Below are 226,210 nucleotides of genomic sequence, written 5' to 3'. Positions count from 1 at the left end.
GGACCTGCTGAAGTAAGGGGAGCGGCGTCAGCCGCTCTTCTTGCCCTTGTCCTGCTCGTCCATGTAGTGGCGCAGCACGGCGTTGATGCGGGTCTGGTAGCCCTTTCCCGTCGCCTTGAAGAAATCCACGATATCGGCGTCGAGCCGGATGGAGATCGACGTCTTCTGTGCCGGAACGACGATCTTCGCCTTGGACCAGTCGACGTCGATGAAATCCGCCCAATCCGGGTCGTCGCGCATGTTGGCGAGGATATCCTCGTCCGTCATCGCGTCGACGCGGGCCCAGTCGCTTCGGTCTTTGCCCTTGGCGATCTTCTCCTCGATTTCCTCAAGGGTATATCTGACGATATGCTCTTTGCTCATTTTTACGTGCCGCCCTTGCCGAGATGATCCTGCATATGTCGCCCCGCATCGTATAGACGACCGCGATGAGGCGATCCGTCAGCGGGCAGATTGCAAGGGTCCTGATTTCGCCGTTGCGTTCCGACGGTTTGTCCAGCCGGGGTCCATTGAGAGCGGACGCCGCGCGCGGAAAATCGATGCCGTGTTTGGCGAGATTGGCTTCCCTTTTCAGCTCATCCCATTCGAAAGATGAAAAATAGCTCTGCTCTTCGCGCATGAATCGTACCCTGTTCTAGGTTTCCGACCAGCACTCATGCGCGGTGTCGTTTTCAAGTGTATATACAATCGTCATGCTGTCAATCTGTGAATTGCGGGCAACGCCATCCTGCACCATAGCAATGCCGGCTTTTTGGCTCTATGGGTCGGGGAACCGAGGTAACCATGCGCTTTTCCAACGCCTTCCTAGACGAGATCCGCGACCGCGTTTCGATTTCCGACGTGATCGGCAAACGCGTGACGTGGGATCGCCGGAAGACCAACGTCTCGCGGGGGGACTATTGGGCCTGCTGCCCGTTCCACGGCGAGAAGTCGCCGTCCTTCCACTGCGAGGACCGCAAGGGGCGCTACCATTGCTTCGGCTGCGGCGTCTCGGGCGATCATTTCCGCTTCCTCACCGACCTTGAAGGGCTGTCCTTCCCCGAAGCCGTGCAGCAGATCGCCGACCTTGCGGGCGTCGCCATGCCGCAGCCCGACCGCGAGGCCGAGCAGCGCGAGAAGGAGCGCATGGGCCTCGTCGAGGTCATGGAGATGGCGGCGCGCTTCTTCGAGGACCAGCTCCAGACGCCGGCCGGCGCCAAGGCGCGCGCCTATCTGCGCGACCGCGGCCTGACGGGTCGCACCATCGAGACCTTCCGCCTCGGCTATGCGCCGGAGAGCCGCAACGCGCTGAAGGAATTTCTCGCCGGCAAGGGCGTGCCGAAGGAGGCGATCGAGGCCTGCGGGCTCGTCGTCCATGGGCCGGAGATCCCGGTTTCCTATGATCGCTTCCGCGACCGAATCATGTTCCCCATCCTCTCGCTGCGCGAGAAGGTCATCGCCTTCGGCGGGCGCGCCATGTCGCCGGACGCGCCGGCGAAATACCTTAATTCCAACGAGACGGAGCTCTTCCATAAAGGCAGCGTGCTCTACAATCACGCACGCGCCCGCAAGGCCATCCAGACCGCCGGCACGGTCATCGCGGTCGAGGGCTACATGGACGTGATCGCCCTGCACCAGGCCGGCATCGAGAACGCCGTCGCCCCGCTCGGCACGGCGCTCACCGAAAACCAGTTCGATCTTCTCTGGCGGATGACGCCGCAGCCGGTGCTCTGCTTCGACGGTGACGGGGCGGGCATCCGCGCGGCCAACCGCGCCGCCGACCTTGCGCTCCCCTTCATCAAGCCCGAGCGCACCGTGCGCTTCGCCCTCCTGCCGGACGGCAAGGATCCGGACGACCTCGTGCGTCACGAGGGCCGCGCGCCCTTCGACAAGGTGATGGCGGGCGCCCGCCCGCTTGCCGAGATGATCTGGAACCGCGAGGTGCAGGGCGTCAATTTCGAGACGCCGGAAAGCCGCGCGGCGCTGGAGGCGCGCCTGCGCCAGGTGACGGCCGCCATTGCCGACGAGGATGTGCGCCGCCACTACCAGCAGGACATGCGCGACCGGCTGAACGCCTTCTTCCGCCCGCCGCAAAGGCAGGGCGGCACTTTTGCCGGCAACCGTCAGGGCAGGGGCGGTGGGCGCGGCGCGCCTCAGGGCAATGCCGGTCCCTCCGGCATCTCCGACCGGCTCGCCCGCTCGGCGCTGGTGCGCGGCGCGCAGGAGCTGCCGGCGCTGCGTGAAAGCGTGCTGGCGCTCACCGTCGTCAACCATCCGGGCCTGCTCTTCAGCGACTACGACGAGATCGCCATCATCGAATACGAGAACCGCGACCTCCAGCGCCTCTGGTCGGCGCTCCTCGGCATCGCCGGCTCGGTCGGCGCGCGGCTGGAGCGCGACCGCCTGCTCGAGGAGCTGGAGACGGCCGGCTTCGACACGCTGTTGAAGGGCCTCGACCAGCAGATCCGCAATTCGCGCCTGTGGACCGCGACGGCCGAAGCCGCGCCGGAAGACGCCCGCGAAGGCTACCTCCAGGCGCTGGCCCTCCACAAGCGCACCCGCGCGCTCCTCTGGCAGCGCCGCGAGCTGGAGCGGGAACTCGCCGTCTCGACGGAGGAGGGCGACGGCGAGCGCGTGCCGCAGATCCTGCGCGCGCTGCAGGAAGTGCAGATGGAGACGGTGCGGATGGAGAACCAGGAGGCGATCATCGAAGGCTTCGGCGTGCTCTCCGGCCGCGTGAAGGGGCCGGCGGGGAAGTAGGCGGCGTGAGGTGTGGATCCTCGGGTCAAGCCCGAGGATGACAGAAGAGGGGCAAGAGCGAAAATCGATGTTCCCCTTTGCCGCGCCGTTTGGCGACCGCTCGACCTCTCCTCCTCTCCGTCATCCTCGGGCTTGACCCGAGGATCCACGTGACACGGCGCGCCATTCCCTTCGCGGGTTGCCTCCCCGCGGCGCAAACGCCATAGTCGCCGCAAACGAAGACGGAACGCATGCTCGATACTTCCACCCACAACGCCCGCCCCCTCGACGTGCTCAAGCGCGTCTACGGCTATGACGCCTTCCGCGGCAAGCAGCAGGCGGTGGTGGAGCATGTGACGGCGGGCGGGGATGCGGTGGTGCTCTTCCCGACGGGGGCGGGCAAGTCGCTGTGCTTCCAGATCCCGGCGCTCTGCCGCGATGGTGTGGGCATCGTCATCTCGCCGCTGATCGCGCTGATGCGCGACCAGGTGGAAGCGCTGAAGCAGCTCGGCGTGAAGGCGGCGGCGCTCAACTCCTCGCTAACGCGGGATGAGTTCTTCGCCGTGCGCGATGCCATGCGCACGGGCGATCTCGACCTTCTCTATGTCACGCCCGAGCGCATCGTGACGGACGGTTTCGCTGAGCTCGTGGCGGAAGCCCGCATTTCGCTCTTTGCCATCGACGAGGCGCATTGCGTGTCGCAATGGGGGCACGATTTCCGGCCGGAATACCGGGCGCTCGGCGTGCTCGGCGAGCGCCATCCCGGCGTGCCGCGCGTCGCGCTGACGGCGACGGCCGATCCGCATACCCGCGACGATATCGTCGAGCGATTGGGGCTCCAGCACGCGGAAATCTTCACCACCAGCTTCGACCGGCCGAACATCGCCTACGAGATCGCCGAGCGCGACCAGCCGCGCCAGCAGCTCCTGCGCTTCCTGTCGAAGCACCAGGGCGAGAGCGGTATCGTCTATTGCCTATCGCGGGCGAAGGTCGAGGACACGGCCGAGTGGCTGAATACGCAGGGTGTTCGTGCGCTGCCCTACCATGCCGGCTTCGACCGGTCGGTGCGCGACGCCAACCAGGACGCGTTCCTCAAGGAAGAAAACCTCTGCCTCGTCGCCACCGTCGCCTTCGGCATGGGCATCGACAAGCCGGATGTGCGCTATGTCGCCCATCTCGACCTGCCGGGCTCGGTGGAGGCCTATTACCAGGAGACGGGCCGCGCCGGGCGCGACGGCCTGCCCTCCGAGGTCTGGATGGCCTACGGCATGGCCGACGTCGTGCAGCGGCGCAGGATGATCGACGAGGGCGGGGCGGCCGACGAGATCAAGCGCATCGAGCGCGCCAAGCTGACGGCGCTGCTCGCCATCTGCGAGACGGCCGGCTGCCGGCGCAAGGCGATCCTCGCCCATTTCGGCGAGAGCCACGCCGGGAATTGCGGCAATTGCGACACCTGCCGCAACCCGGTGGAGACCTGGGACGGCACGGAAGCGGCCATCAAGGCGCTCGCCGCCGTCTACCGCACCGGGGAGCGTTTCGGTTCCGGTCATGTCATCGATGTGCTGATGGGCGTCGAGAACGAGAAGACGCAGCGCTTCGGCCACACGGACATGCCCGTCTTCGGCGCCGGCAAGGACATCGCGCCGCGTGTCTGGCAGTCGATCTTCCGGCAATTGCTCGCCATGGGCCTCGTCAGCGTCGACCATTCGGCCTATGGCGCATTGAAGCTGGAGCCGGAGGCGCGCGCCGTCTTCCGCCACGAGCGGGAGGTGTTCTTCCGCAAGGACCGGCCGCAGGCGGGGCGCAGGGCGAAGGCGGGCAACTCGCCCGCCGCGCGCGAGCGTTCCAATCTTTCCGGCTCGGACCGCGAGCTTTTCGAGGCGCTGCGCGCCGAGCGGCTCGCCATCGCCAAGGACCTCGACGTGCCGCCCTATGTGGTCTTCCCGGACACGACGCTGATCGCGCTCGCCAAGGAGCGTCCGCGCGACCTGGAGGAACTGCTCGACATCCCCGGCATCGGCGTTTCCAAGCGCGACCGCTTCGGCGAGGCCTTCCTTGCCGTCATCGAGGATTTCTCCGGCTGATTTTTTGACGCGCTGTCGGAACGTTGGGCGCGCCTTCGTCCTTGTGCAGGATCGTCAAGGAGGACGCCACGATGAAGGTCACGCAGCATCTCTGGTTCGCCAAGGACATGGAGGCCGCCATCGGCTTCTATGCCTCGCTCATCCCCGGCTCGTCGGTGCACTGGGTCTCGAAGATGCCGGCCGAAAGCCCGAGCGGCCCGCCCGGCAGTGTGAAGATCGCCAGCTTCACCCTCGGCGACCAGCGCTACATGGCGATCGAGGCAGGGCCGCTCGATCCGTTCAACCACAGCTTCTCCATCATGGTCGAATGCGAGACGCAGGGCGATCTCGACCGGCTGTGGAACGCCTTGAAGGAGGGCGGCTCGGTGGAGCACTGCGGCTGGCTGAAGGACCGCTGGGGCCTGTCCTGGCAGATCGCCCCGGCGCGGCTCGGCGAACTGATGAACGATCCCGACCAGGCGAAGGTCAGGCGCGTCGCCGAGGCGATGCTGAAGATGGTCAAGCTCGACATCGCCCCGCTGGAAGCGGCCGCGGCGGCGGAGTGAGTGCGGCGCATATGGAAAAGACCCCTCCCTAAATCCCTCCCCACAAGGGGGAGGGACTTAACGTGCGGCACTCTCGGCATTCAAGAATTGAGGGAAAAACGGGCTGCCAGCCTTTCTCCCCCCTTGTGGGGGAGATGCCGGCAGGCAGAGAGGGCCTTCAATATGCGATTGCTTTGCCGCTTGCGGGGAGAAGGTCCCGGCAGGGGGATGAGGGGCATGCGGAGACCTACATCCGCACCGTCATGCCCCCGTCCACCACCAGCACATGGCCGTTGACGAAGGAGGCGGCGTCGCTGGCGAGGAAGAGGGCGGCGCCGGCGATCTCGTCGGCGCGCGCCCAGCGCTGGACGGGGATGCGCTGGCGCACGAAGGGCATCAGTTCTTCGTTGGCGGCCATGGCAGCGTTGGTCTCGGTGGCGAACCAGCCGGGCGCGATGGCGTTGCTGGTGATGCCGTAGGGGCCGTATTCCACGGCCATGCTGCGCATGAGGCCGGTCAGCGCCTGCTTGGCGGCGGGGTAGACGCCGTCGTTCGGCATGGCGACATGACCGCCGATGGAGGTGACGGCGATCAGCCGGCCGCTTGCCTGCCGCATCATGATCACCGCCGCATCGCGCGAAAGGCTGGCGGCGGCGGAAAAGTCGGTGCGCACGAGCTCGTCTATCGCTTCGTCGTCCATCTGCGAGAGCGGCCGGCGGTCGCGCGCGCCGACATTGTTGACCAGCACGTCGAGCCGGCCGTGCCGTTCCTCGATGGCGGCAAGGGCCGCGCGCTGGGCGGCGCGGTCGGCGATGTCGAAGGCGGCGGCCGAGGCGCTTCCGCCCGCCGCGGCGATCTTTTCCACGGCCTCGTCGAGCGTCGCGGCGGTGCGGCCCGTCACCACGACATGCGCGCCGGCCTCGGCCAGCGCCCTGGCGATCTCGAAGCCGAGGCCGCGCCCGCCGCCGGTGACGAGGGCGACGCGCCCCTTCTGGGAAAACCTGTCCAATATCGTCATGGCCGCTTCCTTTCGGCCGCCAACGGACAGGCGCGGGGCGCCGCTGTCAACCCCGAAGGGGGGAATCGCACGGCTTTGCCCCCGGCTGCAAACGCGCTATGCCCGGCGCAAAGGAGCTTCCCATGGCGCAGAACATCTACGACAATCCCGCCTTCTTCGAGGGCTACAGCGGCCTTCCGCGCTCCGTGCACGGGCTTGCCGGCGCGGCGGAGTGGGAATCGGTGCGCGCGCTGCTGCCGCCCCTTGCCGGCCGGCGCATCGTCGATCTCGGCTGCGGCTTCGGCTGGTTCGCGCGGTATGCGGCGGAAGAAGGAGCGGCGAGCGTGCTCGGCCTCGACCTTTCGGAAAACATGATCGCGCGGGCGAAGGCCGAGACGGCCTCGCCCGCCGTGCGCTACGAGATCGCCGACCTCGATACGCTCGACCTGCCGGAAGGCGCCTTCGACCTTGCCTATTCCTCGCTCGCCTTCCACTACATCGCGGATTTCGACCGGCTGGTGCGTACCGTCCACGCGGCGCTCACGCCGGGGGCGTCCTTCGTCTTCACCATCGAGCACCCAATCTACATGGCGCCGTCGCAGCCGGACTGGGCCGAGGTCGGCGGCCGGCAGGTCTGGCCGCTCGACGATTATCTCGTCGAGGGCCGGCGCACCACGGACTGGCTCGCCGAGGGCGTTGTCAAGCACCACCGCACGCTCGGCACGACGCTGAATGCGCTGGTGGCGGCCGGTTTTGTCATTCGTCATGTCGAGGAGTGGCGGCCGAGCGAACAGCAGCTTGCCGAGCATCCGGAATGGCGGGCGGAGCTCAACCGGCCGATGTTCCTGCTGATCGCCTGCGCGCGCCCCTGAGGCGCCGAAAGATGGGAAGGGGGCCTTTACGCCGCCTCCGGCTGCGCTAGAACTATGCATGGAGCCAATGGCCGGCATCACGATAAAAACGACAAGCCGGCGATAATCGGAAGGGAAGCCGAAGGCCATGACACGACTTCAACTGCCGCTCGACGGCGCCTGCCGTTGCGGGCGCGTGAAAATCCGCATCAGCGCACAGCCGCTGCTCACCATGGCGTGCCATTGCACCGGCTGCCAGCGCATGTCCGGCAGCGCCTATTCGCTGAGCGCCGCCGTTCCGGCGGAGGGCTTCGCCGTGACGGAGGGCACGCCGGTCGTGGCGGGCGCAAGTCCCGAGGCCGGGCATCACTTCTGCCCCGACTGCATGACCTGGATGTTCACCCGGCCGCCGGGCGTCGATTTCTTCCTCAATGTCCGGCCGACCATGCTCGACGACACCGGCTGGTTCAGCCCGTTCATCGAGACCTATACGAGCGAGAAGCTCGCCTGGGCGACAACGCCTGCCGCGCACAGCTACGAGCGCTTCCCGCCGATGGAAGACTACGAAGGGCTCGTCGGCGCCTATCGGGCGAGCGCGGCGTAAGCCGCCGCCCATCCCGCCCTTTCCCCGCATCCAGCGAGTGCATGCCATGACAGCCGCCTTCATCGACCATCTTCGATCCGAACTCGACACGCTCAAGTCCGCCGGCCTCTACAAGGCCGAGCGCGTCATCACCTCCAAGCAGGCCGGCGCGATCACCGTCGCTTCCGGCGAGCGGGTGCTGAACTTCTGCGCCAACAATTATCTCGGCCTTGCCGACAACGAGGAGCTGGCGGAGGCCGGCCGCAAGGCGCTCGACCGCTACGGCTACGGCATGGCCTCCGTGCGCTTCATCTGCGGCACACAGGAAGAGCACAAAGAGCTCGAGGCGCGGATTTCTTCCTTCCTCGGGCTTGAGGACACGATCCTTTATTCCTCCTGCTTCGATGCTAATGGCGGGCTCTTCGAGACGCTGCTTTCGGAAGAGGATGCGATCATCTCCGATGCGCTGAACCACGCCTCGATCATCGACGGCGTGCGCCTCTCCAAGGCGAAGCGCTTCCGCTACGCCAACAACGACATGGCGGCCCTTGAGGAGGAGCTGAAGAAGGCCGAGGGCAGCCGCTTCAAGTTGATCGCCACGGACGGCGTCTTCTCGATGGATGGCATCATCGCCAACCTTCAGGGCGTCTGCGACCTTGCGGAGAAATACGGCGCGATGGTCATGGTGGACGACAGCCATGCGGTCGGCTTCGTCGGCAAGCACGGTCGCGGCTCGGCCGAGCATTGCGGCGTGGAAGGCCGTATCGACATCATCACCGGCACGCTCGGCAAGGCGCTCGGCGGCGCCTCGGGCGGTTATACGTCGGGCAAGCGCGAGGTCGTCGAGTGGCTGCGCCAGCGCTCGCGGCCCTATCTCTTCTCCAACACGCTCGCCCCGGTCATCGCGGCCGCCTCGCTCAAGGTCTTCGACCTCATCGACAGCGGCGATGCGCTGCGCAAGCGCCTTTATGCCAATGCCGACCTCTTCCGCGCCGAGATGACGAAGCTCGGCTTCAAGCTTGCGGGTAAGGGGCATCCGATCATCCCGGTCATGCTGGGCGAGGCGGCGCTGGCGCAGGAGATGGCGGCGCGCATGCTGGAGAAGGGCGTCTACGTCATCGGCTTCTCCTTCCCCGTCGTGCCGCGCGGGCAGGCGCGCATCCGCACGCAGATGTCGGCGGCGCATGAGGAAGCCGACGTTCGCAAGGCGATTGAAGTCTTTGCCGACGTCGGGCGGGACCTTGGCGTCATTTGAAGAGTCTTCTGAATCCCTTGCGGAGTTTTCGTCATGTCGAACATGATGCGTGCGCTGGTTAAAGCAAAGCCTGAAGTCGGCCTCTGGATGGAGCATGTACCGGTGCCGGAGATCGGCCCGAACGACGTGCTGATCCGGGTGAAGAAGTCGGCGATCTGCGGCACGGACGTGCATATCTGGAACTGGGACCAGTGGGCGCAGAAGACGATCCCGGTGCCGATGGTGGTGGGCCACGAGTTCGTCGGCGAGATCGCCGAGATCGGTTCCGCCGTCACCAAGTACAGGGTGGGCGAGCGTGTCTCGGGCGAGGGGCACATCGTCTGCGGCAAGTGCCGCAACTGCCGCGCCGGGCGCGGGCACCTCTGTCACTACACCAAGGGCGTCGGCGTCAACCGGCCGGGCTCCTTCGGCGAGTTCGTCGCGATCCCGGAATACAATGTCGTGCCGATCCCCGACGACGTGCCGGACGAGGTGGCGGCGATCTTCGACCCGTTCGGCAATGCCGTCCACACGGCGCTCTCCTTCGACCTCGTCGGCGAGGACGTGCTGGTCACCGGCGCGGGGCCGATCGGCATCATGGGCGCGATGGTGGCGAAACGCTCCGGCGCGCGCAAGGTCGTCATCACCGACATCAATCCCGTCCGCCTCGACCTTGCCCGCAAGGTCGGCATCGACCATGTCGTGGATGCCTCGAAGGAGGACCTGAAGGACGTCATGACCGCCATCGGCATGACGGAGGGCTTCGACGTCGGCCTCGAAATGTCCGGCGCGCCGCCGGCCTTCCGCTCGATGATCGACACGATGAACAACGGCGGCAAGATCGCCATCCTCGGCATCGCGCCGGACGGTTTCGGCATCGACTGGAACAAGGTCATCTTCAAGATGCTGACCTTGAAGGGCATCTACGGGCGCGAGATGTTCGAGACGTGGTACAAGATGATCGCCTTCGTGCAGGGCGGGCTCGACCTTGCGCCGATTATCACGCACCGCATCAGGATCGACGATTTCCGGGAGGGTTTCGAGGCGATGCGCTCGGGCAATTCCGGCAAGGTCGTCATGGACTGGTACTGAGAGGAGCATGCCATGAAGTACGAGGGAAGCTGTCACTGCGGCAATGTCGCCTTCGAGGTGGAGGGCGAATTCGATACCGGGCTCGACTGCAACTGTTCCATGTGCCGCAGGCGGGGAGGCCTGCTCGCCTTCGTGCCGGCGGAAAACCTGCGGCTGACCACGCCGGAGGAGAACGTGTCGACCTACACGTTCAACCGCCACGTCATCCGGCATCACTTTTGCGGCAAATGCGGCATCGCCACCCACGGCGAGGGTTCGGATCCGAAGGGCAACCGGATGGCGGCGATCAACCTTCGCTGCATTCCGGCGATCGATCTTGAGACATTGACGATCAAGAAAGTGGACGGGCGTTCGTTCTGAACGGGCCTCTGCGAATCGGTGCCATCGTGGCGCGGAATCCGGGAAGGTGGACGGCTCTTGTCTTTTGCAGAAAGACGCCTACATGAAGGCTCAATCGCCCGGATCCGCTCCCTTTCCTGTCCGCGAGCCCGAATCGACGGCTTTTGCGGCTTTTTTGCCGGAAGAGCTTGACGGAACCGAAAATTCTGGGAATCACCATTGTTGGCTGAGAAGGAATGGGTACGGCGGATCGGGAAGTCATGTCAATCGTGTTGCTGCGGCAACATTTCCACGCTTCCAAGGGCCGGGACGTGGTTAATCTGGATTTAATTGTCAATCCGTTAGGTCAGGGACGCTAAGTCGCGGTACGCTGGAAAGCGTTTGGCTGCGAGCCCCTAACCGCTTGGAAACTGATGCTCAGGAAAGCGACGAAATAAATGGCGACAAAGGTTAAAGAGAACGAGGAAGTCGAGAACGAACGCGAAGGCGCATCCGACGGCCCTCTTCTCGATCTTTCCGATGATGCCGTCAAGAAGATGATCAAGGCCGCCAAGAAGCGCGGCTACGTCACGATGGACGAGCTGAACTCGGTGCTGCCGTCCGAGGAAGTCACCTCGGAGCAGATCGAGGACACGATGGCCATGCTTTCTGACATGGGCATCAACGTCATCGAGGACGAGGACGCGGAAGAAGCGGCCCAGGGCGGCGAGGAAGACAGCGGCGACGACGACGGCGACAGCGAGGGCGGCGAGCTTGCCCCTTCCGGCGGCACCGCGCTTGCGACCGCCAAGAAGAAGGAGCCGACCGACCGTACGGACGACCCGGTGCGCATGTACCTGCGCGAAATGGGCTCCGTCGAGCTCCTGTCGCGCGAGGGCGAAATCGCCATCGCCAAGCGCATCGAGGCCGGCCGCGAGACGATGATCGCCGGTCTCTGTGAGAGCCCGCTGACCTTCCAGGCCATCATCATCTGGCGCGACGAGCTGAACGAAGGCCAGACGCTGCTGCGCGAGATCATCGACCTCGAGACGACCTATTCCGGTCCCGAGGCGAAGGCCGCACCGCAGTTCCAGTCTCCGGAAAAGATCGAGGCCGACCGCAAGGCGGCCGAGGAGAAGGAAAAGAACCGCAAGCCGCGCGCGGCCAACGACGACGACATCACCAATGTCGGCGGCGAGGGCCTGCCGGCCGAGGAGGAGGAAGAGGACGACGATGAGTCGAACCTCTCGCTCGCCGCGATGGAAGCGGAGCTGCGCCCGCAGGTCATGACGACGCTCGACACGATCGCCGAGACCTACAAGAAGCTGCGCAAGCTGCAGGACCAGCAGGTGGAAGCCCGCCTGCAGGCGACCGGCACGCTGTCGCCCGCCCAGGAGCGCCGCTACAAGGAGCTGAAGGACGAGCTGATCACGGCCGTGAAGTCCTTGTCGCTCAACCAGAACCGCGTCGACAGCCTCGTCGAGCAGCTCTACGACATCAACAAGCGCCTCGTGCAGAACGAGGGCCGCCTGCTGCGTCTTGCCGAGAGCTACGGCGTCAAGCGCGACTCGTTCCTGGAACAGTACAACGGTGCGGAACTCGATCCGAACTGGATGAAGTCGATCGCCAACCTTGCGGCCCGCGGCTGGAAGGAATTCGCCAAGAGCGAGAACACGACGATCCGCGACATCCGCCAGGAGATCCAGAATCTCGCCACCGAGACCGGCATCTCGATCTCGGAATTCCGCCGCATCGTGCACATGGTGCAGAAGGGCGAGCGCGAGGCGCGCATCGCCAAGAAGGAGATGGTGGAAGCCAACCTCCGCCTCGTGATCTCGATCGCCAAGAAGTACACGAACCGCGGCCTTCAGTTCCTGGATCTCATCCAGGAGGGCAATATCGGCCTCATGAAGGCGGTCGACAAGTTCGAGTATCGCCGCGGTTACAAGTTCTCCACCTATGCGACGTGGTGGATCCGGCAGGCGATCACCCGGTCGATTGCCGACCAGGCCCGCACGATCCGCATTCCGGTGCACATGATCGAGACGATCAACAAGATCGTCCGTACCTCGCGCCAGATGCTGCACGAGATCGGCCGCGAGCCGACGCCGGAAGAGCTTGCCGAAAAGCTCGCCATGCCGCTCGAAAAGGTCCGCAAGGTCCTCAAGATCGCCAAGGAGCCGATCTCGCTCGAAACCCCCGTGGGTGACGAAGAGGACAGCCACCTCGGCGATTTCATCGAGGACAAGAACGCGCTGCTGCCCATCGACGCCGCCATCCAGGCGAACCTGCGCGAGACGACGACCCGCGTGCTCGCCTCGCTGACGCCGCGCGAGGAACGCGTCCTGCGCATGCGCTTCGGCATCGGCATGAACACCGACCACACGCTGGAGGAAGTCGGCCAGCAGTTCTCGGTGACCCGCGAACGCATCCGCCAGATCGAGGCGAAGGCGCTGCGCAAGCTCAAGCACCCGAGCCGCTCGCGCAAGCTGCGCTCGTTCCTCGATAGCTGAGGCGGACGATACGAATACAAAGCCCCGCGGCCCGGAAGGCCGCGGGGCTTTTTTGTTTGTGGGGGGGCTCACCCTAACCCTCTCCCCGCAAGCGGGGAGAGGGGACGTGCCTTGCAAACGGGTATTGGTTGGGGAAACCGGCCCGGCATACCCCTTCGCCCCGCTTGCGGGGAGAGCGACTGTCTTTGTGGTCAAGCGTTTTTCCATGGTTTACCGTCGCGGATGATTGCGTTGAGGATGGTGAGGAGTTTTCGCATTGTCGCGACGATGGCGACGATCTTCGGCTTGCCGGCAGCCACGAGCCTGTCGCGGAAAGCCTTGAGGACCGGGTTGTGACGGGACGCCACGAGGGCGGCCATGAAGAGCACGGCGCGCACCTTGCCGCGACCGCCGCCGATGAAGCTCCTGCCTCGCCATTTGCCCGATTGCCGCGTGAACGGCGCGATCCCCGCCAGTGAGGCGATCTGGCGCCGATCGAGCGTGCCGAGTTCGGGCATCTCGGCAATCAGCGTGCGGGCGGTGGTCGGCCCGACACCCGGCACAGACGTCAGAAGCGCCTCGCGCACCCGCCACAAGGGCGACTTGCGAATACGGCCGTCGAGCTCGTCGTCCAGGCTTGCAAGTTCGTGCCGGAGCGCGGCAAGCAGGCGCTTGATGCTCTTCTGTGTCTCCTTCGTCTGCGCCATCCGTGCCCGGTTCTCTTCCGCCGTGATCATCTGCACGATCTGGCGGCGGCGCGACACGATGGCCGAGAAGGCTTCACTCTCCTCATCGCGCAACGGCCGGATATCCGGTTTCGTCGCCGCCACGAAGGCTGCGATCACCGCCGCGTCGATCGGGTCGGTCTTGGCACGTTTGCCCAGCGCATTGGCATAGGAACGAACCTGCGCCGGATTGACCACGACAACGGCAAGGCCGGCCGATGACAGGCCCGCAGCCGCAAGCATCTCGTAACCGCCGGTCGCTTCCAGCGCCACGACATCGGCCTTTGCCTCTCGCAGCCGGGTGATCAGTCCATCCACGCCGGCATGGTCGTTGCCGACAAGGAAACTGTCACCGGCCGGAAGAACATGCACATCCAGCCGGTCCTTCGAAACATCAATGCCAACGATCACGTCCATCCTGTCCCATCCTTGCCTAAGCGGGCTTCGCATGCGCGAGCGGCCCTGGCGACTGTTCGGGTTCGATGGAACGGCGGATGAAGACCCAGGCTCTCCCACGGGCTTGGTGTCCCAAAGGTGCTGCGGTCTCTCATCCGCCACCGCAATCGGCAGTACAACGCCAATCCCGGGCAAAGGGAAGTTACAAAGGTGGCGGCAGCCGGATGAGGGGTAGCTCGCAGTTGCACCATCATCGCCGGCATGCGAGGCTCGCACCGTTGCTGGCGGAGGGGCGGTCATCGTGCGGGAATGGTTATGGCGTCTGCTCGTCTCCTTTTCCGCGACGGGCCTCGTGCTCGGCACGCTGTTCTTCGCCGCCTCGCTGACGCCGAGCCTCCTGCCGCGCACCTATGTCACGCAGGGTCTCCTGTCGGGCGTCGCCATGGCCTGCGGCTACGGGCTCGGCGTGCTTGTCGGCCTGCTCTGGCTGTGGCTGGAACTGCCGGAGGCCGAGGGGCGCGTGCGGCTTTGGCTGAAGGCGGCGGCGGGCGGGGTCTGTGCCGTCGTGGTGCTCGTCTTCCTCTGGCGCACGGCCGAGTGGCAGAACTCCATCCGCGCGCTGATGCACCTGCCGCCCATCGAGACCGCGCATCCCCTCTATGTCGGGCTGATCGCGCTTGCCGTCTTCCTTGTCCTGCTGGGGCTCGGGCGGCTCTTCGCGCTCGCCGTCCGGCTCTTCGCCCGCACCTCGCGCCGGGCGGCGCCGCGCCGGCTTTCCTATGTCATCGGCACGGTGCTGGCCGCGACGCTCTTCTGGACGCTCGCCGACGGGATCCTGGTGCGCTTCGTGCTGCACGCGGCCGATTCCTCCTTCCGCCGGCTCGACGAGCTGATCGAGCCCGACACGGCCGCCCCGGCCGATCCGTTGAAATCGGGCAGCGCCGCCTCGCTGGTCCATTGGGACGAACTCGGCCGCATGGGCCGCTCCTTCGTTGCGAGCGGGCCGACGGCAGCGGAGATCTTCGCCTTCACCGGCAAGCCGGCGCTGGAGCCGCTGCGCGTCTATGCCGGCCTCAATGCCGCCGGGACGGCGGAGGCGCGGGCGAAGATCGCGCTCGACGAATTAATCCGTGTCGGCGGCTTCGAGCGCTCGACGCTGATCGTCGTCATGCCGACCGGCACGGGCTGGGTCGATCCGGAGGGCATCGACACGGTCGAGTACCTGCACCACGGCGACATCGCGAGCGTCGCCATCCAGTATTCGTATCTCGCAAGCTGGCTGTCGCTGCTCGCCGAGCCCGACTACGGCGCGGAGGCGGCGCGTGCGCTCTTCCGTGCGGTCTACGGTCACTGGACGGGCCTGCCGAAGGAAAGCCGCCCGAAGCTCTATCTCTACGGCCTCAGCCTCGGCGCGCTTTCCTCCGAGCAGTCGGCCGAACTCTTCGAGGTGATCGGCGATCCCTATCAGGGCGCGCTCTGGGCGGGCCCGCCGTTCCCGAGCCGCATCTGGCGCAAGCTGACGGCCGAGCGCAATGCCGGCACGCCCGCCTGGCTGCCGCGCTTCCGCGACGGCTCCTACGTGCGCTTCACCAGCCAGCGCAACGCGCTGCCGGAGGCGGGCGACCATTGGGGGCCGATGCGCATCGTCTACCTGCAATATGCCAGCGACCCGATCGTCTTCTACGATCCCTATTCCGTCTACCGCCAGCCGGCCTGGATGGCCTCGCCGCGCGGGCCGGACGTCTCGCCGGACCTTGCCTGGTATCCCGTCGTCACCTTCCTGCAACTGACGCTCGACATGGCGATGGCGACGACCACGCCGATGGGGCTGGGGCACGTCTATGCCGGCGAGCACTATATCGACCCGTGGATCGCGGTGACGGGGGTGACCGACTGGAGCGATGCGGATGTGGCGCGGCTGAAGGAGAGGTTCCGGGCGGGGCGGTGAGGTGCGGTCGGCCCTTGTGTGTGGGGCGTGGATCCTCGGGTCGAGCCCGAGGATGACGAAAGAAGGAAGGCATGGCGGGCAGAAGCAACAGTTCTGCATGCCGCACCGTTCAATGGATGGGTAATCTCTCCTCCCCTCCGTCATCCTCGGGCTTGACCCGAGGATCCACGATCCCGGGCACAGCGCCTACAAACAAAAACGCCAGGGCTTGCACCCCGGCGTTTCGCATTCCAGTCGCCAGAACCTTATTCGGCGGCGACGATCTTGCCGTCTTCCCACTTGAAGAGCGAGAAGCTCTGCGAGGTGAGGTCGCCCGTCTCGCCGTAGGTGAGCTTGCCGATGGCGGTCGGGATGGCTTCGCCGGACTTGAGTGCGGTCGCGACGGCGGCGGCGTCTTCGGCGCTGCCGGCCTTCTCGATGCCGGCCTTCAGCACTTCCACGGCGGCATAGGCGTTGAGCGTGAAGGCTTCCGGCGGGATGCCCTTTTCCTTCAGCACGGCGACGGCGGCCTGCGAATCGGGGCTCTTCAGCGCGTCGGACGCGTTGGTGAAGAGCGTGCCGGCCGCAGCGTCGTTGCCGATCGCCCAGTATTCGCTGTTCGACAGGCCTTCGCCGCCGATGATCGTGGCGTCGACCGAAAGGTCCTTCAACTGGCGGGCCAGCAGGCCGCCTTCCGGATGGTAGCCGCCGAAGTAGATGACCTCGACGCCTTCGGATTTCAGGCGGGTGACGAGCGCGCTGAAGTCCTTTTCGCCGGGGGTGACGGAATCGTAGAGCACTTCGTTGACGCCGCCCTTGTTGAGCGCTGCCTTGAAGGCGTCGGCAAGGCCCTTGCCGTAGGCGCCCTTGTCATGGATCACGGCGACCTTCTTGTCCTTGAGGTTCTTCAGGACATAGGCGGCGGCGACGTCGGCCTGCTGGTCGTCGCGCCCGCAGGTGCGCAGCACGTTGGTGAGGCCGCGGGCCGTGAGGTCCGGCGCCGTCGCGGTCGGGGTGATCATCAGCACGCCGTTTTCCGCCAGCACGTCGGAAGCCGGGATGGCGACGCCCGAGGTGACCGGGCCGATGACGAAGCGGATGCCTTCGCCGACGATCTGGTTGGCGGCCGAGACGCCCTGCTTGGGCTCGCCCGCGTCGTCGGTCAGCTTCAGCACGACCTGCTCGCCGAGGATGCCGCCGTTCTTGTTGATCTCGTCGACGGCGGCCTGCGCGCCGTTCTTGACCTGGTCGCCATAGGCCGCGACCGGGCCGGTCAGCGGAGCGATGAGGCCGACGGTGATGTCGGCATAGGCGAGCGGCGCAAAGGCGACGGAAGCGGCAAGCAGGGCTCCCGCGAAAATCTTCTTCTTCATGGTCATTCTCCTGAACTGGGGCCCGGAAAGGCCCGGTCGCAAACTGCCGCATGCCCCGTCGGCATGGACCGACCGCTGCCGGCAGGGCGGGTTTTTCACGGTCCGGAACAATCGTGCGCAAAAGCCCGGCGTGCTGCGGATTGATTAGGCCGGAAGGGCAAAAAGCGCAACAAAATAATGCATTTGCATATTTGATAGGCCGATCATCGCCATGAATGGGAAGGGGTAATTCGCAATTGAATCAAAACGGATTGTTAAGATTTACCATTCATAAATATCCGGAAATCTCGAGGAACTGCGATGCGTTGCGTATTGATCGTCGTCCTCCTGCTGCTTGCCGGCTGCGCGTCGGTGCCGAGGCACACGCAGAACGCCTGTGCCATCTTCGAGCAGCGCGACGGCTTTTTCGACAACTGGCGGCGAGCCGCCTATGGCGCCCAGCGGGAATACGGCGTGCCCGTGCCCGTTCTCATGGCGACGATCTATGCCGAATCCGGCTTCCGGCATAATGCGCGCCCGCCGCGCACCAAGCTGTTCGGCTTCATTCCGTGGAAGCGCCAGTCGAGCGCGCTCGGCTTTTCGCAGGCGCTCGACGGCACCTGGACGCGCTACAAGCGCGAGACGGGCCGCTGGTCGGCGAGCCGCACGGATTTCGGCGATGCGATCCGCTTCATCGCCTGGTATCACAGCCAGAGCAACCGGCAGAACGGCATCGCGCTCAACGATACCTACCGGCTCTACATCGCCTACTACCACGGCCATTCCGGCTATGCGCGCGGTAACTGGAGCGCGACGGCCAAGGCCGGCGCGAAGCGCGCCTCGGGCATGGCGATGGCCTATGCGCGCCAGCTCAGGAGCTGCGGCGGCTGGTGAGGGCCGGCCGCGCCTTAAAAAAAATCGGCGCCCCTTGTCGGATCGCCGCCGCGTCCCACGTCCTTGGCATGATCCAACCGAAGGAGGAGCGATCATGACCTATGTGGACGGGTTCCTGCTGGCAGTGCGCAAGGCGAAGCTGGATACCTACAGGCAGATGGCCGCCATGGGCGGGCAGGTCTGGAAGGAGTACGGCGCGATCGACTATGTCGAATGCGTCGGCGACGACGTGCCCTATGGCGAGCTGACCTCGTTTCCCCGCGCGGTGATGGCGAAGGAGGACGAGGTGGTGATCTTCTCGTGGATTACCTACGAATCGCGGGCCAGGCGCGACGAGATCGTCGCCAAGGTGATGGCCGACGAGCGCCTGCAGGGCGACGAGTGGAAGGATGTCTTCGACGGCAAGCGCATGATCTACGGCGGCTTTGAGACCCTGTTCGAGTTGAGCGCCGCCGGCCGTTAGGCTATGACCGGCCCCGGACAAGCGGGAAAGGATGCGCCATGCAGAACCTCTATTACGCGATCGTCGGCACCACGACCGATACCAATGCGGGCCTTGCCCGCTTCATGGGGGCGATCCTCGCCTTCATCGTGATCGTCGGCACCCTGTTCTGGGCGCTCGGCGGCTGAGGCGGCGGCCATGCCGCAGACGATCCTGACGGTTTCGACCCGCGGGCAGGGGCTTTACGAGTTCACCCGCGAGGCCGGGGCCTTCGTGCGCGAGGCGGATCGGGCAGAAGGGCTGCTGACGGTCTTCGTGCGCCATACGTCCTGCTCCCTCATCGTGCAGGAAAACGCCGATCCGGACGTGCGGCGCGATCTCGACCAGTTCTTCCGCCGCCTCGTGCCGCCGTCGGACGATCCGTCCATGCGCTGGGTTTCCCATACGCTGGAAGGGCCCGACGACATGCCGGCCCATATCAAGGCCGCGCTCACGCAGGTCTCCATCGGCATTCCGGTCATGGACGGGCGGCTTGCGCTCGGCACCTGGCAGGGCCTCTATCTCTTCGAGCATCGCGACCGGCCGCACCGGCGCGAGATCGTGCTGCATCTCGGCTCTTGACGGAACCGTTTCGTCCGGTGGAACGTTCCTGCGCGACCTATCCGCAGGAGATGTCCATGGCTGAAATCGAAAGCATCGCACGCGCGCTCGTCGAAGCGCTGAACGCCCGCGATTTTACCGCGCTTGCCGCGAAGGTTCACGAGGACGTCGCCGTTTCCGGCTTCGGCGGCGGCAGCGACAACGGCCGGGAGGCACTGCGCGAGCGGCTGGCCCGCCATTTCGCGGCCTCCGACGAAAGCTACGGCGACGTGCTGGCCATGGGCGATGCCGCCGGCAACACCGTCGCGATCCGCCTGACCGCCCGCGGCCACGCACAAGCGGGCGGCGCCTATTCCAGGGAGGAGATCCTTCTTCTCGAACTGGAGGAGGGGCTGATCACCCGCATCGCGGTCTTTTCCCCGGCGTGAAGTTGAACGCAGCCTGAACGGCGGATTCGGCCTGCGTTCAGGCAGGCCGCCCTAAGGTTTCCTCAATCGCCGGACACAAGCGTCCCGGTCGGAACGAACAGGAGATCCTTCCATGACCACCCTTGTCAAAAAGACCATTCTCGCCGCGGTCCTCGGCCTCGGCGCGCTCACCGCCTCCGTTCCGGCCGCCAACGCCGCGAGCCTCAGCGTGACGGTCAACAATGTCGGCTACCGCAACGGCTTCCTGCAGGTGCAGGATTACGACGGCGGCTGGGATCGCCGCGACCGTCGCGACGGTGGCTGGGATCGCCGCCATGATCGCCGCCACGGCGACTGGGGCCGCGGCGGCCGCTGCTCGCCGGACCTTGCCGTCGCCAAGGCGCGCGATTTCGGCATGCGCCGCGCCCGCATCGCGGACATCTCGCCGCGCCGGGTCGTCGTCGAAGGTTTCCGCCATGGCGACTACCGGCGCATGATCTTCATCAACGACCGCGGTTGCCCGATCTGGCGCTAGGAAGAGGCCGGTTCCGGGCTTCCAACGGACGCCGTCCGTCTTCTGCCCCCCGGCCGATGGACGGCTGCCCTTCCGGTTCGCGCCGGGAGGGTTTTTGCGTTTAGGGCATGGCGCCGCCGCAAAGGCGGCAACGAAAAAGGGCCGGTCTCCCGGCCCTTTCCCTTTGGTACCTTGGGTCGCTTCTGCCCGCGCTCAGTTCTTCAGCGCGAAGGTGACGTTGACGGTGACGGAGTAGCTGTTCTCGCCCGCCGCGATCGGCACGGCGCCGGCGGCGGCATAGTCCTTGGCGACGGCGCGCATCATCGGCATCGGCTCGGCGCGGTAGCTCGTCTCGGAGATTTCCAGCACGCGGCCGAGGCCGACGCCGGCGGCGTCCGTCAGTTCCTTGGCCTTCGCCATGGCGTTCTCGACGGCCTTCTTGCGCGCCGCGCTGACGGCGGCATCCGGCTTGTCGTTGAGGAAGCGGATGGCGTTGCCCTGGTTGGCGCCGAGCGTCACGGCCTTGTCGAGGATCTCGCCGAGCTTGGAAAGATCGCGCACGCGCAGCGTCACGGTGTTGGTGACCTGGAAGCCGGTGAGGACGGGCGGCGGGTTCTCGCCGGTCGAGCTCTGCGGGTACTGGTACTGCGGGTTGATCATGAAGCCCGAGGTCTGCAGGTCCTTGTCGGCGATGCCGTCGCCCTTGAGTGCGGCGAGGATGTCGGCCATCGCCTTGTTGTTGGCGTCGAGCGCCTCGCGGGCCGTCTTGGCGTCCTTGACGACGCCGAGGTCGATGAGCGCCATGTCGGGCGCGACCTCGGCCGAGCCTTCGCCGGTGACGACGATGGTCGCCTCGCGCTGCCTGGCGGCGTCCTCGGCCCGCGCTGCGAGCGGAGCGGCGGCGGCGAGCGCGAGCGAGAAGGCAAAGAGGCCGGCGCCGCTGCGGCGGCCCAGAGTTCCATGGAACATTAAGAACGTCTCCTGATGGTTGTGTCCCTTCGCGCGTTCTTCGCGCGTTATTGTGTAGAGAATGCGGCAGCGCTTGTGAGGAAAGGCGATTTCGTCTAGACGGTCTCTGCCCGTCGGCCGCCATTGACCGACGGCCCCGGCCACGCGCCGGGACGGGCCTGTAGCTCAATGGTCAGAGCCGGCGGCTCATAACCGCTTGGTTGGGGGTTCGAGTCCCTCCGGGCCCACCATTTCGTTTAAAATCAATAGCTTAGATGCAGGATTTTCTTGGGGAGACATCCAAGGGGAACATTGGTTTGTTCAATCCGGCCTATCTCGTGAAGTCGCGATGCGGTGTTTTCTATCTGCGTTGGCCTCTACCGAAGCAGCTACATCCACAGAAAAGAGCATCAACGCTCAAGGTTTCGCTACGAACCAGAGAACCACGAAAAGCATTGCGCTTGTCCCGTTCCCTGAGCCAGATAGGCGAACGGTTGAATGAGCATGGAATTGCATACGGGATGCGGCACGAGGAACTGAGAAGCGTACTGACTGAGCATTTTCGCCAGTTATTGGCCGAAGCGAAGACCGAGATGAACGATACCGGCCCGTTGAGCGAGTTGGATAGGCAGACTTACGAAACCAGCAAGCGTGTCGCAAAGCAGGCAAGAAAAACAGATACTCCGCTCTCGCTCGTCAAATCCGACGACGATCTTCTTGACCGTTTTATCGAGAAGTACGGGCTGAGTATCAGCAAGGGCAGTGCTGAATACGTTTGGCTTGAACGGGAAATGAAACTGTCCTTCCATGGTTTTGTGAAGGCAGTCCTTGCCTACGACAAGTCGTTGCAGCGTTATGATTTTGAAAGCGGCCCAATCTCACCTGCTGGTGACATGACCCAGACCGCCAGAGTGGCGGGAATGAGCATCAGCGATGTTGCCGCCACCTACAGCAAGGAAAGACAGCGCGGGAACGCATGGGCGGCAAAAACCGTCATCGAGAAGGCAGACCATATCAAACTACTAGAGGAAATCCTTGGTGGCGATACGGATGTACGGTCGCTAACGGCCATGGAAGCAAAACGGGTTAAGGACATTCTGCTTGTCTATCCGCGCAATCGAGCCAAGAACCCGCTGACACGAGGCAAGCCACTGGCCGATGTCCTCAGTCTTCCGAACATCGAGACCATACAGGTTCCGACGATCAACAAGTACCTGCAAACCTACAGTGAGCTATTCGAGTGGGCGAAGCAGAACCACCATATCAGCGAAAACTTCTTCTCCGGTCTCGCCGTCAAACAGGCCAAGAAGAACAGAGAAGGCGACCGGGAGGCGTATACGGATGAACAAATCCGGCTGATTTTGCGGGCGGTTCTACACAATGAGCACGGTCTGGTTACGAAACCATATCAGAAATGGGCCACGCTCATAGGCATCTATACAGGTGCCAGACTTGGCGAAATCGCACAATTGCACCTCAAGGACATTCGGGAACAGGACGGTGTACGGGTGTTCGATATGAACGAAGAAGGCGACCGCAAGAGCTTGAAGACGTCCGCCGCTCGTCGTCTGGTGCCGATACACAGCAAGCTTATTGAGGCCGGGCTTCTCGACTATGTACAGGCCATGACCGACAAGGGGGCAACCAAGCTGTTCCCCGACTTCACCTACGATCCGAAGAACGGATGGGGACGGCAGCAAAGCCGCTGGTTCAATGACAGGCTCCTTGTCCAGCTTGGGTTGAAATCCAAGACGCGCGTTTTCCACAGCCTGCGGCACACAGTTAACACGCGACTATTGCAAGCTGGCGTGGCTGACCCATTGGTGAAATCAATCATCGGCCACGAGCAGGATGGCATGACGCACAAGCAGTATTTCAAGGAAGGCTTTACATTGCAGCAGCGCAATGAGGCTATGCAGAAGCTGGATTACAGCTTCGCAGCGCAGAAACCTGAGTCTGCCGTTCAGGATTGACAACGAACCACGAACACGAGAAACAAGCCTTGGTGCCGTACGTGCGGCCCACGGGGGTAGTAGCCCGTCACAACTAGGATCGGCGTCCTGAAAGACGCCACTCTTCAACCTATGGTCGGGGAGCCTGCGGCGTATGCAACAGGTTCTCGGACTAAAGGCCGTAGGGCCGTGTTGTGCGGTTTACTACCTCCCCGATCACCAGAGGATCGAAGGGCAATTCGCGGGGACGCACCGCGCCTACCGCCCTTCCGTACGGGGGCTGTACCTTGGAAATCATCATCATCATTGGGCTGCTGGCATTTGCTGGCTACAGGTTCTTTCGTCTCAGCACTGGCGCAGGCAAGGAAGCCGTGCGGGCCTACGTCTATCTGGAAACGCTGAACAAGGGCGTTTCTCCGTACGAGGCCAACGCTGTGACCGACGCCATGCTGAGCGACATCGGTTCCGACATGGCGGGCCGCGCCATGGATATGGCCAAGCAGCAGTATGCCACGATCCACGAAGGCAAGCAGCTTTCCGTTATCGGTTATGCCTACAGGCAGGGCATGCGTCCAACCATGCCGCTTTGGTACACGGTTATCCCTCGCCTCGTGCCACCAACGCCGCAAGTCGAAGTCTTGTACGGCCGACTCAGAGACACGGTGCAGATGATGGACGAAGACCCGCAAGCCGACGAGGATATGCGTAAGGACGAGCGGTACGTCGCATTCTACGAGGCTTATGCGAACGAGGTCCATCGCCTTTCCGGCAAGTCTGCCGATGACCTGCGCGTATCCGACTTCATGGAACATGAGCCGCTGCACCGTGCATATAGGGATGGCATAGACCCGCTCTATCTTGCCGCCGCCTTCTGCGACGACCATAAGCAGACGAAAGAGACGTTCGGCACCTTCGAGAGCTATTACGAGGCATTTCTACGGGAACTGGCCCGATACCTTCCTGACAGCAAACAGACGGATGAATGGGCAGCGGCCTTGAACGAGAAGCCGCTACGGGATGCGTTTGCATCGTCCATGCACCCGCGCCGTACGGCCTACGGCTACTATCGTTCCCGTGCTCGGCGGCAAGCAGCGGCGGCAGCGGCATCGTGAATACCAGTATAGCATTCAGCATGGTCGGCATTGCGGCCTGCCTTGTCATGGATGCTGTCAGCCTTGCGGTACGAGCCGAAGCGGCAGCGGTCCCCTACGAGCGATGCGGGGCCGGATTACGGATCAACTGCATTGTCGATGGTGACACGCTTTGGAACGATGGCGTAAAGATCCGCATTGCCGACATCGACACACCGGAAATTAGTCAGCCCCGTTGTGCAGCCGAAAAGGCGCTAGGCGAACGGGCGACGATACGGCTCATGGAACTGGTCAATGCTGGCCCATTTCAGATGCAGGCATGGCCGAGGCATGACGAAGACAGGTACGGGCGCAAGCTCCGCGTGCTGGTACGGGATGGCCGATCCCTTGGCGACATGCTTGTATCGGAAGGCTTGGCCCGGACATGGAGCGGCAGAAGGCAGCCATGGTGCTGACAGGATTTCCATACGGCCAGGACGAACGGATGCCAAAACAGGGGTGTGACTACAATCCGATGTACGAGAACATTAAACCATATCAAATGCTTGACTGTATTTTAGTCAATTTCGAAATTCCCGTATTTGCCCGCTGGCGAGCGTCTTGCGTCTCGACGCCTCATTGCCTATCCCGAACCTCGTATACGTCCTGACGGGCCTCCCTGCCCGAAAGAGAAGCCATCGGAAAGCAAAACGTGCCGAGAGAGCCGAATACTAAGAACATCTCCGGATGGGTCGGACTTAAATACTGAAATTCAATCGTATTTCTGGCCCGTACGGCGATCCTGTAGCAGCAACACGCTTCATGTTCTTGCGCATTGCCGGGACATAATGCGGCTGTAATTGCTGCTGAGCAAATCTCTATTGCATAAGTTCCGTACATGAACGGAAATCATACCTTCAAGGGAAAGCTGGTATATCATAGCCGCAGAGATTTCGGCTTGGAACCGGGTAGAAGGCTGGTTGGTTCTGCCGGTGCATCTGCCATCGTGTCGCATGCTGGCATATGAAGCTCTGTAGCCTCTGCTTCATTAACGTATGCATTATCAAGCCGTATTTAAATACATACATAAATACTGTTTATAATTCAGTATCATTATCCTGTTTATTAGTATGGATATTACATATGTTATTGTAACTGGTATATAATATATATTATAATTATATATAATAACTGTATATATATCTATATATTAAACTGGTTCATATACTGGTACATATTTCCATCTACGATGGCCGACAGATACCGGACACCGGAAATCCGGCATTCTCATCTGCATGAACCATTCGGCAAACAAGCCTTCGGTTCTCCTATTACAGTCCGGAAGCGGACCAGCACCGGAACCTGTTATTCCTTATACGGTCCACAATCAAAGGACGTATCCATACGAAGCACGCAATCCGGATCATGAAGAGTTCGCAACCGGCTTTAAACCAGCAGCTTCGGCTGACGCACCACCGGCACCACCAGCTTATTCCTAGTAGGGGCAGGAAGCTGAATTTGCCCCCGGCTCCATCCTCACAACCCCCATTTCGCCAAGGCCGTTTCCGCCCCGGCCTGATCGCCCTTGATCCTGAGTACGGTCTGTCTGGTCAATCCGGTGGCCTTGGAAATCTCCGAAGCACCATTGCCGATTGCCAGCATATCCACGACCTGCCGGAACGTCTTGCGGTCATAGCTCGGCTTCTTTCCACGGTAGCGCTCGGCATCACCCTTGCTTGCCTCGATACCGGCCCGCTGAGCGGCTTTCGTCGCCTCGGCTTGAGCTTGCGCTGTCGCGGCCATGAATGCAATCAGCGCGTCCCTGACTGCCTGCTGTATCGGGTCCGCTGTCGCACCGTCGAACGTCATGCCGTTGATGACGGTTTTGACGATCACCCCTTGCCGCATGAAGTGCCGTATGGCGTCGGTCACGTCCTCGTAGTCACGGCCAAGCCTATCGACCCACCGGACAACCAGTACATCACCGTAGCGCAGCTTATCGTACAGTCTCTTGCCTTCCGGCCTGTCCGCAAGTCTCGTACTAACGCCTGACACGCCATGGTCGGCAATTACCTCGTCAATGACAAAGCCTGCCTGCTCGGCCTGTGTCCGTTGGTGGTCAAGCGTCTGGTCGATGGTCGATACGCGGGCATAGAGTACGGTCTTGGACATGGCCCATTCCTTTGTCCGTTAAGGTCATGTCCGTTAAAATGCATGTACGATGATCGAAGTCAACCCTTACGTACATTTTTTCGTGCACCATTCCAGATGTACGTTACGGTATACCTCTGCGGACAACGCCCCGTACCCCCGGCTTATGTCCTTTCGATCATGACGACCGCTGACAAAGGAAACTCGCATGCCTCGCCGGGAGCATTTTGTATGCCGCCCAACCAGTAGCGCCCCATGGGGGGAATTGGCCGCACGAAGCAGCTTGAATACCCCCTCGTAAAAATTTCTGGTTTCCGGCATTGCATAAATGCAGACACAGGCTGGGGTCGGGTTTATTCCTTCTTGGTAGGCACCAACCGTAAGGCTTGCTCTAGCCGCTCCTCAATATTGGAGGCCTTGCCCTTACCAGAAAGCCGCATTTCATGCTTGCTGAATACCGCCGCTATGTCGTCCTTGACGGGCTTCACGAATGGCACGGCTTCCTCGTTCGACATCCTGCCGAATGGAAACAGTCGATCTATCTGAAATTCCAACCTTGCCAAATCGACGGCTGCTTGTCCCGGATGAAAGTGCGAGCGCCGCTTCCTCTCAAGGTGGCGGCTCTCGAATACCTGTAGCGCACTCACAAGTTCGCGAACCGTTTGATAGCTGGTATCGTCAATAGCCTCCGCTACTGACATTAGCGTCTCTACAGGCCGTACAGGAAGCTTGATGGAATTCAGCGTACCCCCGCCCCATGCTATAAATCCGTTCTCAACGAACTCCATCAGCTCGGCAAGCGCGTGCGGTATGCGGATACGTGCCGCCCGCTCTTGCCGCTTCGATAATTCCAGTTGCTTCCGACGCTCTTCGACCAGTTGCTTCCGTTGGACAACCAATTGCGCATAGACAACTGCACCTGCGAGAAGCGCGACCGCGCCCGAGATTAGGGTCTGCCAGTCATACACATAGCCCCAAAAGCCATCGTACTTCGGCTGGGTGGACCACATGCCAATCGTCTTTAGTCCTTCCGTATAGATTTCCCATTCGTCCAAATCCGCCTCCTGTGTGCTGCTCGACGGACCATGCTGTCGCATCCGTTATCACATCCCCGCAAGGCATCGCCGCAGTCTGAAAGCGCATCAATCACGCCATCAAAGGCCCGCTTTCAATCAGCGCCCACGGGAGCCCGCACCTTCACATTAATGGAAATGGACTAGTTTTCCATATTGAAATGAAAATTAGTCCACTGTATATTGATGAAAAGCCATTGATAGACAGGCATAAAATGACAAAAACTGACGAATCAGACATCAAGGGCGAGTTTATAGTCCACTTGGCCAGACTTGGGATGGCCGGGAAATCCGGCGATGTGCAGGCTTATGTTCGGCGCATCGCGAAAAAGCTTAGCAAGGCTGATACGGCGCTTACCGATAGCCTAACGGACTTGCTTTCAAATCAGCCCTTCACGCCAAATGCAATGCGAGAGGCGGGAGCTGGCTTCGTTCCAGTTGATTCCGATTCGCGTCTGGCTTTGCTGCGGCAGGAGTTTCCCGTATCTCTGGAAGTTGACCCTATTCTCGATACGGACATAGCCGAGCAGCTTGAGCAGATAATAGCAGAACGCCAAAATCTTTCGTCGCTGGAGAAGGCTGGACTACCCCCAACCAGAACAGTCTTGTTTTCTGGCCCTCCTGGCGTTGGCAAAACAATGTCTGCACGGTGGATAGCCAAGCGGTTGAGAAGGCCCTTGCTCACGCTGGACTTGGCAACCGTCATGAGTAGTTTTTTAGGGAAGACCGGAGCAAACATTCGGCTAGTTCTGGACTATGCCAAAAGCATAGACTGCGTACTTCTGCTAGATGAACTTGATGCGATAGCCAAAAAACGTGACGACGACGGGGATGTCGGTGAGTTAAAGCGCCTTGTAACTGTACTTCTACAGGAAATCGATGAGTGGCCGCCTCGTAGCCTTCTCGTAGCCGCCACAAACCATGCCGAATTACTTGATCCGGCGGTTTGGAGGCGTTTTGATGACGTAGTTGTATTTCCGCTTCCGGACAACAAGACAAGAACTCAGGTTATCAACGTCGCATTTGACCGGGATGCCGACGCTATACAACCACTGCTGAACACGCTTGCCGACCTGTGGGAGGGTAAATCAAGCAGCGACATTACCCGCCTAGCCAGATGGATTAGACGAAGAACTGTTATCGGGAAAGTGCCTATGGAAGAAGCCTTGCTGGAGACAATCGGACGCGACATGAAATTAGCACCAGCGTCTGATCGTAAGAAGCTTTTACCTCTTCTCGCAGGCCTCGATATCGCTGATCGCCGTATCAGCGCAGCCACAGGAATATCAAGAGACACGTTGAGAAAGTACCGCACAGGTAATGCGCGAAAAATTTCTAGCAATATGGAGGATGATGATTGATGGCCACCACTCCAAGATACCTGATTGGCGGAGGCGAGAAGCTTAGCGTCGAGGTTGCACGTCCGCCTCGGGGCTTTGGAGACAAAGCACATCCGTACACCTTTTCTGAGGCGGTCGAGCGGCTATCACCACAGCTAGAAAGTGTAAAAAGTGAGCTGAGAAGCTTACCGAGCTTGGCTTGCCCGAACGGTGAGACCGTTGTTGGTATAACGCTCCATCCTACATATCTTGCTAAAAGCTATTATCCGGCAAACCTGATAACTGAGCTTAAGCTTAAGCACTTAGGCAGCCGGGCGGTGCATATCACACCGGACAAAGTCACATCAGAGAAAGTAGCCGATGACGATAGGCCGCAACCCGCCCCTCTGCTGTATCTTGCGGGTCGTCGCGAACGGCTGATGAAATTTGCTGAGGCGCTGCCTGATTGGCGTCCAGTAGAGCAGGCTGTTCGAAGCGAATTCAGAGAAATTGAAAAGGTGTCGCTGCCAGACTCTAGTCGTGCCAAGCGCCTACCTGATACCCCGTCTGACAAGGCTATACCACTTGAGATTGTTCTGCATGCTGATGCGGACGACGGTGGTTACATACTAGAGGGATTTGCAAGCTTCGCGAAATCCATAGGCCTCGATGTAGATTTGTCGCGTGGACGGCAGAATGGTGGGCTGTGCTTCCTGCCTATGTACGCACCAAAGCAGTTAGTACCTAGGCTTCTTCAGTTCTCTTTTCTTCGTGCACTGCGGAGCATGCCTAGAATTGTGCCACTTGATCCCGTAGTCCGTAGTCTGGTTCCAGGTTTTGCAGTTGACCTGCCAACTGATCCTGCAACGGCGCAGGAGATTAAAGTTGCAATTTTTGATGGCGGCTTGCCGAGTAACCACGGCCTTGACTCATGGGTTAGCCGTAAGAAGGCACCCGGCGTAGGCAACGCAATTCCGTCTGCCCAAGCGCACGGCCTTATGGTCACTTCTGCATTCCTGTTTGGATCACTGGACCCAAGCCGCACGCAGGCTGTACCGCCCGCAAACGTTGATCATTGGCGCGTATTAGGCGACGATACGACAAACGATGACTTTGAACTTTATTCTGTGCTCGAACGCATAGAGACCGTCTTGGACAGCAGGCCGTACGATTTCGTGAACATCAGCCTTGGTCCAGACTGTGCCATTGAGGATGATGACGTCAACGCATGGACATCAACCCTAGACACGCTGCTTGCCGACGGCGAAACCGTCGCTACCGTGGCATGCGGGAACAACGGAGAAAGCGACAAGGATTTAGGCCTTCATCGTATTCAGCCGCCATCTGATGGTGTGAACATGATTGCCGTGGGCGCTGCAAATAACTCGGGCGCTACTTGGCAGCGCGCTCCTTATAGTGCTTGCGGTCCCGGTCGTAGTCCCGGCTATGTCAAACCCGACATAGTTAGCTTCGGTGGAACACCTACCACTCCTTTCTTGGTATTGGGCGCTGCCGCACAAGGAACTGGTACACAAGGGACTAGCTTCGCTGCACCCTTAGCTATGCGAAGTGGCGTTGCAATCCGAGCGCAGTTTAACGACCCACTATGGGCACCCACGGTCAAAGGGCTGCTTATCCACCACGCCAATGCAGGAAGCAACGATCGTACAGAAGTCGGCTGGGGAAGGGTCTCGCATGAGATATCTGATCTAGTGACCTGTGCTGACGGTGAGGCACACATTGTATATCAGCGTCAAATGCCAACTAGTGGCGCTGTGCGACTATTCTTGCCCGTACCAGCTGGGCTCAGCGGTAACGTCGATATCAAGGCAACCTTCTGCTTCTTCTGTGAGGTCGACCCAGAGGATTCAATCAACTACACGCGTGGCGGTCTCGAAATCCAGTTCCGCCCGGATACACACAAATTGGGTAAGCCGTACTTTAAGGATGGCAAACTTATCACGCCAAAGCTCCCTCCTACGGACAGGTTTTTTCAGGCTGATGATTTCTATACCCCAGAATTCATGCGCAGAGATGATGCACAGAAATGGGAAACGACAATCACCAGAACTAAAACAAAACGGGCAACATCACTCAATGACCCGGCATTTGATGTCAGCCATATCACGAGGCTACACGGGCACAACGGTGGCCGCCGTCCACTTATCAAATTTGCACTGATACTGACTTTAAAAAACAAAGCAGTCGATTTGTACGATCAGGTTGTGACAGCTTCACGCAACCGCTTGCAGCCCATGGTTCCACGGACAGATATCCGTGTTATAACCCGTAGCTAACATGACCATAAAAGGGGGACATCGTGTCCCCCTAGCCATCCCTGAAAGCCCGGTTTCTAAGGCTTTTAAGCGATGGTGGGCGCTCCCTCCGGGCCCACCATTTCCCTTCTTCCTCCATTCACTCCGCCCCGCCGCTTGCGCGGGCGTGCTTGAAGTTTTCGCGGTAGCGGGTCGGGGGGAGGCCCTTGGCGGCTCGGAACTGGCGGGCGAGGTGGGCGGGGTCGGAAAAGCCGCTTTCGGCGGCGATGTGGCTCATCGGAAGGTCGGTCTGGACGAGGAGCTGGCAGGCCTTGCCGATCCTCAATTGCGTGACGTACTGGCTGATCGACATGCGCGTGCTGCGCTTGAAGACGCGCTGGAGCTGGCTGTCCGTCAGGTGGGCGATGGCCGAGAGCGGGGCGAGGCGCAGGGGGCGGTCGTAGTTGGCGTGGAGGAAGGTGAGGACGCGCTGCATTCTTTCGCGATCGCGCGGGTTTTCGCTGAGGGGGATTTCGCCGGAGGCAAGCGGGCGGCGGGCGCAGCCGGCAAGGTCGATGAGGATCGCCTGCAGTTCCAGCACCTGCCGCGCCGGGGGAAGGGCGCCGAGCGCCAGCAGGCGCGGGCGCAGCCGCCCGGCGGCGCCGTCGGTGAATTCGAGGCCGCGGCCGGCCTCCGCCGCAAGCCTCGCAAGAGGCACATATTCCGGCATCAGCGCCATCAGGCCTTCGATCCATGCCGGCGTGAACCAGCAGACGATGGCGCGGTGCAGCCTGTTCTCGCCGATAAGCGCCTCGGACTGCCAGGCATGGGGCAGGTTCGGGCCGAGCAGCACGAGGTCGCCGTCGCCGTAGCGCTCGACATGATCGCCGACGAAGCGCACGCCGCGGCTGCCCACCGTCAGCGTCAGCTCGAATTGCGGGTGATAGTGCCAGTTGAAGGGAAAGGCCGGCAATTGCCGGTCGAACAGCAGCCAGGATCGGTCCGGCGGGATGGTGACGGTTTCAAACCAGGGCTGCATTGGTGCATTGATCCTTGCCGGGCATGAAAGAATGCGGTGATCGTACAAGAAATTGCGGCAGGAAAGAATGGCGCGGGAAGGCGCGCTCCGCAATTCTCATGCCGTAGGGCAAGGGAGGGCTTTCATGGACGCGACGATCAGGCCGGACGTGGTGATCATCGGCTCGGGCGTGGGCGGCGGCTCGGTGGCGCGTCAGCTTGCCGGCTCGGGCGCGAAGGTGCTGATCCTCGAACGCGGCGATTTCCTGCCGAACGAGCCGGAGAATTCCGATGCCGAGGCGGTCTTCGTCGAGGCGCGCTACCGCACGCGCGAGGAATACCAGGACGAGAGCGGCCGGCGCTACCGGCCGGGCCAGTATTACTATGTCGGCGGGCATACGAAATTCTACGGCACGGCGATGTTCCGCTTCCGCGAGAGCGATTTCCGCGCGGTCGGGCATGAGGATGGCCGCTCGCCGGCCTGGCCGTTTTCCTACGACGATCTCGAACCCTGGTATGGCGAGGCGGAGCGGCTGTTCGGCGTGCGAGGGGAGGCAGGGCACGATCCGACGGAGCCGCCGCGGGCCGGCCCCTATGCCCATTCCGCCATTCCGCACGAGCCCGTCATCGCCCGCATGGCGGCAGAGCTGGAGCGGCAGGGGCTTCGCCCTTTCCACATGCCGTCGGCGGTGGACTTCGGGCCGGGCGGACGCTGTCGGCGCTGCGGCACCTGCGATGCCTTCGCCTGTCGCTACGGCGCCAAGGGCGACGGGGAGATGCGGCTCATCCGGCCGGCCCTCAAGCATCCCGACGTCACGCTCTGGACGAAAGCGCAGGTGATGCGGCTGGTCGCCGCGCCGGACGGGCGCATTGCGGCGGCGGAGGTGATGCGCGACGGCGAGGCGGTCCGGGTTGAAGCATCGCTCTTCGTGCTGAGTGCAGGGGCAATCAACTCGGCGCTGGTCCTGCTGCGCTCGGCGAGCGAGGCTTATCCCGAAGGATTGGCCAATCGGTCCGGCGTCGTCGGCCGCTATCTCATGAACCATCACCTGACGGGGTTGATGGGCCTCCTGCCGTTCCGCGTGAACGACACGAAGTTCCCGAAGACCCTGTCGGTCAACGATTTCTACCACGGCCTGCCGGAGGATGCCGCCGCGCGCGGCAACCTCCAGATGCTCGGCAACATCCAGGGGCCGATGATCCGCGCGGCCTATGGCTGGATGCCGCGCCCGCTGGCAAATCTCCTCGCGCGCCACAGCGTCGACTGGCTCTGCATGTCCGAGGACCTGCCGCGCGCGGAAAGCCGGGTGCGGCTTTTGCCCGGCGACCGGGTGGAGGTCGCCTACCATCCCGGCGATCGGGCGGCGCACGACCGCTTCGTGCGGCATGTGCGGCGGCACCTGCGGAAGATCTTCCCGGCGGTGCTGCGCCATTCCTTCGGCATCGAGGGCCCGTCGCATCAATGCGGCACGGTGCGGATGGGGGAGGATCCGGCGCGCTCGGCGCTCGATGCGCTGTGCCGCGCGCACGATCACCGCAATCTCTATGTCGTCGATGCCGCCTTCTTCCCGTCGTCGGCGGCGCTCAACCCGGCGCTGACGGTCTGCGCGCAGGCCTTGCGCGTCGGCGCCCACCTGCGCGACGCCTGGCGCGCCGGCGCGTTCGCCGCCTGATCCGAAAGGAACGTCTCATGGCCCGCAACTTCCTCTCGCCGCTTACCGGCTCCTTCGCCATGCCTGCGGCGGAAAACCCGACCGTCGCGATGGTCGAGGCGGCCTATCGCCACCATGGGCTCGACTGGCGCTACCTCAATTGCGAGGTCGCGCCGGACGCGCTCGGCGATGCCGTGCGCGGCGCCCGCGCCATGGGGTGGGCCGGGTTCAACTGCTCGATCCCGCACAAGGTCGCGGTGATCGGTCATCTCGACGGGCTCGGCGAATCCGCCCGCATCATCGGCGCGGTCAACACGGTCGTGCGCCGGGGCGAGCGGTTGATCGGCGAGAATACGGACGGCAAGGGTTTTGTGGCGGCGCTGAAGGCGATCACGGATCCGGCGGGCAAGCGCGTCGTGCTGCTCGGCGCGGGCGGCGCGGCGCGGGCCGTCGGGGTGGAGATGGCGCTTGCCGGTGCGTCGCAGGTCACGGTCGTCAACCGCGATCCGGGGCGAGGGGCCGAGCTCGCCGGCATCATCGACCGGCAGACGCCGGCCGATGGGCGCTACGCGCCCTGGGCGCCGCGCTACAAGCTGCCGCCGGGGACCGACATCGTCATCAACGCCACCTCGATCGGGCTTTTCCCGGATGTCGAGGCGATGCCGGACATCGACATGGACAGCCTGCAGCCGGAGACGGTCGTCGCCGACGGGATTCCCAATCCGCCGCTGACGGCGTTCCTGCGGGGGGCAGAGGCGCGCGGCTGCCGCACCGCCGACGGGCTCGGCATGCTGGTCAACCAGGGCATCGTCGCCATCCGCTACTGGACGGGCATCGATGCGGATGCCGCCGTCATGCGCAAGGCGCTCGCCGACCTCGGGCTTTGAGGTTCAGGCGGGGAAGGAGAGTTCGACCGTCGTGCCCTCTCCGGGCACGGAGAGGATGCGGGCATCGCCGCCGCTCTGGCGCATGAAGCCGTAGACGACGGCAAGGCCGAGGCCCGCTCCGCCTTCGCCGTCGCGGGTGGTGAAATAGGGCTCGAAGGCCTTGTCCACGGCGTCCGGCGACATGCCGATGCCGTCATCGGTGACGGAGACCACGACGCCGCCTTCGGCCTTCACGCAGCGGATGAGGATCGTCCCGCCTCCCGGCATGGCCGCGGCGGCGTTGAGGCAGAGATTGAGCACGGACTGCTCGAAGAGCGCGGCGTCGAGCTGCACGGTCGGCAGGTCGACGGCGATATCGAAGACGAGGCGGCACTTCTCGCCGACGGCGATTTCGAGAACATCCGCCATGCCGCGCAGCACGGTGCCGATCTCCACCGCACCGGGGCGGATGGGCTGCTGGCTGCCGATGGACAGCATGCTGCCGGCAAGCGAGCGGCCGCGGTCGGCGGCCTTGCGGATGCGGGCGAGGTGCCGCTTCTGCCGGTCGTTGAAGCCCGCCTCGCGCTCCAGAAGGCCGAGGCTGCCGGTGATGATGCCGATCATGTTGCCGACTTCGTGGCTGACCTGGTGGGTCATGCGCATGATGCCGTCGAGGCGCTGGGCCTTTGCCGCCTCCGCCTCCTGCCGGTCGATGTCGGTGACGTCGCGCGCCAGAAGCACGATGCCGCCGTCCGGCTGGCGCGACAGCGAGATTTCCGTCACGCGGTTTTCCGGCGAGCGATGGCGCAGCACGCTGCGGCTGCCGAGCGTCCCGCCGTCCCCGTCGGCGGGCAGGAGGGCGGGGTCGATCTCGGGAATGGGTCCGACGAACCTGCGCAGCGGGAGCTTGCGCGCCGAGCCGGACCAGCCGACGAGCTCCATGACGCGGCGGTTCATGGTGATGGGCGCGCCGCGCGGGTCGAAGAGCGCGATGCCCTCGTTCATCGTGCGGAAGGTCGAGCGGATGGTGCGGGCGGCCGCTTCCGCCGTGCGCCGCAGCCGCGAGACGCGCTCGACGCTCTCGCGGAAGGCGCGGAAGGCTTCGAGAAGCCGCACCAGCTCGGTCTCCGAGCCGGCATAGCTCGGCGTCTCGACGTCCCGCCGCCCTTCGGCCAGCGCGTTCATGCCGTTCGACAGCGAGACGATGCCGCGCGAGACGCGCATGACGGAGCGGATGGAGAAGATCGACATCGCCAGCACCAGGAGCGCGGCGAAGGCGACGATGACGAGAAGGCGGCTCAAGGCGTCGGAGGTGGAGACGAGGTCCTCGTTGAGGCCGCGGGCGACCGCCTCGCTCTGGGTTTCCGTCGCATGGGAAAGATCGCGCGAGACGACGTGCAGGCGGGCGACGGCGGCGCGGATCGAGAACATTTCGAGGAGGTAGCGCGTCTGCGCCTCGAAGACCCGCTCGTAGGGCGCAAGCTCGGCGGCGGCGATCCGCGTGTCCGGCGAGGCGCGTTCCAGCCGCGGCGTGGTCTCGGTGACGTAGCGGCGGCGCAGCTCGCCGAGCTGGAACAGGCTGTCGGAATTGGAGGCGGACTGCACGATGGCGTTCAGCCGGTGGCGCAGGTCCGCATCGGCGATGCCGCTGCCGGTGGCGATCTCGCCGAGCGCGGCGGCGGCCTCGGCCTTGTGCTGCTGGGCGGAATCGGCGTCGCCTGCCAGCGTCATCGTCTGGTTGCGGATGGTCTCCAGCAACTCGACGATGCGGGCGCTGGCAAAGCCCCTCACGGTCTTGTCGCCGTCTTCCGGCTGCATGGTGCGAAGGAGCGTATCGACCTGCGCGACGACGGAGCGGCTTTCGCTGGAGACGCGGTAGGGCGAGGTGGCGTTCATCAGGAAGGGCGCGCTGGAGACGAGGTCGGAGACCTGCCGCGAGACCAGCGAGGCCTTGGCGAGGCTGGAGAAGGCCTGTAGCCCGTAGGCCGCCATTTCCTCCCGCGCCCGCTGGAGCCCGTAGACGGCGATGGCCGCCAGGCTGAAGACGAGGACGCAGATGAGGGCGATGGCGAAGGGCAGGCGGAAGGCGATGGAGGAAAGATACGGCCGGTTGATCACGGAGCGAGCCCGCCCTCGTCGGTGTCGAGCACGTAGCCCTTGCCCCGGCGCGTCTTGATATGGCGGGGCAGGTCCGGGTTGCGCTCGATCTTGCGGCGCAGGCGCAGCACCAGCACGTCGACATTGCGGTCGATGTAGCGGTCGCTCTCCGATCCCAGCCGCTCGAGGATCTGCGCGCGGCTGACGGGGGCGTTCGGCGTCTCGGCGAGGATCTCGAGCAGGGCGAATTCGGCGCTGGTCAGCGACTTGCCCGGATCGGAAAGGCAGGTGGCGCGGCGGTTCTTCAGGTCCACCGACCAGTCGCCGAGCTGGAGCGCGGCGGATTCCCCCTCGCGCTCGGCCTCCCGCTCGGGTTTCAGCGAGGGGATCGTGCGGCGCAGCACGGCCTTGATGCGGGCCGTCAGCTCGATGGGCTCGAAGGGCTTGACGACATAGTCGTCCGCCGCCGTCTCCAGCCCCAGCACGCGGTCGGCCGCGCTGCCGGCGGCCGTCACCATGACGATGCCGATGTTCGTCTGGGCGCGCAGGCGCTGGGCGAAGGTGCGCCCGGACGTGCCCGGCAGGTTGTGGTCGACCAGCACCATGTGCACGCTCTCGCGCGCCAGCACGCAGGCCGCCTCCTCGGCGGAGGACGCGGTCACGGGCACCCAGCCTTCCGCCTCCACGAGGTCGGAGATGAGTTCGGCCATGTCCGGATCGTCCTCGACGATGAGAATCCGAATCCTCTCGTTCAGCATGAAAGTCCTCCCGCGCCCATCATAGGCGGGGCCGGCGCATTGTTCAAAGCGGCTCGCATTATGCCGCTTGTCACATTTGTAACCTTTGTAATCTTTGTCGGGCCCTGCGCGGCCCTGCCTGTAAGAACGGTAACCATTCTTCGATTGCGGCGGGCGGCAGATGTGCCATCCTGAGGGTGGAGAACGGGACCGCAAGCGTCCCGATGGGAGGAACAGCGTGAGACGCATCACCGCACTTTGCGCGGGCGTGGCCCTTTGGCTATGCGGCGCGGCGGCCGGAACGGCGGCCCCGGCGCTGACCGTGCTGTGCGGCGTCGACGAGACATGGTGCGCGGCGATGAAGCGCGCCTATGAAGCCAAGTCCGGCCTCGAAATCTCCATGACGCGCCGGAGCACCGGCGACATCCTCAACCAGATCCGCGCCGAGAAGGCCGCGCCCACGGTCGACGTCTGGTGGGGCGGCACCGGCGATACGCACCTGCAGGCCGGCTCCGAGAACCTGCTTGAGCCCTACCAGCCGGCGCACGAGCGCGACATGCTGCCCTGGGCGCAGAACTTCTTCGCCATGTCCGGCGGGCGCTCGGCGGGCATCTATGCCGGCGCGCTCGGCTTTGCCTACAATGCCGATCTGCTGCGCCAGTTGAAGCTGCCGGCGCCGGCCTGCTGGAAGGACCTTGCGGACATCGCCTATCGCGGCCGCATCGAGAGCGGCAACCCGAATTCCTCGGGCACCGCCTTCACGACGCTGGCAACGCTCGTCCAGCTCTTCGGCGAGGACGAGGCCTTCCGCTTCCTTTCGGCGCTCAACCGCAACATCGCCCGCTATACCAGCGCCGGCGCGGCGCCCGTCAAGGCGGCCGCGCGCGGCGAGACGCTGATCGGCATCTCCTTCATGCACGATGCCGTCACGCAGAAGCAGGCGGGCTATCCGCTCGTCATCGTCGCGCCCTGCGAGGGCACCGGCTACGAGATCGGCGCCGTCAGCATCGTCAAGGGCGCGCGGCATCTGGAGGCGGCCAAGCGCTTCGTCGACTTCGCCCTCAGCCCGGAAGGGCAGGGCACGGGCGCGGCCTCCGGCCAGAACCAGGTGCCGTCCAACGCGAAATCGACGCTGCCGCTCGCAGCGCCCGATATCTCGATGATCAAGATGGTGGACTACGACTTCGCCACCTTCGGCTCGCCGGAGGAGCGAAGTCGGCTGCTCGAACGGTTCGACGCGGAAATCACCGCGACGAACTGATCGGGCCCCACGGAATACCGCAATCCGAAATCGTGAACGGGCCGCCCGGCGGCAGCCCGAAGGCTTCGCCGCGTCCCGTTCATGCGCATGACCACAACCAGGCAACAGGAGGATGCCCCTATGAAAATGAAGACCCTTTCCCTCATGCTCTTCGCCGGAACGGCGCTGGCCGCCATGCCGGCAAAGGCGGCGGGCGAGCTCAACCTCATCTGCTCGGCGGACGTCGTCATCTGCGAGCAGATGAAGGGCGATTTCGAAAAGGCGCACAGCGACATCAAGGTGAACATGGTGCGCCTGTCGGCCGGCGAGACCTATGCGAAGGTGCGCGCCGAGGCCCGCAACCCGAAGACCGACCTGTGGTGGGCCGGCACCGGCGACCCGCATCTGCAGGCCGCCGCGGAAGGCCTGACGCTGGAATACAAGTCCCCCATGCTCGACCAGTTGACCGACTGGGCCAAGAGCCAGGCGGAGAGCTCCGGCTACCGCACGGTCGGCGTCTATGCCGGCGCGCTCGGCTGGGGCTACAACACGGAGATCTTCAAGGCCAAGGGCTTCAAGGAGCCGAAGTGCTGGGCCGATCTTCTCGCGCCCGAGCTGAAGGGCGAGATCCAGATCGCCAACCCGAATTCCTCGGGCACGGCCTATACCGCGCTCGCCTCCCTCGTGCAGATCATGGGCGAGGAGCAGGCCTTCGACTATCTCAAGAAGCTCAACGACAACGTCTCGCAGTACACCAAGTCCGGCTCCGCGCCGGTCAAGGCCGCAGCGCGCGGCGAGACGGCGCTCGGCATCGTCTTCGTGCATGATGCCGTGGCGCAGGCGGTCGAAGGCTTCCCCATCCAGTCGGTCACGCCTTGCGAAGGCACCGGCTACGAGATCGGCTCCATGTCGATCATCAAGGGCGCGCGCAACCTCGACAACGCGAAGATCTGGTACGACTGGGTGCTGACCCCGGAAGTCCAGTCGCGCATGAAGGACGCCAAGTCCTTCCAGCTCCCGTCCAACAAGAATGCGGAAATCCCGAAGGAAGCCCCGCGTTTCGAGGACATCAAGCTGATCGACTACGACTTCAAGGCCTATGGCGACCCGGCAAAGCGCAAGGAGCTGCTGGAGCGCTGGGACCGCGAAATCGGCGCGGTCGCCAACTGATGTCCTGACCGGCGGCGCCCGTCTCCCCGGGCGCCGCCCCTTTCACACGAACGTACAGCGAGGTCGGCCATGACGCATGGCAATCGCAGGCTGGACATCGTGCTGATCCTCGGCGCGGTCGCCCTGACCCTTCTGCCCTGGTATCGCATCGATGGCGGCTTCTTCGGATTCGGTTGGCTGGCCGGTTTCCCCCTTTCCGCGGAGGCCGCGCCCGGCCTCGTGCAGATCGCCCTGCACGGCCGGCTCTGGCTTGCCGTCGCGGTACTTCTCCTTCTCGTTGCCGGCGCGGCCCGCGGCATGGCGGACCCGATGCGCCGCGGCGCCGTGCTGGCATGGGCGGGCGCCATAGGCGTCGTCTTCCTGTCGCTGCAGGGCCTTGCCGTCGGCTTCACCGGCTGGACCTGGACGATCAGCGAAACCCTGTTCGGCCCGCTTGCCGACGGCCAGCCCTCGATGGGCGCGGGCGCCGTGCTCTCGGCCGTCACCTTCGTGCTTTTCTTCGCCTTCGGCCTTGCCGAGCGCGGCGTCATGAAGGGCGACGCCTTCGTCGTCAGCGCGATCTCGCTGCTCGTCTTCCTCGTCGCCGTCTTCGTCTTCTATCCCATCGGCAGCATGTTCATCGGCTCGGTGCAGGATTTCGACGGTTCGTTCAAGCCGGACGGCTTCGTGCGCAACATGCAGGATGCGAGTCTGTGGAGCCTCAACTGCGTCGTCGGCGCGGGACGCTGCGGCGTCGCCTGGCGCACGCTCTGGCTTGCCATCATGACCGGCCTCGGCTCGACCCTGCTCGGCCTCGCCTTCGCGCTCGTCGCCACGCGCACGCGCTTTCCCTTCAAGAAGGGCCTTCGCCTTCTCACCATCCTGCCGATCATCACGCCGCCCTTCGTCATCGGCCTTGCGCTCACGCTGCTCTTCGGCCGCTCCGGCGTCGTCACGCAGGGGCTCTCCAGTCTCTTCGGCGTTGAGCCGGGCCGCTGGCTCTACGGCCTCACCGGCATCTGGATCGCGCAGGTCCTCTCCTTCACGCCCATTTCCTTCCTCGTGCTGATCGGCGTCGTCGAGGGCGTCAGCCCGTCTATGGAGGAAGCCTCCACGACGCTGCGCGCCGACCGCTGGCGCACCTTCCGCCGCGTCTCGCTGCCGTTGATGAAGCCCGGCCTTGCCAACGCCTTCCTCATCGGCTTCATCGAGAGCATGGCCGACTTCGGCAACCCGCTGGTGCTCGGCGGCAGCAACGGCGTGCTGTCGACGGAAATCTTCTTTGCCGTCGTCGGCTCGCAGAACGACCCCTCGCGCGCCGCCGTGCTCGCCATGGTGCTGCTCTTCTTCACCCTCTCGGCCTTCCTCGCCCAGCGTCTCTGGCTTTCGGGCAAGAATTTCGCCACCGTCACCGGCAAGGGCGACAGCGGGGCGCATATCGCCCTGCCGCGCGGCCTCTCCATCGCCGTCCACGCCGTCGTCCTGCCGTGGATCGCCTTCACGCTCGTCGTCTACGGCATGATCCTCGTCGGCGGCTTCGTGAAGACCTGGGGCCTCGACAATTCGCTGACCCTCGAACACTACGCGAAGGCCTTCTCCATCGGCTTCGACGGCGGCATCAACTGGACGGGCGTTGCCTGGAACTCCTTCTGGACGACCATGAAGATCGCGCTCATCTCCGCGCCGCTGACGGCTGCCGTCGGCCTTTTGACGGCCTATATCATCGTGCGGCAGAAATTCACCGGCAAGAACGCCTTCGAATTCGCGCTGATGATGAGCTTCGCCATTCCCGGCACTGTCATCGGCGTCAGCTACATCATGGCCTTCAACCTGCCGCCGCTGGAAATGACCGGCTCGGCGCTGATCCTCATCGCCTGCTTCGTCTTCCGCAACATGCCGGTCGGCGTGCGCGGGGGCATCGCGGCGATGAGCCAGCTCGACAAGAGCCTGGACGAGGCCTCGCTGACGCTGCGCGCCGGCAGCTTCCGCACGATCCGCAAGGTCATCCTGCCGCTCCTGCGCCCCGCCATCACCGCCGCGCTCGTCTATTCCTTCGTGCGCGCCATCACCTCCATCAGCGCCGTCATCTTCCTCGTCAGCGCCGAATACAACATGGCGACCTCCTATATCGTCGGCCTCGTCGAGAACGGCGAATACGGCGTGGCCATCGCCTATTCCTCCATGCTGATCGTCGTGATGCTCGTCGTCATCACCGGCTTCCAGCTTCTCGTGGGCGAACGGCGCCTGCGACGTGAAAACCGCGTCGCCGGCCTTGCCCAGTCCGCCTCTTCTCAGGAGAAAACCGCATGATCGCCAAGAAAGCCGGCTCCGTCGTCTTCGAGAACGTGAAGAAGACCTTCGGCGCCTTCACCGCCATTCCCGACCTTTCGCTCACCATCGAGCCCGGCACGCTCGTCACGCTCCTCGGCCCTTCCGGCTGCGGCAAGACGACGACGCTGCGCATGCTCGCCGGTCTCGAGCACCCGACGGCGGGGCGCATCCTCATCGGCGGCAAGGACGTCACCATGCTGCCGGCCAACGAGCGCGACGTCTCGATGGTCTTCCAGTCCTACGCGCTCTTCCCGCATATGAGCTCGCTCGACAACGTCGCCTATGGCCTGGAATCCTCCGGCCTCTCGCGCAAGGAGGCGCGGGAGAAGGCGGAGGAGGGGCTGGCGCTGGTCGGTCTTGCCGGCATGGGCGGGCGGCTTCCGGCCGAGCTTTCCGGCGGCCAGCAGCAGCGCGTCGCCGTCGCCCGCGCCCTCGTGCTGGAGCCGCAGGTGCTGCTGCTCGACGAGCCGCTCTCCAACCTCGACGCGCGCCTGCGCCGCAAGGTGCGCACCGATATCCGCGAGCTCCAGCAGCGCCTCGGCTTCACCGCCGTCTACGTCACGCACGACCAGGACGAGGCGCTTGCCGTCTCCGACCGCATCATCGTCATGAAGGAGGGCGTGATCGCCCAGGCGGCCGCCCCGCGCGAACTTTACGAGGCGCCGGCCTCCTCCTTCATCGCCGATTTCATGGGCGAGGCGAATGTCGTCGCCTGCGAGGTGCTCGGCGTCGAGAACGGCAAGGCGCGAGTGCGCATCGCCGGCGTCGAGCACAGCGTTCCCGCCGGCAACAGGGAAAAGCTCGGCGTGGCGAGCCTTGCGGTGCGCCCCGGCGCGGTGACGCTTTCCGAAGGGCGCGGCGAGGGGCTTTCCGGCCGCGTCCTCCATTCGGCCTATCTCGGCGACCATGTCGAATACGAGGTGGAAACCGATGTCGGCACGCTCTTCATCGTCGACCATGCCGTCGACCGCATCCTGCCCGCCGCCTCCGACGCCACGCTCGGCTTCAAGACGCGCGGCATCGCCATCATCGACAGTTGAAGGAAGACCAGCATGACGTCGCAAGACACGGGCCTCGATACGCGCTTTACCCTCGCAAGGGCCATCGCCCGCGAGGCCGGCGCCATGGCGCTCGACTATTTCAACCGGCGCGATTCCCTCGTCATCGAGACCAAGCGCGACCTGCAGGACGTCGTCTCCATCGCCGACCGCAACGTGGAAACGCTCATCCGCGAGAAGGTCGAGGCGGCGCTGCCCGGCGACGGGTTCCTCGGCGAGGAATTTGGCCATACCGCCGGCACGTCCGGCTATACCTGGGTCGTCGATCCCATCGACGGGACGGCGCCCTTCGTCAACGGCATGCCGAACTGGTGCGTCTCCATCGCCGTGCTGCACGACGGCGTTCCCGTCATCGGCGTCATCGATGCGCCGTGCCATGGCGAGGTCTATGCGGCCGCGGCGGGCAGGGGGGCGGAGCTCAACGGCAGGCGGCTTTCGCTCGACCCGTCCCGCACCATCCGCAACGGCATGACCGGGCTTGGCGCCAACAGCTACGTGACGCCGGAAGCGGTGGCGGACATCGTCAGCCAGCTCCTGCACGAGGGCGGCACTTTCATGCGCAACGGCTCGGGCGCGCTGATGCTCGCCTATGTCGCCGCCGGCCGGCTCGTCGGCTACTACGAGCCCTACATGCACGCCTGGGACTGCCTTGCCGGCTATTGCCTCGTGACGGAGGCCGGCGGCTGGCACCTGCCCTTCCCGACGGAGGGCGAGAAGCTGACCAGGGGCTCGCCCGTCGTCGCGGCCGGGCCGGGCGCGCGCGCCGACCTCGAAAAGCTGGCCGGGCTCGCCTGAGCATGGTCCAGCGCATCGCCGTCATCGCCGATCCGCATGTGCACGATTGCGGCTGGATCCCGGAGGGTTTTGGCCTTCCGGGCGCTATCCGCAGCTTTGCCGAGACGGCCGCCTCCACCCGCGTCTTCAACGAGAGCGTGCCCGCCTTCCGCGCGGCGCTCGACCGTGTGGCGGACGCGGGGGCGAAGATCGTCCTCCTCGTCGGGGACCTCACGGACGACGGCCAGCGGCCGAACATCGAGGCCGCGTTGGCGATCCTTGCCGAGTACCGCGAGCGCCACGGCCTGCGCATCCTGATGACGCCGGGCAACCACGACCTCTACGCCCTTGCCGGCCGGCCGCAGGACAAGGCGTTCCTGATGCCGGACGGCACGTCGGTGACGGTGCGCAGCGCCGAATGCCCCGAGGCCGCGACGCTCGGCACGGCGGAGGCGCTTCACCTTCTCTCCGGCCTCGGCTTCCAGCCGGAAGCCTCCGACCTTCACTGGGAAACGCCCTTCGGCACGGACCCCGACTGGTCCGCCCGCAGCTACGAGGTCGCAAGCCCGGATGGCAGGACGACCTGCCGGATGATCGACTCCTCCTATCTTGTCGAGCCGGTGGAAGGGCTCTGGGTGCTCGCCATCGACGCCAATGTCTGCGCGCCGCGCAACGGCGCGACGGACCTGGCCGATCCCGCCGCCTTCCACGATCCGACGGACGGCGGCTGGCCCGCCGTCCTCAGCCACCGCGCACACCTTCTCGGCTGGATGGCCGATGTTGCCGCGCGGGCGAAGGCGAAAGGCAAGCGGCTCGTCGCCTTCTCGCATTATCCGGCGCTCGATCCGCTCGGCGGGGTTTCGCACGAAGAGGTCGCGCTTTTCGGCGGCGGAGGCCTTGCCGGCCGTGCGCCGACGCCGGAGGCGGTGGCCGCCTTCGCGGCGACCGGCATTCCCCTGCATTTCTCAGGGCACCTCCATGTCAACGACACGGCCCGCCATGCCGGGCGCTTCGTCAATGTCGCGGTGCCTTCTCCGGTCGGCTACGGGCCGGGCCTCAAGATCGTCGATCTTCACGACGACCGCTTCGAGATCCGCACCGTGCCGCTGCGGCGGGTGCCGGGCCACGATCTCGCCTTTCAGGCCTACCGGGCCGAGGCGGCGCAGGCGGGGTTGCCGGTGCCGCCGGCGAGCGTTGCCGCCGATCACGGCGAATTCGTCAGCCGCCATCTCGTGGAGCTGGTGCATCGCCGCTACATGCCCCGCGAATGGCCGCGCGACATGGTGGATTTCGTGGAGGGCGCAAGCGTCGCGGACCTTCTTGCCCGCCTCGGCCTTCCGGCCGACGACGCGGCCGGCTTTCCGCTGCACGAATTCGTCGAGGACTGGTATCGGTTGCGCAAGGCGGGCGAGCTTGCCGCGGCGGATATCGCGCCGGAACGGCTCGCCTTCTACCGCCGCCTTGCCGCCGCCGCGCCCGAGACGGGAGAGGACGGACTTGCAAAGCGCTTTGCGACCCTCCTGCGCATGATGCGCGCCTATCTCGGCCGCCTGCCGAACCGGGATTTCACCGTGCACCTGCCGGACCTTGCCGTCACGCCGCTTTGATCTTCAGGACGCGGCGCGGATGCGGGGCAGGGTCGCGCCGGCGAGGTCGGTGAGGAAGCCGTCGCACCAGACGAAGACGTCGTTCTTCCGCAGCGTCGCCATCAGGCCCTTCCAGCGCTCGCGCCGTTCCTCGACGGGCATGGCGAGGCTGCGGGCCATGGCGTCCGCCGTGCCCTCGACGTCGTAGGGATTGACCAGCACCGCCTCCTTCAGCTCCGCCGCCGCGCCGGCAAAGCGCGAGAGGAGGAGGACGCCGGGGTCTTCCTCGTTCTGCGCCGCGACATATTCCTTGGCGACGAGGTTCATGCCGTCGCGAAGCGGCGTGACGAGGGCGAGCTTGGCCATGCGGTAGAGGCCGGCGAGCGCCGGGCGGCGGAGCGAGCGGTTGACATAGCGGATCGGCACCCAGTCCACCGTGCCGAGCGCGCCGTTGACGCGCCCGGCCTGCTCGGCGACGGCGCGTTGCATCGCCTCGTATTCCGGCACTTCCGAGCGGGATTTCGGGGTGATCTGCAAAAGCGTCACCTGTCGCTGGTTGTCCGGATGGCGCGTCAGGAAGGTCTCGAAGGCGTCGATGCGCTGGGTGAGGCCCTTGGAATAGTCGAGCCGGTCGACGCCGATGATCAGCGACTTGCCGTCGAGGCTCTGCAACATGCGTCTGTGCAGCGTCGTCTCGCCCGCCCGGCGGGCCAGCGCGGCGAAGGCTTCCGTCTCGATGCCGATCGGGTAGGGCTTTGCGGTGAAAGTCCGTTCCCCGACGCTGAAGCGCGATTCCCCGAGCCGCCGGCTGAGACCCTGCCTTGCGAGGCAATCGGCGAAATTCTCGCGGTCGTGCACCGTCTGGAAGCCGATGACGTCATAGGCGGTGAGGCTCGTCAGCAGTTCCTCGTGCACGGGCATGGTGAGGAAGACGTCTGGCGCCGGCCAGGGGATGTGCAGGAAGAAGCCGATCCGGTTCTTCACGCCCTGCCGGCGCAATTCGGCGGCGAGCGGGATGAGGTGGTAGTCGTGAATCCAGATGAGGTCGTCTTCCTCGATCAGCGGCAGCAGGCGGCTTGCGAAGAAGCGGTTGACGCGGAAATAGCCGGCCATCTCCCGCCTTCCGTATTCGGCAAGGTCGAGCCGGTAGTGGCAGATCGGCCAGAGCACGCGGTTGGCGAAGCCGTGGTAATATTCCTCGACGTCCTTCTCGGTGAGGTCCGTCAGGGCATAGTCGATATTGCCGTCCTTCAGCGTCTTCAGCGGCCCGATGGCATCCTCGCCGCAGGATTGCCCCGACCAGCCGAGCCACAGGCCGCCGCGCGCCTCCAGCGCCGATTGCAGCGCGACGGCAAGGCCGCCCGCAGGCGCGGTGCCCTTCTTGTCGGGAACGGGAACGCGGTTTGAAACGACGACGAGACGGCCCATGGTGTGACGATACCCCTTTCGAGCGACGGCGTTCCGGTCCGTCCACGAGGGCGGAAGCCTGCGTCGGGGCGGCATGGAAAGCCGGCGGAGCGAAGCGGCGGGCGAGCGGGGCGGACAGGAGCCGTCGGATTTTGCGACGCAAAAGAAACGGCGCACCCCCGCAAAGGTTCCCTGTAAATTTGATGGTTCTCGTTCGCCTTTACAGGTGTCGGCCCGCGTCCAGCATCTCTTCGGCCTCGTCGAGCGGCATTGCCAGCGCCTTGCGGGCGATGTCGAAGGAGAAGCCGGCGCGGGCGAAGGCGGAAAATTCCTTCGCCTTGCGCTTGTCATCAAGTTCGGCCTTGCGGAAGGGGCCGAAGGCGCGCTTGCGGGCGAGGACGACGGCGGCGAAAAGATCGTCCATCTGCTCCACCGCCTCGGCTGCCGTGTCGCGGGCGATGCCCTTGCGCGTCAGCCTTTGCGTCACGGCGCGCTTCGACCTTCCGCTGCGCATGCCCGAGCGGCTGCTGATCTCGGCAAAGGCCCTGTCGTCGAGCGCGTGGTTGTCATAGGCGAATTTCACGGCGAAATCGGCCAGCGCCTTGACCTGCGCGTCGGTGATATCCTCGAATTTCTCGCGGGCCTTGCGGGCGATGGCATCGAAGAGCTGGCGTTCGGTGTGCATGCGCCGCTCGATGCGGTAGACCGTCGAGTTGCGCGCCCAGGACAGCATGCGAGGGGTGGGCGTGTCGCCTGTCGTCGTCTCGTCCTGCACGCTTGCCCTTTCCTCAAGTTTCCCCTTGCAAATAAACGCAAAATTTCTGCGGATAAATAGCAATACAATTCGTTTGCCAGAGGACGGCAGGCCGACCATTCTCCACGCTGCACAACAAGGAACACGCCTTCATGCCCGAAAGAAAGTCATTGGACGTCCAGCCGGAAACCGTTGCCGCAGCCTATGGCGTGGCGAGCGATACCGCCTACGGCGCCGTCGCGCCGCCGCTCTATCTCTCCAGCACCTATGAGTTTCCGGGCTTCGATACGCCGGGCGCCTATGACTACGGCCGTGTCGGCAATCCCACCCGCGACCTTCTGGGGGAGGCGATTGCCCGGCTGGAGGGCGGCGCGGGCGCGGTGCTGACGCCAAGCGGCATGGCCGCGGTCGATCTTCTGGCGGGAAGCCTCGGCAACGGCAGCCTCGTGCTCGCGCCGCACGATTGCTACGGCGGCACGATGCGCCTGCTCGCCGCCCGCGCGAAGCTGGGGCAGGTCACGCTGAAGCTGGTCGACCAGACGGACCTTGCGGCCTTCGAGGCGGCGCTTGCCGAAAGGCCCGCCCTCGTTTTGATCGAAAGCCCGAGCAATCCGCTGATGCGCATCGTCGACATCGCGGCGCTGTCCGGCCTTGCCAGGGCTGCCGGCGCGAAGGTCGTCGTCGACAACACCTTCCTGTCGCCGGCCATCCAGCAACCGCTGTCGCTCGGCGCGGATTACGTGCTGCATTCGACGACCAAGTTCATCAACGGCCATTCCGACGTCATCGCCGGGGCGGTGGTGGCGGCCGATGCGGACGAGGTGAAGCGCCTCAGGCACTGGGCCAACGTGACCGGCGCGATCTGCAGCCCCTTCGATGCCTGGCTGACGCTGCGCGGTGTGCGCACGCTCTTTGCCCGCATGGCCGGGCAGGAGCGCAACGCCATGGCGATCGCCACGCGCCTTGAGGCGCATCCGGCGGTCTCGCATGTGCATTACCCCGGCCTTGCCTCCCACCCCCACCATGCGCTCGCCCGCAGGCAGCAGAAGGGTTTCGGGGCGATGATGAGCTTCGAGCTTGCCGGCGGCGTGCCGGCCGTCCAGCGCTTCCTCAAGGCGATGCGCGTCTTCACGCTCGCCGAATCCCTCGGCGGCGTCGAAAGTCTCGTCGCCCATCCCGCCACCATGACCCATGTGGACATGGGGCCGGAAGGGCGCGCCAAGGCGGGCATTACCGACGGGCTGCTCCGGCTTTCCGTCGGGCTGGAGCATGTCGACGACCTCCTTGCGGGGCTCGATGCCGGCCTTGCGGCCTGCTGAACGCTCCGCATTCCGACCGGCCATGTCGCAGCCCGGATTGCATTCTGTTGAACAATAATAGTATTGTCACTCAACAAGAATGGATCCGGGTGGCCGTGCCGCCTGTCCGCGCCCGCAAGGAGGATGCGATGAAGCCCGAGCCGATCACCACCGCGCCCGCGGATGCCGCCGCCCGCAAGGCCATCAAGCCCGTCGTCTGCTATCCGGTGGAGACCCTGCCGCGGCCGGACCTTTCGGCTTACCGCGCGCTGCGGGATGGCCTGGAGCTTGTCGAGACGGTGATCGTGCCGCCGCGCGAGGCGGAGACGTGGCTGGTGCCGGCCGGGCATTTCTGCCGCATCCTGTGCAGCGAGGGCCCGCAGGTCGGCGACCTCAACCTCTTCAACGCCCATGACCTGAAGGAACGGCTCTATACCGGCAAGACGCGGGCGCTGAACGGCACCCATGTCGGCCTCGGCGACCAGCTCTTCTCGAATTTCCCGTATCTGCGCCCCATTGCCACCATCACCCACGACACGCTCGACTGGTACGGCTTCGACGAATTCGGCGGGGCGGTGCATGACGTGATCGGCACGCGCTGCGATCCCTATACGCACAATCTCCTCAGCCATGGCGGGCAGTATCACCATTGCTGCCATTCCAATCTCACGCGGGCGCTTGCGAAGAAGACCGGCATGGCGCCGCGGGAGGCGGAGGCCCATGTGCACGACGTGCTGAACGTCTTCATGTGCACCGGCTTCACGCGCGACACGGGACAATATTTCATGAAGGCGAGCCCGGTGCGGCCGGGCGACTATCTGGAATTCTTCGCCGAGATCGATCTTCTCGGCTGCATGTCGGCCTGCCCCGGCGGCGATTGCTCGGCCGAGCACTCCTCCGATACGGCGGCCTGCCATCCGATGGTCGTGGAGATCCTGCGGGCCAAGGGCCTGCCGGAAGGCTGGGCGCCGCCGCCGGTCAACGGCTACGACGGCACCCACGGGCTTTGAACCTTAGCGCGGCCGGCTGACGGCGCGGATCGTGCCGCTGCGCCCGCCGCCGCAGAAGAAGCGGCCGGCGCCGTCGGATTCGAGCCCCGACACGCCGGTTCCTTCCGGCATGGCGATGGTTTCGAGGACGGCGCCGGTTTCGGGATCGAGGCGGCGCAGGTCGCTGTCCTCGCCCTCCCAGGTGCCGTGCCAGAACTCGCCGTCCACCCAGGTCACGCCCGTCACCATGCGATTGCTCTCGATGGTGCGCAGCACCTTGCCGGTCTCGGGATCGACCTGGTGGATCTGCCGGCTGCGGTAGTGGCCCACCCAGAGCGAGCCTTCGGCCCAGGTGAGGCCGGAATCGCCGCCGTTGCCGGGGGCGGGGATGCTGGCGAGGATTTTTCCGGAAGACGGCTCGATCCGCAGGATGCGGTCCTCGGCGATCTGGTAGAGGTGACGCCCGTCGAAGGCGGTGCCGGCATGGGAGGCGACGTCGATCGACCGCACCAGTGCGCCGCTCTCGGGATCGACGGCATTGATCGTGTCTCCGGCGGCGAACCAGAGGTTTTCGCCGTCATAGGTGACGCCGTGGACTTGCTCCACACCGGGGAAGGGGCCGTATTCGCGAAGGATATGGGCTTGTGCCTTGCGCATGGGAAGTCTCCTCGAAATTGTAGTGCCCCTATCCTAGTCGCCCGGCAGGGGACCGGGGAGTAACAAGAATGTCGAGAATGCGCCGGGCGTCGGCGTCAGCCAGCGCCGGGCCCGCCCGCGGCCGACCGGCTGCACCTTGCCGGCCGCATGAAGCGTCTCGAGCGCGCGCTGCACGGTGCGGGCGCTGGTGCCGAGCGCGATCGCCAGCGCCGAGCTCGACCAGGCCTCGCCATCGGCAAAGAGCGCGAGGGCGTCGGCATGCGGCTCGTCGTTCGGCGGCTCCAGCACGGCGACCGCCTGCCCCTTTCGCGGCATCAGCACGAAACCGTCCTTCGTCGCCTCGATTGCGGCAAGCGGCTTCAGCGCGGCGCGCAGGCGCCCCATCTCGACGCGCAGGCGCGCGCGGTGCGATTCGTCCGCATGGCGGGCGCGAAAAGCGTAAAGGAGCAGGCTTTCCCGGCTCGCCCCGGCAGGACCGCCTTCCGCCAGCCGGCGCAGGAGCGCGAAGAGGACCGGGCGCGTGGCGAGCGGAACGACACTCTCGCCGCCGCGCAGGACATGGCGGCAGGCATCGACGACGAGCCGGTCGCCGGCAAGCAGCGCCTCGACATCGGCCGGCAGCAGCAGGCGTTGCGCGCCGCCTTCGCGCAGGCGCGCGGCGGGCTGGTCGAGGATCGCGGCGGCCATCTCCGCCTCGCGCATCAGCGCGGGAATGCCGGCCTGCCGCGCGGCTTCCATGGCGCGGACGAAGGCCGCCCGCGCTTCGCCGATCCGCAGCCGGCGGGCGGCGATGCCGGCGCTCGCCAGCGCATGGGCTGCCCGCAGCGGCGGGGGAAGGGATGCGGGATCGGTTTCGGCAAGATGCTCCCCGGCCTCCTCCAGCCGGCCGATCAGCAGCAGGCGGCGGACGGCGATGAGGCCGGCATGGGCGGCATTCGCCCGGTCGCCATGGGCGGCGAGCACCGCACCGGCCTCGGCCAGCGTCTTCGGCGGGAAGGCGAGGTCGCGGGTGGCCAGGGCGATCTCGCCGAGGGCGACACGGCAGCGCGCCCGCGCCACCGCCTCGCGCGGGCCGAAGGTGCGGGCGGCCCCCTTGAGGAGCGCTTTCGCGCGTTCGAGGTCGCCGAGCTGCGCCATGGCGATGCCGCGCAGCGCAAGCGCCGGGGCATCCTCGCGCAGCGCCACGCGGTCGAGTGCGCCGAGCGGATTGCCGGCGGCGAGCGCCCGCGCCGCGGCGGTAATCATCGAATCCATGCAAATCCCGTCATGCTTGTCACTCCCGCCCGCCGCCGGCCTGCGCCTAAGGTCGACTTCGTCCGATCCGCAGCAAAGGCGTTTTGCGCGCCGCGTTCAAGCCCCCGACTGGGGGATGCTTGCGGGCCGCCCCGTTCCGCGTCATCGTGAAATTCTTCATGCGTGATGTCGGAAGGGGCCGCCTGCCAGCGTCTTTCATGCGGGGATCGGGCCTTGTCGGCCGGCCACGAAGGAGATGACAATGTTCCAGACACAGTATCGCTGGGTGATCGTCGCGGCGGGGGGCCTCCTCGGCTGCATCGCCATCGGCGCCATGTTTTCGCTGCCGGTCTTCCTGCTGCCGATTTCGAAGGATACCGGCTGGTCGGTGACCGGCGTTTCCACCGCCATGACCATCGGCTTCCTCGCCATGGCCTTCGCCAGCATGGTCTGGGGCGGCCTGTCGGACCGCTGGGGGCCGCGGCCCATCGTGCTGACGGGCTCGGTGCTGCTTGCCGCAAGCCTTGCGCTGACCAGCAGCGCGCCGTCGCTGCTCATTTTCCAACTCGCTTTCGGCCTTCTGGTGGGCGTGGCGGCGGCGGCCGTCTTCGCGCCCATGATGGCGTGCGTCACCGGCTGGTTCGATACCCATCGCAGCCTTGCCGTCTCGCTCGTCTCGGCCGGCATGGGCATGGCGCCGATGACCATGGCGCCCTTCGCCGCCTGGCTCGTCTCCGGCCATGACTGGCGCACCTCCATGCAGGTCATCGCGCTTGTCGTCGCCGTGGTGATGATCCCCGTCTCGCTTCTCGTCCGCCGCCCGCCGGCGCTTGAGGCCGCCGGGCAGGGCGGCGCCGTCGCGACCGATGCGCCCGAGGACATGTCGACGCGCGAGGTGCTGCGCTCGCCGCAGTTCATCGTCCTCTGCCTGACGAACTTCTTCTGCTGCGCGACCCATTCCGGGCCGATCTTCCATACGGTGAGCTATGCCATCACCTGCGGCATCCCGATGATCGCCGCCGTCTCGATCTACAGCGTCGAGGGGCTGGCCGGCATGGGCGGGCGCGTCGTCTTCGGCATCCTCGGTGACCGGTTCGGCGCGCGGCAGGTGCTCGTGCTGGGGCTGCTGGCGCAGGCCTTCGGGGCTCTCGCCTATGTCTTTGCCGGCGGGCTTGCCTCGTTCTATGCGGTCGCCGGGCTTTTCGGCTTCATCTATGCTGGGGTGATGCCGCTCTATGCGGTGATCGCAAGGGAAAACTTCCCGCTGCGGCTGATGGGAACCGTCATCGGCGGCACGGCCATGGCCGGCAGCCTCGGCATGGCGACCGGGCCGCTCACCGGCGGGCTGATCTACGATACGTTCGCGACCTATACCTGGCTCTACGTCGGCTCCTGGGGCATCGGCATCGGTGCCTTCCTCATCGCCATGACCTTCCGTCCCGCTGACCGCGCGCGCGAAGCCGTGGCGGCATGAGGCGTCAGGCCGCGCCCGCCGGATCGCCGATGGGCATCAGCGCGGGGTCGGTCGCCTGCTTGCGCTTGAGGTCCCGCTCGGTCTTTTCCCGGGCGGCCTCCTCGTTTGCGGCTTCCTTGCGGTCGTCGTCTTGGGGTAGGGGCTTCTTTTCGCTCATGGATGGTCTCCTCAGAAAGTCAGGAATTGCCGAGGGTCCTTGCGGGCGCGCATGAGAAGGTCCAGCTCCCTCTTGGAGGGGCCGAACTTGTCGAACAGGCGCTTGGCCTCCTCATGCGACAGGCCGTAGGCCGCGCGGAAGGTTTCAACCGTGTAGCGTTCCCCCGACAGCCTGCGGTGGTCGGGAAAGAGCTTGGATTGGTCCGGCATCTGCATTCACGTCCGATCGTCGTTGACGGGGGCCTAACCGGCAGGCCGGGCAATTGTTCCGGCCGGGCTTGGAAAGTTAGGGGTGGAAGGCGCGCCGCGCGCATCCGTGAGGCTGCGGATCGCCAAGGGGCGGAAGACGCCCTATGATCGCCGTTCCATCCTTCGAACCGGCTTCACCCCGCATGCCCCGACGCCTTGCCTTCCTCCGCTCTTCCGCCGCCCTTGCCGGCGGCTGGCTGCTGCTCGTCGCCGCCTTCGGCCTCTATTCGGCCGAGACCCACCGGCGCGCGCTGGAGCAGGAGGTATCGGAAAGCGGTCGGGCGCTGCAACGGGCGATCTCGCAGCGCGTCGCCCAGCATGACGCGCACCTGACGAGCCTCAGCGCGCTCGGCCTCGCGCAGGCCCAGCCGTCTGCGGATTTCGACCTCGTCGCCCGCTCGATCCTGCGCTTCTATCCGCGCATCGTCGCCATCGATCTCGTCCGCCTCGGGCCGGGCGGCGGCGTGGTGAGCTCGGCGCGCGCCGCAGGCGGCACGACGGCCGATCCGGCGGCGGTGTCCGCAGCGGTGAAGAACCTTGCCGCCGGCAGGGCCGTCTACGGCGCCGACGCCCGGCCCGGCCATTACCGGCTGATGAAGCGCATGAACGGCACGATGGCCGTCAGCCTTGATATCGACGGCAGGGGGCTGGTGGAGGAGGACGAGCTGCCGGGCTGGGCGCGGCTGGACCTTTCGAGCGCCGAAGGCCCGCTGCTGGAAATCGGCGCGCGGCAGGCCGTGCCCGCGTTCGCGGCGCGCACCGTCGAATTCGCCGCGCCCATCGCCAGCGAGACGCAGCCGCTGCGGCTTTCGCTGCACCGGACCGTCACGCTGTCGCAGCTCGTGCCGCCGCTGCCGCTTGCGCTCTTTGCAGCCTTGTCGCTGGCCGCGCTCGTCCTGGTGCGCTCGCTGCTTGCCCACCGGCGCGAGGCGGCGCTGGCGCGGGCGGCGGCGGAGGCCGCCTCGCGCCGCGAGGCGCTGCGCCAGCACGAAACGAAGCTTGCCCATGCGCTGCGCGTCAACAGCATGGGCGAGATGGCCTCCGGCATCGCGCACGAGCTGACCCAGCCGCTGACCGCGCTGCTCAGCCAGAGCCAGGCCGGCCGGCGCATCGCGGCGACAGGCGGCCTTGCCGGCTCTCCCGTCGACGAGGTGCTCGCCGCCAATGTGCTGCAGGCCAAGCGCGCGGCCGATATCCTCGTGCGGCTGCGCGCCTATGTCGGCAAGAGCGCGGGCGAGGCGGGCGTGCATGACCTTCGCACCTCCGTCTCGGACATCGCGGCGCTCTCGCGCATCGACCTCGGCCGGCGCGGCATCGTCCTCGATCTCGACCTGCCGGAGGCGCCGGTTGCGGCGCGGGTCGATCCCGTGGAGATCGAGCAGGTCATCCACAACCTCATCCGCAATGCCGCCGACGCCGTGGAGGAGACGGGCAGGGGAGACGGCCGGGTGGTCGTGACCCTGACGCGGGCGGCGGAAGGCGCCGTGATCACGGTCGGCGACAACGGCGCCGGCATTCCACCCGATATCCTGCCGCGCCTGTTCGAGCCGTTCTTCTCCGGAAAGCCGGAAGGCATGGGGCTCGGCCTCAGCCTGTGCGAAAGCATCGTCGAGCGCTTCGACGGCAGTATCTCTGCGGAAAACGGCGTAGCGGGCGGGGCGGTCTTCACCGTGCGCCTGCCGGCGACCGACGGAATCAGCGAAGGGAAGGAGGCTGCCCAATGACGAGCGCGCCGGTCTATCTGGTGGACGACGACGAGGCCGTGCGCAGCGCGCTTTCGCTGCTGCTCGGCACCTACGGCATTTCCATCGAGACCTTCGGCGATCCCGCCGCCTTCCTCGCCCGCGCGCCAAAGCTCAAGCCGGGCGTGCTGGTGCTCGACCTGCGCATGCCGGCGATCACCGGGCTGCAACTGCATGAAAGGCTTGCCGCGATCGGCTGCGACTGGCCGACGATCATCTGCACCGGGCATGGCGACGTGCATGCCTGCCGCCGCGCCTTCAAGGCCGGCGTCGTCGATTTCCTGACGAAGCCCATCGACGAGCAGGTGCTGGTCGAGGCGCTGCAACAGGCCTCCGCCGCCCTCGACATGCGGGCCGAGCGGGCGGAGGCGGCTCATCTCGTCGCCCAGCTCACCGAGCGCGAGCGGGAGGTGCTGGACATGGTGGGGCGCGGCTGGTCGACGCGCGAGATCGCCGAGAGCCTGCGCCTTTCGCCCCGCACGGTCGATACGCACCGGGCCAACATCGCGCAGAAGCTCGGCACGACCTCGGTGGCGGAGTTCGCGCGCCTTTCCCTGATCGGCCGGGCTCCGTAGGCCTACGGAGTCCGCTCCGTCCGGCCACCGATACCGCGAAAGGCGGAAATCTCCGAAAAGAGGGCCGTCGCCGCCGACAGACCCGCGCGGCCCAGATGGAGATAGACATGAACACCTTCGTTGCCACCGCCTTCGTCGCTCTCGTCCTTGCCGGCGCCGCCAATGCCGAAATCCTGACCGAGCGCAACATGCCGCTCGACATTGCCGTCGAAGCCGCCGACGCTGCCGTCAAGGCCTGCGCGGCCAAGAAGTTCAACGTCTCGGTCGCCGTCGTCGACCGCGCCGGCGTCACCCGCGCCGTCCTTCGCGCCGACCGGGCCGGCCCGCACACGCTCGACAGCGCCATCCGCAAGGCCTACACCGCCGCCTCCATGCGCACGCCGACCCAGAAGATCGCCGAGAACGTCGCCAAGAACCCGACGGCCGCCGAGCTCGTCTCGATCGAAGGCCTTCTGGTGCTTGCCGGCGGCGTTCCGGTGAAGGCCGGTGACGAAACGATCGGCGCCATCGGCGTCGGCGGCGCACCGAGCGGCGACATCGACGACGAATGCGCCCGCGCCGGCATCGACGCCGTCAGCGCCAAGCTGAAGTAAGCGCTTCTCAATTCCCCACTGTCATCCTTTCAATCCCACCGCCGTCATCCTCGGCCTTGAGCCGAGGATCCACCGATGCATCCGGAGCGTGGATGGCCGGGTCAGGTCCGGCCATGACGGGGAGATGGATTGATCGGAAGCCCCGGCCTTGCGCCGGGGCTTTTCGCATCCGGCAAAGCCGCCTAGACTGGCGCGGCGATCCCGCGACCTCCGGAAGGATGCCGATGCGCCCGACGCTCTGCCTTGCCGCTGTCTTCTTCTTCGGCGCCACGCTGGCGCAGGCGGGGGAGCGCGCCTATGTCGCCTGCGACAACGGCCTTCGCTGCGTGACGGCGCCGTGCCCCTCGACCACCGTGCATGCGCTTGCCACCGGCCGGCAATGGAAGGGCGTTTCCCCGGATATCGGCAGGCTTTCCGAAGCCGACCAGCGGCGCATCCGCGATACGGATGCGCTCTATTTCGGCCGGCTGGTGCTGCGCGGCCATGTCGAGCAGCGCGCGCAAAAGATCGCCGGCCGCCGGCAGGAGCTGCCGGTGCTGGTCGTCACCGGCATCCTGCGCGAGGCGAGGCCCGCCGAGCGGCGGCAGTGCCACGCCCGCTAGTCGCGGTCGGGCGCGCCGAGCGGAAAGAACTTGCGGAAGGGCCGGCCCTCGTCGACGGCGCGGGCGAAGGCGGGGCGGGCGAGCAGGCGTTCGCGATAGGCGCGCACGTTGCGGAAGGCCGGGTCGATGGCATGGGTCCAGTCCGCATAGAAGAGGAAGGGGCCGGCGCCGCAATCGGCAAGCGAGAAGGCTTCGCCCGCCGCCCATTGCCGGCCCTCCATGTGACGGTCGAGCCAGGCATAGGCGCGCTCCAGCATGGCGCGGGCTTCCTTGTCGCCATGGGGGTCGCGGTCCTCTTCCTTGCGGATGGCGTTGAAGACGATCCTCTGCTGCGGCGTCGAGATGTAGTTGTCGAAGAAACGGTCGAGCATGCGCACCTCGATGGCCGCATCCGGATCGTCCGGGATCAGCTTCACCGGCCCCGGATAGTGGAGGGCGAGATATTCGATGACGATCGTCGCTTCCACGATGGTGCGCTCGCCGTCGAGAAGGATCGGGAAGCGCTTGATCGGCCAGCGCGCCTCGAATTCGGCCATGACGTCGGGCCTGGTGTGGTCGAGCACGCGGTATTCGAAATCGGTGCCGTTTTCGTAGAGCGCCGTCAGCGCCTTCTGGCAGTAGCTCGAAAAGGGATGGGCATAGAGAACGGGTTTCATGGCAACCTCCCGGCTTGGAGGCCTGTTGTGGCAAATCTGCTTGCAAAATGCAATCGGATTTTCATGCGGCGGAGACAGCGCCCGGCCCATTTTCGCGCGAACGAATATGCTCTCGTTCCTGCCGTCATCCCCCGGTTCCGTTTCGCCGCGGCCCGGTTCGGCGATGCGCCTTTTGCCGGTTTGCGGCCGAAAGAGAACCTGTTTTGCGAACTTCCGAGCTATTGTTGACTAAGTCTACTTATTCTCTAGGTTTTCTTCGAGACAGAAATCAGGAGGGTTTGGTGATGTCTATTCTGGCAAGACGGTTCGGGGCTCTGGTGCTTGGATTGGGGATGGCGATAGGGGGCGTTTCCGCGGCGTTTGCCGAGACGACGCTGCTCAACGTGTCCTACGATCCGACGCGCGAACTCTACAAGGATTTCAACGCGGCCTTTTCCAAGCACTGGAAGGCCGAGACCGGCGAGGACGTGACGGTGCAGCAGTCGCACAGCGGTTCCGGTGCGCAGGCCCGCGCGGTGATCGACGGGCTGGAGGCCGACGTCGTGACGCTGGCGCTCGAAAGCGACATCAACGCCATCGTGGAGAAGACCGGCAAGATCGCCAAGGACTGGCGCACGCGCCTTCCCAACAATTCCGCGCCCTATACGTCGACCATCGTGTTCCTCGTGCGCAAGGGCAATCCCAAGGGCATCCATAACTGGGGCGACCTCGTGAAGGGCGACGTGCAGATCGTCACGCCCAACCCGAAGACCTCGGGCGGCGCGCGCTGGAACTACCTGGCCGCCTGGGCGTGGGCCAACGAGGAATTCGGCGGCGACCAGGACAAGATCAGGGCCTATATCGCCGAACTCTACAAGCGGGCGCCGGTGCTCGACACGGGTGCGCGCGGCGCGCTGACGACCTTCGCCCAGCGCCAGATCGGCGACGTGCTGCTCGCCTGGGAGAACGAGGCCTATCTGGCCGGTGCGGAATTCGGCGCGGATTCCTTCGACATCGTCGCCCCGCCGATCTCGATCCTCGCCGAGCCGCCGGTCGCCGTGGTCGACGCCAATGTCGATGCCAAGGGCACGCGCAAGCAGGCCGAGGCCTATCTCCAGTATCTCTACTCGGACGAGGGCCAGAACATCGCGGCCAAGCACTTCTACCGCCCGTCCAAGCGCGACGTCGTCAAGCCGGAATTGCTGAAGCAGCTTCCCGATATTAAGCTGGTGACGATCGACGACCCGATCTTCGGCGGCTGGGCCAAGGTACAGCCCGAGCACTTCGGCGACGGCGGCGTCTTCGACCAGATCTACAAGCCGGGGAACTGAGAGCCTTGACGACATCTGCCGCCGTTTCCGTGCGGTGGCGACTGAGGCAGCCGAGCGTCATTCCGGGTTTCGGATTGACGCTCGGCTTTTCGCTCGCCTACCTCACGCTGATCATCCTCATCCCGCTCGCGGGCCTCGTCTGGCGCTCCGCCTCGCTGTCGGGCGCCGAGTTCCTCGCCATCCTTGCCGATGCGCGCACGCTCCACGCGCTCAAGGTCTCCTTCGGCACGGCCTTCGCCGCCGCGCTGATCAACGTCGTCTTCGGCGTCGTCGTCGCCTGGGTCATCGTGCGCTACAGGTTCCCCGGCCGGCGTATCGTCGATGCGATCGTCGACCTGCCCTTCGCCCTGCCGACGGCGGTGGCCGGCATCGCGCTGGCCGCCCTCTATGCGCCGAACGGCTGGATCGGCCGGCTGCTCGGGTTCGTCGGCATCAAGGCGGCGTTCAACCCGACCGGCATCGTCATCGCGCTCGTCTTCATCGGCCTGCCCTTCGTGGTGCGCACCGTGCAGCCGGTGATGGAGGAGATCGACCGGGAGGTGGAGGAGGCCGCCGCCACGCTCGGGGCGAACCGCTTCCAGACCGTCTTCCGCGTGCTGCTGCCCGGCCTTGCCCCGGCGATCCTGACGGGCTTCGCGCTCGCCTTCGCCCGCGGCGTCGGGGAATACGGCTCGGTGATCTTCATCGCCGGCAACATTCCCTATGTCTCGGAGATCGCGCCGCTCCTCATCGTCGTGCGGCTGGAGGAATTCAACTACGCGGCGGCGACCGCCATCGCCTCCATCATGCTGGCGCTCGCCTTCGTCATGCTGCTCGTCATCAACCTCATACAGGCCTGGAGCCGCAGGAGGTATGGTCATGGCGCATGAAACCCGACGCTTCAGATCGCCGACGACGGAGGCGCCGCTTGCGCGCTACGGGCTGATGGCGCTCGCCTTCCTCTTCCTGGCGCTCTTCCTCATCCTGCCGCTGGCGGCCGTCTTCATCGAGGCCTTCCGCAAGGGCGTCGGCGAATTCCTGGCCGCCTTCGGCGATCCCGATACGCTGGCCGCCATCCGCCTGACCCTGCTCGTCGCCGTGATCGCCGTGCCGCTCAACCTCGTCTTCGGCGTGGCGGCCGCATGGGCCATCGCCAAGTTCGAGTTCAAGGGCAAGGCGTTCCTGACGACGCTGATCGACCTGCCGTTCTCGGTCTCGCCGGTCATTTCCGGCCTCGTCTACGTGCTGCTCTTCGGCTCGGCAAGCATGCTCGGGCCGTGGCTCAAGAGCCACGGCATCGAGATCCTCTTCGCGGTGCCGGGCATCGTGCTCGCCACGATCTTCGTCACCTTTCCCTTCGTCGCGCGCGAGCTGATCCCGCTGATGCAGGACCAGGGGACGGGCGACGAGGAGGCGGCGCTGTCGCTCGGCGCATCCGGCTGGCAGACCTTCCGTTATGTCACGCTGCCCAACATCCGCTGGGGGCTGCTCTACGGGGTGCTGCTCTGCAACGCGCGCGCCATGGGCGAGTTCGGCGCGGTCTCGGTGGTCTCCGGCCGCATAAGGGGCCTCACCAACACCATGCCGCTGCATGTCGAGATCCTCTACAACGAATACAATTTCGTCGCCGCCTTCGCCGTGGCCTCGCTGCTGGCCGGGCTCGCGCTCGTCACGCTCGTGGTCAAGACGCTTCTGGAACTTCGCTACGGCGCCGAGATCGCCGCCGGCCGCAAGCATTGAATGAAAGGCACGCCCGCAATGGACGTCAGTGTCAGGAACATCCGCAAGGAATTCGACCGTTACCCCGCCCTCAACGACGTGTCGCTCGACATCCGCTCGGGCGAGCTGATCGCGCTGCTCGGCCCCTCGGGCTCGGGCAAGACCACGCTCCTGCGCCTCATCGCCGGGCTGGAGCAGCCGACGCTCGGCAGCATCTTCTTCGGTGAGGAGGACGCCTCGCACAAGAGCGTGCAGGAGCGCCATGTCGGCTTCGTCTTCCAGCATTACGCGCTCTTCCGCCACATGACGGTGGCCGACAACATCGCCTTCGGCCTGACGGTGCGAACGCGCAGCGAGCGCCCGCCGAAGGCCGAGATCCGCCGGCGGGTCGAGGAGCTTCTCGACATGGTGCATCTTTCCGGCCTCGGAAAGCGCTATCCGAACCAGCTTTCCGGCGGCCAGCGCCAGCGCGTGGCGCTCGCCCGCGCCATGGCGATCGAGCCGCGCGTGCTGCTGCTCGACGAGCCGTTCGGCGCGCTGGATGCAAAGGTGCGCAAGGAGCTGCGCCGCTGGCTGCGCGAGTTCCACGACCGCACCGGCCACACGACCGTCTTCGTGACGCACGACCAGGAGGAGGCGCTGGAGCTTGCCGACCGCGTCGTCGTGATGAGCCAGGGCAAGATCGAGCAGGTCGGCTCCTCCGACGACGTTTACGACCGGCCGAACTCGCCTTTCGTCTTCTCCTTCATCGGCGACAGCGCCAGCCTGCCGGTGACGGTGGAGGAGGGGAGCATCCGCTTCGAGGGAAAGGAAACCGGCATCGCGCCGGGGGCGGGGGACATTGCGGCCGGCGAAGGCACGCTCTTCTTCCGCCCGCAGGATGTCGCACTCGTTACCGATCCGGCGACGCCCGCGCTCGAAGGGCGCGTTGCCACCTCCCGCCGCCTTGCCGGCACGCGCATTGCCGATATCGACGTCGGAACGCCCGAGCGGCCGCACCATGTCGAGATCGAAATCCCGCTGGATGCCAATGCGGCCGGCGGTGCATCGATCCGCTTCCGCCCGACGCGCTGGAAGCTCTTCGGCGCGTGAGGGTCAGCCCCTCCGTCCGGTGAAGGCCTTGGAAAGGCCCTCGTCGTGCGGCCGGGACGAGGGCGCCCGGGCGAAGGGGATCGCAAGGATCACGACGACCAGCGCCGTGACGAACAGCAATCCCGGGGGCAGCAGCCTCGATTTCACGCATTCACCTCATGTCCGAACGCCGCTCCATCGGTTTTCAACCTGACACCAGGCTGAACGGGGCGTTCAGCGCGCTGTCAGTTTGCGCGCGCAGAGAGGGCGGGCTTCCGGCCGGCGCAGGCGCGCGGCCGGGCGACACGACGTGGAGACCCTTATGCGTGAAGGAACCGGCCGCCCCGCTTTCCGGCGGCCCGAAATCGGCAGCGTCACGGCCGGCATCCTGACGGCGTTCTACCTGCTTGCCCTGACCAACTGGAGCTTCTGGTCGAAGGGCTGGGCCTATCTGGAGGGCCGGCCGACGACCTTCGCCTCCATCGCGCTCGGCATATCCTGCCTCTATGTCGCGCTCTGCGTCGCCGTCTCGGTGAAGTACCTGATGAAGCCCATCTTCATCCTGCTGATCGTCGCCAGCGCCGCCGGCGCCTGGTTCATGGATCGGTTCGGCGTCGTCATCGATATCGAGATGATCCGCAACGCCGCCGAGACGAACAGCGCGGAGGCGGGCGGGCTCATCACCACGGGCTTCATCCTGCATATGCTCGCCTTCGGCCTGCTGCCCTCGCTGCTGCTCGTCTGGGTGAAGGTGCGGCACAGGGCCTTTCCCGCGAAGCTGCGGGGCAACCTTGCCGTCATCGTGCCGGCGCTCGTGCTCGCGCTCGTCGCCGGGCTTTCCCATGCCCGCGTCTACGCCGCCGCCGTCAGGGCGCATCACGACTGGTTCGAGACGCTCAATCCCTTCGTGCCGCTGGTGACCGCCGTGCAATATGCCGTCGGCCAATCCGGCGAGGTCGACGTCGTCGCCGCGCCGCTCGGCGAGGATGCGCGTGTCGCCGATGCGCCCGTGGGCGAGCGCAAGCCGCGGCTGATGATCGTGGTCGCCGGCGAGACGGCGCGCGCCGACAATTTCTCCCTCGGCGGCTACGGGCGCGACACCAACCCGGAACTTTCCAAGAAGGATATCCTCTACTTCCCCGACACGACGAGCTGCGGCACGGCGACGGCGGTTTCGCTGCCCTGCATGTTCTCCGTCTATCCGCGCTCCGACTATTCGCACCACAAGGCGCTTGCCACCGAGAACCTGCTGGACGTGCTCTCCCATGCCGGCGTCCATGTCGAATGGTGGGACAACAACACCGGCAGCAAGGAGATCGCCAAGCGTACCGGCGAGCGCTCCCTGATTGCGGGCGGCAATCCGCGCGACTGCAAGAACGGGGAATGCCGCGACCAGGTGCTGCTCGACAATCTCGACGCCTGGATCGGCTCCGTCGACAGGGACACCGTGCTGGTGCTGCACCAGATCGGCAGCCACGGCCCGGCCTATTACGAGCGCTACCCGGAGGAATTCCGGAAGTTCCGGCCGGAATGCCGCAGCGCGGATTTCTCCAATTGCTCCGGCGAGGAGATCGTCAACGCCTACGACAACACGATCCTCTATACGGACCACATCCTCGCCTCCGTCATCGACCGGCTGGAAAAGCAGGAAAACCGCCTTGACGTCTCCATGCTCTACATGTCCGACCATGGCGAGTCGCTCGGCGAGCTCGGCCTCTACCTGCACGGCGCGCCCTACATGATCGCGCCCAGCCACCAAACGCATGTTCCCTTCATGCTCTGGCTCGGCAGGGACGAGAAGGCCGCCTATTCCGCCGAATGCCTCGCCGGGGAGGCGGGCAAAGCGCAGTCGCACGACAACCTCTTCCACACCGTGCTCGGCATGATGCGGATCGACACGAAGGTGCGCGATCCCGCGCTGGACCTGATGTCGCCCTGCCGGCTCGGCGCCGTCTCCTGACGACGGGGCGATGACAAGACGGGCCGGCCGCATGTATGGTCCGGATCGTGGATGGAGAACCGGGCGCTTGAGAATCCTGCTGATCGAGGACGATGCCGTTCTGGGCGAGGCCGTGCGCGACTATGTCGCCGGCCTCGGCCATGCCGTCGACTGGATGCAGGCGCTCGAAGACGCCCGCACGGCGGTCTCGACCGTCGCCTACGACCTCATCCTCCTCGACCTGCGCCTGCCGGACGGCAGCGGCCTGTCGCTGCTCTCCGACCTTCGCCGCTCGGGCGCCGCAACGCCGGTGATCATCCTGACGGCGCACGACCAGATCTCCGACCGGATCGAGGGGCTGAACAGCGGGGCGGACGATTATCTCGTCAAGCCGTTCAACCTCGGCGAGCTCGGCGCGCGCATGCTGGCCGTCTCGCGCCGCTATGCCGGTGCGGCCGTGCCCGTGCTGGAGGCCGGGCCGCTCACCATCCAGCTTGCCGACCGCCGCGTGCTGCGCGAAGGCGAGCCGGTCGACCTTTCGAGCCGCGAATGGGCCGTGCTGGCGCGCCTTGCCGCCCGGCCGGACGCCATCGTCTCCAAGGGGCAGATCGAGGAGGCGCTTTACGCCTTCGGCTCGGAGATCGAGAGCAACACCGTGGAGGTCTATGTCAGCCGGTTGCGCAAGAAGCTCGGCAAGGGCTGCGTGGAGACCTTGCGCGGCATCGGCTACAGGCTCGGCCGATGAGGGGACCGCGCAGCCTTTCCGGCCAGTTGATGCTGTGGATCACGGCGACGATCACCCTCGTCTGGCTCGTCGCGGTGGGGTTCGGCGCGCTCGTCATGCGCGACGAGTTCGGCGAAATCTACGATTCGGCCCTGCAGGAGACGGCCGAGCGGCTGGTGCCGCTCGTCGTCGACGACCTGCACCACCGCGGCGACATCGACGATCCGCAACGCATCGAGGTGACGCGCTCGGCCCCGGAGGAGACCTACCTGACCTACCAGGTGCGCGATCCGGCCGGCCGGGTTCTCCTGCATTCGCACATGGCGGCGGCGGCGCCCTTCGACGCGCCGGTCAAGGTGGGCTTCTGGCAGAGCCGGACGGGCCGCATCTACACGGCCGCGACCGCCGACGAGAGCATTTTCGTGCAGGTAAAGGATTCGTCCGACGAGCGGCGGGAGGCGATGACGGAGGGCGCGCTTGCGCTCCTCCTGCCGGTTCTGCTGATCGTCCCGGTTTCCATCGCCGCCGTCTGGTTCGTCGTGCGCCGCGTGCTCGCGCCCGTCGAGACGCTGCGCGCGGCGATCGGCGGCAAGGACGGCGGGAACCTTGCGGCCATCGAGACGGCGGGGCTGCCGCAGGAATTGCGCCCCATCCTGCGCTCGGTCAACCTGCTGCTCGCGCGCTTGCGCGCCGTGCTCGCCGCCGAGCGGGAGTTCACCTCCAACAGTGCGCACGAGCTGCGCACGCCCATTGCCGGCGCGTTGGCGCAGACCCAGCTTCTTCTCGCCGAACTGAAGGACGCGCCGACGAAGGCGCGCGCGCAGCAGATCGAGGCCTCGCTGCAGAAGCTCGCCAAGCTCACCGAGAAGCTCCTGCAGCTAGCGCGCGCGGAAGCGGGCATCGGCGTCGCCGAGACCACCTTCGACGTCGCAGACGTGGTGGCGGTCGTGGTGACCGACTTCCAGCGCGCCGCGGCCGATGGCGGACGCATCCGCTTTTCGAGCCGCCTCGACGGCCCGGCCCCGCGGGAGGGAGCTGCCGACGCCTTCGCCATCGTCCTGCGCAACCTCATCGAGAACGCCCTGTTGCACGGGCGGGTCGGCGAGCCGGTCGAAATCGAGGTGAGCGCCGAGGGCAATGTGCGCATTTCCAACGGTGCGCCGCGCATGAGCGATGAGGAGCTTGCGGCGGTGCGCAAACGCTTCTCGCGTGGCAAGACCGCGGCCGCCGGCTCCGGGCTCGGCCTTTCCATCGCCGCGCGCCTGCTCGCCCAGATGGGTGCGAGCCTCGTCCTCACCTCGCCCATCCCCGGCCGTGTTGACGGTTTCCAGGCGGACATCGTGTTTTCCGCGATCGCCTGATCCATTCCTGCCCGTTTCTGCCTCATTTGTAGACAGCCTCGTTTTCCGGCCTTTCCGCTCGCGGCAGGGCGGAGAAAAGCCCCGTATTTTTCCATTAGCGTGTGATAAATCTGTGGCTTTTTGAGATTTTATGTGGTTTTATGTTGGTCTAATCAAAAAAGGTGGGGAACATGGGTCGCAAACCGGAAGACTATGCGCGGCTGTTGGCCAGCGCACTTTGCAAACTGCATGCCGCGGAATGCCGCGGCGCGTCGCCGCTGATGTCGGAAGACAGCGTCCGCGTGATCCGCGAGACGATCGCCGCAGCGATGGACGATGCCTGCAAGATCCATATCGAGCGGGAGGTCGCCGCGATGCGCGAGCGCCGCGACCGCATACGCCTCCATTCCTGATGCCGTAACGGCCGCCTGCGGGTGACTTTCCCGGCTCGCCGCGCTACGTCCTATGGGCGCCTGGCGCGTGACGATTCTGAGGAGGGAACCTGACATGACGGAATGGGGCCGGACCGGCAAGGGCAAGATCGCACTGGTGACGGGAGGCGGCACGGGCATCGGCCTTGCCATCGCGCGCGGCCTCAGCGCCGAGGGCTATGGCGTCGTCATCACCGGGCGGCGGCTTGCCGTGCTGGAAGAGGCGGCGGCGGGGATTTCCGCCGAGACGGGCAATACCGTGCGCGCCGTCGCCTGCGACGTGGGCGATCCGGTCCAGGTGGCGTCGGCCTTCGATGCGGTGCGGCGCGAATTCGGCCGTCTCGACGTGCTCGTCAACAATGCCGGCTCGAACGTCCACGGCGCGCTTCTCGAAGACATTTCCTTCGAACAGTGGAGCGGCGTCCTTGCCGCCAACCTCACGGGCGCGTTCCTGTGCACCCAGCAGGCCTTCAGGATCATGAAGGAGCAGAGCCCGCGGGGCGGGCGCATCATCAACAACGGCTCGATCTCGGCGACCGCGCCGCGCCCCAATTCCGCGCCCTATACCGCCACCAAGCACGCCATCACGGGCCTCACCAAGTCCACCGCGCTCGACGGGCGCAAGTATGACATCGCCTGCGGCCAGATCGACATCGGCAATGCGGCGACGGACATGACGGCGCGCATGAGCGCCGGCGTGCTGCAGGCGAACGGCGAGACCGTCCCCGAGCCGACGATGTCGGTGAAACACGTCGCCGATGCCGTCGTCTACATGGCAAGCCTGCCGCTCGACGCCAACGTGCTGACGATGACCGTCATGGCGACGACCATGCCGCTGGTCGGGCGGGGGTAGGCCCGCGGGAGCAGGATCGGAGAACAGAGCCGGCGGAATCAGCCTCGGGCGGGAAAACCGTACTCTTCTCCTCCGTCATCCTCGGGCTTGACCCGAGGATCCACACCCCAAGGACGGCCTGAACGTGTGGCGTGGATGCTCGGGGCAAGCCCGAGCATGACGGCGGCGGGAGGAAGATAAGGGCGAGCGCTGTCGCCTACCGCCGCGGCTCGCCGCCCTCGGCGTAGATCGTCTTCTGCTGGAACTTGAAGACGTGGCCGCAGCGGCAGCGGATCATGTGCTTGTCGGGATATTTCGACGGCCGCTCGGTGAGGAAGCCGCGCGGCAGCGAATCGACGGTGAAGTCGGGATGCGGCCGGCTCGGCATGTCGTCCTCGGAAACCTCGGCATAGCCGGCATTGCCGCACATGGCGCATTCGAGCTTGCGCGAATAGCGGTCACGGGCGGCCATGGGGAACTCCTTCGTCGGATGCGGTTTGCCGTTAATAGGCGTCGCGTCCGTCCGTTTCAATGCCTCATTCGGAAAGCAGCGCCTGAAGGATCGCGATGATGCGCCGGTGCTGGTGGGCGTGGCGGGTGCGCACGTTGACGGCGGCATAGACGGCCTGGGCGATCGGCTCGGCGTCCGCCACTCGGTTCGCAAGGCCGGCGGCGGCGAGCCGTTCGGCATCCGAAGCGGTCACGAAGGCCGTGCCGCCGAGCGTCTGCATCAGCGCGACGATGGCGGTGGTCTCGCCGCTCGCGATGGGGGCGGTGGAGAGCGCCGGATAGGCCTGCTGGTGCAACCGGTCGAAGGCCGGCGAATAGACGGCCTGGATATAATCCTCCGCCTTCACCTCCTCGATCCGGCGGACCCTGTTGCTCACCATCTCGTAGCGCACCTCGCCGATGCGCTCGTAGTGAAGATCCGGCAGGTAGTGCGGGGTGAAGAGGATGGCAAGGTCCAGGTCGCCCGCGCCGAGGTCGCGGTTCATCTGGTTGGAATAGTCGACTTCCAGGTAGATGGAGGTGCCGGGCAGGTCGCGCCGCACGGCGGCCAGCCAGTCGCCGGCATAGCGGGCGGCAAGGTCGTGCTGGAGGCCGATGCGCATGGAGCGCTCGTAGGCGCCGGCCGTCTCCACCGCGCGGGCCGCCTCGTGCCACTGGTGCTGGAGGGCTTTCGCATGGTCGAGGAAGCGAAGGCCCGCGGCCGTCGGCTGCGTGCCGCCCTTGTTGCGTGCGAAGAGCTTTCGCGCGAACATTCCCTCCAGCGCATTGATGCGGTGGGTGACCGTCGATTGCGTGACGTTCAGCCGCTCCGCCGTGCGGTTGAAATTGCGCGTTTCCATCAGGTCGAGGAATGTCTCGATCAGGACAATTTGCATGAAGGCGCCGTATTTCTCCAATGTTTGGCGGAAGTGTAATCGGCTTCTTCGATTAATAAAGCGAATTCCTCCGCTTGCTGGCCGATGCTTTGGTTGACAAAAATCAGGCGCGAAGAAGGGGAGCCAGAATGTCCGGACTGCCAAGCCATGCCCGTGTCGTCATCATCGGCGGAGGCGCCGTCGGCGCGTCCGCGCTCTACCATCTGGCCAAGGCCGGATCGACGGATTGCGTGCTGCTCGAAAAGAACGAGCTGACCGCCGGCTCCACCTGGCATGCCGCCGGCAACGTGCCGACCTTCTCCTCCTCCTGGTCGATCATGAACATGCAGCGCTATTCCGCCTCGCTCTACCGGGAGCTCGGCGCGCTGGTCGATTATCCGATGAACTACCACGTCACCGGCTCGATCCGCCTCGGCCATTCGAAGGAGCGCCTGCAGGAGTTCAAGCGGGTCGTCGGCATGGGCCGCTACCAGGGCATGGACCTCGATATCCTCTCGCCGGGCGAGATGGCCGGAAAATATCCCTTCCTCGAAACGCACGACCTCACCGGCGCGCTCTACGACCCTTACGACGGCGACATCGACCCGGCGCAGCTCACGCAGGCGCTGGCCAAGGGCGCGCGCGACATGGGTGCGAAGATCTTTCGCTTCTGTCCCGCCACGGGCGCGCGGCGCGAGGGGGATGAGTGGGTCATTTCCACGCCGCAGGGGGAGATCCGCTGCGAGAAGGTGGTGAACGCCGCCGGCTATTATGCCCGCGAAGTGGGCAAATGGTTCGGCCGCGACGTGCCGATGATGGTGATGAGCCATCAATACATCCTCTTCGAGGAAATCCCCGAGCTTGCCGCCTGGTCGAAGGAGGTCGGCCACAAGCTGCCGCTGCTGCGCGACGTCGACAGCTCCTATTATCTCCGGCAGGAGAAGACGGGCATGAATCTCGGCCCCTACGAGCGCAATTGCAAGGCGCATTGGGTGACGCCGGACGATCCGATGCCGGACGATTTCTCCTTCCAGCTTTTCCCGGACGATCTCGACCGGCTCGAATGGTATCTCAACGACGCCGTCGAGCGCGTGCCGATCCTCGGCACGGCGGGCCTGTCGCGCATGATCAACGGGCCGATCCCCTATGCCCCGGACGGCAATCCGCTGCTCGGCCCGATGCCGGGCGTGCCAAACGCCTACGAGGCCTGCGTCTTCACCTTCGGCATCTGCCAGGCGGGCGGCGCGGGCAAGGTGCTGGCCGAATGGGTGACGGAGGGCGAGACGGAATGGGACATGTGGTCCTGCGACCCGCGCCGCTTCACCGCGTTTGCCTCGGATCAGGATTATTGCGTGGAAAAGGGCATGGAGGTCTACGGCCACGAATATGCCATGCACTTCCCCAAGCACGCCTGGCCGGCCGGCCGCGACAAAAAGCTCTCGCCGATCCACGACCGCATCAAGGCGCTCGGCGGCCAGTTCAAGCCCTATAACGGCTGGGAGCGCGCCATGTGGTACGCAAAGCCCGGCGACGACCTTTCGGAAGAAGCGACGCAGACCTGGAACCGCGAGGGACCATGGCGGCCGCGCATCGAGGAGGAGTGCCGCGCCGTCACCGAGGCCGCCGGCATCCTCGACCTTCCCGGCTTCTCGCGCTTCCGTGTGAAGGGGGAGGGCGCGACGGCGTGGCTCTCCTCGCTGATCACCGGCAAGGTGCCGAAGCCCGGCCGCATCGGCCTTGCCTATTTCGCCGACGACAAGGGGCGCATCGTCACGGAAATGTCGGTGATGATGCTGGACGAGGATTTCTTCTTCCTCATCACCGCCGCCACCGCCCAATGGCACGATTTGGAATGGCTGACGAAGCACATGCCGAAGGATGCCGCCTTCACCGTCGACGACGCGACGGAGAATTTCTCCTGCCAGATCCTCTCCGGCCCGAAGGCCCGCGCCATCCTCGCCGAGGTGACGGACGGCGACCTTGCCAAGGGCTGGCTGACGCATCAGGCTGCGCAGATCGCCGGCCGCTGGTGCCAGCTCGTGCGCGTCTCCTTTGCCGGCGAGCTCGGCTGGGAAATCCACACCAAGGTGGAGGACACGGCCGCCATCTTCGACGCCGTCTGGGCGGCCGGGCAGAAGCATGGCCTCAAACCCTTCGGCATGGAGGCGCTGGACTCGCTGCGCATCGAGAAGGGCTACCGCGCCTGGAAGGGTGACCTTTCGACCGACTACACGATCCTGCAAGGCGGCCTTGACCGTTTCGTCGACTGGACGAAGCCCGACTTCAAGGGCAAGGCGGCGCTGGAGCGGGAGAGGCAGCAGGGCGTTTCCAAGCGCTTCGTGCTCTTGACCGTGGAGGCCGGCGACTGCGACGCGCCCTACATGTCGACGCTCTGGCATGACGGCAAGGTGGTCGGCGAGACGACCTCCGGCAACTGGGGCTATCGCGTGGGAAAATCCATCGCGCTCGGCATGCTGAGCGCCGACCTCGCCGTGCCCGGCACCGAGATCGAGGTGGAAATCTACGGCGACCGCTTCAAGGCGACCGTCCAGCCCGACGGGCCGCTCTTCGACCCCAACAATGAAAGACTGCGCGCATGACGAAGCCCATTCCCTCCAAGGCGCGAGCCGTCATCGTCGGCGGCGGCGTTTCCGGCTGCTCGGTCGCCTATCATCTGGCAAAACTCGGCTGGACGGATGTGGTGCTTCTGGAGCGCAAGCAGCTCACCTGCGGCACCACCTGGCACGCCGCCGGCCTCATCGGCCAGCTGCGCGCCTCGCAGAACATGACGCGCCTCGCCAAATATTCCGCCGACCTCTACGTCAAGCTGGAGGCCGAGACCGGCATCGGCACCGGCATGCGGCAGAACGGTTCCATGACGGTGGCGCTCACCGACGAGCGCAGGCAAGAAATCTACCGCCAGGCCTCGCTCGCCCGCGCCTTCGATGTCGACGTGCGCGAGATCACCGTCGACGAGGTGAAGGCGATGTATCCGCACCTCAACACGGCGGATATCAAGGCCGCCGTGCACCTGCCGCTCGACGGCCAGTGCGACCCGGCCAATATCGCGATGGCCTTGGCGAAGGGCGCGCGGCAGAACGGCGCGACGGTCATCGAAGGCGTCAAGGTGACGTCGGTGCTGACGAAGGACGGCCGCGTGACGGGCGTTGCCTGCGAGCAGAACGGCGAGACCTTCACCATCGAGACGGAGAACGTCGTCAACGCCGCCGGCATGTGGGGGCGCACGCTCGCCGACATGTCGGGCGTGACGCTGCCGCTGCATGCCTGCGAGCATTTCTACATCGTCACCGAGCCGATCCCGAACCTTACGCGCCTGCCGGTGCTGCGCGTGCCGGACGAATGCACCTATTACAAGGAAGATGCCGGCAAGATGCTGATCGGCGCCTTCGAATTGAAGGCCAAGCCCTGGGGCATGGACGGTATTTCGGAGGATTTCTGCTTCGACCAGTTGCCGGAGGATTTCGACCACTTCCAGCCGATCCTCGAAAACGCCATCAACCGCATGCCGATGCTGGAGACGGCCGGCATCCACACCTTCTTCAACGGCCCGGAGAGCTTTACGCCGGACGACCGCTACTATCTCGGCGAGGCGCCGGAGCTGAAAGGCTACTGGGTCGCGGCCGGCTACAATTCCATCGGCATCGTCTCCTCCGGCGGGGCGGGCATGGCGCTCGCCCAGTGGATGAACGACGGCGAGCCGCCCTTCGACCTCTGGGAGGTCGATATCCGCCGTGCCCAGCCGTTCCAGCGGAACCGCGCCTATCTGAAGGATCGCGTCTCCGAAACGCTCGGCCTGCTCTATGCCGACCATTTCCCCTATCGCCAGATGGCGACGGCCCGCGGCGTGCGCCGCTCGCCGCTGCACGAGCACCTGAAGGCGCGCGGGGCGGTCTTCGGCGAGGTGGCGGGCTGGGAGCGTGCCAACTGGTTCGCGAGGGAGGGGCAGGAGCGGGAATACCGCTATTCGTGGAAGCGGCAGAACTGGTTCGAGAACCAGAAAGAGGAGCACCTTGCCGTCCGCAACGGCGTCGGCCTCTTCGACATGACCTCCTTCGGCAAGATCCGCGTGGAGGGCCGCGATGCGCTCGCCTTCCTGCAAAAGCTCTGCGCCAACCAGATGGACGTCGCGCCGGGCAGGATCGTCTATACGCAGATGCTCAATGCGCGCGGCGGCATCGAGAGCGACCTGACGGTGACGCGCCTTTCGCAAACCGCCTTCCTGCTCGTCGTGCCCGGCGCGACGCTCCAGCGCGACCTTGCCTGGCTGCGCAAGCATCTGAGCGACGAGTTCGTGGTCATCACTGATATCACGGCGGCCGAAAGCGTGCTCTGCGTCATGGGGCCGAAGGCGCGCGAGCTGATGCGGAAAGTCAGCCCCAACGACTTTTCCAATGCCCACCACCCGTTCGCCACGGCGCGGGAGATCGAGATCGGCATGGGCCTCGCCCGCGCCCACCGTGTCACCTATGTCGGCGAGCTCGGCTGGGAGCTCTATGTCTCCACCGATCAGGCCGCCCATGTCTTCGAGGCGCTGGAAGCAGCGGGCGCCGATGTCGGCCTGAAGCTCTGCGGCCTGCACACGCTCGATAGCTGCCGCATCGAGAAGGCCTTCCGCCATTTCGGCCACGACATCACCGACGAGGACCATGTGCTGGAAGCCGGCCTCGGCTTTGCCGTGCGCACGAAGAAGGGCGAGTTCATCGGCCGCGATGCGGTGCTGCGGAAGGAGGAGGAAGGTTTGAAGCGCCGCATGGTGCAGTTCCGGCTCGCCGATCCCGAACCGCTCCTCTTCCACAACGAGGCGCTGGTGCGTGACGGGAAGATCGTCTCCACCATCACCTCGGGCAACTACGGCCATTTCCTTGGCGGCGCCATCGGCATGGGCTATGTTCCCTGCACGGGGGAGAGCGAGGCGGACGTGCTCGCCTCCCGCTACGAGATCGAGATCGCCGGCGTGCGGGTGAAGGCGGAAGCCTCGCTCGCGCCGATGTACGATCCGAAAGCCGAAAGGGTACGCGCGTAATGAGCCTTGCCGAACGCCATCAGCGCTTCCACGACCTGCATCAGTCGGGCTGCTTCGTCATCCCGAACCCGTGGGACATGGGCTCGGCCCGCCTGATGGCGGCATCCGGCGCGGTGGCGCTCGCCACCACCTCGGCCGGCTTCGCCTTCACGCTCGGCCGGCCCGACATGGGCCGGGTGAGCCGCGAGGAGGCGTTGAAGCATGCCGAGGATATCGTGCGGGCGACGCCGCTGCCGGTCTCGGGTGATTTCGAGAACGGTTTTGCCGATGCGCCGGACGACGTCGCCGAGACGATCCGCCTTGCCGCCGAAGTCGGCCTTTCCGGCTGCTCGATCGAGGACACGCGGATGGTCGAGGGCAACCCGGCCTACGACTTCGGCCTCGCCGTCGAGCGCATCCGCGCCGCCGCCGACGCCGCCCGTTCGCTCGGCCGGCCCTTCGTTCTTTGCGCGCGGGCCGACGGCGTGATGAACGGCGTCTACGATCTCGACGAGGCCATCCGCCGCATCCAGGCCTTCGAGAAAGCCGGCGCGGACCTGCTCTACGTTCCGGTGCCGCCCGGCGAGGCGGAACTGCGCCGCGTCGTTGCGTCGGTTTCAAGGCCGGTCAATGCGCTCGCCGCCGGGCCGCTCCGCCAGCTTACCGTGCCGCAGTTCGCCGCTATCGGCGTGCGGCGCATCTCGCTCGGCTCGATGATCGCCCGCGTCACGCATGCGGCCATTGCCGAGCAGATGGAGGCCATCGTCAAGGACGGCAGCTTCGCCAGGCTCTCCGCCGCCGCGTCCGGCGACCGCATCAATGCGATGCTCGAGGCTGGCGCGCATGGCAAAATTATCTAGGGCGCGCGAACCGCGCGGACGTCGCGCACGCCAAAATCCCATTCGGGCGCGGTGACGGGGTCGAGATCGATCCCCGGGAAGACGGCGAAGGTGGAGAAGGTCTGGCTCCGGCCCGGCAGCACACGCAGCACGATCAGCGCGCTGTCGCGGCCGACCTCGCGGCAGGCGCCTTTCGGACAATCGGACAGCACGACATCGAGGCGGAAGGACTGCAGGGGCACGGCGCCGTTGTTGGCGGCGCGGCCCGTCACGCGGTAGCTCGTCGCCGTCTGGCCGGCGCTCGCCTGCATGTCGGTAAGCTTGATGCTGTCGGCGGTCAGCGCCGGCGTTGCCGGCGTGACGGGGCCGGAGGGCGCCTGTTCGTCGACGAACCAGATGAGGAGGGCGCTCGCAAGGCCGATGGCGACGACGACGGTGAGGGCGGGTTCGACCCAGCTGCGGAAACGCCGGAAGCGTAGCGCGAGATAGAGTATGGCCGCCGCCGCGACTGCGAATGCCCAGATCATTCAGGTCCTCCTGGGCATGATATAGCGTGCGCGGCATGCGGCCGGAAGGGCGTTTACGCCCCAAATCGTCGCGGGTCTTCCTAGAAGGCGAGGTTACCGGCCATGAGCGCCAGGATGAGGAAGATCAGGAAGATGGCGAGCGCGATCGCGAAGAGCACCTTGGCGATGGTGGCCGTCGCGGCCGAGACCCCGGAAAAGCCGAGGAAGCCGGTGATCAGCGATATGACGAGGAAAATCAGAGCCCATTTCAGCATGGCGGTGTCTCCCGGTGGGTTTTGGGGAAGACGCGCGGCGGGCGGGAAAGTTCCCGTAGGCCTCGCATGCCGCCCCTCATCCGCCTGCCGGCACCTTTGTAACTTCCCTTTGCCCGGGATTGGCGTTGTACTGCCGATTGCGGTGGCGGATGAGAGACCGCAGCACCTTTGGGACACCAAGCCCGTGGGAGAGCCTGGGTCTTCATCCGCCGTTCCATCGAACCCGAACAGTCGCCAGGGCCGCTCGCGCATGCGAAGCCCGCTTAGGCAAGGATGGGACAGGATGGACGTGATCGTTGGCATTGATGTTTCGAAGGACCGGCTGGATGTGCATGTTCTTCCGGCCGGTGACAGTTTCCTTGTCGGCAACGACCATGCCGGCGTGGATGGACTGATCACCCGGCTGCGAGAGGCAAAGGCCGATGTCGTGGCGCTGGAAGCGACCGGCGGTTACGAGATGCTTGCGGCTGCGGGCCTGTCATCGGCCGGCCTTGCCGTTGTCGTGGTCAATCCGGCGCAGGTTCGTTCCTATGCCAATGCGCTGGGCAAACGTGCCAAGACCGACCCGATCGACGCGGCGGTGATCGCAGCCTTCGTGGCGGCGACGAAACCGGATATCCGGCCGTTGCGCGATGAGGAGAGTGAAGCCTTCTCGGCCATCGTGTCGCGCCGCCGCCAGATCGTGCAGATGATCACGGCGGAAGAGAACCGGGCACGGATGGCGCAGACGAAGGAGACACAGAAGAGCATCAAGCGCCTGCTTGCCGCGCTCCGGCACGAACTTGCAAGCCTGGACGACGAGCTCGACGGCCGTATTCGCAAGTCGCCCTTGTGGCGGGTGCGCGAGGCGCTTCTGACGTCTGTGCCGGGTGTCGGGCCGACCACCGCCCGCACGCTGATTGCCGAGATGCCCGAACTCGGCACGCTCGATCGGCGCCAGATCGCCTCACTGGCGGGGATCGCGCCGTTCACGCGGCAATCGGGCAAATGGCGAGGCAGGAGCTTCATCGGCGGCGGTCGCGGCAAGGTGCGCGCCGTGCTCTTCATGGCCGCCCTCGTGGCGTCCCGTCACAACCCGGTCCTCAAGGCTTTCCGCGACAGGCTCGTGGCTGCCGGCAAGCCGAAGATCGTCGCCATCGTCGCGACAATGCGAAAACTCCTCACCATCCTCAACGCAATCATCCGCGACGGTAAACCATGGAAAAACGCTTGACCACAAAGACAGTCGCTCTCCCCGCAAGCGGGGCGAAGGGGGATGTCGCACCCTATTCCATCATCACGACACGCTTCGTGAGGCACGTCCCCTCTCCCCGCTTGCGGGGAGAGGGTTAGGGTGAGGGGCAAAGTTGCCGATTGCCGTACCCTGGTGGTCGCCGCCTCCCAGTTCACCCGTGGCTGATCATCACATGCCGCACGGCGGTGTAGTCCTCCAGGGCGTAGATCGACATGTCCTTGCCGTAGCCCGACTGCTTGACGCCGCCGTGCGGCATTTCGTTGGTCAGCATGAAGTGGGTGTTGATCCAGGTGCAGCCGTATTGCAGGCGCGAGGCGGCCTTCATGGCTTTGCCGATGTCCTTCGTCCAGACGGAGGAGGCAAGGCCGTAGTCGCTGTCGTTGGCCCAGGCGACGGCCTGGTCGGCATCCTTGAAGCGGGTGACGGAGACGACGGGGCCGAAGACTTCGCGGCGCACGATCTCGTCGTCCTGCGTGGCGCCGGCCACCACGGTCGGCTGGAAGAAGTAGCCTTCCTCGCTGCCGACGCGCCCGCCTGTGGTGATCTCGATATGCTTCACGTCCGCCGCGCGCTCGACGAAGCTCGCCACGCGGTCGCGCTGGCGCCTGGAGATCAGCGGGCCGATCTCGTTTTGCGTGTCGTCCGGGTCGTTGTAGCGGATGGTCGAGACGGCGGCGGAAAGGTCGGCGACGAATTTTTCGTAGATGCCCTCCTGCGCGTAGATGCGGCAGGCGGCGGTGCAGTCCTGGCCGGCATTGTAGTAGCCGAAGGTGCGGATGCCCTCGACGACGGCCGCAAGGTCCGCATCGTCGAAGACGAGGACGGGGGCCTTGCCGCCGAGTTCCAGATGCGTGCGCTTGACGGTCTTGGCCGCGGCGGCGAGCACCTTCTTGCCGGTCGCCACGTCGCCGGTGATCGAGACCATGTTGATTTTCGGGTGGTTGATCAGCGTGTTGCCGACCGTCTCGCCGCGGCCGAGGATGACGTTGACGACGCCCTCCGGCAGGATGTCGGCGAGGAGTTTCGCCATCTTCAGCGCCGTCAGCGGCGTCTGCTCGGAGGGCTTGAAGACGACGGTGTTGCCGCCGGCAATGGCCGGCGCCAGCTTCCAGGCCATCATCATCAGCGGGTAGTTCCACGGCGCGATGGAGCCGACGATGCCGACCGGATCGCGCCGCACCATGGAGGTGAAGCCCGGCAGGTATTCGGCCGCGACCGGCGCATGCAGTGAGCGGATGGCGCCGGCGAAGAAGCGCCAGCAGTCGACGATGGCCGGCAGCTCGTCATTGCGCACGGCGTTGATCGGCTTGCCGCAGTTGAGCGATTCCAGCGCGGCGAAGGCGTCGGCGTCCTTCTCGATGGCGTCGGCGATCTTCAGGAGATAGCCGGAGCGCTCGGCGGGCGTGGTCGCCGCCCAGCCGGTGAAGGCCTTTTCGGCGGCGTCCACCGCGGCGTCGATCTGCGTGTGCGAGGCTTCCGGCAGGTCGACGATCCGGGCGCCCGTCCTGGGGTTGAGGACGTGTTCCTCCACCTCCGTGCCGGCTTCCAGGCGCGCGCCGATCAGCATCTGGGTATCCATGGATGTTCTCCCTTGTGTCAGGTTATTTGCCGCTGCCGGCGACCTGGTCGCCGTCGCGGGTGAGGTAATAGGCGGCAAGGATCGGCAGGAAGGTGACGAGCACCACGACCATGGCGACGACGTTCGTCACCGGCCGCTGGCGGGGGCGCACCAGTTCCTCCAGCATCCAGATCGGCAGCGTCGACTGCTGGCCCGCCGTGAAGGTCGTCACGATCACCTCGTCGAAGGAGAGCGCGAAGGCGAGCATGCCGCCTGCCAATAGCGCCGTGCCGATGTTAGGCAGGATGACATAGCGGAAGGTCTGGAAGCCGTCGGCGCCGAGGTCCATAGAGGCCTCCACCAGCGAGCCGGAAATGCGGCGGAAACGGGCGACGGCGTTGTTGTAGACGACCACGATGCAGAAGGTCGCGTGGCCGAGCACGATGGTCCAGAACGAGAAGGGGATGTCGACGAAGGAGAAGGCCGAGCGCAGCGCGATGCCGGTGATGATGCCGGGCAGCGCGATGGGCAGGATCACCAGCAGCGACACCGCCTCCCGGCCGAAGAACCGCGTGCGCGAGACGGCGGCGGCGCAGAGCGTGCCGAGCACGAGGGCGACGGCCGTGGAGATCGAGGCGACGCGGACGGAAAGCCCGAGCGCATCCCAGACGTCCGGCCGGTTCCAGGCGGCCGCGAACCATTTCAGCGTATAGCCCGGCGGCGGGAACTGGTAGCTCTTCTCCTCCGTGGTGAAGGCATAGAGGAAGATCAGCAGGATCGGCAGGTGCAGGAAGAGGAGGCCGGCGCCTGCGGCGACCTTCAGGCCGAGGGGGGCGGAGGTATTCTTGTCAGAGCGCATCGAAGGCTCCCTGTCGCTTGGCCATCCAGAGATAGAGGCCCATGATGACGATCGGCACGACGGAGAAGGCGGCGGCAAGCGGGATGTTGCCGGCCGTGCCCTGCTGGGCATAGACGGCCTGCCCGATGAAGAGCCGCGACGAGCCGATGATCTGCGGAATGATGTAGTCGCCGAGCGTCAGCGAGAAGGTGAAGATGGAGCCGGCGATGATGCCGGGCAGCGCCAGCGGAAAGAGCACATGGCGGAAGGTCTGCGCCGGATTGCCGCCGAGGTCCGCGGAGGCCTCGATCAGGTTGCCCGGCACGCGCTCCAGCGCGGCCTGGATCGGCAGGATCATGAAGGGCATCCACACGTAGATGAAGACGATGAAGGTGCCGGTATAGCTGATCGACAGCGAAGAGCCGCCGATGACCGGCAGGGAAAGCCACGCGTCGAGCAGCCAGGTGAGGTGCAGCTTGGCGAAGATCCAGGTGAGGATGCCTTCCTTGGCGAGGATCAGCTTCCAGGCATAGACCTTCACGAGATAGCTCGACCAGAGCGGCAGCATGACGCCGAGATAGAAGATCACCTTCCATTTTCCCCGGGCATAGCGCGCCGCGTAATAGGCGATGGGAAAGGCGATGGCGGCGGAGGCGAGCGTCACCAGCGCGGCCATGACGACGGTTCTAAGGATGATGTCGAAGTTCGACGGGATGAGGAGCTGCCGGTAGGTATCGAGCGTGAAGTCGTAGTTGATCAGCCCGGAAAAGTCGTCGATCGAAAAGAAGCTCTGGAGGAGCAGCGCAAAGAGCGAGCCGAGATAGATGACGCCGAGCCAGAGGAGCGGCGGCGTCAGCATCAGGAAGAGGAGGACCTTCGGCTTGCGCCAGAAGGTATCCGAAAGCTGCCCGAGGGCGCCCGTGCGGCGGAAAAGGATGGAGGTGTCGGTGCTCATTGCGCGCCGTCCATCGTGTGCAGGTCCTCCGGCAGGAAGGAGAGGGTGACCGTCGCGCCTTCGGCGGGCACGGGCGTCGATGCCGGCACCATGGCGGCGATGCGCGCGCCGTTCGCCTCCACCGTCACGCGGTTCGCAGCGCCGAGGAAGCTTGACGCCGTCACGCGGCCGGAGAACTGCTTGCGGCCGGGCCCGTCGCCGAGCGTGATCGCCTCGGGGCGTAGGCTCGCATGGTGCCGGCCGAAGCCGAGGCTTTCGACGAAATCGGGCGGCAGCACGTTGGAGGAGCCGACGAAATCGGCGACGAAGCGGGTCTTCGGCCGCTTGTAGACCTCCTCCGGCGTGCCGAGCTGCTGGATCTTCCCCTCGCTGAAGACGGCGATGCGGTCGGCCATCGACAGGGCCTCGCCCTGGTCGTGGGTGACGAAGACGAAGGTGATGCCGAGCGACTTCTGCAGGGACTTCAATTCTTCCTGCATCTGCTCGCGCAGCTTCAGGTCGAGCGCGCCGAGCGGTTCGTCGAGGAGGAGAACGCGGGGGCGGTTGACGAGGGCTCTTGCGAGCGCCACGCGCTGGCGCTGGCCGCCGGAAAGCTGGCCGGGCCGGCGCGTGCCGTAGCCGGGGAGCTTCACCATGGAAAGCGCCTCTTCCGCCGCCTTCAGGCGCTCTGCCTTGCCGATGCCCTTGACCATCAGCCCGTAGGCGACGTTCTCCAGGATCGAGAGATGCGGGAAGAGGGCATAGTCCTGGAAGACCGTGTTGACGTTGCGCCGGTAGGGCGGCACGCCCTCGGCCGTCTCGCCGAATATCTCGATATGGCCGCCGGTCGGCTGCTCGAAGCCCGCCATCAGGCGCAGGCACGTCGTCTTGCCGGAGCCGGAGGGCCCGAGCATGGCGAAGAACTCGCCTTCGGCGACGGCCAGGTCCACATTGTCGACGGCGCGCACGGCGCCGAAATGGCGGGAGACTTGCTGGAACAGAACGGCGGTCATGGGGGCTCCCGGGTGTGTTGGGCGATGGGCGAGGCGTCCGTCCATCGCGATACGTTTCATGCGCGGGAAGAGGGTGCAGCTAGCCGATCTCCCCCCTTGAGGGGGAGATGCCCGGCAGGGCAGAGGGGGGTATTCCCACCCCGCTCAGCCAGATTTAGCCGCTTCGCGGCCACCCCCCTCTGTCACCTCTCGGTGACATCTCCCCCTCAAGGGGGGAGATCAGGAGGAGGTTGCCGCGCTGTTTTCCTCAACGCCCGCCGATCACGCCGATATAGTCGGAGACCCAGCGGTGGTAGGGCACGCATTCGCCCTGGCTTTCGCACTTGCTGACGGGCGTGCGCCAGAAGGCGATCTTGTCGAAGTTGTCGTAGCCGTTGGTCGAGCAACCCTCGTCGGTCAAAAGCGCATTGCCCTTGCAGGCGGCCGGAACCGAGGGAACGGCGCCGAACCAGGCGGCCGCATCCCCCTGCACCTTGGCGGACAGCGAATGCTCCATCCACATATAGGCGCAGTTCGGATGCTGGCTTTCGGCGTGCAGCATGGTCGTGTCGGCCCAGCCCGTCACGCCTTCTTCCGGGAAGGTCGAGGCGATCGGCTGCTTTTCCGACTGCATGAGATTGACCTGGAACGGCCAGGAGCCGGAGGCGACGACGCCCTCGTTCTTGAAGTCGTCGATCTGGATCATGGCGTCGTGCCAGTAGCGGCCGACGAGGGTGCGCTGGACGCGCAGCAGGTCGAGCGCGGCCTTGTACTGGTCCTCGTTGAGCTCGTAGGGGTTCTTGATGCCGAGCTCCGGCTTGTGCGCCATCAGGTACTGTGCGGCGTCGGCGATGTGGATCGGGCCGTCATAGGCCTGCACGCGGCCCTTGTTCGACTTGCCGTCCGGCAGCGTCATCTCCTCGAAGACGACGTTCCAGCTCTTCGGCGCCTCGCCCTTGAAGGCTTCGGTGTTGTACATCAGCACGTTCGGGCCCCAGAGGTAGGGTGTGCCGTAATGGACGCCGTTCACCGTGTGCCAGGGGGCGTTCTGCAGGCGCTCGTCGATGGTCTTCCAGCTCGGGATGAGGTCGGTGTTGATCGGCTGGACGCGCTTGCCGGCGACGAGGCGGAGAGACGCGTCGCCCGAGGCGGTGACGAGGTCGAAGCCGCCTTCGTTCATCAGCGCGACCATCTCGTCCGACGTGGCGGCGGTCTTCACCGTCACCTTGCAGCCCGTCTGCTTTTCGAAATCGCTGACCCAGTCATAGGCCTTATCCGTCTCGCCGCGCTCGATATAGCCGGCCCAGGCGACGATGGAGACCTCTCCCTCGCCGGGGCCGAGTTCCTTCAGCGGCTCCTGGGCGATGGCGGCGGTGGCGAAAGCGAGCGAAAGGGTAAGCGCGGTGCAGGAATGCAGAAGTCGCTTCATGACAGTCTCCCGGTTTGATCCGCTTTTCGAGCGGTATTGTTCCCGGAAGGAAAGGTGCCGTGGTTTTGCCGCTTTCGCAAATTCATTAATCAGATAGGCGGTATCGGAAATTCCGAAAGGTCGTGCGGCGGGTGTGGATCCTCGGGTCAAGCCCGAGGATGACGGCGGGGAGGAGAGTTACCCCATCCATCAAACGATGCGGCATGCGGAATCGCCGCTTTTGCCGCTATACTTCCCTTCTGTCGTCATCCTCGGGCTTGACCCGAGGATCCTGTGTGTTTTGGTTGGTGTAGGATGGTTGCGGGAAGGAGACCGAGAGGATCCCGGCCGTCGTTTGTAACGGCAGGCCGCCGCATGGCCTGGTCCCTTCCCGCTTCGCCCATCAACCTGAACAGTTGCATGAGGCTGTTGGCGCAGACCTCGCACACAGGAGCAGGCTCCATGACGATACACCACAATTTCATCGGCTGCGACATCGGCAAGGAAGCGGTCGATATCTTCGACCCGCGAACGGCCAGGTTCTGCCGCATCCCCAACACCGAGGCGCAACTGTCCGCCTTCGCAAAGCGCCTCGACCCGGCCGGCGACCTCGTCGTCCTGGAGGCGACGGGCCATTGCGACCGGCTGGTGCGCCTGTGCCTTGCACAGGCCGGCATCGCCTTTGCCCGCGTCAATCCGAAGACGGCGCGGCGCTTTGCCGAGGCGCGCGGGCGGCTGGCCAAGACCGACCGCATCGATGCCCGCTCGCTTTCGCACATGGGGGCCATGTTCGGCCTTTCGGCCGATGCGCCGCCTTGCCCGGTACACGAGCGGCTGGCGGCCCTTGCCCGGCGCCGCGACCAGCTCGTCGACGCCCGTGCGGGCGAGCGCAGACATCTTGGCGAGGCCTTCGATCCGGCCGTGCGCGCCGACATCGAGGCCATGATCGCCATCCTCGGCGAGAGGATCGCTGCAATCGAGAGCGCGATCGACGAGCAGATGCAGAGCGGCAACCTTGCCGAAGGGGCCAGGCGCCTCGCATCGGCTCCCGGCGTCGGCAAGGTGACGGCCCTGGCCCTGCTTGCCCATATGCCCGAACTCGGCACGCTCTCGCCCAAGGCGGCGGCAAGCCTTGCCGGCCTTGCGCCCTTCAACGACGATTCCGGCAAGAGAGCAGGCCGCCGCCGCATCAAGGGGGGAAGACCAAGGGTGCGAAAGGCCCTCTATATGGCCGCCCTCGGCGCCATCAGGGCCTCATCGCGCCTGCGCACCTTCTACCTCGCCGTCAAGGCCAGAACGGGCGCCGCTAAGGCCGCCATCATCGCCGTCGCGCGAAAGCTCATCACCATCCTCAATGCCATGCAGCGCGACAAAACCCATTTCCGATGAAACACAGTTGCCACCCGCACGGCACGCCCTCGCTACCGCCCCCGCCCGCTCCTCAGCGCCTCGGCCAGCCCGACGAAATCGCGGGCAGCCTGCGGCAGGCCGGAGCCCTTGCGCCAGACCATGCCGATCTGCACCACGGGCAGGGCGCCGGAGACGTCGCGGCTTTCGATGCGGTCGCCTTCCAGCGACCAGGGGCGGTAGACGAGGTCGGGCAGAAGCGCGATGCCCGCGCCGGTGGCGACGAGGCTGCGCACCGCCTCCACCGAGCGCGTGCGGAAGGCGACATGCGGGCGGGCGCCGAGCGCCGTCAGCAGTTTTCCGGTGTTCTCCTCGATTTCGTCGACCGTCAGCATGATCAGCGGTTCCTTCGCGATATCGCTGACGGAGATGATGTCGGCCGAGACGAGGGGATGGCCGATCGGCAGCCAGAGCCTGTAGGGCGAGGTCTCGATGATCTCGGCCTGCAGGGCCATGCGGTCGCGCAGGTTCGAGATGACCATGACGGCGACGTCGAGCTCGCCGCCGACGAGGAGATGTTCCAGATAGGAGCCGTTGTCCTCGATGGCGCTCACCTCGATGCCGGGAAAGGCCCGGCGATAGCGCGAGAGGAGGTCGGAGAGGACATAGCCGGCGACGAGCGAGGTGACGCCGAGATTGAGCTGGCCCCTCTCGGGCGTGCGATTGTCGGAGAAGGAGCTGCGCGCATCGGAGACATTGGCGAGGATTTTCGTCGCATGGCGCAGGAACTGGTGGCCGTTATGCGTCGTCGTCAGGCCGCGCGGATGACGCTCGAAGAGGGAGACGCCCAGATCCGATTCGAGCTCCTTGATCGCCTCGGTGATCGAGGATTGCGAAATGGAGAGGTTCTGCGCGGCGCGCGTGACGGAACCCTGCTCCGCGACGGCGACGAAATACTGCAACTGGCGGAAGGTGAAGGCCATGGCGGCAGTTAATATGCGGGCGGCAAGCGAGGCAAGCACCGAAAATTGATGGGAAAGACGCGCATGGGGCGGCCGCTGCGGCCGCGGGCTGCTATCATCGCGCCGACCCGTGAAGGAGCCGCCATGACCGACCGTCCCATGCCGAGCGAGGAAGGCATCCTGGCCTTCCACAAGCGCTGCGAGGATTTCTATCCCGCCGATGCCGTGGAGGCCGATATCGGCCAGCAGCGTATCTGGTACGACGCGCTCTGCGCCGCCTTCGATGCCCCGCCGCCCGCCGGCATGGTGAAGGAGGACGGGCTTGTGGCGGGACGCATCCCCATCCGCCGCTACCGCCCGGCGCGGGTGACGAGCGAGACGCGGCTGTTCTATATCCACGGCGGCGGCTTCGTCGTCGGCTCGCTGGAAAGCCACGATGCGATCTGCGCCGAGATTGCCGAGGCGGCGGGCGCCGAGCTCGTCTCCGTCGACTACCGGCTTTCGCCGGAGCATGTCTGGCCCGATGCCTTCGACGATTGCTGGGCCGTGCTGGTGGAACTGCTCCTCGAAGGTCACCCGATCGTGTTGATCGGCGACAGCGCGGGCGGCAATCTGGCGGCCGGCATCGCGATGAAGGCGCGCGACGAGGGGCTGAAGGGGATCGCCGGGCAGGCGCTCGTCTATCCCGGCCTCGGCGGCGACCTTAATTCCGGCTCCTATGTCGAGATGGCCGGGGCGCCGGGGCTTTCGACCGCCGACGTCGTCTATTACCGCGAGGTCTACAAGGCGCCGGGCGATGCCGTCCATGCCTTTCCGCTCCGGGCGGAAAACCTTGCGGACCTGCCGCCCGCCTTCATCACCGCCGCCCGTTTCGATCCGCTGCGCGACGATGCGCGGGTCTATGCGGCGCGGCTCATCCTCGCCGGCATTCCGGTGGAATTCCGCGAGGAAGGTCAGATGATCCATGCCTGGCTGCGCGCCCGCTTCATGAGCGAGGGAGCGAAGGCGGGCTTTGCGGCGCTCTGCGATGCCGTGCGGCGGATGGCCAATTCATGAGTGGCGTCACCGACCTTGCCGAACTGCTGGAGACCATGGAGCCGGCGCTGGCGGAGGGCCGCTTCGTCTATGCCAGCGTGCCGGAAGGCACGTTGACGGCTGCGCTTCTTCGCGCCGCCGTCTGCCTCTTCCGGGAGGCGGAGGGCGTGACGCTGATCCTGCCGGCCGGCGCGGCAGCCGGCCTTTCCGCCAGTCCGCCGATGCGGATGATAACCCTCACCGTCCATTCCTCGCTGGAGGCGGTGGGGCTGACGGCGGCCTTCGCGGCGGCGCTGACGCGGGAGAGCATCAGCGCCAATGTGGTGGCCGCCTTCCACCACGACCATATATTCGTGCCGGAGCGCGACGCCGGCCGGGCCATGGAGGCGCTCAGGGCCCTGTCCCGCACGGCGCGCCAGCGGAGGAAAGCATGATGAAGGCCTTGCAGCTTGCCGGCTTCGCCCTGTCGCTCATCCTTGCCGCGGCTCTGCCCGCCAGGGCCGAGGACGCCGCCGCACCCATTCCGGCCTGCGCGCTTTCCGGCGCGCAAAGCGTCTTCATCGGCGGTGCGCCGGCGCTCAGGCTTTCCGACGTGGTGAACTGCCCGCCGGAGCTTTACGAGATCGTGCCCAGCATCATGATCGAGGGCCAGCCGATGGTGAAGTTCCGCACGGGCGTCGGTGAGAAGGGCAGGTGCACGGCGCGCGGCGAGGAGACGGTGATGGCGGAAGGGGAGCCGGCAAGCCGCGTCGGGGATGTGGATTGCGTGCGGGATTGAAGGTGTAAGTGCGGCGCTGCTTGTCGAGAGGCGCTGCTCTCGCCCACCTCCCTCTCCATCGTCATCCTCGGGCTTGACCCGAGGATCCATTCACAAATGCAAGGCGTGCCGTGAAGCGTGGATCCTCGGGTCAAGCCCGAGGATGACGATGGAGAGGGGGGAGCTGACCCGAAGATAAGCGAAGGGCCCGCGAGGGGCGCCGGTGGTTACCGTAAGGCGGCCGGAGGGGGCTTGTGCGGAACATCGAGACGGGCGGCCGAAGCCGCCCGTTCTGGTCAATTCCCCGCGCTTTCCATGCGCCGTGTCGCCAGCACCCGTTCCAGCCAGCCGATCTCCATTTCGGGAACCGACTTCAGCAGCAGGTCCGTGTAGTCGTCGAAGGGCGGGGAGAGGACCTTCGACTTCGGGCCGAAGCGCACGAGCTTGCCGCGGTGCATCACCGCCACCGAATCGGCGATGGCGCGGACGATGGCGATGTCGTGGGTGATGAACATGTAGGAGACCTGCGTTTCCTCCTGGAGTTTCAGGAGGAGCTTCAGGATGCCTTCGGCCACCAGCGGGTCGAGCGCGGAGGTCGGCTCGTCGCAGAGGATGAGCTCCGGCTGGGCGGCGAGCGCCCTTGCGATGGCGACGCGCTGCTTCTGGCCGCCGGAGAGCTCGGCCGGATAGCGGTCGGCAAAGCGGCCGCCCATCTCGATCTGGTCCAGGAGTTCCTTCACCCGCTCGGTCTTCCTGGCGCCGCGCATGCCGTAATAGAAGGTGAGGGGGCGGCCGATGATGTCGCGCACCGTCTGGCGCGGGTTCATCGCGGTATCGGCCATCTGGTAGATCATCTGGATGCGGCGCAGCTCGTCGTTCGACCGGCCTTTCAGCGCCTTCGGCAAGGGCTTGCCGTCGAAGCTGATCGTGCCGTCCTGCGGCGGCAGGAGGCCGGTGATGACGCGGGCGAGGGTGGACTTGCCCGAGCCGGATTCGCCCACCACCGCCAGCGTCTGGCCCTTCGGCAGGTGCAGCGAGACGTCCTGCAGCACCTTGAAGCCGTTGGAATAGCCGGCGGTGATATTGTCGACCTTCAGGAGCGTGTCCGACTGGTCGGGGGCCTCGTCGCGCCGTGTGCCGCGCACGTTGACGAGCGCGCGGGTATAATCCTGCTTCGGCTCCTCGATGATCTCCCGCACCGTGCCGTATTCCACCATCTTGCCGTGGCGGAGCACGAGGATGTCGTCCGTGATCTGCGCCACGACGGCAAGGTCGTGGGTGATGTAGAGCGCGGCGGTGTGCGTCTCCTCGATGGCGTGCTTGATGGCGGCAAGTACGTCGATCTGCGTCGTCACGTCGAGCGCCGTCGTCGGCTCGTCGAAGACGATGAGCTCGGGATTGGGGCAGAGCGCCATGGCGGTCATGGCGCGCTGGAGCTGGCCGCCCGAGACCTGGTGCGGGTAGCGCTGGCCGAAGGTCTCCGGGTTCGGCAGGCCGAGCACCCTGAAGAGATAGAGCGCGCGCTTTTCCGCCTCCGCCCGGCTCATGATGCCGTGCTTCAGGGACGCCTCGATCACCTGCTCGCCGAGCCGGTGGGCGGGGTTGAAGGCGGCGGCCGCCGACTGCGCGACGTAGCAGACCTTGCAGCCGCGCACCTTGCGGATGCCGGCCGGCGAGAGCTTCAGGAGGTCCTCGCCGTTGAGCTTCACCTCGCCGCCGGTAATCCGCACCCCGCCGCGCCCGTAGGCGAGCGCGGTGAGGCCGATGGTCGACTTGCCGGCGCCCGATTCGCCGATGAGGCCGAGCACCTTGCCCTTCTCGACGTCGAAGGAGACGCCCTCGACGAGCGTGACGGTCTTCGGCGGTTCGCCCGGCGGGTAGCTCGTCGCCTCGATCTTGAGATTCTTGACGGAAAGAAGATCAGGCATCGCCGCGTCCCCCCTTGAGGCTCGAGGTGCGTTTCATCAGCCAGTCGACGACGAGGTTGACGCAGATCGCCAGCCCCGCGATGGCCCCGCCCGGAATGAGCGCGGCCGAGATGCCGAAGATGATGCCGTCCTTGTTGTCCTTGACCATGCCGCCCCAGTCGGCGGCCGGCGGCTGGATGCCGAGGCCGAGGAAGGAGAGGGTGGAGAGGAACAGGATCGAGAAGGCGAAGCGCAGGCCGAATTCGGCGAGCAGCGGCGAGAGCGTGTTGGGCAGGATCTCGCGGAAGATGATCCAGCCCGTGCCTTCGCCGCGCAGCCGCGCGGCCTCCACGAACTCCATGACCGCGACGTCGAGCGCGACGGCCCGGCCGATGCGGTAGACGCGGGTACTGTCGAGGATCGCCATGACGAGGATGAGGATCCAGAGCTGCTGCGGCAGCACCGCGAGCACGACGAGGGCGAAGATCAGCGTGGGGATCGCCATCATCAGGTCGTTGAAGCGCGAGAAGGCCTGGTCGATGAAGCCGCCCGTCACCGCCGCGGTGAAGGAGAGCAGCATGCCGAGCGAGAAGGAGAGGACGGTCGCCGCCAGCGCCACGAAGATCGTGGTGCGGGCGCCGAAGATCAGCCGCGAGAAGAGGTCGCGGCCGAGATTGTCCGTGCCGAGCAGGTAGTCGCCGCCCATCGGCTGCCAGATGGCACCGACGATCTCGCTTTCGCCGTGCGGGGCGATGAAGGGCGCGAAGACGGCGCAGAAGAGGGCAAGCGCGATGCCGAGGATGCCGATCCAGGCGCTGAGGGGGATGGTGGAAAGTCTCATCGCGGATGCCTCAATCTGGGGTTCGCGACGATCGCGAGGATGTCGGCGAACATGTTGAGGAAGATGTAGAAGGCGGCGAAGATCAGGCCGCAGGCCTGCACCACCGGCATGTCGCGCACCGTCACGGCGTCGACCATGTACTGGCCCATGCCGGGATAGACGAACACCACCTCCACCACGACGACGCCCACCACGAGATAGGCAAGGTTCAGCGCGATGACGTTGATGACCGGGGCGACTGCGTTCGGCGCGGCGTGTCTGGCGATGATGCGAAGCCCCGAAAGGCCCTTGAGCTCCGCCGTTTCTACATAGGCCGACGACATGACGTTGAGGATCGCCGCCCGCGTCATGCGCATCATGTGGGCGAGTACGACGAGGACGAGGGTCGCCGTCGGCAGGGCGATGGCCGAAAGGCGCTGGCCGAGCGTCATGGAATCGTAGACCGTCGCCGGGAAGGTGGCGATGCCCATCTTGACCGCGAAGAACAGGATCAGCAGGTAGCCGACGAAGAATTCCGGCAGCGAGATCGCCGCCAGCGAGATGACGTTGATGATCTTGTCCGGCAGGCGGTTGCGGTATTGCACCGCCAGCATGCCGAGCCCGACGGCGAGCGGCACGGAGATGATCGCGGCGAAGAAGGCGAGGAACAGCGAATTGCCGAGGCGCTTGCCGATCTGCTCGCTGACCGAGTTCCGCGAGGCCCAGGACTTGCCGAAGTCGCCCTTGATCGCCCCGCCGAGCCACTGGACGTAGCGGGTCGTGGCCGGCTGGTCGAGGCCGAGGTCCTTGCGGATGTTCTCGATGGCCTGCGGCGTCGCGGACTGGCCGAGATAGGTGGTGGCGAAGTCGCCGGGCAGGGCTTCCACGCCCCCGAAGATCATCAGGGACACGGCAAAGAGCAGCCCGATGCTGAGCGCGAAGCGCTGCACAATGAGCGCCACCAGGGGGCTGCTCTTGCTGAATTTCGCCCAGAACGAAGGCGCAGCTTCGATCGCGGGAGTTCCAGTGGACGCAACCGACCCGGCAACGCCGGCAGACTGCGGACTATCGCCCGCAGCCGCCGTTGCTGTCAGCTCCGGACCGTGCGCCGGTCCGCCGCCGGTCATCAGGCGTCGAGCCACACGCGGGTTGCGACATAGCCGTTCGACATGTCGTTGCCGATATCGTGGACGTAGCCCTTCACGTTCTTGCCGCAGGCGTTCACGAAGTCGTTGAACATCGGCAGGATCAGGCCACCCTCGTCACGCACCATCATGGCCATGGTGCGGTACATGTCCTTGCGCTTGGCCTCGTCGAGTTCCGAGCGGGCTTCGAGCAGGATCTTGTCGAAGTCCGGGCGCAGGAAGCGGGTGTCGTTCCAGTCGGCCGTCGAGAGATAGGCGGTGGAATACATCTGGTCCTGCGTCGGCCGGCCGCCCCAGTAGGAGGTGGAGAAGGGCTGCACGTTCCACACGTTCGACCAGTAGCCGTCGCCCGGCTCGCGCTTGACCTCGATCTCGATGCCGGCCTTCTTGGCGCTTTCCTGATAGAGGACGGCGGCGTCGACGGCGCCCGGGAAGGCAACGTCGGAGGTGCGCAGCAGCACCGAGCCGCTATGGCCCGACTTCTTGTAGTGGAAGGCGGCCTTGTCCGGGTCGTAGGCGCGCTGCTCGATGCCTTCGGGGAAGAGGGCATAGGTCTCGTTGATCGGGAAGTCGTTGCCGATCTTGCCGTAGCCGCCGAGCACCTTTTCCAGCATCGTCTCGCGGTCCATGGCGTATTTCAGCGCCATGCGCAGGTCGTTGTTGTCGAACGGCGCCGTGTTGCAATGCATGATGAAGACGTAGTGGCCGCGGCCGGAGGTGGAGAGGATTTCCACGGTCGGCGCGCGCTTTAGGAGGTCGACTGTCTTCGGGTCGACGCGGTTGATGTAGTGCACCTGGCCGGAGGATAGCGCCGCGATGCGGGCCGTCGCGTCGTTCATCGCGATCATCTCGATCGTGTCGACAAAGCCGCGGTCCTGGCGCCAGTCGTCCTTGTTGCGCTCGAAGGTGGCGCGGACGCCGGCCTCGAAGCTGGTGACCTTGTAGGGGCCGGTGCCGATCTGGGCATTCGGATCGTCGAGGCCGCCGTTCGGCTGGATGATCAGGTGGTAGTCGGTGAGCAGCAGCGGCAGGTCGGCATTGCCTTCCGTCAGCGTGAGGACCAGCTTGTCGCCGTCCGCCTTGATCTCCTTGATCGACTTCATGACGCCGAGCGCGCCGGATTCCGACTTCTCGTCGGTGTGGCGCTGCAGGGTCTTGATGACGTCGTCGACGGTCAGTTCCTTGCCGTTGTGGAACTTCACGCCCTTGCGGATGGTGAAGGTCCAGGTCGAGGCGTCGGCGGAGGGCTCCCACGATTCGGCGAGCGCCGGCACGGGCTGGCCGGTCAGCGGCTCGGATTCGACGAGCATGTCGCCCCAGTTGCGGCCGACGACGAACATGAACTGCGAGAGGGCCTTTGCCGGGTCCTTCGAATCGGTCGCCGCAGCGCCTTCGAGGCCGAGCTTGAGGTTGCCGCCGCGCTTGGGCTCCTGGGCCTTGGCGGCGGTGTCGAACATCGTGCCGGCGACGGCGAGCGTGACGCCGAAGGCGGCAGCGCGGCCCATGAACTCGCGGCGGTTCATCTTGCCGAGCGCGACCTGGCTGGTGAGATATCTGGTGTAGTCAGTCATTCCCCTGTTCCCTTTGCTGGCCCTGTTTTGGGCATTTGTCGTTATGATTGGCAGAATTTCTGTTTTTCGCCTCTAAGGCAACCTTGCCGCCGCTTTTTATGCCGCCGCAGGTGTGTTTGCGTCTCCCGAAGGCCTCCTCTTTCCGCCGCGCCGCGGCTTGCTCCCTATAAAGCTACCTATCTATAGGGCACATGTAACGCCCTAATTTTTCTATTTTTTCCACAAGCCAGGCTTATGGCATGTCGCGGATTGCGCCCGATGCAGGAGCGCTTTCCTCATCGTCCCTTCCAGACGGGATCGCGCTTTTCGGCGAAGGCGCGGGCGCCCTCCAGCTGGTCCTCGCTGGAATAGAGGATGTCGACCGAGCGGAACTGCCGCTTGGTGATCCGGTTCATGGTCGCCTGGAAGGTCTCGCCCTCGGCGGCGCGCACGACCTCCTTGATGGCGGCATAGACGAGCGGCGGGCCGCTTTCGAGGAGGCGCGCCAGCTCCCAGGCGCGGTCCATCAGCCTGTCGGCGGGCAGGATCTCGTTGACGAAGCCCCAGCGGTGCGCCTCCGCCGCATCCAGCCAGCGGCCGGTCAGCAGCATGTCCATGGCGATGTGGTAGGGGATGCGCTTCGGCAGCTTGATCGAGGCGGCATCCGCCACCGTGCCGGAGCGGATTTCCGGCAGGGCGAAGGTGGCGTGCCCGGCGGCGAGGATGAGGTCGGTGGAAAGCGCGATCTCCAGCCCCCCGCCGCAACAGATGCCGTTGACGGCGCAGATGATCGGCTTGTTGAGGTCGCGCAGTTCCTGCATGCCGCCGAAGCCGCCGACGCCGTAGTCGCCGTCCACCGCATCGCCCGCGGCGGCGGCCTTCAGGTCCCATCCCGGGCAGAAGAATTTCTCGCCCGCGCCGGTGACGATGGCGACGCGCAAGGTCTCGTCGTCGCGGAAATCCCGGAAGATCTCGCCCATGATGCGGCTGGTCACGAGGTCGATGGCGTTCGCCTTGGGGCGATCGATCGTGACTTCCAGGATGCCGCCTTCGCGGCGCTGTCTTATCGGTCCGGTCATGGGTTTTTCCTCAGACGGATCAGTGCGTCGGCCGCGACGACACCGTCGCCTTCCGGCAGCACCATTACGGGATTAACGTCCAGTTCTTCGATTATTGAAGCGTTTGAAACGACATAGGATGCCGCTGATGCGACGGCGGCGACAAGGGCGTCGACATCGCCCTTCGGGCCGCCGCGATAGCCGCCGAGCAGTTTTGCAACCTTGAGGTTTCCTATCGCCGCGCGGATCGCCGTTTCGTCCGTCGGCAGCGTCAGGATCGCCGAATCCTCCAGCAATTCGACGAGGATGCCGCCGGCGCCGACGGTGAGCACGGGGCCGGCGACCGGGTCGCGCATGGCGCCGACGATGAGCTCGGCGACGGGCCTTGCCACCATCTTTTCCACGAGGAAGCCCGAGGCGACGCCGGCCATGGCATGCGCTGCCTCCAGCACCGCCTCGCGGCCGGCAAGGTTCAGCTTCACCGCGCCCGCTTCGGTCTTGTGCGCGATGCCAAGGCCCTTGAGCACGACCGGGAAGCCGAGCGTTTCGGCGGCCTGCGCGGCGTCCTCGGCCGTTCCGGCCGTCAGGCCCTTCGGCACCGGCACGCCATGGGCGGCGAGCGCCTGCTTGGCCTCGTGCTCGGTGAGGGTGACCGCCTCGCCCTCGCTTGCCGTCGTCTTGAGGAGCGGGGCGGGCTGCGGCTTTGCCCAGGCCTCGCCGATGCCGGCGGCGGCCTCGGCGGCGGCCAGCGCCTCCTCGATGCCGTAGAAGGGCACGACGCCGTTCCGCATCAGCATCTCGGCGGTTGCCTCCGGCATGTTTTCGCCCATGCTGGCGACGATGCCGGCATGCGCGCCCGCGGCTTTCGAAGCGTCGATGACGGCGTGGCAGGTCGTCGTCCAGTCGGCCGCATCGCAGCGGTCGAGGCGGGGGAAATCGAGCACGACGAGATTCAGCGCGTAGCCGCCCTTCATCATCGTCGTGAAGGCCTCGGTCTGCTTCTCGCGGTTGCCCCAGACGAAGGTGTGGTAGTCGAGCGGGTTGGAGATCGTCACCATCTGGCCGAGCGTCTCGCGCAGCGGTTGGCGCTGGAAATCCTTCAGCGCGCGGTAGCTGACCTTCCGTTTCACGCCGGCATCCGCCATCAGCGAGGCTTCGCCCCCCGAGCAGGACATGGAGGAGATGTCGTAGCTCGGCAGGGGGCCGGCGACATGCAGCAGCTTCAGCGTCTCCAGAAGCTCCGGCAGCGTTTCCACCCGACCGATGCCGAGGCGGGCGAGGAGGGCGGAGGAGACGGCGTCGTTGCCGGCAAGCGAGGCGGTGTGCGAGACGGTCGCAAGCTGCGCCTGCTCGGATTTGCCGACCTTGAGCGTGACGACCGGCTTCTTCAGTTCCCGGGCGCGCAGGCCGAGGCGCTCCAGCGCTTCGAGGCTGTCGAAACCCTCGATGTGCAGGCCGACGGCGGTGACGCGCGGGTCTTCGAGGACCGCGAGGGCAAGATCGGCAAGGCCGGTCTGCGCCTGGTTGCCGGCCGTCAGGATATAGGCGAGCGGCAGGCCGCGCTGCTGCATGGAGATGTTGCAGGCGATGTTGGAGGACTGGGTGAGGACGGCGACGCCCCTTTCGATGCGCAGCATGCCGTGCTGGTCGGGCCAGAGCAGGGCGCCGTCCAGCATGTTGATGAAGCCGTAGCAGTTCGGCCCGAGGATCGGCATGTCGCCCGCCGCTTCCACCAGCGCCCTTTGCAGGTCATCGCCGTCGGCAAGCTCGCTGACGGCCTCGCGGAAGCCGGAGGCGTAGCAGACCGCCCCGCCCGCGCCGCGTGCCGCAAGGTCGCGGATGATGCCGATGGTCAGCTCGCGGTTGACGCCGACGAAGGAGGCATCCGGCGCGCCGGGCAGCTCGGCGACGGAGCGGTAGCACTTGCGGCCGAGGATCTCGTCCTCGCGCGGGTGCACCGGCCAGATCTCGCCGGAAAAGCCCATCTTGTCGCACTGGAAGATGACCCGCCGCGCCTCCTTGCCGCCGAAGACGGCGATGGAGCGCGGGCGGATGAGGCGGTCGAGGGGGCGGACGATCATAATGTTTCTCATGACCTTAGATCTGACTGCGAGGCGCCCACGCATAACGGCTCTAACTCCGTGCGAGGATCGCCTAATATATTTTTGTCAGTTCGCCATTTTTCGACGGCTATTCTCAAGCGTCGCTTTTGCTCTTGCCGTGACTGCCCTTCAATGTTTGGAAAAACTGACTGCCAAGGCGTAGGATCTATATCTGGGTTCATGCTCTCGGGATTAGTCGCATACCACCAGACCTGAAAAACCTGCGCCTCGATCGGCAAGCGCTTCTTCAATAGCAAATAATCTAGCCAGCCCATGAAGAGAACGGCGTCGTTCGCCTTGTCGGTGAAATCCGCCATTAGGTCATCGTCGTTGCGAGCGGTCTTGCCATCCTGTTGATAGAAGTGTTTGATAGCGTTCCAGTATTGGTTCCGCAGTTTTTTGATTTTTCCAAATTCTATTTCGGGAAAATTTTTTAGTATGTGCGTAGAGAGCGTGGGATTGTCTGCTTGTTGATTTAATCCTTCGATAATTTCACTGCCGCCACACGCAAGAGTTTGAACAGATATTGGGTCCTTATCTCTAATGAAAAGTTCAAGCGCTGTTCCAAGTTGCGCTCGCGCAATGCGAATTTTGGTGCTCATGCCTGTTCCGATCTCACCATAATTTACGGCGGAAAAATTCTCTCACGCTCCCAGGGGCCGCAGCAGGTCGCGGCTGATGATGTGGCGCTGGATTTCCGATGTGCCGTCCCAGATGCGTTCCACGCGGGCATCGCGCCAGAAGCGGGCGAGCGGCAGGTCGTCCATCAGGCCCATGCCGCCGAAGATCTGGATCGCCTCGTCGGTGACGCGGGCGAGCATTTCCGTGGCATAGACCTTGGCCGAGGCGATCTCGCGGTTCGAGGGCAGGCCCTGGTCGAGCCGCCAGGCGGCGCTGAGCGTCAGCAGGTCGGCGGCGTCGATTTCGGTGATCATGTCGGCGAGCTTGAAGGACACGCCCTGGTTCGCGCCGATCGGCTTGCCGAACTGCTTGCGCTCGGCGGCATAGTTGAGCGCGTAGTCGAAGGCGCGGCGGGCACGGCCGACGGATGTCGCGGCGACCGTCAGGCGCGTCGCATAGAGCCAGTCGTTGGCGATGTCGAAGCCCTTGTGCACCTCGCCGAGGATCTGGGAGGAGGGCAGGCGGCATTCATCGAAATTCAGGATGCAGTTCTTGTAGCCGCGGTGCGAGACCGAATTGTAGCCGTCGCGGATTTCGAAGCCCGGCGTGCCGCGGTCGACAAGGAAGCAGGTGATCAGTTTCTTCTTGCCGCGCGGCGTCTCCTCCTCGCCCGTCGCGATGAAGACGATGATGAAATCGGCGATGTTGGCGTGGCTGATGAAGTGCTTGGTGCCGTTCACCACCCAGTCGTCGCCGTCCTTTCGGGCGAAGCACTTCATGCCGCGCACATCCGAGCCGGCGTCCGGCTCGGTCATGGCGAGCGCGTCGAACTTCTCGCCGCTGACGGCCGGCAGCAGGTATTTCTCGCGCTGCTCGTCGTTGCAGGCCATCAGGATGCCGGAGGGGCGGCCGAAGAAGACGGTGAGCGCCATGGAGCCGCGGCCAAGCTCGCGCTCGACCAGCGTGAAGGACGTATGATCGAGGCCCGCGCCGCCGACCTCTTCGGGCATGTTGCAGCCGAAAAAGCCGATCTCCTTGCATTTGCGGGCGATTTCCCGGCCAAGCTCCGGCGGTACATGGCCGGTGCGCTCGACCTCGTTTTCATGCGGATAGATCTCCGTCTCGACGAAGGCGCGGACCGTGTCCACGATCATCTGCTGCTCGTCGGTCAATGCGAAATTCATGGCACTCCCCTCGTTTGGTTTGCCCCTCATCCGGCTGCCGCCACCTTCTCCCCGTGAACGGGGAGAAGGGATATGCCGCGCCGTTTCCTCCATTCCCGAGCCCTGCGTTCGGCAGGTCCCCTCTCCCCGCTTGCGGGGAGAGGGCTAGGGTGAGGGGCGATTCTTACTGCGCTTTCTTCTGCCCGACGCTCCGCCCCGCGCCTTCCGGCAGCGCCAGCTTCGCATGGGCCTCGGCGATCGGTGCGATCTTCGCCAGCACGTCGGCGGGCGCATCGACGCTCTTGCCGGCCTTCGAGTCGACATGGACCATCATTTGCTCGGCCGTCGCGATGACGTCGCCGGTCGCGGCGTCGTGGATGCGGGTGAAGAAGTGCAGGCGCTTCCTGTCGGAGGAAAGAAGCTGGAGCGTCGTGTAGAGTGCCTGGCCGAGCTTGGCTTCGCCGAGATGGCGGATGTGGGTTTCCACCGTGTAGTAGCTGTGGCCGGCCTCGACATAGTCGAAATCGACGCCGATGAGGCGCAGCAGCGCATCGGACGTGTCGCCGAAGAGCTGGAGATAGCGGTGCTCCGTCATGTGGCCGTTGTAGTCGACCCAGGCGGCATTGACCTTGGTGTCGAGGAGACGCAGCGGTTCGCTTGCGGAGACCTCGACCTTCGCCTTGCCGGCTTTCGCCCACAGATGCGCCTCGAAATCGGCGAGCAGCTTGCCCGAGCCCCAGCCGCGGCCCTCGTCGCCGGCCTTCAGCGCATGCATGATGCCGACGAGGTTCTGGTCGCGGATGCGCTCCAGTTCGCGGATGCCGCGCGCGCCGGACTGGGCGTCGGACTGGTTCGCGATCTTCTCCACGAGTTCGTCATTGAGGTCGACGACGTCGGTGAGCTTCGTCCAGGGCCAGGAGAGGCAGGGGCCGAACTGGGCGAGGAAGTGGCGCATGCCCGCTTCGCCGCCGGCGATGCGGTAGGTCTCGAACATGCCCATCTGCGCCCAGCGCATGCCGAAGGAATAGCGGATCACGTCGTCGAGCGTCTCGGTGTCGCAGATGTCGTCCTTGATGAGCCAGAGGCCCTCGCGCCAGACGGCCTCCAGCAGGCGGTCGCCGACGAAGGCCTCGATCTCCTTGTTGATGATCACGCCCTTCATGCCGATGGGCGCGAGCTTGGCCTTCGCGTCCTCCAGCACGGCGCGCGAGGTCTTCTCGCCGCCGACGAGCTCGGCGAGCGGCAGGAGATAGACGGGGTTGTAGGGGTGGGCGACGAACAGGCGCTCGGGGTGCTTCATGTCGCGCTGGAGATCGGTCGGCATCAGGCCGGAGGTGGAGGAGCCGATGAGCGCGTCGGGCCTTGCGGCCGCGTCGATCTTCGTCAGCACGCCGCGCTTCAGCTCCAGCCGCTCGGGCACGCTTTCCTGAATCCAGTCAGCGTCTTCGACGGCGTCTTCAAGGCTCTTGCAGAAGGTGACCTTTCCCTTCGGCGGCAGGGGCGCCATGGTGAGCATGCCGTAGGCGCGCTCGGCATTGGCCATGACCTCGCCGATGATGCGCTCGGCCTCGGGATGCGGATCGAAGACCTTCACGTCGATGCCGGCCAGCGCGAAGCGCGCGACCCAAGCCCCGCCGATGACGCCGCCGCCGACACAGGCTGCCTTGTGGATGGTGGTCATGCTGTGCGTTCCCTTGTTGTGTTCTTGTTTGTTCGGCGATTTGCCCCTCATCCGGCTGCCGCCACCTTCTCCCCGCAAGCGGGGAGAAGGGATATGCCGCGCCGCTTTCCTCCGCCCCTGATGCCCGGTTGGGCAGGTCCCCTCTCCCCGCTTGCGGGGAGAGGGTTAGGGTGAGGGGCAATCGGCTTACCCGCGCGGCGCGCGCTTCGTCAGCTTCAGCTTCTCGCGCACCTCGGCCGGGCCGATGATGCGGGCGCCCATGCTTTCGACGATGGTGACGGCCTTTTCCACGAGTTGCGCGTTGGTGGCGAGCTGGCCCTTGGCGACGTAGAGGTTGTCTTCGAGGCCGACGCGGACGTTGCCGCCGGCAAGCACGGCCGCGGCCGGGTAGGCCATGGCGTTGCGGCCGATGGAGAAGGCGGAGAAGGTCCAGGAGGGCGGCACGTTGTTGACCATCGCCATGAAGGTGTTGAGGTCGTCCGGCGCGCCCCACGGAATGCCCATGCAGAGCTGGATGAGCACCGGATCCTCGATCACGCCTTCCTCGACGAGCTGCTTGGCGAACCAGAGATGGCCGGTGTCGAAGGCCTCGATCTCCGGGCGCACGCCGAGGTCCGTCATCATCCTGCCCATGGCGCGCAGCATGGAGGGCGTGTTGGTCATCACGTAGTCGCCGAGCGAGAAGTTCATCGTGCCGCAATCGAGCGTGCAGATTTCCGGCAGGCATTCGGCGACGTGGGAAACGCGCTCGGTGGCGCCGGCCATGTCGGTGCCGACGGGGTTGAGCGGAAGGGGCTGCTCGGTGTTGCCGAAGATCATGTCGCCGCCCATGCCGGCGGTGAGGTTCAGCACCACGTCCACTTCCGAGTCGCGGATGCGCTCCGTCACCTCGCGGTAGAGGTCGTTGCGCCGGCTCGGCGCGCCGGTCTCCGGATCGCGGACGTGGCAGTGGACGACGGCGGCGCCGGCCCTGGCGGCGTCGATGGCCGATTCGGCGATCTCTTTGGGCGAGCGCGGAACATGAGGGGATTTGCCGGCGGTATCGCCGGAGCCGGTGACGGCGCAGGTGATGAAGACGTCGCGATTCATCGCAAGAGGCATTGTCGTTCTCCCAGTATTCCCGTTGAGGCCATTACGAGCCAAGAGACGGCGCAATGCTTTCACTTTTCGGATCCATTCTTGACAATTCGAGAAGCAGGCAGGCAGGATCGCGCCATGCTCGATCCCTCTTCGGACACGCTCGACATCGACATCCTCATCCTGCCCGAGACGAACCTGATCCTCGTCGCCTCGGTCATCGAGCCCCTGCGCGCGGCGAACCGGATTTCCGGGCAGGACCTCTACCGCTGGCGGATGTTCTCGCCGGACGGCCAGCCGGTCGAGACGCGCAGCCGCATCCCGGTTCCCGTCGACGGCCCGTTCCGGCCCGAGAGGGAGGCGCATCCGCTGTTCGTGCTCTCCTCCTATCAATGGCAGATGAGTGCGACATCCCTGTTGCGCCGCCAGCTTTCGCAGACGGCGCGTTACCGCAGCATGATGGCGGGCATCGAATCGGGAAGCTGGCTGCTTGCCGAGGCGAGCCTTCTCGACGGCCATTCGGTGACGATCCACTGGGAGGACATGGAGGAATTCGCCTCGCGCTACCCGCAGATCGCCGTGATGCGCGAGCGCTACGTCATCGACGGCAAGCGCATCACCACGGGCGGCTCGCTGCCGACGCTCGACCTGATGCTGGAGATCATCCGCCGCCGGCAGGGCTATTCGCTGGCGCTGGAGGTCTCGCGGCTCTTCATCTACGAGCACGAGCGCACCGGCGGCCTCCTGCAGGTGCCGGCGCTCGGCAACATGCGCGTCGCCGACCAGCGCGTCAGCCAGGCGGTGCGGCTGATGGAGGAGACGGTGGACGCGCCGCTGACGCTCGCCCGGCTGGCACGGCGCGTCGGCATCAGCGCACGGCATTTGCAGGATCTCTTCCAGGAGGCGATGGGCGTCGCCCCGCACCAGCACTACCTGGCGCTCCGGCTCAACGCCGCCCGCCGCAAGGTCATCGAGACCCGGGCCGAATTCGCCGACATCGCCGCGCTCACCGGCTTCAACTCCTCCTCCGCCTTCTCGCGCAGCTATCGCGCCCACTACCACGAAAGCCCGACGGAGACCCGGCGGCGGCTGCGGGCAGGGACGAAGGCCTAACGCTTTTCGAGGAAGGCCGCCATCGTCTCCGCCGCCTGCCGGGAAAGCGCGTCACGCGGCCAGACGAGGCTGAGGGATTGCTGGTAGGCGGCATCGAGCGGCAGGAGCGCGAGCGGCGGGGCGACGTTGGCGACGGACTGCTCCGGCAGCACCGAGAGATGGCCGTGGCGCAGCACGAGATTGATGATGACCGGAATGGAATCGACCTCGACCAGCGTCAGCCGCGCCCGTTCCGCCGGGGAAAGCGTGGCTTCGAGGAAGCGGTCCGTCATCTGGCGCAGGCCGCTGCGGGGGCTCGGCACGGCGACGGGATGGGCGCGGATGAGGGCGGCAAGGTCCTGCCGGTCCTCCCCGCCCAGCGAGCGCGGGCCGGCGAGGGCGAGCCGCGAGCGGGCGATCAGCCGGCCCTCGAATTCGGCGGGATAGCGGTCCGTATCGAGAAGGATGAGGTCGAAGCGCCGGTTCTTGAGGCCCGCCACCAGCTCGTCCGCGGTCGTCGAGGAGAGGAAGAGCGGCTGGCGCGGCCGCGCCGCCCGCCATCCGACGGCGAGGCGGGCGAGCATGGCGGCGATCTCGCTCTCGTGGCCGAAGGGAATGACGGTGCCGAGCCGCCAGGTGGCGGCGCTGCGGCGGAAGCGCTCGGCCGAGGCGGCGAAAAGCGATTCCCACGCCGCGGCGATGCGCTCGGCAAGCGCAAGGGCTTCGAGGCCCGCGGGCGTGCAGCCGATGCCGGTCGCCGAACGGTCGAGGAGCTTGCAGCCGACGGCCTTTTCCAGATGCGTGAGCTGGCGCGTGAGCTGCGGCTGGCCGAGGCCGAGTTCCCTTGCCGCCGCATTGATGCTGCCGGCGCGCACGGCGGCGGTAAAGCGGGCGAGGGCGCCCAGCGAGACGGCGGGCGCCTTTGCCCGGCCGCCGAGGGCTGCAAGTGACAGGGCGGCGCGGGCGATCTCGGCAAAGCGCGGCAGGCGGGCCTCGGCCTCCAGTGTCGGCACGAGCGCCTGCCCGTCGCGCCGCACCAGCGGCACGGACAGGACCGCCTCGACCCGGCGCAGCGCCGCACTGGCGCTGGAGGCGGGACGGCCGGCGGCGGCCGCCGCCCTGCGGATGCCGCGTTCATCGAGAATGCCATGCACAAGGCAGAGCGTGGATAGATCCATCGGCGGGCTTTTCCTTTCCGTTCGGCTTATAGCATGAGCCGTGCGGGTTTTGGGATATGGGCTGTGCCGGCATTCCGCATAACATCCCTTCAGAACACAGGTTTTCCGACGATGCTCGCTTCCGCCGACATGCTCTATCTCACCGGCCAACCGCTCGGCTTTGCTGCGCTGGAGGCGATCGGCGCTGGAACGCGCCGCCCGGTGGCCTGCGAGATCGGCATGGGGCGCATCGGCACGGCGCGGCATGTGGTGACCGAGCGCCTTGCTTCCGGCTTGCCGATCTACGGCGCCAATACCGGCGTCGGCTCGATGAAGGACAAGCTCTGGACAGCGGACGACCTCGTCGAATTCAACAACAGCCTCGTCAAGGCGCATCACTTCGGCACGGGCGAGCCCTTCTCGCTTCCCATCGTGCGCAAGGCGATGGCGATCCGCGTCAACACGGCGCTCGGCGGCTATTCCGGCTGCAGCCCGGAGCTGATCGACGCCTTCCTCGGGCTTCTCGACAAGGACGTGGTGCCCGTCGTGCGCCGGCACGGCTCGATGGGCTGCGCCGATATCGGCCTGATGGGGCAGGTGGCGGCGGTGCTGACGGGCGAGGGCGAGGCCTGGTACGGCGGCGAGCGCCTGCCGGCGGCCGAGGCGCTGCGCCGTGCGGGCCTCAAACCCTACCGCATGCAGCCGCGCGATGCGCTGGCCGCCCTCAGCGTCAACGCCATCTCGCATGCCGCCGCGGCCAATGTCGTGCGCGAGGCGGCAAAGGCCATCCGCAACCTCATGGTGACGGGCGTGCTCTCCTCGCTGGCGCTCGGCGCCTCGGCCGATCCGTGGCGGGTGGCAGCAAGGCTTTCCGCCCATGGCGAGGCGATGGCCGGCCGCTGGTTCGAGGAACAGGCGGCCTCCGGCAACTGGCCGACGCCCTCGGCGATCCACGATCCGCTGAGCCTTCGCATGACGGCGCAGGTCTTCGGCGCCTGCCTCGATACGTTGAAGAACGCGGCCGAGCGCATCGTCGAGGCGACCGCGCAGTCGGACGACAACCCCGTCGTGCTGGACGACCACGTGATGGCCTCCGGCGGTTCGCTGCCGCTCTCCACGACGCTCTATGTCGAGGCGGCGCAGACGGGTTTCGCCCATCTTGCCCGCAACGTGCTGAACCGCTGCGTGCTGCTTTCCAACGGGGTCAGGCGCAACCTGCCGGTCAACCTCGTGGCGCCCGGCGAGGCGGCGACGGGCTTCGGGCCGCTGCTCAAGCTCGCCGTCGAACTCTACATGCGCATCCAGTCGCTGGCGGTGCCGATCTCGGCGCAGTCCATCGTCGTCGCCGGCGGGCTGGAGGAGGAGGCGACCTTCCTGCCGCTCATCGTCGAGCGCATGGAAAGCCAGGTGCGGGACCTTCGCCAGCTCGCCGCGCTCGAGGCCATGCTGTCCGCGCAGGCGGTGGACCTTGCCGGCGACAGGGTGGAGGGCGTGGCGGCCATCGCCTACGAGCGCACGCGGGCGATCAGCGCCTTCTACCGCAAGGACCGGCCGCTTTCCGCCGAGATCGAGGCGCTCGACCGCGACCTTGCCAGCCTTGAAGCGCTCTCCGCCTTCCTCGCGGCCGCGCCGATGGCGGATTTCGACGTCTTCTTCGCCCTGAAACCCTGAGGATACCGCGATGGCCGATTTCGATCTCGTTCTGAAAGGCACCGTGGTCCTGCCGGACCGCATCGTCGAGGGCGGCCATGTCGCGGTCCGCGACGGCAAGGTGGCGCATGTGGGTGAGGGCGCGATGCCGGCGGCCAAGGAACGGCACGACCTTTCCGGCGCGCTGATCCTGCCGGGCGCCATCGACGCGCAGGTCCATTCGCTCTCGCAGAAGGACCAGGAGGATTTCATCTGGTCGACGCGCTCGGCGGCGGCCGGCGGCGTCACCACCATCGTCGACATGCCCTATGACGAGGGCAACCTCGTCTGCTCGGCCGAAGCGGTGAAGCGCAAGGTGGACCATGCTTCGCCGCAGGCGCGGGTCGATTTCGCGCTCTACGGCACGGTCGATCCGGAAGAGGGGCCGGCGCGCATCGGCGAGATGGTCGAGGCGGGCGTTGCGGCCTTCAAGTTCTCGACCTTCGGCACGGACCCGAAGCGTTTTCCGCGCATTCCCGCCGCGCTGCTCGAAGACTGCTTCCGCGCCATCGCGCCGACGGGGCTGACGGCCGGCGTCCACAACGAGGACGACGAGGCGGTGCGCGCGGCCATCGCGAAGGTGAAGGCGGCCGGCATCACCGATTACCGCGCGCACGGCCTGTCGCGCCCGCCGCTGACGGAGCTGCTCGCCTCCAACCAGATCTACGAGACGGGCGCGGCGACCGGCTGCCCGGCCCATGTCGTGCATTGCTCGCTCGGCCGCGGCTACGAGATCGCGGCCGCCTACCGCGCGCAGGGTTTTCGCGCGACCATCGAGTGCTGCATCCACTACCTGACGCTCGACGAGGAGAACGACGTCGCCCGGCTCGGCGGCAAGGCGAAGATCAACCCGCCGATCCGCCCGCGCGCCGAGGTGGAAAAGCTCTGGCGGCATGTCGCGGCGGGTAATGTCACGCTCGTTTCCACCGACCATGTGAGCTGGTCGGAGGACCGCAAGACGAACCCGGACATGCTAGTGAACGCCTCCGGCGTGCCGGGGCTGGAGGTCATGGTGCCGCTCTTCGTCAAGGGTGCGCTGGAGCGCGGCATTCCGCTGACCCGCGCGGCCGAACTGATGGCGCTCAACCCGGCACGGCACTTCCGGCTCGACCATGTGAAAGGCGCGCTGGAGCCCGGCAAGGATGCCGACATTACCGTGCTGACGCCCGAGCCCCATGTCTATGACGCGGCGGCGAGCGGCCACAACGTCGTCGGCTGGTCGCCTTATAACGGCATCCGCCTGCCGTGGCGGGTTTCCGCGACCTATCTGCGCGGCAGGCTCGCCTTCGACCGCACGAAGGTGCTGGCCGGACCAGGCACCGGCGCCTTCGTGCGGCCGCTGCCGACGCTCGTCTTAAGGAGCGCCTGAGAATGGCCCGCCCGACCAACCTGCCCGTCGATCCCGCGCGCATTGCGGAGGTGATCGATGGCCTTGCCCGGCTCACCGATCCGGGACGGCCCTATACGCGGCGTGCCTTTACCGCCCTGTTCCCGGCAGGGCGGGATTTCCTTCTGGAAAAATTCCGGGCCACTGGGCTTGAAACGCGCATCGATGCGGCGGGCAACCTGATCGGCCGGCGTGCGGGCCGAAAGCCCGGCAGCGGCACGATCATGCTCGGTTCCCATTCCGACACGGTGCCGGATGGCGGGCGCTACGACGGTATCGCGGGCGTCGCGGTGGCGCTGGAGGTGGCCCGCGCGCTCGCCGACAAGGGCATTGCGCTCGACCACGACCTGGAGATCGTCGATTTCCTTGCCGAGGAGGTGTCGATCTTCGGCGTCTCCTGCATCGGCAGCCGCGGCATGGCCGGCGTGCTGCCTGAGGACTGGCTTTCCCGCGAGAGCAACGGGCTGACGCTGGAAGAGGGCATCCGCGAGGCTGGCGGCGACCCGGCGCGCATCGCCGCCGAGGCCCGCAGGGACATCGCCGCCTTTCTGGAACTGCATATCGAGCAGGGGCCGGTGCTGGAGAGCGAGAAGCTCGACATCGGCGTCGTGACGGCGATTGCCGGCATTACGCGCATCGAGATCGTCGTCGAGGGCCGGGCGGACCATGCCGGCACGACGCCGATGGGGCGACGCGCCGACGCGCTCGCCGCTGCCGCACGGCTGGTGACGGGCATCGAGGCGCTGGCGAAGTCGCTGTCGGAGGGGCCGGGGCATTTCACGGCGACGGTGGGGGAGTTCTCCATCGAGCCGAATGCGGCCAATGTCGTGCCGTCCCGTGCGCGCCTCCTCATCGATGCCCGGGCGGAGGAGCGCGCGGCGATGGACCTCTTTTCGGCCTCCGTCGACCGGCTGGCCGAACAGGTCGCGCGCGAGACGGGCACCGCCATCGCCCCGCCGCGGCGCATCTCCGACAACATGCCGACGCCGGGCGATCCGCTGGTGCTCGACGTGCTGGACGCGGCCTGCGAGGCCGTCGGCGCGCGCCACCGGCGCATGGCCTCCGGCGCGGGGCACGACACGGCCTTCATGGCGAAGGTGACGCGGGCGGCGATGATCTTCGTGCCGTGCCTCGGTGGGCGCAGCCATGCGCCGGAGGAATTTGCCGAGACCGACGACATCGCACTCGGCGCGGCGGTGCTGTTTAACGCAGTGATTCAGCTTGATGAGACATTGATTCAGGAGGGTGCCTGATGGGCCGGATTCTAAAGGAAAAAGACGTCGAGGCGGCGGTCAAGGGCGGCTCGGTCTATGCCGCCGGCGGCGGCGGCTGGGCGGACCACGGCCGCATGCTCGGCTATGCCGCGGTCTCCATCGGCAAGCCGGAGCTCGTCTCCATCGACGAGCTCGACGACCACGACTGGGTGGCGACGGCGGCGGCCATCGGCGCGCCGGCCTCCACCACGCCCTGGGAGATGCGCGGCGTCGACTATGTGAAGGCCGTGGAGCTCTTGCAGGAGGCGCTGGGCGAGAAGGTCTCTGCGCTGATGGTGGGGCAGAACGGAAAATCCTCGACGCTGAACGGCTGGCTGCCCTCGGCGATCCTCGGCACGAAGGTGCTGGATGCCGTCGGGGACATGCGCGCGCACCCGACCGGCGACATGGGCTCCATCGGCATGGCGGGCTCGCCGGAGCAGATGATCCAGACGGCCGTCGGCGGCAACCGCGAGGAGAACCGCTATATCGAGCTCGTCGTGCGCGGCGCGACGGCGAAGGTCTCGCCGATCCTGCGCACGGCCGCCGACCAGTCCGGCGGCTTCATCGCCTCGGCCCGCAATCCGCTGCGGGCCTCCTATGTGCGCCGGAATGCGGCGCTCGGGGGCATTTCGCTGGCGCTCACGCTCGGCGAGGCGATCCTCGCGGCGGAGGGCAAGGGCGGCCCGGCGGTGATCGACGCCATCGTGAAGACGACGGGCGGGGCGATCCTCGCCGAGGGCACGATTACCGGCAAGGCCGTCGCCTATACCAACGAGGCCTTCGACATCGGCACGGTGACGCTCGGCACGGGCGGCAAGGCGACGGTGCTGCATGTGATGAACGAATACATGGCGGTGGAAAGCGGCGAGGGCCGGCGCCTCGCGACCTTCCCGGACGTCATCACCACGCTTTCGCCGGAGGGCGAGCCGCTCAGCGTCGGGCAACTGGAGGTCGGCATGAGGGTCTTCGTGCTGCATGTGCCGAAGACGGTCATCCCGCTGGCTTCGAGCGTGCTCGATCCCTCGGTCTATCCTTCGGTGGAGAAGGCGATGGGGATCGAGCTGGCGCGGTATGCGCTGGAGACGGTGGCTTAGAGAAGCATTTGCGGCCGCACCCCCCTCTGCCCTGCCGGGCATCTCCCCCACAGGGGGGAGATCGGCTTGGGGCGAAGCGGGGCCACGATTCGATCTCCCCACCTGTGGGGGAGATGCCCGGCAGGGCAGAGGGGGGTGAGCCTCCCGGCACAACCGATCTGAGGAGATACCCATGCCCAAACCGAACCCCCGGCATCCGAACTATCCCATTCCCGGCGGCCCGGTGCTGCGGGCGAAGGGCTGGCGGCAGGAGGGGCTTTTGCGACTCCTCGAGAACGTGCTGTCGGTCGGCGAAGACCCGGACAACCTCGTCGTCTATGCCGCGCTCGGCAAGGCGGCGCGCAACTGGGCTTCGCACCGGGCCATCGTCAAGGCGCTCACCGGGATGGACGAGGACCAGACGCTGCTCATCCAGTCGGGCAAGCCGGTCGGTCTCCTCAAGACCCATGCGAAGGCCCCGCTCGTCATCATGGCGAACTGCAACATCGTCGGGCAATGGGCGAAGGCGGAGGTGTTCTACGAGCTCCAGCGCAAGGGCCTGATCTGCTGGGGCGGGCTGACGGCCGGCGCCTGGCAGTATATCGGCAGCCAGGGCGTCATCCAGGGCACCTACGAGATCTTCATGCGCATCGCGGAAAAACGCTTCGGCGGCAGCCTTGCCGGGCGCTTCATCCTGACGGCCGGCCTCGGCGGCATGGGCGGGGCGCAGCCGCTTGCCGGGCGCATGGCGGGCGCGGCGATCCTCTGCGTCGACATCGACCCCGAGCGCGCCGCCAAGCGCAAGGCCGCCGGCTATCTGGAGCATGTGGCGCCCGACCTCGATACCGCGCTTTCGATGGTCGAGGCGGCGGTGAAGGAAAAGCGCGCCACCTCCATCGGCCTCGTCGGCAATGCGGCCGAGGTCTATCCGGAGATCGTGCGGCGCGGCATCGTGCCGGACATCGTCACCGACCAGACCTCGGCGCACGACCTCGTCTACGGCTACGTGCCGAAGGGCATGAGCCTCGATCAGGTGAAGGGCCTTCGCGACGACGGGCAGGGGCAGCTCATGGCGGCAAGCCGCGCCTCGATCGTCGAGCATGTCTCGGCCATGCTGGAATTCCAGAGGAGGGGCGCCGAGGTCTTCGACAACGGCAACCTCATCCGCACGCAGGCGCGGGAAGGGGGCGTCGCCAACGCCTTCGACATCCCGATCTTCACCGAAGCCTATCTGCGCCCGCTCTTCGCGCGGGCCATCGGCCCGTTCCGCTGGATGGCCCTTTCCGGCGAGGAGAGCGACATCGCCCGCATCGACGACCTCGTGCTGGAGATGTTCCCGGACAACCGGATCGTCACCAACTGGATCCGCCTCGCGCGCGAAAACATCCCCTTCGAGGGATTGCCGGCGCGCATCGCCTGGCTGGGCCACGGCGAGCGCACGGCGCTGGCGCTGGCCGTGAACCGGCTCGTGGCGGACGGCGAGCTGAGGGGGCCGGTCGCCTTCTCGCGCGACCATCTCGACGCCGGCGCCATGGCCCATCCCAACATCATGACGGAGCGCATGAAGGACGGCTCGGACGCCATCGCCGACTGGCCGCTGCTCGACGCCATGCTGCTCTCCTCCTCCATGGCCGACCTCGTCGTCGTCCATTCCGGCGGCGGCGGCTATGCCGGCTACATGACGAGCTGCGGCGTGACGCTCATCGCCGACGGCACGCCGGCGGCCGCCGAGCGGCTGGAGCATGCGCTGACCAACGATACCGCCCTCGGCGTCATCCGCTATGCGGATGCGGGCTATGAGGAGTCCTTCGAGGAGATCGAGGCGAAGGGCATCGGTTACGTGCCGGTGTGAGCCGGCAAGGCTAAGTGTTTGAAAGGACACACCCGGCCGTAAACGTTGCATTTAACATTTCGCGGTAATCTTCCGTTAGTAATTCCGTCCCGGCATCGAGCGGGCGGGCTTCGGTTTGTATTGCGTGCGAGTGCCCATGCGTCTTTCAGTCCTTACGGCGGCCCTTTCCGGCTGTGTCTTCCTTGCAGGCTGCGCGTCGAGCACGAGCCCGGAGACGGCGCTTGCGATCAAGCCGTCCGTCGAGACCACGGGCTCCGTCAGCAAGGGCGGCGGGCCGGTGCCGGAAGTGGCGGTGGGCGAAAGCCCGGTAAAGGCGGACGACGCGCAGGAAATCCTCGCCTGGGCCGGCCCGGTGCCGGAAACCCGCGTCTTCGAGACCATGACGCAGCAGACGGCGATCCCGCTGGAGCGGCCGGCCGGCGAACAATCCTCCGAAGGCCGTTCGCGCAAGCGCTCGCGCATCTACAGCCAGCAGTTCCGCGACGCCCATCCCATCAATTTCGGCAAGCGCGCGCCGCGGCACTACCAGGTGCACGGCGTCGACGTCTCGCGCTGGCAGGGCGATATCGACTGGATGCGGCTGCGCACGCAGGGCGCCAATTTCGCCTTCATCAAGGCGACGGACGGCGGTGATCATCTCGACCCGATGTTCCAGACCAACTGGCGGCGCACGAAGGAGGCGGGCATCCGCCGCGGCGCCTATCACTTCTTCTACTGGTGCCGCACCGCCGGCGAGCAGGCCGACTGGTTCATCCGCAACGTGCCGCGCGATCCCGATGCGCTGCCGCCGGTCATCGACGTGGAATGGAACGGCGATTCGGCCTGCAAGAAGCGGCCCTCGCGCGCCCGCGTGCTGGAGAAGATGCAGGTCTTCCTCGACAAGCTGGAGCGGCACTACGGCAAGCGCCCGATCATCTACACCGCGCCTGATTTCTACGAGGACAACCTGCAAGGCGAGCTGAAGGGCTATCCGTTCTGGCTGCGCTCGGTCGCCGCGCATCCCTCCAAGCGCTACCCGGACCGCCGCTGGATGTTCTGGCAATATTCGGGCTCGGGCCTGTCGCACGGCGTTTCCGGCCGCATCGACCTCAACGTCTTCTCGGGCAGCGAGGGCGACTGGCACAACTGGCTGGCCGGCCAGTCGAGCTAGGATGATTTGGGCTTCTGCGGATAGATCGTCTCGCCGCGCCTGAGCATGTCCACGAAGGCTTCGATCTTCCGCTTGCGCGCGGCCTCGGTCTTGAGGTTGTGGACGCGGAAGGCGAGCGCGAAGCGGTTCTGCTCGGTGAGCTTTCCGAGCATCTCCCTTGCCACCGGCTCCGCGTCGATGGCGGCCTGCAGGTCCGGCGGGATCTTCAGCCCCTTGCCGCTGCCATAGGCCCTGTCCCAGCGCCCGTCCGCCCTGGCGGCCTTCACCTGCTTCATCCCGTGCTCGGTCATGCGGCCGCTCTCGATCAGCCGGCCGACGGTCTCGACGTTCTTCCTGCTCCACACGCCGCGCTTGGCACGCGGGCTGTAGCGCTGGAGGAAGCTCGTCTCGTCGAGCCCCTTGCGCAGGCCGTCGATCCAGCCCCAGCACAGCACGGCCTCGATCGCCTCCTCGGGCGTGATCGACGCGAGGCCCGAGCCGCGCTTGTGGATTTTGATCCAGACCTCGGGCGCGCTTTGGTGGTTTTCGGCGAGCCAGATGTAGAAGCTGTCGGGGTCGGGAAACTCCCGGATGCGGGCGGGGTCGATTTCCACAGGTACCATGGCGTTTTCCTCCTTCCGCTGCTGCGGGCGTGGCCGCTTTGCATCTATCGCCGGAAAGGGGCGGCCGATGCCGAAGATGTGAACCGCCCGCTTCTTGCCAGTCCAGCTGCGCTTTGGCTAGCCATCGGCCTCAATCCTCTATCCGAGTGGAGTCCATCGAGAATGTCTACCGTGTGCACCCTGTCGCGCAGAACCTTCCTCCTCGGCGCGACCGCCGCGCTCGCAGGATGCACGACCGCACAGACGGCCGCGCTGAAGGCGCCGGTCCCCCAGAAGGTCAGCTATCCGATCGTGCCGGCGAGCGATGAGGAACTGGCGGCGCGCTATGCGGCGGTCGAGGACGGCGGGCATCTCATCCCGGCCATTCCCTACAGGCAGATCGACCCGAAATACTACCGCCAGCGCGTGAAGGACCCGACCGGCGAGCCGGCGGGCACGGTCGTCGTCGATACCGCCTCGCGCTTCCTCTATGTGGTTGAGCCCGGCGGCACGGCGATGCGCTACGGCGTCGGCATCGGCCGCGACGGCTTTGCCTGGGAGGGCGAGGGCGTCATCCAGTGGCGCCAGCCCTGGCCGCGCTGGAAGGTGCCGGACGACATGATCAAGCGCCAGCCGCATCTTGCCAGATATTCCGTCGAGAACGGCGGCATGGACCCGGGCATCAAGAACCCGCTCGGCGCGCGCGCCCTCTACATCTTCCAGAACGGCAAGGATACGCTCTACCGGCTGCACGGTTCGCCGGAATGGAAATCCATCGGCAAGGCGACCTCGTCCGGCTGCGTGCGGCTCGTCAACCAGGATGTGCTCGACCTCTACAAGCGCGTGCCCTATCACGCGCGCATCGTCGTGCATCAGGCGGCGATCGCCTGAGACGGCGGTTCCCTCAGGCAGACTTGAAGCGCGCCATCAGCTCGGCCCGCGCCGGATCGGTGAGCGTCACGGCGGCGCCGAATTCCAGCGGGGTAAGGGCCGCCTCGTCCGGGTAGACGATCCTGTTGCCGGTGATCTCGGACGGCAGCAGCGCGATGACGCGGCTGTCCGTGGTCGGCGCGCCGTTGGCGATGTGCTCGCGCACCGCGTTCTGCGGGTCCATCAGGAAGTTCAGCAGCGCATAGCCGGCGGGCCGGTTGGCCGCGCTCGTCGGGACGGCGTAGAAATCCGACCAGATCTCGCCGCCGTCGGTGCCGAGCGTGAAGCGGATTTCCGGGATATCGCGGTTGAGCTGCGCGCCGTCGTTCGTCCAGCACATGGTCATCCAGGCCTCGTTGGCGCGCATGGCGGGCTGGTAGTCGGAGTTGACGGCATAAAGGTGGGGCTTCACCCGCATCAGCAGCTCCTCGGCCTTGGCCAGTTCCTCCGGCTTGACGGAATTGAAGGAGTAGCCGAGCGAGACGAGGGCGTTGCCGATGGTGGTGAGCTGGTAGTCGTGCACCATGGCGCGGCCGTCCGCCTCGGTCATGGCGACCTCGAAGAACTGCTTCCAGCTCGTCACGTCCGCCTTCACCTTGTAGGAATTGACGGCGATGCCGGTGGTGCCCCAGTTCTTCGGCAGGGCATAAAGCTTGCCGTCGATGATGCCCTCGTTGGTAAAGCGCGGATTTTCCGATTTCTGGTCGAAGTTCGGCACCTTCGAAAGGTCGATCGGCTCGATGAGGCCGAGGCCGGCATAGGTGGAGATCGTGTAGTTGGTCGGCACGAACAGGTCCCAGCCCATGCCGCCGGCCTTGAGTTTTTCCAGCATCTCCTCGTTCGAGCCGAAGACGTTCACCTCCACCGCCACGCCGGTGGCGGCGGTGAAGGCCTCGAAGGTGGCGGGGTCGTGGTAATTCGGCCAGGTGGCGAGCGACATGGTCGAGCCGAGGTCTTCCTGCGCATAGGCCGTGGAATTGAAAAGGCCCGGCTGGCGGGCAAGGACGGCCGCCGCAAGGCCGAGGCCGGTGACGCCGAGGAAATGGCGGCGCGTGACGGAGCCGCGCTTCAGCCGCATGAATTCGTCCGTCAGCGCAGCCGGGCCGACGGGGGCATTCTCTCTGAACCATTTCGACATCACGCTGTTCCCCTTATCGTTGTGCGGCCCGTTTCCCCTCAGGCCGGAAAGACATGCGTTCGACCGGGATCGACGGTATCACGACCCGCACGCCCGGCGCGATGCGGTCTTCCGGAGGGAGCGTCCAGTGTGCGGCTTGATGCCTATCTCTTTGAATCTGCTCGGCTCCAGCCGGTATCCTATCCCGGCAGAGGTGTTTTATCCGTAAACCGGCAGGCAAAGGGCAGACGGCAAGAAAAAGCCCGGCATCGCTGCCGGGCTTCATCAGTCTTTTCAACGGCTTGCCGTATCGTCCTGACGGATCGATTCCGGCCGTTCAGGTATCGATTCAACCGACCGCGGCGAGGGCCGCCTGTGCGCGGGCGTCGAGGATCTGGCGGGCGGCGTTTGCTGCTTCCTTGCCCTTGACGACGAAGTGGTCGCGGAAGAAGGCGATGTGCGCTTCCGATTCCTGGAAGTTGTGCGGCGTCAGGACGGCGGAGAGCACCGGCACGTCGGTGTCGAGGCCGACGCGCACGATGGCGTCGACCACTGAGCCGGCCACGAAGTCGTGGCGGTAGATGCCGCCGTCGACGACCAGCGCGACGCCGAGGATGGCCGCATAGCGGCCGGTGCGGGCGAGGAACTGGGCGTGCAGCGGGATTTCGAGGGCGCCGGGCACGTCGACCACGTCGACATCCTCGGCCCTGCCGCCGAGCGCCTGCCATTCGGAAATGAAGGAGGTGACCGCCTGGTCGACGATGCCGGCGTGCCAGCGGGCACGGATGACGGCGATACGGGCGGAGGGGGTGGCATTCGCATTCATAGTCCAGGCCTTTCAAGGGTTGAGCCATCTTGCAACGGGTCCCTTGGGCGAACATGCAAAAGACGGATTCCGCCCGTCAGGCGGAGGCCTCCTGCTTGCTCTCTTCCATCCGGACTGTGACCGTCGGCTCCGGCATCGCACCGGATCTGCTGACCCTTCCATGGGAAGGCGCTCGCGGGCTCCCGGATTGCTCCGGATACCGCCGGTGGGGAATTCCGCCCCGCCCTGAGAACGCTTGGAGACTAGCGGGCGAGCGCCCGCCGATCAAATCCGCGGGCGACGGAAAGAGCCGGATTCACGACAGATTTTTCCAAATTCCGGCCGGTATCGCGAACGGACGGCTAGTCGGAGATGACGAGGAGGTCGCCGGCGGTGAAGCGCAGCGTCACGGTCTCGCCGACGGCCGGCGGCACGAGGCCGGGGCTGTTGAACATGTCGAAGGAGATGATGCTGTCGCCCACCTTCATGCGCGTGCGGATGACCGAACCGAGGAAATTGGTGGAGACGACCGCGCCGGAAAGCGCCGTATCCCCCTTGGCGTCGGGGGCGATGGAGCCGGCTTCCGGGCGCAGCGCCAGCGAGACGGTGTCGCCCGCCTTCACGGTGCCGAGCGGTTCGCGCAGCGTCACGCCCTGGTCGCCGATGGAGACGCGGTTGGCGGCAGGATCGACCACCTTCGCCTCGATGAGGTTCAGCGTGCCGACGAAGCCCGCGACGAAGCGGGTGGCGGGGCGGTTGTAGATTTCCGCGGGCGTGCCGATCTGGTCGGCCTTGCCGGCGTTCATGACGACGATGCGGTCGGAGATCGACAGCGCCTCTTCCTGGTCGTGCGTGACGAAGACCGTGGTGATGCCGAGCTGCTGCTGGATCATGCGGATTTCCTCGCGCAGCGACACGCGGATCTTGGCGTCGAGCGCCGAGAGCGGTTCGTCGAGGAGGAGGACCTGCGGCTTCGGCGCAAGCGCCCGGGCGAGCGCCACGCGCTGCTGCTGGCCGCCGGACATCTGGTAGGGGTAGCGGTCGGCGAGGTGATCGAGCTTGATGAGGCCGAGCATTTCCTTGACGCGCGCGTCGATCTCGGCTTTCGGTCGGCCGGCGACCTTGAGGCCGAAGGCGACGTTTTCCGCGACGTTCATGTTCGGGAAGAGCGCATAGGCCTGGAAGACCATACCGATGTTGCGCTGGTTGGGGCGAAGGTTCATCTGGCTCTTGCCGTCGATGGCGATGGCGCCGCCCGACGGGGTCTCGAAGCCGGCGATCATGCGCAGCACCGTCGTCTTGCCGCAGCCCGACGGGCCGAGGAAGGAGACGAACTCGCCCTTCTCGATGGACATGTTGAAATCCTTGACCACCTGGACGGGGCCGAAGGACTTCTGGATGCTGGAGAGTGTCAGGAAGCTCATGGATGGTCCTTAGACGGGGCTTTGCGTGCCCTTCTGGAAGCGGGAGACAAGCTGGATCAGGCCGAGGCAGCCCCAGGTGATGGCGAAGGCGATCACCGCGAGCGCCGCCGGCTCGTAGGCGCGGTTGGCGCCGAGGAGCTGCATGTAGGGGCCGAAGGCCGGGCGGTTGAGGAGGGCGGCCATGGTGAATTCGCCGATGACGATGGCGAAGGTGAGGAACGCACCGGAGAGCACCGCCACCAGCACGTTCGGCAGGATGATGCGGAAGAGGATCGTCGTCCAGCCGGCGCCGAGGCTCTGGGCCGCCTCCGTCAGCGTCGCGATGTCGATGGAGCGCAGGCCCGTGTCGACGGCGCGGTACATGTAGGGCAGGGCGAGCGTCGCATAGCCGAACATCAGAAGGATGTTCGTGCCGGTGATCGAGCCCGTCAGCGGCAGCCAGCTCGACGTGTTGTAGAGCCGGATATAGCCGAAGACGATGACGATGGCCGGGATGACCAGCGGCAGCAGCGTGACGAACTCGATATAGGGGCGAAGGGCCGGCAGCTTCAGGCGCACCCAATAGGCCGTCGGCACGACGAGCAGCACGCCGAAGAGGATCGTGAACAGCGCCATGACGACGGAATAGGTGAAGGTCTCCTGGAAGCGCGGATCGCCGAGGACGACCGCATAGGCATCCAGCGAATAGACGCCGCGGCGCATCTTCAGCGAGAAGTTGGTCATGCCCATCAGGGGCAGGATGAAATAGAGCAGCCCGATGGCGAGGGCGCCCCAGGCCCAGAACTTCTTCATTTGAGCCACCTTTCGCTGCGCGCGCGCAGCCAGATGTAGATCGTGTTGGCGATGCCCGTCACGACGATCATGCCGAAGGCGAGCGCATAGCCGAGATGGGGATTGCCGAGCACGTCGCCGCGGATCTGCGCGAAGAGCAGGATCGGCACGATGGAGAGCGAGGAGCCGGTGAGCGCGATGGCGGTGGCCACGGCCCCGAAGGCATTGGCGAAGAGCAGCGCCAGCGTGCCGAGGAAGGAAGGCAGCAGGATCGGGAAGGCGACCATGCGCCAGTATTGCGCGTTGGTCGCGCCGAGGATCTGCGCGGCCTCGCGCCATTCGCGCTTCAGGCCGTCGAGCGCCGGCGTGATGATGAGGATCATCAGCGGGATCTGGAAGAAGAGGTAGGTGACCGTCAGCCCCCAGAAGGACAGGATGTTGAAGCCGAGGGCGCGAAGGTCGATGCCGAGCTGGCTCTTGAGGAACATGGTGACGAGGCCGACCGGGCCGAGCGTTGCCAGGAACGCGAAGGCGAGCGGCACGCCGGCGAAGTTGGAGGCGACGCCGGAGAAGGTCAGCAGGGGGCCGCGGATCCATTTCGGCAGGCCGCCGAGCACGACGGCGGCGGCGACCGCAAAGCCGATCAGGCAGCCGAGAAGCGCCGAGGCGATGCTGATCTTGATGGAAATCCAGTAGGCCGAGAGGATCGACCTGGTGAAGAGGCCGTGGATGTTCTCCAGCGTGAAGCCGCCATCGGGCGTCTGGAAGGCGCCGATGACGATGCGCATCGTCGGCATGATGAGGAACAGGAGGACGAAGATCGCGAACGGCGCCGCGCCGAGCCAGTGCAGCGGGAGGCGGAAGGGCGCCCGCGCCGGCGGTTTGGCGGCAGAACTGTCTGAAGACATTACATTAGCCTCATGGGGGTGCCTCACGGCAGGCCGCAATCGCCGCCCCGGCCCGAAAGCCGGAGCGGCGGGAGATGATGTTTACTGCACGTTCGCGCCGACGACGCTGTCCCATGCGCCGGTGACGGCTTCCTGGTTGGCGTTCACTTCGTCGAGCGTCGGGAAGTAAGCCTTCTCATAGGATGCTGCCGGCGGCAGGGCGTCGATCAGGTCCTGCGGAACCTTGCCCGCCTTGACCATGGCGTTGAAACGCACCGGATGGCAATAGCCCTTCAGCCAGCCGAGCTGGCCGTCGTCCGAATAGAGGTGTTCCATCCAGAGCTTGGCGGCGTTCGGGTGCGGCGCGTAGGCCGAGATCGCCTGGACGTAGACGCCCGCAAGGACGCCCTTCTCCGGAACGATGACCTCGGTCGGCGGGTTGCCGTTGAGGGTCTTGGCCCAGCTCAGCGCGTTGTAGTCCCAGGCGATCACGATCGGGGTCGAGCCCTGGGCGAGCGTGCCGGACTTGCCGATGACCGGGACGAAGTTGCCGGCCTTGTTCATCTCGGCGAAGTAGGCAAGGCCCGCTTCACCGGCTTCCTTGCCGGCCTTCGCATCCTTGCCGAGGCCGGCGGCCAGAACGCCGAGGATCGCCTGGTTGGAGGCGCGCGGGTCGCCTGCGAGCGCGACCTGGCCGGAATATTCCGGCTTCAGGAGATCGGCCCAGTCCTTCGGCGAATTGGCGACGAGGTCCTTGTTCACGAAGAAGGACATGACGCCGTAATAGTCGCCGTACCAGTAGCCTTCGGCATCCTTGACGGCATCCGGGATCTCGTCCCAGGTCGAGACCTTGTAGGGCTGGATGAGCCCTTCGGCCTTTGCCTGCGGGCCGAAGGCGAGGCCGACGTCGATCACGTCGGGCGACTGCGGGCCCTTGTTGTCCTTGTTGGCCTTGATGGCCTCGATCTCGTCGGCCGAGCCCGCGTCGGGGTTCAGTTCGTTGACCTGGATTTCCGGGTACTTGGCCTTGAAGGCGGCGATGACGTCGCCGTAGCCGCACCAGTCATGCGGCAGGGCGACGGTCGTCAGCATGCCTTCCTTCTTGGCAGCGTCGACGAGCTCGGCGCTCGGGTCGGCAAAGGCGAGCGAGGAGGACGCGACCACCATGGCGGTGGAGAGCGTAAGCAGACGTTTCGTATATGACATCACGGGTGTTCTCCTTTTGTGTGTCAGTCAACTTCGGCGAAGCTGATACTGGTGGTGCATGAAGGTTATGTGACAGTTTTATTTTGGTTTTTCCGGTGTGCCTCACGCCTTCCCGGGCACCTCCTGGCGCGGTTTGCGAAAGAGCCGGCTGGTCTCGAAAAGACCCTCCAGCGTCTTCATTCGGCCGCTGGTCTCCTCCCAGCCCGAACTTTGCACCGCCTCGATCAGCGCTTCCAGGATGAAGAGCGTCACGACCGAGGAATCCCAGGCGGACGGCGCCTCGATATGCACGCGGAAGACTTTTGCCGCGACCTTCGCCACGGGCGAGGCCCACTGGTCGGTGAAGAGCACGATCTCCACGCCCCGCTCGCGGGCGACCCGGCCCAGCGTTTCCACGTCCTGCTCGTAGCGGCGGATGTCGAAGATGACGAGCACGTCGCCCGCCTTCATGTTCAGCACGTAATGCGGCCAGGAGCTCGGGTTCGAGGCGATCTGCGTGACGTTGGGGCGGATGACCTGGAGATGGGTGAAGAGATAGTCGGCCAGCGCCTTCGTGATGCGCCCGCCGATGATGTAGATGCTGCGCTGGCGGTCGGCGAGGAGGGCGGCCGCGCCGTCGAACTCGGCGGTCTCGACCTGTGCGAGCGTCTGGCGCAGGTTCGTCATGATCGCGTCGGCGAAGCGGTTGAGGATATGCGTGCCCGGCGCGTTCGCCGCCCAGCGGTCATGCTTGGTGATGGGGCTCGAAAGGGTGGCCTCCAGCTCGTGGTGGAGGCGCGCCTGGAAATCCGGAAAGCCGCGGAAGCCCAGCTTCTGCACCATGCGCGCGACCGTCGGCGTCGACACGCCGGCATTCTCCGCCACCGTGGTGATGGAGCCGAGGCCGGAGACGGGATAGTTGTCGAGCAGCGATGTGGCCAATTGCTTTTCGGCGCGCGTCAGCGCTTCGAAATGAGCATGGATCACATCCGACACCGTCATGGATGCTTGGTTCAGCGTCAAATTGTTCCCCTGCGCCCCGGTCTTTGCCGAAGTTTTGAAAATTAAACATCGCTGTCACAATTCGAGTCAAATGATTTTTTGAAGAGATTTTTTCAAAACCCCGTTGACAGCGGCAAAACCGTGAAGAATTCTTTTCATCAACGATAAAAGCCGGTCGAGGGGATCAGGCTGATGGGAATTCTGACTGGAGAGGAGGGCGACCCCGTCGCCCTGGAGAACGTTTCCGCACGCGGCAGGGTGATCCTGGTGTGCGAACACGCCTCCCGCCTTCTGCCGAAGGCGCTCGGCACGCTCGGCCTTTCCGACGAGGCGCTGGCAAGCCACATCGCCTGGGATCCGGGTGCGCTCGCCGTCTCGCGGCTGCTTGCCGAAAAGCTCGACGCCACGCTGGTCTTCCAGCGTTTCTCCCGCCTCGTCTACGATTGCAACCGCCCGCCCGAATCGCCGGCCGCCATGCCGGAAAAGAGCGAGGTGTTCGAGGTTCCGGGCAATGCGGCGCTCGACGAGGCGGCGCGCAATGCCCGCACCGATGCGCTCTACCGGCCGTTCCGCGACCGGCTCGGCGCGCTGGTGAAAGACCGCATCCGCGAGGGCAGGGCGCCGGTCATCGTCACCGTGCACAGCTTCACGCCCGTCTATTTCGGCAAGCCCCGCGCGGTCGAGATCGGCATCCTGCACGACGCGGACGCGCGGCTTGCCGATGCCATGCTGGCCGCCGCGGGCCCCGCCTACAGGACGCTGCGCAACGAGCCCTACGGGCCCGAGGACGGCGTGACGCATACGCTGAAGGAGCACGGCCTTTCCAACGGCGTGCCCAACGTGATGATCGAGGTCCGCAACGACCTCATCCAGGATGAAGCCGGCCAAAGGGTCGTGGCCGACTATCTGGCGGGACTGCTCATCGAGAGCCTGCCCGCCGTTCAATAAAAAGAAGACCCGGGGAGCGGCACGCCCGCGGCGCATATCCCACGCATTTCGTGGGCCTCAGACACAGGCGGCCCTCGGCAATTCCGCCAGGGCCAGTCGAACAGGGGAAAAACATGTCAAATTATTCAGATTCGGATAAGCATGAGGACATGCAGGTCCTGCATTCCATGGGATACGCGCAGGAACTCGAGCGGCGCATGAGCCAGTTCTCGAATTTCGCCGTATCCTTCTCCATCATCTGCATTCTTTCCGGCGGCATCAATTCGCTCGCGCAGGCGACATCCGGCGCGGGCGGCGCGGCCATCGGCATCGGCTGGCCGGTCGGCTGCTTCGTCTCGGCCGTCTTCGCCGTCGCCATGGCGCAGATCAGCTCGGCCTATCCGACGGCCGGCGGCCTCTATCACTGGGGCTCGATCCTCGGCAACCGCTTCACCGGCTGGCTGACCGCCTGGTTCAACCTGCTCGGCCTCGTCACCGTGCTCGGCGCCATCAACGTCGGCACCTACTACTTCTTCATGGGTGCCTTCGGCACGCCCTATCTCGGCCTCGAGGACACGACGATCACCCGCATCGTCTTCCTCTCCATCATCACCGGCGCGCAGGCGCTCGTGAACCACATGGGCATCGGGCTGACGGCGAAGCTGACGGACTTTTCCGGCTATCTCATCTTCGCCACCTCCATCGTGCTCGCCATCGTCTGCCTTGCGGCCGCCGACAGCTACGACATCGCCCGCCTCTTCACCTTCTCGAATTTCTCCGGCGAGGCCGGCGGCAATGTCTGGCCGGAGACGTCCGGCACCTGGGTCTTCCTGCTCGGCCTTCTCCTGCCGATCTACACGATCACCGGCTACGACGCCTCGGCGCATACCTCGGAAGAGACCGTCAAGGCGGCCCATTCGGTGCCGCGCGGCATGATCTCCTCCGTGCTGTGGTCGGCGCTCTTCGGCTACATCATGCTGTGCTCCTTCGTGCTGATGATCCCGTCCTCCGTGGCGAATGCCGACGGCACGACGACGGACGGCATGATCGCCGCCGCCGCGCAGGGCTGGAACGTCTTCTTCTGGGCGATGGAAAGCCAGGTCAATCCGCTGGTGAAGGACATCGTCTTCCTCGCCATCCTCGTCTCGCAATGGCTGTGCGGCCTTGCCACCGTCACCTCGGTCTCCCGCATGATCTTCGCCTTCTCGCGTGACGGCGGCCTGCCGTTCTCGCGCGGCCTGTCGAAGGTCAGCCCGAGCTACCGCACGCCGGTCGCCGCCATCTGGACGGGCTCGATCCTCGCCGTCCTCTTCGTCTGGGGCTCCTCGCTCGTCTCGATCGGCGATACGCCGGTCTATACGATCGTCGTGTCGTGCACGGTCATCTTCCTCTTCTTCTCCTTCGCGATCCCGATCGCGCTCGGCTTCTTCGCCTGGGGCACGTCGAAGTGGGACAAGATGGGGCCGTGGAACCTCGGCGAGGGCGTCTTCAAGCTCTTCGCCCTCCTGTCGATCGCGGCCATCGTGCTGATCTTCGTCCTCGGCATCCAGCCGCCGAACGACTGGGCGCTCTACATCACCGTCGGCTTCCTCGTGCTCACCGCCATCATCTGGTTCGGGCTCGAAAGCCGCCGCTTCAAGGGCCCGCCGATCGGCGACGAGGTCGCCCGCCGCCAGGCGGAGATCGCGGCCGCCGAAAAGGCCGTCGGCGAAGTCTGATCCTTCCTCCTGCGGGGCCGCGCCGCGGCCCCGCCTTCCTCCGACCAATTCCGGGACCGAACCGCCATGAGCATGACTTACACATTCGATGATCTGAAGAAGGATGTCGCCGAAGGCCGCATCGACACCGTCCTTGCCTGCCAGGTCGACATGCAGGGCCGTCTCATGGGCAAGCGGTTCCACGCGCAGTATTTCGTGGACAGCGCCTACGAGGAGACCCATAGCTGCAACTACCTGCTGGCCACCGACATGGAGATGGACACCGTCTCCGGCTACAAGTCGACGAGCTGGGCGGCCGGCTACGGCGACTACACGATGAAGCCGGACCTTGCGACGCTCCGCAAGCTGCCGTGGCTGGAAGGCACCGCGCTGGTGCTCTGCGACGTGCTGGACCACCACACCCATGAAGAGGTGCCGCACTCGCCGCGCGCCATCCTCAAGAAGCAGGTCAAGCGCCTGGAGGCCATGGGCCTCAAGGCCTATATGGCGAGCGAGCTGGAATTCTTCCTGTTCGACCAGACCTTCGACGACGCCCGAGAGAGCGGCTACCGGGACCTGCGCCTCGCCTCCGGCTACAACGAGGATTACCATATCTTCCAGACCACCAAGGAAGAGGACGTGATGCGGGCGCTGCGCAACGGCCTGCAGGGTGCCGGCATCCCCGTCGAGAACTCCAAGGGCGAGGCCTCGGCCGGCCAGGAGGAGATCAACGTGCGCTATGCCGATGCGCTCGCCATGGCCGACCGGCACGCGATCATCAAGAACGCCACCAAGGAGATCGCCTGGCAGCGCGGCAAGGCCGTGACTTTCCTCGCCAAGTGGAACTACACCGCCGCCGGCTCCTCCTCGCACATCCACCAGTCGCTCTGGAGCGTCGACGGCAAGGAGCCGAAATTCTTCGACAAGGATGCCAAGTACGGCATGTCGGAGATGATGCGGCGCTACGTCGCCGGCCTCCTTGCCCATGCGAGCGAGATCACCTATTTCCTCGCGCCCTACATCAATTCCTACAAGCGCTTCGTCGCCGGCACCTTCGCGCCGACCAAGGCCGTCTGGAGCAAGGACAACCGCACGGCGGGCTATCGCCTGTGCGGGGAGGGCAGCAAGGCCATCCGCATCGAATGCCGCGTCGGCGGCTCGGACCTCAACCCCTATCTCGCCATGGCCGCGCTGATCGCCGCGGGCATTGCCGGCATCGAGGGCAAGTTCGAGCTGGAGGCGCCCTTCGAGGGCGACGCCTATGGCGGCAAGGACATCCGCGAGATCCCGAAGACGCTGCGCGGCGCGGCCGCGGCGCTGAAGGATTCGGCCATGCTGCGCGACGCCTTCGGCGACGACGTCATCGACCACTATGTCCGCGCCGCCGAGTGGGAACAGGAAGAATACGACCGCCGCATCACCGACTGGGAGGTGGCGCGCGGCTTCGAGAGAGCGTAGAAGCGTTTCGGGATTTGCCCCTCACCTGCCTGCCGGCATCCTCTCCCCGCAAGCGGGGCGAGGAACGATGGGCGCGCCGTTTTCCTCCTTCTTCCCGCTTGCGGAGAGAAGGTCCCGGCAGGGGGATGAGGGGCAATCGAAGCGCCGAAACTGAAATTCCGACAGAACCAACAGGAAGTCGATCATGACTGTGATCAAATGCATATCCCCCGTGGACGGCTCGGTCTATGCCGAGCGCGAGGCGATGCCGCTGGCCGCCGCCGAGGCCGTCGTCGCGCGCGCGAAGAAGGCGCAGAAGGCCTGGGCGAAGCGCCCGCTGGAAGAGCGCGTCCAGCTCGTCCTCAAGGGCGTCGCGCGGCTCAACGAGATGGCCGACGAGATCGTGCCGGAGATCGCCTGGCAGATGGGCCGCCCGGTCCGCTACGGCGGCGAGTTCAAGGGCTTCAACGAGCGCTCCAACTATGTGGCCGAGATCGCCGGCTCCTCGCTCGCGCCCATCGTCATCGAGAATTCCGAGCGCTTCGAGCGCCGCATCGAGCGTGAGCCGCACGGCGTCGTCTTCGTCATCGCGCCGTGGAACTACCCTTACATGACCGCGATCAACACGGTCGCCCCGGCGCTGATGGCCGGCAACACGGTCATCATCAAGCATGCCGCCCAGACGCTGCTCGTCGGCGAGCGCATGGTGCGCGCCTTCAACGAGGCGGGCGTGCCGGAGGACGTGTTCCAGAACATCTTCCTCGACCATGACACGACCTCGGCGCTGATCGCCGCCAATTCGTTCGACTTCATCAACTTCACCGGCTCCGTCGAGGGCGGCCGGGCGATCGAGCGGGCCGCCGCCGGCACCTTCACGCCCATCGGCCTCGAGCTCGGCGGCAAGGACCCGGGCTACGTGATGGAGGACGCCGACCTCGACGCGGCCGTCGATACGCTGATGGACGGCGCCACCTACAATTCCGGCCAGTGCTGCTGCGGCATCGAGCGCATCTACGTCAACGAGAAGCTCTACGACGCCTTCGTGGAAAAGTCCGTCGCCTGGGTCTCCAACTACAAGCTCGGCAACCCGCTCGATCCCGAAACGACGCTCGGCCCGATGGCGCACAAGCGCTTCGCCGCCACCGTCCGCTCGCAGATCGCCGACGCCGTGTCGAAGGGCGCGAGAGCGCTGGTCGACCCGAAACTCTTCCCGGCCGACGACGGCGGCGCCTATGTCGCCCCGCAGGTGCTCGTCGACGTCGACCATTCGATGGAGTTCATGACCGAGGAGACCTTCGGCCCGGCGGTCGGCATCATGAAGGTGAAGAACGACGCGGAAGCGCTCGCCCTGATGAACGACTGCAAATACGGCCTCACCGTCTCGCTGTGGACGAAGGATGCCGAGCGCGCCGCGCGCCTTGCAGGGGACCTCGAGACCGGCACCGTCTTCATGAACCGCGCCGATTATCTCGACCCGGCGCTGTGCTGGACGGGCGTGAAGGAAACGGGCCGCGGCGGCTCGCTCTCCGTCATCGGCTTCCACAATCTCACGAGACCGAAATCCTACCACTTCAGGAAAGCACTCGCATGACCATCACCGCCAACTGGAGCTACCCGACCGCGATCAAGTTCGGGGCAGGGCGCATCAAGGAACTGGCCGACCATTGCAAGGCCGTCGGCATGAGGAAGCCGCTGCTGGTCACCGACCGCGGCCTCTCGACCATGGCGATCACGCAGGGCGCGCTCGACATTCTCGACGCCGCCGGCCTCGGCCGGGCAATGTTCTCGGAGGTCGACCCGAACCCGAACGACAGGAACCTCGAAGCGGGCGTCAAGGCCTTCAGGGACGGCGGCCATGACGGCGTCGTCGCCTTCGGCGGCGGCTCCGGCCTCGACCTCGGCAAGGCGGTCGCCTTCATGTCCGGCCAGACGCGGCCGGTCTGGGATTTCGAGGATATCGGCGACTGGTGGACCCGCGCCAATTCCGACGGCATCGCGCCCATCGTCGCCGTGCCGACGACGGCCGGCACCGGCTCGGAAGTCGGCCGCGCCTCGGTCATCACCAATTCCGAGACGCACACCAAGAAGGTGATCTTCCACCCGAAGTTCCTGCCTTCGGTCACGATCTGCGACCCGGAACTGACGGTCGGCATGCCGAAGGTCATCACCGTCGGCACCGGCATGGACGCCTTCGCCCATTGCCTCGAGGCCTATTCCTCGCCCTTCTACCATCCGATGAGCCAGGGCATCGCGCTCGAAGGCATGCGGCTCGTCAAGGAATACCTGCCGCGCGCCTACAAGGACGGCACGGATATCGAGGCGCGCGCCAACATGATGTCGGCCGCCGCCATGGGCGCCGTCGCCTTCCAGAAGGGGCTGGGCGCGATCCACTCGCTGTCGCATCCGGTCGGCGCGATCTACAACACGCATCACGGCATGACGAATGCCGTCGTGATGCCGCCGGTGCTGACCTTCAACCGCCCGGCCATCGAGGCGAAGATCGCCAGCGCCGCCGCCTATCTCGGCATTTCCGGCGGCTTCGACGGTTTCTTCGACTATGTCCTGCGCCTTCGCGAGGAGCTCGGCGTGCCGGACAAGCTGTCGGCGCTCGGCGTCGGCACCGACCGCATCGACGAGATGGCGGAAATGGCCATCGTCGATCCGACGGCCGGCGGCAATCCGGTGGAGCTGACGCTCGACGCGGCCAGGCGCCTCTTCGTGGAATGCATCTGATTTCTTATCGTTAACAATTGACAGGGGCCCGGAAAACATTGGTTTTCCGGGCCTTTTTCTTGCAAAGCGCAAATCCGGCGCCCCGCCTCATTAATCTTCGGGATGCGGAAATTTCCGATTTGTTAACCCTGTTTTGAAAGATTTCATTAGCGGGCGCCATTCCAACCGGGTCGTCTGACGAGAGCGATGAGGAAGCTCGCAGCATTGTCCAAGAGGAAGCCATGCCAGTCATCACATTTGCCAATGCCAAGGGCGGCGCCGGCAAGACCACCGCTGCCCTGATTCTCGCCACCGAGCTTGCAAGCCAGGGCCACCGCGTCACCATCCTCGATGCCGATCCGCAGCGCTGGATCAGCCACTGGCACGAGATCTCCGGCCGCCAGCGCAACATCGCGGTGATCTCGGAAGTCTCCATGGCCTCCATCCAGTGCCATATCCGCGAGAACCGCGCGGCGACCGACTATTTCATCATCGACCTTGCCGGCGCGCGCGATGCGCTGGTCGCCACCGCCATCGGCCTTTCCGACCATGTGATGATTCCCGTGCAGGGCTGTGCGATGGATGCGCGGGGCGCTGCGCAGATCCTCGAGCTCCTGCGGCAGCTCGACGAGAAGGCCGGCATCCGCATTGCCCATTCGGTGGTGCTGACGCGCATGAACTCCATGGTGACGACGCGCGCCATGACGGCCATCAAGGCGCTGCTTTCGTCCCGCGGCGTCACCGTGCTCGATACGCCCATCGGCGAGCGCACCGCCTTCCGCGATATCTTCGATTGCGGCGGCACGCTCTATTCGATGGATCCGGCCAAGGTCAGCAATCTCGACAAGGCGCGCGAGAACGCCCGCCTCTTTGCCGGCGAGGTGCTGCGCCTGCTGCCGGCCCGCACGCGCATGACGGGCGAGCGCGGCCTCTTCCGCACGATCCGGCAGGCCGCCTGATCTCTCGAAATTGACGATCGTCAGGAACGGCTGCGACGAAGGACGCGGCCGTTTCCTTTTGCCGGCCGACGCCTTGGTAATGAACAATTTACCACGGCTAACCTAATGATATTCCCACAAAAAGCCGAGCCAGAAGACCCGTGACGTCTTCGGCGGGACCCATGAAGGGTCACGGGGTGGAGCGTGCCGCAGGGCATGCCGCCCCGATGATGCATGTCCTCCTTGTCTGTTCCCGCGTTTCCAGGATGCCTCCAGAATGACTCATGCCTTGCAGACCGCCAGCCCGAACCACGACATTGCCCGCCGGCTCGATTATCTCGGCCTCGACGAGGCCGCGCTGAAGCGCCTGCGCAGCCTGAAGCCCTTCATCGAGAAGGAGCTGGGCCCCGCCCTCGACAAGTTCTACGCCATCGTGCGCAAGAGCCCGGAGGTGAGCCATCTCTTTTCCGGCGACGCGCATATCGAGCGGGCGAAGGCCGCGCAGCTCGGCCATTGGGCGAACATCGCCGACGGCGACTTCACGCACGACTATGCCGAGAAGGTGCAGACGATCGGCCGCGTGCATGCCCGCATCGGCCTGGAGCCGCGCTGGTACATCGGCGGCTATGCGCTGGTCGTCGAGCATCTTTTGATGGAGGCCGTGCGGGCGCACTGGCCGAAGCGGGGGCTGTTCGCCCGGCAGGAGACCGGGCCGGAGGAATTCGCCGCGACGCTCACGAGCCTCCTCAAGGCCATGTTCCTCGACATGGACCTTTCCATCTCCGTCTACATGGACATGTCGGACATCGCCAAGCAGCAGGCGGTGCAGGCGCAGGTGGTTGCCGAGGAGCGCAAGATCGTCAGCGACAGCTTCGGCGCCGCGCTGAAGCGCATTTCGGCCGGCGACCTGACGGCGCGCATCATCGGCCCGCTGCCGGAGGCCTACGAGGCGCTGCGCGACGACTTCAACCATGCCATCTCCACGCTCTCGCAGGCCATCGGCAATATCGGCGTAGGCGCAGGCTCCATCCATCTGAGCGCGCAAGAGATCGCGGCCGCTTCCGACGACCTTGCCAGGCGCACCGAGCGGCAGGCGGCGAACCTCGAGGAGACGGCGGCCGCCGTCGAGGAGGTGACGACCACCGTGCGCCAGACGGCGCAGAGCGCCAACGAGGCGAACGCCCTCGTCATGGCCGCGCGCGACAATGCCGAGCGCAGCGGCGTGGTGGTCGAGGAGGCGATCACCGCCATGGGCGAGATCCAGGCCTCGTCCGCCGCCATCGCCAGCATCATCGAGGTCATCGACGAGATCGCCTTCCAGACGAACCTGCTGGCGCTCAATGCCGGCATCGAGGCCGCACGCGCCGGCGAGGCGGGCCGCGGCTTTGCCGTCGTCGCCTCGGAGGTGCGGGCGCTCGCCCAGCGCTGCGCGGATGCGGCCAAGGACATCCAGAACCTCATCGCCAAGTCGCACGGGCAGGTCGAGGACGGCGTTCGCTCGGTGGGCGAGGTCGCCCAGTCGCTGCGCCAGATCGTCTCGCAGGTCGTCGAGGTGAGCTCGGTGTTCAACACCATCCGCGCCAGCACGGCCGAACAGGCGACGGGTCTTCAGGCCGTCAACCAGGCGATCAACGCCATGGACCAGATCACCCAGCAGAACGCCGCCATGGTGGAAGAGGCCAATGCCGCAAGTCAGGCCCTGACGCAGGAGGCCGCCTCCATCGCCGCCCAGCTCAGCGCCTTCCGCACCAGCGGCACGGCGCAGGTCGCCGAGGGCGCGGGGTATGTGCGGGCGGCCTGAGCCGGCCGAACGAAACGGGGACGGGCCGTCCGGCCCGTCTATTTCCGCATCCGGGCTTTCAGCAGGTCCATCAGCTTGCCGTCGCGCGGCAGCGCGTCCGCCTTGCCCTGCTCGCTCATCCAGTAGAACCGGCCGGGCTTCAGCCTTTCGGGAAGCTCATAGTCCATGCCGTCCCATTCGTCCTCGCGGAAGGAGTAGAAGGCCCAGTGGCCGCCTCTCTCCTCCACCGCATCCATGACGTCGGTGAGATAGGTGCCGCAATCGGCCCACAGGCGCATGCAGCCGAATTCGGCCGCGACGACGCGTGTCGGCGGCAGGCCCTCGGCCTTCGCCCAGTCGAAGGCGGCGCCGATATGGCCGGCGACGGCCTTGCGGTCCCAGGTCATCCTGCCGCCGTCGTAGTCGGTCGTGACGCCCGGATAGCGCAGCGGCGTCTTGCGCTTCATGTTCGGCGCGCTCGTCGCATCATAGGGCTCGTACATGTGGAAGGCGTAGAGCACCCGGTCGTCGGCGAGGCGATGCGGCCAGGCGGCGAGCGCGCGCGGATTGGCGTAGTAGCCGCCGTCGACCATGACCGGCGTGACGGGATCGACGGTCCTGATCGCCGCGATGATCTGCGTGTAGAGGCGGGGCAGGTCGCGCGGGCCGCCGGCATGTTCGGCCTGCCAGGCGAGGCGGCCGGCCGTCGTGCCGTTCTCGGCAAGGCCCGTCGTCTTTTCCGGCGCCGGCTCGTTGAGGAGGTTGTAGGCGGCGATGGACGGATGGTCCTTCAGCGCGGCTGCGAGATCGCGCCAGAAGGCGACGGCCTCTTTCGCGAAGGCGGGATCGGACCAGAGCCGGTCGTCGAAGGCGCCGCCGTTCTGCTGCTTCCAGCGGGCGCCGGGCAGGCTGAGCGGCGTCAACACCACCTTCAGCCCGGCGGCGTTCGCCGCGTCGAGCGTCGCGCGCAGCCTTGCAAGGTCGCCGGCCGGAAGGCCGCGGTATCCGTCGGCATCGCCGAGCAGGAAATCCCGGCCCTCGCCCTTCCACTTGGAGAAGGTGAGGCGCACCCAGGTCGCTCCGGTCTTGGCCAGCGCGTCGAAATAGGCCTTGTCCGGGGCGGCCGCGTTGAAGCTGTTGCCGCCCTTTTGCGGCGTGTCCCAGAAGCGCATGAGATCGGCGGCGGAGGCGGCGGACGGCAGCAGGAGCGCGAGGCAGAGGAGGGCGGGGCGCAACGTTTCGAGCATGGGATTCCGGATTGCTGGTTTGGCGGGAGACGGTTCCTTCACCGGCAAAAGCGGCAATTTGCGGGTTCTCGGCGAGACGAAAAGAGGCTCTCCAAAACAAAAGGCCGGCCCCGGGGCCGGCCTCGAATGCCGTTTCGGCAGGCGTCAGTCGACGAATTCCACCGTCACGCCGGGGCTCGTCATCTTGGCGAGCTCGGTGGCGTCCCAGTTGGTGAGGCGGATGCAGCCGTGGCTCTGGGTCTTGCCGATCTTCGAGGGATCGGGCGTGCCGTGGATGCCGTAGGTGGGCTTGGAAAGCGCGATCCAGACGGTGCCGACCGGGCCGTTGGGGCCCGGCTGCAGCGTCAGTATCTTGTCGTTGGCGCCCTGCTTGAAGTTGATCTTCGGATTGTAGGTATAGCCCGGATTGAGCGCGACGCGCTCGACCGTGACGATGCCGGACGGGGACGGCGTATCGGCCGAGCCGATGCTTGCCGGATAGGCGGCGATCAGCGTGCCTTCCGCGTCATAGGCGAGCACCTGCCTGCGTCCCTTGTCGGCAAGGATCTTCGCGACCTTGCCGGTCTTCTTCTCGCCGATATCGACCACCTTGATGATGGTGCCGGGAATGGTGAAGTCGACGCCCGGGTTGATCTCCTTCAGGTACGCCTCGTCCATGTGGAACTTCTCGGCGAGCATCTCGGTCGTCGAGGTGAAGGACATGTGCGGCAGGGCGGCCTTCTGGGCGTAATCGGCGGGGATTTCCGCGACATAGGGGCCGGCCGCGTCGGCGGCGCTGATCTCGTAGGTGGTGAACGCCATGCCGCCGGAAAGGCGCAGGCGCTCCAGGATGTCCTCGGCATTGTTCGGGTTGAGCGTCTCGCCCGTCGCGTTCTGCCACGCCTCGATGGCCTTGGCGACGTTGGAGCCCTTGCGTCCGTCGATCACGCCCGGCGAAAACCCCTCGCGGTCGAGGAAGACCTGGAGCGCGGTGATCTCGTTTGAGCTCATCTTGCCGATGGCGATGGCCGGGGCGAATTTCGGGCCGGGCACGAATTCGGCATTCGGGTCGGTGGCGCCGTCCTGCGGCAGGGACGCCATCTCCTCGCTGCCGCCGGAAACACCGGGCAGGGGCTGCGAGCCGCCGAACTCGGCATCCGGCAGGGACTGGCGCTCGATATCGCCGGGCAGCGCCTCGCGCATTTCCGGCACGGAGCCCGTCGTCACGTCGTCGCCATAGTCGGAGCCGGGCGCCGGCGGGAAATAATCCGGGTTCGTCTCGGGGTAGCCGCGCACCTGGCGATAGCGGTCGCGGCGCGGGCGATAGTCGTCGCCGCGGGCGAAGTAGCGGTCGGCCGGCATGGCGGTGGCGACGATGTCGCCCCAGCTATCGACCAGCACCGCGCGGCCGCGCCCGTCGCGCATCCAGCGCACGCTGCCGTCGTCGGGAACGTAGTCGAGGATATCGCCGTGCGGGGTGACGAGGACCGTGTCGCGGGCGAGCTGATGCTGCTGCGCGCCGGCAGGGGCGGCCGCGAATGCGAGCGCCGAGGCCGCGAAAAGTATCGAAACGCTTGTTTTGAATATCGAATTCACGATTCTTGACCTGCCGGATTGCACATATCGCGCGGACGGAACACTTCAATTCGGACCTTAATATGGAAAAACTGAATCGATGGTGAACGCAACGTCAACGCTTCCTGCAAAAACTTGCAGTCCGGCGTGATGGTTCCCGCACGAAGGGGGCGCCCGGTAGGGCATTTCCGCTTTTCTCCCATGCGCAAAAATGCTTCTGTCTGAGCCTGATCGCCCCCCTCTGGAGCCCCGGATGACCTTCGCCCTTGCCGCCGATACGCCCACCCAGTCCTTCCGCCTGGACCTGACGCCGCAATCGGCGCTCGACGTGGCAAGCGCCGTCTTTTCCGGTATCGATCTTGCGCCGGGCTCGGCCATCCCCTCGGACGGCGATCCGCGCATCGACAGGGCGCTGCCGGGCTTCCTCTTCACCTGCGGGCCGGACCATATCCGCCATCCCGTGCCGGTGGAGGGGGCGGCGGACGGGCGGCTCTATCCGCTGCACGGCTCGCTGTCCTCCCATCCCGCCCGCGACATCCTCTTCGAGGAGGACGAGGGGGAGGCGGTCTGCGAGGGGCGCGTCGCGGCGGCGCTCGCCCATGGCGGGTCGGCCGACCTTGCCCGCCGCTGGCGGGCCGACAGACGTACGGGGCACATCACGCTCGACGACCTCGTCACCAATACCGGCGATGGCGCATGGCCGCCCTTTGCCATGTACCACATCAATTTCGGCACCGGCCTTTTCGACGACGAGACGCGGCTGACGGGTGCGATGCTGCCGGGCGGCAGCCTTCCCTGGCGCTTCGACGAGGGCGACATGAAGATCTTCTGCGTGCCGGCGGCCGGGACGGGCGAGCACGGCTGGGCGGAGATCGCGGTGGGGCCGATCGCGGCGCTCGGCGGGCGCTCCATGCATATCCGCTTCCGCACCGATACGCTGCCCTATCTCCAGGTCTGGCGGAACCAGTCGCCGGGCTGCGCCGTGCTCGGCATCGAGCCCGTCTCGCACCGGCTTGCCGCGCGGGCGGAGCTGATTTCGGCCGGCGAGGCGCCGGACTTCTCGCCCGGCGAAAGCGTCGGCTATGCGCTCGCCTTCGAGGTCCGCTGACGATTGACGCTTTCGCGGCCCCGGCTTAAACGGTGAGCGCCCCTCATTTCGAAAGGACACGCCCATGGATATCCGCGAGATCAACGACGAATATTCCGTCTCCGGCCAGATTACGGTCGAGGACCTCGACGCGATTGCCGCCATGGGCTTCAAGTCCATCGTCTGCCACCGCCCGGACCACGAAGAGGCCGGCCAGCCGGAATTCGCGTCCATCGCCGCCCGCGCCAAGGAACTCGGCATCGAGACGGCCCATGTGCCCGTCGGCCCGATGGGCGTGACGGCCGAAGCGGTGAACGGCATGGTCGACGCCCTCGACGAACTGCCGCGCCCCATGCTCGGCTACTGCCGCTCCGGCATGCGCTCGACGAAGACCTACGAGCAGACGCGGCACATTCGCGGGTGATGCGGGAGGGGCAAGCCGCCCCTCATCCCGCTGCCGCGACCTTCTCCCCGCAAGCGGGGAGAAGGGGCAGGAGGCGATGCCTCGCTTTCTCTCGACGGGCGTAATTTCACGAAGGCGGTTCCGCATGCCCCTTCGCCCCGCTTGCGGGGAGAAGGTGCCGGCAGGCGGATGAGGGGCCTTTCAGCCCCAACCTCACTTCCCCTCACGGATATCCGAAAGCGTGCGCGTCGGCGTGATCGCTTCGGGATCGAGCTTCACCTCGATGATCGCCGGCTTGCCGCTGGCGCGGGCGCGCAGGAAGGCGGCGGCGAAGTCTTCCGTCTTCTCCACCGTCTCGCCATGGCCGCCATAGGCGCGGGCGAGCGCGGCGAAATCCGGGTTGGTGAGGTCCGTCGCGCTGACGCGGCCGGGATATTCGCGCTCCTGGTGCATGCGGATCGTGCCGTAGATGCCGTTGTTGATGACGAGCGTGATGATCGGCAGCCCGTAGCGCACGGCGGTCGCGAATTCCTGCCCGTGCATCATGAAACAGCCGTCGCCGGCAAAGCAGACGACCTCGCGCTCCGGATGGAGCTGCTTGGCGGCGACCGCCGCCGGCAGGCCGTAGCCCATGGAACCGGAGGTGGGGGCGGCCTGCGTGCCGTAGCGGCGGAAGCGGTGGAAGCGGTGCAGCCAGGTGGCGTAGTTGCCCGCGCCGTTGGTGAAGATCGTGTCTTCGGCCGTGTTCTCCTCGAGCCATGCCATGATCGGGCCCATCTGCACGGCGCCCGGGCCGGTCATCGGCGGCGTCGACCATTTCAGGTAGCTCTCGTGCATGGCCTTCGTGCGCTCGGCCCAGCGCGGCGTGGCCTTGGGCGACAGGCCCCCCAGCGCGGCGACGAAATCGTCCGGCGCGGCGGCGATGGCAAGGTCCGGCCGGTAGACGCGGCCGAGCTCCGACGGGTCGGGATAGACATGCACCAGCGTCTGCTGCGGATAGGGGCTCTGGAGCAGGCTGTAGGTGGCGGACGGCATTTCCGAATAGCGCCCGCCGATGAGGAGGACGAGGTCCGCCTCGCGAATCTCCTTGCCGAGCGCCGGATTGATGCCGATGCCGCTGTCGCCGGCATAGTTGGGATGCGTGTGATCGAACAGCATCTGCCGGCGGAAGGAACAGGAGACCGGCAGCGACCAGCGCTCGGCGAAGGCGGCAAAGCCCTTGACGCTCTCGGCCGACCAGCGCGTGCCGCCGAGGATGGCGATCGGCCGCTCGGCCTTTTCCAGAAGGGCGGCGAGCGTTTCGACCTGCCTGCGGCCGGGATGGGCCTCGACCGGCATATGGGCCTTCGCCTCCACCGTCTCGACCGCATCCGTCAGCATGTCCTCCGGCAGGGCGAGCACGACGGGGCCGGGCCGGCCGGAGGTGGCGACCGCGAAGGCGCGGGTGACGAATTCGGGAATGCGGCGGGCGTCGTCGATCTCGGCCACCCACTTGGCGACCTCGGTGAAGGCGCGGCGGTATTCCACTTCCTGGAAGGCCTCGCGCTCGCGCGCATCGCGCTGCACCTGGCCGATGAAGAGGATCATCGGGATCGAATCCTGCCGGGCGATGTGCAGGCCCGCCGAGGCGTTGGTGGCGCCGGGGCCGCGCGTGACCATGCAGATGCCGGGCTGGCCGGTAAGCCGCCCCCAGCAGTCGGCCATCATCGCCGCGCCGCCTTCCTGCCGGCAGACGACGACGTCGATATCCGTGTCGTGCAGCGCATCGAGCACCGCGAGGTAGCTTTCGCCCGGCACGCAGGCGACACGCTGGACGCCGTTTGCAACGAGGGCGTCGACGATCAACTGTCCACCGGTCTTCATGCGCTTTTCTTTCCTGCTTCGAGGGTTGCAAGCTCCGCCAGCACGGCGGCGGTGTGTTCGCCGAGCCGGGGGCTCGGTCGGTCGTAGGCAAGCGGCGTGTCGGAGAAGACGATGGGCGTGCGCACGCCCGGAATGCGGTTTCCGTCCGCATCCGGCAGGTCTATGCGAAGGCCGCGGGCCTTCACCTGCGGATCGTCGAAGGTCTCGGCGATGGAGTTGATGGGGCCGGCGGGAACGCCGTCGCGCTCGCAGGCGGCCAGAAGGTCCGCCTTGGCGAGCTTTACCGTCGCGCCCGTCACGAGGCGGCGCACCTCGTCGCGATGGGCGACGCGCGCGCGGTTCGTCGCGAAGCGCTCGTCGTCCGCCACGCCGTCGAGCTTCAGGATCGCACAGAGTTTCCGGAACTGCCCGTCATTGCCGACGGCGAGGATGATATGGCCGTCGGCCGCCGGCACCACCTCGTAGGGCGAGATGTTGGGATGGGCGTTGCCGAGCCGGGCCGGGGCCTTGCCGGAGGCGAGGAAATTCATGTTCTGGTTCGCCATGACGGCCGACTGCACGTCGAGCAGCGCCATGTCGATATGCTGGCCCCTGCCGGTCTTCATGACATGGATGAGGGCTGCCTGGATGGCCGCGACGGCATAGATGCCGGTGAAGATGTCGGCGATGGCGACGCCCGCCTTCATCGGCTCGCCGTCCGGCGCGCCCGTCACCGACATGAAGCCGGACATGCCCTGCACGATATAGTCGTAGCCCGCGCGGGCGGCATAGGGCCCGTCCTGTCCGAAGCCGGTGATGGAGCAGTAGACGAGCTTTTGATGCGTCTTCGCGAGGCTCTGGTAGTCGAGCCCGTACTTGACGAGGCCCCCCACCTTGAAGTTCTCGATCACCACGTCGGCGGTGTCGATCAGCCGATGGACGATGTCACGGCCTTCCTCCGTCTTGAGGTCGACGGCGATGGAGCGTTTTCCGCGGTTGGTGGAATGGTAATAGGCGGCGGAAAGATTCTCGCCGTCCGCGCCCGTCACGAAGGGAGGCCCCCAGGCGCGCGTGTCGTCGCCGCCCTCGGGATTTTCGATCTTGATGACGTCCGCGCCGAGGTCGGCGAGCATCTGCCCCGCCCAGGGGCCGGCCAGCACCCGCGCCAGCTCGATGACCCTGATGCCGGCAAGCGGCAGGTTCGATTTGTCCATCGCTCTTTCCTCCTCGCCGGGCGCCCCGCAAGGGCGCGCCGCCGGGTCCTTTGCCCCTTGCCTCTGGATAACAAAAAGCCGGAAGGCACGATAGGCGAAGTGCGGCGCAAGGTCATGACGGGTTGTCCTGACATGATGCCTGCCGCGCGCCGGCCGCCCTTTCCTTCCCTCAGACCGGGGCGGAGACGGGCGGGGTCGTCGCCGTCTTGTTGAGCTTGCGCTCGCGCCAGATGACGTAGAGCCCGGAGCCGATGATGATGGCGATGCCGAGCCATTTCACCGCATCGGGCAGGTGGCCGAAGACGAACCAGCCGAGAATGGTGGCAGAGACGATCTCCAGGTATTGCAGCGGTGCGAGCGTGGAAGCGGGGGCCGAGCGATAGGCATAGACGCCGAGGACGCCGGCGATCACCGCCGCGACGGCCGCGCCCGCGATATAGAGCGTGGTCTTCATGTCCGGCATGACGGGCGTGAGGAAGGAAATGCCCGCCTTGCCGCCGATGACGAGCAGCAGGCCGGAAAACAGCCCGCCCCACAGGCCCGCATAGAACTGCATGGACCAGGGATCCTCCTTCTGCGCCACGAGCCGCGTCAGAAGATAGAAGAGGGCGAGCGAGAAGGCGGCGACGACCGGCAGGAGCGCGATGGGCCCCACTTCCTCCAGGCTCGGCTGGATGACCAGCAGCGAGCCGAAGAAGCCGACGCCGCAGGCCGTGTAGCGCCGCCAGCCGATGGTCTCCTTCAGGAAGATCGAGCCGAGGATGGTGAGGATGATCGGCTCGACGAAGAAGATGGCGATGGCGTCCGCCACCTCCATCACGGCGAGCGGCGTGACGAAGCTGATCATGGTGATTGCCATCAGCAGGCCGCGGGCGGCGTGCAGGCCCATCTTGCGCCAGGTCACGGCGAAGAGCGTGCCGCGCATCAGGCAGATCGGCGCCAGCACCCCCATCTGGAAGACGAGGCGCACGAAGGTGATCTCCGTCGCCGGCACGGCGGCGACCGCGAGCTTGGCGAAAATGTCGATGACCGGCGAGACGAGCACCGAGAACACCATGAGGAAGAGGCCGAGGCTCACCTCGTTGCGAAGCGGCGTTGCGGTTGTCGTGCTCATGGGGTTTCCGCGGGCCGGCGCCCTTTGTCCACCGCCCGTCGACACCAGCCGGCAAAGGCGTCGATGGCCGGATCGCGCAGCGCCGGAACCTCGTTCAGCGTCTCGTGACGCATGCCGGGATAGACGACCGCGGTCACGTCCTCAAGCCGCGATTTCTTCAGTCGGGCGGCAAGCGCGCGCGTCGCCCGGCCGAAATCCGTCGCCGGGTCCTCCTCGCCGCCGACGAGATGGATGGGCAGGCCTTTCGGAAGGCGCGCCAGCCCTTCGGCCGAGACATCGGCGAAGGTGACGGCGAAGATGTCGATCCACATCGAGACGTTCACGTCGAAGCCGCAGAGCGGGTCGGCGATATAGGCGTCCACCTCCGCCGCATCGTGCGACAGCCAGTCGAAGGGCGTACGATGACCGGCGATGGCCTTGCCCCAGGCGGCGAAGGTGAGGCGGGGCAGGAGCGCGCTCGGCACGTCCGAGCCCTTGAACATGCGCTCGGCGGCAAGCAGCGCCTGCGCCGCCCGCCCGGCAAGACCCGGCGCGAGGTTGGAATTCCAGACGGCGAGCGCATCGATCTCCGCCGGATGCGCCTCCGCGAAGGCGAGCGCGAGGAGCCCGCCCATCGAATGGCCGAACTGCACGACCGGCAGGCCGGGATGCCGGCCGGCGGCGTGGGCGCGCACGGTGCGCATGTCCTCAACCACACGGGCGATGCCGCCGCGCGGGGCGAACTGGCCGAGGGGGGCATCGGGCGCGGTGGTGAAGCCGTGGCCGCGGTGGTCGTGGGCGTAGACGTGGAAGCCTTCGCCGGCCATGCGTTCGGCAAGGCGGGCATAGCGGGCGCTGTGCTCGGCAAGGCCGTGGCTGACAAGGAGGATGCCGCGCGCGGCCCCGCGCGCCGGCTCGTGCCGGAGCGCCAGCGTCGCGCCGCTCGCGCTGGCAAGGGCCTGTCTTTCTGAGAACACCGCATTCCTCCCGTTTGCGCCAGCACAACGCGATTTGCGGTGGAAAGACAACGGGATGCCGCGTGCATTTCGAAGCCTCGTCCCGTTTTTCGGGATTTTTCCGATTATGGGTTGCAATTTTCTGATCTTTGGTTGTAAATGATCCTGTTTTGTTCTTATCGGGCGCTGGTCATGAAGACGAAAGCTGCAATGCCCGTATTGTCTTTTCTCGTTGTCTCCATCGCTCTCTTCCTCGGCGGCGGCATCGCCGCGGCGCAGTCGGCGCCGGAGGGCAAGGCGCGGGAAGTGTTGTCCGTCGGCTGGCAGGCCGGCTATTGCGCCGCACGGCCCAAGAGCCGAGGCTGCACGGGCTTTTCCGCCGAGGCGCCTGCGGCCGGGCGGTTCTCGCTGGTGAATCGCTTCGCGGCCCGCAAGAGCTATTGCGGCATCGAGGCCGCGCTCCAGGAGAAGGCGCGCAAGGGCAAATGGACCGACCTTCCGGACGTCCCCCTCGCCACGGCGACGAAGACGCGCCTTGCCGCCGCCATGCCCGCCGTCCGCGTCGGCCTCGACCGGCGGCAATGGCTGAAGAGCGGAAGCTGCCTCGCCGCCTCGGCCGAGGCCTACTATGCCCGCTCGCTCGATCTTCTCGACGAGCTCAACGCCTCGCCGGTGCGCGCGCTCTTTACGGACCGCAAGGGCGCCGCGATCACGCTCGCCGAGGTCCGCGCCGCCTTCGACGCCGCTTTCGGCAAGGGCGCGGGCGAGCGCGTGCGCCTTGCCTGCCGCAAGGCCGGCGACCGCGTGATCGTGACCGGCCTCACCATCGGGCTTGCTTCCGGCGACGGCCCGCTCAAGGCGCTGATCGCCGGCGCATCCCCGACGAAATCCCGCTGCACCGGCGGCGTGACGGGCGCGGGCGAGGCGGGTTAGCGGCGGCCGCCGCGTTTTCGCGGCCGCGATTGCCGCGGGCACGGAATTCGCCTACATAGCGGGCAAATTTGTCCGATCCGGAGCGCGTTTTCATGGCACGTCAGTTCATCTACCACATGTCGGGGCTCAACAAGGCCTATGGCAACAAGAAGATCCTCGAGAATATCCACCTGTCCTTCTACCCGGATGCCAAGATCGGTATCCTCGGCCCGAACGGGGCGGGCAAGTCGACCGTGCTGCGCATCATGGCCGGCCTCGACAAGGAGTTCACGGGCGAGGCCTGGCTTGCCGAAGGCGCGACGCTCGGCTACCTGCCGCAGGAACCGCAGCTCGATGCGTCCAAGACGGTGCTCGAAAACGTCATGGAGGGCGTTGCCGCCAAGAAGGCGATCCTCGATCGCTACAACGAGCTGATGATGAACTATTCCGACGAGACGGCGGAAGAGGGCGCGAAACTTCAGGACATCATCGACAGCCAGAACCTCTGGGACCTCGAAAGCCAGGTCGAGATGGCGATGGACGCGCTGCGCTGCCCGCCGGGCGATTCGGGCGTGGAAAGCCTTTCGGGCGGTGAAAAGCGCCGCGTGGCGCTCTGCAAGCTGCTGCTCGCCCAGCCGGACCTGCTGCTTCTCGACGAACCGACCAACCATCTCGACGCCGAGACGATCGCCTGGCTCGAAAAGCACCTGCGCGAATATCCGGGCTCCGTGCTGATGATCACCCACGACCGCTACTTCCTCGACAACGTCACGGGCTGGATCCTCGAGCTCGACCGCGGCCGCGGCATTCCCTACGAGGGCAACTATTCCGCCTACCTCCAGTCCAAGGCCAAGCGCATGGCGCAGGAGGAGCGCGAGGAGGGCGCCCGCCAGAAGGCGCTCTCGCGCGAGCAGGAATGGATCGCCTCTTCGCCCAAGGCCCGCCAGGCCAAGTCCAAGGCCCGCATCAAGGCCTATGACGAATTGGTGAAGGCGGCGGCGGACCGCCGGCCCGGCGACGCGCAGATCGTCATCCCGGTCGGCGAGCGCCTCGGCAATACGGTCATCGAGGCGGAAAACCTCACCAAGGCCTATGGCGACCGCGTCCTCATCGAGAACCTCACCTTCAAGCTGCCGCCGGGCGGCATCGTCGGCGTCATCGGCCCGAACGGCGCCGGCAAGACGACGCTCTTCCGCATGATCACCGGTCAGGAAAAGCCGGATTCCGGCTCGATCACCGTCGGCGAGACGGTCGATCTCGGCTATGTCGACCAGAGCCGCGACGCGCTGGGCGGCGACAAGACCGTCTGGGAGGAGATTTCCGGCGGCAACGACGTCCTGAAGCTCGGCAAGCACGAGATGAACAGCCGCGCCTATTGCGGCGCCTTCAACTTCAAGGGCGGCGATCAGCAGCAGAAGGTCGGCACGCTCTCGGGCGGCCAGCGCAACCGCGTCCACCTCGCCAAGATGCTGAAGGGCGGCTACAACGTCATCCTGCTCGACGAACCGACCAACGACCTCGACACGGAAACGCTGGCCGCGCTGGAAGACGCGCTGGAAAACTTCGCCGGCTGCGCCGTCATCATCTCGCACGACCGCATGTTCCTCGACCGCCTCGCCACCCATATCCTCGCCTTCGAGGGCGACAGCCATGTCGAATGGTTCGAGGGCAACTTCGAGGACTACGAGCAGGACAAGATCCGCCGCCTCGGCGCTGACGCGGTGAACCCCAAGCGGGTGACCTACAAGCGGCTGACGCGCTGACGCGAAGACCCCTCCCTAAATCCCTCCCCACAAGGGGGAGGGACTTAACGTGCCGCCCCCATTTCGGAAAAATGGAAGGGAAGGGCAAGCCTCCTGCTTTCTCCCCCCTTGTGGGGGAGATGCCCGGCAGGGCAGAGAGGGCCTTTGGCTACGATACGCAAGGGTATCCTGCAGCGGGATGAGGGGCAGGCCCGGCAACCGGCACCGACCATCCGTTTCAAACCCCGGCTCGCCGGGGTTTTTCTTTGCCGCGGTTGATGGGAAGATCGGTGAAGCGGATTGGCTCTTGCGCAAGGCAAGTTAATCACATAAACATATCTTTATGTCTTGATTGGAACGATCATGGGCGACACGCAGAAACTCGGACTGGACGACATCGTGGAGATCCTGAAGGCGGCGGGCGAGCCGACGCGCCTTCGCCTTCTCGCGCTGCTTTCGCACGGCGACCTCACGGTGACGGACCTGACCGACATTCTCGGCCAGTCCCAGCCGCGCATCTCGCGCCACCTGAAGCTCCTGGCGGAGGCGGCGCTGATCGATCGCTACCAGGAGGGCGCCTGGGCGTTCTTCCGCCTCAGCCAGGGCGGGGCGGCCGTGGCGCTCGCCCGCGGGCTGCTCGATGCCATCGACCCGGCCGATGCCGTCTTCGCCCGCGATGACGAGCGGTTGCGGGCGCTCAAGAAGGTACGCGCCGACAAGGCGCAGGCCTATTTCAGCCGCAACGCGGCCGAATGGGACGTGGTGCGGCGCCTGCATGTCAGCGAGGCGGAGGTGGAGGCCAAGCTCGCCGAGCTGATCGGCACGGCGCCGGTCGATGCCTTCCTCGATCTCGGCACGGGCACGGGCCGCATCCTCCAGCTTTTCGAAGGGCTTTACCGGCGCGGCGTCGGGGTCGATGCCAGCCGCGACATGCTGGCGGTGGCGCGCGCCAATCTCGACCGCGCGGGCATCACCAAGGCCTCGATCCGCCACGGCGACATCTTCAACCTGCCGCTGGAGCGCGACGAGTTCGACGTCGTGACGATCCATCAGGTGCTGCATTTCCTCGACGAGCCGGAAGCGGCGATAAGCGAGGCGGCGCGCATGCTGGCGCCCGGCGGGCGCCTCGCCATCATCGACCTTGCGCCGCACGCGCTGGAGCGCCTGCGCGACGAGCACGCCCATATCCGCCTCGGCTTCTCGCACCAGACCATGTCCGAATGGCTGGAAAAGGCGGGGCTTGCCGTGGAGGAGGTCGTCGACCTGAAGCCGGCACATTCTGAAGAGGATGCGCTGACCGTGACCATCTGGCTTGCCCGCGACCAGCGCGCGGAAGCAGCCGACGCCATTGCCATACGCAGGAGGAGTTGACATGAAGCAGGCGACCGCCAGCCCAGCCCGCAAGGACATCCGCCTGTCCTTCGAGTTCTTTCCGCCGAAGACGGCGGAAGCCGAAGGCCAGCTCTGGGAGACGGCCGCCGCGCTTTCGGCCTATGCGCCGGGCTTCATGTCGGTCACCTACGGGGCCGGCGGCTCCACCAAGGCGCCGACGCTTTCCACCGTGCGCCACCTTCTCGCCATGGGCCTTCCGGCCGCCTCGCACCTGACCTGCGTCGCCGCGACGAAGGCGGAGGTCGATGCCGTCGTCGCGGATTTCCGCGCCGCCGGGGTTCGCCATTTCGTCGCGCTGCGCGGCGATCCGCCGGAGGGCGTCGGCACGGCTTACAGGCCCTTCCCGGGCGGCTATGCCAATGCCGCCGAACTTGTCGCGGGCCTGCGCGGCATTGCCGATTTCGAGGTCTCCGTTTCCGCCTATCCGGAAAAGCATCCGCAGAGCCCGGACGTGGCGGCCGATATCGACATGCTGAAGCGCAAGGTGGATGCGGGCGCCACGCGCGCGCTCACCCAGTTCTTCTTCGAGAACGACGATTTCGAGCGCTACCTGGAGCGGGTGCGCAAGGCGGGCATCGCCATTCCCGTCGTGCCGGGCATCCTGCCGGTGCACAACCTCGCGCAGGTGCAGAAATTCGCCGGCATGTGCGGCGCTTCCGTGCCGGGCTGGCTGGCCGAGCGGCTGGCTCCGGTCGATGACCGGCCGCAGGAGCGCGCCGCCGTGGCGGTGGAGCTGGCGATCCGCCAGGTGGAAGACCTTGTCGCCCGCGGCGTCAGCGAGTTCCACTTCTATACGATGAACCGCGCGGCGCTGGTGTCGGCGGTGTGCGACGGCGCCGGCTTTGCCCGGATCGACCGTGCCGCTGCGGCGGGCGCCGCGGCCTGAAGGCTTTCCCCGAAATGAAAATGCATGGCGCCGTTTCCGGGGCCATGCATTCCTGAATGGGTTTCGGCAGGGTTTGTGCTTCTCCCTGACCTTTCTTTTCGCTTGATCGCCTCAGATGAAGATCATCGTTGCGATGAAGAGGAACGCTGCACTGATCATCAGAACATTCAAGGAATGTGTGAGTCCCATGGCTTACCTCCTTGCGTTTACGATCCGATATTACGACCGAAAAAAGCGTGTTGGAAAGGCGTTTTGTTGCTGCGTTGCAACATCCGGCCGCGGCCGGACGGTTATTTACAATGCTAACCTGCTGAATTTCCTCCTTTATTTTGCGCGCCACAAAAAATTCACAATCCCTAACGGATGACGAGTGCAGACATTGTTCATTTACCATGCTGCTCAAAGGCGGCCTTGCAATCCGGGGCATTGCCATGAAACGGCGGGAAGGCCGCTTTGTTCCCGGCGCTCTCAGCGCTTGCGCAAGCGGGAAAAAACGCGCCCGTCGAGCACGACGAGGCCGAAAAGCACCAGCGCCATGCCGAGGAGGCCGAGCGGCGTCAGCCGTTCGCCGAGGAAGAGCATGCCGGCGAGAATCGCGCTCGGCGGCACGAGCAGGGTGACGAGCGAGGTATTGGTGGCGCCGGCGACCGCCATGATCCGGAAGAAGAGGATATAGCCGTAGGCGGTGGAGAGGAGGGCCAGCGCCAGCACGGCGAGGACCGCCGAGAGCGGCGGCAGGGGGATCTGCCAGGGCGAATCGAGCGTAAGCGAGACGGGCAGCATCAGGAGCGTGGAGGCCGTGAGCTGGCCGCTAGCGATGACGGGCGGCGTCACGCCGCGGAAGCGCTTGCCGTAGGTCGCGGCGAAACCGTAGGAGACGGCGGCGAGCACCGGCAGGACGACGGCCCAGAGCGGCGGCCCTCCCGCGCCGGTGAAGGGGGCGAGCGCCCGGGGGCCGATCAGCACGGCGGTGCCGAGAAGGCCGATGAGGCAGCCGGCGATCTTCTGCGGCGAGAGCTTTTCGTCCACCGTCATGCGGTTGGCGATGAGGACGGTGAAGATCGGCGTCGTCGCGTTGAGGATGGAGGCAAGGCCCGCGCCGATCTGCGTCTGGCCGAGGAAGATCAGCATGTGCGGCACGGCGTTGTTGAGGAGGCCGAGCAGCAGGAATTCGCGCCAGCGGCCCCGCAGCGTCGCATAGATGCCGAAGCGGCCGGCGATATAGGCGTGAAGGGCGAGCGCGGCGATGCCGACGCGCAGCAGCACCAGCGTCGCCGGCGGCACATGGCCGACCGCGACGCGCGCGAAGAAGAACGAGCCGCCCCAGATCATGCCGAGGAGCGCGAGCAGGCCCCAGGTTGCCGCGCTCATGCGCGTCGATGCTGCCGGCTGTTCCATGTGTTTCCTCAAGGCATGGGAAAAGCGGCCGGCCCGGCATTCGGGATGCGCCGCTTCAAGGTCGGGGCATTCCTAGCGCAACGGGCAGCGGGCGGCCACCCGATTTCGATGGGATTGAAGTCCCCTCCCTAAATCCCTCCCCACAAGGGGGAGGGACTTAACCCGCCGTCCCGTTACGGAAAAATGGGAAGGAAGAGCAAGCCTCCAGCGTTCTCCCCCCTTGTGGGGGAGATGCCGGCACGCAGAGAGGGTCTTGAAGCCCGATCGTCCGCGCCCGATCAGAGCGCGGCGAGCAGGGCCTGCGTGGCCCAGCCGTCGGCGGGCATGCCGAGGCGGAGCTGTTCCTTCTGGATCGCCGCGCGGGTGCCGGAACCGAGGATGCCGTCGATCTTGCCGATGTCGTGGCCGCGCGCCTGCAGCTTGGTCTGGAGCTGCTTCATGGCCTCGTCGGAAAGGCCTTCCTCCGGGTTGCCGCGCTCATAGGGCGGGGCGCCGGCAAGGCGGGTGGCGAAATAGGCGGCCGAGGTCGTGTAGATGAACGACTGGTTCCATTCGAGATAGACGTTGAAGTTCGGATAGGTGATGAAGGCCGGGCCCTTGCGGCCCTGCGGCAGCACCAGCGAGGCTTCGAGATTGCCGAAGGAGGTGTCGCCGTCGCGCGGCTTGACGCCGAGGGCGAACCAGTCGGCGGCCTTCATGCCTGGCTGCAGGCCGGTCTTCTCGAAGGGCATGACGTCCGGCACGGAGACTTCCTGGATCCACGGCTGGCCCTTCACGAAGCCGAGATGCTGGATGAACTTGGCGGCGGTCAGGATGGCGTCGGGCGAACTCTTCTTCACGTCGATATGGCCGTCGCCGTCGCCGTCGACGCCGTAGGCGATGATGTCGCGCGGCAGCATCTGCACCTGGCCGATCTCGCCGGCCCAGGCGCCCGTCGTGCCGTTCGGGTCGAGGTCGCCATGGCCGACCATCTCGATGGCGGCGAGAAGCTGCGGGCGGAAGATTTCCGGCCGGCGGCAATCGTGCGAGAGCGTGACGAGGGCGTTGCGGGTGTTGAAATCGCCCTGCACGGCGCCGAAGTCGGTTTCCATCGCCCAGAAGGCGGCGATCACCTGGCCGGGCACGCCGAATTCCTGCTCGGCGCGGGCGAAGACCGGCGCGAGGTCCTTCAGCTTCTTGCGGCCGATGTCGAGGCGGGCCTGGCTGACGGTGCGCTTGGAGAATTCGAGGAAGGTCTGGCGGAAGACGCCCTGGGCGCGGTCACGCGAGAGCACCTTCTGGTCGATCGCCGCACCGGCGAGCGCCCGGTCGGCCACCTCGGCGGAAACGCCGAGCGTCTGCACCTCGGCCTTCACGCCTTCGAGGAAGGTGGCAAGGTCGCCGCCGCAGGCGGGGGCCGTCTGGGCCTGCGCGCCGCCGGCGAGAAGGAAAGCCGCAAGGCCCGCTGCCAGTGTCGTCGTAAGGTTCTGCCGCATCTCGTTCTCCTGGATCCGTTGTCCGCCCGGCTGTCTCAGATGAATGTGACGGAAGCAAGAAGAAAAAGGCAAGCCTGGCGTGCAAGCCGGCCCTGCATCGCAAAAAGTTCGGCCCTCAGCGGGAAACGGAGGCGACCCAGGCGTTCCAGTTCTTCGCTGAGCCGGCGAAGACGTTGATGTCCGTGTGTTCGCCGGCAACGCCGGGCACCGCGCCCGTCGAGGTATATTGCCAGAACGCCCATTTGCGCGCCGGATAGATGTTCTCCGGATGGTTGGCGACCGAGCGCAGCCAGAAATGGTAATCGTCGAAATAGCCGACGAGGTTGTCGCGGTGGAAGTCGACCGTCGTATAGATGATCGGCCGTTTGCCGTAATGGGCTTCGAGGCGGTCCATGAAGCGCTTGAGCGCGGTGCGCACCTCGTCTGCCGGCGGGCGCAGCTTGCAGGTCGGCGAGGCGGGGTTCCATTCGGCGTCCAGCACGGGGGGAAGCTGCACGGCCTCCTTCGGCACGTTGGCGATGAACCAGTCGGCCTGCGCATCCGCCGTCGAGCAGAAGTAGTAGAAGTGATAGGGCGCGTGGGCGAGGCCGGCGGCGCGCGCGCCGCGCCAGTAGTCGGCAAAGCGGCTGTCGAGGCGGTCCGTGCCTTCCGTCGCCTTCAGGAAGGCGAAGGTGACGCCGCTCTTCTTCACCGTCTGCCAGTCGATGTCGCCGTTCCACTTGGACACGTCGATGCCGTGGACCTGGTGGCGGTGCGGGCTGCGGGCGCCGAAATCCTGCGGATCCTTGTCCTCGAAACGCGGCAGCGAAGCCGTCGACACCAGATCGTAGTCGGTTGTCGAGCAGGAGGTCGCAAGGAGCGCGAGAGGCAGGAGAGCCGGAATGAGCCGACGCATGAGTGTCCCGTTGTTGCGTGTTGACCGAGCCTGCCTCGAAAGGGGCGGGCCGTAAAGAGGGACACGCGTGACGGGGCCTTCGATCTATCGCGCCTTTTCGTAAAATTACGGTTAGCGGGACGTTAAGCGTGCAGAAGGACGGGCGGCGCGTCGGCGCCGCCCGTTGCGTTCGGTCCGCCGCAGCGTCAGAACTTCATGCTGACGCCGACCATGATGGCGTGCGAATCGATGTCGCCATCGAGCCCGGCGGCGCCGAAGACGTCCGATTTGCTGTAGTCGGAATAGCGGTACTCGACGCGCCCCGCCACATTGTCGGTGAAGGCATGCTCGACGCCGGCGCCGATCGTCCAGCCGTGCAGGGTTTCGCCCTCGCTCGCGCCGGTCGTGACGTTGTTCAGCTTCGCATGGGTGAAGGCGTAGCCGCCGGTGCCGTAGATGAGGGTACGGTCGATGGCATAGCCGATGCGCGCGCGCACCGAGCCGCCCCAGGTCGTTTCCGTCTCCAGCGTCGTGCCGGCGCCGGCATCGAAGCGCTCGTCGTTGAAGTCGCGCTTGATGTCGGCTTCAACGCCGTAGACCCAGCCGTCGTTGAAGAAATTGTAGCCTGCATAACCGCCAAGGGCGAAGCCGTTCAGGTCACGGTCGACAAGGGAGGCGCCGCCCGCGGAATAGTCCACGCCCGTCCAGGCGTAGCCCGTGTTCACGCCGACATAGAAGCCGCCCCAGTCGTAAACGCCCGCCACCTCGGTGATCGGGGTTTCCACCGGCGGTTCGGCTACGGCCATGTCGGCCGAAAATGCCGGAATTGCACTGGCGCTCAAGAGGATGCCGGCGGCACCGAAGATCATGGATTTCATGGAATGGTCCTTCCCGCTCGATACTCGCGCGAAGCCCCGCGCGCGAATGACAACAATGGCTCCAACGCACCAGGCGGGCCGCGGTTCCCGAAAAAGAAGCCTCCCCTTATTTCTTGGGGTGCGGATGCCAAGGGACGCTTAACACTCTGTCATCCTTTGTCCGCTAGAACACCCTCAGGCCGTGGTGGCCGAAGCACCCTGTTGTCATGATAACAACGGTTTAGGGTTACATGATGTTGAAAACCTCGTTGCCGGGGACCGGCCGGCATCCTGCGCTCGCGGGAGCGGTCTTCGGAGCCTTCCTGCCCGCCGCCTGCCTTGCCGCCCATCACATTCTCAGCACCTATGCCGGGGCAGACACCCTCGGTTTTTCCGCCTCCGCCGCAACGGCGCTTGCGCTCGCGCCGGTCTTCGGCATGGGCTTCTACCGGCTGGGACGGCAAAGGGCGCTCCTCCTCGCCGAACTGCGCCGGCGGCGCAAGCGCGAGGAGCGGCTGGTGCGGGGGCTTTACCACGACCGGCTGACCGGGCTTGCCAATCGCTTCTGCCTGGAGCGGGATATCCGCGATCTCCTGCGGGCGGGCGCCGCCGAAAGCCGCCCGGCGCTGCTGCTTCTCGATCTCGACCGCTTCAAGGCCGTCAACGACAGCCTCGGGCACGATGCCGGCGACCAGCTTCTGGCGGCGCTCGCCGCGCGCCTCACGCAGGCGCTGCGCACGACGGGCAAGGTCTACCGCCTCGGCGGCGACGAATTCGTGGTGACGATCCCGGGCGCGCCGTCGACGGGCAAGGTGGAGGATGCCTGCCGCGCCATCCGCGCGCTCCTTGCCGAACCGTTCGAGCTGAGGCAGGCGCGCATTGCGAGCGGCTGCAGCATCGGCGTCACCTTCCTGGAGGCGGGCGACACCACGATGTCCGAGCTCGTCAAGCGCGCGGACATCGCGCTTTATGCCGCCAAGGGCGCGCCGGGCGGCATCCGCTTCTTCGACGCGGCGCTCGCGGCGGAGAATGCCGCCCGCATGGCGCTTGCCGGGGATATCGCCCGGGGGCTTCCGGCCGGCGAATTCTTCCTCGAATACCAGCCGATCGTCGGCATCGAGAGCCGCGCGGTGCGCGCCTTCGAGGCGTTGCTGCGCTGGCGCCACCCGGAGCGGGGCGTGCTGCTGCCGGGCGCCTTCCTGCCGATTGCGGAGAAGGCCGGCCTCATCCGGCCGCTCGGCAACTGGGCGCTGCGGGAGTCCTGCCGGGTCGCGGCGGGCTGGCCGGCGCCGACCGGCATCGCCGTCAACGTCGCAGGCGACCAGCTCCGGGACCGCGCCTTCGTCGACCACGTCGCCGAATGCCTTGGCGAGAGCGGCCTTGCGCCGGGGCGGTTGACGGTGGAGGTGCGCGAGGCGGTCTTCCTTGCCGATGCGGTCGTCCGCGAAACGCTCGGGGCGCTCGGCGCCCGCGGCGTGCGGATCGTGCTCGAGGGGTTCGGTGCCGGCCCGTCCGCCATCGAGAGCCTGCGGACCTTGCCCGTCGACGGGCTGAAGATCGACCGCGCGCTTGCCCGGACGATGGCGGAGAACGCCCGCGACGGCGATCTTACGGGCATCCTCCTGCGGCTTGCCCGGGCATTTCAGATAACGGCGACGGTGGTGGGCATCGAGACGGAAGGCCAGCTCGATTTCCTGCGGCAGCACGGGACATGCGAGGTGCAGGGCGACCTGATCTGCCCGCCGGCCTGTGCCACGGACGCGTCTGCCCTGCTGGCGCAGGCCGAAAACCGGCTTTCCGCCTGAGGCTTTGCACGGATGCGAAAGGCCTTTTCATCGCGGCGGATTCCTGATTGTCTCCGGGACTCGAAGGAGAGGCTGCAATGAGACGATTCTACAGGCTGGCCGCTTGGGCGCTTTCCGTCCTCGCCCTTGTCCTGGTCGTCGGGGCAAGCTGGCTCATCGTATCGCCGCCCGCGCTCTTCAGCGTCGGTTCGGCCTATGCGGCCAAGATCGTCTGCTCCAGCGTTTTCGTTTCCGGCCGCAATGCCGACAGGGTGCTGGCCGAGGACGTGCAGGCGCCCGGTCATCCGCTTCTCCGGTTCATGGGGCAAACGGTCGACTATACGGAAAAGACCGTCACGACCCATCTCTTCGGCATCTTCGCGCCCGGCTATGCCGTGTGGCACGAGGGTTTCGGCTGCTCCGGCGTGCCGGACGGCGATTTCCGCGCCGCGCGGCAGGCCGTGTCGGACGTTCCCCTGCCGAAAATCCCGGCGGGCGATCCCGCCGTCCTCTGGCCGGACGGGGAGGCGGTGACGCCGGACGCGCGGCTTGCCGCGGTGCTCGCCGATCCCACGCTCGCCGGCCCCGGCATGCGGGCAGTCGTCGTGGTCAAGGACGGCCGCATCGTCGCGGAGCGCTACGGCGAGGACTTTTCGGCGCAAACGCCGCTCCTCGGCTGGTCGATGACGAAGTCGGTCAATGCGGCGCTCATCGGCAGGCTGCTTGCGGCCGGCGCGCTTTCGCCGGACATGGCCGCGCTCTTTCCCGAATGGAGCGGGGACGCGCGTTCGCGCATCACGCTGGCGCAGCTTCTGGCGATGGAGAGCGGGCTTGCCTTCAACGAGGACTACGGCACCGTCACCGACGTTACGCGCATGCTCTTCCTCGAGCCGGACATGACGCGCTTCGTCCTCTCGCTGCCGCTCGAGACCAATCCGGGCGAAACGTTCAACTATTCCAGCGGCACGGCCGTGCTGCTGTCGCGCCTGTGGATGGGCGCGCTCGGCGGGCGCGTGCAGGCGCTCTCCTTCCCGGCGCGCGGGCTCTTCGCGCCGCTCGGCATGGCGAGCGCGGTCATGGAGCCGGACGAGACCGGCATCTTCGTCGGTTCCTCCTACATGTATGCGAGCGCACGCGACTGGGCGCGCTTCGCGCTGCTCCTGCTTCAGGACGGCGTGTGGAAGGGAAGCCGGCTGCTGCCGGAGGGGTTCGTCGGGGCGATGGCGGCGCCCACCGAGGCTTCCGGCGGCGTCTACAGCCATATGCAGACCTGGACGCAGGGGCCGGGCGAAAAGAGCGATGCCGATTACGGCCTGCCGGAGGATGCCTTCTGGCTGCTCGGGCATGACGGCCAGTCGGTCGCCGTCGTTCCCTCGCAAGGGCTGGCGGTGATCCGGCTGGGGCTGACGCCGTCGAAACTCGGCTACAGGCCCCAACCGCTGGTGAAGCGCATCCTCGATGCGATGGACGCCTCGAAGGCGACGGCCGGTCAGGCGCCGACCTGAGCGATCCAGTCGTTGAGATTGTAGGTGTTGGAGATACGCGCGACCTTGCCGTCTCGGATCTCGAAGAAGGCGCCGGCGGGCAGCACATAGGTCTGGCCGTTCGCTTCCGGCAGGCCCTCGTCGGTGGCGAGGTACTGGCCGTTGACGATAAATTCGGCCGCCCCGCGCGTGCCGTCGTCGTTCGCCATGATGACGATGTCGGTCAGCGTCTCGCGATAGGAGCGGTTCATGTGTTCCATGAAGGTGCGGAAGGCGTCCTTGCCGACCTGGCGGCCGCCCTGGTTGATGTCGTGGACGACGTCGTCGTGCAAGAGATCGAAGAAGGCCTCCATGTCCTGCCTGTTGAAAGCATCGTAATAGGCGCGGATCGTCTCTTTTGCCGGCATCTCATCCCTCATATCGTTGTCCTACGGGCGCAGCCCTTATAGCATTGTTCAAGCCTTTGGGAACATTCACGGATATGCAGATCAAGACCGTCCATGGACAAGCCGTGACGCCCTATGTCGCGGACCTCGCGCGCCTGCGCACCGAGGTCTTCCGCGCCTTCCCCTATCTCTACGAGGGCAGCGAGGACTACGAGGTCTCCTACCTTCGCACCTACGCGCGGTCGCCGGAAAGCCTCTTCGTGCTGGCGCTCGACGGGGCGCGCATCGTCGGCGCCTCGACGGGGGTGCCGATGGCGGACGCGCCGGACGTCTTCAGGGCGCCTTTCGTCGCGGCCGGGATCGACCCTGCGGGCGTGTTCTATTTCGGCGAATCCGTGCTGCTGGCGCAATATCGGGGCAGGGGGCTCGGCGTGCGCTTCTTCGAGGAGCGCGAAGCCTATGCGCGCCGCCTCGGCCGCTTCGACTGGTGCGCCTTCTGCGCGGTGGAGCGCCCGAAGGACCATCCGTTCCGGCCCGCCGGTTACGTGCCGCTCGACGATTTTTGGGGCAAGCGCGGATACGAGCACCGCGCGGCCCTGCGCACGGTGCTGGAATGGCAGGATATCGGAGAGGCGGGCGAGAGCGGAAAGCCCATGTCGTTCTGGCTGAAACGCGTGCCGGCAGGCGGATGACGGGTGGCGCGAAGAGCGCTTACCGCAGCCCCGTCTCGTCGAGCAGGCCCTTGCGCTTGGCGTGGTAGTAATAGCCGGCGGCGTAGAGGCGGACGGCGCCGTCGTTCTTGTCGTCGGCCACCAGCCAGGCGCCGCGCAGGTACTTGCCGGCATACTTGATGTTCGTCTCGGCGTCGAACAGGCCTTCGGCCGGGCCGTCGAAGCCCATGCTCTTGGCCGTCGCGTACTTGATCTGCATCAGGCCGTAATGGCCGTTGTTGTAAGCCTTGGGATTGTAGCGGCTCTCGCGCTTGACGACCCGGTGCAGGAGCGATTCGGGAATGCCGTAGATCGCGGCGTATTTGGTGATGAGACCGTCGATCGGCGTGCCCGACCTGGTAAAGGCCTGCTGCGGGAGGAGGCCCGCGCGGGTGGTCAGCACCGCATTGCTGAGAAGCGCCGGCTTGGCGATCGGCACGATCTTGTGGGTGGCGACGAGCTGTTCGAGGCCTTCCGGCTCGCCGGTGTCGAAGCCGGGCTCCATGTAGGAGACGCCGCTCACCGTGTCGTAGGACTGCGCCACCGCGGCGACCGGGCTTGCCGCATCGCCCGAATTGCCGGCGAGCGCCGCCGTGGCGGCGGCCGCGTCCGAGACGGGCCTGGCTTCGGCAAGGGCGGAGACCGGAACGGCGGCGTCGTCCAGCGAGGCGACCGCCATCGGCAGGGCGTCGGGCGTGTTTTCCGTGCCCGGCTTGGCGACGGGCAGCACGGCGTAGGCGACTTCCGTCACGGTGCCGTCGGCGGCCGCGAGGTCCGTGGAGGCGGGAGTTTGCGCCGTGGCGGGCGTCACCGTCGTCCTTGCCGTCGCCGTGTCCTCGGCGACGCTCGCGCAGCCGGCGACGGAGGCCAGAAGGCCTGCGCAGGCCAGCGCGGCAAGACGGTGAACGGGGGAATATGCCATGGTCGTCGCTCTCGGTTTGCCGGGATGCGGGGGCGCCGAAACGCCCCGGCTTTGCAAATCAATCGGCCGTGGCCGTGCCCCGCTCATAGCCGATCGGGCGCCGGGCGGCAACCCGCAGGCTTCGCCATGCCTCAGGCGGCGGCCCGCTTGAGGCCGATCGTCAGCAGCCCGGCGCCGATCAGCAGCGTGCCGCCGGTGCGGTTGACCACCTTCTGGACGGAGGGCTTGCGGATGGTCTTGCGCGCCGCGGAGGCGAGGAGCGCATAGAAGAGCGCGTTCAGCGAGCCGAGCGCGAGGAAGGTGGCCTCGAAGATCGCCATCTGCGGCAGGACGGGCTGCGACACGTCGAGGAACTGCGGCAGGAAGGCGACGAAGAAGACGATGCTCTTGGGGTTGAGCGCCGTCACCACATAGGCGTGGGCGAAGATGCGGAAGGGCTTTCCCTCCGTCGGTGCCTCACCCTCGGCGCCGAGCGAGACGGGCGCACGCCACAGCTTGATGCCGAGCCAGACAAGATAGGCCGCGCCCGCCCATTTCAGCACGGTGAAGATCGCGGCGGAGGTGGCGAGCAGCGCGCCGAGGCCGAGCATGGAGGCGGTCATGGCGGTGAAGTCGCCGAGCGCGACGCCGGCGACCGTGGCGCCCGCCGCCTTGCGGCCGTGGCCGAGCGCATAGGAGATGACGAGGAGGATCGTCGGGCCGGGAATGGCCAGCATGACGGCGGAGGCGGCGGCGAAGGCAAGCCAATGGTCGAGCGACATGAAAACTCCCCGGATCGAGTGCGGTCCGGGGAGCAAGCCATTGCGATTTCACGCCGTCAAGCGGGATATTTCAGCCGGCCGGCTTCCATTTCTGGCCGATGGCGTCCATCACCTCGCCGAACCATTTCGCCGAGGTGTCGAAGTGCTTGCCGCCCTTGATGCGCGGGAACTCGATGGTGCGCAGCTTGCCGCCCTGCGCCTCGTCGTGGCCGGTGACGCCGGAGACCTTGTTCAGCGCGCTTTCGACGGCAAGGTCGGTCATGCTCTGGATGAGGCGGAGGTCGTCGCGGTTGGCCGGGGCCGAGCGGGCGTAGTAGCCCGATTTCTGCACCATGGAGCGCTCGGCGCCGAGAAGGGCCGCGAACTGCTTGGAGAACCAGTTGCCGACATTGATCGTGTCGATCTTCACATGGCCGAAGGCGTCGCGCTTGACGGTCTCGCCGGCCGCTTCCCGTTCCGCCACGATGGCGTCGAGGCAGGCGCCTTCCGAGACGAACAGCGTGACGAAGCCGGTGCGGTCCATGACGGCCTTCAGGCGCTCGGCCTCGCCTTCGAGGTTGAAGTCCATCTCCGGCAGGTAGAGGCCGTCGATGTTCTTCAATTGCTTGTTCATCATGAAGCCGTCGACATATTCGTTGCCGCTGGTCTTCTGGATATAGGCCCGTGCGGTGGCGGCGGTGAGCCAGCCGCAATGGCGGCCCATGACCTCGTGCACGACGAGGGTTTTGGGCGCCGCGCTCTGCTCGTTGCTGACATGGTCGAAGAAGCCGGCGCCGACTTCGGCCGCCGTCCAGGCGCCGAGCGACTGGCGGATCGGCACGACGTCGTTGTCGACGGTCTTCGGCAGGCCGACGACGGTGAGGTTGTAGCCGTTCGCGCCGAGATAGGCGGCAAGGTCGGCGGCCGTCGTGTTGGTGTCGTCGCCGCCGATCGTGTGGAGGATGGTGATGCCGTCCTTGGCAAGGCGCTCGGCCGCCACGCGCAGCGGGTTCTCGCCTTCCTTGACGAGGCCGCGCTTCACGCAGTCCGCCGCGTTCGTCAGCTTCACGCGGCTGTTGCCGATGGGCGAGCCGCCGTAGCGATGGAGGAGGGGGGCCTTCTCGCGCATCTCCTTGGTGATGTCGATGCGGTCGGCAAGCAGCAGGCCCTGGTAGCCCGAGCGATAGGCGACGAGCTCGATCTCCGGCGCGACGTCGCTATAGCGTTCGATGAGGCCTCCGACTGCGGACGACAGGCAGGGGGCGAGCCCGCCGGCGGTCAGCATTGCGACTTTCTGCTTGGCCATAATTCCTCCTCGGCTTCAGCACGTCTCGATGGGTGCCGTTGCGGTCTTTGTCTGCGCAGCTCCGCACGCAAAACCGCTCCACACTTTTGCTGGAGTTGCTCCTAGCGCAGAATCCCTTTGAGGGGAACGGCGCGGCGAACTTATCCGCACTCCGTGACGTTTTGACTTCTATGCCTTTCCTGCGAGAATCCGGTATCTCCGCTTCGAATGCATCCACTTATTGAGGGGCATCAAAATTTTGTCATGGCATGTTTCCTGCCTTGCTTTCCCTGCAATTGTCTGATCAAGATCACCTTATGTTCCAGAATTCGAGAACCTGTTTCATCGGTGCCGTGTGGGATCGCCTCGTCGGCATGGTCACTGAGGCCGCCAGCAATGTGCTGTCCGGCGTGGTGGAGGCCGTGCGCACCCTTTTCGAGGGCGACGCGGAGACGCGCCGGCAGGTGGCCTTTTCCGTCGCCATGATCGCGCTTTCGGCCAAGATGGCGAAGGCCGACGGCGTGGTGACGGCCGCCGAGGTCGATGCCTTCAAGGACATCTTCAAGTATCCTGACGACCAGGCGGCCAATGTCGCCCGGCTCTACAACCTCGCCCGGCAGGACGTCGCCGGCTTCGAGGCCTATGCGGAGAAGATGCGGGCGCTGTGCGTCTCCTGCGAGAAGAACTGCCCGATCCTGGAAGACATCGTCGACGGCCTGTTCCACATCGCCAAGGCGGACGGCGTCATCCACGAGAACGAGATGGCCTTCCTTTCCCGCGTGGCGGAGATCTTCGGCATGGCCGAGGAGCGCTTCGAGCAGATCACCGCGCGGCACGTCCATCTCAGCGGGCGCGACCCCTACAAGGTGCTGGGCGTCAAGCCGAGCGACGATTTTTCCGAGATCCGCAAGCGCTACCGCGTGCTTGCCTCGGAGAACCATCCCGACAGGCTGGTGGCGCGCGGCGTGCCGGCCGAGTTCCACCGGATCGCGAACGACCGCATGGCCGCGCTCAACGCCGCCTTCGAGGCGATCGAGAAGGAACGCTGCGCCGCATGAGCGCATTTGTCTGCGACTATTCCGGTGCGACCGCCGCGCCGTCGCCGAATTTCGGCGAGCGGGCGGGAGGGCGGTCCCCGGACATCATCCTCCTGCATTATACCGGCATGGAAACGGCCGACGGCGCGCTGAAATGGCTCCGCGCGCCGGAAAGCCAGGTCTCCTGCCATTACTTCGTGCATGAGGACGGGCGTATCGAGCAGCTCGTCCGCGAGACGGATCGCGCCTGGCACGCCGGAAAGAGCTTCTGGAAGGGCGAGACGGACATCAACTCCGCCTCCATCGGCATCGAGATCGCCAATGCCGGCCATCCCGGCGGGCTGCCGGATTTCCCCGACGCGCAGATCGCGGCGGTCGTCGAACTTTGTCTCGATTGTGGCGGAAGGTGGGGCATTGCCCCCGAACGGGTGCTTGCGCACTCCGACGTGGCCCCCGTCCGCAAGGTCGATCCGGGCGAAAAGTTCCCTTGGGGCCGGCTCCATGAAAAGGGCGTCGGGCACTGGGTCGCGCCGTCGCCGGTCATGGGCGGGCGCTTCTTCCAGCGGGGGGATGCGGGCCAGCCCGTCGAAGCGCTCCAGACCATGCTGTCGCTCTATGGTTACGGCGTTGAAATCGATGGGAATTATTCGGAAAAGACGGAAGGGGCGGTCGCCGCCTTCCAGCGGCATTTCCGGCCCGAGCGGGTGGACGGCATCGCCGATTTCTCCACCATCGACACGCTGCACCGGCTGCTTTCCGCCCTGCCACGGCTGGCCGCCTGACGGGGCCGGTTTCCGGTAATTGTTACCGGCTGTAACGGAAGTTTACCGCTCCGCCACACCCTGACCCGAATGGGCATGTTCTTTCCCTCTGCGTTCGTTGCAGCGCAGCATGCGGTCAGGGCCTGATCGCACTCAACGAGGATCACGACTTTTGCGCAAGGTGCGCGGCGGAGGACGCTGCGCGCCAGGGCTTAGCCTTTGCGCCCATTGGAGACTGGAACTACATGAGAAGACTTCTTGCCGCCCTCGGCGCGGCCTGCCTTTGCGCGTCCGTTTTTTCCGCCGGCATGGCGCATGCGGCGTCCGGCCACAAGACCCAAACGGAGAAGACCCGCCCCCTGTTCCAGGCCAAGGCGAAGGGCAAGGCGAAACCCCACAAGACGGCGGCCAAGCGCCACAAGCGCAAGACGGTGATCGACAAGGACGGCATCATCACCGGCTCGCTGCAGACGTTCAGGAGCACCACCGGCTATCCGAAGGCCGAAAACCCGCTGAAGGAGGGCGTGAAGGTCGCCGGCTATTCGGGCCTCATCCAGTCCTATGCCAAGGCCTACGGCGTGCCGGTCGACCTTGCCCATGCGGTCGTTCGCGTCGAGAGCAATTTCAATCCGCGGGCGCGCGGCAGCGCCGGCGAGATCGGCCTCATGCAGATCAAGCCGGCAACGGCGCGCATGATGGGCTATCGCGGCAGCGCCAAGGGGCTCTACGACCCGGAGACCAACATCAAGTTCGGCATGAAGTACCTTGCCATGGCGCAGGACCTCGGCGACGGCACGACCTGCAGCACCATCCTCAAGTACAATGCCGGCCACGGCGCGCGGCGCATGAACCCGGTCTCCAAGCGCTATTGCGGCAAGGTGCAGGCCCTCATCGACTAGGACCGATCGCCATTCAGCCCAATCCGGCCTGAACTGAATGTCGATCGGTCCTGAGGCGACTTTTCGCAGGCTGGAATCTGCATCCCGCCATGCTATTGGCAGGGATGACAGGTGAGGAGGGCAGGATGCGGCATTTCGATTTCGTCGTCGTCGGCAGGGGCATGATGGGGGCCGCGGCGGCGCGGCATCTTTCGCGCACGGGCGCCTCGGTGGCGCTCGTCGGGCGCGGGGAGCCGGCCGACTGGCAGGCGCATGACGGCGTCTTCGCCAGCCATTACGACAGCGGCCGCATCACCCGCACGATCGACAACGATCCCGACTGGGCGCTGCTCGCCAACCGCTCCATCGCCCGCTATCGCGAAATCGAGGCCGAGAGCGGCATTGCCTTCTACGGCGAGACCGGGTGCCTGATCAGCGGGGCGTCCGGCGGCGCCTTCATCGGCTCGGTGGAGGCCGTCGCAAAGCGCTACGGGCTCGATGCGCCCCTGCTCGGCCGGGCGGAGCTTGGTCGCCGCTTTCCCTGGTTCGCGCTGCCGGAAACCTCCTCCGGCGTCTTCGAGGCGAAGGGGGCGGGCTATGTCGATCCGCGCAAGCTGGTCGCCGCGCAGGTCGCCTGCCTGGAAAAGGCCGGCGGCGTGCCGATCCTCGACGAGGCCCTTTCCGTGACGGAAACCGGCGACCGCGCGACCGTGGCGCTGAAATCCGGCGGTTCGGTCACGGGCGGGCGCGTGCTCGTTGCGACCGGCGGCTTCTCGCGGGCGCCGGGGCTTTTGCCGAAGGTGCCGGCGCTGGTCGTCAAGGCGCGGACGGTCGTGCTGGCGCAGTTGACGCCCGGGCAGGCGGAGGCCTTTTCCGGCATGCCCTCGTGGATCGACGAGAGCGGCGATCCATCCGACCACTTCTACTTCCTGCCGCCCATCGTCTATCCCGACGGCAATCCCTACCTCAAGATCGGCGGCGACCCGACGGAGATCGAGCTCGGCGAGGAGCAGGCAATCCGCGACTGGTTCCGTGGGCAAGGCGATCCCGGGGCGGTCGCCCATCTGAAGCGACTTCTCGCCCGCTCCATTCCGGGCCTCGATCCGGTGCGCCTCGTCTCCGTTCCGTGCGTGACGACCTATACGGTGCACGGCTATCCCTATGCCGGCTTCGTGGAGGGCGAGCGCATCGCGCTCATGACCGGCGGCAACGGGGCGGCGGCGAAGAGTTCTGACGAGATCGGTCGCGTCGGCGCGGACCTTCTCCTTCGCGGCCGGCCCGACGAGCCGGATTATGCGACGGATTTCGCCGTTCATTTTCGCTGAGGCTCTGGTCTTTCCTGTCGGTATCGGCTAGGCAGCGCCTGCCAGTTGGCCGGGCAGCCGCGCCTTGCAAGGGTCGAAAGGCCGCAGGGTGAGGAAAGTCCGGGCTCCACGGAAACACGGTGCCGGATAACGTCCGGCGGGGGCGACCCCAGGGAAAGTGCCACAGAAAGCAAACCGCCTTCCTTGGAAGGTAAGGGTGAAAGGGTGGGGTAAGAGCCCACCGCGGTCCTGGCGACAGGGCCGGCACGGTAAACCCCACCGGGAGCAAAACCGAATAGGGATGACGCGGGCCGCGCAAGCGGTCCAGCCTGTTTCCGGGCCGGTCATCCGGGTGGGTTGCAAGAGGCCGGGCGCAAGTCCGGTCCCAGATGAATGGCTGCCACGTTCCGGCGAAAGCCGGAGCCATACAGAACCCGGCTTACAGGCCAACTGGCAAAAATCTCCTTCCCTTGCGAAGTTTTTTCGCGGCGCGCCAAGGCGCTGAATTCCTTGGGGTTCGCGCGCGCCTTGCAGCGCGGCGAATTGCGCGCGGGCGCTGTCCCGCCTCGTGCAAATCCAAGGCGTTGAACGGCGTTTCCTAACCTTTTGTTAAACTTAACGGCTTATAAACGATTGGAGGTCCGAAGACGGGAGACGAGGTCTCTTCCCATTGACGCCCATATGGTCCCATGGTATCCCAAAATCGCACTGCACGAGGACGCATGAGCGTCCGATCATCGCAAACCTTTGAGGTCGACCGGCTGGGGACGGTGAGGCGCTTTTGCGCCGCGCCGAGGCTGGATTGCGGGCGCAGTGTTGTGTCGGTTATGTCGGGGCGGATGCACAGCGTCCCGGCGGGGGAAGCGGCTGTATCGCGTCATGACCCGGTTCCTGTCCAATGCGACGAACAGGATAGATGCCAAGGGGAGGGTTTCCGTTCCCTCGGCATTCCGTTCCGTCCTGTCGCAACGGGACATCCGGGAACTTTATTGCTTCCAGGATTTCATGTTTCCGGCCATCAGCGTCGGCGGCCCGGATCTGCTCGATCGTCTCGAGCGCCAGATCGCCAGCGAGGACGCTTTTGCGCCGAGGGCCAACCGGATGTCGCTCCTCATTCACGGGGGCGGCGTCTTCATGAAGCTCGATTCGGAGGGGCGCCTGCCGGTCACGGATTTCATCCGGGACTATACGGGCATCACGACGGACGTGACCTTTGTCGGTCGGGCGGATCATTTTCAGCTCTGGGCACCGCAGACATTCCTAGCCACGCAGGCGGCTGCCCGGGAAGAGTTCAGGACGCGAGGTCTGGGCTCGGAGTAAGACGGAGAATCGGAATGGCGGCGGATCTTGGCGGAGGTTCTACTGATGCCGATGGCGGACCGGTCCGTCACATTCCGGTTCTTCTCTCCGAGGTCATCGAGGCGCTCGCGCCGAGGCCCGGCGCCGTCATCCTCGACGGCACGTTCGGGGCCGGCGGCTATACGTCGGCGATCCTGACTGCCGGCGCCAACGTCATCGCGCTCGACCGCGACCCGACGGCCATCGAGGGCGGGCAGGGGCTGGTAAAGGCCTCCGGCGGCCGACTTTCGCTCATCCATTCGCGCTTTTCCGATCTTGCCGACCACGCGCCCGCAGGCGGGCTCGACGGCGTCGTGCTGGATATCGGCGTCTCCTCCATGCAGATCGACGAGGCCGAGCGCGGCTTCTCCTTCCAGAAGAACGGCCCGCTCGACATGCGCATGTCCGCCTCCGGTGTCTCGGCCGCCGACGTGGTGAACCGCGCGAAGGTCTCCGACCTCGCCCGCATCTTCGGCTTCCTCGGCGAGGAGAAGCAGGCCGGCCGCATCGCCCGCGCCATCGAGAAGGCGCGCGAGAAGGAGCCCTTCGCCACGACGCGGCAGCTCGCCAACCTCATCGAGCTCACGACCCCGCGCAAGGCCAAGGACAAGATCCATCCGGCAACGCGCGTCTTCCAGGCGCTGCGCGTCTTCGTCAACGACGAGCTCGGCGAGCTCGCCCGCGCGCTGATCGCCGCCGAGCGCGCGCTGAAGCCCGGCGGGCGGCTCGTCGTCGTCTCCTTCCATTCGCTGGAGGACCGCATCGTCAAGAAGTTCTTCCAGGATCGCTCCGGCAAGGCCGCGGGCTCCCGGCACCTGCCGGAGGTTCACGACCGCGCCGCAACCTTCGCACCAGTCGGGCGCCCTATGGTGGCGGCCGGCGACGAGGAGAGCGCGGTCAACCCGCGCGCACGATCCGCGAAGCTGAGAGCAGGCGAGCGCACCAGCGCCCCCGCCGGGACGGATGATCTGTCCATTTTCAACCTGCCCAACCTTGCCGGCCTCGAGAAGATGGGAAGCTGAGTGATGTTCCGTACCCTTGATGTCGTGATGATCGCCGTCATGACCGCAGCAGCAACCGTCACCTATTCGATCAAGCACCAGGCCGACAACAAGCTCGAAGAGGTGCGCAAGCTCGATGCCGAGATCAAGCTGGAGGAGGACACGATCGACCTCCTGAAGGCCGACTGGGCGCTGGCGACCCAGCCGAACCGGCTCGAGCGCCTCGTGCAGATATTCGAGGGCGACCTGAAGCTCGTTCCGACCGAATCGACCCAGCTCGCCCAGCCGAACGAGCTGCCGATGCCCGTCGCCGAGCTGCCGGCGCTTCCCGCGGAGAAGGACGACGAGGTCGCCAAGGCCAAGACGCCCGCCTCGGGCACGGATGCAATCCAGACCGGATCGGTGGCGCGCTGATGTCCTTCCTTTCCCGCATCATGGTCGTCAAGAGCAAGGCGCACTTCAACGCCGGCGGCAACAACAACCGTTCGGCCGGCGCCGGCGGCCAGTCCTTCGAGGGCACGCGCAAGCGCTCCGGCTCGCAGGCCCGCAGCCGCGTCGCCGTCATGATCTGCTGCTTCGGCGTCGCCTATGCCGTCATCGGCGGCCGCCTCGTGCAGTACGGCATGGCCTCGCCCGAGACCGTTTCCTCGATCAGCCCGGCCGACCGCCTGATGGCCTCGCGCCCGGACATCGTCGACCGCAACGGCGAGATCCTCGCCACCGACATCCGCACCGTCTCGCTCTATGCCGAGCCGAACAGGATCGTCGACGCCGACGAGGCCGTCGAGATGCTCGCCACCGTGCTGCCGGACCTCGACCGGCGCGACATCTACCGCAAGCTCACCTCCAAGAGCCGCTTCCAGTGGTTGAAGCGCCAGTTGACGCCCAAGCAGCAGAGCCGCATCCTGGCGCTCGGCATTCCCGGCGTCGGCTTCCGGCCGGAAAAGCGCCGCTTCTATCCGGGCGGCCCCACGGCCTCGCACATCGTCGGCTACGTCAATATCGACAACCGCGGCATCTCCGGCATGGAGCGCTACATCGACAACCAGGGCCTTGCCGACCTTGCCGCCATCGGCATGACGAGCGACGCCAAGCTGGAGCCGGTGCGCCTTTCCATCGACCTTCGCGTGCAGGCGATCGTGCGCGACGTCGTCAAGGACGGCATGGAGAAGTACAAGGCCATCTCGGCCGGCGCCGTGGTGCTGAACGTGCATACCGGCGAAGTCCTCGGCATGGCCTCCTATCCCGACTTCGACCCGAACAACCCGGCCGAAGGCGCCGAGGAGGGCTGGCTGAACCGCATGTCGAACGGCACGTTCGAGATGGGCTCGACCTTCAAGAGCTTCACGCTCGCCATGGCGCTCGATTCGGGCAAGGTAAAGCTCACCGACAGCTTCGACGCCAGCAAGCCCATCCGCATCGGCGGCTTCACCATCCACGACTTCCACGGCAAGCACCGCGTCCTGACGGTGCCGGAGATCTTCCAGTATTCCTCCAATATCGGCACGGCCAAGATGGCCGACGTCATCGGCATCGAGGGGCACAAGGAATTCCTCACCCGCATGGGCCTGCTGACGCGGCTCGAAACCGAGCTTCCCGAGGTCAAGACGCCGAGCCAGCCGGCCGTCTGGAAGAAGATCAACTCGATCACCATCTCCTACGGCCACGGTGTCTCGACGACGCCGCTGCAGACGGCCGTCGCCGCCGCCGCGCTCCTCAACGGCGGCAAGCTCATCAACCCGACCTTCCTGCCGCGCAGCCGCGAGGAGGCCGACGAGATCGCCAAGATGGTCGTCAAGCCGTCGACGGTGGACGCGATGCGCTACCTCTACAAGCTGAACGGCAACGACGGCTCCGGCCGCAACGCGCTCGTTCCCGGCTTCAATGTCGGCGGCAAGACGGGCACGGCCAACAAGGTGGTGAACGGGCGTTATTCCAACACGCTCAACTTCAACGCCTTCGTTTCGGGCTTCCCCATCGACAACCCGGATTACGTGGTCCTGACCTTCATCGACGCCCCGCAGACGGGCAAGGGCGGCGGGCGCACCGCCGGCAGCAACGCCGCCCCGATGGTGGGCGAGATCATCCGCCGTTCCGCCGCGCTTCTCGGTGTAAAGCCGAAATTCGGTGACGACGGCTCTGCCTTGCTTGTGTCTTATTGAACGGAGAAGACGGGACGCCGATTCGGAGGCGAAACGGCTGCCAACAGAAAGACAGAGCGGACAATGAAGATCAGTGACCTTGCCGGACCCGAAATCGCACTTCCCGATGCCGTCGCCGCGACGGACGTGACGGGCATTGCCAGCGATAGCCGCAAGGTGAAACCGGGCGATCTCTTCGTCGCCCTCTCCGGCACCAAGGCCGACGGCAGCGCGTTCGTCGCCGATGCCGTTTCGCGCGGGGCCGCCGCCGTCGTCGTTGCGGCCGGAACGTCGGTCGATGCGTCCGTGCCGGTCGTCGCGGTCAGGGAGCCCCGCCGCTTCCTCGCCCTTGCCGCCGCCCGCTTCTACGGCCGCCAGCCGGAAACCATGGTCGCCGTCACCGGCACGGCGGGCAAGACCTCCGTCGCCGCCTTCACGCGGCAGATCTGGGCGCATGCCGGCCATGCCGCGGCGATGATCGGCACGACGGGCGTCGTCGCGCCCGGCCGCAACGACTACGGCTCGCTGACGACGCCGGACCCCGTCTCGCTGCATGCGCTGCTCGCCGAGCTGGCCGATGCCGGCGTCACCCATGCCGCGATGGAGGCCTCCAGCCACGGCCTCGACCAGTCGCGCCTCGACGGCGTGAAGCTTTCCGCCGGCGCCTTCACCAATCTCGGCCGCGACCACATGGACTACCATCCGACGGTCGAGCACTACATGGCCTCCAAGATGCGGCTCTTCGATACGCTGCTGCCGAAGGGCGCGCCCGCCGTCGTCTATGCCGACGACGAATGGTCGGGCACGGCGATCGACACGGCCCGCAAGGCGGGCTGCGACGTGCGCACGGTCGGCCGCAAGGGCGACTATCTGGCGCTGAAGCGCGTCGAGCACTTCCGCCACAAGCAGACCGCCGAGATCCATGTCGGCGGCGACATCTTCGAAGTGCACATTCCGCTCGCCGGCGATTTCCAGGTGGCCAACGCGCTCGTCGCGGCCGGCCTTGCCATGTCGACCGGCGTTCCCGCCGCAACCGCGATGGCCGCGCTCGAAAAGCTGGTCGGCGCTTCCGGCCGGCTCGAACTGGTGGGACACGCGAAGAACGGCGCGCTCGCCTATGTCGACTATGCGCACAAGCCGGATGCGCTGGAGAACGTGCTGACCTCCGTGCGCCCCTTCACGACGGGCCGCGTCATCGTGGTCTTCGGCTGCGGCGGCGACCGCGACAAGGGCAAGCGGCCGATCATGGGCGAGATCGCCACGCGCCTTGCCGACGTGGTGATCGTCACCGACGACAATCCGCGCTCGGAAGTGCCGGCCGTCATCCGCTCCGAGATCATGGCTGCCGCGAAGGGCGCGACCGAGATCGGCGACCGCGCGGAGGCGATCCGCAGCGCCGTCGGCATGCTGCAGGCGGGTGACACGCTGATCGTCGCCGGCAAGGGACACGAGGAGGGCCAGACCGTCGGCTCCGTGACGCTGCCCTTTTCCGACCATGCCGAGCTCGGCAAGGCACTGGAGGAGAGCGCACGGTGACATGGCTCTGGACAAGCGCTGATCTCGTCGCGGCCATGAACGGCCGCCCCATCGGCAACCTGCCGCAGGGCGTGACCGGCATTTCCATCGACAGCCGCGGCATCACGCCGGGCGAGGCCTTCTTCGCCATCAAGGGCGACCGGGTCGACGGCCACGATTTCGCAAGCCTTGCCGTTGCCAACGGCGCGGCGCTGCTCGTCGTCAGCGAGGCGAAGCTCCCCGCGCTCGGCCGCCTCGTCTCGCCGATGATCGTCGTGCCGGACGTGCTGCAGGCGCTGGTGGACCTCGGCTGCGCGGCGCGCGACCGCACGGCCGCCCGCATCATCGCCGTCACCGGCTCGGTCGGCAAGACGACGACCAAGGAGATGCTGCGCCAGGCGCTTGCGCCATCCGGCAGCGTGCACGCCTCGGTCGCCTCCTTCAATAACCATTGGGGCGTGCCGCTGACGCTTGCCCGCATGCCCGAAACAACGGATTTTGGCATCTTCGAGATCGGCATGAACCATGCCGGCGAAATCCGCCCGCTCGTTTCCATGGTGCGCCCGCATATCGCGATGGTGACGACCATCGCCCCGGCCCATCTCGGCAATTTCCGTGACCTCGAGGAGATCGCCGCCGCCAAGGCCGAGATTTTCGAGGGCGTGGTGCCGGGCGGCCATGCGCTCATCAACCGCGACAACGAGCAATATGCCTTCCTCGAAAAGGCCGCGCGCGCGGCGGGCGTCTCGCATATCCATGGCTTCGGCGCGGACCCGAAGGCCGAGTTCCGCCTGCTCGATTTCGTGAGCGGGCCAGAAGGCAGCCTGCTGCGCGCCGCCATCGGCAACCAGACGCTGGAAGTGCCGATGGGCGCACCCGGCCGGCATATCGCGGAAAATGCCGTCGCCGTGCTCGGCGCGGTGCATCTTGCCCATGGCGATATCGAGAAGGCGATGGCCGGCCTTGCCACCATGCAGGCGGAAAAGGGCCGCGGCCGGCGCTACCGGCTGGCAAAGGACGGCGGCTGGTTCACGCTGATCGACGAGAGCTACAACGCCAACCCCACCTCGATGCGCGCGGCCATCGCGCTCCTGCGCGACGCCGATCCGCACGGACAGGGCCGGCGCATCGCCGTGCTCGGCGACATGCTGGAGATGGGCGAGCATTCGCCCGCCGTCCATGCCGGCCTTGCCGAGCCGCTCGCCGAGGCGGGCATTGCCACCGTCTGGCTCGGCGGCCCGGACATGGCGGCGCTGCGCGACGCGCTGGCGGAGCCTATCGAGACGACCTACCGCGAAACGGCCGACGAGCTCGCCGCCCATGCGCTGGAAAGCGTGCGGCCGGGCGACGTCCTCGTCGTCAAATCGTCGAAGGGCACGGGCTTCAGCCGCATCGTTGCGGCCCTGCTTGACAAATACCAGCCGTTCCCGGAGAGGGAAGGCCGGAGTTGAGGAGGTTCGGCCGGGCAGACGCCCGCCGGACCTTCTTTTTATGTGATCTGCTTCCCATCCCGGCCCGTCACGCCGCGGATGCTTCAAGGAACCTTTTGGGGAAAGGGTGACAATGCTGCTTTGGCTCGTCGAGCTGGCGAACACCATCCAGGTGTTCAACCTGTTCCGCTACATTACCTTCCGGACAGGCGCCGCGCTGTTCACCTCGGCCACCATCGTCTTCCTGTTCGGGCCGATGATCATCTCCTCCCTGCGCATCCGCCAGGGCAAGGGCCAGCCGATCCGCGCCGACGGGCCGCAGACGCATTTCAAGAAGGCCGGCACGCCCACCATGGGCGGCCTGATGATCCTTGCCGGCATCGTCGGCAGCGCGCTGCTGTGGGCGGACCTTTCCAACGTCTATGTCGTCGCCACGCTCCTCGTCACGCTCGGCTTCGGCGCCATCGGCTTCTACGACGACTATCTCAAGGTCACCAAGCAGACGGAGAAGGGCTTTTCGGGCAAGGCGCGCCTCGGCCTCGAATTCCTGATCGCCGGCATCGCCACCTATTTCATGATGCGCGCCTCGATGTCTGCCGGGGCTTCCGGCTCGACCTTCGCCTCGTCCATCGCCTTTCCCTTCGCCAAGGACCTCCTCGTCAACCTCGGCATCTTCTTCGTGCTGTTCGGCGGCTTCGTCATCGTGGCGGCCGGCAATGCGGTGAACCTGACGGACGGGCTCGACGGGCTCGCCACCGTTCCCGTGATGATCTCGGCGGCGGCCTTCGGCCTCATCGCCTATCTCGCCGGCAACGCGGTCTTCGCCAACTACCTGCAGATCCATTTCGTGCCCGGCACGGGCGAGCTTGCCGTGGTGCTCGGCGCGGTCATCGGCGCCGGTCTCGGCTTCCTGTGGTTCAACGCGCCGCCGGCCGCCATCTTCATGGGCGATACGGGCTCGCTCGCCCTCGGCGGGCTCATCGGCTCGGTCGCCGTCGCCACCAAGCACGAGATCGTCATGGCCATCATCGGCGGCCTCTTCGTCATGGAGACCCTGTCGGTCATCATCCAGGTCGGCTCGTTCAAGCTCACGGGCAAGCGCGTCTTCCTCATGGCGCCGATCCACCATCACTTCGAGAAGAAGGGATGGACGGAGAGCCAGGTCGTCGTGCGCTTCTGGATCATCTCGGTCGTGCTGGCGCTGGTCGGCCTTTCCACGCTCAAGCTGCGGTAAGGTGCCATGATCCCCGTCACCACCTACAAGGGGAAGTCGGTCGCGCTCTTCGGGCTCGGCGGCTCGGGCCTTGCGACGGCGCTGGCGCTCGCCGCGGGCGGGGCGGACGTCACCGCCTGGGACGACAATCCGGCAAGCGTCGAAAACGCCTCGGCCGCGGGCGTGAAGACCGGCGACCTCCGGGCGCTGGACTGGAGCGCGCTCGACGCACTGGTGCTCTCGCCCGGCGTGCCGCTGACCCATCCCAAGCCCCACTGGAGCGCGGACCTTGCGCGCGCGGCGGGCGTCGAGATCGTCGGCGACGTCGAGCTCTTCGTGCGCGAGCGGCGCGCCCATGCGCCGGACTGCCCCTTCGTCGCCATCACCGGCACCAACGGCAAGTCGACCACCACGGCGCTGATCGCCCATATCCTCAAGGCGAGCGGGCGGGACACGCAGCTCGGCGGCAATATCGGCACGGCCGTGCTGACGCTCGATCCACCCAAGGCGGGCCGCTTCTACGTGGTCGAGTGCTCGTCCTACCAGATCGACCTCGCGCCGACGCTGAACCCTTCCGCCGGCATTCTCCTCAACCTCACACCCGACCATCTCGACCGGCACGGCTCCATGCAGCACTATGCCGACGTCAAGGAACAGCTGGTCGCGGCGAGCGACACCGCCATCGTCGGCGTTGACGATACCTTTTGCACGAGGATCGCCGACCGCGTGGAGCGGACCGGCACGAAGGTCGTGCGCATCTCGAAGCGCAACGTAGTGGCCGACGGTATCTTTGCCGACGGCGCGCGCCTTCTTCTGGCGCAAGGCGGAACGACGCGCGAGATCGCGGACCTTTCCGCCATCCAGACGCTGCGCGGCAGCCACAATGCGCAGAACGCGGCGGCGGCCGTCGCGGCCTGCCTTGCGGTCGGCGTCAGTGAGGACGAGATCCGCGCCGGTCTTGCCTCCTTCCCGGGGCTGAAGCACCGCATGCAGCCGGTCGGCCGGCGGGGCGGCACGCTCTTCGTCAACGATTCCAAGGCGACGAACGCGGATGCGGCCGCGCCCGCCCTTTCGAGCTTCGAGCGCATCTACTGGATCGCCGGCGGCGTTGCGAAGGAGGGCGGCATTGCGTCGCTCGGCGGCTTCTTCCCGAAGATCGCGAAAGCCTATCTCATCGGCGAGGCGGCGCCGGCCTTCGCCGCGACCTTGGGCGAGGCCGTGCCCTTCGAGATTGCCGGCACGCTGGAGCGCGCGGTGGCCGATGCGGCGGCGGATGCGGAAAAAGACGGAAGCGGCGGCATCGCCGTGCTGCTTTCCCCGGCTTGCGCAAGCTTCGACCAGTACAAGAACTTCGAAGTCAGAGGCGATGCCTTCGTGAAGCATGTCGCGGCGCTGCCGGGCGTTACCATGCTGATCGAGGTTTAGGATGGTGCCGGGGTTCGTTTCGCTCCCTGCCTCTCCTTCGTCATCCTCGGGCTTGACCCGAGGATCCATTCACGCCGCGGGTGCCGCGTGGATCCTCGGGTCAAGCCCGAGGATGACGGAGGGAGGGGGAGGAGAGACGAAAGCCCGATACCGCTCAACGAAGGGATTTGATCATGGTTAGCCGAGCCGAACGCGGTGCACTTGCGGACTGGTTCTGGACGATAGACCGCTTCTTCCTGGCGGCCTTCATCCTCCTGATGGGGGTGGGCTTCATGCTGTCCTTCGCGGCGAGCCCGGCGGTTGCCGAGCGCATCGGCCTCGACAGCTTCCACTTCGTCAAGCGCCATGCGCTCTTCCTCCTGCCGGCCATCGCCGTCATGCTCGGCATCTCCTTCCTTACGCCCCGCCAGGTGCGGCGGGCGGCGATGATCCTGCTCATCCTCTCGCTCGGGGCCATGGTGCTGGCGCTGTTCTTCGGCGTCGAGGTCAAGGGCTCGCGGCGCTGGATCTCCATCGGCAGCTTCTCCGTCCAGCCGTCGGAATTCATGAAGCCGGCCTTCGTCATCGTCTGCGCCTGGCTCTTCGCCGAACACGCCCGCCAGCCGGAAATCCCCGGCAACCTCTTCGCCATCATCCTCTTCGGCATCGTCGCTGCGCTCCTCATCGCCCAGCCCGACCTCGGCCAGACGATCCTGACCGCCGCCGTCTGGGGCGGCATGTTCTTCATGGCCGGCATGCCGTGGCTGTGGATCATCGTGCTCGGCGGCGCGGGGGCCGGCGGCCTGCTGACGGCCTATACGCTCCTGCCGCACGTCGCCGCGCGTATCGACAAGTTCATGACGGGCGAGGGCGACACGTTCCAGATGGACACGGCCCGCGAGGCGTTGATCCGCGGCGACTGGTTCGGCCAGGGGCCGGGCGAGGGCATCATCAAGCGCATCATCCCCGACAGCCATACCGACTTCATCTTCTCCGTCGCGGCGGAGGAGTTCGGCATCGTCTTCTGCATGGTCATCGTGGCGATCTTCGCCTTCGTGGTGATGCGCGGCCTCAATCATGCCTTCAAGGAGCGCAACGATTTCACCCGTTTCGCCGTCGCGGGCCTCGTCCTGCAGATCGGCATCCAGTCGATGATCAATATCGGCGTGAACCTCGAACTGCTGCCGGCCAAGGGCATGACGCTGCCGCTCATTTCCTACGGCGGCTCCTCGATGATCGCCATCTGCGTGACCGCCGGCTTCATCCTGGCGCTGACCCGCCACCGGCCGGAAAAGCGCGCCTCCGAGCGCAGCCTCTTCCGCAGCGGTATCGTGGCGCCGGCCGAATAAGGGTTTGAAATGGACAAGGGCATCGTTCTTCTTGCCGCCGGGGGCACCGGCGGCCATCTTTTTCCGGCGGAGGCGCTGGCGCATGAGCTGAAGGCCGGCGGCTGGGCGGTGCATCTCGTCACCGACAGCCGCGCCGAGCGTTTTGCCGGCAAGTTCCCCGCCGACGAGATCCATGTCGTTCCCTCCGCGACCATCGGCTCGAAGAATCCGGTCAGCGTGGCCAAATCCCTCTTCACGCTGTGGCGGGGCATGCGGGCGGCGCGCCGGCTGCTGGCGCGGCTGAAGCCGAAGGTCGTCGTCGGCTTCGGCGGCTATCCGACCCTGCCGCCGCTGCTGGCAGCCACCGGCATGGGCATTCCCTCGATAATCCACGAGCAGAATGCCGTCATGGGCCGCGCCAACAAGGCGCTCGCCGCGCGCGTGAAGGCGATCGCCGGCGGCTTCCTGCCCGAGACGGGCGGCCAATACGCCGACAAGACCGTGACGACGGGCAATCCCGTGCGCCCCGCCGTGCTGGAGGCCGCGGGCATTCCCTACGAAGCCTCGGCGGAGGGGGCGTTCCGCCTCGTCGTCTTCGGCGGAAGCCAGGGCGCGCAGTTCTTCTCCAAGGCCATTCCCTCCGCCATTGCCGCGTTGGAGCCGCAGGACCGGGCGCGGCTCGTCATCACCCAGCAGGCGCGGCCGGAAGACCGCGACGAGGTGGTGCGCAGCTATGCCGATCTCGCCATCCCGGCGGAGGTCTCGCCCTTCTTCACCGACATGGCAGCGCGCATCGGCCATGCCCATCTCGTCATCAGTCGCTCCGGCGCCTCGACCGTTTCCGAGGTCTCGGTGATCGGCCGGCCGTCGATCCTCGTGCCCTATCCGCACGCGCTCGACCATGACCAGGCGGCCAATGCCGCAGCCCTTGCCGCCGGCGGCGGGGCGAAGGTGATCCAGCAGTCCGAGCTTTCGACGGAGCGCCTTGCCGGCATCGTCTCCAGGGCGATGCACGATCCTTCGGGCATGGCGGCGATGGCCGCGAATGCCAGAAAGGCGGGCAAACCGGACGCCGCGCGCTTGCTCGCCTCGATGGTTGAGGCTATTGCGGGCGGAAAGACGATCGCAGAATTCAAGGGAGAACGGCCATGAAGATGCCGCAGAGCATAGGGCTCGTTCATTTCATCGGCATCGGCGGCATCGGCATGAGCGGCATTGCCGAAGTGCTGCACAATCTCGGCCATCGCGTGCAGGGCTCCGACCAGGCGGACAGCGCCAACGTGCAGCGCCTGCGCGACAAGGGCATCGAGGTCTTCGTCGGCCACAAGGCGGAAAATCTCGGCGATGCGGAAGTCGTCGTCGTCTCCACCGCCATCAGGAAGAACAATCCGGAACTGATCGCGGCGCGCGAAAAGCTGCTGCCGGTTGTGCGCCGTGCGGAAATGCTCGCCGAGCTGATGCGCTTCCGCAATGCCATCGCCATCGGCGGCACGCACGGCAAGACGACGACGACCTCGATGGTCGCGACGCTCCTGGAAGCCGGCGGGCTCGACCCGACCGTCATCAACGGCGGCATCATCAACGCCTACGGCACCAATGCCCGCATGGGCGAGGGCGAGTGGATGGTGGTGGAGGCCGACGAATCGGACGGCACCTTCCTGAAGCTGCCGGCCGACATCGCCGTCGTCACCAATATCGACCCCGAGCATCTCGACCACTACGGCAATTTCGATGCCGTGCGCGCGGCCTTCCGCCAGTTCGTCGAGAACGTGCCCTTCTACGGCTTCGGCGTCATGTGCCTCGACCATCCGGAGGTGCAGGCGATGGTCAGCCGCATCGAGGACCGCAAGGTCATCACCTACGGCGAGAACCCGCAGGCCGACGTGCGCTTCTCCAACATCCGCATGGACGGCGCGACGTCGGTCTTCGACGTGGAGATTCGCCGCCGCCGCACCGGCCAGGTGATCTCGCTGAAGGACCTGCGCCTGCCGATGCCCGGCCGCCACAACGTCTCCAACGCCACGGCCGCCATCGCCGTCGCCCAGCGCCTCGGCATCGCGCCGGAAGCAATCGCCAGGGGGCTTGCGAGCTTCGGCGGAGTGAAGCGCCGCTTCACGCTCACCGGAAGCTGGAGCGGCGTCAGTGTTTATGACGACTACGGCCACCACCCGGTCGAGATCAAGGCAGTGCTGCGCGCGGCGCGCGAAGCCTGCTCCGGCCGGATCATCGCGGTCCACCAGCCGCACCGCTACAGCCGCGTCGCGAGCCTCTTCGAGGAATTCGCCGGCTGCTTCAACGATGCCGACACGATCATGATCGCGCCGATCTACGCGGCGGGCGAGGACCCCGTCGAGGGCGTCAGCGCGGAAGAGCTGGTTTCCCGCATCAAGTCCGCCGGCCACCGCGATGCACGCTTCCTTTCCGGGCCGGAGGCGTTGGCCTCCACCGTCGCCGGCATTGCAAAGCCCAGCGATTTCGTGGTTCTCTTGGGCGCTGGCAGCATCACCTATTGGGCACAGGCGCTGCCGAAGGAACTGGCAGGCATTTCGGGTGAGGTGGCATGAAGACGGTTGACGGGGCAAAACTTCTGGCGTCGCTGGGCGAGGGCATCAAGGAGGTCCGCGGACGCCTGACGCCGGATGCCCCGATGGACCGCGTGACGTGGTTCCGCGCCGGCGGCCTTGCCGAGCTGATGTTCCACCCGCACGACGTCGACGACCTCGTGACCTTCCTCAAGCTGCTGCCGGAAGAGGTGCCGCTGACGGTGACGGGCGTCGGCTCGAACCTCCTCGTGCGCGACGGCGGCATTCCGGGCGTCGTCATCCGCCTTTCGGCCAAGGGCTTCGGCGATGTCGAGCTTGCCGGCGAGAACCGCATCAAGGCGGGCGCGATCTGCCCGGACAAGAACATCGCCGCCATGGCGCTCGACCACGGCATTGCCGGCTTCGAGTTCTATTACGGCATTCCCGGCTCCATCGGCGGGGCGCTGCGCATGAATGCCGGCGCCAATGGCGGGGAGACCAAGGACCTCGTGGTGGAAGTCCACGCCGTCGACCGCAAGGGCGAGCGGCATGTGCTTTCCAATGCGGACATGGGCTATACCTACCGCCATTCCGCAGCGCCCGCCGATCTCATCTTCACCCATGCCGTCTTCGAGGGGCAGGCGGGTGAGAAGAACGAGATCCGCGCCAAGATGGACGCCGTGCGCCAGCACCGCGAGACCGTCCAGCCGATCCGCGAGAAGACGGGCGGCTCGACCTTCAAGAACCCGGAAGGCCATTCGGCCTGGAAGCTCATCGACGAGGCGGGCTGCCGCGGGCTGATGATCGGCGGCGCGCAGATGTCGCCGATGCACTGCAACTTCATGATCAACACGGGGCAGGCGACCGGCTACGAGCTGGAATATCTCGGCGAAACCGTGCGCAGCCGCGTGCTGGAGCATTCCGGCATCGTGCTGCAATGGGAAATCAAGCGTCTCGGCAATTTCATGCCGGGCTATGAGGTAAAGGAATTCCTCGGCCGCGCAACGGCCTGATTCTCTCTCCTTGCTGGGGAGTTCGGCGCCGCCGGAGGGCGCCCGCACTCCCTCTCCCCCAACAGGCAAGTCCATCGAAAACCGTTTGGAGCCGCGCCAGCCGCGCGGCCGGGCCCTGCCGTGCGGGGCTCCAGTTGGGGGCATTCATGTTCAGGAAACTCTCCGCCGAGTTCATCGGCACGTTCTGGCTCATCTTCATCGGCAGCGGCAGCGGCATACTGGCCGCGACCTTCGCCGGGATCGGCATCGGCATCGTCGGCATCTCGCTTTCCGCCGGCATCGCGCTGATGGCGATGATCTATGCGATCGGCGGCGTCTCCGGCGGCCACATGAACCCTGCCGTCTCCGTGGGGCTGGCCGTCGCGGGAAAATTCCCCGCCGGCCATGTGCTGCCCTATGCGCTGGCGCAGGTGGCGGGCGCGACCGCGGCGGCGGCGATGCTGTACCTCGTCGCCTCCGGCAGGGCCGGCTTCGTGGCGGGCGGCTTCGGCGCGAACGGCTATGGCGAGCTCTCGCCGGGCGGCTATTCGCTGACGGCGGGCTTCGTGGCCGAGGTGGTGCTGATGGTCCTCTTCGTCTTCATCATCCTCGGCTCGATCCACGACCGCGCGCCTGCGGGCTTCGCGCCGATCTCCATCGGCCTCAGCCTGACGGCGATCAACCTCGTCTCCATCCCGGTCACCAACACCTCGCTGAACCCGGCGCGCTCGACCGGCCTTGCGCTCTTCGCCGAGACGGGCGCGCTCTCGCAGCTCTGGCTGTTCTGGGTGGCGCCGATGGCGGGCGCGGTGATCGGCGCGCTCGTCTGGAAGGCGGTCGGCGAGGCGCGCTGAACCGGGCTCATCCGTGCGTTTGAACGGGGCTCCGCCGTGGCTGGGCCTTTTCGCGTCTTGCGGCGGCACAGGCGCCTTTCGGCGACGCTTCCCCTTGCGTCAGGCTCAACTCTCTGATTCCAGAAGGAGAATCGAAGCGTTCCTTGATTCGGCGCCCGGAAAATTCGTTCCGCGCCGGGCCGGGTTAACGAAAGTAAACGCTTCATTAACCTTAATCAGGCTCTAGTGGTCCCACCTCGCTCGCCGAGTCGGATCCGGAACCGATCAGGTCCGCGCAAGCGACGGGGAACAGAGTGCGGAATTCAGTCGAGGGTTCTATGAGCGTAAAGCATGTCGCGGTGCTGATGGGTGGTTTTTCGTCGGAACGGCCGGTGAGCCTTTCCTCGGGGAACGCCTGCGCCGACACGCTGGAGGCCGTCGGCTACAGGGTCACGCGGGTCGATGTCGGCCATGACGTCGCCAGCGTCCTTGCCGAGCTGAAGCCCGACGTCGCCTTCAATGCGCTGCACGGTCCCTTCGGCGAGGACGGCACCATCCAGGGCATCCTCGAATATCTCGAAATCCCCTATACCCATTCCGGCGTGCTTGCGTCCGCACTTGCGATGGACAAGGCGCAGGCGAAGATCGTCGCCAGGGCCGCCGGCATTCCCATCGCCGAGCAGCGGCTGATGAACCGCTTCGATTTCACCTCGGCCCATCCGATGAAGCCGCCCTATGTGGTCAAGCCGGTGCGCGAGGGCTCGTCCTTCGGCGTCGTCATGGTCAAGGAAGACCAGTCGCATCCGCCGCAGATCATCACCTCCTCGGAGTGGCGCTACGGCGATGCCGTCATGGTGGAGCGCTACGTCTACGGCCGGGAACTCACCTGCGGCGTCATGGGCGACGTCGCCCTCGGCGTCACCGAGGTGATCCCGCAGGGGCACGCCTTCTACGACTACGATTCCAAATATGTGAAGGGCGGCTCGAAACACGTCATCCCGGCGCAGATTTCACCGAATATTTACCAAAAAGTACAAACACTCGCGCTCAAGGCGCATCAAGCGATCGGGTGCCGTGGCGTCAGCCGTTCCGACTTCCGCTACGACGACCGCTTCTCCGAGAATGGCGAGCTTATCTGGCTGGAGGTCAACACCCAGCCCGGCATGACCCCGACCTCGCTGGTGCCCGAAATGGCCGTCCATGCCGGCCATTCCTTTGGTGAATTCTTGAGCTGGATGGTGGAGGACGCGTCGTGCTTGCGTTGAGCGTCAGAAAGACGAGGGTGCGTCCCGCCGGGCTTGCCGAGGCGGAAGCCGGCCGCGTGCTGCCGCGCCCGCTGCGCCGCATCGTCCGCTTCCTCGTCAGCCTTGCGGCCGGCCGCATCCATATCCCGCGCCACACCGGCAGCGTCGCGACCGCGCTGTTCCTCGGCGCGACGGGTCTTTACGGCATGTCCCTCGGCGGCCATTCGCAGGATTTTGCCGAAGCCTCGACGACCGCGATGGGCTTTGCCATCGAGGACGTGAAGGTTTCGGGCAACCGCGAGACCTCGGAGATCGACATTCTCGAGCGCCTCGACCTCGACGGCACGACCTCGCTGGTCGCGCTCGACGTCAACGAGGCCCGCCGCAAGCTTGCCGAGCTGCCCTGGGTCGAGGACGTCTCGGTGCGCAAGGTCTATCCCGGCACGATCGAGATCGCGCTGAAGGAGCGCGAGGCCTTCGCGATCTGGCAGCACGGCGAAGATCTTTCCCTGATCGAGAAGAACGGCAGCGTGATCGCGCCGCTGCGCGACAACAAGTTCTCCACGCTGCCGCTCTTCGTCGGCCGCGACGCGGAAACGGCCGCCGCCGGCTTTGCCGCCGAATTCGACAGCTGGCCGGACATCAAGTCGCGGGTGAAGGCCTATATCCGGGTCGCCGGGCGGCGCTGGGACCTCCAGCTCCACAACGGCATCGTCGTGAAGCTGCCGGAGCACAACGTGCCGCGCGCCATGGATGAGCTCGCGACGCTGGAAAGCGAGCAGGGGCTCCTGGAGCGCGATATCGCCGCCGTGGACCTGCGCCTCGACGACCGCACGACCATCCGCCTGACGGAAGGGGCGCTGGAACGCCGCAACGTGGCGGTCGAGCAGAGGGCCAAGGAGCTGAAGAAGGCAGCGAAGCGCACATGAGCATTTTCGGTTCCTCCCATTTCGGCCTGCCGCGCTTGAAGCCGCTTTCCTCCAAGCGCGCCCATGTCGTTTCCGTGCTCGACATCGGCTCCACCAAGGTCGTCTGCATGATCGGCCGGCTGACGCCGCGCGCCGAGAGCGAGATCCTTCCGGGCCGCACGCACAATGTCGAGATCATCGGCATCGGCCACCAGAAATCCCGCGGCGTGAAGAACGGCGTGATCACCGACCTCGACGCGGCCGAAAGCGTCGTGCGCCTTGCCGTCGATGCGGCCGAGCGCATGGCGGGCCTCACCATCGAAAGCCTGATCGTCAACGTCTCGGCCGGGCGCCTGCAGAGCGACGTCTATACCGCGACCATCGACCTCGGCGGGCAGGAGGTCGACGCCAACGACCTTCGCAAGGTGCTCGCCGTCGCCGGCCAGCAGTCGCTGCGCCAGGACCGCGCCATCCTCCATTCGCTGCCGACGGGCTTTTCGCTCGACGGCGAGCGCGGCATCCGCGATCCGCTCTCCATGTTCGGCGACGTGCTCGGCGTCGACATGCATGTGCTGACGGCAGAACGCACCTCGCTGAAGAACCTGGAGCTCTGCATCAACCGCGCGCACCTTTCCGTCGAAGGCATGGTGGCGACACCCTATGCGAGCGGCCTCTCGGCCCTCGTCGACGACGAAGTCGAGCTCGGCTGTGCCTGCATCGACATGGGCGGCGGCACGACGACCATCTCCGTCTTCGCCGAAGGCAAGCTGGTGCATTCCGACGCGGTCTCGCTCGGCGGCCACCACGTCACGACGGACCTTGCGCGCGGCCTTTCGACCCGCATCGAGGATGCCGAACGCCTCAAGGTCGTCCACGGCTCGGCCCTGCCGAATGCCGGCGACGAACGCGACATCATCACCGTGCCGCCGATCGGCGAGGACGACCGCGACCAGCCGACCCATGTGCCGCGCTCGCTCATCTCGCGCATCGTTCGTGCGCGCATCGAGGAGACGCTGGAGCTCATCCGCGACCGCATCCAGCGCTCCGGTTTCTCGCCGATCGTCGGGAAACGGATCGTGCTGACGGGCGGCGCGAGCCAGCTCACGGGCCTGCCGGAAGCGGCCCGCCGCATCCTTGCCCGCAACGTGCGCATCGGCCGTCCGCTCGGCGTCTCCGGCCTGCCGACGGCGGCCAAGGGACCGGCGTTTTCGACGGCGGTCGGCCTCATGATCTATCCGCAGGTCGCGGAACTGGAAGAACACGCTGTGCAGGGCGGCATGCTCTCGCAGCTCACGGGTGGCAACGGCCGCATCGCCCGCATGGGCCAGTGGCTGAAGGAAAGTTTCTGACGGGTTTTCCGGCGGCGCGCCGGCGGGAAAGACCGACAACGAGTTTTGGGAATAGACCGGCTGGGCGAAGCGGCCGGAAACGAAAGGAACACTGAAATGACTATCAAGCTCCAGAAGCCGGACATCACCGAGCTGAAGCCGCGCATCACCGTCTTCGGTGTCGGCGGCGGCGGCGGCAACGCCGTCAACAACATGATCACCGCGGGCCTGGAAGGCGTCGATTTCGTCGTCGCCAACACCGACGCCCAGGCGCTGACCATGACCAAGGCTTCGCGGATCATCCAGATGGGCGTGCAGGTCACCGAAGGCCTCGGCGCCGGCTCGCAGCCGGAAGTTGGCCGCGCGGCCGCCGAAGAGTGCATCGACGAGATCATCGATCACCTCAACGGCACCCATATGTGCTTCGTCACCGCCGGCATGGGCGGCGGCACTGGCACGGGCGCGGCCCCGATCGTCGCGCAGGCCGCCCGCAACAAGGGCATCCTGACCGTCGGCGTCGTCACCAAGCCGTTCCACTTCGAAGGCGGCCGCCGCATGCGCCTTGCCGAAGAGGGCATCCAGGAACTGCAGAAGTCGGTCGACACGCTGATCGTCATCCCGAACCAGAACCTCTTCCGCATCGCCAACGACAAGACCACCTTCGCCGACGCCTTCGCGATGGCCGACCAGGTGCTCTATTCGGGCGTCGCCTGCATCACCGACCTCATGGTCAAGGAAGGCCTCATCAACCTCGACTTCGCCGACGTCCGCTCGGTGATGCGCGAGATGGGCCGCGCCATGATGGGCACGGGCGAAGCCTCGGGCGAAGGCCGCGCCATGGCCGCCGCCGAAGCCGCCATCGCCAACCCGCTGCTCGACGAAACCTCGATGAAGGGCGCGCAGGGCCTCCTGATCTCCATCACCGGCGGCCGCGACCTCACCCTCTTCGAGGTCGACGAAGCAGCAACCCGTATCCGCGAAGAAGTCGATCCGGACGCAAACATCATCCTCGGCGCAACCTTCGACGAAGAGCTCGAAGGCCTGATCCGTGTTTCCGTCGTTGCAACGGGTATCGACCGCGCGGCCTCGGAGGTGGCTGCCCGCAATGCTGACTTTCGCAACCTCAGCAAGCCGGTAGTCCGCCCGTCCGCCGCCGTTCCGGTCCAGCCGCAGGCCCAGCCGGTCGCCGCTGCCCCGCAGCCGCAGCCCGTCGCCCAGCCGCAGCCGGTCCTGCAGCAGCCGGTCGTCCAGCAGCCGGTGGCCGATCCGATCGCCGACGCCATCCGCGCCTCGGAGGAAAGCCTCGAGCGGGAGCTCGCCATCCCGGCAAGCCGTCCGGCTCCGGTCCAGCCGGTCGCCACGCACCACGAGGAACCGCGCCTGCAGAACCGCATCTTCGCCGCTCCGGCGGAAACGCCGGTCATGCAGCGTCCGGCCCCGGTCCAGCAGCCGGTTCCGCAGGCCCCGGTCATGCAGCAGCGCGTCGAGCCGGCCGCTCCGGTCATCCGCCAGGAGCCGCAGACCATGCGCATGCCGAAGATCGAGGACTTCCCGCCGGTCGTGCAGGCCGAGATCGATCACCGCGCAGCCCAGCAGCCGGCCCTCGGGCACGGCGAGGAGCGCGGCCCGATGGGTCTCCTGCGTCGCCTGACCTCCTCGCTCGGCCGTCATGAGGAAGCCCATGGCGAAGAGCAGGCGGCGGCACCCCAGCAGCAGCGCCGCGCGCTCTCGCCGGAAGCCAGCCTCTATGCGCCGCGCCGCGGCCAGCTCGACGATCACGGCCGCGCAAACCCGCAGCCGCGCTCGCTCGGCGAGGACGATCAGCTCGAGATTCCGGCCTTCCTGCGCCGCCAGTCGAACTGACGCCTCACGCACTTTGTCACAGAATGCCCGGATCCCGATCCGGGCATTTTTATTTCGCCTTTTGTTTCAGGTGCTTGCAGGCCGAAAACTGCGTAACAAAGCGAAAGAAACAGTGATTTGTCTGACAGTGAGGGTCCTACTACATTCAGCCTGGGCAAAGGGGCAGTCAGGATTCGCCGCGCCGGCATCGCCGGAGAGCAGTAAACCATTCCAGACGTTCCGGCAGGACAGTCGGCGGGCGCTTGCGTCCGGCGCGGGACTTCCTGAGCCATAAAAAGAAAATGCCGGCGGAATGTGCCGGCAACAAGACGAAGGCGAATACAGATGACGATGCTCGGTTTCCAGACGACGATCATGAACCCGGTGACGATTGCCGGGACGGGCGTCCATTCCGGTGCGGCGGTTTCCATCACGTTCAACCCCGCCGAGGCCGACAGCGGCATCGTCTTCCAGCGCCAACACGACAACGGCACCGTCAGCGAATACCGCGCGGTCTCCTCGCAGGTCGGCAACACGGACCTTTGCACCGTCCTCGGCTTTTCCCCGGCGACCGCCATCGCGACGGTCGAGCACGTCATGGCCGCGCTCTATGCGCTCGGCCTCGACAACGTGCTGATCGAGGTGCACGGCGCCGAGATGCCCATCATGGACGGCAGCTCCGCCCCCTTCATCGACGCCATCGACCAGGTCGGCATCGTCCCGCTTGCCGTCAAGCGCCGCTATATCCGCGTGATCAAGCCGGTCCGCATCGAATCGGGCGCCTCCTGGGCCGAGTTCACGCCCTATGACGGCACGCGCTTCGAGGTCGAGATCGATTTCGACTGCCCGCTGATCGGCCGCCAGTCCTGGAAGGGCGACCTGACGCCCGCGACCTTCCGCAACGAGCTTTCGCGCGCCCGCACCTTCGGCTTCATGCGCGATGTCGAGCGGCTGTGGGCCTCCGGCCATGCGCTCGGCTCCTCGCTCGAAAACTCCGTCGTCATCTCCGACGACAACACCGTGATCAATGTCGAGGGCCTGCGCTACGCCAAGGACGAGTTCGTCCGCCACAAGACGCTCGACGCCGTGGGTGACCTTGCGCTTGCCGGCGCGCCCTTCATCGGCTGCTACCGCTCCTATCGCGGCGGCCACAAGATGAACGCCTATGCGCTGAAGGCGCTTTTGAGCGACCCCGCCGCCTACGAGGTGGTGGAAGCCGCCCGCTCGCGTCCCGGCCAGCGCGAGCTGATCGCCGTCAACGCGCCGGAATTCGCGCCCTGGGCTCTTTGAGGCCGGGGCCGGCCGGCCCTGCCGTCTTCCCGACATGGTTGCCATAAAAATGCGTTAATGCGCCGCCATGGCGTTGCGGTCTTCACGTATTTGGAGATACAACGCGGGGCGCGTGCGCGGCCCGTCCGCATTGGGCGCCGTTGAACTGGGCCGTTGAACTGGGATTGTCACATGGTTGTTGCAGGGTCTGTTGGTGTGAAGAAGACGGCGCGCGTTGTCTCTCTTGCGCTTTTCGCTTCGATCGGTCTTTCGGCGTGCCAGTCGGATCCGGACATCGACATCACGAAGCTGACCGGCGAGACCGAGTCTTCCAGCACGCTCTACAATCAGGGCCTGGCGAACCTCAATGCCGGCAAGGTCGGCGAGGCGGGACGCAAGTTCGAGGCCGTCGACCGGCAGAACCCGTTCTCCGACGAGGCGCGCAAGGCGCTCGTCATGCTGGCCTTCACGAATTACCGCCAGGGCCGCAACGAAGAGGCCATCAGCGCGGCCAAGCGCTACCTCTCGCTCTATCCGGGCTCGGAAGACGCGGCCTATGCGCAGTACATCATCGGCCTTGCCTACTGGAAGCAGATCCCGAGCGTGACGCAGGACCAGCGCGCCTCGCAGCAGACCATCGAGGCGATGCAGGCCGTCGTCGATAACTATCCCGAATCGGAATATGTCGAGGACGCGCAGACGAAGATCCGCTTTGCCCGCGACCAGCTCGCCGGCAAGGAAATGCAGATCGGCCGCTACTACCTCGAGCGCAAGGAATTCATCGCGGCGGCCACCCGCTTCCGCGTCGTCGTCGAGAAATACCCGATGACCAACCAGATCGAGGAAGCGCTGGCCCGCCTCGTCGAGACCTATTACGCGATGGGCATCGACAGCGAGGCGCAGACGGCCGCTGCCGTCCTCGGCCACAACTACCCGGACAGCAAGTGGTATGCCGACAGCTACAAGCTGCTCCAGACGAAGGGCCTGGAACCGCGCGAGAATTCCGGCTCGTGGATTTCGCGCGCCGGCAAGAAGCTGATCGGCGTCTGACGCAAGAGATATGACGCGATATGCTGGCGCAGCTATCGATCCGCGATATCGTCCTGATCGAACGGCTCGACCTTGTTTTCGAGCCGGGCCTCTCCGTGCTGACGGGCGAGACGGGCGCCGGTAAATCCATCCTCCTCGACAGCCTTTCGCTGGCGCTCGGCGGGCGCGGCGACGGCTCGCTGGTGCGCCACGGCATCGAGCGCGGGCAGGTGACGGCCGTCTTCGACGTGCCGCAGGGCCATGCCGCCCGTCTTCTGCTGCGCGACAACGGCATCGACGACGACGGCGACCTCATCTTCCGCCGCCAGCAGTCTGCCGACGGGCGCACGAAAGCCTATGTCAACGACCAGCCGGTTTCCGTGCAGCTCATGCGGCAGGCCGGGCAATTGCTCGTCGAGATCCACGGCCAGCACGACGACCGTGCGCTCGTCGATACCGACGCGCACCGCCTGCTGCTTGATGCCTTCGGCGGGCTCGGCGAGGCGGCGGGCGACGTCGGCACGCTCTACCATCAGTGGAAGGATGCCGAGCGCACGCTGCGCCGCCACCGCGAGAAGGTGGAGGCGGCCGCGCGCGAGGCCGACTATCTCCGTTCCTCCGTCGAGGAGCTGGAAGTCCTCTCACCGCAGGACGGCGAGGAGGATGCGCTTGCCGAAACCCGCGCGCGCATGATGAAGGCCGAGCGGATTGCCGGCGACATCAACGAGGCGAGCGAGTTCCTCAACGGCAATGCCTCGCCCGTGCCGCTGATCGCCGCGCTGGTGCGCCGGCTGGAGCGCAAGAGCCACGAGGCGCCGGGGCTGCTCGAAGAGACGGTGGAGTTGCTCGACCAGGCGCTGAACCAGCTTTCCGACGCGCAGATGGCCGTCGAGGCGGCGCTGCGCAAGACGGAATACGACCCCAAGGAGCTGGAGCGCACGGAAGAACGGCTCTTTGCGCTGCGCGCGGCCGCCCGCAAATATTCCGTGCCCGTCACCGGCCTTCCGGCGCTTGCCGCCAGGATGATCGCCGACCTTGCCGACCTCGACGCCGGCGAGGAGAAGCTGGTGCAGCTTCAGGCCCGCCTTACCGAGGCGCGCGCCGCCTACGAGATCGCCGCCCGCTCGCTTTCCGAAAGGCGCCACCACGCCGCCGAGGCGCTGGCCGCCGCCGTCATGGCCGAGCTTCCGGCGCTGAAGCTGGAGCGCGCGCGCTTTACCGTCGAGATCGCCACCGATCCGGAGGGCGGCGCGGAGGAGGGGATCGACACCGTCGAGTTCCACGTCCAGACGAACCCCGGCACGCGGCCCGGCCCGATCATGAAGGTCGCCTCGGGCGGCGAGCTCTCGCGCTTCCTGCTCGCGCTGAAGGTGGCGCTCGCCGACCGCGGCTCGGCGCCCACGCTCGTCTTCGACGAGATCGACACCGGCGTCGGCGGCGCGGTGGCCGATGCCATCGGCCAGCGGCTGAAGCGGCTCTCCTCCACCGTGCAGGTGCTCTCCGTCACCCACGCCCCGCAGGTCGCCGCGCGGGCCGCGACGCACCTTCTCATCTCCAAGGGGCCCGTCGAGGGCAGCGAGACCGTCGCCACCCGCGTCGCCCGCATGGACGACGACGCCCGCACCGAGGAGATCGCCCGCATGCTCGCCGGGGCTTCGGTGACGGACGAGGCAAGGGCCGCTGCGGCACGGCTGCTTTCGGGCGGGGGGTAGGAACAGGCTAGCCCCTCATCCCGCTGCCGCGACCTTCTCCCCCGCAAGCGGGGCGAAGGCTTATGCCGCTCTGGTTTCCCGAACATTCCTGAATGGCAATACGGCGCCGCATCGTCCTTCGCCCCGCTTGCGGGGAGAAGGTGCCGGCAGGCGGATGAGGGGCAATCCCACCGCCATCCATCTTTCCTTTCGCCAGCTTTGCTCTAAAACGACTCCGAAATCCGGAGCATGCCATGGCGAACGCGAAGTCCCCCGTCGAGACCCTGACCGAAGAAGAGGCCGCGGCCGAGCTTGCCTTTCTGGCGGCCGAGATCGCGCGGCACGACGAGCTTTACCACGGGCAGGACGCGCCGGAGATCTCGGATGCGGACTACGACGCGCTGAAGCGGCGCAACGAGGAAATCGAGGCGCGGTTTCCCGCGCTCGTGCGCGACGACAGCCCCTCGCGCCGCGTCGGCTCGGCGCCGCTTGCGACCTTCGCGCCGATCACCCATGCGCGGCCCATGCTCTCGCTCGACAACACGTTCTCCGACGAGGACGTGCGGGACTTCGTCGCCTCGGTCTACCGCTTCCTCGGCCGCCTGCCGGACGATTCGATCGCCTTTACCGCCGAGCCGAAGATCGACGGGCTTTCCATGTCGATCCGCTACGAGAACGGCCGGCTGGTGACGGCAGCGACGCGCGGCGACGGCACGACGGGCGAGAACGTGACGGCCAACGTGCTGACCATCGCGGAAATCCCGAACCGCCTGCCGGCCGGCGTGCCGGCGGTGGTGGAGGTGCGCGGCGAGGTCTACATGGCCAAGAGCGACTTCCTCGCCCTCAACGAGAAGATGGCCGCCGAGGGCAGGCAGACCTACGTCAACCCGCGCAACACCGCCGCGGGCTCGCTGCGCCAGCTCGACGCCGCCGTGACGGCGAGCCGGAGGCTGCGCTTCTTCGCCTATGCCTGGGGCGAGATGTCGGCCATGCCGGCCGATACGCAGTACGGCATGATCGAAGTGTTGAAATCGTGGGGTTTCCCCGTCAATCCGATGACGCAGCGGCTGTTCCGCGTCGACGATATCATCAACCACTACCGGGAGATCGGCCTTGCCCGGCCGGACCTCGACTACGATATCGACGGCGTCGTCTACAAGGTGGACGAGCTGGCGCTGCAGGAACGCCTCGGCTTCCGCTCCCGTTCGCCTCGCTGGGCGACGGCGCACAAGTTCCCGGCCGAGCAGGCCTTCACCACGGTGGAGCGGATCGACATCCAGGTCGGCCGCACCGGCGCGCTGACGCCGGTCGCGCGGCTGACGCCCGTCACCGTCGGCGGCGTGGTCGTGACGAATGCCACCCTGCACAATGCCGATTACATCGAGGGCATCGGCAACAGCGGCGAGCGCATCCGCGAGGAGGATCACGACATCCGCGTCGGCGATACCGTCATCGTGCAGCGGGCGGGGGACGTGATCCCGCAGGTGCTGGACGTGGTGATGGAGAAGCGGCCGGCGCATGCGCACCCATACGAATTCCCGAAGACCTGCCCGGTCTGCGGCAGCCATGCGGTGCGCGAGCGCCACGAGAAGACGGGCCGGCTCGATTCGGTCACGCGCTGCACCGGCGGCTTCGTCTGCCGCGCGCAGGCGGTGGAGCACCTGAAGCACTTCGTCTCGCGCAATGCCTTCGATATCGAAGGGCTCGGCGCCAAGCAGGTCGACTTCTTCTTCGAGGCCGAGGACCCGTCGCTGACGATCCGCACCGCGCCGGACATTTTCACGCTGGAAAAGCGCCAGGCCTCGTCGCTGACGAAGCTGGAGAACATCGACGGCTTCGGCAAGGTGAGCGTGCGCAAGCTCTATGATGCGATCAACGCCCGCCGCTCCATCGCGCTCAACCGCTTCATCTATGCGCTCGGCATCCGCCATGTCGGCGAGACGAACGCCAAGCTGCTCGCCCGCGCCTACGGCACCTACGAGGCCTTCGCGACGGCGATGAAGGAGGCCGAGGGGCTTTCCGGCGAGGCGTGGAACGACCTCAACAATATCGAGGGCATCGGCGAGGTCGTCGCCCGCGCCATCGTCGAATTCTACAAGGAGCCGCGCAATCTCGACGTGCTCGGACGGCTGCTCGAGGAAGTGACGCCCGAGGCGGCCGAGGCCGTGGTCGTCAGCTCCAGCCCCGTCGCCGGCAAGACGGTGGTGTTCACCGGCTCGCTGGAGAAGATGACGCGCGACGAGGCGAAGGCCATGGCCGAGCGGCTCGGCGCCAAGGTAGCCGGCTCCGTGTCGAAGAAGACGGACCTCGTCGTCGCTGGCCCCGGCGCCGGCTCCAAGCTCGACAAGGCGAAGGAATTCGACGTCGAGGTGATCGACGAGGACGGCTGGTTCGAGCTGATCAAGGGGTAGGCTGCGGAACCGTGACCGTCGAGCCGCGCACGAGGAAGCGCCCGTCGAACGTCATCGGCACGCCGACGCCGTCGTCGTAGTCGCGCGTGCCGCCGACATAGGCGTGGATATGCAGGTGCGGCTCGGAGGAATTGCCGGAATTGCCGACGCGGCCGAGCGTCTGGCCGAGCGAGACGATCTCGCCGCCCGCAACTAAGATGGAGCCCTTTTCCATATGGGCGAGCAGGATGCGCGCCGTGCCGCAGGCGAGGATGACGTGGTTGCCGGCCGGCTCCTCGATGTTGGTTTGTGAGATGCGGTTGTCGGCGATGCCGTCATGGATCGAGATGGCAAGGCCGGTGCAGGGGCTTTTCACCTCGCGGCCGAAAATGGCGTAGTCGGCAAGCGCCGTCGGCATCAGGCCCTTCGCGCGCGCGCCGAAGGCATCGAGCGCCACGATGTCGAGGGCGTAGCGCTGGCTCTCGTTGCCATGGTGATTGTTGATCAGCGAGGCGCTGCCGCCCTGGCCGACATAATAGGTGCCGGCGCCGAGGGGGAAGGCGAGGTCCACCGAGGTTTCCCGATAGCCGTAGCCGGAAAGCGCCCGGGCGGTGAGCGCGAGGAAGAAGATCGCCATCGCCGCCGTGAAACCGTGCGTGCGCAGGATCGAGCGGGCCCTGTTCCACGGCCGGGCGCGCAGGCGCGCATAGGAGAGGACTGCGCAGGCGATGAAGACGAGCGGCAGCACCACCTCCAGCGCCGAACTCAGGAAATCCCAGCGGCCGATGACGGCGATGAAGGCGATATAGCAGGCGCCGTAGAGCACCCGCATGGCCCAGCCGAGCCTGTCGGCCGGCCGGGGCAACCAGAGCCACAGGAGAAAGAAGAGCGGCAGAAGAACCTGGGTTGTCAGCAGGATGAGAAGGGATGTGTCCATGGATCGGGCCTTGCAGGTGAGCCATGTCCTTCCTCATCGCCGGACACGGACGCATTCATTCCTGCTCAATCCCCGTCGGCGATATTGGTTCCGTTTTCGCGAATCTCTTCCGCGTCTTGGCGTTGTTTGCTCACGGTTCGGTATAGCCTGCCGGGCGGATGTCGAGGGTGCGGCCCGCGGGATCGTTCTCAAAGAGCAGCGCGCCCGCCGATTTCGATTCGGCGGCGACGTAGTCGAAGATCACATGGTTCTCCTCGATCACCCGTCCGCCGTCGGCAAGCCGCCCGACGACGGTGACGGCGGCGGCGGTCGTGGTGGCGGTATTGTAGATGTCGAAGGCGACGCGGTAGCCGGCCGTCGTCCTTTCCGTCGTCAGCACCCGGACGGTCAGGTCCGGCGGGGTCGCCTCCCGCGTGACGGTCTCCCAGCCGATCCAGCCGAGCATGCCGATGACGAGGATGGCGGAGAGGATGCCCGTCAGCCATTCCACCCAGTGCGGATCGTGACGTTCGTGATGGCGGCCTTTTTCGGAGCGGGTCATTGCGGCCTCACAGGATCAGGCGCGCGGCGGAGGCGCCGAGCGAGGCGGGAAAGCCGAGCACGATGACGGAATGCAGCATCTCGACCGCGGAACTGTTGCCGAAGCTCTCGAACACCCACAGCGTGAAGACGCTGACCGCAAGGGCGACGACATAGCCGGGCAGGGTGAAGCGCACGAAGGCGTGCCACCAGGGTGTCTCCGGCTGCAGTTCGTGGCCGCCGATGAAGGAGACCGCGTAGACGAAGCCGTGCATGACGAGGATCGACAGCACGATGACGGCAAGCGCGTGCCAGGCCGTCATCTTGTAGGCGAGCACCATCGTCTCCTCGGTCGGCGCGATGTTGAGGGAGACGAAGAGGGCGCCCGTCGCCATCAGCAGCAATTCGCTGTGATAGGGCGTTTCCGTGCCGTCGTCGTCCTCGCTCATGCCCCGGCCGAGCTGGCTGCGGCCGAGCATGGCGCCGATGCTGGCAGGGACGGATTGCAGGGCGACCTTGCCGAGAAGCTCGCTTGCCGGCATGTCGCCCCTCAGAAGCCCGAGCGCCGCCAGAACGAGCAAGCTGGTCAGAATGCCGATGCCGTAGGCGATGGTGGCGTCGCGCACCGATTCGCGCCAGGTGAAGGTCTCCTCGAAGCCGATGCGGTGGGAAAGGAGGATCAGGAGGGGAATGTTGACGACGAGCAGAAGCAGCAGGCGCTCGCGCGTGATGTAAAAGCCGAGATACCACATTTCCATGGTCATCAGCATGGGTAGCGCCAGGAAGAGTGCGCCGGCGACGCCCCGGCCGAGCCCCGTCAGGAAGCGGCCGACATGGTTCTCCGCATCCGCCGCCCTGTCCGTCATCGGATCACCCCTCGTAAAAGCGAGGGATGTAATGCGGCGCGGCGGAAAAAGTTCCGCGCCGCCAGCAGGTTAGAAGCGATCCGGCTTCCTGGTCTTCGGCTTGCGCGGGCCGCCCTCGGGCTTTGCAGCCTTGTCGTCGCGCTTGCCCTTGAAGGGCTTTGCGCCGGCAAAGGGCTTGGCCGGCTTCTTGCCGCCGTCCTCGCGGTCCTTCCAGTGCGGCTTGGCCGCGCCTTCCGGCTTGTCGAAGTCGCGCTTCTTCTCGAAACGGGCCTTCTTGTCGTAGCCGCCCTTCTTCTCGAATTCGCCGCGCGGCTTCCAGTCGGCGCGGCGTTCCTCGTTGCGCACGGGCTTGTCGTAGCGCTGGGTCTTTTCGCCGGGCGCGCGGGTGTAGGGCTGCGGCGTCAGGTCCGGCTGGCCCTCGAGCACCGTCACGCGGATGCCGCGCTCCAGCATGTTGCCGGGACCGAGCCTGTCGAGGAAGCCGTTGGCGGCATCGGCGGCAAGCTCGATATAGGTCTCCTCCGGCTGCATCTTGATCGCGCCGATCTCGTTCTTGGTGATGTTGCCGTTGCGGCAGAGCATCGGGATCAGCCAGCGCGGCTCGGCGCGCTGCTTGCGGCCGACGGAGACGGAGATCCACAGGCTCGCCCCGAAACCTTCGCGCGGGCGCTTCGGCTCGGTCGGGAAGGGGCCTTCGGTGCGCTCGCGCGGCTTGCGCTGTTCGAGCGAGACCTCGATCAGGTCTTCCGGGGCCGAACGGCCGGCCGTGAAGAAGCGGGTGACGGCGGCGGCAAGCTGGCGGGCATCGAACTTGGCGATAAGGGCATCGACCGTCGCGGCCTCGTCTTCCGTCACCGCGTCGGTCAGGAGCGGATCGGCGAGCAGGCGCTCGTCGTCGCGGCGCAGGATTTCTTCGGCCGAGGGGGGCGTTGCCCAGTTCGCCTTGAGGTTGGCGGCCTGCAGCAGGCGCTCGGCCTTGCGGCGGGCGCTCACCGGCACGATGAGGGCGCTGACGCCCTTGCGGCCGGCGCGGCCGGTGCGGCCCGAACGGTGCAGCAGCGTTTCCGGATTGGTCGGCAGGTCCGCATGGACGACCAGTTCGAGGTTCGGCAGGTCGATGCCGCGGGCGGCGACGTCGGTGGCGATGCAGACGCGCGCGCGCCCGTCGCGCATGGCCTGCAGCGCATGGGTGCGCTCGTTCTGGCTGAGCTCGCCGGAGAGCGCCACGACCGAGAAGCCGCGATTGTTGAAGCGGGCCGTCAGGTGGTTGACCGCCGCGCGCGTCGAACAGAAGACGATGGCGTTCTGCGCGTCATAGTAGCGCAACACGTTGATGATGGCGTTCTCGCGGTCGGCCGGCACGACGAGGAGGGCGCGGTAGTCGATGTCGACGTGCTGCTCCTTCTCCGAGGCGGTCGAGATGCGCAGGGCGTCCCGCTGGTAGTTCTTGGCAAGCGCCGCGATCTCCTTCGGCACGGTCGCCGAGAACATCAGCGTGCGGCGGTCTTCCGGCGCCGATTCGAGGATGAATTCGAGGTCTTCGCGGAAGCCGAGGTCGAGCATCTCGTCGGCCTCGTCGAGCACCACGGCGCGGATGTCGGACAGGTCGAGGTTGCCGCGGGTGATGTGGTCGCGCAGGCGGCCGGGCGTGCCGACGACGATATGCGCGCCGCGTTCGAGGCCGCGCCGCTCGGTGCGCATGTCCATGCCGCCGACGCAGGAGGCCATGACGGCGCCGGTCATCTCGTAGAGCCATTCCAGCTCGCGCTTGACCTGCATGGCCAGTTCGCGCGTCGGGGCGATGACGAGGGCGAGCGGGCCTGCCGCGCGCCCGAAGCGCTCCTCGCTGCCGAGCAGCGTCGAGGCAAGCGCGAGGCCGAAGGCGACGGTCTTGCCGGAGCCGGTCTGCGCGGACACCAGCGCGTCGGCCTCGCCGATCGCCGGATCGGAGACGGCGACCTGAACCGGCGTCAAGGTGGTATAGCCGCGTTTTTCCAACGCCTTTGCCATCGCCGGAGCGAGGCCATCAAAACTCGTCATGTAGGGTCTTTCGGAATTCGGGTTCCGCGGCGATCTTGCGCCGCACTCGTGCCCGATAATGTCGGGCGTGCTGGCGCGCTCTCTACTGGGCGCAGAGCGAAATGTACAGTGCGCAAAACGCAAAGCTGCCCGGCGGCGTGAGCGATGGAGGGCAAAAGTCTTTCCCGATTGTCTTTTTGCGCTGCACAAGATAGAAAACGGCGCCCCCTGAAGCAGCCCGCAGAGGCCACACGGGCGGCATCGCCCGCGAAAGAGGGCGAAGGCAAGGAGGAACCGGCGATGCAGACCTTCACGACCATCGCGGATTTGCGCGCGGCCCTTGCGCCGCACCGGCTCGATGGCCGCACCGTCGGCCTCGTTCCCACGATGGGCTACCTCCATGTCGGCCATATGGCGCTCGCCCGCCGGGCGCTCGCCGAAAACGACATCGTCGTCGCCACCATCTTCGTCAACCCCCTCCAGTTCGGCGCGAACGAGGACCTTTCGCGCTATCCGCGCGACCTTGCCCGCGACCAGGCAATGCTGGAGGCCGAGGGCGTGCACTATCTCTTCGCCCCCGGCGTTGCGGACATGTATCCGCGACCGATGGAAACCGTCGTCGACGTGCCGACGCTCGGCGCGGAGCTGGAAGGCGCCGTGCGGCCCGGCCATTTCGCGGGCGTCGCCACGGTCGTCACGAAGCTCTTCAACATTGCAGGTCCCGACCGGGCCTATTTCGGCGAGAAGGATTTCCAGCAGCTCGCCATCATCCGCCGCATGGCGGAGGACCTTGCCCAGCCCGTTGAGGTGGTCGGTGTTGCGACGGTGCGCGAGGCGGACGGCCTCGCCTGTTCCTCGCGCAACGTCTACCTTTCCGCCGAGGAGCGCGCCGCCGCGGCCATCGTGCCGCGCGCGCTGGAGGAGGCCGAACGGCTGGTCGCGACGGGCGAGACCGATGCCCGGCGGCTGGAGGAGAAGATCGTTGCCTTCCTCCGCTCCGAGCCGCTGGCAAATCCCGAGGTGGTCGCCGTGCGCGATCCGCAAACGCTGGCGGAAATCGCCGGCATCGGCGAAAAGCCGGTTCTTTTGTTGCTATTCGTGCGCTTTGGAGGCACGAAACTCCTCGACAACCGGGTCATCGACCCGAAAAACGTGAAAGGTAGCGCGACATGAGCGTACACACCGCCAAACGCCGTCTGGCCCCTGCCGACATCAAGGCCCTCAAGGGCCAGCGCCCCATCGTCAGCCTCACCGCCTATACGACGCCCGTGGCCAAGCTCATGGACCCGCATGTCGATTTCATGCTGGTCGGCGACAGCCTCGGCATGGTGCTCTACGGTCTCGATTCGACGGTCGGCGTGACGGTCGAGATGATGATCGCCCACGGCCAGGCCGTTATGCGCGGCTCGTCGAATGCCTGCGTCGTCGTCGACCTGCCGTTCGGCTCCTACCAGCAGTCGAAGGAGCAGGCCTTCGCCACGGCCGCACGGGTGCTGAAGGAAACCGGCTGTTCGGCGATCAAGCTGGAGGGCGGGGCGGAAATGGCCGAGACGGTGCATTTCCTCACGCAGCGCGGCATTCCCGTGCTCGGCCATGTCGGCCTGATGCCGCAGCTCATCAACACGACGGGCGGCTACCGCACGCTCGGCCGCAACGACAAGGAAGTCGACAAGATCCGCAAGGACGCCGCGGCCATCGACGATGCCGGCGCCTTCGCCATCGTCGTGGAGGGCACGGTCGAGCCGGTGGCGCGCGAGCTGACCGGCGAGGTCAAGGCGCCGACCATCGGCATCGGCGCATCGCCCGCCTGCGACGGGCAGGTGCTGGTGGTGGACGACGTGCTCGGCATCTTCACGGATTTCAAGCCGCGCTTCGTCAAGCATTTCGCCAACCTCGCGCCGGTGATGAGCGAAGCCTTCGCCACCTACGCCGAAGAGGTGAAGGCACGCAGCTTCCCGGGGCCGGAGCACACGTTCCAGCTCAAGAAGGTTTGAGGCGGCTCCGCGCATTGAAGCGGGTGGGGTGTGGATCCTCGGGTCAAGCCCGGGGATGACGGCTGTGGGTGTGTAAGACACTCCAAAACCTCTCCTTCGTCATGCTCGGGCTTGACCCGGGCATCCATGCCGCGGGTGGGACGCTACCCGGCACCCACGCGGAATGATCAACGCCGCTGAACGGTCCATCAGCCATATTGGTTTGCCGGTGGCGCGCGCCTGCTTTATGGCTGCCCGGTCGCAAGCAGAGCCGAGCCATGACCCCCGACAGAAAAGATGAAATCCGCGACGCCGTCCAGCGTGGGCTCGCCATCGCGATCGCCGCCGCGCCGTTCGGCGTCCTCTTCGGCGCCATTGCCGTCGACAACGGCCTGACGATCGCCGAGGCCGCGCTGATGAGCGCCACGCTCTATGCCGGCGCCAGCCAGCTCGTCGGCGTCGAGCTGTTCAACCACCATGTCGCGCCGTGGCTGGTGGTGCTGTCGATCTTCGCCGTCAATTTCCGCCATGTGCTCTATTCGGCGGCCATGGCGCCGCATGTCCGCCATCTCACCTTCTGGCAGAAGGCGACCTCGTTCTTCCTGCTCATCGACCCGCAGTTCGCCGAGGCGGAGCGGCGGGCCGATGCCGGCCGCAAGGTCACCTATCTCTGGCTGATGGTGCTCGGCGCCAGCGTCTATTTCCCCTGGCTCGCGCTTACCATCGTCGGCGGCTTTCTCGGCAACCTGATCGGCGATCCGCGGGCCATCGGCATCGACGTGCTGCTGCCGATCTATTTCATGGGTCTCGTGCTCGGCTTCCGCAGCCGGGCGAACTGGCTGCCGGTCGTCATCGCCTCGGCGGCGGGCTCGATCCTCGCGCTGCATTTCGTCGGCTCGCCCTGGCATGTCAGCCTCGGGGCGCTCGCCGGCATCGCGGTCGCCGCCGTCCTGCCGCTGGAGAGCAAGGCGGCCGAAGAGCCGGCCGGCGAGCCCGTGGAAGAGGGGACGTGAGCATGGAAAACTGGTTCCACACGCAGACGCTGCTGATCATCGCGGCCGGCGCCATCGCCACCTATCTCACGCGCATCGGCGGCTATGTCTTCATCATGCGCATGAAGTCGATTCCGCCCCGCGCCGAGGCGGCGCTGAACGCGGTGCCCGCGGCCGTGCTGACGACGCTGGTCGCGCCCGCCGCCGTTACCGGCGGGTTCGACGTCAGCCTCACCCTCGCGGTCGCCTTCCTCCTCGGCCTGCGCATCTCCTTGCTGCCGATGCTGGGCGCGAGCTGGGTCTTCGTGATGATCCTGCGTCACTTCACCGGCTGATCGGGGCCGTCGCCTTCTCGAGCCACGCCTTGGCCGCGTCGTCCGAAAGGAGCGGCGCGATCTTCTCGCGCGTTTCGGCATGATAGGCGTTGAGCCAGGCAAGCTCCTCGTCCGTCAGCAGCGCGGGCACGACGAGGCGGCGGTCGATCGGGCAGAAGGTCAGCGTCGCAAAGCCGAGCATGTCCATGTCGCCGCCCTCGATGGCCCCTGCCGGCAGGACGTGGACGAGGTTCTCGATGCGGATGCCGAAACTGCCGGGCCGGTAGTAGCCGGGCTCGTTCGAGAGGATCATGCCGGGCAGCAGCTCCTGCGTGGAGAGCCGCGAGATGCGCTGCGGCCCCTCATGCACCGAAAGATAGGAGCCGACGCCGTGGCCCGTGCCGTGGGCGAAGTCCGCCCCGGCCTTCCACAGCGCGATGCGGGCGAGGGGATCGAGGTCGCAGCCGCGCGTGCCCTTCGGGAAACGCGCCGTGCTGATGGCGATCATGCCCTTCAGCACCAGCGTGAAGAAGCGCTTCTGCTCCTCGGGCACCGCGCCGATGGCGACCGTGCGGGTGATGTCCGTCGTGCCGTTGACATATTGCGCGCCGGAATCGACGAGGAACATCGTGCCGGGCTCGATCCGCGCATCGGTGTCGGTCGTCACGCGGTAATGCATGATGGCGGCGTGGGCGCCGGCGCCGGCGATGGTGTCGAAGGAGACGTCCTTCAGCGGGTTCTGCTGGCGCTCGCCGACGCGGCGGCGCACCTCTTCCAGTTTGGTCGTGACGGCGATCTCCGTCTGCGTGCCCGGCTCGGTGCCGTCGAGCCAGGCGAGGAATTCCACCATGGCCGCCCCGTCCTGGAGGTGGGCGTTCGCCGAGCCCTGCAGCTCGACGGCGTTCTTCACGGCGCGGGGCAGGCGGGCGGGATCGGCGGCCTCGACGAGCGTGCCGCCCTTCGTGCGCACGATCTCCGCGATGGCAAAGGCCGCCTGGTCGGGATCGATGAGGATGCGCTTGCCCTCGGCCGCGAGCGCGGCGAGCTGTTCGTCGAAGGTCGCGGGCGGCAGGAGGTCGGCGAGCTGGGTGAGATAGGCTTCCTGCTCGATGCCGGTCTTGCGCTTGTCGAGGAAGAGGAGCGGGCGGCCGCTCGCCGGGACGATGGCACGGGCAAGCGGATGGGGCGTGTGCGGCACGTCGCTGCCGCGGATGTTGAAGATCCAGGCGATGGACGAGGGATCGGTGACGGCGAGCACGTCCGCGCCGGCCTTCCGCGTCGCTTCCGCCATCCGTGCAAGCTTGTCCTTCGCCAGTTCCCCGGCATTGTCGACGGTCTGGATCGTCACGCGGCCGAGCGGTTCGGCGGGGCGGTCCGTCCATGCCTTGTCGAGCGGGTTGTGCGGCAGGAAGACGAGCGAGCCCCCGAGGCCGGCGAGCGCCTTTTCCAGCCGGCGCACTTCCGCGCCCGTGTGCAGCCACGGGTCGATGCCGAGGCGAAAGCCCTTGGGCCCATGGTTCTGCAGCCACAGATGCGGCGGCTCGCCAACGAGGTCGCCACCGGTGAAGACCTCCGGGTCGACCTGCTCGGCAAGCTGCGTGACATAGCGGCCGTCGACGAAGACGACCGCCTGCCCCCGCATGACGAGCGCGACGCCGGCCGAGCCGGTGAAGCCTGTCAGCCAGGACAGGCGCTCGGCCGAGGCCGGCACGTATTCGCCCTGGAACTCGTCGGCGCGCGGTACGAGGAAGCCGTCGATGCCGAGCGCGTCGAAGGTGGCGCGCAGGGCCTCCGTCCGTTCGCGGCCGTATTGCGGCGTGGAGGTGACGTCGAAACTCTGGAACATGGGGAGGCTTCCGCTAAGGCGATGAATCGTGGGGGCAATCTAGCCCATCGGTCCCTCGCGTCAAAGGTGGGAAAGCGGCGCACGGCACCCCGAAGTGGTCTTGGATTGGACTTATGCATTTCGCGCATGGCACCCATGTCGCAAAGGGTCTGTCCCGATTTTCGGAATCGATTATAAGCGGCGCCAACGAAGCGAACTTGAAACGCGCTTCAAACGAAACGAAGTGAAAGTTCCTCCAGTCCTTCGTCTCGGGAATGATCGCCGAAAGGCGAAAAGCTAGGTGTTCCGATCAGGCGTCTTGCCGGTCACTCCTCCTCCCTCCTCCGGGAAGGCGCTCGGAACACATAGGCCCGCTTGAGCGCTCCTCCTCCTCAAGCTCGCGGGCATGGCCGGCTTGCCGGTCCATAGGCGGTGCCTCCGGCACCGCCTTTTTCTTTGCCCGCTTCCCTCTCAGCGCCGGTTGTCGAGGTGGATCGTCACCCAGCCCTCGCGCCAGATGGTGTGCACATGGCGAAGGCCCGCGCCGTTATAGGCGGCCAGCACCTTCCAGCGCTGCGAGGCGAGGATGCCCGACAGGATGACGTCGCCGCCCGGCGCAAGCTGCGCGGCAAGCTGCGGGGCCATGCGCATCAGCGGACGGGCGAGGATATTGGCGATGATGAGGTCGAAGGGGCCGTGCCGGCGGAAGGCGGTGGAGTGGAAGCCCGGCGCCGTTTCCAGCGCGATGCCCTCGGCAATGCCGTTGAGGCGCACGTTCTCGCGCGCGACGCGCGTGGCGATCGGGTCGATATCCGTCGCCAGCACCCTGACCGGGGCGAGCTTGCGGGCGGCGATGGCAAGCACGCCGCTGCCGGTGCCGAGGTCGAGGACGCGCCTGACGGTGCGCGCGCGCATGACGGAGAAGATCGTTTCGAGGCAGCCGGCCGTCGTGCCGTGATGGCCGGTGCCGAAGGCCTGGCCGGCATCGATCTCGATGACGATCTCGCCGGCCCGCTCGGTGCCGCGGTCGTGCGAGCCGTGCACGACGAAGCGGCCGGCGCGCACCGGCTTCAGCCCTTCCAGCGACTTGGCGATCCAGTCGATGTCCGGCAGTTCCTCGCGCTGGATTTCGGCATCGGGAAATTCATCTGCGAGCAGGGCGGCGAAGCGGCCGTGGACCTCTTCCTCGTCCACGCGGAACATGTAGACGGAGGCTTCCCAGATATCCTTCTTCTCGTCGATCTCCATCGTCGCGATGGCGTAGCCGTCTTCCTCGAAGGCGTCGGTCATCAGCGAGAGCGCGGTTTCGGCGCGCTTCTCGGTCGTGGTGATGTAGAGGCGGATTTCGCTCACGGCTCGGGTCCCTGTTGTTTCGGGACCGCCTAGCATGTCCGCCGGCCAAGGGCAAAGGCCGATAGCCGTCGCGTCATCGCTTGATCAGGTTGGCGAGCTTCTGTTCCGCGGTGTCCGGGTTCTCGCCATAGGCGATGGTGCCGACGAAGCGGCCCGTTCCATCCAGCAGGAAGACGGAGGCCGTGTGGTCCATCGTATAGTCGCCGTCGGGCTTGGCCTCGTCGAGCGGCACCTTGCGGTAGTAGACGCGGAAGCCCTTCACCATCTCCAGCACCTTGTCCACCGGGCCGGAAATGCCGGTGATGCGCTTGGAGACGTTGCCGACATACTGGCCGATGATCTCCGGCGTGTCGCGCTCGGGGTCGACGGTCACGAAATAGGCCTGCAGCTTCGAGCCGCCGGGGTCGACCTTGTTCAGCCAGCCGTCGAGCTCGAACAGCGTCGTCGGGCAGACTTCCGGGCAATGGGTGAAGCCGAAGAAGAGGGCGGTCGGCTTGCCGGTGAAGGCCTTCTCGGTGATCGGCTTGCCGTCCTGCGCGACGAGCTCGAAGGGAACGCCGAAGGGGCCGCCCGCGACCTCGTCCTTGGTCCGGGTCATTTCCAGCGTCAGCCAGCCGAGCAGGGCGGCGACGACGGCGACGGCAATCCACAATACGATGCGCAGGGTCTTCATGGCGGTCCTTCGGAGGCTGACGATCAGCGTTGACCGGCTTCATAGTCCCTCACGGGAGGGTGCGCAAACGGGCCAATTGCCGCAACGGGAAGGCTCGCGCAATCGTGATCAGAAGCACCAGGACAGGCCGGATTCGGCCATGGCGAGGAAGATCGCGCTGCCGTGCTCCAGCCAGCCGGCAAAGGCGGCGGTCGCGGCCATGACGCCGAGCCCTACCGCGATCAGCGCGGCCGGCAGAAGGGTATAGCGGCGGGCGGTCTTGTCCATGGCGGCAGTATAGCGGGAAACGCCGGGCCTGTGAACCGCGGCGGAATTCGTCAGATTCTCCTAAAATACCGTTTTCCGCAGCTTTTCCTTAGCTATTGTTTAAGGGTTCCTTGCCATCTTGGGCTACGCGCCAAGGGCCGGTCGGCCCGCTGGACATGACGTCCGCCGCAGGCCGGAAACGGCGGGCAGCGCATTCCAATCCGTTCCGTCGTCGATCGGGAAGAGGTTTTCCCCATGTCCAACGCCATCAAGCAGTCCGGCGCGTATCTCGAAATCGTCTCCTTCCATCTGGGAGAGCAGGAATTCTGCATCGATATCATGGCCATCCGCGAAATCCGCGGCTGGGCGCCCGTGACGCCGATGCCCCATACGCCGCCCTACGTGCTCGGCCTCATCAACCTGCGCGGCGCGGTGATCCCGGTCATCGACATGGCCTGCCGCCTCGGCATGAAGATGACGGAGCCTTCCGAGCGCTCGGCGATCATCGTCACGGACATCGCCGGCAAGCTGGTCGGCCTCCTCGTCGAGCAGGTCTCCGACATGATGACCATCAAGAGCGAGGCGCTCCAGCCGGCGCCGGAGATCATCCCGGAAGCCCAGCGCGCCTTCTGCCGCGGCATCGTGGCGCTGGAAAAGTCGATGGTCTGCTTCCTCAACCTCGACACCGTCATCGCCGACGAGCTGGCCCAGGCCGCCTGAGGCGAAACGCACCCATTTTCAAGACACCCGGCCGCAATCCGGCCGGGTGTTTTCGCTCGTCCGGCGCCTTCTTCGGGCAATCCTGGCAAAAAAGCCTTGGAATTGCCGCAAAAAGCCAGGAACCAAGCGCGCCTCCTTCCGTTTTCTTCCTGCTTCTTGCAAACGAAACAGTGGAGAATTCCAATGAAGAAGACAGTTACGATCGCCCTTGCCTCGCTTCTCGCCGCTTCGCCGGTCGCAGGCATCGCCTATGCCCAGAGCGCCGCTGAGCCCATGGCCTCCGATTCGATGTCGACGGGTTCCATCTCCGCCGACCAGGTCAACGTGGTGACGCTCTCCTCGCTGGAGGCCGACAAGAGCAAGACCTCCGAATTCGACCGCGTGAAGATGCTGTCGAACGATCCGGCAGCCATGGAGAAGGCACAGAGCGAACTCCAGTCCGACCCGACGCTGGCACAGGTTCTCGCTTCCAAGAACGTCCAGCTTCAGAACGTCGTGGAAGTGAAGACGGCGGCCGATGGCGGCAAGATCGTCTACGTCAAGTAAGCGGGACATTTCCCGAAAAGCGCCCCGGCCATGCCGGGGCGTTTTTACGGCTTGTCCTTCGTCCAGGTGACGTTCTCGCCGTAGAGCGGCACGGTGGAGATCGACATCTTGGCAGAGCCGTCCGTCACCTCGCGCGAATGGGCGAGGTAGATCAGCGTGTCGTTCGCCTTGTCGTAGACGCGCGTGACGACCAGCGATTTCCAGATCAGCGAAAGCCCGGACTTGAAGACCTCCTCGCCGCCGCGGGAAAGATCGATGTCGCCGATGGCGATCGGCCCGGTCTGGCGGCAGGCGATGGCGTTGTTCGAGGGATCCTCGAACCAGTTGCCGTTCTTCAGCCGGTCGATGACGCTGCGGTCGAAATAGGTGACATGGCAGGTGATGCCGGAAATCTTCGGGTCGCTCACAGCGTCGATATAGATGTCGTTGCCGATCCAGTCGACGCCGACCTTGCCGACGGTCTCCGCCGCGGCAGGCAGGGCGGCGAGCGCCAGGAAGCCGGCGGCGATGGCGGTGCTGAGGCGAGGCATGGTCGGCATGGCGGGTCTCCTTGTTCGGCTAACACGTAAGGATGACGGCCCGCCCCTTGCAAGGTGCCCCGTCAGGATTTTGCGGCGGCGATGGTCGCGCGCACGGCGTCCTTGTCCGTCAGGGTCAACTCGTATTCGCGGTCCTTCTCCGTGCCGCCCATGCCGACATGCGGATTGCGGAAGGCCATGCCGCTCGGCACGGTTTTCAGCGCGGCGAAATGCATTTCCGTAAGGCCCGCCCCGTCGCGCACCGTGCGGATGTTCCCGGCATCGAGCGCGCCACAGCCCATGACGACGATGCGGCCCGCCGCCTGCTCGACGGCGCTTTTCAGGATCGCGATGCCTTCCACGGCCGTGTCGCGCTGGCCGGAGGTCAGCACGCGGTCGACGCCGCAGCGGACCAGCGCTTCCAGCGCCTCACGGGCGTCGGCGGTCATGTCGAAGGCGCGGTGGCAGGTGACGGACATGGGCCGCGCCGCCTCGACCAGCGCCTTCGTGCGGGCCTCGTCGATCTTCCCGTCCGGCGTCAGGCAGCCGATGACGACGCCCGCAACACCCTCCTCGCGCAGCGCCTTGACGTCCTCGACCATGCTGGCGAACTCGGCTTGCGAATAGAGGAAATCGCCGCCGCGCGGGCGGATGATGACGTGGACCGGGATTTTCGCCGCCTTCACCGCGGCGCGGATTGTCGCGAGGCTCGGCGTCAGGCCGCCTTCCATCAGGCTGGCGCAGAGCTCCACGCGGTCGGCGCCGGCTTCCTGCGCGGCGAGGAAGCCGTCGATGCCTTCCACGCACAGTTCGATGAGGGGCTTTGCCATAGTGGCCTCCGCCGGTTGGTCAGGCTTCGCGCCAGACGGTTTTCAGGAGCCGCAGCCAGTTCTCGCGGCAGAGTTTTGCAAGGTCGTCCTCGCCGTAGCCTGCCGCGCGCAGCGCCTCGACCAGCGCCTGGCTGCCGGCCGCATCGCCGACGGCGGCGGGGATCGTCGCGCCGTCGAAATCCGAGCCGAGCGCCACGCAGTCGATTCCCATGCGCTCGACCATGTGGTCGATATGGCGCACCATGTCGGAAAGCGGGGTGTCGGTGTTTTCGAGGCCATCGGCGCGCAGCATGGTGGTGGCGTAGTTGAGGCCGGCAATGCCCTTGCGCTCGCGGATGGCGTCGAGCTGGCGGTCGGTGAGGTTGCGCGAGATCGGCGTCAGGGCATGCGCGTTGGAATGGGTGGCGACGAGCGGCTGCGTGCTTTCGCGCGCCACGTCCCAGAAGCCCTGCTCGGTGATATGGGCAAGGTCGATCATGATGCCGAGCCGGTCGCATTCCTTCACCAGCGCGACGCCCGCGGCGGTGAGGCCGGGGCCGGTATCGGGCGAGGAGGGGAAGGCGAAGGGCACGCCATGGCCGAAGCGGTTGTGCCGGCTCCAGACGGGGCCGAGCGAGCGCAGGCCCGCGGCATAGAGCGTTTCGAGCGTCGCAAGGTCGCCGGCAACGGGCTCGCAGCCTTCGATATGGAGGACGGCGGCGAAGCGGCCCTTGTCCATCGCGGCGCGGATATCGGCGGTGGAGCGGCAGATGGCGAGCGCGCCCGCGCGCTCCAGCCGGAAGGCGATGGCGGCCATCTCCAGGGCGGTGTTGAGCGCCGCGGGCTGCTCCAGCGGGCCGACCATCGGGATGTTGTAGTGGCCGTTCGCGTCGAGCTCGCGCGCCGGATAGTCGCCGTTCGGCGGAATGAACATGGCGCAGAAGCCGCCGGCAAGCCCGCCCTTCTTCGCGCGCGGCGCGTCGATATGGCCCTCGTTCGTGCCGTCGACGAATTCGGCGACCGGGTCGGCCCCGAGTTTGGCGTGCTCCCAAAGGCGCAGGAGAACGTCGTTGTGGCCGTCGAAGATCAGTTGCATGGTGCCGCTCCTATCCTTGTCCGGCCCGGTAGAGCCGATTCCGCCGCCATCCGCAAGGACGGCGGCGATGTCTCAGGCGGCGAAGACCGGCGTGCCGGCGATCCAGGTGGAGACGACCGCGACATTGCCGTCGATGACGGCGAAGTCCGCGTCGTGGCCATGCGTCAGGCGGCCCTTGCGGCCGGTCATGCCGATCGCCTCGGCGGGATAGAGCGAGGCCATGCGCAGCGCTTCCTCCAGCTCGATGCCGACCGTGTCGCGCATGTAGCGCACGCAGGAGGCCATATCGATGTCGGCGCCGGCGAGCGTGCCGTCGGCGAGCGTCAGGCGGCCACCCTCGCGAAAGATCTCGCGGCCGTTGAGGAAGAAGCTCGTCATGTCCGTTCCCATCGGCGACATGGCGTCGGTGACGAGGAAGATACGGCCGGGGCCGCGCTTGGCCCGCAGCGCCGTGCGGATGGCGGCGGGGTGGACATGGAAGCCGTCGGCGATGAGCCCGGCGCTGACATGGCCGAGGTCGAGCGTGGCGCCGACCATGCCGGGCTCCCGGTTGCCGAGCTGGCTCATGGCGTTGAAGAGGTGGGTCACCACTTGGGCGCCCGCCTCGACGGCGGCGGCGGCGGTCGCATAGCCGCTGTCGGAATGGCCGAGGCTGACGGTGACGCCCGCCGCGGCAAGGCGCGCGATCTGTGCGTTGCTGGCATTTTCCGGGGCGAGCGTCGTCAGCAGCGCTTCCAGGCCCTTGCGGGCGGCGACGGTGCGTTCGAGGTCCGCTTCCTCCATCGGGCGGATGAGGGCCGGGTCGTGCGCGCCCTTGCGGGCGATGGAAAGGTGCGGGCCTTCCAGATGCAGGCCGAGGAAGCCGGGCACCGCCGCAGCGCGCGCGGCAAGGCCGGCGGCGATGGCCTCTTCCGTCACTTCGGGCGTGTCGGTGATCAGCGTCGGCAGGAGGGCGGTCGTGCCGAAGCGGGCATGGGCCGCGCAGATGGTGCGGATGCCCTCGACGTCGCGGCGCTCGTTGAGCAGCACGCCGCCGCCGCCGTTGACCTGGAGGTCGACGAAGCCGGGAACCAGCGAGAGGCCGTCCATCGGCACGATATGGGCCTCGGCCGGCACGTCGCGCAGCAGCGCGATGGCGGCGACCTTGCCGTCCTCGATGACGAGCGCATGATGCTCGTGCCAGAGGTCCCCGTCGAAAATGCGGGCGCCGGTAATTGCGGTGAGCGCTGTCATCGGGTTTCCGTCACTTTCTTGAGGTTGACCGGCTTGTCCGGATCGAGGCCGCGCCCACGCGACCAGGCCTCCACGAAGCCGTAGAAGGGCACGATGAGCGCGAGCGCGTCGGTGATCGGGTGGCCGGTGGCGACGAAGGGCAGTTTTCGCGCGCTTTTGGCGCCGGCGGCGGTGATGCCGACATAGGCGCCGCGCTCGGCTAGGCTGTCGGCCATGCCGGTGACGGAGGCTTCCGCCGCGTCCCGCGCGGCAAGTGCGATGACCGGGAAGGCGGGGCCGACGAGGGCGACCGGGCCGTGCAGCACCTCGGCCGACGAATAGGCCTCGGCATGCATGCCGGAGGTCTCCTTGAACTTCAGCGCCGCCTCGCTGGCGATGGCAAGGCCGGGGCCGCGGCCGAGCACGTAGAGCGACTGGGCATCGCGCAGGTCGCCGGCAAGCTCGGACCAGTCGAGCGCCACAGCCTTGGCGAACTGCTCGGGAAGGTCCTTCACGGCGCGGTCGAGCGCGGCATCGCCGATCCATTCGGCGAGCACGGCAAGGCCGGCGACGATGGAGTTGACGTAGGATTTCGTCGCCGCGACGGAAAGCTCCGGCCCTGCGCAAAGGTCGAGCGAATGGGCGCAGGCCTCGGCGAGCGGTGAGGGCAGCGTGTTGGTGAGCGCGATGGAGACCGCGCCGCCCTTCGTCGCGCCCTCGGCCATGGCGACGATGTCCGGGCTCTTGCCGGACTGCGAGATGGCGATGGCGGCGGCCCCGCCGAGCTTCAGCTTCGCGCCGTAGATCGAGGCGAGCGAGGGGCCGAGGGAGGCGACCGGCCGGCCGGCCGTCAGCTCGATGGCGTATTTCAGGAAGAGGGCGGCATGGTCGGAAGAGCCGCGGGCGACCGTCACGAAGAACTGCGGGTCGCGCTCGCGCAGCGCCTTGCCGGCGGCGGCGATGGCGCTTGCCGAATTTGCCAGGAGGCGTGCCGCCGCTTCGGGGATTTCGTTGATCTCTTTCAGCATGTTGGTCTGCATGGAAGTCCCTTTGCGATTGGTCACGACTCGGAGAGCGTGAGTTCGGCGACGAAGTCGTAGGCGTCGCCCCGGTAGATGGAGCGGGTGAACTCGACCACCCGGCCGCTGCGAAGATAGGAGACCCGCTCGATGGACAGCCCCGCCGAGCCGGGCGGCACGCCGAGGATCGAGGCGTCGGGATCCTTCATGTTGTAGGCGGAGATGCGCTGGACGGCGCGCACCGGCCGGCAGCCGCGCTTTTCCAGCGCGGAATAGAGCGAATCGCCGACCTGCAGCGGATCGGGCAGGAACTCGGCGGAGATGCAGGCGCGCTCGATGGCGAGCGGCATGCTGTCGGCGATGCGCAGGCGCCCGAGCCGCGCCACCAGCGCATCGGCCGGCAGGCCGAGCATCATCATTTCGTCCGGCGAGGGGTGGAAGAGGCCGCGGTCGAGCCATTCGGCGCGGGTGGTGAGGCCGCGGCGCGCCATGTCCTCGGTAAACGAGGTGAGGCGGGAGAGCGACTGCTGCACCTTGGAAACGGGCTTGGCGACGAAGGTGCCGGAGCCGTGGCGGCGCACGAGAAGGCCGTCCTTGACGAGGTCGTCGACGGCCTTGCGCACGGTGACGCGGCTGACATTGGCGTGGTCGGCAAGGTCGCGCTCGGCCGGCAGCGCATCGCCGTAGTTCAGCTTGCCGGAGGTGATGGCATCCTCCAGCGTCTGGCGCAGCTTGACGTAGAGCGGGCCGGGTACGCCCGATTGCAGGCTTTCCGGCGGCAGGATGGCGGAAAGGGGCGTCGTCATGCGGCGGCTCCCCGGCGATCGGCATGGCCCTTGGCGGCGAGCGCCACGGCGCCGGTCAGCGCGTCGGCCTCCGCTTCCACCAGGTTCGCGCGGTGCTGCTCGGAAAGCCAGGGCGGATAGATCGCCGCAAGGCCGCCGAGCAGGCACAGGCGCGGTGCGCCCGCGAAAGCCATGATGGCGTCGAGAGATTCGTTCACTGCCGCCGCGCCCGCCCTGACGAGGGCGATGGCCTGCGGATCGCCGCGGCCGGCATGGTCGAAGAGGAGGGGCGCGAAGCGGCCGAAATCGCCGGGCTTGGAGAGGCGGGCGAATTCGACGATGCCGCGCGGGTCGCCCTTGAATTCCTCCAGCACGGCATCGGTCACGCCGGAGCGCGGATGCACGCCGTCATGGGCGAGCAGCGCTTCCTGGAGGAGGGCGTGGCCGAGGCGGGCGCCGCCGCCGAGGTCGCTGACCGTGAAGCCCCAGCCGCCGATATAGCGGATCGCACCGGCCTTGCGTGCCATGTAGATGGCGCCGGTACCGAGGATCGCCACGGCCCCTTCGCCGTCGCCGATCGCGCCCTGCAGGGCGATCAGGCCGTCGGAATCGATGTCGGTATGGCGGAAGGGCAGGCGGTCGCGCACGTAGCGGGTCAGGTCGCCGACATTGGTGCCGGCAAGGCCGAGGAAGGCGGAGGCGCTGTTGACGCCGGCTTCGTCGAGCCCCGCGTCGCGGAAGGCGGCCTTCGCCGCTTCCGTGATGGAGATGATGGCGTTGTTGGGGTCGGTCAGGATATTGGCCGCGCCGCTCTTGCCGCGCCCGAGAATGATGCCGTCCGGACGCGCGACCGCCGCGCGGCAGCTCGTTCCCCCACCGTCGATACCGAGAATATGGTCAGTCATGGGCACCTCCATGAGCAACGATACCAAAAAAATACCAATAACCAAGGGGTATGGTGGTATCGAAAAGGTGCTTTGGCATAAAATATTGATTTTAATGGAATAAAATATTCTGAGGCAAAAAAGTGGTCTCAAAAATTAATTTCCTATGGACAATTGGTATTTTTTTGGCATTAATTTCGGCCAGAGGAGAAACGAAATGGCCGCAGGCAGGACCGAAGGCAGGCATGATCACGCGACCGGGCTGGACGAACGTCAGCCCGTGGATGCGTTGAAAGTGCTCGCGGATGGCCAGAAGGCCGCCGCCGCCGTAGTGGACGCCGCGCTCGGCGATATCGCCGCCGCGTCCCGCCTTGCCGCCGACGCGCTCTCCTCGGGTGGCCGCCTTGTTTACGCCGGCGCCGGCAGTTCCGGCCTGATGGCCATGGCCGACGCGCTCGAGCTTCCCGGCACCTACGGCATTTCCCGCGACCGCATCGTCATCCTGCTTGCCGGCGGCGCCGCGAGCCTCGAAGACCTTGCGGGCGGCTATGAGGACGACGGTGCCCTTGCCCTGACGGATGCCTCGGCAACCGATATCGGTCCCGGCGACTGCGTCATCGCGGTTTCGGCGAGCGGCAGCACGCCCTATGTGCTGGAAATCGCGGCATATGCGAAGGGGAAGAGCGCCCGCCTCGTTGCGATGGCGAACAATCCCGGCGCGGCGCTCTTTGCCGGCGCGGACGCCGCGATCCTGTTGCAGACGCCGCCGGAAGTCATTTCCGGCTCCACGCGCATGGGCGCGGGCACGGCGCAGAAGATCGCCTTCAACCTGTTTTCCACGCTCGTCGGCATCCATCTCGGCCACGTCCACGACGGCCACATGGTCAATCTCAAGGCCGACAACATCAAACTGAAGGGGCGGGCCTGCCGCATCGTCTCCGACATCTCCGGTGTCGGGCTCGATGAGGCCGAACGCCTTCTCACGCGCTCCGAAGGCTCGGTCAAGACGGCCGTGCTGCTGGCCGCGGGGGCGAAGGATGCCGGTGCCGCGCAGGCGGTGCTGGACCGGTCGGGGCAAAGCCTCCGGCGCGCCCTCAAGGCTCTCGGATAACCAAGATCTCAAAACGCGCTGCGGCGCATAAAAAGGGGAGAATGCAATGACACGCAACGCAATCAAGGGTCTGCTCCTTGCCACGAGCATCCTCGGCACGGCCGGGATCGCCCAGGCGGCGGACACCACGCTGACCGTCGAAAGCTGGCGCAACGACGACCTGTCGATCTGGCAGGAAAAGATCATCCCGGCCTTCGAAGCCAAGAACCCGGGCATCAAGGTCGTCTTCGCGCCGACCGCGCCGACCGAGTACAACGCAGCCCTCAACGCCAAGCTCGACGCGGGCTCGGCCGGCGACCTCATCACCTGCCGTCCGTTCGACGCCTCGCTCGAGCTCTTCAACAAGGGTCACCTTGCCGGCCTCAACGACCTGCCGGGCATGGAGAACTTCTCCGACGTCGCCAAGTCCGCATGGACGACGGACGACGGCGCGACGACCTTCTGCGTGCCGATGGCCTCGGTCATCCACGGCTTCATCTACAACAAGGACGCCTTCGACCAGCTCGGCCTGAAGGTTCCGGCGACGGAAGCCGAATTCTTCGACGTCCTCGAGAAGATCAAGGCCGAAGGCAGCTACATCCCGATGGCGATGGGCACGAAGGACCTCTGGGAAGCCGCCACCATGGGCTACCAGAACATCGGCCCGACCTACTGGAAGGGCGAGGAAGGCCGCAAGGCGCTCATCAAGGGCGAGCAGAAGCTGACCGACGAGGGCTGGGTCGAGCCGTTCCGCGTTCTGGCCAAGTGGAAGGACTACCTCGGCGACGGCTTCGAGGCGCAGACCTATCCGGACAGCCAGAACCTCTTCACGCTTGGCCGCGCGGCCATCTACCCGGCCGGCTCGTGGGAAATCGGCCTGTTCAACACGCAGGCCCAGTTCAAGATGGGCGCCTTCCCGCCGCCGGTGAAGAATGCCGGCGACACCTGCTACATCTCGGACCACAACGACATCGGCATCGGCCTCAACGCCAAGAGCGCCAATGCGGACGCCGCCAAGAAGTTCCTGAGCTTCGTCGCCTCGCCGGAATTCGCCGACATCTACGCCAACTCGCTGCCGGGCTTCTTCAGCCTGAACTCGACGGCCGTGAAGATGAACGACCCGCTGGCGCAGGAATTCGTCTCCTGGCGTGAGAAGTGCAAGCCGACGATCCGCTCGACCTACCAGATCCTGTCGCGCGGCACGCCGAACCTCGAAAACGAGACCTGGACGGAATCGGCCAACGTCATCAACGGCACCGACACGCCGGAACAGGCCGCCGAAAAGCTCCAGAAGGGCCTCGACAGCTGGTACAAGCCGGCCAAGTAAGCCTTCCGTCGGCTGCTGAACTCTGCTTGAGGGGCAGGCGCTTGCCTGTCCCGGTCCTCTCCCCGCCAATCCGGGGAGAGGGACTTCCGGCGGCGCGGCTCGAAACGACGGGCGCCAGGCCGTTTCCTCCGTCCCGGTGGACAGAGGATGCCGAAAGGCAAATTCGGGGCGCGGCCCCGCTACTAATGTGTATGCTGAAATCGTCATGTGCGGCAGGCCTGCCGCGCACGGCATCCGCGCATGCGGATTTCCTGGAACAACAACCGGAGGGGCAGGCTGGGCCATGAGCGACATACCTTCTACCCATGATGAAATGCAGCCGATCAGACGGCCGGTGCGCTGGCATGTCGGCGTCTTCCTGCTGCCGGCCCTCATCGTCTACACGGCGGTCATGATCCTGCCGCTCATCGAGACGCTGCGCCTTTCGCTGTTCAACACGGTGGACGGCCAGTCGACCTTCGTGGGCCTCGGCAACTTCAAGGTGCTGTTCGGCGACGAGCGCTGGGCGCACGACTTCTGGAACGCGCTGAAGAACAACTTCGTCTTCTTCACGATCCACATGCTCGTGCAGAACCCGATCGGCGTGGCGCTCGCGGCCATGCTGTCGCTGCCGAAGCTGCGCTTTGCCGCCTTCTACCGCACGGCGATCTTCCTGCCGACGCTGCTCTCCTTCGTCATCGTCGGCTTCATCTGGAAGCTGATCCTCTCGCCGATCTGGGGCGTCTCGCCCTTCCTGCTGGATGTCGTCGGCCTGAAGTCGCTGTTCTCGCCCTGGCTCGGCAAGCCGAATTCGGCGCTCATCGCCGTCTCGCTCATTTCGGTCTGGCAATATGTCGGCATCCCGATGATGCTGATCTATGCCGCGCTCCTCAACATCCCGGACGAGGTGATCGAGGCGGCCGAATGCGACGGTGTGACCGGCTGGAGCCAGTTCTTCAAGATCAAGCTGCCGCTGATCCTGCCCGCCATCGGCATCATCTCGATCCTCACCTTCGTCGGCAACTTCAACGCCTTCGACCTCATCTACACCGTGCAGGGCGCGCTTGCCGGGCCGGACGGCTCGACGGATATCCTCGGCACGCTGCTCTACCGCACCTTCTTCGGTTTCCAGCTCCAGCTCGGCGACCGCTCGATGGGCGCGACGATCGCGACGGTCATGTTCCTCATCATCCTCGCCGGCGTCTCGCTCTATCTCTTCGTCATCCAGCGGCGCATGCGTCGCTACCAGTTCTGACCGGGGGGGCTGACATGTCCAAGGCACGCAATTCGCTCACCCGCACGTCGCTCGTCCACCTCGCGCTGATCGGCTATGCGATCATCTCGGTCTTCCCGGTGTTCCTGACGATCATCAACTCGATGAAGGCGCGCAACGCGATCTTCCGCAACCCGATGCAGCTTCCGACGCCCGAGACCTTCGACCTCGTCGGCTACACCACGGTTCTGGGGCAGGGGGATTTCGTCAACTACTTCCAGAACAGCTTTATCGTCACGGTGGTCTCCATCGCGCTCGTGCTGCTCTTCGGCGCCATGGCCGCCTTCGCGCTCTCCGAATACCGCTTCCGCGGCAACACGCTGATGGGTCTCTATCTCGCCATCGGCATCATGATCCCGATCCGCCTCGGCACCGTCGCGATCCTCCAGGGCATGGTGGCGACGGGGCTCGTCAACACGCTGACGGCGCTGATCCTCGTCTACACCGCGCAGGGCATTCCGCTCGCCGTCTTCATCCTCTCGGAATTCATGCGGACCGTCTCCGACGACCTCAAGAATGCCGGGCGCATCGACGGGCTTTCGGAATATTCGATCTTCTTCCGCCTCGTGCTGCCGCTCGTCCGGCCGGCCATGGCGACGGTCGCGGTCTTCACGATGATCCCGATCTGGAACGACCTGTGGTTCCCGCTGATCCTCGCCCCGAGCGAGGCGACCAAGACGGTGACGCTGGGCTCGCAGATCTTCATCGGCCAGTTCGTCACCAACTGGAACGCGGTGCTCGCGGCGCTGTCGCTGGCGATCTTCCCGGTCCTCGTCCTCTACCTCGTCTTCTCGCGGCAACTGATCCGCGGCATCACCTCGGGAGCTGTAAAGTGAGTTCTGCCATGACCCCCGTTCGCGTTCTTTCGGCCGGTCTCGGCAACATGGGCAGGAGCCACGCGCTCGCCTATCACGAAAACCCGGGTTTTGAGATTATCGGCCTCGTCAACCGCTCGAAGGTGCCGGTGCCGGAAGGGCTCGAAGGCTACGAGATCCTGCCGTCCTTTCACGAGGCGCTCAAGGAGCTGAAGCCGGAGCTCTGCTCGATCAACACCTATTCGGACAGCCATGCCGAATATGCCATCGCGGCGATGGAGGCGGGCGCCCATGTCTTCGTGGAAAAGCCGCTGGCGACCACGGTGGCCGATGCCGAGCGCGTCGTCGCCTGTGCGCGGGCCAACGGCCGCAAGCTGATCGTCGGCTATATCCTGCGCCACCATCCTTCCTGGATGCGGCTCATCGCGGAGGCCCGCAAGCTCGGCGGTCCCTACGTCTTCCGCATGAACCTGAACCAGCAGTCGAGCGGACCGACCTGGGCGACGCACAAGGCGCTGCTCCAGACGACGCCTCCCATCGTCGACTGCGGCGTGCACTATGTCGACGTGATGTGCCAGATCACCGATGCGAAGCCCGTCGAGGTGCGCGGCATGGGCCTTCGCCTCTCCGACGAGATCCGGCCGGACATGTACAACTACGGCCATCTCCAGGTGCTCTTCGACGACGGCTCGCTCGGCTGGTACGAGGCGGCCTGGGGGCCGATGATCTCGGAAACGGCCTTCTTCGTGAAGGACGTCATGTCGCCGAACGGCTCGGTCTCCATCGTCATGGACCCGAACGCCAAGTCGGACGACATCGACACCCACACCAAGACGGCGGTGATCCGCCTGCACAATGCGGCGACCGGACCGGACGGGAAATTCCTGTCGCCGGACGAGGACCTGAGGATGGCGGGCGAACCCGGCCACCAGGAACTGTGCGACCGCGAGCAGGCCTTCGTGCTGAAGGCGATCCGCGAGGATGTCGATCTCTCGCGCCACATGGACGACGCGGTGCAGTCGCTGAGGATCTGCCTGGCGGCCGACGAAAGTGTCAGAACCGGCCAGCCGGTCAAGCTCTAAGGGGATATCGATGGGCTCTCTTCAACTGAAATCCGTACGCAAGTCCTTCGGCTCCGTCGACGTGCTCAAGGGCATCGACCTCGACGTGAAGGACGGCGAGTTCGTCATCTTCGTCGGCCCGTCCGGCTGCGGCAAGTCCACGCTGCTGCGCATCATCGCCGGGCTCGACGACGCCACCTCCGGCTCGATCACCATCGACGGCGCGGAAGTCGTCAGCGTACCGCCCGCCAAGCGCGGCATCGCCATGGTGTTCCAGTCCTACGCGCTCTATCCGCACCTGTCGGTGAAGGACAATATGGGCCTCGGCCTCAAGCAGGCCGGCACGCCGAAGGCCGAGATCGACAAGCGGATCGACAGGGCCTCGGCCATGCTGTCGCTCGAAAAGTATCTCGCCCGCCGCCCGGCCGAGCTTTCCGGCGGCCAGCGCCAGCGCGTCGCCATCGGCCGCGCCATCGTGCGCGAGCCCAAGCTCTTCCTCTTCGACGAGCCGCTCTCCAACCTCGACGCGGCGCTGCGCGTCAACACGCGCCTGGAGATCGCCCGGCTGCACCGGGAGCTGAAGGCCACCATGATCTACGTCACGCACGACCAGGTCGAGGCGATGACGCTGGCGGACAAGATCGTGGTGCTCGATGCCGGCGTCGTTCAGCAGGTCGGCTCGCCGATGGAGCTCTACAACCGCCCGGCAAACCTCTTCGTCGCCGGCTTCATCGGCTCGCCGGGCATGAACTTCATCGACGCGGCCCGCCTCGGCGTTGCGGATGCGCGCACCGTCGGCGTGCGCCCGGAGCATCTTTCGCTCTCGCGCGAGGCCGGCGAATGGCAGGGCAAGGTGGTGCATGTCGAGCATCTCGGCGCCGACACGATCGTCTACCTGGAATCGGACAAGGTCGGCACCATCACGGCCCGCCTCTTCGGCGAGCATCACTACGAGCCCGGCGAGACGATCTTCGCAACGCCGGCCCAGGGCCAGACGCATCGTTTCGACGAGAACGGCCGCGCTATACGTTGAGGACCCTCATCACAATTTCGTGATCGGGGCGGATTGCGGCGTGCCGGCCGTAATCGGCGATTGTCAAATGGCAAACTTTAACATACAGCCTTGTCGGTATGTTGCGATGCGGTGATCTTCCGGTCACCGCATCGACTCGTTTTCAGCACCCAGCCGGTGTTTGGCCGGCATCGCCTATGGAAGATCCCATGCGTTTCATGAGACCGATTTCGATTGCGACCCTTGGCGCCCTGCTCATTCTTGCCGGCTGCAACGACGAGCAGCAGCAGGGCGGCGGCTTTGCCTTTCCGCCGCCGCAGGTGGCCGTCATCACCGTGAAGGCCGAGGACGTGCCGATCACCAACGACCTGCCGGGCCGCATCGCCGCCACGCGCGTTGCGGAAGTGCGACCGCGCGTTTCCGGCATCGTCGTCGAGCGCGTCTTCGAGCAGGGCTCGCAGGTCAAGGAAGGCGACGTGCTCTACCGCATCGATCCCGCCCCGTTCCAGGTGCAGGTCGACAGCGCCGAGGCGACGCTGCGCCGGGCCAAGGCCGTGCAGACGCAGGCGCGGGTGGATTCCGAACGCCAGGAGCAGCTCAAGAAGTCGAACGTCGCCTCCGCCCAGGCCTATGACGACGCCATCGCCAAGCTCGCCCAGGCCGATGCCGACGTGGCCATCGCCCAGGCCGGCCTCGAAACTGCCAGGCTCAATCTCCAGTATGCCGACGTGAAGGCGCCGATCAGCGGCCGCATCGGCCGCGCGCTCATCACGGAAGGCGCGCTGGTCTCGGCGGGCGGCACGGAAAACCTCGCCACGATCCAGCAGCTCGATCCGGTCTATGCCGACTTCACCCAGTCGGCGACGGATCTCATCCGCCTGCGCAAGGCCCTGCAGGACGGCGCACTGATGGCCGACAACAATTCCGCCGACGTCAAGCTGATGCTCGACGACGGCACGGAATATCCGCATCCGGGCAAGCTCCTGTTCTCCGAAGCCGCCGTCGACGAGACGACCGGCCAGGTGACGCTGCGCGGCGAATTCCCGAACCCGGACGGCGACCTCTTGCCGGGCATGTATGTGCGCGTGCTGATCGAGCAGGGCATCGAGAAGGGCGCCGTGCTCGTGCCGCAGCAGGCCGTGCAGCGCGACTCCTCGGGCGGCGCGCTCGTCTACGTCGTTTCCGCCGACAACAAGGCCGGCATCCGCAACGTGCGCGTCGGCCGTGCCTCCGGCACGCGCTGGGTCATCACGGACGGCCTGAAGGGCGGCGAGAAGATCATCGTCGAAGGCTTCCAGAAGGTGCAGCCCGGCGCGGAAGTCGTTCCGTCCGAATGGGACCCCAATGCGGCGGCCGAGGCCCAGAAGGCGCAGGCCGAGGGCGCGAAGGCCGACGGTGCGAAGGCCGACGACGCGAAGGCTGGCGAAGCCGGCAAGGCCGAAGACGGCGATGCCGCCAAGACCGAGCAGGCCAAGTAAGGATCCGACGATGCCCAGTTTCTTCATCGACAGGCCGATCTTCGCCTGGGTCGTCGCGATCTTCATCATGATCGCCGGCGCCATCGCCATCCCGCTCCTGCCGGTCGCGCAGTATCCGGACGTCGCTCCGCCGCAGATTTCGGTGCGCACGACCTATTCCGGCGCGTCCTCGCAGGACACCTACCAGAGCGTCACCAAGCTCATCGAGGATGAGCTGAACGGCGTCGAGGGCCTGCTCTATTTCGAGTCCTCCTCGAGCGCCGCCGGCTCCGCCGAGATCAACATCACCTTCGCGCCGGGCACCGACCCGTCCCAGGCTTCCGTCGACGTGCAGAACCGCGTCAGCCGCGTCGAGCCGCGCCTGCCCGATTCCGTGCGCCGCCAGGGCGTGCAGGTCGAGGAGGCCGGCTCCGGCTTCCTTTTGATCGTCGCGCTCACCTCCACCGACGGCTCGATGGACGCCATCAGCCTCGGCGACTACCTGAACCGCAACGTTCTGTCGGAAATCCAGCGCGTGCCCGGCGTCGGCCGCGCGCAGCTCTTCGCCACGCAGCGCTCCATGCGCATCTGGCTCGATCCGGCCAAGATGCTCGGCCTGAACCTCACCGCCGCGGACGTCACCGCCGCCGTGCAGGCGCAGAACGCGCAGATCGCCGCCGGCTCCATCGGCGCCCAGCCGAACCCGATCACCCAGCAGATCGCCGCGCCCGTCAACATCAAGGGCCAGCTCACGACGCCGGAGGAGTTCGGCGCCATCGTGCTGCGCGCCAATGCGGACGGCTCTGCCGTGCGCCTGCGCGACGTCGCGCGCGTCGAGGTGGGCGGCGAGAACTATTCGTTCTCCACGCGCCTCAACGGCCAGCCTTCCGCCGCCATCGGCGTGCAGCTCTCGCCGACCGGCAACGCCATGGAGACCTCCGCGGCGATCAAGGCGCGCATGGACGAACTGGCGCAGTTCTTCCCGCCGGGCCTCGAATACTCGATCCCCTACGACACCTCGCCGTTCGTGAAGGTGTCGATCGAGAAGGTCGTGCACACGCTGCTCGAAGCCGTCGGCCTCGTGTTCCTCGTGATGTTCCTGTTCCTGCAGAACATCCGCTACACGATCATCCCGACGCTCGTCGTTCCCGTCGCGCTGCTCGGCACCTGCGCCGTCATGCTCGCCATGGGCTTCTCGATCAACGTGCTCACCATGTTCGCCATGGTGCTCGCCATCGGCATCCTCGTCGACGATGCGATCATCGTCGTGGAGAACGTCGAGCGCATCATGTCGGAAGAGGGCCTGCCGCCGAAGGAGGCGACCCGCAAGGCGATGAAGCAGATCACCGGCGCCGTCATCGGCATCACGCTGGTGCTCGCCTCGGTGTTCATCCCGATGGGCTTCTTCCCGGGCGCGGTCGGCGTCATCTACCAGCAGTTCTCGCTGACCATGGTGGTCTCGATCCTCTTCTCGGCCTTCCTCGCCCTGTCGCTGACCCCGGCGCTCGCCGGCAGCTTCCTCAAGCAGGTTCCCAAGGGCCACCATCACGAGAAGCGCGGCTTCTTCGGCTGGTTCAACCGCGGCTTTGCCCGGACCTCGAAGAGCTATAGCGGCGGCATCGGCTGGCTCGTGCGCCGCACCGGCCGCTTCATGGTCATCTATCTCGCGATCCTGGCGGGCCTCGGCTACATGTTCGTGAAGCTGCCGTCCTCGTTCCTGCCGGACGAGGACCAGGGCTTCGTCATCGTCATGATGCAGCTTCCCTCGGAAGCGACCGGCCACCGCACGGACGACGTGCTGGCCAAGACCGAGAAGATCTTCGGCCAGGAGCCCGCGGTCGACACCATCGTCGGCATCAACGGCTTCTCGTTCTTCGGCGCGGGCCAGAATGCCGGCCTTGCCTTCGTGACGCTGAAGGACTGGTCCGAACGCGGGCCGGACAATTCGGCCCAGTCGATTGCCGGCCGCGCGACCATGGCGATGAGCCAGATCAAGGATGCGATCAGCTTCGCGCTGTCGCCGCCGCCGATCCAGGGCCTCGGCACGACGGGGGGCTTCTCCTTCCGCCTGCAGGACCGCGCCGGCCTCGGCGCCGAGGCGCTTGCCGCCGCGCGCGACCAGCTTCTCGGCCTTGCCGCCCAGAGCAACGTCGTTCAGGGCGTGCGCTTCGACGGCATGCCGGATGCGGCCCAGGTCAACATCGTCATCGACCGCGAAAAGGCCAACACCTTCGGCGTGACCTTCGCGGACATCAACACGACGATCTCGACCAATCTCGGCTCCACCTACGTCAACGACTTCCCGAATGCCGGGCGCATGCAGCGCGTGACGGTGCAGGCGGACCAGAACGAGCGCATGCAGGTCGCCGACCTCCTCAACCTCAACGTCCGCAATTCCAAGGGCGGCATGGTGCCGATCTCCTCCTTCGCGACGGCGGAATGGGTGAAGGCGCCGACGCAGACCGTGGGCTACAACGGCTATCCGTCGATCCGCATCAGCGGCGACACCAAGCCGGGCTTCTCCTCGGGCGATGCGATCGCGGAAATGGAGCGGCTCGCCGGCCAGCTTCCGCCGGGCTTCGGCTACGAGTGGACGGGCCAGTCGCTGCAGGAAATCCAGTCGGGCTCGCAGGCGCCGATCCTCATCGGCCTCTCGTGCCTCCTGGTGTTCCTCTGCCTTGCCGCGCTCTACGAGAGCTGGTCGATCCCGCTCGCGGTCATCCTCGTCGTGCCGCTCGGCGTCATCGGCGCGGTCATCGCCGTCACGCTGCGCGACATGTCGAACGACGTCTACTTCAAGGTGGGCCTCATCGCGATCATCGGCCTTTCGGCGAAGAACGCGATCCTGATCATCGAGTTCGCCAAGGAGCTGATGGCGGATGGGCGCTCGCTGGTCGAGGCGACCATCGAGGCCTGCCACCTGCGCTTCCGCCCGATCCTGATGACCTCGCTCGCCTTCACGCTCGGCGTGCTGCCGCTCGCCATCGCCACGGGCGCAAGCTCGGGCAGCCAGCGCGCCATCGGCACCGGCGTCATGGGCGGCATGATCACCGCGACGGTGCTCGCCATCTTCTTCGTGCCGGTCTTCTTCGTCTTCGTGATGAAGCTGTTCGGCTACGGCAAAAAGAAGGAGGAGCCGGCTCCGGCGGCAGGTCCCGCGGAGTAGGCTGCCATGCGCCGGACCAAGGCCGCGGCCAAGGAAACCCGCCAGCAGATCCTGCTGGCGGCCGAGCGGGTCTTCTATGAAAAGGGCGTCGCCCATGCCTCCATGGAGGATGTGGCGCGCGCCGCGGGGGTCACCCGCGGCGCGATCTACTGGCATTTCGCCAACCGGGCGGACCTCGTGCTGGAACTCTACAGTTCCCTGCCGCTGCCGCAGGAAGAGCTGATCGCCCGCGAGCTGGAGGCGGACAATGCCGACGTGCTCGGCGTGCTGGAGCGGGTGGGCCGCGAATGGCTCGACGTGCTGGCCGCCGACGAGCACCGCCAGCGCATCCTCTCGATCCTCCTGCGCTGCGACACCGGCGGCGAATTCGCCGCGATCTCCGAGCGGCAGAACGACATCGACGACGAGCACATGCAGGCGCTGGAGGCGGCCTTCGCCAAGGCCCAGCGGCAGGGCAAGCTCTGCGCCTCATGGACGCCGCGCGCGGCGGCCGCACAATTGCGCTGGGTCATCAAGGGGCTTTGCTCGGAATGGCTGCTGTTCGGCCGGCGGTTCGATATCGCCGGGGAGGGCAAGGAGGCGCTCAGCCGGCTTTTCGGCAGCTATGCGCCGCGCCAGCCCTCAGCCTGAACGCCACGTTTCGAGCTTCTTTATCCAGTCCGCGCCGAGCTTCCAGCGCCGGAGCACCGAGACGGGGTCTTCCGCATCGAGCCGCGAACAGATGCGGTAGATTTCCAGCACCTCCGGCGACATCTCGCCGCGCTGGCAGAAATACATGGCCGCCGCATAGCGGGCGCGCCCGGACCATTCGGCGCCGGGCGGCGTCGTGACGATCTGCCAGTTGCGGCGGGTCTCCTCGTCCATTTCTATTTCAGGCCCGGCGGCGTTGCCGTGCGGCGGGCGAGCTTGACGAAGGGGCGCGGCACGATCTTCGCGCGCTTCATCAGCTTCTGGTACTGCAATTCCCGCATGGCGTAGATCTCCACCCACAGGTCCTCGGTGAACTTCGACCCGTAGGGCCGTTCGAGGCTGGCGATGGCGATGTTGCGCTTGGCCGTCGGCGACCAGATGCCGGCGGTGACGATGCCCGCCTCGTGCTTTTTCCGATGATAGACGATGGCGTGCTCGGCGGGAATATTCCCTTCGATTTCAAGGCCGACGAGGATGTGCTTGAGAGTTTGATTCCGCCGCGCGTCGAGGATGGCCTTGCGGCCGTTGAAGTTGGGCTTGTCCGGATCGACCAGCCAGTCGAGGCCGATCTCGTCCGGCATGCGCTCCCGGTCGGCGCGCAGCGCTCCCTCGGCGGTGACGAAATCCGTGTTGGCGACGATGAAGCCCGCCTCGATGCGCGCCTGGTTCAGCGCGCCGTAGCCGATGGCGCGGATGGCGTGCAGTTCGCCCGCGCTCCACAGGCGATCCCACAGCGACAGGGCCTTGGCGCGCGGCACGAAGAGCTCGTAGCCGAGGTCGCCGGTAAAGCCGGTGCGCGAGATGGTGACCTCTCCGCCCTCGTGCGGGAAGCTGGCGACGGCGAAGGGTTTCAGCGCCTCCACGCCGGCAAAGCCGGCATCGCGCAGCACGGCGTAGCTGGTCGGGCCCTGCAAAGCGAGGCCGGCGATTTCTTCCGTCTCTTCGCGGATATCGACGGAAAAGCCGAAAGCGCTGTCGAGGAGCCAGGGCAGGTGCCGCTCCTGGCAGCAGAGGCGGAAATCCGCTTCGCCGAGGCGGAACAGCGTGCCGTCGTCGAGCACATGGCCGTGGTCGTCGCACCAGGCCGTGTACTGCACGCGGCCGACGGCGAGCTTGCGCACGTCGCGCAGCGTCAGGCGGTTGAGGTAGCGTTCCGCATCCGGGCCGGTGATGCGGTATTTCACCATGGGCGAGATGTCGAAGAGGGCGGCGGTGGAGCGGATGGCGAAATATTCGAGCTCGCCGTCGAAGAGCGAATGCGGCGCCTTGTAGCCGGCCCAGCTATACCAGTCGTTGACCTCGCTGAGGGTCGCGAGGCGCTCGTGGAACGGCGTTTCGAGGCGCGGGGTGCGGATATGGTCGCGGGCGGCGCGGCGAAGGCCCGCGGCGGATGTCGTCAGGGCATTCATGGCTTGCCTCCCGAAAGGATGTGGCGGGCGGCGTTCCAGCCGGGCAGGCCGGAAATGCCGCCGCCCGGATGCGCCCCGGCGCTGGCGAGGTAGAGCCCCTCGATGGGCGTCGCATAGCCGGAGGCGGCGCCCGTCGGCCGGTTGACGAGCAACTGGTCGGCCTGCAATTCGCCGTGATGCCAATGGCCGCCGGGCAGGTTGTATTCCGCCTCGATGTCCACCGGCGTCATCAGGTCTGCCGCGACGACGGTCCGGCCGATGCCGGGCGCATGGCGCTCCAGCGTCTCCAGCACGATCTTCAGGAAGGCCGGCTTGCCCGCCTCCCAGCCCGTCTTGAGGCGATAGGGGGCATATTGCACGAGGGCCGAGAGCGTGCAGCCGCCGGATGGGGCGAGCGACGGGTCGGCAAGGCTCGGCAGGGTGATCTCCATCACCGGATCGGTGGAGAATTCGCCGTATTTCGCCGGGTTGAAGGCCGTCTCCACCTGTTCCATCGAGCGCGCCAGCACGATGCGGCCGTTCCGCGCTTCCGGGGAAAGGCCTGAGAAATCGGGAACGCGGTCCAGCGCAAGGTCGAGTTTGGCGACATTGCCGTGGCTGCGCACGTTCTTCACCGAGCGCACGAAGCCGGTGCCGCTTTCGGCCGGGTCGACGAGGTGAAGGAAGGTCGTCTGCGGATGGATGGCCGAGACGACGACGGGGGCCGTAATCTCGGTGCCGTCGCGCATGACGACGCCGCTCGCCCTGCCGCGGTCGGCGAGGATGCGGCCGACGGGCGCGCTGCAGCGGATGGTGACGCCTGCCTTCTCCGCCGCGCGCACGAAGGCCGGGGCGATGGCGGCCATGCCGCCGGCCGGCACGACCTGTCCGCCCGACTTGCCTGCCGCCTCGCCGGTGAGGCGGTAGTAGAGACCGAGCAGCGAGGTCGGCGAGCGGGGACCGAGATGGATGCCGAGCGTGGCGTCGAAGGCAAGCAGCCCCTTGAGGCGGTCGTCCGCCAGGTATTCGTCGGCGACGTCGGCGACGTTCATCAGCAGCATGCGCAGGAAATCGCGGCCCTCGCCACGGCCCTTGCGAAGGAGCCCGAGCCCGGCGCCGGCGAGGGTGGAGAGGTCGCCGAGCGAGATGGCGCCGATCTGCGGCGGCGGGCGGCGCAGGAAGCGTTTCAGGATACCGGCCTGGAAGATGAGCTTCTTGCGCAGCGCGGCGAAGGCGGCGGCCTCGTCGGCGGAGACGCCGTCGATGCTTTCGCCATAGGCGCCGCGGAGCGTCACGGCCTTGCCGGAGCCGTCGAGCACCGTCGTCGGCAGCAGCGTTTCGCCGGCAAGATCGAGGCCGATGTCGCGGGCGACGTCGGCATCCAGCCGGTTGACGATATGGGCAAGGCCGGCCGAGCGGAAGCCGGGGGCAAACTCCCGGCCGCGCGCCGCCCCGCCCGGCGCGTTCGCGGCTTCCAGCACCAGCACCTTGCGGCCGCCCTTGGCAAGGCGGGTTGCGGCGGCAAGGCCGTTGTGGCCGGCGCCGATCACGATGGCATCAAACGACGTCATGGGCCTTGCTCATCTCTCCGGAGGAACGCTTGAGGTCGCGCAGGATCTCGGCGGCGGCGTTGCGGCCGGGCGCGCCCATCACCCCGCCGCCGGGATGCGTGGAGGAGCCGCACATGTAGAGCCCGTGGATGGGGCTGCGATACTGGGCATAGCCGGGCACCGGCCGGTTGAAGAGAAGCTGGTCGAAGGTGAGCTCGCCCTGGAAGATGTTGCCTTCCGTCAGGCCCACCTCCGCCTCGATCTCGCGCGGCGTTCGCACCTCCATATGGACGATACGGTCGCGGAAGCCGGGGGAATAGTCGGATATCTGGCCGATGACGGTCTCGGCGAAGGCGTCTCGGTCGGCATCCGTCCAGTCGCGGCCCTCTACCTTCGGCGGGCAATATTGCACGAAGCAGCTCATGAAGTGCTTGCCCGGCGAGGTCATGGTCGGATCGAGCAGGGTCGGGATCATCATGTCGAGGAACGGGTCTTGCGACCAGCGCCCCGCCTTCCAGTCGTCATAGGCCCGCTCCATGCGCTCGACGCTGTCGGTGAAATGCATGTCGCCGCGCATGCAGGTGGAGTTTTCGCCGAGGGCCGGAAATTCCGGCAGGCTGTCGAGCGCGATGTTCACCTTGCCGGAGGAGCCGCGCATCTTGAAATGCTTCACGCGATGGACGAAGTCGCCGGGAAGCGCATCCTCGTCGACGAGCTTCAGGAAGGTGCGCTTGACGTCGGCATTGGAGACGACGAGGCCGGCGCGCAGCTCGTCGCCGTTCGCCAGCACGACGCCGGTGGCACGCCCGCCGCGCGTCAGGACCTTCGCGACTTCCGCATCGGTGCGGATCGTGCCGCCGGAGGCAAGGAACGAGCGGGAAAGGGCCTGCGTCACCGCGCCCATGCCGCCGCGCGCATAGCCCCAGGCGCCGACCGAGCCGTCTACCTCGCCCATATAGTGATGGAGGAGCACATAGGCCGTGCCGGGCGACATGGGGCCGAGCGCGGTGCCGATGATGCCCGAGAGCGCCAGATAGGCCTTGATGACGTCCGTCTCGAAATACTCGTCGAGGAAATCGGAAATCGACATGGTCCAGAAGCGCAGCGTCTCGGCCATCTCGTGCGGGCTGAATTCGCCGAATTTCTTCGCGAGGTACAGGAGTTCGGAAATGTCGCGCGGGCGGAAGCCGAACGGGTCCGGCGCGGTGCGCATCAGAAGCGGCTGGATGAAGCGGCACTGGCGCGTCACGTCGCGGGCATAGCGCTCGTAGGCCTCCGCGTCGCGCTTCGAATAGCGGGCGAATTCGCGGCGATGGCTGTCATGGTCGCGGTAGGAGGCGAGATAATCGCCGTCGCGGGTGAACACCGCGCCGCCCTCGTAGGAGATGACCTGGAGGCCGTGCCTTGGCAGTTCGAGATCGCGCATGATCTCCGGGCGGAAGAGGGAGCAGACATAGGAGCAGTTGGAATAGAGGAAGCCGGGCGTCAGCTCGCGGCTCGTCGCCGCGCCGCCGACCCAGCCGTTCTTTTCCACGACGAGGACGTTGAGGCCGGCGCGCTGGAGATAGCAGGCCGTGACCAGCCCGTTATGGCCGCCGCCGACAATCAGGGCATCGTACTTCTGCATTTTGATGTCTCCCTTGTTTCTAAAAGCTGCATCAAAAGCAAAATGTTGTCCAGATATTCTGAATGATCATTCAGCAAGTATCTTGCAATCGCCTGATTATGCGCTAGAATTTCGGCCGATGAAAACGCGCCGGCCGGGCGCGTCGTGAACGCGGGAAGGCCATGGCGGCATCGGGCGGGGACAGGGCGGCTGCGGAGCCGGAATACGACGAGGCGGCGATCCGCTTCCTCGGCGTGCTCTGGGGCGAGGGCTATCTTTCGCCGGGCGGGCCGCAGGAGGTCGACCGGGTGCTTTCCGGCGTCGATCTTGCCGGCCGGCACGTCCTCGATTTCGGCTGCGGGGCCGGCGGCATCACGCTGCATATCGCCCGCGCCCATGCACCGGCCGAGATCGTCGGCTACGACGTGGAGCAGCCGGTGATCGACAGGGCGAGGGCGGCCGCCGCGGCCGCGGGGCTTTCCTCCGTCGCCCGCTTCGTTTCGAGCCCGCCGGGGCGCCTGCCGTTCGACGACGGCGAGTTCGACGTTATCTTCTCCAAGGATGCGATGATCCATGTGCCGGACAAGGAGGCGCTTTTCGCCGAGTTCTACCGCGTGCTGAAGCCGGGCGGCGTCCTTGCCGCCTCCGACTGGCTGATCGGCCATGACGGCGAGCCGAGCGCGGACATGAAGGACTATGTCGCCGCAGAGGGCCTCAGCTTCGGCATGGCCTCGCCCGCCCGCTATCTTGCGGCCATGGCCGCGGCGGGCTTTGCCGGCGGGCGCGTGGAAAGCCGCAACGCCTGGTACCGCGATGTGGCGCGGGGCGAGCTGGAGCGCCTCGAGGGGCCGCTTCGGGCCGAGGCCGTGGCGGCCGTCGGCGCGGCCTATGTCGAGAAGAACATTCGCACCTGGACCGCCATGCAGAAGGTCCTTGACAGTGGAGAGCATTGTCCGGCTCATCTGCGCGCCAGCAAGCCGGCTGAGGGAATGCGCCCATGACCGTGCTTTTGAAGAACCCCAGGGGCAAGGTGACGGTGAAGATGCGGGCAGGCACGGCGGAACAGGGCTCGGGCGACGGCGAGAAGCGGGGGCGCAAGGCCTCCAAGGAAACGCGGCGGCAGCAGCTCATCGAGGCGACCATCGATTCCCTCGCCAAGCGCGGCTATTCCGACACCACCCTCGCCGATGTCGCGGACGGGGCCGGGCTCTCCCGCGGCATCGTCAACTTCCATTTCGAGAGCAAGGAAAACCTGCTCATCGCCACGCTGCAGTTCATGGCCGAGGAATATGCGGACCACTGGAACGCGGCGCTGGAGAAGGCTGGGCCGGAGGCGGCAGGCCGCCTGTGGGCGCTCGTCCATGCCGATTTCGACCGCAAGATCTGCACCAAGCGCAAGCTTGCCGCCTGGTGCGCCTTCTGGGGCGAGGCGAAGTCGCGGCCGACCTACCAGGCGCTCTGCGGCGCGCGGGACGTCAAGTACCAGGAGACCGTGATCTCGCTCTGCGCGGCGCTCAAGGCGGAGGGCGGCTATGCCTTCGAGCCGGAGCCGACGGCGCTTTCGCTCTGCGCCATGCTGGAAGGCCTGTGGCTGCGCCTGATGATGGGCGACGGCACGACGCGGGAAAAGGCGCTGGAGGCGGCGATCGCCCATGTCGCCACGGTCTTCCCGAAGCATCTCACATTGCAGGGACCACGATCACAATAGGGAACCCGAAACGGGGAAGGAGAATGGCATGAAGAACGCAGACACGGCCAGACATACCATCACGGCGGTTTTCGCCGCCGCCCTTGCCCTCGGAACCGCGCTTCCCGCCTTCGCCGCCGATACGCTGACGGTGTTCGACTGGTCGGGCTACGAGGACCCCGCCTTCCACCCCGCCTATACGGAAAAGCACGGCGGCTCGCCGGACTTCTCCTTCTTCGGCGACGAGGAGGAGGCCTTCCAGAAGCTGCGCTCCGGCTTCAAGGCGGACGTCGCCCATCCCTGTTCGCAGAGCGTCGTGAAGTGGCGGGAGGCGGGTCTTCTGGAACCGCTCGACACGGCCAAGCTCGCCAACTGGAACGACGTCTTGCCGAACTTCAAGGAGATGAAGAACCTGATGACCTCGGCGGACGGCACCGCCTGGTTCATTCCCTTCGAGTGGGGCAACACGGTGCTGACCTACCGCACGGACACGGTCAAGCCCGAGGAGATCGCCTCGCTGAAGGCCTTCGCCGATCCGAAGTTCAAGGACCGCGTGTCGATCGGCGACAATGTCGACGACGCCTATGCGCTGGCGAGCCTTGCCATCGGCGTCAAGGACTGGACGACGCTGACGGACGCGCAGTTCAAGGAGGCCTCCGATTTCCTGCGCCAGGTGCACAAGAACGTGCGGCTCTACTGGACCGACAACACCGATCTCAGCCAGGCGATGGCGAGCGGCGAGGTCGACCTCGCCTGGGCCTGGAACGAGACGGCGACGACCCTTCAGGCAGAAGGCCAGCCGGTCGCCATCAAGAAGGATACCAGGGAGGGGCTTTCCACCTGGGTCTGCGGCTACGTGCGGCTGAAGGGCGGGGAGGGCAGCGAGGGCCTTGCCTATGACTACCTCAACGCCGTCACCGATCCCGCGGTCGCCGCCTACATGGTCGAGAACTGGGGCTACGGCCATTCCAACGCCAAGGGCATGGCGGCGGTCGACCCGAAGATCCTCAAGGACAAGGGTTATGCCGACGTCGACGCCTTCGTCGCCAACACGCTCTTCCAGTCGCCGATGCCGACGGAACTGAGGCAGAAGATGATCGCCGAGTTCGAGAAGATCAAGTCGGGGTATTGAGGGGGGCGAAAAGACCCCTCCCTAAATCCCTCCCCACAAGGGGGAGGGACTTACGTTGCGGCACTCTCAGCGGAAAATTTGAAAGAAAAGCAGGCTACTGGTCTTTCTCCCCCCTTGTGGGGGAGATGCCCGGCAGGGCAGAGAGGGTCTTTACACCCGCGACACCGGCGGATCCTCCGCCAGCAGCACGAAGGCATCCGGGTCGAATGCCAGCCGGATCTCCGCGCCGATCGGCAGGTCGTCGGCGCCGTAGTTGTTCGTCTCGACCATGGAGAGCGGTTCTTCCAGCCCGTCGATGCCGACCGTAAGATGCGTGACCTCGCCGAAATAGGCGCGGTTCTCGATGCGGCCGGCAAGCTCGTGCGGGGCGCGGTCGTCGTCCCACAGGAGCCGCAGCCGCTCCGGGCGGATGCCGACCGTGACATGGCCGTCGCTGGCGGAAAAGCCGTGCGGCTTGGCAAGGCTCACCGCGCCGAAGCGGGCAGCGTCGACCGAGACGGCGCCGGCCTGTTCGCCGAGCACGCGGGCCTTGAGGAAGTTCATGCCGCCGAGGAAGTCGGCGACCTTGCGGGTGCGCGGGTGCTGGTAGATTTCCTTCGGGGTGGCGACCTGCGCGATGCGCCCGCCGAACATCACCGCGATGCGGTCGGAGAGCGCCAGCGCCTCGTACTGGTCGTGCGTGACGAGGATGAAGGTGATGCCGACGGCCTTCTGCAGCGTGCGCAGCTCCACCTGCATCTCCTCGCGCAGCTTCTTGTCGAGCGCCGAAAGCGGTTCGTCGAGCAGCAGCACCTTGGGGCGCATGACGAGGGCGCGGGCGAGCGCCACGCGCTGGCGCTGGCCGCCGGAAAGCTCGTGCGCCTTGCGCTGGCCGAGGCCGGAAAGGCGCACCTGGTCGAGCGCGTCGCCGACACGCTTCTTCTCTTCCGCGGGCGTCAGCTTCAGGCGCTTGAGGCCGTAGGCGACGTTTTCCGCGACGTCGAGATGCGGGAAGATGGCGTAGCTCTGGAAGACCATGTTGGTCGGGCGCCGGTTCGGCGGCAGGGCGAGGGAGGGCGCGCCGTCGATATAGATCTCGCCGTGCGTCGGCGTCTCGAAGCCGGCGATGGAGCGCAAAAGCGTGGTCTTGCCGCAGCCGGAGGGGCCGAGCAGCGAGAAGAACTCGCCCTCGGCGATGGAGAGCGACACGTCGTCCAGCGCCTTGTAGATGCCGTAGAACTTCGACACGTTCTCAATCTCGATCATCGGGCGTTCGGGCATGTCGGCTCCTAGGGCAGCATGAGCGCCATCTGCGTGCGGCGTTCGGCCCGGCGGCGCAGGATTTCGGCGAAGGTGAGCATGAGGATGGAGGCGGCGAGCATGATGGTGCCGAGCGCCAGCACGCCCGGCAGCTTGGCGGCAAAGCGCAACTGCCCCCAGATATAGACCGGCAGCGTCGGCTCTGTGCCGGAGAGGAAGAAGGCGAGGATGAACTCGTCGAGCGAAATGGTGAAGGAGACGAGGAGGCTGGAGACGATGGCCGGGGCGACGACCGGCAGCGTCACGCGCCGGAAGGTGCCCAAGGCGGTCTCGCCGAGGTCGTAGGAGGCTTCCTCCAGGCTCCGGTCGAAGCCCTCGAAGCCGGAAACCAGCACCGACATGGCATAGGGCACGCAGAACACCGTCTGCCCGAGGATGACGGTGAGAAGCGAGAGCTCGAGGCCCATCGCCAGCACGATCATCAGGAGCGAGACGGCGACGATGATCTCCGGCAGGAAGAGCGGGGCCATGATGAGGCCGGCGGCCGCCTTCTGGCCGCGGAAGCGGTAGCGCGTGATGGCGCGCGCCGCG

General features: G+C 66.2%; 204 protein-coding genes, 1 tRNA gene, 1 other RNA gene and 1 riboswitch (2 of these 207 cut by a window edge). Of the genes, 123 read left to right on the top strand and 83 right to left on the bottom strand.

The annotated features are described in order from the left end of the window. Positions 1-16 carry the 3' end of a GatB/YqeY domain-containing protein gene (locus tag ACZ5TO_RS10965; protein WP_464798107.1) on the top strand. 434 nt of this gene lie to the left of the window's left edge, so only the last 16 of its 450 coding nucleotides appear in the window; its start codon lies off the left edge, out of view; its stop codon occupies positions 14-16. An 11-nt stretch (positions 17-27) separates the two neighbouring features. On the opposite strand, the gene ACZ5TO_RS10960 is transcribed toward ACZ5TO_RS10965, so the two are convergent. Together ACZ5TO_RS10960 and ACZ5TO_RS10955 are read right to left on the bottom strand one after the other, a co-directional pair. Then, the gene (locus tag ACZ5TO_RS10960; RefSeq protein ID WP_464798106.1) at positions 28-363 is read right to left on the bottom strand and encodes a BrnA antitoxin family protein; all 336 of its coding nucleotides are present in this window, start codon (positions 361-363) and stop codon (positions 28-30) included. Beyond that, positions 329-619, bottom strand: a complete 291-nt coding sequence (locus ACZ5TO_RS10955; protein ID WP_464798105.1) for a BrnT family toxin — start codon at positions 617-619, stop codon at positions 329-331. Before ACZ5TO_RS10955 ends, ACZ5TO_RS10960 begins: the two co-directional genes overlap by 35 nt. 164 nt (positions 620-783) lie before the next feature. Here ACZ5TO_RS10955 and dnaG point away from each other — a divergent pair, with 164 nt between their 5' ends. From dnaG to ACZ5TO_RS10940, 3 genes are all read left to right on the top strand, one after another. After that, positions 784-2,739: a DNA primase gene (gene dnaG, locus ACZ5TO_RS10950; protein ID WP_464798104.1), complete on the top strand. Its 1,956-nt coding sequence runs from the start codon at positions 784-786 to the stop codon at positions 2,737-2,739. Between the two features lie 230 nt (positions 2,740-2,969). Continuing rightward, positions 2,970-4,802 (top strand): DNA helicase RecQ, encoded by a 1,833-nt coding sequence (gene recQ, locus ACZ5TO_RS10945; protein ID WP_464798103.1) that lies wholly within the window; start codon positions 2,970-2,972, stop codon positions 4,800-4,802. Positions 4,803-4,873: 71 nt separating this feature from the next. Further along, complete coding sequence (locus tag ACZ5TO_RS10940; protein WP_464798102.1) at positions 4,874-5,347, top strand: VOC family protein; 474 nt, start codon at positions 4,874-4,876, stop codon at positions 5,345-5,347. Positions 5,348-5,573: 226 nt separating this feature from the next. Here the strand turns inward: ACZ5TO_RS10940 and ACZ5TO_RS10935 are convergent, their stop codons facing one another. Then, positions 5,574-6,344 carry an SDR family oxidoreductase gene (locus ACZ5TO_RS10935; protein ID WP_464798101.1) on the bottom strand — a complete coding sequence of 257 codons (771 nt, stop codon included), beginning with the start codon at positions 6,342-6,344 and terminating at the stop codon, positions 5,574-5,576. Between the two features lie 122 nt (positions 6,345-6,466). Between ACZ5TO_RS10935 and ACZ5TO_RS10930 the strand changes: the two genes are divergently transcribed. The 6 genes from ACZ5TO_RS10930 to rpoD all read left to right on the top strand — a co-directional run bounded on the left by ACZ5TO_RS10930 (position 6,467) and on the right by rpoD (position 12,914). Further along, entirely contained in the window at positions 6,467-7,195 is a 729-nt protein-coding gene (locus ACZ5TO_RS10930; RefSeq protein ID WP_464798100.1) for a class I SAM-dependent methyltransferase, read from the top strand. Between the two features lie 127 nt (positions 7,196-7,322). Beyond that, on the top strand, positions 7,323-7,778 hold the full coding sequence (locus tag ACZ5TO_RS10925) for a GFA family protein (RefSeq protein WP_464798099.1): 456 nt from the start codon (positions 7,323-7,325) through the stop codon (positions 7,776-7,778). 46 nt (positions 7,779-7,824) lie between these two features. Further along, positions 7,825-9,012 (top strand): glycine C-acetyltransferase, encoded by a 1,188-nt coding sequence (locus ACZ5TO_RS10920; protein WP_464798098.1) that lies wholly within the window; start codon positions 7,825-7,827, stop codon positions 9,010-9,012. A 33-nt stretch (positions 9,013-9,045) separates the two neighbouring features. After that, positions 9,046-10,083: an L-threonine 3-dehydrogenase gene (gene tdh, locus ACZ5TO_RS10915; protein WP_464798097.1), complete on the top strand. Its 1,038-nt coding sequence runs from the start codon at positions 9,046-9,048 to the stop codon at positions 10,081-10,083. A gap of 12 nt (positions 10,084-10,095) precedes the next feature. Further along, complete coding sequence (locus ACZ5TO_RS10910) at positions 10,096-10,443, top strand: GFA family protein (RefSeq protein ID WP_184143310.1); 348 nt, start codon at positions 10,096-10,098, stop codon at positions 10,441-10,443. 416 nt (positions 10,444-10,859) lie between these two features. Then, positions 10,860-12,914 carry an RNA polymerase sigma factor RpoD gene (gene rpoD, locus ACZ5TO_RS10905; RefSeq protein WP_184143308.1) on the top strand — a complete coding sequence of 685 codons (2,055 nt, stop codon included), beginning with the start codon at positions 10,860-10,862 and terminating at the stop codon, positions 12,912-12,914. 191 nt (positions 12,915-13,105) lie between these two features. Here the strand turns inward: rpoD and ACZ5TO_RS10900 are convergent, their stop codons facing one another. Beyond that, the gene (locus ACZ5TO_RS10900) at positions 13,106-14,035 is read right to left on the bottom strand and encodes an IS110 family RNA-guided transposase (RefSeq protein WP_464798050.1); all 930 of its coding nucleotides are present in this window, start codon (positions 14,033-14,035) and stop codon (positions 13,106-13,108) included. A 277-nt stretch (positions 14,036-14,312) separates the two neighbouring features. On the opposite strand from ACZ5TO_RS10900, the gene ACZ5TO_RS10895 reads away from it, so the two are divergent. Further along, positions 14,313-15,962 (top strand): alpha/beta hydrolase, encoded by a 1,650-nt coding sequence (locus ACZ5TO_RS10895; RefSeq protein ID WP_464800379.1) that lies wholly within the window; start codon positions 14,313-14,315, stop codon positions 15,960-15,962. A gap of 245 nt (positions 15,963-16,207) precedes the next feature. Here the strand turns inward: ACZ5TO_RS10895 and ACZ5TO_RS10890 are convergent, their stop codons facing one another. After that, entirely contained in the window at positions 16,208-17,314 is a 1,107-nt protein-coding gene (locus tag ACZ5TO_RS10890; RefSeq protein ID WP_184140419.1) for a branched-chain amino acid ABC transporter substrate-binding protein, read from the bottom strand. A gap of 300 nt (positions 17,315-17,614) precedes the next feature. Between ACZ5TO_RS10890 and ACZ5TO_RS10885 the strand changes: the two genes are divergently transcribed. The 6 genes from ACZ5TO_RS10885 to ACZ5TO_RS10860 all read left to right on the top strand — a co-directional run bounded on the left by ACZ5TO_RS10885 (position 17,615) and on the right by ACZ5TO_RS10860 (position 20,171). Continuing rightward, a complete protein-coding gene (locus tag ACZ5TO_RS10885) occupies positions 17,615-18,187 on the top strand; it encodes a transglycosylase SLT domain-containing protein (RefSeq protein ID WP_184140417.1) in 573 nt (190 codons plus the stop codon). A 94-nt stretch (positions 18,188-18,281) separates the two neighbouring features. After that, positions 18,282-18,650: a DUF1428 domain-containing protein gene (locus tag ACZ5TO_RS10880; protein ID WP_464798096.1), complete on the top strand. Its 369-nt coding sequence runs from the start codon at positions 18,282-18,284 to the stop codon at positions 18,648-18,650. Between the two features lie 38 nt (positions 18,651-18,688). After that, the gene (locus tag ACZ5TO_RS10875) at positions 18,689-18,817 is read left to right on the top strand and encodes a hypothetical protein (RefSeq protein ID WP_281396965.1); all 129 of its coding nucleotides are present in this window, start codon (positions 18,689-18,691) and stop codon (positions 18,815-18,817) included. Between the two features lie 10 nt (positions 18,818-18,827). Continuing rightward, positions 18,828-19,250 (top strand): secondary thiamine-phosphate synthase enzyme YjbQ, encoded by a 423-nt coding sequence (locus ACZ5TO_RS10870; protein WP_464798095.1) that lies wholly within the window; start codon positions 18,828-18,830, stop codon positions 19,248-19,250. 56 nt (positions 19,251-19,306) lie between these two features. Next, positions 19,307-19,657 carry a nuclear transport factor 2 family protein gene (locus ACZ5TO_RS10865; RefSeq protein ID WP_464798094.1) on the top strand — a complete coding sequence of 117 codons (351 nt, stop codon included), beginning with the start codon at positions 19,307-19,309 and terminating at the stop codon, positions 19,655-19,657. A 112-nt stretch (positions 19,658-19,769) separates the two neighbouring features. Next, positions 19,770-20,171, top strand: a complete 402-nt coding sequence (locus ACZ5TO_RS10860; RefSeq protein ID WP_464798093.1) for a hypothetical protein — start codon at positions 19,770-19,772, stop codon at positions 20,169-20,171. Positions 20,172-20,363: 192 nt separating this feature from the next. Here the strand turns inward: ACZ5TO_RS10860 and ACZ5TO_RS10855 are convergent, their stop codons facing one another. Further along, positions 20,364-21,119, bottom strand: coding sequence for an SIMPL domain-containing protein (locus tag ACZ5TO_RS10855; protein WP_464798092.1), 756 nt, complete (start codon positions 21,117-21,119; stop codon positions 20,364-20,366). A gap of 154 nt (positions 21,120-21,273) precedes the next feature. Here ACZ5TO_RS10855 and ACZ5TO_RS10850 point away from each other — a divergent pair. The 4 genes from ACZ5TO_RS10850 to ACZ5TO_RS10835 all read left to right on the top strand — a co-directional run bounded on the left by ACZ5TO_RS10850 (position 21,274) and on the right by ACZ5TO_RS10835 (position 24,596). Further along, positions 21,274-21,349 (top strand) — tRNA-Ile (locus ACZ5TO_RS10850). Between the two features lie 24 nt (positions 21,350-21,373). Beyond that, the gene (locus ACZ5TO_RS10845; protein WP_464798091.1) at positions 21,374-23,071 is read left to right on the top strand and encodes a tyrosine-type recombinase/integrase; all 1,698 of its coding nucleotides are present in this window, start codon (positions 21,374-21,376) and stop codon (positions 23,069-23,071) included. 266 nt (positions 23,072-23,337) lie between these two features. Further along, complete coding sequence (locus tag ACZ5TO_RS10840; RefSeq protein WP_464798090.1) at positions 23,338-24,162, top strand: hypothetical protein; 825 nt, start codon at positions 23,338-23,340, stop codon at positions 24,160-24,162. A gap of 47 nt (positions 24,163-24,209) precedes the next feature. Then, positions 24,210-24,596 carry a thermonuclease family protein gene (locus tag ACZ5TO_RS10835; protein ID WP_464800378.1) on the top strand — a complete coding sequence of 129 codons (387 nt, stop codon included), beginning with the start codon at positions 24,210-24,212 and terminating at the stop codon, positions 24,594-24,596. A gap of 1,060 nt (positions 24,597-25,656) precedes the next feature. Here ACZ5TO_RS10835 and ACZ5TO_RS10830 read toward each other — a convergent pair. Together ACZ5TO_RS10830 and ACZ5TO_RS10825 are read right to left on the bottom strand one after the other, a co-directional pair. Then, positions 25,657-26,292 carry a recombinase family protein gene (locus ACZ5TO_RS10830; protein ID WP_464798089.1) on the bottom strand — a complete coding sequence of 212 codons (636 nt, stop codon included), beginning with the start codon at positions 26,290-26,292 and terminating at the stop codon, positions 25,657-25,659. 332 nt (positions 26,293-26,624) lie between these two features. Continuing rightward, positions 26,625-27,326, bottom strand: coding sequence for a hypothetical protein (locus ACZ5TO_RS10825; protein WP_464798088.1), 702 nt, complete (start codon positions 27,324-27,326; stop codon positions 26,625-26,627). A 233-nt stretch (positions 27,327-27,559) separates the two neighbouring features. On the opposite strand from ACZ5TO_RS10825, the gene ACZ5TO_RS10820 reads away from it, so the two are divergent. Together ACZ5TO_RS10820 and ACZ5TO_RS10815 are read left to right on the top strand one after the other, a co-directional pair. Then, entirely contained in the window at positions 27,560-28,705 is a 1,146-nt protein-coding gene (locus ACZ5TO_RS10820; protein ID WP_464798087.1) for an AAA family ATPase, read from the top strand. After that, positions 28,705-30,960 (top strand): S8 family peptidase, encoded by a 2,256-nt coding sequence (locus tag ACZ5TO_RS10815; RefSeq protein ID WP_464798086.1) that lies wholly within the window; start codon positions 28,705-28,707, stop codon positions 30,958-30,960. Before ACZ5TO_RS10820 ends, ACZ5TO_RS10815 begins: the two co-directional genes overlap by 1 nt. A gap of 118 nt (positions 30,961-31,078) precedes the next feature. Here the strand turns inward: ACZ5TO_RS10815 and ACZ5TO_RS10810 are convergent, their stop codons facing one another. Next, positions 31,079-31,957, bottom strand: coding sequence for a helix-turn-helix domain-containing protein (locus ACZ5TO_RS10810; protein WP_464798085.1), 879 nt, complete (start codon positions 31,955-31,957; stop codon positions 31,079-31,081). A gap of 124 nt (positions 31,958-32,081) precedes the next feature. On the opposite strand from ACZ5TO_RS10810, the gene ACZ5TO_RS10805 reads away from it, so the two are divergent. Both ACZ5TO_RS10805 and ACZ5TO_RS10800 read left to right on the top strand, forming a co-directional pair. After that, positions 32,082-33,608, top strand: coding sequence for a GMC oxidoreductase (locus ACZ5TO_RS10805; protein WP_464798084.1), 1,527 nt, complete (start codon positions 32,082-32,084; stop codon positions 33,606-33,608). 17 nt (positions 33,609-33,625) lie between these two features. Further along, positions 33,626-34,474 (top strand): shikimate dehydrogenase family protein, encoded by an 849-nt coding sequence (locus ACZ5TO_RS10800; protein ID WP_464798083.1) that lies wholly within the window; start codon positions 33,626-33,628, stop codon positions 34,472-34,474. Positions 34,475-34,477: 3 nt separating this feature from the next. Here the strand turns inward: ACZ5TO_RS10800 and ACZ5TO_RS10795 are convergent, their stop codons facing one another. Together ACZ5TO_RS10795 and ACZ5TO_RS10790 are read right to left on the bottom strand one after the other, a co-directional pair. Further along, entirely contained in the window at positions 34,478-36,571 is a 2,094-nt protein-coding gene (locus ACZ5TO_RS10795) for an ATP-binding protein (RefSeq protein ID WP_184140389.1), read from the bottom strand. Then, a complete protein-coding gene (locus ACZ5TO_RS10790) occupies positions 36,568-37,308 on the bottom strand; it encodes a response regulator transcription factor (RefSeq protein ID WP_464798082.1) in 741 nt (246 codons plus the stop codon). The genes ACZ5TO_RS10795 and ACZ5TO_RS10790 overlap by 4 nt, the downstream gene beginning before the upstream one ends. 217 nt (positions 37,309-37,525) lie before the next feature. Between ACZ5TO_RS10790 and ACZ5TO_RS10785 the strand changes: the two genes are divergently transcribed. From ACZ5TO_RS10785 to ACZ5TO_RS10760, 6 genes are all read left to right on the top strand, one after another. Then, positions 37,526-38,548: an ABC transporter substrate-binding protein gene (locus tag ACZ5TO_RS10785; protein ID WP_464798081.1), complete on the top strand. Its 1,023-nt coding sequence runs from the start codon at positions 37,526-37,528 to the stop codon at positions 38,546-38,548. Positions 38,549-38,668: 120 nt separating this feature from the next. Continuing rightward, positions 38,669-39,697, top strand: a complete 1,029-nt coding sequence (locus tag ACZ5TO_RS10780; protein ID WP_184140384.1) for an ABC transporter substrate-binding protein — start codon at positions 38,669-38,671, stop codon at positions 39,695-39,697. A gap of 69 nt (positions 39,698-39,766) precedes the next feature. Then, on the top strand, positions 39,767-41,986 hold the full coding sequence (locus ACZ5TO_RS10775; RefSeq protein ID WP_464798080.1) for an ABC transporter permease: 2,220 nt from the start codon (positions 39,767-39,769) through the stop codon (positions 41,984-41,986). Continuing rightward, the gene (locus ACZ5TO_RS10770) at positions 41,983-43,047 is read left to right on the top strand and encodes an ABC transporter ATP-binding protein (RefSeq protein ID WP_464798079.1); all 1,065 of its coding nucleotides are present in this window, start codon (positions 41,983-41,985) and stop codon (positions 43,045-43,047) included. The genes ACZ5TO_RS10775 and ACZ5TO_RS10770 overlap by 4 nt, the downstream gene beginning before the upstream one ends. Positions 43,048-43,059: 12 nt before the next feature. Further along, on the top strand, positions 43,060-43,860 hold the full coding sequence (locus ACZ5TO_RS10765; RefSeq protein ID WP_464798078.1) for an inositol monophosphatase family protein: 801 nt from the start codon (positions 43,060-43,062) through the stop codon (positions 43,858-43,860). A 2-nt stretch (positions 43,861-43,862) separates the two neighbouring features. Next, complete coding sequence (locus tag ACZ5TO_RS10760; protein WP_464798077.1) at positions 43,863-45,446, top strand: metallophosphoesterase family protein; 1,584 nt, start codon at positions 43,863-43,865, stop codon at positions 45,444-45,446. Positions 45,447-45,449: 3 nt separating this feature from the next. Here ACZ5TO_RS10760 and otsA read toward each other — a convergent pair whose 3' ends face one another. Together otsA and recX are read right to left on the bottom strand one after the other, a co-directional pair. Next, positions 45,450-46,853 (bottom strand): alpha,alpha-trehalose-phosphate synthase (UDP-forming), encoded by a 1,404-nt coding sequence (gene otsA / locus ACZ5TO_RS10755; protein ID WP_464798076.1) that lies wholly within the window; start codon positions 46,851-46,853, stop codon positions 45,450-45,452. A gap of 199 nt (positions 46,854-47,052) precedes the next feature. Then, positions 47,053-47,607 (bottom strand): recombination regulator RecX, encoded by a 555-nt coding sequence (recX, locus tag ACZ5TO_RS10750; protein ID WP_464798075.1) that lies wholly within the window; start codon positions 47,605-47,607, stop codon positions 47,053-47,055. 131 nt (positions 47,608-47,738) lie between these two features. Here recX and metB point away from each other — a divergent pair, with 131 nt between their 5' ends. Together metB and ACZ5TO_RS10740 are read left to right on the top strand one after the other, a co-directional pair. Next, positions 47,739-48,905 (top strand): cystathionine gamma-synthase, encoded by a 1,167-nt coding sequence (metB, locus tag ACZ5TO_RS10745; RefSeq protein WP_464798074.1) that lies wholly within the window; start codon positions 47,739-47,741, stop codon positions 48,903-48,905. A gap of 128 nt (positions 48,906-49,033) precedes the next feature. Beyond that, complete coding sequence (locus ACZ5TO_RS10740; RefSeq protein ID WP_464798073.1) at positions 49,034-49,894, top strand: urea carboxylase-associated family protein; 861 nt, start codon at positions 49,034-49,036, stop codon at positions 49,892-49,894. Between the two features lie 3 nt (positions 49,895-49,897). On the opposite strand, the gene ACZ5TO_RS10735 is transcribed toward ACZ5TO_RS10740, so the two are convergent. Further along, complete coding sequence (locus tag ACZ5TO_RS10735; RefSeq protein WP_184140374.1) at positions 49,898-50,530, bottom strand: Vgb family protein; 633 nt, start codon at positions 50,528-50,530, stop codon at positions 49,898-49,900. A 33-nt stretch (positions 50,531-50,563) separates the two neighbouring features. Then, the gene (locus ACZ5TO_RS10730) at positions 50,564-51,784 is read right to left on the bottom strand and encodes a helix-turn-helix domain-containing protein (RefSeq protein ID WP_464798072.1); all 1,221 of its coding nucleotides are present in this window, start codon (positions 51,782-51,784) and stop codon (positions 50,564-50,566) included. 241 nt (positions 51,785-52,025) lie between these two features. Between ACZ5TO_RS10730 and ACZ5TO_RS10725 the strand changes: the two genes are divergently transcribed. After that, positions 52,026-53,237 carry an MFS transporter gene (locus ACZ5TO_RS10725; protein ID WP_464798071.1) on the top strand — a complete coding sequence of 404 codons (1,212 nt, stop codon included), beginning with the start codon at positions 52,026-52,028 and terminating at the stop codon, positions 53,235-53,237. Between the two features lie 4 nt (positions 53,238-53,241). Here the strand turns inward: ACZ5TO_RS10725 and ACZ5TO_RS10720 are convergent, their stop codons facing one another. Both ACZ5TO_RS10720 and ACZ5TO_RS10715 read right to left on the bottom strand, forming a co-directional pair. After that, positions 53,242-53,394: a hypothetical protein gene (locus tag ACZ5TO_RS10720; RefSeq protein ID WP_464798070.1), complete on the bottom strand. Its 153-nt coding sequence runs from the start codon at positions 53,392-53,394 to the stop codon at positions 53,242-53,244. 11 nt (positions 53,395-53,405) lie between these two features. Continuing rightward, a complete protein-coding gene (locus ACZ5TO_RS10715) occupies positions 53,406-53,603 on the bottom strand; it encodes a hypothetical protein (protein WP_184140366.1) in 198 nt (65 codons plus the stop codon). 182 nt (positions 53,604-53,785) lie between these two features. Between ACZ5TO_RS10715 and ACZ5TO_RS10710 the strand changes: the two genes are divergently transcribed. The 4 genes from ACZ5TO_RS10710 to ACZ5TO_RS10695 all read left to right on the top strand — a co-directional run bounded on the left by ACZ5TO_RS10710 (position 53,786) and on the right by ACZ5TO_RS10695 (position 57,154). Continuing rightward, positions 53,786-55,366: a sensor histidine kinase gene (locus ACZ5TO_RS10710; protein WP_464798069.1), complete on the top strand. Its 1,581-nt coding sequence runs from the start codon at positions 53,786-53,788 to the stop codon at positions 55,364-55,366. Further along, on the top strand, positions 55,363-55,959 hold the full coding sequence (locus ACZ5TO_RS10705; protein ID WP_464798068.1) for a response regulator transcription factor: 597 nt from the start codon (positions 55,363-55,365) through the stop codon (positions 55,957-55,959). Before ACZ5TO_RS10710 ends, ACZ5TO_RS10705 begins: the two co-directional genes overlap by 4 nt. Before the next feature lie 107 nt (positions 55,960-56,066). After that, the gene (locus ACZ5TO_RS10700; protein WP_464798067.1) at positions 56,067-56,552 is read left to right on the top strand and encodes a GlcG/HbpS family heme-binding protein; all 486 of its coding nucleotides are present in this window, start codon (positions 56,067-56,069) and stop codon (positions 56,550-56,552) included. 224 nt (positions 56,553-56,776) lie between these two features. Next, positions 56,777-57,154 (top strand): DUF6748 domain-containing protein, encoded by a 378-nt coding sequence (locus tag ACZ5TO_RS10695; RefSeq protein WP_464798066.1) that lies wholly within the window; start codon positions 56,777-56,779, stop codon positions 57,152-57,154. Here ACZ5TO_RS10695 and ACZ5TO_RS10690 read toward each other — a convergent pair. Continuing rightward, complete coding sequence (locus ACZ5TO_RS10690) at positions 57,151-57,810, bottom strand: glutathione S-transferase family protein (protein WP_464798065.1); 660 nt, start codon at positions 57,808-57,810, stop codon at positions 57,151-57,153. The two genes, ACZ5TO_RS10695 and ACZ5TO_RS10690, sit on opposite strands and share 4 nt — an antisense overlap. Positions 57,811-58,094: 284 nt before the next feature. Between ACZ5TO_RS10690 and ACZ5TO_RS10685 the strand changes: the two genes are divergently transcribed. The 4 genes from ACZ5TO_RS10685 to ACZ5TO_RS10670 are packed head-to-tail and all read left to right on the top strand — an operon-like array spanning position 58,095 to position 61,910. After that, a complete protein-coding gene (locus tag ACZ5TO_RS10685) occupies positions 58,095-59,120 on the top strand; it encodes a sulfate ABC transporter substrate-binding protein (RefSeq protein ID WP_464798064.1) in 1,026 nt (341 codons plus the stop codon). 5 nt (positions 59,121-59,125) lie between these two features. Continuing rightward, positions 59,126-59,989, top strand: a complete 864-nt coding sequence (gene cysT / locus ACZ5TO_RS10680) for a sulfate ABC transporter permease subunit CysT (protein WP_464798063.1) — start codon at positions 59,126-59,128, stop codon at positions 59,987-59,989. Then, entirely contained in the window at positions 59,973-60,839 is an 867-nt protein-coding gene (gene cysW, locus ACZ5TO_RS10675; RefSeq protein WP_464798062.1) for a sulfate ABC transporter permease subunit CysW, read from the top strand. Before cysT ends, cysW begins: the two co-directional genes overlap by 17 nt. Before the next feature lie 18 nt (positions 60,840-60,857). Continuing rightward, entirely contained in the window at positions 60,858-61,910 is a 1,053-nt protein-coding gene (locus tag ACZ5TO_RS10670; RefSeq protein ID WP_464798061.1) for a sulfate/molybdate ABC transporter ATP-binding protein, read from the top strand. A gap of 3 nt (positions 61,911-61,913) precedes the next feature. Here the strand turns inward: ACZ5TO_RS10670 and ACZ5TO_RS10665 are convergent, their stop codons facing one another. Then, a complete protein-coding gene (locus ACZ5TO_RS10665; protein ID WP_464798060.1) occupies positions 61,914-62,057 on the bottom strand; it encodes a hypothetical protein in 144 nt (47 codons plus the stop codon). Positions 62,058-62,211: 154 nt separating this feature from the next. Here ACZ5TO_RS10665 and ACZ5TO_RS10660 point away from each other — a divergent pair, with 154 nt between their 5' ends. The 5 genes from ACZ5TO_RS10660 to ACZ5TO_RS10640 all read left to right on the top strand — a co-directional run bounded on the left by ACZ5TO_RS10660 (position 62,212) and on the right by ACZ5TO_RS10640 (position 67,176). Further along, the gene (locus ACZ5TO_RS10660) at positions 62,212-63,849 is read left to right on the top strand and encodes a phosphoethanolamine transferase (protein ID WP_464798059.1); all 1,638 of its coding nucleotides are present in this window, start codon (positions 62,212-62,214) and stop codon (positions 63,847-63,849) included. A gap of 67 nt (positions 63,850-63,916) precedes the next feature. Continuing rightward, complete coding sequence (locus ACZ5TO_RS10655; RefSeq protein WP_184140344.1) at positions 63,917-64,573, top strand: response regulator transcription factor; 657 nt, start codon at positions 63,917-63,919, stop codon at positions 64,571-64,573. Continuing rightward, positions 64,570-65,913 (top strand): sensor histidine kinase, encoded by a 1,344-nt coding sequence (locus ACZ5TO_RS10650; RefSeq protein WP_464798058.1) that lies wholly within the window; start codon positions 64,570-64,572, stop codon positions 65,911-65,913. Before ACZ5TO_RS10655 ends, ACZ5TO_RS10650 begins: the two co-directional genes overlap by 4 nt. A gap of 170 nt (positions 65,914-66,083) precedes the next feature. Then, the gene (locus ACZ5TO_RS10645; RefSeq protein ID WP_184140340.1) at positions 66,084-66,305 is read left to right on the top strand and encodes a hypothetical protein; all 222 of its coding nucleotides are present in this window, start codon (positions 66,084-66,086) and stop codon (positions 66,303-66,305) included. A gap of 94 nt (positions 66,306-66,399) precedes the next feature. Then, complete coding sequence (locus tag ACZ5TO_RS10640) at positions 66,400-67,176, top strand: SDR family oxidoreductase (protein ID WP_464798057.1); 777 nt, start codon at positions 66,400-66,402, stop codon at positions 67,174-67,176. A gap of 196 nt (positions 67,177-67,372) precedes the next feature. Here ACZ5TO_RS10640 and ACZ5TO_RS10635 read toward each other — a convergent pair whose 3' ends face one another. Beyond that, positions 67,373-67,627, bottom strand: coding sequence for a hypothetical protein (locus ACZ5TO_RS10635; RefSeq protein WP_464798056.1), 255 nt, complete (start codon positions 67,625-67,627; stop codon positions 67,373-67,375). Between the two features lie 64 nt (positions 67,628-67,691). Then, entirely contained in the window at positions 67,692-68,540 is an 849-nt protein-coding gene (locus tag ACZ5TO_RS10630; RefSeq protein ID WP_464798055.1) for a LysR family transcriptional regulator, read from the bottom strand. A 128-nt stretch (positions 68,541-68,668) separates the two neighbouring features. Here ACZ5TO_RS10630 and ACZ5TO_RS10625 point away from each other — a divergent pair, with 128 nt between their 5' ends. Genes ACZ5TO_RS10625 through ACZ5TO_RS10615 form a run of 3 tightly spaced genes read left to right on the top strand, consistent with a single transcriptional unit; the run spans position 68,669 to position 74,402 of the window. Continuing rightward, the gene (locus tag ACZ5TO_RS10625) at positions 68,669-71,119 is read left to right on the top strand and encodes a GcvT family protein (RefSeq protein WP_464798054.1); all 2,451 of its coding nucleotides are present in this window, start codon (positions 68,669-68,671) and stop codon (positions 71,117-71,119) included. Continuing rightward, the gene (locus ACZ5TO_RS10620; RefSeq protein WP_464798053.1) at positions 71,116-73,563 is read left to right on the top strand and encodes a GcvT family protein; all 2,448 of its coding nucleotides are present in this window, start codon (positions 71,116-71,118) and stop codon (positions 73,561-73,563) included. The genes ACZ5TO_RS10625 and ACZ5TO_RS10620 overlap by 4 nt, the downstream gene beginning before the upstream one ends. Next, complete coding sequence (locus ACZ5TO_RS10615; protein WP_464798052.1) at positions 73,563-74,402, top strand: isocitrate lyase/PEP mutase family protein; 840 nt, start codon at positions 73,563-73,565, stop codon at positions 74,400-74,402. The genes ACZ5TO_RS10620 and ACZ5TO_RS10615 overlap by 1 nt, the downstream gene beginning before the upstream one ends. On the opposite strand, the gene ACZ5TO_RS10610 is transcribed toward ACZ5TO_RS10615, so the two are convergent. Then, on the bottom strand, positions 74,399-74,908 hold the full coding sequence (locus tag ACZ5TO_RS10610; RefSeq protein WP_464798051.1) for a hypothetical protein: 510 nt from the start codon (positions 74,906-74,908) through the stop codon (positions 74,399-74,401). The genes ACZ5TO_RS10615 and ACZ5TO_RS10610 overlap by 4 nt on opposite strands. A gap of 80 nt (positions 74,909-74,988) precedes the next feature. Beyond that, complete coding sequence (locus ACZ5TO_RS10605) at positions 74,989-75,162, bottom strand: DUF1328 domain-containing protein (RefSeq protein ID WP_184140325.1); 174 nt, start codon at positions 75,160-75,162, stop codon at positions 74,989-74,991. 283 nt (positions 75,163-75,445) lie between these two features. Between ACZ5TO_RS10605 and ACZ5TO_RS10600 the strand changes: the two genes are divergently transcribed. Then, positions 75,446-76,375 (top strand): IS110 family RNA-guided transposase, encoded by a 930-nt coding sequence (locus ACZ5TO_RS10600; RefSeq protein ID WP_464798050.1) that lies wholly within the window; start codon positions 75,446-75,448, stop codon positions 76,373-76,375. Between the two features lie 172 nt (positions 76,376-76,547). Here ACZ5TO_RS10600 and ACZ5TO_RS10595 read toward each other — a convergent pair whose 3' ends face one another. The 5 genes from ACZ5TO_RS10595 to ACZ5TO_RS10575 form a co-directional block, all read right to left on the bottom strand. Beyond that, positions 76,548-77,975 (bottom strand): gamma-aminobutyraldehyde dehydrogenase, encoded by a 1,428-nt coding sequence (locus tag ACZ5TO_RS10595; protein ID WP_464798049.1) that lies wholly within the window; start codon positions 77,973-77,975, stop codon positions 76,548-76,550. Between the two features lie 22 nt (positions 77,976-77,997). Continuing rightward, the gene (locus ACZ5TO_RS10590) at positions 77,998-78,813 is read right to left on the bottom strand and encodes an ABC transporter permease (RefSeq protein ID WP_464798048.1); all 816 of its coding nucleotides are present in this window, start codon (positions 78,811-78,813) and stop codon (positions 77,998-78,000) included. Next, on the bottom strand, positions 78,803-79,747 hold the full coding sequence (locus ACZ5TO_RS10585) for an ABC transporter permease (protein WP_464798047.1): 945 nt from the start codon (positions 79,745-79,747) through the stop codon (positions 78,803-78,805). Before ACZ5TO_RS10585 ends, ACZ5TO_RS10590 begins: the two co-directional genes overlap by 11 nt. Further along, the gene (locus ACZ5TO_RS10580) at positions 79,744-80,739 is read right to left on the bottom strand and encodes an ABC transporter ATP-binding protein (protein WP_464798046.1); all 996 of its coding nucleotides are present in this window, start codon (positions 80,737-80,739) and stop codon (positions 79,744-79,746) included. The genes ACZ5TO_RS10585 and ACZ5TO_RS10580 overlap by 4 nt, the downstream gene beginning before the upstream one ends. 247 nt (positions 80,740-80,986) lie before the next feature. Next, a complete protein-coding gene (locus ACZ5TO_RS10575) occupies positions 80,987-82,147 on the bottom strand; it encodes an ABC transporter substrate-binding protein (protein WP_464798045.1) in 1,161 nt (386 codons plus the stop codon). Positions 82,148-82,588: 441 nt separating this feature from the next. Here ACZ5TO_RS10575 and ACZ5TO_RS10570 point away from each other — a divergent pair, with 441 nt between their 5' ends. After that, a complete protein-coding gene (locus ACZ5TO_RS10570) occupies positions 82,589-83,515 on the top strand; it encodes an IS110 family RNA-guided transposase (protein ID WP_464797952.1) in 927 nt (308 codons plus the stop codon). A gap of 32 nt (positions 83,516-83,547) precedes the next feature. Here ACZ5TO_RS10570 and ACZ5TO_RS10565 read toward each other — a convergent pair whose 3' ends face one another. After that, entirely contained in the window at positions 83,548-84,456 is a 909-nt protein-coding gene (locus ACZ5TO_RS10565) for a LysR family transcriptional regulator (RefSeq protein ID WP_184140313.1), read from the bottom strand. 123 nt (positions 84,457-84,579) lie between these two features. Here ACZ5TO_RS10565 and ACZ5TO_RS10560 point away from each other — a divergent pair, with 123 nt between their 5' ends. From ACZ5TO_RS10560 to ACZ5TO_RS10550, 3 genes are read left to right on the top strand one after another with little or no spacing between them, the layout of a single operon-like run. Then, a complete protein-coding gene (locus tag ACZ5TO_RS10560) occupies positions 84,580-85,491 on the top strand; it encodes an alpha/beta hydrolase (RefSeq protein WP_464798044.1) in 912 nt (303 codons plus the stop codon). Then, positions 85,488-85,904, top strand: a complete 417-nt coding sequence (locus ACZ5TO_RS10555; RefSeq protein WP_464798043.1) for an ACT domain-containing protein — start codon at positions 85,488-85,490, stop codon at positions 85,902-85,904. Before ACZ5TO_RS10560 ends, ACZ5TO_RS10555 begins: the two co-directional genes overlap by 4 nt. Continuing rightward, positions 85,901-86,248, top strand: coding sequence for a PAAR domain-containing protein (locus tag ACZ5TO_RS10550; RefSeq protein ID WP_464798042.1), 348 nt, complete (start codon positions 85,901-85,903; stop codon positions 86,246-86,248). Before ACZ5TO_RS10555 ends, ACZ5TO_RS10550 begins: the two co-directional genes overlap by 4 nt. Positions 86,249-86,523: 275 nt before the next feature. On the opposite strand, the gene ACZ5TO_RS10545 is transcribed toward ACZ5TO_RS10550, so the two are convergent. The 10 genes from ACZ5TO_RS10545 to bcoG all read right to left on the bottom strand — a co-directional run bounded on the left by ACZ5TO_RS10545 (position 86,524) and on the right by bcoG (position 99,375). Then, complete coding sequence (locus tag ACZ5TO_RS10545) at positions 86,524-88,155, bottom strand: ABC transporter ATP-binding protein (RefSeq protein ID WP_464798041.1); 1,632 nt, start codon at positions 88,153-88,155, stop codon at positions 86,524-86,526. Beyond that, the gene (locus tag ACZ5TO_RS10540) at positions 88,148-88,975 is read right to left on the bottom strand and encodes an ABC transporter permease (RefSeq protein WP_184140305.1); all 828 of its coding nucleotides are present in this window, start codon (positions 88,973-88,975) and stop codon (positions 88,148-88,150) included. Before ACZ5TO_RS10540 ends, ACZ5TO_RS10545 begins: the two co-directional genes overlap by 8 nt. Then, a complete protein-coding gene (locus ACZ5TO_RS10535; protein ID WP_210308635.1) occupies positions 88,972-90,081 on the bottom strand; it encodes an ABC transporter permease in 1,110 nt (369 codons plus the stop codon). The genes ACZ5TO_RS10540 and ACZ5TO_RS10535 overlap by 4 nt, the downstream gene beginning before the upstream one ends. Further along, a complete protein-coding gene (locus tag ACZ5TO_RS10530; RefSeq protein WP_464798040.1) occupies positions 90,081-91,670 on the bottom strand; it encodes an ABC transporter substrate-binding protein in 1,590 nt (529 codons plus the stop codon). The genes ACZ5TO_RS10535 and ACZ5TO_RS10530 overlap by 1 nt, the downstream gene beginning before the upstream one ends. A gap of 275 nt (positions 91,671-91,945) precedes the next feature. Then, positions 91,946-92,728 (bottom strand): carnitinyl-CoA dehydratase, encoded by a 783-nt coding sequence (locus ACZ5TO_RS10525; RefSeq protein WP_464798039.1) that lies wholly within the window; start codon positions 92,726-92,728, stop codon positions 91,946-91,948. Beyond that, positions 92,725-94,788 (bottom strand): acetate--CoA ligase family protein, encoded by a 2,064-nt coding sequence (locus tag ACZ5TO_RS10520; protein WP_464798038.1) that lies wholly within the window; start codon positions 94,786-94,788, stop codon positions 92,725-92,727. Before ACZ5TO_RS10520 ends, ACZ5TO_RS10525 begins: the two co-directional genes overlap by 4 nt. A gap of 8 nt (positions 94,789-94,796) precedes the next feature. Beyond that, complete coding sequence (locus tag ACZ5TO_RS10515) at positions 94,797-95,411, bottom strand: hypothetical protein (RefSeq protein ID WP_464798037.1); 615 nt, start codon at positions 95,409-95,411, stop codon at positions 94,797-94,799. Positions 95,412-95,453: 42 nt separating this feature from the next. Then, positions 95,454-96,614, bottom strand: coding sequence for an acyl-CoA dehydrogenase family protein (locus tag ACZ5TO_RS10510; protein ID WP_464798036.1), 1,161 nt, complete (start codon positions 96,612-96,614; stop codon positions 95,454-95,456). A gap of 163 nt (positions 96,615-96,777) precedes the next feature. After that, positions 96,778-98,274, bottom strand: coding sequence for a carnitine 3-dehydrogenase (locus ACZ5TO_RS10505; protein ID WP_464798035.1), 1,497 nt, complete (start codon positions 98,272-98,274; stop codon positions 96,778-96,780). A gap of 186 nt (positions 98,275-98,460) precedes the next feature. Continuing rightward, on the bottom strand, positions 98,461-99,375 hold the full coding sequence (gene bcoG, locus ACZ5TO_RS10500; RefSeq protein ID WP_464798034.1) for a 3-dehydrocarnitine:acetyl-CoA trimethylamine transferase BcoG: 915 nt from the start codon (positions 99,373-99,375) through the stop codon (positions 98,461-98,463). Between the two features lie 114 nt (positions 99,376-99,489). Here bcoG and ACZ5TO_RS10495 point away from each other — a divergent pair, with 114 nt between their 5' ends. Then, entirely contained in the window at positions 99,490-100,464 is a 975-nt protein-coding gene (locus tag ACZ5TO_RS10495) for a GlxA family transcriptional regulator (protein ID WP_464798033.1), read from the top strand. On the opposite strand, the gene ACZ5TO_RS10490 is transcribed toward ACZ5TO_RS10495, so the two are convergent. Continuing rightward, positions 100,461-101,621, bottom strand: a complete 1,161-nt coding sequence (locus ACZ5TO_RS10490; RefSeq protein WP_464798032.1) for a LysR family transcriptional regulator — start codon at positions 101,619-101,621, stop codon at positions 100,461-100,463. The two genes, ACZ5TO_RS10495 and ACZ5TO_RS10490, sit on opposite strands and share 4 nt — an antisense overlap. Positions 101,622-101,732: 111 nt before the next feature. On the opposite strand from ACZ5TO_RS10490, the gene ACZ5TO_RS10485 reads away from it, so the two are divergent. The 6 genes from ACZ5TO_RS10485 to ACZ5TO_RS10460 all read left to right on the top strand — a co-directional run bounded on the left by ACZ5TO_RS10485 (position 101,733) and on the right by ACZ5TO_RS10460 (position 110,007). Then, on the top strand, positions 101,733-103,271 hold the full coding sequence (locus ACZ5TO_RS10485; RefSeq protein WP_464798031.1) for an aromatic amino acid lyase: 1,539 nt from the start codon (positions 101,733-101,735) through the stop codon (positions 103,269-103,271). A gap of 10 nt (positions 103,272-103,281) precedes the next feature. Further along, entirely contained in the window at positions 103,282-104,658 is a 1,377-nt protein-coding gene (locus tag ACZ5TO_RS10480; protein ID WP_464798030.1) for a dihydroorotase, read from the top strand. Positions 104,659-104,660: 2 nt separating this feature from the next. Beyond that, positions 104,661-105,929, top strand: coding sequence for a Zn-dependent hydrolase (locus tag ACZ5TO_RS10475; protein WP_464798029.1), 1,269 nt, complete (start codon positions 104,661-104,663; stop codon positions 105,927-105,929). Then, positions 105,929-107,026 (top strand): DUF917 domain-containing protein, encoded by a 1,098-nt coding sequence (locus tag ACZ5TO_RS10470; protein ID WP_464798028.1) that lies wholly within the window; start codon positions 105,929-105,931, stop codon positions 107,024-107,026. Before ACZ5TO_RS10475 ends, ACZ5TO_RS10470 begins: the two co-directional genes overlap by 1 nt. A gap of 172 nt (positions 107,027-107,198) precedes the next feature. After that, positions 107,199-108,857, top strand: coding sequence for a urocanate hydratase (locus ACZ5TO_RS10465; RefSeq protein ID WP_464798027.1), 1,659 nt, complete (start codon positions 107,199-107,201; stop codon positions 108,855-108,857). Between the two features lie 136 nt (positions 108,858-108,993). Then, the gene (locus ACZ5TO_RS10460) at positions 108,994-110,007 is read left to right on the top strand and encodes a GH25 family lysozyme (protein ID WP_464798026.1); all 1,014 of its coding nucleotides are present in this window, start codon (positions 108,994-108,996) and stop codon (positions 110,005-110,007) included. Here ACZ5TO_RS10460 and ACZ5TO_RS10455 read toward each other — a convergent pair. Further along, on the bottom strand, positions 110,004-110,609 hold the full coding sequence (locus ACZ5TO_RS10455) for a YdeI/OmpD-associated family protein (RefSeq protein WP_464798025.1): 606 nt from the start codon (positions 110,607-110,609) through the stop codon (positions 110,004-110,006). The two genes, ACZ5TO_RS10460 and ACZ5TO_RS10455, sit on opposite strands and share 4 nt — an antisense overlap. Before the next feature lie 162 nt (positions 110,610-110,771). Between ACZ5TO_RS10455 and ACZ5TO_RS10450 the strand changes: the two genes are divergently transcribed. Then, the gene (locus ACZ5TO_RS10450; RefSeq protein WP_184140271.1) at positions 110,772-111,479 is read left to right on the top strand and encodes a L,D-transpeptidase; all 708 of its coding nucleotides are present in this window, start codon (positions 110,772-110,774) and stop codon (positions 111,477-111,479) included. 13 nt (positions 111,480-111,492) lie between these two features. On the opposite strand, the gene ACZ5TO_RS10445 is transcribed toward ACZ5TO_RS10450, so the two are convergent. From ACZ5TO_RS10445 to ACZ5TO_RS10415, 7 genes are all read right to left on the bottom strand, one after another. After that, positions 111,493-112,656, bottom strand: coding sequence for a polyamine ABC transporter substrate-binding protein (locus ACZ5TO_RS10445; protein WP_464798024.1), 1,164 nt, complete (start codon positions 112,654-112,656; stop codon positions 111,493-111,495). Positions 112,657-112,984: 328 nt separating this feature from the next. Next, complete coding sequence (locus ACZ5TO_RS10440) at positions 112,985-113,461, bottom strand: 6,7-dimethyl-8-ribityllumazine synthase (protein ID WP_184140268.1); 477 nt, start codon at positions 113,459-113,461, stop codon at positions 112,985-112,987. 93 nt (positions 113,462-113,554) lie between these two features. Next, a riboswitch (FMN riboswitch) is annotated at positions 113,555-113,698 on the bottom strand. Positions 113,699-113,802: 104 nt separating this feature from the next. Then, entirely contained in the window at positions 113,803-114,864 is a 1,062-nt protein-coding gene (locus ACZ5TO_RS10435; protein ID WP_464798023.1) for an ABC transporter ATP-binding protein, read from the bottom strand. Between the two features lie 9 nt (positions 114,865-114,873). After that, the gene (locus tag ACZ5TO_RS10430) at positions 114,874-115,656 is read right to left on the bottom strand and encodes an ABC transporter permease (RefSeq protein ID WP_184140264.1); all 783 of its coding nucleotides are present in this window, start codon (positions 115,654-115,656) and stop codon (positions 114,874-114,876) included. Continuing rightward, positions 115,653-116,543, bottom strand: a complete 891-nt coding sequence (locus ACZ5TO_RS10425; RefSeq protein WP_464798022.1) for an ABC transporter permease — start codon at positions 116,541-116,543, stop codon at positions 115,653-115,655. The genes ACZ5TO_RS10430 and ACZ5TO_RS10425 overlap by 4 nt, the downstream gene beginning before the upstream one ends. Before the next feature lie 81 nt (positions 116,544-116,624). Continuing rightward, positions 116,625-117,728 (bottom strand): ABC transporter substrate-binding protein, encoded by a 1,104-nt coding sequence (locus ACZ5TO_RS10420; RefSeq protein WP_464798021.1) that lies wholly within the window; start codon positions 117,726-117,728, stop codon positions 116,625-116,627. A gap of 102 nt (positions 117,729-117,830) precedes the next feature. Continuing rightward, a complete protein-coding gene (locus tag ACZ5TO_RS10415; protein ID WP_246434133.1) occupies positions 117,831-118,724 on the bottom strand; it encodes a MurR/RpiR family transcriptional regulator in 894 nt (297 codons plus the stop codon). A 174-nt stretch (positions 118,725-118,898) separates the two neighbouring features. Here ACZ5TO_RS10415 and ACZ5TO_RS10410 point away from each other — a divergent pair, with 174 nt between their 5' ends. The 7 genes from ACZ5TO_RS10410 (at position 118,899) to ACZ5TO_RS10380 (ending at position 128,221) form a co-directional block, all read left to right on the top strand. Further along, positions 118,899-119,657: an N-formylglutamate amidohydrolase gene (locus ACZ5TO_RS10410; protein WP_464800377.1), complete on the top strand. Its 759-nt coding sequence runs from the start codon at positions 118,899-118,901 to the stop codon at positions 119,655-119,657. A 113-nt stretch (positions 119,658-119,770) separates the two neighbouring features. After that, positions 119,771-121,354, top strand: coding sequence for an amino acid permease (locus tag ACZ5TO_RS10405; RefSeq protein ID WP_184140258.1), 1,584 nt, complete (start codon positions 119,771-119,773; stop codon positions 121,352-121,354). 72 nt (positions 121,355-121,426) lie between these two features. Further along, on the top strand, positions 121,427-122,791 hold the full coding sequence (locus ACZ5TO_RS10400; protein WP_184140467.1) for a glutamine synthetase family protein: 1,365 nt from the start codon (positions 121,427-121,429) through the stop codon (positions 122,789-122,791). Positions 122,792-122,975: 184 nt separating this feature from the next. Then, entirely contained in the window at positions 122,976-124,361 is a 1,386-nt protein-coding gene (locus ACZ5TO_RS10395) for an aldehyde dehydrogenase family protein (RefSeq protein ID WP_464798020.1), read from the top strand. Next, a complete protein-coding gene (locus tag ACZ5TO_RS10390; protein WP_464798019.1) occupies positions 124,358-125,503 on the top strand; it encodes an iron-containing alcohol dehydrogenase in 1,146 nt (381 codons plus the stop codon). The genes ACZ5TO_RS10395 and ACZ5TO_RS10390 overlap by 4 nt, the downstream gene beginning before the upstream one ends. A 221-nt stretch (positions 125,504-125,724) precedes the next feature. Continuing rightward, complete coding sequence (locus ACZ5TO_RS10385; protein ID WP_464798018.1) at positions 125,725-126,441, top strand: AAA family ATPase; 717 nt, start codon at positions 125,725-125,727, stop codon at positions 126,439-126,441. A 256-nt stretch (positions 126,442-126,697) separates the two neighbouring features. Beyond that, positions 126,698-128,221 (top strand): methyl-accepting chemotaxis protein, encoded by a 1,524-nt coding sequence (locus ACZ5TO_RS10380; RefSeq protein ID WP_464798017.1) that lies wholly within the window; start codon positions 126,698-126,700, stop codon positions 128,219-128,221. Positions 128,222-128,259: 38 nt separating this feature from the next. On the opposite strand, the gene ACZ5TO_RS10375 is transcribed toward ACZ5TO_RS10380, so the two are convergent. Both ACZ5TO_RS10375 and ACZ5TO_RS10370 read right to left on the bottom strand, forming a co-directional pair. Continuing rightward, a complete protein-coding gene (locus tag ACZ5TO_RS10375; protein WP_464798016.1) occupies positions 128,260-129,447 on the bottom strand; it encodes a glycoside hydrolase family 5 protein in 1,188 nt (395 codons plus the stop codon). Positions 129,448-129,591: 144 nt separating this feature from the next. Next, complete coding sequence (locus ACZ5TO_RS10370; RefSeq protein WP_464798015.1) at positions 129,592-131,022, bottom strand: L,D-transpeptidase family protein; 1,431 nt, start codon at positions 131,020-131,022, stop codon at positions 129,592-129,594. A gap of 232 nt (positions 131,023-131,254) precedes the next feature. Between ACZ5TO_RS10370 and ACZ5TO_RS10365 the strand changes: the two genes are divergently transcribed. Further along, positions 131,255-132,109, top strand: a complete 855-nt coding sequence (locus ACZ5TO_RS10365; protein WP_464798014.1) for a DUF4432 family protein — start codon at positions 131,255-131,257, stop codon at positions 132,107-132,109. A gap of 64 nt (positions 132,110-132,173) precedes the next feature. Beyond that, positions 132,174-132,512: a protein tyrosine phosphatase family protein gene (locus ACZ5TO_RS10360; RefSeq protein ID WP_464798013.1), complete on the top strand. Its 339-nt coding sequence runs from the start codon at positions 132,174-132,176 to the stop codon at positions 132,510-132,512. Between the two features lie 192 nt (positions 132,513-132,704). Here the strand turns inward: ACZ5TO_RS10360 and ACZ5TO_RS10355 are convergent, their stop codons facing one another. From ACZ5TO_RS10355 to ACZ5TO_RS10340, 4 genes are all read right to left on the bottom strand, one after another. Continuing rightward, positions 132,705-134,354 carry a thiamine pyrophosphate-binding protein gene (locus ACZ5TO_RS10355; protein WP_464798012.1) on the bottom strand — a complete coding sequence of 550 codons (1,650 nt, stop codon included), beginning with the start codon at positions 134,352-134,354 and terminating at the stop codon, positions 132,705-132,707. After that, positions 134,351-135,547 carry a succinate--glutarate CoA-transferase gene (caiB, locus tag ACZ5TO_RS10350; RefSeq protein WP_464798011.1) on the bottom strand — a complete coding sequence of 399 codons (1,197 nt, stop codon included), beginning with the start codon at positions 135,545-135,547 and terminating at the stop codon, positions 134,351-134,353. Before caiB ends, ACZ5TO_RS10355 begins: the two co-directional genes overlap by 4 nt. A 169-nt stretch (positions 135,548-135,716) precedes the next feature. Then, complete coding sequence (locus ACZ5TO_RS10345; RefSeq protein WP_464798010.1) at positions 135,717-136,661, bottom strand: DMT family transporter; 945 nt, start codon at positions 136,659-136,661, stop codon at positions 135,717-135,719. After that, complete coding sequence (locus tag ACZ5TO_RS10340) at positions 136,658-137,617, bottom strand: alpha/beta fold hydrolase (RefSeq protein ID WP_464798009.1); 960 nt, start codon at positions 137,615-137,617, stop codon at positions 136,658-136,660. Before ACZ5TO_RS10340 ends, ACZ5TO_RS10345 begins: the two co-directional genes overlap by 4 nt. A 171-nt stretch (positions 137,618-137,788) precedes the next feature. Here ACZ5TO_RS10340 and ACZ5TO_RS10335 point away from each other — a divergent pair, with 171 nt between their 5' ends. The 4 genes from ACZ5TO_RS10335 (at position 137,789) to metF (ending at position 142,528) form a co-directional block, all read left to right on the top strand. After that, positions 137,789-138,529 carry a ribonuclease gene (locus ACZ5TO_RS10335; protein ID WP_464798008.1) on the top strand — a complete coding sequence of 247 codons (741 nt, stop codon included), beginning with the start codon at positions 137,789-137,791 and terminating at the stop codon, positions 138,527-138,529. Positions 138,530-138,621: 92 nt separating this feature from the next. Further along, positions 138,622-140,271: an energy-dependent translational throttle protein EttA gene (gene ettA / locus ACZ5TO_RS10330; protein ID WP_464798007.1), complete on the top strand. Its 1,650-nt coding sequence runs from the start codon at positions 138,622-138,624 to the stop codon at positions 140,269-140,271. Positions 140,272-140,613: 342 nt separating this feature from the next. Then, complete coding sequence (locus ACZ5TO_RS10325) at positions 140,614-141,621, top strand: ArsR/SmtB family transcription factor (protein WP_184140228.1); 1,008 nt, start codon at positions 140,614-140,616, stop codon at positions 141,619-141,621. Position 141,622: 1 nt separating this feature from the next. Beyond that, entirely contained in the window at positions 141,623-142,528 is a 906-nt protein-coding gene (gene metF / locus ACZ5TO_RS10320; protein WP_464798006.1) for a methylenetetrahydrofolate reductase [NAD(P)H], read from the top strand. A 468-nt stretch (positions 142,529-142,996) separates the two neighbouring features. On the opposite strand, the gene ACZ5TO_RS10315 is transcribed toward metF, so the two are convergent. The 4 genes from ACZ5TO_RS10315 to ACZ5TO_RS10300 all read right to left on the bottom strand — a co-directional run bounded on the left by ACZ5TO_RS10315 (position 142,997) and on the right by ACZ5TO_RS10300 (position 147,153). Continuing rightward, positions 142,997-143,926: a DMT family transporter gene (locus ACZ5TO_RS10315; RefSeq protein ID WP_464798005.1), complete on the bottom strand. Its 930-nt coding sequence runs from the start codon at positions 143,924-143,926 to the stop codon at positions 142,997-142,999. A gap of 278 nt (positions 143,927-144,204) precedes the next feature. Beyond that, positions 144,205-145,401 carry a lytic murein transglycosylase gene (locus tag ACZ5TO_RS10310; protein WP_184140224.1) on the bottom strand — a complete coding sequence of 399 codons (1,197 nt, stop codon included), beginning with the start codon at positions 145,399-145,401 and terminating at the stop codon, positions 144,205-144,207. Positions 145,402-145,516: 115 nt separating this feature from the next. Then, entirely contained in the window at positions 145,517-146,296 is a 780-nt protein-coding gene (locus ACZ5TO_RS10305; RefSeq protein WP_464798004.1) for a glycoside hydrolase family 25 protein, read from the bottom strand. Positions 146,297-146,481: 185 nt separating this feature from the next. Beyond that, positions 146,482-147,153, bottom strand: a complete 672-nt coding sequence (locus ACZ5TO_RS10300; RefSeq protein ID WP_184140220.1) for an outer membrane protein — start codon at positions 147,151-147,153, stop codon at positions 146,482-146,484. A gap of 230 nt (positions 147,154-147,383) precedes the next feature. On the opposite strand from ACZ5TO_RS10300, the gene ACZ5TO_RS10295 reads away from it, so the two are divergent. Together ACZ5TO_RS10295 and ACZ5TO_RS10290 are read left to right on the top strand one after the other, a co-directional pair. Then, positions 147,384-148,937: a putative bifunctional diguanylate cyclase/phosphodiesterase gene (locus ACZ5TO_RS10295; protein ID WP_464798003.1), complete on the top strand. Its 1,554-nt coding sequence runs from the start codon at positions 147,384-147,386 to the stop codon at positions 148,935-148,937. Between the two features lie 77 nt (positions 148,938-149,014). Beyond that, a complete protein-coding gene (locus ACZ5TO_RS10290; protein ID WP_464798002.1) occupies positions 149,015-150,421 on the top strand; it encodes a serine hydrolase domain-containing protein in 1,407 nt (468 codons plus the stop codon). Here ACZ5TO_RS10290 and ACZ5TO_RS10285 read toward each other — a convergent pair. Continuing rightward, positions 150,406-150,807: a ketosteroid isomerase-related protein gene (locus ACZ5TO_RS10285; RefSeq protein WP_184140463.1), complete on the bottom strand. Its 402-nt coding sequence runs from the start codon at positions 150,805-150,807 to the stop codon at positions 150,406-150,408. The genes ACZ5TO_RS10290 and ACZ5TO_RS10285 overlap by 16 nt on opposite strands. Positions 150,808-150,881: 74 nt before the next feature. On the opposite strand from ACZ5TO_RS10285, the gene ACZ5TO_RS10280 reads away from it, so the two are divergent. Further along, positions 150,882-151,478, top strand: a complete 597-nt coding sequence (locus ACZ5TO_RS10280; RefSeq protein ID WP_464798001.1) for a GNAT family N-acetyltransferase — start codon at positions 150,882-150,884, stop codon at positions 151,476-151,478. Between the two features lie 19 nt (positions 151,479-151,497). Here the strand turns inward: ACZ5TO_RS10280 and ACZ5TO_RS10275 are convergent, their stop codons facing one another. The 3 genes from ACZ5TO_RS10275 to ACZ5TO_RS10265 form a co-directional block, all read right to left on the bottom strand. Continuing rightward, positions 151,498-152,418 (bottom strand): transglycosylase SLT domain-containing protein, encoded by a 921-nt coding sequence (locus ACZ5TO_RS10275; protein ID WP_464798000.1) that lies wholly within the window; start codon positions 152,416-152,418, stop codon positions 151,498-151,500. A gap of 131 nt (positions 152,419-152,549) precedes the next feature. Beyond that, positions 152,550-153,179 (bottom strand): LysE family translocator, encoded by a 630-nt coding sequence (locus tag ACZ5TO_RS10270; protein ID WP_464797999.1) that lies wholly within the window; start codon positions 153,177-153,179, stop codon positions 152,550-152,552. 70 nt (positions 153,180-153,249) lie between these two features. After that, a complete protein-coding gene (locus ACZ5TO_RS10265) occupies positions 153,250-154,464 on the bottom strand; it encodes a pyrophosphate--fructose-6-phosphate 1-phosphotransferase (protein WP_184140211.1) in 1,215 nt (404 codons plus the stop codon). A gap of 353 nt (positions 154,465-154,817) precedes the next feature. Here ACZ5TO_RS10265 and ACZ5TO_RS10260 point away from each other — a divergent pair, with 353 nt between their 5' ends. The 26 genes from ACZ5TO_RS10260 (at position 154,818) to ligA (ending at position 185,862) form a co-directional block, all read left to right on the top strand. Next, positions 154,818-155,501 carry a TerB family tellurite resistance protein gene (locus ACZ5TO_RS10260; RefSeq protein ID WP_380777865.1) on the top strand — a complete coding sequence of 228 codons (684 nt, stop codon included), beginning with the start codon at positions 154,818-154,820 and terminating at the stop codon, positions 155,499-155,501. Next, positions 155,498-156,262, top strand: coding sequence for an N-acetylmuramoyl-L-alanine amidase (locus tag ACZ5TO_RS10255; RefSeq protein WP_464797998.1), 765 nt, complete (start codon positions 155,498-155,500; stop codon positions 156,260-156,262). Before ACZ5TO_RS10260 ends, ACZ5TO_RS10255 begins: the two co-directional genes overlap by 4 nt. Positions 156,263-156,549: 287 nt before the next feature. After that, complete coding sequence (locus ACZ5TO_RS10250) at positions 156,550-157,140, top strand: lytic transglycosylase domain-containing protein (protein ID WP_464800376.1); 591 nt, start codon at positions 156,550-156,552, stop codon at positions 157,138-157,140. A 125-nt stretch (positions 157,141-157,265) separates the two neighbouring features. Beyond that, entirely contained in the window at positions 157,266-158,444 is a 1,179-nt protein-coding gene (locus ACZ5TO_RS10245; RefSeq protein WP_464797997.1) for an NAD(P)/FAD-dependent oxidoreductase, read from the top strand. Between the two features lie 41 nt (positions 158,445-158,485). Next, positions 158,486-158,881: RNase P RNA component class A (rnpB, locus tag ACZ5TO_RS10240), an RNA gene on the top strand. A 421-nt stretch (positions 158,882-159,302) separates the two neighbouring features. After that, positions 159,303-159,743 carry a division/cell wall cluster transcriptional repressor MraZ gene (gene mraZ, locus ACZ5TO_RS10235; protein WP_464797996.1) on the top strand — a complete coding sequence of 147 codons (441 nt, stop codon included), beginning with the start codon at positions 159,303-159,305 and terminating at the stop codon, positions 159,741-159,743. A 14-nt stretch (positions 159,744-159,757) separates the two neighbouring features. Then, complete coding sequence (gene rsmH, locus ACZ5TO_RS10230) at positions 159,758-160,783, top strand: 16S rRNA (cytosine(1402)-N(4))-methyltransferase RsmH (RefSeq protein WP_464797995.1); 1,026 nt, start codon at positions 159,758-159,760, stop codon at positions 160,781-160,783. A 3-nt stretch (positions 160,784-160,786) separates the two neighbouring features. Next, on the top strand, positions 160,787-161,176 hold the full coding sequence (gene ftsL / locus ACZ5TO_RS10225) for a cell division protein FtsL (RefSeq protein ID WP_464797994.1): 390 nt from the start codon (positions 160,787-160,789) through the stop codon (positions 161,174-161,176). Continuing rightward, positions 161,176-162,924 (top strand): peptidoglycan D,D-transpeptidase FtsI family protein, encoded by a 1,749-nt coding sequence (locus tag ACZ5TO_RS10220; protein ID WP_184140197.1) that lies wholly within the window; start codon positions 161,176-161,178, stop codon positions 162,922-162,924. The genes ftsL and ACZ5TO_RS10220 overlap by 1 nt, the downstream gene beginning before the upstream one ends. Before the next feature lie 63 nt (positions 162,925-162,987). Further along, positions 162,988-164,439 carry a UDP-N-acetylmuramoyl-L-alanyl-D-glutamate--2,6-diaminopimelate ligase gene (locus ACZ5TO_RS10215; RefSeq protein WP_464797993.1) on the top strand — a complete coding sequence of 484 codons (1,452 nt, stop codon included), beginning with the start codon at positions 162,988-162,990 and terminating at the stop codon, positions 164,437-164,439. Further along, on the top strand, positions 164,436-165,869 hold the full coding sequence (locus ACZ5TO_RS10210; RefSeq protein WP_464797992.1) for a UDP-N-acetylmuramoylalanyl-D-glutamyl-2,6-diaminopimelate--D-alanyl-D-alanine ligase: 1,434 nt from the start codon (positions 164,436-164,438) through the stop codon (positions 165,867-165,869). Before ACZ5TO_RS10215 ends, ACZ5TO_RS10210 begins: the two co-directional genes overlap by 4 nt. Before the next feature lie 112 nt (positions 165,870-165,981). Further along, on the top strand, positions 165,982-167,082 hold the full coding sequence (gene mraY, locus ACZ5TO_RS10205) for a phospho-N-acetylmuramoyl-pentapeptide-transferase (RefSeq protein ID WP_184140191.1): 1,101 nt from the start codon (positions 165,982-165,984) through the stop codon (positions 167,080-167,082). 6 nt (positions 167,083-167,088) lie between these two features. Next, positions 167,089-168,486: a UDP-N-acetylmuramoyl-L-alanine--D-glutamate ligase gene (murD, locus tag ACZ5TO_RS10200; protein ID WP_464797991.1), complete on the top strand. Its 1,398-nt coding sequence runs from the start codon at positions 167,089-167,091 to the stop codon at positions 168,484-168,486. A gap of 173 nt (positions 168,487-168,659) precedes the next feature. Beyond that, positions 168,660-169,814 (top strand): putative lipid II flippase FtsW, encoded by a 1,155-nt coding sequence (gene ftsW / locus ACZ5TO_RS10195; RefSeq protein WP_184140187.1) that lies wholly within the window; start codon positions 168,660-168,662, stop codon positions 169,812-169,814. 9 nt (positions 169,815-169,823) lie between these two features. Beyond that, complete coding sequence (gene murG / locus ACZ5TO_RS10190) at positions 169,824-170,945, top strand: undecaprenyldiphospho-muramoylpentapeptide beta-N-acetylglucosaminyltransferase (protein WP_464797990.1); 1,122 nt, start codon at positions 169,824-169,826, stop codon at positions 170,943-170,945. After that, a complete protein-coding gene (gene murC / locus ACZ5TO_RS10185) occupies positions 170,942-172,357 on the top strand; it encodes a UDP-N-acetylmuramate--L-alanine ligase (protein WP_464797989.1) in 1,416 nt (471 codons plus the stop codon). The genes murG and murC overlap by 4 nt, the downstream gene beginning before the upstream one ends. Beyond that, positions 172,354-173,328: a UDP-N-acetylmuramate dehydrogenase gene (gene murB, locus ACZ5TO_RS10180; RefSeq protein ID WP_464797988.1), complete on the top strand. Its 975-nt coding sequence runs from the start codon at positions 172,354-172,356 to the stop codon at positions 173,326-173,328. The genes murC and murB overlap by 4 nt, the downstream gene beginning before the upstream one ends. A gap of 146 nt (positions 173,329-173,474) precedes the next feature. Beyond that, positions 173,475-174,161, top strand: a complete 687-nt coding sequence (gene aqpZ / locus ACZ5TO_RS10175) for an aquaporin Z (protein ID WP_464797987.1) — start codon at positions 173,475-173,477, stop codon at positions 174,159-174,161. A gap of 317 nt (positions 174,162-174,478) precedes the next feature. Beyond that, a complete protein-coding gene (locus ACZ5TO_RS10170; RefSeq protein WP_184140176.1) occupies positions 174,479-175,405 on the top strand; it encodes a D-alanine--D-alanine ligase in 927 nt (308 codons plus the stop codon). Further along, the gene (locus tag ACZ5TO_RS10165; protein WP_184140174.1) at positions 175,393-176,313 is read left to right on the top strand and encodes a cell division protein FtsQ/DivIB; all 921 of its coding nucleotides are present in this window, start codon (positions 175,393-175,395) and stop codon (positions 176,311-176,313) included. The genes ACZ5TO_RS10170 and ACZ5TO_RS10165 overlap by 13 nt, the downstream gene beginning before the upstream one ends. Next, positions 176,310-177,641, top strand: coding sequence for a cell division protein FtsA (gene ftsA / locus ACZ5TO_RS10160; protein ID WP_184140172.1), 1,332 nt, complete (start codon positions 176,310-176,312; stop codon positions 177,639-177,641). Before ACZ5TO_RS10165 ends, ftsA begins: the two co-directional genes overlap by 4 nt. 96 nt (positions 177,642-177,737) lie before the next feature. Then, a complete protein-coding gene (gene ftsZ, locus ACZ5TO_RS10155) occupies positions 177,738-179,483 on the top strand; it encodes a cell division protein FtsZ (RefSeq protein WP_464797986.1) in 1,746 nt (581 codons plus the stop codon). Between the two features lie 324 nt (positions 179,484-179,807). Next, positions 179,808-180,752 carry a UDP-3-O-acyl-N-acetylglucosamine deacetylase gene (gene lpxC, locus ACZ5TO_RS10150; RefSeq protein WP_210308632.1) on the top strand — a complete coding sequence of 315 codons (945 nt, stop codon included), beginning with the start codon at positions 179,808-179,810 and terminating at the stop codon, positions 180,750-180,752. A 171-nt stretch (positions 180,753-180,923) separates the two neighbouring features. Next, positions 180,924-181,781: an outer membrane protein assembly factor BamD gene (locus tag ACZ5TO_RS10145; protein WP_184140168.1), complete on the top strand. Its 858-nt coding sequence runs from the start codon at positions 180,924-180,926 to the stop codon at positions 181,779-181,781. Positions 181,782-181,801: 20 nt separating this feature from the next. Then, on the top strand, positions 181,802-183,472 hold the full coding sequence (gene recN, locus ACZ5TO_RS10140) for a DNA repair protein RecN (protein ID WP_464797985.1): 1,671 nt from the start codon (positions 181,802-181,804) through the stop codon (positions 183,470-183,472). Positions 183,473-183,705: 233 nt separating this feature from the next. After that, positions 183,706-185,862, top strand: coding sequence for an NAD-dependent DNA ligase LigA (gene ligA, locus ACZ5TO_RS10135; protein ID WP_464797984.1), 2,157 nt, complete (start codon positions 183,706-183,708; stop codon positions 185,860-185,862). Here the strand turns inward: ligA and ACZ5TO_RS10130 are convergent. The 4 genes from ACZ5TO_RS10130 to ACZ5TO_RS10115 form a co-directional block, all read right to left on the bottom strand. Further along, a complete protein-coding gene (locus ACZ5TO_RS10130; protein WP_464797983.1) occupies positions 185,852-186,778 on the bottom strand; it encodes a M23 family metallopeptidase in 927 nt (308 codons plus the stop codon). The two genes, ligA and ACZ5TO_RS10130, sit on opposite strands and share 11 nt — an antisense overlap. Positions 186,779-186,908: 130 nt before the next feature. Continuing rightward, positions 186,909-187,319 carry a TIGR02588 family protein gene (locus ACZ5TO_RS10125; RefSeq protein WP_464797982.1) on the bottom strand — a complete coding sequence of 137 codons (411 nt, stop codon included), beginning with the start codon at positions 187,317-187,319 and terminating at the stop codon, positions 186,909-186,911. A gap of 7 nt (positions 187,320-187,326) precedes the next feature. Continuing rightward, on the bottom strand, positions 187,327-188,163 hold the full coding sequence (locus ACZ5TO_RS10120) for a TIGR02587 family membrane protein (RefSeq protein ID WP_464797981.1): 837 nt from the start codon (positions 188,161-188,163) through the stop codon (positions 187,327-187,329). Positions 188,164-188,232: 69 nt separating this feature from the next. Further along, positions 188,233-190,203, bottom strand: a complete 1,971-nt coding sequence (locus ACZ5TO_RS10115; RefSeq protein ID WP_464797980.1) for a DEAD/DEAH box helicase — start codon at positions 190,201-190,203, stop codon at positions 188,233-188,235. 279 nt (positions 190,204-190,482) lie between these two features. On the opposite strand from ACZ5TO_RS10115, the gene panC reads away from it, so the two are divergent. The 4 genes from panC to ACZ5TO_RS10095 all read left to right on the top strand — a co-directional run bounded on the left by panC (position 190,483) and on the right by ACZ5TO_RS10095 (position 193,482). Next, positions 190,483-191,355, top strand: coding sequence for a pantoate--beta-alanine ligase (panC, locus tag ACZ5TO_RS10110; protein ID WP_464797979.1), 873 nt, complete (start codon positions 190,483-190,485; stop codon positions 191,353-191,355). After that, positions 191,352-192,176 carry a 3-methyl-2-oxobutanoate hydroxymethyltransferase gene (gene panB, locus ACZ5TO_RS10105; RefSeq protein WP_464797978.1) on the top strand — a complete coding sequence of 275 codons (825 nt, stop codon included), beginning with the start codon at positions 191,352-191,354 and terminating at the stop codon, positions 192,174-192,176. The genes panC and panB overlap by 4 nt, the downstream gene beginning before the upstream one ends. Before the next feature lie 257 nt (positions 192,177-192,433). Further along, positions 192,434-193,168: an AzlC family ABC transporter permease gene (locus ACZ5TO_RS10100; RefSeq protein ID WP_464797977.1), complete on the top strand. Its 735-nt coding sequence runs from the start codon at positions 192,434-192,436 to the stop codon at positions 193,166-193,168. Positions 193,169-193,170: 2 nt separating this feature from the next. Next, a complete protein-coding gene (locus tag ACZ5TO_RS10095) occupies positions 193,171-193,482 on the top strand; it encodes an AzlD family protein (RefSeq protein ID WP_464800375.1) in 312 nt (103 codons plus the stop codon). Here ACZ5TO_RS10095 and ACZ5TO_RS10090 read toward each other — a convergent pair. From ACZ5TO_RS10090 to ACZ5TO_RS10075, 4 genes are all read right to left on the bottom strand, one after another. After that, complete coding sequence (locus ACZ5TO_RS10090; RefSeq protein WP_464797976.1) at positions 193,472-195,307, bottom strand: aminopeptidase P family protein; 1,836 nt, start codon at positions 195,305-195,307, stop codon at positions 193,472-193,474. The genes ACZ5TO_RS10095 and ACZ5TO_RS10090 overlap by 11 nt on opposite strands. 450 nt (positions 195,308-195,757) lie before the next feature. Next, the gene (locus ACZ5TO_RS10085) at positions 195,758-196,639 is read right to left on the bottom strand and encodes a 50S ribosomal protein L11 methyltransferase (RefSeq protein WP_464797975.1); all 882 of its coding nucleotides are present in this window, start codon (positions 196,637-196,639) and stop codon (positions 195,758-195,760) included. A gap of 73 nt (positions 196,640-196,712) precedes the next feature. Then, positions 196,713-197,312 carry an SCO family protein gene (locus ACZ5TO_RS10080; RefSeq protein WP_464797974.1) on the bottom strand — a complete coding sequence of 200 codons (600 nt, stop codon included), beginning with the start codon at positions 197,310-197,312 and terminating at the stop codon, positions 196,713-196,715. 108 nt (positions 197,313-197,420) lie between these two features. After that, entirely contained in the window at positions 197,421-197,579 is a 159-nt protein-coding gene (locus ACZ5TO_RS10075) for a hypothetical protein (RefSeq protein WP_184140482.1), read from the bottom strand. A gap of 234 nt (positions 197,580-197,813) precedes the next feature. Between ACZ5TO_RS10075 and ACZ5TO_RS10070 the strand changes: the two genes are divergently transcribed. Together ACZ5TO_RS10070 and ACZ5TO_RS10065 are read left to right on the top strand one after the other, a co-directional pair. Continuing rightward, the gene (locus tag ACZ5TO_RS10070; RefSeq protein WP_117366518.1) at positions 197,814-198,278 is read left to right on the top strand and encodes a chemotaxis protein CheW; all 465 of its coding nucleotides are present in this window, start codon (positions 197,814-197,816) and stop codon (positions 198,276-198,278) included. A 183-nt stretch (positions 198,279-198,461) separates the two neighbouring features. After that, entirely contained in the window at positions 198,462-198,824 is a 363-nt protein-coding gene (locus tag ACZ5TO_RS10065; protein WP_464797973.1) for a hypothetical protein, read from the top strand. Between the two features lie 44 nt (positions 198,825-198,868). Here ACZ5TO_RS10065 and ACZ5TO_RS10060 read toward each other — a convergent pair whose 3' ends face one another. The 7 genes from ACZ5TO_RS10060 to ACZ5TO_RS10030 form a co-directional block, all read right to left on the bottom strand. Beyond that, entirely contained in the window at positions 198,869-199,354 is a 486-nt protein-coding gene (locus tag ACZ5TO_RS10060; protein ID WP_464800374.1) for a CreA family protein, read from the bottom strand. A gap of 71 nt (positions 199,355-199,425) precedes the next feature. Further along, positions 199,426-200,172, bottom strand: coding sequence for a copper homeostasis protein CutC (locus ACZ5TO_RS10055; protein WP_464797972.1), 747 nt, complete (start codon positions 200,170-200,172; stop codon positions 199,426-199,428). A gap of 19 nt (positions 200,173-200,191) precedes the next feature. Further along, positions 200,192-201,247, bottom strand: coding sequence for a dipeptidase (locus ACZ5TO_RS10050; RefSeq protein WP_464797971.1), 1,056 nt, complete (start codon positions 201,245-201,247; stop codon positions 200,192-200,194). 72 nt (positions 201,248-201,319) lie between these two features. Beyond that, positions 201,320-202,480 (bottom strand): N-acetylglucosamine-6-phosphate deacetylase, encoded by a 1,161-nt coding sequence (gene nagA / locus ACZ5TO_RS10045; protein ID WP_464797970.1) that lies wholly within the window; start codon positions 202,478-202,480, stop codon positions 201,320-201,322. Then, complete coding sequence (locus tag ACZ5TO_RS10040) at positions 202,477-203,499, bottom strand: SIS domain-containing protein (protein WP_464797969.1); 1,023 nt, start codon at positions 203,497-203,499, stop codon at positions 202,477-202,479. The genes nagA and ACZ5TO_RS10040 overlap by 4 nt, the downstream gene beginning before the upstream one ends. Before the next feature lie 20 nt (positions 203,500-203,519). Next, positions 203,520-204,284, bottom strand: a complete 765-nt coding sequence (locus ACZ5TO_RS10035) for a GntR family transcriptional regulator (RefSeq protein ID WP_464797968.1) — start codon at positions 204,282-204,284, stop codon at positions 203,520-203,522. Continuing rightward, complete coding sequence (locus tag ACZ5TO_RS10030; RefSeq protein ID WP_464797967.1) at positions 204,281-205,168, bottom strand: glucosamine kinase nucleotide-binding domain-containing protein; 888 nt, start codon at positions 205,166-205,168, stop codon at positions 204,281-204,283. The genes ACZ5TO_RS10035 and ACZ5TO_RS10030 overlap by 4 nt, the downstream gene beginning before the upstream one ends. A gap of 196 nt (positions 205,169-205,364) precedes the next feature. Here ACZ5TO_RS10030 and ACZ5TO_RS10025 point away from each other — a divergent pair, with 196 nt between their 5' ends. From ACZ5TO_RS10025 to ACZ5TO_RS09985, 9 genes are all read left to right on the top strand, one after another. Further along, positions 205,365-206,258 (top strand): N-acetylmuramic acid 6-phosphate etherase, encoded by an 894-nt coding sequence (locus ACZ5TO_RS10025; protein ID WP_464797966.1) that lies wholly within the window; start codon positions 205,365-205,367, stop codon positions 206,256-206,258. Between the two features lie 46 nt (positions 206,259-206,304). Beyond that, positions 206,305-207,564, top strand: coding sequence for an ABC transporter substrate-binding protein (locus ACZ5TO_RS10020; RefSeq protein WP_184140128.1), 1,260 nt, complete (start codon positions 206,305-206,307; stop codon positions 207,562-207,564). A gap of 283 nt (positions 207,565-207,847) precedes the next feature. Then, entirely contained in the window at positions 207,848-208,798 is a 951-nt protein-coding gene (locus tag ACZ5TO_RS10015) for a carbohydrate ABC transporter permease (RefSeq protein ID WP_184140126.1), read from the top strand. A 14-nt stretch (positions 208,799-208,812) separates the two neighbouring features. Further along, entirely contained in the window at positions 208,813-209,652 is an 840-nt protein-coding gene (locus ACZ5TO_RS10010; protein WP_184140124.1) for a carbohydrate ABC transporter permease, read from the top strand. 8 nt (positions 209,653-209,660) lie between these two features. Then, the gene (locus ACZ5TO_RS10005; RefSeq protein WP_464797965.1) at positions 209,661-210,713 is read left to right on the top strand and encodes a Gfo/Idh/MocA family protein; all 1,053 of its coding nucleotides are present in this window, start codon (positions 209,661-209,663) and stop codon (positions 210,711-210,713) included. 10 nt (positions 210,714-210,723) lie between these two features. Continuing rightward, positions 210,724-211,725, top strand: coding sequence for an ABC transporter ATP-binding protein (locus ACZ5TO_RS10000; protein WP_464797964.1), 1,002 nt, complete (start codon positions 210,724-210,726; stop codon positions 211,723-211,725). Between the two features lie 176 nt (positions 211,726-211,901). Beyond that, positions 211,902-213,182, top strand: a complete 1,281-nt coding sequence (locus ACZ5TO_RS09995) for an efflux RND transporter periplasmic adaptor subunit (RefSeq protein WP_464797963.1) — start codon at positions 211,902-211,904, stop codon at positions 213,180-213,182. A gap of 10 nt (positions 213,183-213,192) precedes the next feature. Beyond that, positions 213,193-216,327, top strand: coding sequence for an efflux RND transporter permease subunit (locus ACZ5TO_RS09990; RefSeq protein ID WP_184140116.1), 3,135 nt, complete (start codon positions 213,193-213,195; stop codon positions 216,325-216,327). A gap of 6 nt (positions 216,328-216,333) precedes the next feature. Next, positions 216,334-216,957, top strand: a complete 624-nt coding sequence (locus tag ACZ5TO_RS09985; protein WP_464797962.1) for a TetR family transcriptional regulator — start codon at positions 216,334-216,336, stop codon at positions 216,955-216,957. On the opposite strand, the gene ACZ5TO_RS09980 is transcribed toward ACZ5TO_RS09985, so the two are convergent. Genes ACZ5TO_RS09980 through ACZ5TO_RS09965 form a run of 4 tightly spaced genes read right to left on the bottom strand, consistent with a single transcriptional unit; the run spans position 216,949 to position 221,582 of the window. Next, positions 216,949-217,191 (bottom strand): hypothetical protein, encoded by a 243-nt coding sequence (locus ACZ5TO_RS09980; protein ID WP_464797961.1) that lies wholly within the window; start codon positions 217,189-217,191, stop codon positions 216,949-216,951. The two genes, ACZ5TO_RS09985 and ACZ5TO_RS09980, sit on opposite strands and share 9 nt — an antisense overlap. Positions 217,192-217,193: 2 nt before the next feature. Next, entirely contained in the window at positions 217,194-218,426 is a 1,233-nt protein-coding gene (locus ACZ5TO_RS09975) for an aminomethyltransferase family protein (RefSeq protein ID WP_464797960.1), read from the bottom strand. Further along, complete coding sequence (locus ACZ5TO_RS09970) at positions 218,423-219,976, bottom strand: phytoene desaturase family protein (protein ID WP_464797959.1); 1,554 nt, start codon at positions 219,974-219,976, stop codon at positions 218,423-218,425. The genes ACZ5TO_RS09975 and ACZ5TO_RS09970 overlap by 4 nt, the downstream gene beginning before the upstream one ends. Then, complete coding sequence (locus ACZ5TO_RS09965; protein WP_464797958.1) at positions 219,963-221,582, bottom strand: phytoene desaturase family protein; 1,620 nt, start codon at positions 221,580-221,582, stop codon at positions 219,963-219,965. The genes ACZ5TO_RS09970 and ACZ5TO_RS09965 overlap by 14 nt, the downstream gene beginning before the upstream one ends. A gap of 161 nt (positions 221,583-221,743) precedes the next feature. On the opposite strand from ACZ5TO_RS09965, the gene ACZ5TO_RS09960 reads away from it, so the two are divergent. The 3 genes from ACZ5TO_RS09960 to ACZ5TO_RS09950 are packed head-to-tail and all read left to right on the top strand — an operon-like array spanning position 221,744 to position 224,380. Then, a complete protein-coding gene (locus ACZ5TO_RS09960) occupies positions 221,744-222,562 on the top strand; it encodes a class I SAM-dependent methyltransferase (protein WP_464797957.1) in 819 nt (272 codons plus the stop codon). Positions 222,563-222,603: 41 nt separating this feature from the next. Then, the gene (locus ACZ5TO_RS09955; RefSeq protein ID WP_184140451.1) at positions 222,604-223,269 is read left to right on the top strand and encodes a TetR family transcriptional regulator C-terminal domain-containing protein; all 666 of its coding nucleotides are present in this window, start codon (positions 222,604-222,606) and stop codon (positions 223,267-223,269) included. Between the two features lie 28 nt (positions 223,270-223,297). Beyond that, a complete protein-coding gene (locus tag ACZ5TO_RS09950) occupies positions 223,298-224,380 on the top strand; it encodes an ABC transporter substrate-binding protein (protein WP_464797956.1) in 1,083 nt (360 codons plus the stop codon). A 150-nt stretch (positions 224,381-224,530) separates the two neighbouring features. Here ACZ5TO_RS09950 and ACZ5TO_RS09945 read toward each other — a convergent pair whose 3' ends face one another. Next, positions 224,531-225,625: an ABC transporter ATP-binding protein gene (locus ACZ5TO_RS09945; protein ID WP_464800373.1), complete on the bottom strand. Its 1,095-nt coding sequence runs from the start codon at positions 225,623-225,625 to the stop codon at positions 224,531-224,533. 23 nt (positions 225,626-225,648) lie between these two features. Next, on the bottom strand, positions 225,649-226,210 hold the 3' portion of the coding sequence (locus tag ACZ5TO_RS09940) for an ABC transporter permease (protein ID WP_464797955.1). The gene runs 263 nt beyond the window's last position; only the last 562 of its 825 coding nucleotides appear in the window; its start codon lies off the right edge, out of view; it ends in the stop codon at positions 225,649-225,651.

Source organism: Shinella sp. Sh6 (genome assembly GCF_055392685.1).
Note: the sequence above shows the minus strand (reverse complement) of the source record. Positions and strands in the feature narration are given on the sequence as shown.

Coding starts and splice junctions, on each gene's coding strand:
- ACZ5TO_RS10960 (WP_464798106.1), bottom strand. CDS start 363: ATGAGCAAAGAGCATATCGTCAGATATACCCTTGAGGAAATCGAGGAG.
- ACZ5TO_RS10955 (WP_464798105.1), bottom strand. CDS start 619: ATGCGCGAAGAGCAGAGCTATTTTTCATCTTTCGAATGGGATGAGCTG.
- dnaG (WP_464798104.1), top strand. CDS start 784: ATGCGCTTTTCCAACGCCTTCCTAGACGAGATCCGCGACCGCGTTTCG.
- recQ (WP_464798103.1), top strand. CDS start 2,970: ATGCTCGATACTTCCACCCACAACGCCCGCCCCCTCGACGTGCTCAAG.
- ACZ5TO_RS10940 (WP_464798102.1), top strand. CDS start 4,874: ATGAAGGTCACGCAGCATCTCTGGTTCGCCAAGGACATGGAGGCCGCC.
- ACZ5TO_RS10935 (WP_464798101.1), bottom strand. CDS start 6,344: ATGACGATATTGGACAGGTTTTCCCAGAAGGGGCGCGTCGCCCTCGTC.
- ACZ5TO_RS10930 (WP_464798100.1), top strand. CDS start 6,467: ATGGCGCAGAACATCTACGACAATCCCGCCTTCTTCGAGGGCTACAGC.
- ACZ5TO_RS10925 (WP_464798099.1), top strand. CDS start 7,323: ATGACACGACTTCAACTGCCGCTCGACGGCGCCTGCCGTTGCGGGCGC.
- ACZ5TO_RS10920 (WP_464798098.1), top strand. CDS start 7,825: ATGACAGCCGCCTTCATCGACCATCTTCGATCCGAACTCGACACGCTC.
- tdh (WP_464798097.1), top strand. CDS start 9,046: ATGTCGAACATGATGCGTGCGCTGGTTAAAGCAAAGCCTGAAGTCGGC.
- ACZ5TO_RS10910 (WP_184143310.1), top strand. CDS start 10,096: ATGAAGTACGAGGGAAGCTGTCACTGCGGCAATGTCGCCTTCGAGGTG.
- rpoD (WP_184143308.1), top strand. CDS start 10,860: ATGGCGACAAAGGTTAAAGAGAACGAGGAAGTCGAGAACGAACGCGAA.
- ACZ5TO_RS10900 (WP_464798050.1), bottom strand. CDS start 14,035: ATGGACGTGATCGTTGGCATTGATGTTTCGAAGGACCGGCTGGATGTG.
- ACZ5TO_RS10890 (WP_184140419.1), bottom strand. CDS start 17,314: ATGAAGAAGAAGATTTTCGCGGGAGCCCTGCTTGCCGCTTCCGTCGCC.
- ACZ5TO_RS10885 (WP_184140417.1), top strand. CDS start 17,615: ATGCGTTGCGTATTGATCGTCGTCCTCCTGCTGCTTGCCGGCTGCGCG.
- ACZ5TO_RS10880 (WP_464798096.1), top strand. CDS start 18,282: ATGACCTATGTGGACGGGTTCCTGCTGGCAGTGCGCAAGGCGAAGCTG.
- ACZ5TO_RS10875 (WP_281396965.1), top strand. CDS start 18,689: ATGCAGAACCTCTATTACGCGATCGTCGGCACCACGACCGATACCAAT.
- ACZ5TO_RS10870 (WP_464798095.1), top strand. CDS start 18,828: ATGCCGCAGACGATCCTGACGGTTTCGACCCGCGGGCAGGGGCTTTAC.
- ACZ5TO_RS10865 (WP_464798094.1), top strand. CDS start 19,307: ATGGCTGAAATCGAAAGCATCGCACGCGCGCTCGTCGAAGCGCTGAAC.
- ACZ5TO_RS10860 (WP_464798093.1), top strand. CDS start 19,770: ATGACCACCCTTGTCAAAAAGACCATTCTCGCCGCGGTCCTCGGCCTC.
- ACZ5TO_RS10855 (WP_464798092.1), bottom strand. CDS start 21,119: ATGTTCCATGGAACTCTGGGCCGCCGCAGCGGCGCCGGCCTCTTTGCC.
- ACZ5TO_RS10845 (WP_464798091.1), top strand. CDS start 21,374: ATGCAGGATTTTCTTGGGGAGACATCCAAGGGGAACATTGGTTTGTTC.
- ACZ5TO_RS10835 (WP_464800378.1), top strand. CDS start 24,210: ATGGATGCTGTCAGCCTTGCGGTACGAGCCGAAGCGGCAGCGGTCCCC.
- ACZ5TO_RS10830 (WP_464798089.1), bottom strand. CDS start 26,292: ATGTCCAAGACCGTACTCTATGCCCGCGTATCGACCATCGACCAGACG.
- ACZ5TO_RS10820 (WP_464798087.1), top strand. CDS start 27,560: ATGACAAAAACTGACGAATCAGACATCAAGGGCGAGTTTATAGTCCAC.
- ACZ5TO_RS10815 (WP_464798086.1), top strand. CDS start 28,705: ATGGCCACCACTCCAAGATACCTGATTGGCGGAGGCGAGAAGCTTAGC.
- ACZ5TO_RS10810 (WP_464798085.1), bottom strand. CDS start 31,957: ATGCAGCCCTGGTTTGAAACCGTCACCATCCCGCCGGACCGATCCTGG.
- ACZ5TO_RS10805 (WP_464798084.1), top strand. CDS start 32,082: ATGGACGCGACGATCAGGCCGGACGTGGTGATCATCGGCTCGGGCGTG.
- ACZ5TO_RS10800 (WP_464798083.1), top strand. CDS start 33,626: ATGGCCCGCAACTTCCTCTCGCCGCTTACCGGCTCCTTCGCCATGCCT.
- ACZ5TO_RS10790 (WP_464798082.1), bottom strand. CDS start 37,308: ATGCTGAACGAGAGGATTCGGATTCTCATCGTCGAGGACGATCCGGAC.
- ACZ5TO_RS10780 (WP_184140384.1), top strand. CDS start 38,669: ATGAAAATGAAGACCCTTTCCCTCATGCTCTTCGCCGGAACGGCGCTG.
- ACZ5TO_RS10775 (WP_464798080.1), top strand. CDS start 39,767: ATGACGCATGGCAATCGCAGGCTGGACATCGTGCTGATCCTCGGCGCG.
- ACZ5TO_RS10770 (WP_464798079.1), top strand. CDS start 41,983: ATGATCGCCAAGAAAGCCGGCTCCGTCGTCTTCGAGAACGTGAAGAAG.
- ACZ5TO_RS10765 (WP_464798078.1), top strand. CDS start 43,060: ATGACGTCGCAAGACACGGGCCTCGATACGCGCTTTACCCTCGCAAGG.
- ACZ5TO_RS10760 (WP_464798077.1), top strand. CDS start 43,863: ATGGTCCAGCGCATCGCCGTCATCGCCGATCCGCATGTGCACGATTGC.
- otsA (WP_464798076.1), bottom strand. CDS start 46,853: ATGGGCCGTCTCGTCGTCGTTTCAAACCGCGTTCCCGTTCCCGACAAG.
- metB (WP_464798074.1), top strand. CDS start 47,739: ATGCCCGAAAGAAAGTCATTGGACGTCCAGCCGGAAACCGTTGCCGCA.
- ACZ5TO_RS10740 (WP_464798073.1), top strand. CDS start 49,034: ATGAAGCCCGAGCCGATCACCACCGCGCCCGCGGATGCCGCCGCCCGC.
- ACZ5TO_RS10735 (WP_184140374.1), bottom strand. CDS start 50,530: ATGCGCAAGGCACAAGCCCATATCCTTCGCGAATACGGCCCCTTCCCC.
- ACZ5TO_RS10730 (WP_464798072.1), bottom strand. CDS start 51,784: ATGGATTCGATGATTACCGCCGCGGCGCGGGCGCTCGCCGCCGGCAAT.
- ACZ5TO_RS10725 (WP_464798071.1), top strand. CDS start 52,026: ATGTTCCAGACACAGTATCGCTGGGTGATCGTCGCGGCGGGGGGCCTC.
- ACZ5TO_RS10720 (WP_464798070.1), bottom strand. CDS start 53,394: ATGAGCGAAAAGAAGCCCCTACCCCAAGACGACGACCGCAAGGAAGCC.
- ACZ5TO_RS10715 (WP_184140366.1), bottom strand. CDS start 53,603: ATGCCGGACCAATCCAAGCTCTTTCCCGACCACCGCAGGCTGTCGGGG.
- ACZ5TO_RS10710 (WP_464798069.1), top strand. CDS start 53,786: ATGCCCCGACGCCTTGCCTTCCTCCGCTCTTCCGCCGCCCTTGCCGGC.
- ACZ5TO_RS10705 (WP_464798068.1), top strand. CDS start 55,363: ATGACGAGCGCGCCGGTCTATCTGGTGGACGACGACGAGGCCGTGCGC.
- ACZ5TO_RS10700 (WP_464798067.1), top strand. CDS start 56,067: ATGAACACCTTCGTTGCCACCGCCTTCGTCGCTCTCGTCCTTGCCGGC.
- ACZ5TO_RS10695 (WP_464798066.1), top strand. CDS start 56,777: ATGCGCCCGACGCTCTGCCTTGCCGCTGTCTTCTTCTTCGGCGCCACG.
- ACZ5TO_RS10690 (WP_464798065.1), bottom strand. CDS start 57,810: ATGAAACCCGTTCTCTATGCCCATCCCTTTTCGAGCTACTGCCAGAAG.
- ACZ5TO_RS10685 (WP_464798064.1), top strand. CDS start 58,095: ATGTCTATTCTGGCAAGACGGTTCGGGGCTCTGGTGCTTGGATTGGGG.
- cysW (WP_464798062.1), top strand. CDS start 59,973: ATGGTCATGGCGCATGAAACCCGACGCTTCAGATCGCCGACGACGGAG.
- ACZ5TO_RS10670 (WP_464798061.1), top strand. CDS start 60,858: ATGGACGTCAGTGTCAGGAACATCCGCAAGGAATTCGACCGTTACCCC.
- ACZ5TO_RS10660 (WP_464798059.1), top strand. CDS start 62,212: ATGCGTGAAGGAACCGGCCGCCCCGCTTTCCGGCGGCCCGAAATCGGC.
- ACZ5TO_RS10650 (WP_464798058.1), top strand. CDS start 64,570: ATGAGGGGACCGCGCAGCCTTTCCGGCCAGTTGATGCTGTGGATCACG.
- ACZ5TO_RS10645 (WP_184140340.1), top strand. CDS start 66,084: ATGGGTCGCAAACCGGAAGACTATGCGCGGCTGTTGGCCAGCGCACTT.
- ACZ5TO_RS10640 (WP_464798057.1), top strand. CDS start 66,400: ATGACGGAATGGGGCCGGACCGGCAAGGGCAAGATCGCACTGGTGACG.
- ACZ5TO_RS10635 (WP_464798056.1), bottom strand. CDS start 67,627: ATGGCCGCCCGTGACCGCTATTCGCGCAAGCTCGAATGCGCCATGTGC.
- ACZ5TO_RS10630 (WP_464798055.1), bottom strand. CDS start 68,540: ATGCAAATTGTCCTGATCGAGACATTCCTCGACCTGATGGAAACGCGC.
- ACZ5TO_RS10625 (WP_464798054.1), top strand. CDS start 68,669: ATGTCCGGACTGCCAAGCCATGCCCGTGTCGTCATCATCGGCGGAGGC.
- ACZ5TO_RS10620 (WP_464798053.1), top strand. CDS start 71,116: ATGACGAAGCCCATTCCCTCCAAGGCGCGAGCCGTCATCGTCGGCGGC.
- ACZ5TO_RS10615 (WP_464798052.1), top strand. CDS start 73,563: ATGAGCCTTGCCGAACGCCATCAGCGCTTCCACGACCTGCATCAGTCG.
- ACZ5TO_RS10610 (WP_464798051.1), bottom strand. CDS start 74,908: ATGATCTGGGCATTCGCAGTCGCGGCGGCGGCCATACTCTATCTCGCG.
- ACZ5TO_RS10605 (WP_184140325.1), bottom strand. CDS start 75,162: ATGCTGAAATGGGCTCTGATTTTCCTCGTCATATCGCTGATCACCGGC.
- ACZ5TO_RS10600 (WP_464798050.1), top strand. CDS start 75,446: ATGGACGTGATCGTTGGCATTGATGTTTCGAAGGACCGGCTGGATGTG.
- ACZ5TO_RS10595 (WP_464798049.1), bottom strand. CDS start 77,975: ATGGATACCCAGATGCTGATCGGCGCGCGCCTGGAAGCCGGCACGGAG.
- ACZ5TO_RS10590 (WP_464798048.1), bottom strand. CDS start 78,813: ATGCGCTCTGACAAGAATACCTCCGCCCCCCTCGGCCTGAAGGTCGCC.
- ACZ5TO_RS10585 (WP_464798047.1), bottom strand. CDS start 79,747: ATGAGCACCGACACCTCCATCCTTTTCCGCCGCACGGGCGCCCTCGGG.
- ACZ5TO_RS10580 (WP_464798046.1), bottom strand. CDS start 80,739: ATGACCGCCGTTCTGTTCCAGCAAGTCTCCCGCCATTTCGGCGCCGTG.
- ACZ5TO_RS10575 (WP_464798045.1), bottom strand. CDS start 82,147: ATGAAGCGACTTCTGCATTCCTGCACCGCGCTTACCCTTTCGCTCGCT.
- ACZ5TO_RS10570 (WP_464797952.1), top strand. CDS start 82,589: ATGACGATACACCACAATTTCATCGGCTGCGACATCGGCAAGGAAGCG.
- ACZ5TO_RS10565 (WP_184140313.1), bottom strand. CDS start 84,456: ATGGCCTTCACCTTCCGCCAGTTGCAGTATTTCGTCGCCGTCGCGGAG.
- ACZ5TO_RS10560 (WP_464798044.1), top strand. CDS start 84,580: ATGACCGACCGTCCCATGCCGAGCGAGGAAGGCATCCTGGCCTTCCAC.
- ACZ5TO_RS10555 (WP_464798043.1), top strand. CDS start 85,488: ATGAGTGGCGTCACCGACCTTGCCGAACTGCTGGAGACCATGGAGCCG.
- ACZ5TO_RS10550 (WP_464798042.1), top strand. CDS start 85,901: ATGATGAAGGCCTTGCAGCTTGCCGGCTTCGCCCTGTCGCTCATCCTT.
- ACZ5TO_RS10545 (WP_464798041.1), bottom strand. CDS start 88,155: ATGCCTGATCTTCTTTCCGTCAAGAATCTCAAGATCGAGGCGACGAGC.
- ACZ5TO_RS10540 (WP_184140305.1), bottom strand. CDS start 88,975: ATGAGACTTTCCACCATCCCCCTCAGCGCCTGGATCGGCATCCTCGGC.
- ACZ5TO_RS10535 (WP_210308635.1), bottom strand. CDS start 90,081: ATGACCGGCGGCGGACCGGCGCACGGTCCGGAGCTGACAGCAACGGCG.
- ACZ5TO_RS10530 (WP_464798040.1), bottom strand. CDS start 91,670: ATGACTGACTACACCAGATATCTCACCAGCCAGGTCGCGCTCGGCAAG.
- ACZ5TO_RS10525 (WP_464798039.1), bottom strand. CDS start 92,728: ATGACCGGACCGATAAGACAGCGCCGCGAAGGCGGCATCCTGGAAGTC.
- ACZ5TO_RS10520 (WP_464798038.1), bottom strand. CDS start 94,788: ATGATCGTCCGCCCCCTCGACCGCCTCATCCGCCCGCGCTCCATCGCC.
- ACZ5TO_RS10515 (WP_464798037.1), bottom strand. CDS start 95,411: ATGAGCACCAAAATTCGCATTGCGCGAGCGCAACTTGGAACAGCGCTT.
- ACZ5TO_RS10510 (WP_464798036.1), bottom strand. CDS start 96,614: ATGAATTTCGCATTGACCGACGAGCAGCAGATGATCGTGGACACGGTC.
- ACZ5TO_RS10505 (WP_464798035.1), bottom strand. CDS start 98,274: ATGACCACCATCCACAAGGCAGCCTGTGTCGGCGGCGGCGTCATCGGC.
- bcoG (WP_464798034.1), bottom strand. CDS start 99,375: ATGCCTCTTGCGATGAATCGCGACGTCTTCATCACCTGCGCCGTCACC.
- ACZ5TO_RS10495 (WP_464798033.1), top strand. CDS start 99,490: ATGCTCGATCCCTCTTCGGACACGCTCGACATCGACATCCTCATCCTG.
- ACZ5TO_RS10490 (WP_464798032.1), bottom strand. CDS start 101,621: ATGGATCTATCCACGCTCTGCCTTGTGCATGGCATTCTCGATGAACGC.
- ACZ5TO_RS10485 (WP_464798031.1), top strand. CDS start 101,733: ATGCTCGCTTCCGCCGACATGCTCTATCTCACCGGCCAACCGCTCGGC.
- ACZ5TO_RS10480 (WP_464798030.1), top strand. CDS start 103,282: ATGGCCGATTTCGATCTCGTTCTGAAAGGCACCGTGGTCCTGCCGGAC.
- ACZ5TO_RS10475 (WP_464798029.1), top strand. CDS start 104,661: ATGGCCCGCCCGACCAACCTGCCCGTCGATCCCGCGCGCATTGCGGAG.
- ACZ5TO_RS10470 (WP_464798028.1), top strand. CDS start 105,929: ATGGGCCGGATTCTAAAGGAAAAAGACGTCGAGGCGGCGGTCAAGGGC.
- ACZ5TO_RS10465 (WP_464798027.1), top strand. CDS start 107,199: ATGCCCAAACCGAACCCCCGGCATCCGAACTATCCCATTCCCGGCGGC.
- ACZ5TO_RS10460 (WP_464798026.1), top strand. CDS start 108,994: ATGCGTCTTTCAGTCCTTACGGCGGCCCTTTCCGGCTGTGTCTTCCTT.
- ACZ5TO_RS10455 (WP_464798025.1), bottom strand. CDS start 110,609: ATGGTACCTGTGGAAATCGACCCCGCCCGCATCCGGGAGTTTCCCGAC.
- ACZ5TO_RS10450 (WP_184140271.1), top strand. CDS start 110,772: ATGTCTACCGTGTGCACCCTGTCGCGCAGAACCTTCCTCCTCGGCGCG.
- ACZ5TO_RS10445 (WP_464798024.1), bottom strand. CDS start 112,656: ATGTCGAAATGGTTCAGAGAGAATGCCCCCGTCGGCCCGGCTGCGCTG.
- ACZ5TO_RS10440 (WP_184140268.1), bottom strand. CDS start 113,461: ATGAATGCGAATGCCACCCCCTCCGCCCGTATCGCCGTCATCCGTGCC.
- ACZ5TO_RS10435 (WP_464798023.1), bottom strand. CDS start 114,864: ATGAGCTTCCTGACACTCTCCAGCATCCAGAAGTCCTTCGGCCCCGTC.
- ACZ5TO_RS10430 (WP_184140264.1), bottom strand. CDS start 115,656: ATGAAGAAGTTCTGGGCCTGGGGCGCCCTCGCCATCGGGCTGCTCTAT.
- ACZ5TO_RS10425 (WP_464798022.1), bottom strand. CDS start 116,543: ATGTCTTCAGACAGTTCTGCCGCCAAACCGCCGGCGCGGGCGCCCTTC.
- ACZ5TO_RS10420 (WP_464798021.1), bottom strand. CDS start 117,728: ATGTCATATACGAAACGTCTGCTTACGCTCTCCACCGCCATGGTGGTC.
- ACZ5TO_RS10405 (WP_184140258.1), top strand. CDS start 119,771: ATGTCAAATTATTCAGATTCGGATAAGCATGAGGACATGCAGGTCCTG.
- ACZ5TO_RS10400 (WP_184140467.1), top strand. CDS start 121,427: ATGACTTACACATTCGATGATCTGAAGAAGGATGTCGCCGAAGGCCGC.
- ACZ5TO_RS10395 (WP_464798020.1), top strand. CDS start 122,976: ATGACTGTGATCAAATGCATATCCCCCGTGGACGGCTCGGTCTATGCC.
- ACZ5TO_RS10390 (WP_464798019.1), top strand. CDS start 124,358: ATGACCATCACCGCCAACTGGAGCTACCCGACCGCGATCAAGTTCGGG.
- ACZ5TO_RS10385 (WP_464798018.1), top strand. CDS start 125,725: ATGCCAGTCATCACATTTGCCAATGCCAAGGGCGGCGCCGGCAAGACC.
- ACZ5TO_RS10380 (WP_464798017.1), top strand. CDS start 126,698: ATGACTCATGCCTTGCAGACCGCCAGCCCGAACCACGACATTGCCCGC.
- ACZ5TO_RS10375 (WP_464798016.1), bottom strand. CDS start 129,447: ATGCTCGAAACGTTGCGCCCCGCCCTCCTCTGCCTCGCGCTCCTGCTG.
- ACZ5TO_RS10365 (WP_464798014.1), top strand. CDS start 131,255: ATGACCTTCGCCCTTGCCGCCGATACGCCCACCCAGTCCTTCCGCCTG.
- ACZ5TO_RS10360 (WP_464798013.1), top strand. CDS start 132,174: ATGGATATCCGCGAGATCAACGACGAATATTCCGTCTCCGGCCAGATT.
- ACZ5TO_RS10355 (WP_464798012.1), bottom strand. CDS start 134,354: ATGAAGACCGGTGGACAGTTGATCGTCGACGCCCTCGTTGCAAACGGC.
- caiB (WP_464798011.1), bottom strand. CDS start 135,547: ATGGACAAATCGAACCTGCCGCTTGCCGGCATCAGGGTCATCGAGCTG.
- ACZ5TO_RS10345 (WP_464798010.1), bottom strand. CDS start 136,661: ATGAGCACGACAACCGCAACGCCGCTTCGCAACGAGGTGAGCCTCGGC.
- ACZ5TO_RS10335 (WP_464798008.1), top strand. CDS start 137,789: ATGAAGACGAAAGCTGCAATGCCCGTATTGTCTTTTCTCGTTGTCTCC.
- ettA (WP_464798007.1), top strand. CDS start 138,622: ATGGCACGTCAGTTCATCTACCACATGTCGGGGCTCAACAAGGCCTAT.
- ACZ5TO_RS10325 (WP_184140228.1), top strand. CDS start 140,614: ATGGGCGACACGCAGAAACTCGGACTGGACGACATCGTGGAGATCCTG.
- metF (WP_464798006.1), top strand. CDS start 141,623: ATGAAGCAGGCGACCGCCAGCCCAGCCCGCAAGGACATCCGCCTGTCC.
- ACZ5TO_RS10315 (WP_464798005.1), bottom strand. CDS start 143,926: ATGGAACAGCCGGCAGCATCGACGCGCATGAGCGCGGCAACCTGGGGC.
- ACZ5TO_RS10310 (WP_184140224.1), bottom strand. CDS start 145,401: ATGCGGCAGAACCTTACGACGACACTGGCAGCGGGCCTTGCGGCTTTC.
- ACZ5TO_RS10305 (WP_464798004.1), bottom strand. CDS start 146,296: ATGCGTCGGCTCATTCCGGCTCTCCTGCCTCTCGCGCTCCTTGCGACC.
- ACZ5TO_RS10300 (WP_184140220.1), bottom strand. CDS start 147,153: ATGAAATCCATGATCTTCGGTGCCGCCGGCATCCTCTTGAGCGCCAGT.
- ACZ5TO_RS10295 (WP_464798003.1), top strand. CDS start 147,384: ATGATGTTGAAAACCTCGTTGCCGGGGACCGGCCGGCATCCTGCGCTC.
- ACZ5TO_RS10290 (WP_464798002.1), top strand. CDS start 149,015: ATGAGACGATTCTACAGGCTGGCCGCTTGGGCGCTTTCCGTCCTCGCC.
- ACZ5TO_RS10285 (WP_184140463.1), bottom strand. CDS start 150,807: ATGCCGGCAAAAGAGACGATCCGCGCCTATTACGATGCTTTCAACAGG.
- ACZ5TO_RS10280 (WP_464798001.1), top strand. CDS start 150,882: ATGCAGATCAAGACCGTCCATGGACAAGCCGTGACGCCCTATGTCGCG.
- ACZ5TO_RS10275 (WP_464798000.1), bottom strand. CDS start 152,418: ATGGCATATTCCCCCGTTCACCGTCTTGCCGCGCTGGCCTGCGCAGGC.
- ACZ5TO_RS10270 (WP_464797999.1), bottom strand. CDS start 153,179: ATGTCGCTCGACCATTGGCTTGCCTTCGCCGCCGCCTCCGCCGTCATG.
- ACZ5TO_RS10265 (WP_184140211.1), bottom strand. CDS start 154,464: ATGGCCAAGCAGAAAGTCGCAATGCTGACCGCCGGCGGGCTCGCCCCC.
- ACZ5TO_RS10260 (WP_380777865.1), top strand. CDS start 154,818: ATGGTCACTGAGGCCGCCAGCAATGTGCTGTCCGGCGTGGTGGAGGCC.
- ACZ5TO_RS10255 (WP_464797998.1), top strand. CDS start 155,498: ATGAGCGCATTTGTCTGCGACTATTCCGGTGCGACCGCCGCGCCGTCG.
- ACZ5TO_RS10250 (WP_464800376.1), top strand. CDS start 156,550: ATGGCGCATGCGGCGTCCGGCCACAAGACCCAAACGGAGAAGACCCGC.
- ACZ5TO_RS10245 (WP_464797997.1), top strand. CDS start 157,266: ATGCGGCATTTCGATTTCGTCGTCGTCGGCAGGGGCATGATGGGGGCC.
- mraZ (WP_464797996.1), top strand. CDS start 159,303: ATGACCCGGTTCCTGTCCAATGCGACGAACAGGATAGATGCCAAGGGG.
- rsmH (WP_464797995.1), top strand. CDS start 159,758: ATGGCGGCGGATCTTGGCGGAGGTTCTACTGATGCCGATGGCGGACCG.
- ftsL (WP_464797994.1), top strand. CDS start 160,787: ATGTTCCGTACCCTTGATGTCGTGATGATCGCCGTCATGACCGCAGCA.
- ACZ5TO_RS10220 (WP_184140197.1), top strand. CDS start 161,176: ATGTCCTTCCTTTCCCGCATCATGGTCGTCAAGAGCAAGGCGCACTTC.
- ACZ5TO_RS10215 (WP_464797993.1), top strand. CDS start 162,988: ATGAAGATCAGTGACCTTGCCGGACCCGAAATCGCACTTCCCGATGCC.
- mraY (WP_184140191.1), top strand. CDS start 165,982: ATGCTGCTTTGGCTCGTCGAGCTGGCGAACACCATCCAGGTGTTCAAC.
- murD (WP_464797991.1), top strand. CDS start 167,089: ATGATCCCCGTCACCACCTACAAGGGGAAGTCGGTCGCGCTCTTCGGG.
- ftsW (WP_184140187.1), top strand. CDS start 168,660: ATGGTTAGCCGAGCCGAACGCGGTGCACTTGCGGACTGGTTCTGGACG.
- murG (WP_464797990.1), top strand. CDS start 169,824: ATGGACAAGGGCATCGTTCTTCTTGCCGCCGGGGGCACCGGCGGCCAT.
- murC (WP_464797989.1), top strand. CDS start 170,942: ATGAAGATGCCGCAGAGCATAGGGCTCGTTCATTTCATCGGCATCGGC.
- murB (WP_464797988.1), top strand. CDS start 172,354: ATGAAGACGGTTGACGGGGCAAAACTTCTGGCGTCGCTGGGCGAGGGC.
- aqpZ (WP_464797987.1), top strand. CDS start 173,475: ATGTTCAGGAAACTCTCCGCCGAGTTCATCGGCACGTTCTGGCTCATC.
- ACZ5TO_RS10170 (WP_184140176.1), top strand. CDS start 174,479: ATGAGCGTAAAGCATGTCGCGGTGCTGATGGGTGGTTTTTCGTCGGAA.
- ftsA (WP_184140172.1), top strand. CDS start 176,310: ATGAGCATTTTCGGTTCCTCCCATTTCGGCCTGCCGCGCTTGAAGCCG.
- ftsZ (WP_464797986.1), top strand. CDS start 177,738: ATGACTATCAAGCTCCAGAAGCCGGACATCACCGAGCTGAAGCCGCGC.
- lpxC (WP_210308632.1), top strand. CDS start 179,808: ATGACGATGCTCGGTTTCCAGACGACGATCATGAACCCGGTGACGATT.
- ACZ5TO_RS10145 (WP_184140168.1), top strand. CDS start 180,924: ATGGTTGTTGCAGGGTCTGTTGGTGTGAAGAAGACGGCGCGCGTTGTC.
- recN (WP_464797985.1), top strand. CDS start 181,802: ATGCTGGCGCAGCTATCGATCCGCGATATCGTCCTGATCGAACGGCTC.
- ligA (WP_464797984.1), top strand. CDS start 183,706: ATGGCGAACGCGAAGTCCCCCGTCGAGACCCTGACCGAAGAAGAGGCC.
- ACZ5TO_RS10130 (WP_464797983.1), bottom strand. CDS start 186,778: ATGGACACATCCCTTCTCATCCTGCTGACAACCCAGGTTCTTCTGCCG.
- ACZ5TO_RS10125 (WP_464797982.1), bottom strand. CDS start 187,319: ATGACCCGCTCCGAAAAAGGCCGCCATCACGAACGTCACGATCCGCAC.
- ACZ5TO_RS10120 (WP_464797981.1), bottom strand. CDS start 188,163: ATGACGGACAGGGCGGCGGATGCGGAGAACCATGTCGGCCGCTTCCTG.
- ACZ5TO_RS10115 (WP_464797980.1), bottom strand. CDS start 190,203: ATGACGAGTTTTGATGGCCTCGCTCCGGCGATGGCAAAGGCGTTGGAA.
- panC (WP_464797979.1), top strand. CDS start 190,483: ATGCAGACCTTCACGACCATCGCGGATTTGCGCGCGGCCCTTGCGCCG.
- panB (WP_464797978.1), top strand. CDS start 191,352: ATGAGCGTACACACCGCCAAACGCCGTCTGGCCCCTGCCGACATCAAG.
- ACZ5TO_RS10100 (WP_464797977.1), top strand. CDS start 192,434: ATGACCCCCGACAGAAAAGATGAAATCCGCGACGCCGTCCAGCGTGGG.
- ACZ5TO_RS10095 (WP_464800375.1), top strand. CDS start 193,171: ATGGAAAACTGGTTCCACACGCAGACGCTGCTGATCATCGCGGCCGGC.
- ACZ5TO_RS10090 (WP_464797976.1), bottom strand. CDS start 195,307: ATGTTCCAGAGTTTCGACGTCACCTCCACGCCGCAATACGGCCGCGAA.
- ACZ5TO_RS10080 (WP_464797974.1), bottom strand. CDS start 197,312: ATGAAGACCCTGCGCATCGTATTGTGGATTGCCGTCGCCGTCGTCGCC.
- ACZ5TO_RS10075 (WP_184140482.1), bottom strand. CDS start 197,579: ATGGACAAGACCGCCCGCCGCTATACCCTTCTGCCGGCCGCGCTGATC.
- ACZ5TO_RS10070 (WP_117366518.1), top strand. CDS start 197,814: ATGTCCAACGCCATCAAGCAGTCCGGCGCGTATCTCGAAATCGTCTCC.
- ACZ5TO_RS10065 (WP_464797973.1), top strand. CDS start 198,462: ATGAAGAAGACAGTTACGATCGCCCTTGCCTCGCTTCTCGCCGCTTCG.
- ACZ5TO_RS10060 (WP_464800374.1), bottom strand. CDS start 199,354: ATGCCTCGCCTCAGCACCGCCATCGCCGCCGGCTTCCTGGCGCTCGCC.
- ACZ5TO_RS10055 (WP_464797972.1), bottom strand. CDS start 200,172: ATGGCAAAGCCCCTCATCGAACTGTGCGTGGAAGGCATCGACGGCTTC.
- ACZ5TO_RS10050 (WP_464797971.1), bottom strand. CDS start 201,247: ATGCAACTGATCTTCGACGGCCACAACGACGTTCTCCTGCGCCTTTGG.
- nagA (WP_464797970.1), bottom strand. CDS start 202,480: ATGACAGCGCTCACCGCAATTACCGGCGCCCGCATTTTCGACGGGGAC.
- ACZ5TO_RS10040 (WP_464797969.1), bottom strand. CDS start 203,499: ATGCAGACCAACATGCTGAAAGAGATCAACGAAATCCCCGAAGCGGCG.
- ACZ5TO_RS10035 (WP_464797968.1), bottom strand. CDS start 204,284: ATGACGACGCCCCTTTCCGCCATCCTGCCGCCGGAAAGCCTGCAATCG.
- ACZ5TO_RS10030 (WP_464797967.1), bottom strand. CDS start 205,168: ATGACTGACCATATTCTCGGTATCGACGGTGGGGGAACGAGCTGCCGC.
- ACZ5TO_RS10025 (WP_464797966.1), top strand. CDS start 205,365: ATGGCCGCAGGCAGGACCGAAGGCAGGCATGATCACGCGACCGGGCTG.
- ACZ5TO_RS10020 (WP_184140128.1), top strand. CDS start 206,305: ATGACACGCAACGCAATCAAGGGTCTGCTCCTTGCCACGAGCATCCTC.
- ACZ5TO_RS10015 (WP_184140126.1), top strand. CDS start 207,848: ATGAGCGACATACCTTCTACCCATGATGAAATGCAGCCGATCAGACGG.
- ACZ5TO_RS10010 (WP_184140124.1), top strand. CDS start 208,813: ATGTCCAAGGCACGCAATTCGCTCACCCGCACGTCGCTCGTCCACCTC.
- ACZ5TO_RS10005 (WP_464797965.1), top strand. CDS start 209,661: ATGACCCCCGTTCGCGTTCTTTCGGCCGGTCTCGGCAACATGGGCAGG.
- ACZ5TO_RS10000 (WP_464797964.1), top strand. CDS start 210,724: ATGGGCTCTCTTCAACTGAAATCCGTACGCAAGTCCTTCGGCTCCGTC.
- ACZ5TO_RS09995 (WP_464797963.1), top strand. CDS start 211,902: ATGGAAGATCCCATGCGTTTCATGAGACCGATTTCGATTGCGACCCTT.
- ACZ5TO_RS09990 (WP_184140116.1), top strand. CDS start 213,193: ATGCCCAGTTTCTTCATCGACAGGCCGATCTTCGCCTGGGTCGTCGCG.
- ACZ5TO_RS09985 (WP_464797962.1), top strand. CDS start 216,334: ATGCGCCGGACCAAGGCCGCGGCCAAGGAAACCCGCCAGCAGATCCTG.
- ACZ5TO_RS09980 (WP_464797961.1), bottom strand. CDS start 217,191: ATGGACGAGGAGACCCGCCGCAACTGGCAGATCGTCACGACGCCGCCC.
- ACZ5TO_RS09975 (WP_464797960.1), bottom strand. CDS start 218,426: ATGAATGCCCTGACGACATCCGCCGCGGGCCTTCGCCGCGCCGCCCGC.
- ACZ5TO_RS09970 (WP_464797959.1), bottom strand. CDS start 219,976: ATGACGTCGTTTGATGCCATCGTGATCGGCGCCGGCCACAACGGCCTT.
- ACZ5TO_RS09965 (WP_464797958.1), bottom strand. CDS start 221,582: ATGCAGAAGTACGATGCCCTGATTGTCGGCGGCGGCCATAACGGGCTG.
- ACZ5TO_RS09960 (WP_464797957.1), top strand. CDS start 221,744: ATGGCGGCATCGGGCGGGGACAGGGCGGCTGCGGAGCCGGAATACGAC.
- ACZ5TO_RS09955 (WP_184140451.1), top strand. CDS start 222,604: ATGCGGGCAGGCACGGCGGAACAGGGCTCGGGCGACGGCGAGAAGCGG.
- ACZ5TO_RS09950 (WP_464797956.1), top strand. CDS start 223,298: ATGAAGAACGCAGACACGGCCAGACATACCATCACGGCGGTTTTCGCC.
- ACZ5TO_RS09945 (WP_464800373.1), bottom strand. CDS start 225,625: ATGATCGAGATTGAGAACGTGTCGAAGTTCTACGGCATCTACAAGGCG.